The 177,877-nt window shown below is 64.0% G+C and carries 147 protein-coding genes, 4 tRNA genes and 4 pseudogenes; 92 read left to right on the top strand and 63 right to left on the bottom strand.

Going from position 1 to position 177,877, the window contains the following annotated elements:
• The 6 genes from ACYVD0_RS21485 to hppD all read right to left on the bottom strand — a co-directional run.
• On the bottom strand, nt 1–554 hold a 554-nt coding region (locus tag ACYVD0_RS21485; protein WP_460428688.1), incomplete at its 3' end, for a CoA transferase subunit A.
• A 79-nt stretch (nt 555–633) separates the two neighbouring features.
• Nucleotides 634–1,935 (bottom strand): cupin domain-containing protein, encoded by a 1,302-nt coding sequence (gene hmgA, locus ACYVD0_RS21480; RefSeq protein WP_460428687.1) that lies wholly within the window; start codon nt 1,933–1,935, stop codon nt 634–636.
• A 63-nt stretch (nt 1,936–1,998) separates the two neighbouring features.
• Nucleotides 1,999–2,643: a maleylacetoacetate isomerase family protein gene (maiA, locus tag ACYVD0_RS21475; protein WP_460428686.1), complete on the bottom strand. Its 645-nt coding sequence runs from the start codon at nt 2,641–2,643 to the stop codon at nt 1,999–2,001.
• On the bottom strand, nt 2,640–3,974 hold the full coding sequence (gene fahA, locus ACYVD0_RS21470; protein ID WP_460428685.1) for a fumarylacetoacetase: 1,335 nt from the start codon (nt 3,972–3,974) through the stop codon (nt 2,640–2,642). Before fahA ends, maiA begins: the two co-directional genes overlap by 4 nt.
• Nucleotides 3,975–4,242: 268 nt before the next feature.
• Nucleotides 4,243–4,788 carry a VOC family protein gene (locus ACYVD0_RS21465; protein WP_460428684.1) on the bottom strand — a complete coding sequence of 182 codons (546 nt, stop codon included), beginning with the start codon at nt 4,786–4,788 and terminating at the stop codon, nt 4,243–4,245.
• 22 nt (nt 4,789–4,810) lie between these two features.
• Nucleotides 4,811–5,845: a 4-hydroxyphenylpyruvate dioxygenase family protein gene (gene hppD / locus ACYVD0_RS21460; protein ID WP_460428683.1), complete on the bottom strand. Its 1,035-nt coding sequence runs from the start codon at nt 5,843–5,845 to the stop codon at nt 4,811–4,813.
• 150 nt (nt 5,846–5,995) lie between these two features.
• Here hppD and ACYVD0_RS21455 point away from each other — a divergent pair, with 150 nt between their 5' ends.
• The 3 genes from ACYVD0_RS21455 (at nt 5,996) to ACYVD0_RS21445 (ending at nt 9,642) form a co-directional block, all read left to right on the top strand.
• The gene (locus tag ACYVD0_RS21455) at nt 5,996–6,904 is read left to right on the top strand and encodes a LysR family transcriptional regulator (protein ID WP_460428682.1); all 909 of its coding nucleotides are present in this window, start codon (nt 5,996–5,998) and stop codon (nt 6,902–6,904) included.
• Between the two features lie 297 nt (nt 6,905–7,201).
• The gene (locus tag ACYVD0_RS21450; RefSeq protein ID WP_460428681.1) at nt 7,202–8,869 is read left to right on the top strand and encodes a DEAD/DEAH box helicase; all 1,668 of its coding nucleotides are present in this window, start codon (nt 7,202–7,204) and stop codon (nt 8,867–8,869) included.
• Nucleotides 8,870–8,985: 116 nt separating this feature from the next.
• Entirely contained in the window at nt 8,986–9,642 is a 657-nt protein-coding gene (locus tag ACYVD0_RS21445; protein ID WP_460428680.1) for a thiopurine S-methyltransferase, read from the top strand.
• Here the strand turns inward: ACYVD0_RS21445 and ACYVD0_RS21440 are convergent.
• The 4 genes from ACYVD0_RS21440 to ACYVD0_RS21425 form a co-directional block, all read right to left on the bottom strand.
• The gene (locus tag ACYVD0_RS21440) at nt 9,639–10,286 is read right to left on the bottom strand and encodes a DUF2959 domain-containing protein (protein WP_460428679.1); all 648 of its coding nucleotides are present in this window, start codon (nt 10,284–10,286) and stop codon (nt 9,639–9,641) included. The two genes, ACYVD0_RS21445 and ACYVD0_RS21440, sit on opposite strands and share 4 nt — an antisense overlap.
• Nucleotides 10,287–10,391: 105 nt before the next feature.
• Nucleotides 10,392–11,264, bottom strand: coding sequence for a heat shock protein HtpX (gene htpX, locus ACYVD0_RS21435; RefSeq protein ID WP_460428678.1), 873 nt, complete (start codon nt 11,262–11,264; stop codon nt 10,392–10,394).
• Nucleotides 11,265–11,350: 86 nt separating this feature from the next.
• A complete protein-coding gene (locus tag ACYVD0_RS21430; RefSeq protein ID WP_460428677.1) occupies nt 11,351–11,803 on the bottom strand; it encodes a hypothetical protein in 453 nt (150 codons plus the stop codon).
• A gap of 9 nt (nt 11,804–11,812) precedes the next feature.
• Nucleotides 11,813–13,024 carry a pyridoxal phosphate-dependent aminotransferase gene (locus ACYVD0_RS21425; protein ID WP_460428676.1) on the bottom strand — a complete coding sequence of 404 codons (1,212 nt, stop codon included), beginning with the start codon at nt 13,022–13,024 and terminating at the stop codon, nt 11,813–11,815.
• A 246-nt stretch (nt 13,025–13,270) separates the two neighbouring features.
• On the opposite strand from ACYVD0_RS21425, the gene msrB reads away from it, so the two are divergent.
• Together msrB and ACYVD0_RS21415 are read left to right on the top strand one after the other, a co-directional pair.
• On the top strand, nt 13,271–13,672 hold the full coding sequence (gene msrB / locus ACYVD0_RS21420; protein WP_460428675.1) for a peptide-methionine (R)-S-oxide reductase: 402 nt from the start codon (nt 13,271–13,273) through the stop codon (nt 13,670–13,672).
• A gap of 73 nt (nt 13,673–13,745) precedes the next feature.
• Nucleotides 13,746–14,222 carry a glutathione peroxidase gene (locus tag ACYVD0_RS21415; protein ID WP_460428674.1) on the top strand — a complete coding sequence of 159 codons (477 nt, stop codon included), beginning with the start codon at nt 13,746–13,748 and terminating at the stop codon, nt 14,220–14,222.
• 89 nt (nt 14,223–14,311) lie between these two features.
• On the opposite strand, the gene ACYVD0_RS21410 is transcribed toward ACYVD0_RS21415, so the two are convergent.
• Complete coding sequence (locus ACYVD0_RS21410; protein WP_460428673.1) at nt 14,312–16,636, bottom strand: hybrid sensor histidine kinase/response regulator; 2,325 nt, start codon at nt 16,634–16,636, stop codon at nt 14,312–14,314.
• A gap of 110 nt (nt 16,637–16,746) precedes the next feature.
• On the opposite strand from ACYVD0_RS21410, the gene ACYVD0_RS21405 reads away from it, so the two are divergent.
• From ACYVD0_RS21405 to ACYVD0_RS21380, 6 genes are all read left to right on the top strand, one after another.
• Nucleotides 16,747–17,652: an ATP-binding protein gene (locus ACYVD0_RS21405; protein ID WP_460428672.1), complete on the top strand. Its 906-nt coding sequence runs from the start codon at nt 16,747–16,749 to the stop codon at nt 17,650–17,652.
• Nucleotides 17,653–17,782: 130 nt separating this feature from the next.
• Nucleotides 17,783–17,858 (top strand) — tRNA-Glu (locus ACYVD0_RS21400).
• A 2-nt stretch (nt 17,859–17,860) separates the two neighbouring features.
• Nucleotides 17,861–17,936: transfer RNA gene (locus ACYVD0_RS21395), tRNA-Gly, on the top strand.
• A 117-nt stretch (nt 17,937–18,053) separates the two neighbouring features.
• Nucleotides 18,054–18,129, top strand: a tRNA-Gly gene (locus ACYVD0_RS21390).
• Nucleotides 18,130–19,113: 984 nt separating this feature from the next.
• A complete protein-coding gene (locus ACYVD0_RS21385; protein ID WP_460428671.1) occupies nt 19,114–20,919 on the top strand; it encodes a bifunctional diguanylate cyclase/phosphodiesterase in 1,806 nt (601 codons plus the stop codon).
• 24 nt (nt 20,920–20,943) lie between these two features.
• Nucleotides 20,944–22,659 (top strand): methyl-accepting chemotaxis protein, encoded by a 1,716-nt coding sequence (locus tag ACYVD0_RS21380; protein ID WP_460428670.1) that lies wholly within the window; start codon nt 20,944–20,946, stop codon nt 22,657–22,659.
• Between the two features lie 40 nt (nt 22,660–22,699).
• Here the strand turns inward: ACYVD0_RS21380 and ACYVD0_RS21375 are convergent, their stop codons facing one another.
• Both ACYVD0_RS21375 and ACYVD0_RS21370 read right to left on the bottom strand, forming a co-directional pair.
• Entirely contained in the window at nt 22,700–23,107 is a 408-nt protein-coding gene (locus ACYVD0_RS21375) for a PA2817 family protein (RefSeq protein WP_460428669.1), read from the bottom strand.
• 62 nt (nt 23,108–23,169) lie between these two features.
• The gene (locus tag ACYVD0_RS21370; protein ID WP_460428668.1) at nt 23,170–25,617 is read right to left on the bottom strand and encodes an acyl-CoA dehydrogenase; all 2,448 of its coding nucleotides are present in this window, start codon (nt 25,615–25,617) and stop codon (nt 23,170–23,172) included.
• 190 nt (nt 25,618–25,807) lie between these two features.
• Between ACYVD0_RS21370 and ACYVD0_RS21365 the strand changes: the two genes are divergently transcribed.
• Together ACYVD0_RS21365 and ACYVD0_RS21360 are read left to right on the top strand one after the other, a co-directional pair.
• Entirely contained in the window at nt 25,808–26,740 is a 933-nt protein-coding gene (locus ACYVD0_RS21365) for an ABC transporter ATP-binding protein (protein WP_460428667.1), read from the top strand.
• On the top strand, nt 26,737–27,516 hold the full coding sequence (locus ACYVD0_RS21360; protein ID WP_460428666.1) for an ABC transporter permease: 780 nt from the start codon (nt 26,737–26,739) through the stop codon (nt 27,514–27,516). The genes ACYVD0_RS21365 and ACYVD0_RS21360 overlap by 4 nt, the downstream gene beginning before the upstream one ends.
• A gap of 3 nt (nt 27,517–27,519) precedes the next feature.
• Here the strand turns inward: ACYVD0_RS21360 and ACYVD0_RS21355 are convergent, their stop codons facing one another.
• Both ACYVD0_RS21355 and ACYVD0_RS21350 read right to left on the bottom strand, forming a co-directional pair.
• Nucleotides 27,520–28,833, bottom strand: a complete 1,314-nt coding sequence (locus ACYVD0_RS21355; RefSeq protein ID WP_460428665.1) for a sensor histidine kinase — start codon at nt 28,831–28,833, stop codon at nt 27,520–27,522.
• Nucleotides 28,830–29,513 (bottom strand): response regulator transcription factor, encoded by a 684-nt coding sequence (locus ACYVD0_RS21350; protein WP_460428664.1) that lies wholly within the window; start codon nt 29,511–29,513, stop codon nt 28,830–28,832. The genes ACYVD0_RS21355 and ACYVD0_RS21350 overlap by 4 nt, the downstream gene beginning before the upstream one ends.
• Before the next feature lie 122 nt (nt 29,514–29,635).
• On the opposite strand from ACYVD0_RS21350, the gene queF reads away from it, so the two are divergent.
• Entirely contained in the window at nt 29,636–30,469 is an 834-nt protein-coding gene (gene queF / locus ACYVD0_RS21345; protein WP_460428692.1) for an NADPH-dependent 7-cyano-7-deazaguanine reductase QueF, read from the top strand.
• 54 nt (nt 30,470–30,523) lie between these two features.
• Here the strand turns inward: queF and ACYVD0_RS21340 are convergent, their stop codons facing one another.
• Complete coding sequence (locus ACYVD0_RS21340; RefSeq protein WP_460428663.1) at nt 30,524–31,975, bottom strand: TrkH family potassium uptake protein; 1,452 nt, start codon at nt 31,973–31,975, stop codon at nt 30,524–30,526.
• A 225-nt stretch (nt 31,976–32,200) separates the two neighbouring features.
• Between ACYVD0_RS21340 and ACYVD0_RS21335 the strand changes: the two genes are divergently transcribed.
• Nucleotides 32,201–32,572 carry a YkgJ family cysteine cluster protein gene (locus ACYVD0_RS21335; RefSeq protein WP_460428662.1) on the top strand — a complete coding sequence of 124 codons (372 nt, stop codon included), beginning with the start codon at nt 32,201–32,203 and terminating at the stop codon, nt 32,570–32,572.
• A gap of 61 nt (nt 32,573–32,633) precedes the next feature.
• Nucleotides 32,634–33,194: a nitroreductase family protein gene (locus ACYVD0_RS21330; RefSeq protein WP_460428661.1), complete on the top strand. Its 561-nt coding sequence runs from the start codon at nt 32,634–32,636 to the stop codon at nt 33,192–33,194.
• Nucleotides 33,195–33,203: 9 nt separating this feature from the next.
• On the opposite strand, the gene ACYVD0_RS21325 is transcribed toward ACYVD0_RS21330, so the two are convergent.
• The 5 genes from ACYVD0_RS21325 to ACYVD0_RS21305 all read right to left on the bottom strand — a co-directional run bounded on the left by ACYVD0_RS21325 (nt 33,204) and on the right by ACYVD0_RS21305 (nt 36,757).
• Nucleotides 33,204–34,544: a sensor histidine kinase gene (locus ACYVD0_RS21325; protein ID WP_460428660.1), complete on the bottom strand. Its 1,341-nt coding sequence runs from the start codon at nt 34,542–34,544 to the stop codon at nt 33,204–33,206.
• Between the two features lie 64 nt (nt 34,545–34,608).
• Nucleotides 34,609–35,055, bottom strand: coding sequence for a hypothetical protein (locus ACYVD0_RS21320; protein ID WP_460428659.1), 447 nt, complete (start codon nt 35,053–35,055; stop codon nt 34,609–34,611).
• A 106-nt stretch (nt 35,056–35,161) separates the two neighbouring features.
• A complete protein-coding gene (locus tag ACYVD0_RS21315) occupies nt 35,162–35,839 on the bottom strand; it encodes a response regulator transcription factor (RefSeq protein WP_460428658.1) in 678 nt (225 codons plus the stop codon).
• A 14-nt stretch (nt 35,840–35,853) separates the two neighbouring features.
• The gene (locus ACYVD0_RS21310) at nt 35,854–36,153 is read right to left on the bottom strand and encodes a YciI family protein (protein WP_460428657.1); all 300 of its coding nucleotides are present in this window, start codon (nt 36,151–36,153) and stop codon (nt 35,854–35,856) included.
• 1 nt (nt 36,154) lies between these two features.
• Nucleotides 36,155–36,757 (bottom strand): inner membrane-spanning protein YciB, encoded by a 603-nt coding sequence (locus ACYVD0_RS21305; RefSeq protein WP_460428656.1) that lies wholly within the window; start codon nt 36,755–36,757, stop codon nt 36,155–36,157.
• 66 nt (nt 36,758–36,823) lie between these two features.
• On the opposite strand from ACYVD0_RS21305, the gene ACYVD0_RS21300 reads away from it, so the two are divergent.
• From ACYVD0_RS21300 to ACYVD0_RS21275, 6 genes are all read left to right on the top strand, one after another.
• Nucleotides 36,824–37,687 (top strand): PHP domain-containing protein, encoded by an 864-nt coding sequence (locus ACYVD0_RS21300; RefSeq protein ID WP_460428655.1) that lies wholly within the window; start codon nt 36,824–36,826, stop codon nt 37,685–37,687.
• A gap of 13 nt (nt 37,688–37,700) precedes the next feature.
• A complete protein-coding gene (locus ACYVD0_RS21295) occupies nt 37,701–38,330 on the top strand; it encodes an L-threonylcarbamoyladenylate synthase (RefSeq protein ID WP_460428654.1) in 630 nt (209 codons plus the stop codon).
• 48 nt (nt 38,331–38,378) lie between these two features.
• Nucleotides 38,379–39,218, top strand: a complete 840-nt coding sequence (locus ACYVD0_RS21290; RefSeq protein WP_460428691.1) for a segregation and condensation protein A — start codon at nt 38,379–38,381, stop codon at nt 39,216–39,218.
• Nucleotides 39,215–39,964, top strand: coding sequence for an SMC-Scp complex subunit ScpB (gene scpB / locus ACYVD0_RS21285; RefSeq protein ID WP_460428653.1), 750 nt, complete (start codon nt 39,215–39,217; stop codon nt 39,962–39,964). Before ACYVD0_RS21290 ends, scpB begins: the two co-directional genes overlap by 4 nt.
• Nucleotides 39,965–40,051: 87 nt before the next feature.
• Complete coding sequence (edd, locus tag ACYVD0_RS21280) at nt 40,052–41,878, top strand: IlvD/Edd family dehydratase (protein ID WP_460428652.1); 1,827 nt, start codon at nt 40,052–40,054, stop codon at nt 41,876–41,878.
• Nucleotides 41,875–42,843, top strand: coding sequence for a glucokinase (locus tag ACYVD0_RS21275; RefSeq protein WP_460428651.1), 969 nt, complete (start codon nt 41,875–41,877; stop codon nt 42,841–42,843). Before edd ends, ACYVD0_RS21275 begins: the two co-directional genes overlap by 4 nt.
• A 19-nt stretch (nt 42,844–42,862) precedes the next feature.
• Here ACYVD0_RS21275 and ACYVD0_RS21270 read toward each other — a convergent pair whose 3' ends face one another.
• The gene (locus ACYVD0_RS21270) at nt 42,863–43,729 is read right to left on the bottom strand and encodes a MurR/RpiR family transcriptional regulator (RefSeq protein WP_460428650.1); all 867 of its coding nucleotides are present in this window, start codon (nt 43,727–43,729) and stop codon (nt 42,863–42,865) included.
• A gap of 174 nt (nt 43,730–43,903) precedes the next feature.
• On the opposite strand from ACYVD0_RS21270, the gene pgl reads away from it, so the two are divergent.
• From pgl to rluB, 3 genes are all read left to right on the top strand, one after another.
• Nucleotides 43,904–44,620 (top strand): 6-phosphogluconolactonase, encoded by a 717-nt coding sequence (gene pgl / locus ACYVD0_RS21265; RefSeq protein ID WP_460428649.1) that lies wholly within the window; start codon nt 43,904–43,906, stop codon nt 44,618–44,620.
• An 85-nt stretch (nt 44,621–44,705) separates the two neighbouring features.
• The gene (locus tag ACYVD0_RS21260) at nt 44,706–44,987 is read left to right on the top strand and encodes a hypothetical protein (protein ID WP_460428648.1); all 282 of its coding nucleotides are present in this window, start codon (nt 44,706–44,708) and stop codon (nt 44,985–44,987) included.
• 143 nt (nt 44,988–45,130) lie between these two features.
• Nucleotides 45,131–46,279 carry a pseudouridine synthase gene (gene rluB / locus ACYVD0_RS21255; RefSeq protein ID WP_460428647.1) on the top strand — a complete coding sequence of 383 codons (1,149 nt, stop codon included), beginning with the start codon at nt 45,131–45,133 and terminating at the stop codon, nt 46,277–46,279.
• Between the two features lie 51 nt (nt 46,280–46,330).
• Here the strand turns inward: rluB and ACYVD0_RS21250 are convergent, their stop codons facing one another.
• From ACYVD0_RS21250 to ACYVD0_RS21235, 4 genes are all read right to left on the bottom strand, one after another.
• Nucleotides 46,331–47,071, bottom strand: coding sequence for an NAD(P)-dependent oxidoreductase (locus ACYVD0_RS21250; RefSeq protein ID WP_460428646.1), 741 nt, complete (start codon nt 47,069–47,071; stop codon nt 46,331–46,333).
• 130 nt (nt 47,072–47,201) lie between these two features.
• The gene (mupP, locus tag ACYVD0_RS21245; RefSeq protein WP_460428645.1) at nt 47,202–47,873 is read right to left on the bottom strand and encodes an HAD family hydrolase; all 672 of its coding nucleotides are present in this window, start codon (nt 47,871–47,873) and stop codon (nt 47,202–47,204) included.
• Nucleotides 47,874–47,880: 7 nt separating this feature from the next.
• A complete protein-coding gene (gene ubiG / locus ACYVD0_RS21240) occupies nt 47,881–48,579 on the bottom strand; it encodes a bifunctional 2-polyprenyl-6-hydroxyphenol methylase/3-demethylubiquinol 3-O-methyltransferase UbiG (RefSeq protein ID WP_460428644.1) in 699 nt (232 codons plus the stop codon).
• A gap of 102 nt (nt 48,580–48,681) precedes the next feature.
• The gene (locus ACYVD0_RS21235) at nt 48,682–50,019 is read right to left on the bottom strand and encodes a TRZ/ATZ family hydrolase (RefSeq protein ID WP_460428643.1); all 1,338 of its coding nucleotides are present in this window, start codon (nt 50,017–50,019) and stop codon (nt 48,682–48,684) included.
• A gap of 113 nt (nt 50,020–50,132) precedes the next feature.
• On the opposite strand from ACYVD0_RS21235, the gene mtnA reads away from it, so the two are divergent.
• The 25 genes and pseudogenes from mtnA (at nt 50,133) to ACYVD0_RS21110 (ending at nt 81,306) form a co-directional block, all read left to right on the top strand.
• Nucleotides 50,133–51,209: an S-methyl-5-thioribose-1-phosphate isomerase gene (gene mtnA, locus ACYVD0_RS21230; RefSeq protein WP_460428642.1), complete on the top strand. Its 1,077-nt coding sequence runs from the start codon at nt 50,133–50,135 to the stop codon at nt 51,207–51,209.
• A 141-nt stretch (nt 51,210–51,350) separates the two neighbouring features.
• Nucleotides 51,351–54,161, top strand: a complete 2,811-nt coding sequence (gyrA, locus tag ACYVD0_RS21225; RefSeq protein ID WP_460428641.1) for a DNA gyrase subunit A — start codon at nt 51,351–51,353, stop codon at nt 54,159–54,161.
• A gap of 144 nt (nt 54,162–54,305) precedes the next feature.
• Nucleotides 54,306–55,391 carry a 3-phosphoserine/phosphohydroxythreonine transaminase gene (gene serC, locus ACYVD0_RS21220; RefSeq protein WP_460428640.1) on the top strand — a complete coding sequence of 362 codons (1,086 nt, stop codon included), beginning with the start codon at nt 54,306–54,308 and terminating at the stop codon, nt 55,389–55,391.
• Nucleotides 55,391–56,488 (top strand): bifunctional chorismate mutase/prephenate dehydratase, encoded by a 1,098-nt coding sequence (pheA, locus tag ACYVD0_RS21215; protein ID WP_460428639.1) that lies wholly within the window; start codon nt 55,391–55,393, stop codon nt 56,486–56,488. Before serC ends, pheA begins: the two co-directional genes overlap by 1 nt.
• A gap of 92 nt (nt 56,489–56,580) precedes the next feature.
• Nucleotides 56,581–57,693 carry a pyridoxal phosphate-dependent aminotransferase gene (hisC, locus tag ACYVD0_RS21210; RefSeq protein WP_460428638.1) on the top strand — a complete coding sequence of 371 codons (1,113 nt, stop codon included), beginning with the start codon at nt 56,581–56,583 and terminating at the stop codon, nt 57,691–57,693.
• Nucleotides 57,686–59,944, top strand: coding sequence for a bifunctional prephenate dehydrogenase/3-phosphoshikimate 1-carboxyvinyltransferase (locus ACYVD0_RS21205; protein ID WP_460428637.1), 2,259 nt, complete (start codon nt 57,686–57,688; stop codon nt 59,942–59,944). Before hisC ends, ACYVD0_RS21205 begins: the two co-directional genes overlap by 8 nt.
• Complete coding sequence (gene cmk / locus ACYVD0_RS21200) at nt 59,941–60,630, top strand: (d)CMP kinase (RefSeq protein WP_460428636.1); 690 nt, start codon at nt 59,941–59,943, stop codon at nt 60,628–60,630. The genes ACYVD0_RS21205 and cmk overlap by 4 nt, the downstream gene beginning before the upstream one ends.
• 118 nt (nt 60,631–60,748) lie before the next feature.
• Nucleotides 60,749–62,428 (top strand): 30S ribosomal protein S1, encoded by a 1,680-nt coding sequence (gene rpsA, locus ACYVD0_RS21195; protein WP_460428635.1) that lies wholly within the window; start codon nt 60,749–60,751, stop codon nt 62,426–62,428.
• Between the two features lie 188 nt (nt 62,429–62,616).
• A pseudogene (locus ACYVD0_RS21190) lies at nt 62,617–63,072 on the top strand (REP-associated tyrosine transposase).
• 226 nt (nt 63,073–63,298) lie between these two features.
• Nucleotides 63,299–63,577 (top strand): integration host factor subunit beta, encoded by a 279-nt coding sequence (gene ihfB / locus ACYVD0_RS21185; protein ID WP_012700218.1) that lies wholly within the window; start codon nt 63,299–63,301, stop codon nt 63,575–63,577.
• Nucleotides 63,578–63,730: 153 nt separating this feature from the next.
• On the top strand, nt 63,731–64,027 hold the full coding sequence (locus tag ACYVD0_RS21180) for a lipopolysaccharide assembly protein LapA domain-containing protein (protein ID WP_460428634.1): 297 nt from the start codon (nt 63,731–63,733) through the stop codon (nt 64,025–64,027).
• Between the two features lie 398 nt (nt 64,028–64,425).
• Nucleotides 64,426–65,889 carry an MBL fold metallo-hydrolase RNA specificity domain-containing protein gene (locus ACYVD0_RS21175; protein WP_460428633.1) on the top strand — a complete coding sequence of 488 codons (1,464 nt, stop codon included), beginning with the start codon at nt 64,426–64,428 and terminating at the stop codon, nt 65,887–65,889.
• A 186-nt stretch (nt 65,890–66,075) separates the two neighbouring features.
• On the top strand, nt 66,076–66,597 hold the full coding sequence (rfaH, locus tag ACYVD0_RS21170) for a transcription/translation regulatory transformer protein RfaH (RefSeq protein ID WP_460428632.1): 522 nt from the start codon (nt 66,076–66,078) through the stop codon (nt 66,595–66,597).
• 241 nt (nt 66,598–66,838) lie between these two features.
• Nucleotides 66,839–67,894, top strand: a complete 1,056-nt coding sequence (gene rfbB / locus ACYVD0_RS21165) for a dTDP-glucose 4,6-dehydratase (RefSeq protein WP_460428631.1) — start codon at nt 66,839–66,841, stop codon at nt 67,892–67,894.
• Nucleotides 67,891–68,790 (top strand): SDR family oxidoreductase, encoded by a 900-nt coding sequence (gene rfbD / locus ACYVD0_RS21160; protein ID WP_460428630.1) that lies wholly within the window; start codon nt 67,891–67,893, stop codon nt 68,788–68,790. The genes rfbB and rfbD overlap by 4 nt, the downstream gene beginning before the upstream one ends.
• Nucleotides 68,791–68,889: 99 nt before the next feature.
• Nucleotides 68,890–69,771: a glucose-1-phosphate thymidylyltransferase RfbA gene (gene rfbA / locus ACYVD0_RS21155; protein WP_460428629.1), complete on the top strand. Its 882-nt coding sequence runs from the start codon at nt 68,890–68,892 to the stop codon at nt 69,769–69,771.
• On the top strand, nt 69,771–70,319 hold the full coding sequence (gene rfbC, locus ACYVD0_RS21150; protein WP_460428628.1) for a dTDP-4-dehydrorhamnose 3,5-epimerase family protein: 549 nt from the start codon (nt 69,771–69,773) through the stop codon (nt 70,317–70,319). The genes rfbA and rfbC overlap by 1 nt, the downstream gene beginning before the upstream one ends.
• Entirely contained in the window at nt 70,316–71,155 is an 840-nt protein-coding gene (locus ACYVD0_RS21145; RefSeq protein WP_460428627.1) for an ABC transporter permease, read from the top strand. The genes rfbC and ACYVD0_RS21145 overlap by 4 nt, the downstream gene beginning before the upstream one ends.
• Nucleotides 71,145–72,500: an ABC transporter ATP-binding protein gene (locus ACYVD0_RS21140; RefSeq protein ID WP_460428626.1), complete on the top strand. Its 1,356-nt coding sequence runs from the start codon at nt 71,145–71,147 to the stop codon at nt 72,498–72,500. The genes ACYVD0_RS21145 and ACYVD0_RS21140 overlap by 11 nt, the downstream gene beginning before the upstream one ends.
• 12 nt (nt 72,501–72,512) lie before the next feature.
• A complete protein-coding gene (locus ACYVD0_RS21135; RefSeq protein WP_460428625.1) occupies nt 72,513–75,797 on the top strand; it encodes a glycosyltransferase in 3,285 nt (1,094 codons plus the stop codon).
• On the top strand, nt 75,794–77,638 hold the full coding sequence (locus ACYVD0_RS21130; protein ID WP_460428624.1) for an HAD family hydrolase: 1,845 nt from the start codon (nt 75,794–75,796) through the stop codon (nt 77,636–77,638). The genes ACYVD0_RS21135 and ACYVD0_RS21130 overlap by 4 nt, the downstream gene beginning before the upstream one ends.
• Nucleotides 77,639–77,748: 110 nt before the next feature.
• Entirely contained in the window at nt 77,749–79,524 is a 1,776-nt protein-coding gene (locus tag ACYVD0_RS21125) for a DUF7657 domain-containing protein (RefSeq protein ID WP_460428623.1), read from the top strand.
• Complete coding sequence (locus tag ACYVD0_RS21120; RefSeq protein ID WP_460428622.1) at nt 79,502–79,945, top strand: hypothetical protein; 444 nt, start codon at nt 79,502–79,504, stop codon at nt 79,943–79,945. Before ACYVD0_RS21125 ends, ACYVD0_RS21120 begins: the two co-directional genes overlap by 23 nt.
• 10 nt (nt 79,946–79,955) lie before the next feature.
• Entirely contained in the window at nt 79,956–80,924 is a 969-nt protein-coding gene (locus ACYVD0_RS21115; RefSeq protein ID WP_460428621.1) for a glycosyltransferase family 2 protein, read from the top strand.
• On the top strand, nt 80,908–81,306 hold the full coding sequence (locus ACYVD0_RS21110) for a GtrA family protein (protein ID WP_460428620.1): 399 nt from the start codon (nt 80,908–80,910) through the stop codon (nt 81,304–81,306). Before ACYVD0_RS21115 ends, ACYVD0_RS21110 begins: the two co-directional genes overlap by 17 nt.
• Nucleotides 81,307–81,385: 79 nt before the next feature.
• On the opposite strand, the gene ACYVD0_RS21105 is transcribed toward ACYVD0_RS21110, so the two are convergent.
• From ACYVD0_RS21105 to ACYVD0_RS21050, 12 genes are all read right to left on the bottom strand, one after another.
• Nucleotides 81,386–82,114, bottom strand: a complete 729-nt coding sequence (locus ACYVD0_RS21105) for a class I SAM-dependent methyltransferase (protein WP_460428619.1) — start codon at nt 82,112–82,114, stop codon at nt 81,386–81,388.
• A gap of 173 nt (nt 82,115–82,287) precedes the next feature.
• On the bottom strand, nt 82,288–83,646 hold the full coding sequence (locus tag ACYVD0_RS21100) for a hypothetical protein (protein ID WP_460428618.1): 1,359 nt from the start codon (nt 83,644–83,646) through the stop codon (nt 82,288–82,290).
• Between the two features lie 647 nt (nt 83,647–84,293).
• Nucleotides 84,294–86,546: a secretin N-terminal domain-containing protein gene (locus ACYVD0_RS21095; RefSeq protein ID WP_460428617.1), complete on the bottom strand. Its 2,253-nt coding sequence runs from the start codon at nt 86,544–86,546 to the stop codon at nt 84,294–84,296.
• Complete coding sequence (locus tag ACYVD0_RS21090) at nt 86,543–87,064, bottom strand: hypothetical protein (RefSeq protein ID WP_460428616.1); 522 nt, start codon at nt 87,062–87,064, stop codon at nt 86,543–86,545. The genes ACYVD0_RS21095 and ACYVD0_RS21090 overlap by 4 nt, the downstream gene beginning before the upstream one ends.
• Entirely contained in the window at nt 87,061–87,651 is a 591-nt protein-coding gene (locus ACYVD0_RS21085) for a GspMb/PilO family protein (RefSeq protein ID WP_460428615.1), read from the bottom strand. Before ACYVD0_RS21085 ends, ACYVD0_RS21090 begins: the two co-directional genes overlap by 4 nt.
• Nucleotides 87,648–88,670, bottom strand: a complete 1,023-nt coding sequence (locus ACYVD0_RS21080) for a hypothetical protein (protein WP_460428614.1) — start codon at nt 88,668–88,670, stop codon at nt 87,648–87,650. The genes ACYVD0_RS21085 and ACYVD0_RS21080 overlap by 4 nt, the downstream gene beginning before the upstream one ends.
• Nucleotides 88,576–89,682, bottom strand: coding sequence for a type II secretion system minor pseudopilin (locus ACYVD0_RS21075; protein ID WP_460428613.1), 1,107 nt, complete (start codon nt 89,680–89,682; stop codon nt 88,576–88,578). The genes ACYVD0_RS21080 and ACYVD0_RS21075 overlap by 95 nt, the downstream gene beginning before the upstream one ends.
• Entirely contained in the window at nt 89,682–90,320 is a 639-nt protein-coding gene (locus ACYVD0_RS21070; protein ID WP_460428612.1) for a PulJ/GspJ family protein, read from the bottom strand. Before ACYVD0_RS21070 ends, ACYVD0_RS21075 begins: the two co-directional genes overlap by 1 nt.
• 169 nt (nt 90,321–90,489) lie before the next feature.
• Entirely contained in the window at nt 90,490–90,942 is a 453-nt protein-coding gene (locus ACYVD0_RS21065; RefSeq protein WP_460428611.1) for a type IV pilus modification PilV family protein, read from the bottom strand.
• A 1-nt stretch (nt 90,943) separates the two neighbouring features.
• Nucleotides 90,944–91,315: a prepilin-type N-terminal cleavage/methylation domain-containing protein gene (locus tag ACYVD0_RS21060; protein WP_460428610.1), complete on the bottom strand. Its 372-nt coding sequence runs from the start codon at nt 91,313–91,315 to the stop codon at nt 90,944–90,946.
• Nucleotides 91,316–91,753, bottom strand: a complete 438-nt coding sequence (gene gspG, locus ACYVD0_RS21055; protein WP_460428609.1) for a type II secretion system protein GspG — start codon at nt 91,751–91,753, stop codon at nt 91,316–91,318.
• A 23-nt stretch (nt 91,754–91,776) separates the two neighbouring features.
• Nucleotides 91,777–92,976 (bottom strand): type II secretion system F family protein, encoded by a 1,200-nt coding sequence (locus ACYVD0_RS21050; protein ID WP_460428608.1) that lies wholly within the window; start codon nt 92,974–92,976, stop codon nt 91,777–91,779.
• 171 nt (nt 92,977–93,147) lie between these two features.
• Between ACYVD0_RS21050 and ACYVD0_RS21045 the strand changes: the two genes are divergently transcribed.
• From ACYVD0_RS21045 to ACYVD0_RS21025, 5 genes are all read left to right on the top strand, one after another.
• Complete coding sequence (locus ACYVD0_RS21045; RefSeq protein ID WP_460428607.1) at nt 93,148–94,806, top strand: GspE/PulE family protein; 1,659 nt, start codon at nt 93,148–93,150, stop codon at nt 94,804–94,806.
• A gap of 15 nt (nt 94,807–94,821) precedes the next feature.
• The gene (gene cysC / locus ACYVD0_RS21040; RefSeq protein WP_460428606.1) at nt 94,822–95,415 is read left to right on the top strand and encodes an adenylyl-sulfate kinase; all 594 of its coding nucleotides are present in this window, start codon (nt 94,822–94,824) and stop codon (nt 95,413–95,415) included.
• Between the two features lie 170 nt (nt 95,416–95,585).
• Complete coding sequence (locus ACYVD0_RS21035; RefSeq protein ID WP_460428605.1) at nt 95,586–96,845, top strand: glycosyltransferase family protein; 1,260 nt, start codon at nt 95,586–95,588, stop codon at nt 96,843–96,845.
• Entirely contained in the window at nt 96,846–97,955 is a 1,110-nt protein-coding gene (locus tag ACYVD0_RS21030) for a glycosyltransferase family protein (protein ID WP_460428604.1), read from the top strand. It abuts the gene before it with no gap.
• 649 nt (nt 97,956–98,604) lie between these two features.
• Complete coding sequence (locus tag ACYVD0_RS21025; RefSeq protein WP_460428690.1) at nt 98,605–99,930, top strand: undecaprenyl-phosphate glucose phosphotransferase; 1,326 nt, start codon at nt 98,605–98,607, stop codon at nt 99,928–99,930.
• Nucleotides 99,931–100,005: 75 nt separating this feature from the next.
• On the opposite strand, the gene ACYVD0_RS21020 is transcribed toward ACYVD0_RS21025, so the two are convergent.
• Nucleotides 100,006–100,278: a hypothetical protein gene (locus tag ACYVD0_RS21020; RefSeq protein ID WP_460428603.1), complete on the bottom strand. Its 273-nt coding sequence runs from the start codon at nt 100,276–100,278 to the stop codon at nt 100,006–100,008.
• 425 nt (nt 100,279–100,703) lie between these two features.
• Between ACYVD0_RS21020 and ACYVD0_RS21015 the strand changes: the two genes are divergently transcribed.
• From ACYVD0_RS21015 to hrpA, 4 genes are all read left to right on the top strand, one after another.
• Entirely contained in the window at nt 100,704–102,449 is a 1,746-nt protein-coding gene (locus ACYVD0_RS21015; protein ID WP_460428602.1) for a type I secretion system permease/ATPase, read from the top strand.
• A 14-nt stretch (nt 102,450–102,463) separates the two neighbouring features.
• Nucleotides 102,464–103,789, top strand: a complete 1,326-nt coding sequence (locus ACYVD0_RS21010; RefSeq protein WP_460428601.1) for an HlyD family type I secretion periplasmic adaptor subunit — start codon at nt 102,464–102,466, stop codon at nt 103,787–103,789.
• Nucleotides 103,786–105,201 (top strand): TolC family outer membrane protein, encoded by a 1,416-nt coding sequence (locus ACYVD0_RS21005; RefSeq protein ID WP_460428600.1) that lies wholly within the window; start codon nt 103,786–103,788, stop codon nt 105,199–105,201. Before ACYVD0_RS21010 ends, ACYVD0_RS21005 begins: the two co-directional genes overlap by 4 nt.
• A 344-nt stretch (nt 105,202–105,545) precedes the next feature.
• Nucleotides 105,546–109,625: an ATP-dependent RNA helicase HrpA family protein gene (hrpA, locus tag ACYVD0_RS21000; protein ID WP_460428599.1), complete on the top strand. Its 4,080-nt coding sequence runs from the start codon at nt 105,546–105,548 to the stop codon at nt 109,623–109,625.
• A gap of 145 nt (nt 109,626–109,770) precedes the next feature.
• On the opposite strand, the gene ACYVD0_RS20995 is transcribed toward hrpA, so the two are convergent.
• Nucleotides 109,771–110,232: a hypothetical protein gene (locus ACYVD0_RS20995; protein ID WP_460428598.1), complete on the bottom strand. Its 462-nt coding sequence runs from the start codon at nt 110,230–110,232 to the stop codon at nt 109,771–109,773.
• Nucleotides 110,233–110,395: 163 nt separating this feature from the next.
• Here ACYVD0_RS20995 and ACYVD0_RS20990 point away from each other — a divergent pair, with 163 nt between their 5' ends.
• From ACYVD0_RS20990 to ACYVD0_RS20980, 3 genes and pseudogenes are all read left to right on the top strand, one after another.
• Nucleotides 110,396–110,866 carry an RNA-guided endonuclease InsQ/TnpB family protein gene (locus ACYVD0_RS20990; RefSeq protein ID WP_460428597.1) on the top strand — a complete coding sequence of 157 codons (471 nt, stop codon included), beginning with the start codon at nt 110,396–110,398 and terminating at the stop codon, nt 110,864–110,866.
• A 43-nt stretch (nt 110,867–110,909) separates the two neighbouring features.
• A pseudogene (locus tag ACYVD0_RS20985) lies at nt 110,910–110,975 on the top strand (hypothetical protein); the annotation flags it as partial.
• A gap of 52 nt (nt 110,976–111,027) precedes the next feature.
• Nucleotides 111,028–111,294: pseudogene (locus ACYVD0_RS20980) on the top strand (Fic family protein); the annotation flags it as partial.
• Nucleotides 111,295–111,336: 42 nt separating this feature from the next.
• Here the strand turns inward: ACYVD0_RS20980 and ACYVD0_RS20975 are convergent.
• Entirely contained in the window at nt 111,337–111,717 is a 381-nt protein-coding gene (locus tag ACYVD0_RS20975; protein WP_460428596.1) for a hypothetical protein, read from the bottom strand.
• A 151-nt stretch (nt 111,718–111,868) separates the two neighbouring features.
• Between ACYVD0_RS20975 and ACYVD0_RS20970 the strand changes: the two genes are divergently transcribed.
• Nucleotides 111,869–112,597: an SIMPL domain-containing protein gene (locus ACYVD0_RS20970; protein ID WP_460428595.1), complete on the top strand. Its 729-nt coding sequence runs from the start codon at nt 111,869–111,871 to the stop codon at nt 112,595–112,597.
• A gap of 107 nt (nt 112,598–112,704) precedes the next feature.
• Here the strand turns inward: ACYVD0_RS20970 and ACYVD0_RS20965 are convergent, their stop codons facing one another.
• Both ACYVD0_RS20965 and ACYVD0_RS20960 read right to left on the bottom strand, forming a co-directional pair.
• Nucleotides 112,705–113,937, bottom strand: a complete 1,233-nt coding sequence (locus ACYVD0_RS20965) for an MFS transporter (protein ID WP_460428594.1) — start codon at nt 113,935–113,937, stop codon at nt 112,705–112,707.
• A 491-nt stretch (nt 113,938–114,428) separates the two neighbouring features.
• Nucleotides 114,429–115,445: an AraC family transcriptional regulator gene (locus ACYVD0_RS20960; RefSeq protein WP_460428593.1), complete on the bottom strand. Its 1,017-nt coding sequence runs from the start codon at nt 115,443–115,445 to the stop codon at nt 114,429–114,431.
• A gap of 204 nt (nt 115,446–115,649) precedes the next feature.
• On the opposite strand from ACYVD0_RS20960, the gene bktB reads away from it, so the two are divergent.
• The 8 genes from bktB to ACYVD0_RS20920 all read left to right on the top strand — a co-directional run bounded on the left by bktB (nt 115,650) and on the right by ACYVD0_RS20920 (nt 128,103).
• On the top strand, nt 115,650–116,840 hold the full coding sequence (gene bktB, locus ACYVD0_RS20955) for a beta-ketothiolase BktB (protein WP_460428592.1): 1,191 nt from the start codon (nt 115,650–115,652) through the stop codon (nt 116,838–116,840).
• A 210-nt stretch (nt 116,841–117,050) separates the two neighbouring features.
• Nucleotides 117,051–119,192 carry a fatty acid oxidation complex subunit alpha FadB gene (fadB, locus tag ACYVD0_RS20950; RefSeq protein ID WP_460428591.1) on the top strand — a complete coding sequence of 714 codons (2,142 nt, stop codon included), beginning with the start codon at nt 117,051–117,053 and terminating at the stop codon, nt 119,190–119,192.
• Nucleotides 119,193–119,309: 117 nt separating this feature from the next.
• On the top strand, nt 119,310–121,088 hold the full coding sequence (locus tag ACYVD0_RS20945) for an acyl-CoA dehydrogenase (RefSeq protein WP_460428590.1): 1,779 nt from the start codon (nt 119,310–119,312) through the stop codon (nt 121,086–121,088).
• A 101-nt stretch (nt 121,089–121,189) separates the two neighbouring features.
• A complete protein-coding gene (locus ACYVD0_RS20940) occupies nt 121,190–121,939 on the top strand; it encodes an electron transfer flavoprotein subunit beta/FixA family protein (RefSeq protein WP_460428589.1) in 750 nt (249 codons plus the stop codon).
• Nucleotides 121,939–122,868 carry an electron transfer flavoprotein subunit alpha/FixB family protein gene (locus ACYVD0_RS20935; RefSeq protein ID WP_460428588.1) on the top strand — a complete coding sequence of 310 codons (930 nt, stop codon included), beginning with the start codon at nt 121,939–121,941 and terminating at the stop codon, nt 122,866–122,868. The genes ACYVD0_RS20940 and ACYVD0_RS20935 overlap by 1 nt, the downstream gene beginning before the upstream one ends.
• Before the next feature lie 135 nt (nt 122,869–123,003).
• Nucleotides 123,004–124,653 (top strand): electron transfer flavoprotein-ubiquinone oxidoreductase, encoded by a 1,650-nt coding sequence (locus tag ACYVD0_RS20930; RefSeq protein WP_460428587.1) that lies wholly within the window; start codon nt 123,004–123,006, stop codon nt 124,651–124,653.
• Nucleotides 124,654–124,757: 104 nt separating this feature from the next.
• A complete protein-coding gene (locus ACYVD0_RS20925) occupies nt 124,758–126,254 on the top strand; it encodes a succinate CoA transferase (protein ID WP_460428586.1) in 1,497 nt (498 codons plus the stop codon).
• A gap of 352 nt (nt 126,255–126,606) precedes the next feature.
• On the top strand, nt 126,607–128,103 hold the full coding sequence (locus tag ACYVD0_RS20920; protein WP_460428585.1) for an acetyl-CoA hydrolase/transferase family protein: 1,497 nt from the start codon (nt 126,607–126,609) through the stop codon (nt 128,101–128,103).
• 44 nt (nt 128,104–128,147) lie between these two features.
• Here ACYVD0_RS20920 and ACYVD0_RS20915 read toward each other — a convergent pair whose 3' ends face one another.
• Entirely contained in the window at nt 128,148–129,770 is a 1,623-nt protein-coding gene (locus ACYVD0_RS20915; protein ID WP_460428584.1) for a glycoside hydrolase family 32 protein, read from the bottom strand.
• 238 nt (nt 129,771–130,008) lie between these two features.
• Between ACYVD0_RS20915 and ACYVD0_RS20910 the strand changes: the two genes are divergently transcribed.
• Nucleotides 130,009–130,911: a LysR family transcriptional regulator gene (locus ACYVD0_RS20910; protein ID WP_460428583.1), complete on the top strand. Its 903-nt coding sequence runs from the start codon at nt 130,009–130,011 to the stop codon at nt 130,909–130,911.
• A gap of 161 nt (nt 130,912–131,072) precedes the next feature.
• On the opposite strand, the gene ACYVD0_RS20905 is transcribed toward ACYVD0_RS20910, so the two are convergent.
• Nucleotides 131,073–131,489, bottom strand: a complete 417-nt coding sequence (locus ACYVD0_RS20905; RefSeq protein ID WP_460428582.1) for an SRPBCC family protein — start codon at nt 131,487–131,489, stop codon at nt 131,073–131,075.
• 214 nt (nt 131,490–131,703) lie between these two features.
• Between ACYVD0_RS20905 and ACYVD0_RS20900 the strand changes: the two genes are divergently transcribed.
• Nucleotides 131,704–131,868, top strand: coding sequence for a hypothetical protein (locus ACYVD0_RS20900; protein WP_460428581.1), 165 nt, complete (start codon nt 131,704–131,706; stop codon nt 131,866–131,868).
• Nucleotides 131,869–131,887: 19 nt separating this feature from the next.
• Here the strand turns inward: ACYVD0_RS20900 and ACYVD0_RS20895 are convergent, their stop codons facing one another.
• The 6 genes from ACYVD0_RS20895 to ACYVD0_RS20870 form a co-directional block, all read right to left on the bottom strand.
• Nucleotides 131,888–132,073, bottom strand: a complete 186-nt coding sequence (locus tag ACYVD0_RS20895; RefSeq protein ID WP_460428580.1) for a YgdI/YgdR family lipoprotein — start codon at nt 132,071–132,073, stop codon at nt 131,888–131,890.
• A 40-nt stretch (nt 132,074–132,113) separates the two neighbouring features.
• Complete coding sequence (locus ACYVD0_RS20890; protein ID WP_460428579.1) at nt 132,114–133,241, bottom strand: ABC transporter permease; 1,128 nt, start codon at nt 133,239–133,241, stop codon at nt 132,114–132,116.
• A gap of 1 nt (nt 133,242) precedes the next feature.
• The gene (gene rbbA, locus ACYVD0_RS20885; RefSeq protein WP_460428578.1) at nt 133,243–135,960 is read right to left on the bottom strand and encodes an ABC transporter ATP-binding protein/permease; all 2,718 of its coding nucleotides are present in this window, start codon (nt 135,958–135,960) and stop codon (nt 133,243–133,245) included.
• Nucleotides 135,957–137,033, bottom strand: a complete 1,077-nt coding sequence (locus tag ACYVD0_RS20880) for an HlyD family secretion protein (protein WP_460428577.1) — start codon at nt 137,031–137,033, stop codon at nt 135,957–135,959. Before ACYVD0_RS20880 ends, rbbA begins: the two co-directional genes overlap by 4 nt.
• Before the next feature lie 130 nt (nt 137,034–137,163).
• Entirely contained in the window at nt 137,164–138,162 is a 999-nt protein-coding gene (locus tag ACYVD0_RS20875) for a beta/alpha barrel domain-containing protein (protein WP_460428576.1), read from the bottom strand.
• A gap of 41 nt (nt 138,163–138,203) precedes the next feature.
• A complete protein-coding gene (locus tag ACYVD0_RS20870; protein ID WP_460428575.1) occupies nt 138,204–139,214 on the bottom strand; it encodes a zinc-dependent alcohol dehydrogenase family protein in 1,011 nt (336 codons plus the stop codon).
• Nucleotides 139,215–139,516: 302 nt separating this feature from the next.
• Here ACYVD0_RS20870 and ACYVD0_RS20865 point away from each other — a divergent pair, with 302 nt between their 5' ends.
• On the top strand, nt 139,517–139,669 hold the full coding sequence (locus ACYVD0_RS20865; RefSeq protein WP_460428574.1) for a hypothetical protein: 153 nt from the start codon (nt 139,517–139,519) through the stop codon (nt 139,667–139,669).
• An 807-nt stretch (nt 139,670–140,476) separates the two neighbouring features.
• Nucleotides 140,477–141,346 (top strand): substrate-binding periplasmic protein, encoded by an 870-nt coding sequence (locus tag ACYVD0_RS20860; RefSeq protein ID WP_460428573.1) that lies wholly within the window; start codon nt 140,477–140,479, stop codon nt 141,344–141,346.
• Here ACYVD0_RS20860 and ACYVD0_RS20855 read toward each other — a convergent pair.
• Together ACYVD0_RS20855 and ACYVD0_RS20850 are read right to left on the bottom strand one after the other, a co-directional pair.
• Complete coding sequence (locus ACYVD0_RS20855; RefSeq protein WP_460428572.1) at nt 141,343–142,365, bottom strand: patatin-like phospholipase family protein; 1,023 nt, start codon at nt 142,363–142,365, stop codon at nt 141,343–141,345. The genes ACYVD0_RS20860 and ACYVD0_RS20855 overlap by 4 nt on opposite strands.
• Nucleotides 142,366–142,446: 81 nt before the next feature.
• Complete coding sequence (locus ACYVD0_RS20850; protein ID WP_460428689.1) at nt 142,447–143,199, bottom strand: Mut7-C RNAse domain-containing protein; 753 nt, start codon at nt 143,197–143,199, stop codon at nt 142,447–142,449.
• A 176-nt stretch (nt 143,200–143,375) separates the two neighbouring features.
• Here ACYVD0_RS20850 and ACYVD0_RS20845 point away from each other — a divergent pair, with 176 nt between their 5' ends.
• Together ACYVD0_RS20845 and ACYVD0_RS20840 are read left to right on the top strand one after the other, a co-directional pair.
• The gene (locus tag ACYVD0_RS20845) at nt 143,376–144,140 is read left to right on the top strand and encodes a Rossmann-fold NAD(P)-binding domain-containing protein (protein ID WP_460428571.1); all 765 of its coding nucleotides are present in this window, start codon (nt 143,376–143,378) and stop codon (nt 144,138–144,140) included.
• Between the two features lie 84 nt (nt 144,141–144,224).
• Nucleotides 144,225–148,553: a DEAD/DEAH box helicase gene (locus ACYVD0_RS20840; protein ID WP_460428570.1), complete on the top strand. Its 4,329-nt coding sequence runs from the start codon at nt 144,225–144,227 to the stop codon at nt 148,551–148,553.
• Nucleotides 148,554–148,699: 146 nt separating this feature from the next.
• Here ACYVD0_RS20840 and ACYVD0_RS20835 read toward each other — a convergent pair whose 3' ends face one another.
• Nucleotides 148,700–149,410, bottom strand: a complete 711-nt coding sequence (locus ACYVD0_RS20835) for an rRNA pseudouridine synthase (protein ID WP_460428569.1) — start codon at nt 149,408–149,410, stop codon at nt 148,700–148,702.
• Between the two features lie 133 nt (nt 149,411–149,543).
• Between ACYVD0_RS20835 and ACYVD0_RS20830 the strand changes: the two genes are divergently transcribed.
• The 10 genes from ACYVD0_RS20830 to ACYVD0_RS20785 all read left to right on the top strand — a co-directional run bounded on the left by ACYVD0_RS20830 (nt 149,544) and on the right by ACYVD0_RS20785 (nt 164,783).
• Nucleotides 149,544–150,680 (top strand): PQQ-dependent sugar dehydrogenase, encoded by a 1,137-nt coding sequence (locus ACYVD0_RS20830; protein WP_460428568.1) that lies wholly within the window; start codon nt 149,544–149,546, stop codon nt 150,678–150,680.
• Nucleotides 150,681–150,711: 31 nt separating this feature from the next.
• The gene (locus tag ACYVD0_RS20825; protein WP_460428567.1) at nt 150,712–151,548 is read left to right on the top strand and encodes a CvfB family protein; all 837 of its coding nucleotides are present in this window, start codon (nt 150,712–150,714) and stop codon (nt 151,546–151,548) included.
• 191 nt (nt 151,549–151,739) lie between these two features.
• Complete coding sequence (locus ACYVD0_RS20820) at nt 151,740–152,183, top strand: DoxX family protein (protein ID WP_460428566.1); 444 nt, start codon at nt 151,740–151,742, stop codon at nt 152,181–152,183.
• A 217-nt stretch (nt 152,184–152,400) separates the two neighbouring features.
• Nucleotides 152,401–152,476, top strand: a tRNA-Thr gene (locus tag ACYVD0_RS20815).
• Nucleotides 152,477–152,682: 206 nt separating this feature from the next.
• Entirely contained in the window at nt 152,683–156,219 is a 3,537-nt protein-coding gene (locus ACYVD0_RS20810) for a helicase-related protein (RefSeq protein WP_460428565.1), read from the top strand.
• On the top strand, nt 156,216–157,580 hold the full coding sequence (locus ACYVD0_RS20805; protein ID WP_460428564.1) for an AAA family ATPase: 1,365 nt from the start codon (nt 156,216–156,218) through the stop codon (nt 157,578–157,580). Before ACYVD0_RS20810 ends, ACYVD0_RS20805 begins: the two co-directional genes overlap by 4 nt.
• Nucleotides 157,577–158,293: an HNH endonuclease family protein gene (locus ACYVD0_RS20800; protein WP_460428563.1), complete on the top strand. Its 717-nt coding sequence runs from the start codon at nt 157,577–157,579 to the stop codon at nt 158,291–158,293. Before ACYVD0_RS20805 ends, ACYVD0_RS20800 begins: the two co-directional genes overlap by 4 nt.
• Nucleotides 158,290–161,187 (top strand): DUF1156 domain-containing protein, encoded by a 2,898-nt coding sequence (locus ACYVD0_RS20795; protein WP_460428562.1) that lies wholly within the window; start codon nt 158,290–158,292, stop codon nt 161,185–161,187. Before ACYVD0_RS20800 ends, ACYVD0_RS20795 begins: the two co-directional genes overlap by 4 nt.
• Nucleotides 161,188–161,198: 11 nt before the next feature.
• A complete protein-coding gene (locus ACYVD0_RS20790) occupies nt 161,199–161,855 on the top strand; it encodes an AbiU2 domain-containing protein (protein ID WP_460428561.1) in 657 nt (218 codons plus the stop codon).
• Nucleotides 161,856–161,993: 138 nt separating this feature from the next.
• The gene (locus ACYVD0_RS20785) at nt 161,994–164,783 is read left to right on the top strand and encodes an ATP-binding protein (RefSeq protein ID WP_460428560.1); all 2,790 of its coding nucleotides are present in this window, start codon (nt 161,994–161,996) and stop codon (nt 164,781–164,783) included.
• 39 nt (nt 164,784–164,822) lie between these two features.
• Here ACYVD0_RS20785 and ACYVD0_RS20780 read toward each other — a convergent pair whose 3' ends face one another.
• The 9 genes from ACYVD0_RS20780 to ACYVD0_RS20740 all read right to left on the bottom strand — a co-directional run bounded on the left by ACYVD0_RS20780 (nt 164,823) and on the right by ACYVD0_RS20740 (nt 171,008).
• Nucleotides 164,823–165,125 carry a hypothetical protein gene (locus tag ACYVD0_RS20780; protein WP_460428559.1) on the bottom strand — a complete coding sequence of 101 codons (303 nt, stop codon included), beginning with the start codon at nt 165,123–165,125 and terminating at the stop codon, nt 164,823–164,825.
• Between the two features lie 150 nt (nt 165,126–165,275).
• Nucleotides 165,276–165,554, bottom strand: a complete 279-nt coding sequence (locus ACYVD0_RS20775; protein ID WP_376942723.1) for a hypothetical protein — start codon at nt 165,552–165,554, stop codon at nt 165,276–165,278.
• Nucleotides 165,555–165,569: 15 nt separating this feature from the next.
• Nucleotides 165,570–166,253 carry a TubC N-terminal docking domain-related protein gene (locus ACYVD0_RS20770; protein ID WP_460428558.1) on the bottom strand — a complete coding sequence of 228 codons (684 nt, stop codon included), beginning with the start codon at nt 166,251–166,253 and terminating at the stop codon, nt 165,570–165,572.
• A gap of 2 nt (nt 166,254–166,255) precedes the next feature.
• Complete coding sequence (locus ACYVD0_RS20765; protein WP_460428557.1) at nt 166,256–167,920, bottom strand: AAA family ATPase; 1,665 nt, start codon at nt 167,918–167,920, stop codon at nt 166,256–166,258.
• Nucleotides 167,913–168,179 (bottom strand): hypothetical protein, encoded by a 267-nt coding sequence (locus ACYVD0_RS20760; RefSeq protein WP_460428556.1) that lies wholly within the window; start codon nt 168,177–168,179, stop codon nt 167,913–167,915. Before ACYVD0_RS20760 ends, ACYVD0_RS20765 begins: the two co-directional genes overlap by 8 nt.
• Nucleotides 168,172–168,333 carry a hypothetical protein gene (locus tag ACYVD0_RS20755; protein WP_460428555.1) on the bottom strand — a complete coding sequence of 54 codons (162 nt, stop codon included), beginning with the start codon at nt 168,331–168,333 and terminating at the stop codon, nt 168,172–168,174. Before ACYVD0_RS20755 ends, ACYVD0_RS20760 begins: the two co-directional genes overlap by 8 nt.
• On the bottom strand, nt 168,334–168,606 hold the full coding sequence (locus tag ACYVD0_RS20750; protein WP_376942733.1) for a helix-turn-helix domain-containing protein: 273 nt from the start codon (nt 168,604–168,606) through the stop codon (nt 168,334–168,336).
• 90 nt (nt 168,607–168,696) lie between these two features.
• Nucleotides 168,697–169,554: a hypothetical protein gene (locus ACYVD0_RS20745; protein ID WP_460428554.1), complete on the bottom strand. Its 858-nt coding sequence runs from the start codon at nt 169,552–169,554 to the stop codon at nt 168,697–168,699.
• Between the two features lie 95 nt (nt 169,555–169,649).
• On the bottom strand, nt 169,650–171,008 hold the full coding sequence (locus ACYVD0_RS20740; protein ID WP_460428553.1) for a tyrosine-type recombinase/integrase: 1,359 nt from the start codon (nt 171,006–171,008) through the stop codon (nt 169,650–169,652).
• A 331-nt stretch (nt 171,009–171,339) separates the two neighbouring features.
• On the opposite strand from ACYVD0_RS20740, the gene ACYVD0_RS20735 reads away from it, so the two are divergent.
• From ACYVD0_RS20735 to ACYVD0_RS20715, 5 genes and pseudogenes are all read left to right on the top strand, one after another.
• Nucleotides 171,340–172,419, top strand: coding sequence for a site-specific integrase (locus ACYVD0_RS20735; RefSeq protein ID WP_460428552.1), 1,080 nt, complete (start codon nt 171,340–171,342; stop codon nt 172,417–172,419).
• A 144-nt stretch (nt 172,420–172,563) separates the two neighbouring features.
• On the top strand, nt 172,564–174,060 hold the full coding sequence (locus tag ACYVD0_RS20730) for a type I restriction-modification system subunit M (RefSeq protein WP_460428551.1): 1,497 nt from the start codon (nt 172,564–172,566) through the stop codon (nt 174,058–174,060).
• Nucleotides 174,061–174,149: 89 nt separating this feature from the next.
• Nucleotides 174,150–175,682 carry a type I restriction-modification system subunit M gene (locus ACYVD0_RS20725; protein WP_460428550.1) on the top strand — a complete coding sequence of 511 codons (1,533 nt, stop codon included), beginning with the start codon at nt 174,150–174,152 and terminating at the stop codon, nt 175,680–175,682.
• Entirely contained in the window at nt 175,675–177,573 is a 1,899-nt protein-coding gene (locus ACYVD0_RS20720) for an ATP-binding protein (RefSeq protein WP_460428549.1), read from the top strand. The genes ACYVD0_RS20725 and ACYVD0_RS20720 overlap by 8 nt, the downstream gene beginning before the upstream one ends.
• Nucleotides 177,566–177,877, top strand: a pseudogene (locus ACYVD0_RS20715) (hypothetical protein); the annotation flags it as partial. The gene ACYVD0_RS20720 and the pseudogene ACYVD0_RS20715, both read left to right, overlap by 8 nt.

Genomic DNA, 177,877 nt, shown 5'->3' with positions numbered 1-177,877 from the left:
ACCCGCCCGGCCATCGCCGCCAGGGGGTTGAAGTTGCGCGCGGTCTTTCTGAACAGCAGGTTGCCGGCCTGGTCCGCCTTCCAGGCCTTGACCAGCGCCAGGTCGGCGGTCAGAGACTTCTCCATCACGTACCACTCGCCGTCGAACTGGCGGGTTTCCTTGCCTTCGGCGACCAGGGTGCCGTAGCCGGTTTTCGTATAGAACGCCGGAATGCCGGCGCCGCCGGCGTGCAGCTTCTCGGCCAGGGTGCCTTGGGGGGTAAGCTCCGCCTCCAATTCGCCGGCCAGGTACTGACACTCGAATTCCTTGTTTCCTCCGACGTAGGAAACAATCATCTTGCGGATCTGCCGGGTGGCGAGCAGCAGGCCGAGGCCGAAGTCGTCGACGCCGGCAGTATTGCTGATGACTGTGAGGTCCTTCTTGCCGGAGTCGCGCAGGGCAGCGATCAGTGCCTCGGGGATGCCGCACAGGCCGAAGCCGCCGACGGCGAGGGTCATCCCATCCTCCACCAGCGCTTCGAGAGCGGCGTGGGCGCTCGGATATATCTTGTTCATCGTTTCCGTCTCGGGGAGCAATCGTTCGGAAAGGGACAGGCGAGCGTCGTGGCGCTCACTTACTGCCCCCTGTCGGGGGCTATTTCCGCTGTGGATCGAAGGTCCTGGCCAGCCCTGACCAACAGTCATCGTAGTCGGTCTGCCGTTGCGGGCAGTCGAAGGCGAAGCGGCTCGGGCGCAGCACCTGGCCGGTTTCGAACATGAAGGCCATGGTGTTTTCGATCTTCTGGGGTTGCAGTTCAGCGGTGATCGCCTGACGGGTGGTCGCCGCATCGGGACCGTGGGCGCTCATGCGGTTGTGCAGCGAGGCGCCGCCGGGCAGGAAGCCCCCGGCCTTGGCGTCGTAGACGCCCTGGATCAGTCCCATGAACTCGTTCATCAGGTTGCGGTGGAACCACGGCGGGCGGAAGCTGTGTTCGGCCACCATCCAGCGTGGCGGGAAGATCACGAAGTCGACATTGGCCTGGCCGGGCACGCTGCCGGGCGAGGTCAGCACGGTGAAGATCGATGGGTCCGGGTGATCGAAGCTGACCGTGCCGAGGGTGTTGAAGTGGCGGAGGTCGTAGCGGTAGGGCACATGGTTGCCATGCCAGGCGACCACGTCCAGTGGCGAGTGGTCCAGCTCGCAGGCCCACAGCTCGCCAAGGAACTTCTGCACCAGCTGCACCGGCCCGCCGCGATCCTCATAGCAGGCGAGCGGGGCGAGGAAGTCCCGGGGGTTGGCCAGGCCGTTGCTGCCGATCGGCCCCAGTTCGGGAAGGCGCAGTGGGCAGCCGTGGTTCTCGCAGAGGTAGCCGCGCGCGGTGGCGTCCAGCAGCTCGACGCGAAACCTGAGGCCGCGCGGCAGCACCGCGATCTGCAGCGGGCCGATCACCAGCCGACCCAATTCCGTGTCGATGCCCAGGCGCCCGGACTCGGGCACGATCAGCAGTTCTCCGTCACTGTCGAAGAACACCGATTCCATCGAGGCGTTGGCCCGGTAGAGGAAGACGCTCACGCCGCTGGCCTGATCCGCCGGTGCGGTCGCCGCGAGACGGATCAGTCCGTCGAGGAAGTCAGTGTGCTCCGCCGGCACCTCGAAAGGGACCCAGCGCAGTCGGTTGGGGGTGATCGGACCCTCTTCGATGCCGCTGATCTGAGAGTTCAGGCGCTTGAATTCCGGGTGGTTGGCCGAGGGGTGGATGCGGTACAGCCAGGTGCGCCGCGCCTCGCTGCGCGGCACGGTGAAGGCGGTGCCGGAGAGCTGCTCGGCATACAGGCCGTAGGGGAGCCGCTGCGGCGAGTTCTGCCCGACCGGCAGGGCACCCGGCAGGGCCTCGCTGCTGAAGGTGTTGCCGAAACCCGACTGGTAGGTCGGTGTCGAGGGGTCTGGTGTGTGCATGGCGACCTCTTTGTTTTTGTATCGAGCCGCGTTGGTCATGATGGTTCCAGAGCCCTGGGGCTGTCATTGGCCGAAGTCCGGTTGCCGCTCCCACTGGGCATCGGCGAAGGCGGGCAGGGCCATGCATTCGTCGAAGATGCGCATCAGCAGCGGCACACGGTCGAGCCGTGCGTCGAAGCGCCGGGCATTGAAGATCTGCGGTACCAGACAGATGTCGGCCATGCTTGGCTGGTCGCCCTCGATGAAGCGGCCGTGGGCGCCGCCGGCGCGTACCTGGGCTTCGAGCTGGGCCAGTCCGTCCACCACCCAGCGGCGGTACCAGGCGTTGCGGGCGGACTCGTCGGCACCCAGTTCGCGGCCGAGGTAGCCGAGCACGCGCAGATTGTTGAGCGGGTGGATGTCGCAGGCGATGGCCAGGGCGGCAGCCCGCACCCGCGCCCGCGCCGCCGGCTCGCGCGGCAGCAGGGCCGGCTCGGGGCGGGTTTCCTCCAGATACTCGAGGATGGCCAGCGACTGCACGAGGCGCTGCCCGTCGACCTCCAGCACCGGCACCAGGGCGGCCGGGTTGACGGCGTGGAAGGCCTCGCCCAACTGCTCGCCGCCGCGCAGGTCGATCGCCACGTATTGGTATTCCAGCCCCTTGAGGTTGAGCGCGATGCGCACACGGAACGACGCAGAGGAGCGTGCAGCATTGTAGAGGCGGATCATGGGCGCACCTCGCGAGCCGGCAGCACCGTGCCGGCGCAGTCGCCGAAACCGATGCGGCGGGCACCGGCGCGTTCGCAGTGGCCGCGCAGGATCACCGTGTCGCCGTCCGCCAGGAAGGCGCGGGTCTCGCCGTTGGGCAGGGTGATCGGCTGCTTGCCGCCGAGGGTCAGCTCCAGCAGCGAACCGCCCTCGCCGGGCGCCGGGCCCGACTGGGTGCCGCTGCCGAGCAGATCGCCCGGCTGCAGGTTGCAGCCGCCCACGGTGTGGTGGGCGAGTATCTGCGCCATGGTCCAGTAGGCGTCGCGGAAGTTGCTTTCCATGAGCTTGTGCGGCGCCTCGCCGCGCTCGCGCATGGCGGCGGTCTGCAGCAGCACCTCGAAGCGCAGGTCGAGGGCGCCGGAGCCGCGGTTGAAGGTGCTGTCGAGATAGGGCAGCGGCTGCGGATCGCCCGCGGGCCGCACGAAGGGCGCGCGGAAGGGCGCCAGCGCGTCCATGGTCACCACCCAGGGGGAAATGGTGCTGGCGAAGTTCTTGGCGAGGAAGGGCCCGAGCGGCTGGTATTCCCAGGCCTGTATGTCGCGCGCCGACCAGTCGTTGAGCAGCACGGCGCCGAACAGGTGGTCCTCGGCCTCGTCCATCGGCACCGCTTCGCCGAGGGCGTTGGCGCTACCGACCAGCACGCCCAGCTCCAGCTCGTAGTCGAGCCGGCGGCAGGGCACGAACTCGGGCCGTTCGGCATCGGGTGCCTTCACCTGGCCGAGCGGGCGGCGGAAGCTCTGGCCGGATACGCCGATCGACGAGCTGCGGCCATGGTAGCCGATGGGGATCCACTTGTAGTTGGGCAGCAGCGGGTTGTCGGGGCGGAACAGCTTGCCGACCGTGGTCGCATGGTGGATGCCGGTGTAGAAGTCGGTGTAGTCGTTGATGCGGCAGGGCAGGCTGTATTCCGCCGATGCCTGGGGCTGCAGCGCGCGGGCGAGTTCGGCCTGGCGCGGGCTTCCCGCGCTCAGTGCCGCCGACAGCGCGGCGCGCACGTTGCGGCGCACCTCGGGGCCGCGCGCCATGAAGGCATTGAGGTCACCCGCGGCGAGCGGCTCAAGCGCTACCTGCACAGCGCTGCTCCAGCCGCCGGCCGCGGCCGCGCAGGCGAGGTCGAGGATCTGCTCGCCGATGGCCACGCCGATCCGCCAGGGCTCCGCGCTGCCGGCGCGGCGGAAACGGCCGTAGGGCAGATTCTGGATCGGGAAATCGGTCGCGGCGTCATTGGCCGAGGCGACCCAGCTTTGCAGCGTCGGGTCGTGGGTGGCATCGAGCAGCTGAGCGTTGTTCATGTGGTTTTCCTGTTTTTCCTGTGGACCCGACCGGCAAGCGTCGTGTCCAGTGTCGAAGGCGTCGCGCGCCCTCCGGCGGTTTGGCGCGGGCGCCGGCGGGGCTGTCGAAAGGCATGCCGCCGTAGTTGAACCTTAGCGTGGCCGGGAGCCCTGGTCGCGGAATGCTTGCCGCTTGCCCGGGCGAGGGGAGATCGCGCCAGGCACGGGCCGGCGGCTTCTAGTCACCGGCAGGCTGCAGGTCAAGCGGTCGCGGCACGGGCCCAGCCGGTCAGTGGTCGGCGGAGAACTCCTTCTCGTGCAGGAAGGCCGCATGGCGCACGGTGCTGCGGGTGCGGCTCCATTCCTCGACCATCGGGCCGGCCAGCTCATGCAGTTTTTCCAGCACGCCGGGCTCCACGGTGTCGGCCGCCAACTCGATGCGATGGCCGTTCGGGTCGACGAAGTAGATCGACTGGAACATTTCATGGTTGGTCGGCCCTAGCACCTCGATGCCCAGCGACTTCAGGCGCTCCTGGGTCGTCAGCAGGGTGTCCATGTCGGCCACCCGGAAGGCGATGTGCTGGACCCAGGCCGGGGTGTTCTCGTCGCGGCCCATCGGCGGCGAGTTGGGGATCTCGAAGAAGGCCGGCACGTTTCCGGCGCCTGCGTCGAGGAAGATGTGCATGTAGGGATCGGGCTCCTTGGTCGAGGGCACCCGGTCCTCGGAAATTGCCAGCATCAGATCCATGCCGAGTGCTTCACGGTAGAACTCGATGGTCTGCTTTGCGTCGCGGCAGCGATAGGCCGCGTGATGGATACCTTGCAACAGGCTCATGGAATGTCTCCTGGTCAACGGTTCAGATTACGCCGCGGCGTTCCTGATCCTTTTCGATCGAGCGGAACAGGGCGCCGAAGTTGCCTTCGCCGAAGCTCAGGTTGTTCTCGCGCTGGATGATCTCGACGAAGATCGGGCCGATGATGTTCTTGGTGAAGATCTGCAGCAGGTAGCCGTCCTGGTCGCCGTCGACCAGCACCTGGTGGCCGCGGATGCGCGCCTGGTCCTCGCGCACGTTGGGCAGGCGCTGGAACACGTCGTCGTAGTAGTTCGCGTCGATGTCGAGCATCTCGATCGGGCCGCCCTTCATGGCGTCCAGCGAGGCGAGGATGTCGTTGGTGCTGAAGGCCAGGTGCTGCACGCCCGGACCGTTGTACTCGGTCAGGTACTCGGCGATCTGGTCCTTGTCGTCCTTCGGCTGGTTGATCGGGATGCAGAAGCTGCCATCCGGCGAGCGCAGCGCGTAGCTGGTCAGGCCGGTCTTCACGCCCTTGATGTCGAAGTAGCGCACTTCGGTGAAGCCGAAGATTTCCTTGTAGAAGGCGCCCCACTGCCCCATCTGACCTTGCGGCACGTTGTTGGTCAGGTGGTCGATCTCCAGGAGGCCCTTGTCCGGCTGGATCCTGGGCTGCTCGTGCGAAATGAAGTCGGTCTCGTAGATCGAGCCTTTGGCGCCGAAACGCTCGATGAAATAGATCAGGCTGTCGCCGATGCCGTAGATGGCCGGGTAGGGCAGGTCGCAGTCTTTCGGGTCGGCCGCGCGCGCGCCACGGCGAACGGCTTCCTGCTTGGCGGCCTCGGCGTCATCGACGCGCCAGCCCATGGAGCTGATCGACGGACCGTGCGTCTTGGCGAAGCGACCGGAGAAACCGTTGCGCTCGCCGTTCAGCAGGAAGTTGATGCCGTTCTGGTTGTAGACAGTGATGTCCAGCTTGGGATGGCGGTACTTCTTGGAGAAACCGAAGGCCCAGAACAGCTCGTCCAGTTGGGCAAGCGCTTCGCCAGTGAATTCGGTGAACTCGATACCGCGCAGGCCGATGGGATTCTTGTCGTTCATGTCGCATCTCCTTGGATGTGGGGCCACTGCCTGAATGGACTGGGGCAGCGCACGGTTGCGACTTTAGGTATTGATAAGAATCGAAAAAAGCGGAAATATCCGTATATGACCATCTAAAATATAGATGGTGTTGGCTGGGAAAATTGCCCTATGTCCATTGATCTCGAATCCCTGGCTGCACTCGATGCGGTGGTGCGCCACGGCGGTTTCGGCCGCGCCGCGCAGCACCTGCACAAGGTGCAGTCGGCAGTCAGCTACCAGGTGCGCAAGCTGGAGGAGCAGCTCGGCCTGGCCCTGCTCGACCGCGAGGGCTATCGGGTGCGGCTCACCCCAGCCGGCGAGGCGCTGCTGGCCGAGGGCCGCCGCCTGCTCGGGCATGCCGACCGCTTCGAGGCGCTGGCCCGGCAGTTCATCGACGGCTGGGAGCCGCGCCTGTTGCTGGTGGCCGACGGCATCCTGTCGCTCGACGCGGTACTTTCAGCGCTCAAGACCCTGGCCGACGAGCATGTGCCGACCCGCGTGCAGGTGAAGATCGAGTTCATGTTCGGGGTGCAGTACCGCTTCGAGAAGGAGCGGGCCGACCTGATGATCGTCAAGGACTACGAGCCCGACCGCCTGTTGCAGGCCGAGCCGCTGCCGGAGATCGAGTGCGTGCTCTGCACCTCGCCCGAGCACCCGCTGGCCGCAGCCGGCGAAGTGGATCTGGCCATGCTGCAGGAGCATGTGGAGCTCACTGTGCAGGATTCCAGCGACCGCGGCGACGACCGCCACATGTTCGGCGGCGACAGGGTGTACTACCTCTCGGGCTTTTCCGCCAAGCAGCAGGCGCTGCACATGGGACTGGGGTTCGGCTGGATGCCGCTGTACCTGGTGGCCGACGAGCTGGCGCGCGGCGAACTGGTGGAAGTGCACTACCAGGGAGGCTCGCGCTACCGCTTCACGCCGGTGCTGGTGCAGCGGCTGGACAAGCCGCTGGGACGAGCGGGGCAGCGTCTGGCGGAGCTGCTCCGGGCCGGCGCGCGTCAGGAGGGGGAGGCGACGAGCGGAAGGCTTGGCTGAGGCCGCTCCCCCTCCGACCGACGGTACTGTGACCTGTCCTGCAAAGAGCGCACATTGGTCAGGTTTTTCCTGTATAGTAGCCACCGGCCCGAACGGCCGCGTTCAGGTAGCAACTTCCCCGAAGCCCCGCCTTCGGCTGCAGGCTAGCCCTGCGGACTATCCTTGACGATCCATCCCATTCATCACGCGCTCTCGCAAATTCTTGCCGACCGGGCTGCCAGGGTGACCTTCGGGTCTTTGCATGGCATGCGCGCAGCCTTGGGCCTTGGGTTTGCGGATGCACATGAGGCAGATCCCATGACCCAAGAGACCGGCGGCTTTGCCGCACTCGGCATTCATCCCGCTGTACTCGCCGCAATCACCGCAGTAGGCTACGAGGAGCCATCCCCCATCCAGGCCCAGGCGATCCCGGTGATCCTCGCTGGCCACGACATGATCGGCCAGGCTCAGACCGGCACCGGCAAGACCGCGGCCTTCGCCCTGCCGATGCTGTCGCGTATCGACCCGATGCGGCGCGAGCCACAGCTGCTGATCCTGGCGCCGACCCGCGAGCTGGCCCTGCAGGTGGCTACCGCCTTCGAAACCTATGCCAGCCAGTTGCCCGGTGTCGGCGTGGTGGCGGTCTATGGCGGCGCGCCCATGGGCCCGCAGCTGAAGGCGCTGCGCCAGGGCGCGCAGATCGTGGTAGCCACCCCCGGTCGCCTGTGCGACCACCTGCGTCGCGACGAGCAGTTGCTCTCCACCGTGAAGCATCTGGTTCTCGACGAGGCCGACGAGATGCTCAAGCTCGGCTTCATGGACGACCTCGAAGTGATCTTCGCCGCCCTGCCGGAAAGCCGCCAAACGGTGCTGTTCTCTGCAACCCTGCCGCATTCGATCCGCGAGATCGCCGAGAAGCACCTGCACGAGCCGCAGCACGTCAAGATCGCTGCCAAGACCCAGACCGTGGCGCGTATCGACCAGGCCCACCTGATGGTGCATGCCGACCAGAAGACCTCTGCCGTCCTGCGCCTGCTGGAGGTCGAGGAGTTCGATGCGCTGATCGCCTTCGTGCGTACCAAGCAGGCCACCCTGGATCTGGCCAGCGCCCTGGAGGCCAAGGGCTACAAGGCCGCCGCGCTGAACGGCGACATCGCCCAGAACCAGCGCGAACGGGTCATCGAGTCGCTCAAGGATGGGCGCTTGGACATTGTCATCGCCACCGACGTGGCGGCCCGCGGCATCGACGTGCCGCGCATCACCCACGTATTCAACGTCGACATGCCCTACGATCCGGAATCCTACGTGCACCGCATCGGCCGTACCGGCCGTGCCGGTCGCGACGGCCGCGCCCTGCTGCTGGTGACGCCGCGCGAGCGGCGCATGCTGCAGGTGATCGAGCGGGTCACCGGGCAGAAGGTCGCTGAGGTGCACCTGCCCAACGCCCAGCAGGTGCTGGATGCGCGCATCCGCAAGCTGACCGCCAGCTTGCAGCCACTGCTGGCCGAGGCTGAAGCCAGCCACGGCGAGCTGCTCGACCGCCTGACCGTCGATCTCGGCTGCAGCCCGCGTGCCCTGGCCGCGGCCCTGCTGCGCAAGGCCACCAACGGCCAGGCGCTGACCCTGGCCGAGGTCGCGCATGAGCAGCCGCTGGTGCCGGGTGTGGCGGTGCCGCGCGAACGGCGTGAGCGCAGCGAGCGCAGCAGCGTGCATCGCGAGCGGCGTGCGCCGATGCCCCTGCCGGAGGGGCGGGTCCGCTGCCGTGCCGCCCTGGGCGCGCGCGACGGGATCGCCGCGAAGAACCTGCTGGGCGCCATCCTCAACGAGGGCGGCCTGGCCCGCGATGCCATCGGCCGCATCCAGATCCGCGACAGCTTCAGCCTGATCGAGCTGCCGGAAGACGGCCTCGAGCGTCTGCTCGGCAAGCTGCGGGACACCCGCGTCGCCGGCAAGCAGCTGAAGCTGCGCCGCTATCGCGAGGACTGAGCTCCCGGAGAACCGAAAAAGCCCTGCCGACGAGGCGGGGCTTTTTTGTTTCTGCAGCGCGGCCGGGCGTTTCGCGTTTAGAGTCTCTGTACACCATCGACTTGCAGGAGAAGGATGTGCACGAGGATTTCTGGCAGGCGCGCTGGGCGCGCAATGAGATCGGCTTCCACCAGCCGGAGGTCAATCCCTACCTGAGCCGCCACTGGCCCGCGCTGGGGCTGGCGCCGGGGAGCCGGGTGCTGGTGCCGCTGTGCGGCAAGAGCCTTGATCTGGCCTGGCTGGCCGGGCAGGGCTTTTCGGTGCTGGGCGTCGAGCTGGCGGAGCGGGCGGTTCGGGATTTCTTCGACGGGCAGCAACTGGAGCCGCAGAGCAGTCGGCAGGGCCCTTTCACGGTCTACCGGGCCGGCCCCGTGGAAATCCGCTGCGGCGACTTCTTCGCCCTGAGCGCCGCCGATGTCGCCGACTGCCGGGGATTCTACGATCGCGCGGCGCTGATCGCTCTGCCTCCGGAGATGCGCGAGCGCTATGTTGCCCATCTGTCGGCCATCCTGCCGTCCCCCTGCCGGGGCCTGCTGGTTACCCTGGACTACGACCAGGCGCGGATGGCCGGCCCACCCTTCGCCGTTGCCGACCACGAGGTGCAGCGGCTGCTGGCGGCGGACTGGCGGCTGCAGCTGCTGGAAGCGCCCGATGTGCTGAAGGAGAATTGGAAGTTCCTTGAGCGCGGGCTGGAGCGGCTGGAGGAGCGGGTCTACCTTCTGGAGCGTCGTTAGCCGAGCGGTGCCTGCAGGCGGCGCACGAAGCTGTCGGCCTCGTCGATGGAGCGCTGCATGTCGCGCAGCAACTGATCGACGTTGCCCTGCAGGCTGCGGTACTCGCCTTGCAGCGCGCCGATGGCGCGAGCGTTGAGGTTGTGCTTGAGGAACAGCACCTGGTCGCGCAGCACGCTGAGCACCGGCTCGATGCGCTTCTCTGCGGCCTGCATGCGGGTCAGCAGGGTGCGGTACTGCTTGCGGGTGCGCTCCAGCTCCTTGGCGCTGGCCCGGCGCAGGGTGGCGTTGCTGTACTGGTCGAGTTCGCCTTCCCATTCCTCGAACAGCGCCTCGGCCACGTCCTCGACGGCGACGATGCGCTGGCGCACGGTCTTGGCGCTGGCCTCGCTGGCCCGGTATTCGCGATCGAGGGCGCTGTAGCGCGCTTCCAGATCGCCGCCCTGGACCTGCACCACGCTGCGATAGCGTTCGAGGGCGTCCTTGAACTGCTCCTTGGCCTCCTGCTGGCTGTCGCGCGCGGCTTCGACCCGGTCGGCGAGGATGTCGCGCTTGTGGACGCCGGCTTTTTCCATCATGGAGTAGTAGGCGCTCTGGCAGCCGCCGAGGGCGAGCAGGGTGCAGCAGGCGAGAATCAATCGGCGCATGGGGGCTCCTGTTGCCAGCGCGTGGATAAACGAAAGGGGCGACCTGAGGTCGCCCCTTTTCCTGTCGCCATCTTAACAGGTCGCCGTGCCCGGCAGCATGCCGTGTCAGCCGCGCTGGCGCAGTGCCTCGATGCGCTCCTCCAGCGGCGGGTGGCTCATCAGCAGGCCAGCCAGGCCGTGCTTGAGGCCGCCGTTGATGCCAAAAGCGGTCAGGCTGTCCGGCATGTGCACCGGGACGTCCTGCTCGGCCTGCAGGCGCTGCAGGGCGCCGATCATCGCGCGGGGGCCGGCCAACTGGGCGCCGGCCTCGTCGGCGCGGAATTCGCGGCGGCGCGAGAACCACATGACGATGATGCTGGCGAGGATGCCGAGCACCAGTTCGGCGGCGATGGTCGCGATGAAGTAGCCGATGCCCGGGCCTTCCTCGTTCTTCAGCACCACCTTGTCGACGAAGTTGCCGAAGATCCGCGCGAAGAACATCACGAAAGTGTTCACCACGCCCTGGATCAGCGCCAGGGTGACCATGTCGCCGTTGGCCACATGGCCGATCTCGTGGGCCAGCACGGCGCGCACCTCGTCCGGCGAGAAGCGCTCGAGCAGGCCCTGGCTGACCGCTACCAGGGCGTCGTTCTTGTTCCAGCCGGTGGCGAAGGCGTTGGCCTCGTAGGCGGGGAAGATGCCGACTTCGGGCATCTTGATGCCGGCGTCGCGGGACAGTTGTTCGACGGTCTGCAGCAGCCACTGTTCATGGCGGGTGCGCGGCTGGCTGATGATCTCGGTGCCGGTGCCCATTTTCGCCATCCACTTGGATATGAACAGCGACACCAGCGAGCCGGCGAAGCCGAACACGGCGCAGTAGATCAGCAGGTTACCGTAGTTCTGGCCGGTGAAGCGGTCGACCCCGAGTAGTTTCAGGGTGATGCTGGCGATGATCAGCACCGCCAGGTTGGTAGCCAGGAACAGCAGGATGCGCATCATGGAATCAGGTTCTCCTCACAGAGGCAGGGGGTTCATGCCGGGCTATATAAGGTCGCTTCCACAGGCTCTTCAACCGGGCGACTATTTCAAACTGTGTCCCCTGGACGGGCCGGTGACTTGTCGAAGATCAGGCGGCCGAGGCGCACCAGACGTTCGCTGTCGCCCTCCGCCAAGGCCTCGCGCAGCTGCCAGGCCAGGGTGGCCCGGACCCGCCGCGCACCAGCCGGCAGTTCGAGGTCTGCAGGCGACGCGGTGGCGACCGCGCGCGACAAGCGCAGGAAGCCCTTTTCGCTGAGCACGGCCTGGTCCAGAGCCTCGTGGCGAATGGTCGAGTCGAAGCGCAGGTAGCCTTCCTCGGCCAGCCAGAGCAGGGCGCTCAGGCAGCTCTGATGGCGCCTGCTCGGCAGGCCGAACTCGTCCGGCTCCTCGCGGCCGATCAAGTTTTCCACATACAGCGCGATTTTGCGCGGGAAGGCCTGGTGCAGCCGCAGCAGACCTGCTGCGGCATCCTTGTGAAAGTCGTCGATCTGCAGATCCATCACAGCTTCTTATTGGCGGTAGGTCTTGAGGAAGTTGCCGATGCGTCCGATGGCCTGCTCGAGGTCGTCGACCCGCGGCAGGGTGACTACGCGGAAGTGGTCCGGCCACGGCCAGTTGAAGGCGGTGCCCTGGACGATCAGCAGCTTCTCGGAGAGCAGCAGGTCGAGGACGAACTTTTCATCGTTGTGGATCGGGCAGGCCTTGGGATCGATCTTCGGGAAGGCATAGAGCGCGCCCATCGGCTTGACGCAGCTGACCCCGGGGATGTCGTTGAGCAGTTCCCAGGCGCGGTTGCGCTGCTCGAGCAGGCGGCCGCCGGGCAGGACCAGGTCGTTGATGCTCTGGTAGCCGCCGAGGGCAGTCTGGATCACGTGCTGGGCCGGTACGTTGGCGCACAGGCGCATGTTGGCGAGGATATCGAGGCCCTCGATGTAGCTCTGCGCCTTGTGCTTGGGCCCGGAAATGGCCACCCAGCCGGAGCGGAAGCCGGCTACCCGGTAGGACTTGGACAGGCCGTTGAAGGTCAGGCAGAGCACGTCCGGCGCCAGGGAGGCGGTGGAGATATGCTGGGCGTCGTCGTAGAGGATCTTGTCGTAGATCTCGTCGGAGAAGATCACCAGATTGTTCTGTCGGGCAACTTCAACGATCTGTTCGAGCACTTCCTTCGGATAGACCGCGCCGGTGGGATTGTTCGGGTTGATCAGCAGCAGCGCCCTGGTGTTGCGGGTGATCTTGGCTTTGATATCGGCGATGTCAGGGTACCAGTTCGACTGCTCGTCGCACAGGTAGTGCACCGCCTTGCCGCCGGCCAGGCTGGTGGCCGCGGTCCACAGAGGGTAGTCGGGCGCTGGGATGAGCACCTCGTCGCCGTTGTTGAGCAGAGCCTGCAGGACCATGACGATCAGTTCGGAGACGCCGTTGCCGAGGTAGATGTCCTCGATACCGACGCCTTCCACCTTCTTCTGCTGGTAGTACTGCATCACCGCCTTGCGGGCGCTGAACAGTCCCTTGGAGTCGCTGTAGCCCTGGGCGGTGGGCAGGTTGCGGATCACGTCTTGAAGAATTTCCTCGGGGGCCTCGAAACCGAACGGCGCCGGGTTGCCGATGTTCAGCTTGAGGATGCGATGGCCTTCCTCCTCCAGGCGCTTGGCGTGCTTGAGCACCGGCCCGCGAATGTCGTAGCAGACGTTGGCGAGCTTGTTCGATTTACTGACCTGCATGTGTGTGATCCCGAAGAAGAAGCGCGCAGGGGCCGGAGCCAAGTATGGGAGGAGGACAGCAGTGCCGGCCGGGGCCGGACTGCCGGGTCAGCGAACGCAGCCATCTCTTGCCGCCGGACCGATTCGGGCCTAGCGGCCTTGGCTATGGATAACGCGGATGACAAACTGGTGGCGAATCATACGTCGCGGTCCGATTCGGTGGAAAGGTGCCGGTCGGGCTTTTTTCCAGTCGAATGAGGTATACGCATGGACAAGCTCGAAAAATCCCTAGATGCCTGGCGGGAGCTCCTGTCCGAGGAGCGTTTTCGCATCTGCCGCCTGGGTGGCACGGAGCGGGCTTTCAGCGGCGAGTACTATGCCACCAGCGTGCCTGGGGTCTACCACTGCGTCTGCTGCGATGCGCCGTTGTTCGATTCTGCTGCCAAGTACGACGCCGGCTGCGGCTGGCCCAGTTACTTCCAGCCGGTTGCCGCCAGCGCCCTGTCCAGTCGCGACGACTACAGCCATGGCATGCACCGCATCGAGGTGCTCTGCGCCCGCTGCGATGCCCATCTGGGGCATGTGTTTCCCGACGGACCGCCGCCGACCGGGCTGCGCTATTGCATTAATTCCGCCTCGCTGCGTCTGGAACCGTGCAGCGAAACGTGAGCCGGCGGCATCATTCCTGCCGGGTCCGGGCCGGTGCCGGGATCCGGCCCGAACCTTGCGAGAGGACATCGGCATGCGCGACCCCCTGTTCGAGATTCCCCTCGATGGTCAGCCGCGGACGCTGGCCAATTTTCCTGGCCGCGCCTGGCTGGTGGTGAATACTGCCAGCCACTGCCGCTTCACGCCCCAGTACCAGGGTCTGCAGATGCTCTGGCAACGCTATCGGGAACGGGGGCTGGTGGTGCTCGGCTTCCCCTGCAATCAGTTCGGTCAGCAGGAGCCAGGCGATGAATTCGAAATCGCCGAGTTCTGCCAGCTTCACTATGGTGTCGGTTTTCCGCTGTTTCAGAAGGTCGAGGTCAATGGGCCCCAGGCGCACCCCCTGTTCGCGGAGCTGAAGCAGCGCGCGCCAGGCCTGCTGGGCAGCCAGAGCGTGAAGTGGAACTTCACCAAGTTCCTGGTCGGCCGCGAGGGGCGGGTGGTCAGGCGTTTCTCTCCCACGACCGACCCGCGTGAGCTCTGCAGCGAAATCGAAGCCTTGCTTGAATAGGACCTGGCCGACGGCCAGTATCAGGCTGGCCTCGCGCAGTGCGCTCTCCTCATTTGCTGCAGGGTCATCGAGCCTGTCGTCGGCTCCGTTCATGTAGCGTTCGTCTCGCTCGACAACCAAGTGTGCAGCATGTTGGCCAGATCCTCGCGGCGCAGGGGCTTGGCCAGGTAGTCGTTCATGCCGGCGGTGCGGCAGCGCTCGCGCTCCTCCGGTAGAACGTTGGCGGTCAGCGCGATGATAGGCATCTCCGACCAGCGGCCGTCCTGGCGAATCCGCCGGCTGGTCTCGTAGCCGTCCATGACCGGCATGTTGCAGTCCATCAGAATCAGATCCACCGGGCCGTGTTCCAGATAGGACAGCGCCTCCGCGCCATGGGGGGCGATGGCGACCTCGTAGCCTAGCTTGACCAGCATGCCCTTGGCGACCATCTGGTTGACCGGATTGTCCTCGACCAGCAGGACCTGGCGTTGCCGGGATGCTGCTTGCAGGTTCTCTGTGTCGCTGGGCTGGTGGGGCTCTTCGGCGGGCTGGAGGGCACGCGTCAGGGCCAGGTACAGAGACGAGCGGGAGAGCGGCCGGGCCAGTTGCTGGAGGGGTGCCAGAGCGTGAGCCTCCTCCCGTGGCAGGAAGCTGCCGTAGGCGGCCACCACCAGAAATGGCGCGCTGATGGCCGGGCGCATGCCCGGCAGACATTGCGGGCAGTCGGTGATCAGCACGTCTGCCTCGACTCCGGCCAAGCCGCTGTCGATATCCAGCCGTCGATACTCCAGCCCCCAACCCGGCAGATGCATCTCGAGCAGTTCCGCCAGGCCGCTGCTGCTGGGCGTCATGGCGACGACGCGGCCATGCAGCGCGGCGCGGGACACTGCTGGTGTGTGGCAGGGCAGGGGTAGCTTGACGGTGAAGGTGCTGCCCAATCCCTCCTTGGAGGTGAAGGTGAGCCGGCCCTGCATGGCCTCGCAGAGCTTGCGGGTCAGGGCCAGGCCGAGACCGGTTCCGCCGTACTGGCGGGTAATGTCGGCGGTGGCCTGGGCAAAGGGCTGGAAGATGCGCGCCTGGGCTTCCCTGGAGATGCCGATGCCAGTGTCGCGGACGACCAGTTGTATGCCGTCGCCGCGGGCCTGGAGGCGGACGTCGACACGCCCGAAGCGGGTGAACTTGAGCGCGTTGGAAACCAGGTTGCTGGCGACCTGCCTGACCCGCGTCGGGTCGCCGATCACCTGGGCCGGCAGCTCGGGGTCGACCAGGCAGCTCAGTTCGACGCAGGGCGCCGCGCTCTGCGACAGCAGGGCGGCGGCATCCTCGATCAGCGCGCCGATATCGAAGGGGATCTGCTCCAACTCCATCTGGCCGGACTCGAACTTGGACAGGTCGAGCACGTCGTTGAGCAGCCGGACCAGCACCTTGCCCGAGGCGTGGGCGACGGAAAGCTGCTGGCGCTGCTCGCCGCTGAGCGGGCCGTCGAGGGACAGGGACAACATGCCGAGCAGGCCGTTCAGCGGGGTGCGGATTTCATGGCTCATGTTGGCGAGAAAGGCCGAGCGCGCCTGGGCCATCTCCAGGGCGGTGCTCCGCGCTGCCTCCAGGTCGCGGTTGCTCTGCATCAGGCGGGCGTTGGCCGCCTCCAGTTCGGCGGTGCGCGCCGAAACCATGTTCTCCAGTTCGCCGAGATATTCCGTCAGGCGGTTCTCGGCCTCGCGGCGCTGGTCGATCTCCTGGCTGGTCTTGCGCAGCAGCTGGTTGATGGCCTGGACCAGGATGCCAATTTCATCGCTCTCATGGCGCGGCGGGCAGGGCAGCGACCGGTTCTCGTTGGGATTGTGTTCGCTCAACTGATGGATGATGCCGACCAGCGGCCGGGTCAACATCCGGTTGAACACCACCAGCAGGACCAGGGCGAGCAGCAGGCTGCTGGCGAAGCCGGTCAGCAGGGTGAGTCCGGAGCGTTCGAGAAAGGCGCTGCCGAAGGCGTAGGTGTCGATTTCCAGACGCAGGAAGCCGAGGGCTTCGTCGGGGGCATGGGCAATGCTCAGCGAGGCCTCGAAGTGGCGTCGGGGCTTGAACAGCATGTCGCTGAACACCCGGTATTCGCTGTTCATCGGCGGGCGGCTGACCGCGGCCAGGGGGCGCTGGTCGCTGCCGACGATTTCCGCACCGATCACCGCAGGCGAGCGCAGCAGACCGAGAAGTAGCTCCTGGGCCAGCTCGGCATCGATGTTATAGGCGATGCGCGCCGCCGGGTTGAGACTGATTTGCTGCAGGCTGTTGATTTCGCGTTCGATGGACGCGCTTTGACTGGCATAATCCAGGCTGATCTTCGCCAGACTGAGCAGGGTACCGAGCAGGAACGCTGCCAGTACCGCCAGGGAGGCCTGTTTGTAGGAGAGGCGGTTGGTTGGCGCTATGTTGTTCATGCAGTGGCTGGAACCCAAATGCTAGCCGCGTAGGATAACCCAACCATGCTCCGGGCTGGCAGAACCCTTTGCGCATTCTAACCATCGTAATTCGTAATTAAGGAAGGATTGTGAACGCCCGCTTGAGTGAGTTTTTTGACCAGGCGCAGGTCCTGATGCAGCGTCTCGAACCCCTGCTGCCGACGGCTCAGCCCCCACTGGACTGGACCTGCACCCTGGCGGCGCGCTGGCATCGCGAGGGGCGCGGCGGGGCATTGCTGCCGCTGCAGGTGAGCCTGGACATGCATCTGACCGACCTGATCGGCGTGGACAGCCAGCGCGATCAGCTGTCGCGCAATACCCGCCAGTTCGTCGCCGGTCTGCCTGCCAACCACGCCCTGCTGTGGGGCGCCCGCGGTACCGGCAAGTCCTCCCTGGTCCGTGCGCTGCTGGCCGAACATGCCGGGACCGGCCTGCGCCTGATCGAGATCGAGCGCGACCACCTGGCCGACCTGCCACGGGTGGTCGAGCGGCTGGCCGGTCTGCCGCAGCGTTTCGTGCTGTTCTGCGACGATCTGTCCTTCGAAGCCGGCGACGGTGACTATCGGGTGTTGAAGAGCGTGCTGGACGGCTCCCTGGAGCGCGCGCCAGACAACGTGCTGCTCTACGCCACCTCCAATCGCCGCCATCTGATGCCTGAGAAGCAGAGCGACAACGACAACTGGCAACTGGTCGACGGCGAGGTGCATCCGAACGAGGCAGTGGAGGACAAGATCGCCCTGTCCGACCGTTTCGGTCTGTGGCTGTCCTTCTATCCTTTCAACCAGGATCACTATCTGTCCGTGGTGCGTCACTGGATCTCGGTGCTGGCCGGGCAGTGCGAGCTGGCCTGGGACTGGGACGAAACCCTGGAAAAGACGGCGATCCGCTGGGCCCAGGGGCGCGGCAACCGCAATGGCCGCTGCGCCTATCAGTTCGCCCGCAATTGGGTCGGCCTGCAGCTCCTCGGTAGCCGTGCAGTTTCGGGAAGTTATTGATTTAAAAAATCTTTATTCGGGTGTTGACGACTACTAAAAGGCTCCCTAGAATGCGCCCCACTTCCGATGCTGAAGCGAAAGCCGAACATCGGAATCCGGAAGGAAAAAGCTGTTGTAAGTTCCGGGCCGCGTCCCCTTCGTCTAGTGGCCTAGGACACCGCCCTTTCACGGCGGTAACAGGGGTTCGAGTCCCCTAGGGGACGCCAATGCGGGAATAGCTCAGTTGGTAGAGCACGACCTTGCCAAGGTCGGGGTCGCGAGTTCGAGTCTCGTTTCCCGCTCCAATTTCTCGAAGGCGTCGACTCAAGAGTCGTCATCTTCATCGCGTGGCTTCGGATGAAGCCGGCGAGTCGGGACCGCGAAAGCAGCCCGGTCAACAAAAGTCCCACGGGACAGCCAATGCGGGAATAGCTCAGTTGGTAGAGCACGACCTTGCCAAGGTCGGGGTCGCGAGTTCGAGTCTCGTTTCCCGCTCCAGATTTGCGAAAACGCCGCTCATCGAGCGGCGTTTTTGTTTCTGGAATCGGCATGGCACGCGCCTTCCAGTGTGATGACCTCTGCCAGCCCATATTTTGGCGGGAGTCCGAACGCGAAGGGCGCTGGTGATCGGTGTCGCTCCTCCGCCCTCGTAAGGGAGGGATGAGTCATCCCATCCCATCCAGGTGATCGGCCAGTGGCTCTCAGGCCAAACGCCAGAGGTGGCGGTAGGATGGCACTAACAGTTCGAGGCTGTGACCAGGCAGTGACCAATTGCCGGTTGCCCCATCGCTCAGCAGGGGGGCGGCTCGTTCACCGGTCGCCAGGGGGCGGTGATTCTGCCCCCTGAAAGCTCAGAAATACCTTAGGTTCCGTTGGTCAAGCCCAGTGCTAAAACTGAGGCTTTTGCCATGAGCGGCGGAAGTCGTTTGTCTGAGCGATATCGAGTGGGCCCGAGTACAAGGCCTGCTGAGTGCCACAAAGAGCATTCAGTTCACCAGAACCCTCAGTTGTCGCCGGTTCGAAGCGGTGCTCTGGGTGCTTCGTAGCAGTGCTCAATGGCGGATGCTTCCCCAGGCTTCGGCTCATGGACCAGGATGCCGATCTTCAGCATGTCTGTATCGATATTCTACTGCTCGCGCCAATGCCTGTGCGGCCGGAGCGGCCAACAGCTCTGCCGCCCATGAGGCACTGGGGCGTTCGCGGGGTGGCTTCGGCAGCAAGATCCATGTGCTGACGGATGCGCTGGAGTTACCGATTCGCTTCATCCTGATGGAAGGCCAAGCGGCCTGTGGATTGACGGGCCGCCTCGGTCGCTTGACCAGTGTTCGCTCTGCGTCATACCAAAAACAAGCGTGCTGGCGCGGCTGCTTATTCCCCGTTGCCCTCTGCGTTCGAGATGTACGTCATACAACAGTCATAAACATGTCGTGAAATGCTTGGCAGCAGATAATGGCATTTTGCCTTATTCACAGGCAGTCCCGTATGACCGTCACCGAGCAGTTGAGCGCCCTGGATCTGATCCTTGCCCGCGGCACCCTGACCACGCTGTTCCAGCCGATCCTCAGCCTCTCCGAACAGCGCGTCCACGGCTATGAGGCGCTGAGCCGCGGCCCCTCCAACAGCCCCCTGCACGCGCCCATGCCGCTGTTCGGCGCCGCCCGCCATGCCGGCCGGCTCAGCGAGCTGGAGGCCCTGTGCCGGAAGAACGCCTGCCAGCGCTTTCACGAACTCGACCTCGATGGCCGGCTGTTTCTCAACGTCTCGCCGGAGGTCCTCCTCGAACCCGAGCGCCGCACCGGGCACACCCTGCGACTGCTGAGCAAACTGGGCATTCCACCGCAAAAGGTGGTGATCGAGCTGACCGAGCAAACCCCCATCGCGGACTTCGCCCTGCTCGATGCGGCCCTGTGCCACTACCGTGCCATGGGCTTTTCCATCGCCCTCGACGACCTCGGCGCCGGCTACGCCAGCCTGCGCCTGTGGTCCGAACTGCGCCCCGACTACGTGAAGATCGACCGCCACTTCATCGACGGCATCGACCGCGATCCGCTCAAACGCGAATTCGTCGACTCCATTCTGCGCATGGCCAAGGCCTCCAGCGCGCGGATCATCGCCGAGGGCATCGAACGCCCCGAGGAGCTGGCCACCCTCGTCGAGATGGGCGTCGACCTGCTGCAGGGCTACCTGTTCGCGCGGCCTGCGGAGCGCCCGGTCAGTGAGGTCCGCGAATACCTGCCGCAGCCCAGACTGGCCAGCCTGGCCCTCGCCGAGGAGGGTACCGACCTCACCGTGCTGCTCATCGAACAGCCGGGGGTAGCCGACAGCACACCGGTCGCCCAGGTCCTCGAGCTGTTCCGCAGCCAGGCCTCGCTGAACCTCCTGGCGATCCTCGATGCCGAGCAGCGGCCGGTCGGCGTGGTCCACCGCCACGCGCTGTCCGACGCCCTGCTCAAGCCCTTCGGCCCCGAGCTGTTCGCCCGCAAGGCGATCCAGCGGCTGATGAGCGAGGACTTCCTCGCCGTCGACCAGGCGCATTCCCTGCAGCAGATCAGCCGCCTGCTGACCGGCCGCGCCCGCCAGCGCATCGAGGAAGACTTCGTGATCACCCGGGATGGCCGCTACCGGGGCATCGGCCGGGCCATCGACGTGCTCAAGCTGATCACCGAACGGAAGCTCCAGCAGGCCCGCCACGCCAACCCCCTGACCCTGCTGCCGGGCAACGTGCCGATCCAGCAGTGCCTGACCCGCCTGCTGCAGACCCCCTGCGAGGCGCTGGTCTGCTACGTGGATATCGATCACTTCAAGCCGTTCAACGACTGCTATGGCTACGCCAAGGGCGACGAGGTGCTGCTCAGCCTGGCCCACTGCCTGGGCAGCCAGATCGAGCCGCAGTGCGACTTCCTCGGCCACATCGGCGGCGACGACTTCCTGCTGGTGCTGACCTCCCCCGACTGGCGGCAGCGCCTGACCCGCCTGCAGGAAGACTTCCCGGCGCAATGCCGGCGCCACTACCGCAGCGAGCACCTGCAGGCCGGGCACTTCGGCGGCTACGACCGCCAGGGGCGCAAGTGCGAATTCCCGCTGCTCAGCCTGTCGCTGGGCGCCGTCCACCTGTTCCCCGAAGCCTGCGCGCAACTGGACGCCGCGCAGCTCGCCGAACTGGCCTCCCAGGCCAAGCAGCAGGCCAAGGCCTTGCCGGGCAACAGCCTGAACGTGGTCGACACGCGGCAACTGGGGCGGCGGGGGGAAGCGGCCGACCAGGCGCATGTGCTGGAAAGGTTTACCTAGGTGATTAATTTCAAGAGGTTTTTCATGCAGGTTTTCTTACGTAATCTGAGCATCAGGGCAGTCCTAACCACCACCCTTGGCTGTTTCGCGCTGTTGCTGGCCATCGTTGCCGCGCTGGGCTATACCGGTACCGAGGTGGGGAGTCGGACGTTCGCTGAGCATAGCCAGACTGCCGCCAAACTCGGAATGCTGTCCCAGGCGGACAGACTTCGCCTGCGAGCAACCTTGCGCATCAGGGTTTATTACGCCCAAGCCACCGACGGACTGGTCGGCGGTGTAGACAAACAAAACCAACAGGCCGAAGTCACGGCAATGCTCAAGCGGTCCCGCGAGCATCTGGCCACCCTCGAGACCATGCCATCTACCCAGGACGATGAGAGCAAGCTGCAGGCGGCGGCAGTCGTTTTGAGCGCTACCCTGGATGAGCTCGACCGCTATGTCCAAGCCTGGCTGAACCAGGATACCCAGGCATTCGAGCAGCTACAGGAAAAGCTGGAGCGCAAGCATGGCCCACAGATATTCAAGGCGATGGAGGAGGCCGAGGCTTATCTGGCGGCTCTTGGCGAGCAACAGATGGCCGACTATCACAACACCCTGATGCGCTTCGAGATTGTCGGCGGAGTCTCGCTGCTCGTTGCCCTGCTTCTGCTGCTGGGCCTGCGGGCGATGCTGATGGGCTTCGTGGTCAGGCCGGTGGTGGACGCGGCTGGACATGTGCAGCGCCTGGCCCGGGCCGACCTGTCGCAGCCGATCCCGGTGGTTTCGCGCAACGAAATCGGCCAGTTGATGGCGGCCCTGCGCGACATGCAGGAGAGCCTGATCAGGATCGTCGGCAGCGTGCGTGCCGGCAGCGGCTCGATCCTGGTCGGCTCGCAGCAGATCGCCGGCGGCAACGCCGACCTGTCCTCGCGCACCGAGCAGCAGGCGGCGTCGCTGGAGGAGACCGCGGCGAGCATGGAGGAGCTCACCGCGACGGTGAAGCAGAACGCCGACAACGCGCGTCAGGCCAGCGCACTGGCCAACGACGCCTCGAGCACCGCCGGCCAGGGCCGCGAAGTAGTCGGCCAGGTGGTGGAGACGATGCGCGAGATCAGCGACAGCTCGCAGCAGATCGCCCGGATCGTCGGGGTGATCGATTCGATTGCCTTCCAGACCAACATCCTCGCCCTCAACGCCTCGGTGGAGGCCGCCCGCGCGGGCGAGCAGGGGCGCGGCTTCGCGGTGGTGGCGGGGGAGGTGCGCAACCTGGCCGGCCGCTCCGCGGACGCGGCGCGGGAGATCAAGACGCTGATCGAGGCTTCCACCAAGCGGGTCGGCGACGGCTCGCAGCTGGTCGAGCAGGCGGGCAAGACCATGGAGGAGGTGGTCAGGTCGGTGCATCGGGTGACCGACATCGTCGACGAGATTTCCGCGGCCTCGCACGAGCAGAGCGAGGGCATCGCGCAGGTGAACACGGCGATCGCGCAGATGGACGAGGTGACGCAGCAGAACGCGGCGCTGGTGCAGGAGGCGTCGGCGGCGTCGGCGTCGCTGGCGGAGCAGGCGCGGCATCTGGAGGAGGCGGTGGCGGTGTTTCGTCTGAACGCAGAGCAGCAGCGCGCGCCGCAGCGGGAAGCCCGGAGAGAGCCGCGTGCCACGCGGCCGGTAATGCAGGCCCGACCGGTGGCGAAGCCGGTGCCGGAGAAGGAGCATGGCAGAGCGGCCGCGGCCATGGCCGAGGAGCAGTGGGAAGAATTCTGACCAGGCTTCCCCGGCCCGCCATTTGGCGGGCCTTTCGCGTTCAGTGCCTACTGCTGTCTTCCGGCAGGGCGAGCAGCTGCTTCTCCCGGTTCCAGTCGAAGGGCTCGCCGCGGGCTTCAGCTTCGAAGCGGCGCTCGTCGAGCTCCTGATACAGGGCGATTTCCACGTCCGGCATGAAGTGCAGACAGTCTCCGCCGAAGAGCCAGAGCAGGTCGCGCGGCACCAGATGAGCGATCTGCGGATAGCGCTGGAACACCTGGCAGATCAGGTCCTGTCCCAGGTGGCGGTCCTCCGGGCTATTCGCCAGGGTTGCGAGCAGTTCGTCGAAGCGCTCCATGAACAGTGCATGGCTTTCATCGGAGACTTGTTCGGTCTCGCCGAGGGCGACGAGGATGCCGCGCAGGTGGGCGAGCAGGGCGAGATGGTGATTGAGATAGGAAATGGCCATGGGATACCTGTCTTGAAGAGCGCGCGGATTATAGCAAGCCGGCGAAGGAGGCTCTCAGCCCCTCAGCGGACCTGGCCTTCGTGCAGCCGCAGTGCTTCCGGGGCGAAGTCGTCGACGTCGATGACCTGCCGCCGTGCCTCTTCCGCGGCATGCAGGGCGGCGGCCTCGCTGCTGTCCAGCACCCCGGCCGCCAGCGCCGCCTCGATCGGGTCGGCTCCGGGGGCCGGGCGCAGGTGACCTTCCCGGAGCGCCGCGCGCAGTTTCCTGGCACTGGTCTGGTTGGCGGTGAGTCGCTTGAAGGCCTGCTGCAAGGCACCGAGCGGCTGGTCGGGGGATTGTGGGCGATAACACCCCTCGAGCAGCGGCGCCAGGGCCGGGTCGTCCTCGGGACGGCCGAGGATATCGGCGATCTCCGCGTCCAGCCGGTCGGAGGGCCCCCGGTGGCGGCGGCCCAGGGGGAACACCAGGGCGCGCAGCAGCACGCCGAGCGGACGGCTGGGGAAGTTGGCCAGAATGCCGGCCAGAGCCTCCTCGGCCCGGGCCAGGGACTCCTCCATGGCCCAGGCGAGCAGCGCACACTGCTCCCGGGGACGGCCCAGGTCGTGATAGCGCTTGAGTGCGGCCGAGCCGAGATAGAGGTGGCTCAGCACGTCGGCCAGGCGTGCCGAGAGACGCTCGCGGCGCTTCAGGTCGCCGCCGAGCCGCAGCAGGCAGAGGTCGGCGAGCAGAGCAAAGGCGGCCGCCAGGCGGTTGAGGGCGCGGAAATGACGGCGGCTCAGGGCGTCGCCCGGGGCTCTGTCGAGCCAGCCGCCGCCTAGACCGAGCAGCAGGGTACTGCCGGCATTGCCAATGACGTGCCCCAGATGCCCGCGCAGCACGGCATCGAACTCGTCCAGCACCCCGGCCTGGTCCGCACGGCCGGCGAGGGTCATTTCCCGCAGCAGATAGGGATGGCAGCGGACTGCACCCTGGCCGAAGATCATCAGGTTGCGGGTAAGGATGTTGGCGCCTTCCACGGTGATGAAGATTGGCGTGATCTGCCAGAAGCGCGCCAGGTAGTTGTTCGGCCCCATGGCGATGGCCTTGCCGCCGTGGATGTCCATGGCGTGGGAGATGCACTCGCGGGCACGTTCGGTCAACTGGTACTTGAGAATGGCCGAGAGCACCGCGGGCTTCTCGCCAAGATCCACCGCCTGGGCGGTGAGGATGCGGGCGCTATCCATCAGCCAGGCATTGCCGCCGATACGCGCCAGGGCTTCCTGGATGCCCTCGAAGGCGGCCAGCGGCACGCCGAACTGTTCGCGGATTCGCGCATAGCGCCCGCTGACATAGCTGCAGCCCTTGGCCACGCTGGCTCCTACTGCCGGCAGGGAGATCGAGCGGCCCACCGACAGACATTCCATGAGCATCGACCAGCCCTTGCCGATCATTTCCCGGCCACCGATGAGGCAGTCCAGCGGCACGAACACGTCCCGGCCGGCGTTCGGCCCGTTCATGAAGGCGGCGCCAAGCGGCAGGTGGCGGCGGCCGATCTCCACGCCGGGCGTATCGGTGGGGATAAGCGCCAGGCTGATGCCCAGCTCTTCCCGGTCGCCGAGCAGGTGCTCGGGGTCGTAGGTCTTGAACGCCAGGCCGAGCAGGGTCGCCACCGGGCCGAGGGTGATGTAGCGCTTTTCCCAGTTCAGGCGCAGGCCGAGCACTTCCTCGCCCTGCCACTGGCCATGGCAGACGACGCCGCTGTCGGGCATGGCGCCGGCATCGGAGCCGGCATGCGGTCCGGTCAGGGCGAAGCAGGGAATCTCCCTGCCGTCGGCCAGGCGCGGCAGGTAGTGGCTGCGCTGCGCCTCGTTGCCGTAGCGCAGCAGCAGTTCCGCCGGGCCGAGGGAGTTGGGCACCATCACCGTCGAGGCCAGGTCGCCGCTGCGGGTGGCCAGCTTCAGCACGATCTGCGAGTGGGCGTAGGCGGAGAAGCCCTTGCCGCCGTACTCCCGGGGAATGATCAGGGCGAAGAAGCCCTGCGCCTTGATGAACGTCCAGGCCTCGGGCGGCAGGTCGAGGCGCTGGCCGATCTCCCAGTCGCTGACCATGGCACACAGCGCCTCGACGGGGCCTTCGAGAAAGGCCTGCTCTTCCTGCGTGAGGGTGGGTTTCGGGAGGGCCAGCAGCCTGTTCCAGTCCGGCCGGCCGCTGAACAGCTCACCGTCCCACCACACGCTGCCGGCCTCGATGGCTTCGCGTTCGGTGCCGGAGAGCGGCGGCAGGGTCTTGCCCAGCCAGGCCAGCAGCGGGCCGCTGAGGTAGCGTCGGCGCAGGTGCGGCAGGGCCAGCAGCAGGGCGGCCGCCAGCCAGGGTAGCCAGAGCAGCACCAGCAGCCAGCCGGGTGCGTCGCCGGAAAGTCCCATGGCCGTCAGGTACAGGGCGGCCAGTGCCAGGGCGGGCAGGGCCGGCGTGCGCAGATGGGCCAGCACGACCAGGCCGATGGCCAGAAGCAGAAGCCAGACAAGCAGCATTGGTATCCTTCCTGATTGGGGCGCAGGCTGACGCATGGCCTGCCGGAAAGCGCGATCCCCATGAGAATAGCCGAGTGCGGATCAGCGAAATTGTGCCGTGCCGGCCCCGGCCTTGCGGGACGGCGGTTGCAATCGGGGTGCCGTGCCCCCATATGCCGCCTTTCCCGATCCGATCCGGGCGTATATTCCCATGAGTTCTGCTCTGTCCATCCGGCAGCTGACCAAGACCTACGGCAACGGCTTCCAGGCCCTCAGCGGCATCGACCTGGAGGTGGCCGAAGGCGACTTCTTCGCCCTGCTTGGCCCCAATGGGGCCGGCAAGTCCACCACCATTGGCATTCTCTCGACCCTGGTGAACAAGACCAGCGGCAGCGTGCAGGTGTTCGGCCATGACCTCGACCAGGATCCGGCCGGCCTCAAGCGCTGCCTGGGCGTGGTGCCGCAGGAGTTCAACTTCAACCAGTTCGAGAAGACCCTCGATATCGTCGTCACCCAGGCCGGCTACTACGGCATCCCGGCACGCATCGCCAAGGCTCGCGCTGAGCAATACCTGACCCAGCTGGGGCTGTGGGACAAGCGCGACGTGCCCTCGCGGATGCTCTCCGGCGGCATGAAGCGGCGCCTGATGATCGCCCGGGCGCTGGTCCACCAGCCGCGCCTGTTGATCCTCGACGAGCCCACCGCTGGGGTGGACATCGAGCTGCGCCGCTCGATGTGGAGCTTTCTCACCGAACTCAACCGCCAGGGCATCACCATCATTCTGACTACCCACTATCTGGAGGAGGCCGAGCAGCTCTGTCGCCACATCGGCATCATCGACCACGGACGGATCGTCGAGCACACCAGCATGCGCGAGCTGCTGAAGAAGCTGCACGTGGAGACCTTCCTGATCGATCTCAAGGAGCCGCAGCTGGTCGAGCCGTACCTGCCGGGCTATCCGTCGCGGCTGGTGGACGACCATACCCTGGAGGTGCAGGTGGAGAAGAGCCGGGGCATGACCGCACTGTTCTCCCAGTTGGAGCAGCAGGGTGTCGAGGTGCTTAGCCTGCGCAACAAGACCAATCGTCTGGAGGAGCTGTTCGTGTCTCTGGTGGAAAGGAATCTCGACGGGGGGGCGCCATGAGCCTGGAACTGCGCGCCAACCTGGTCGCCCTGCAGACTATCGTCGTCCGCGAGGTGCACCGCTTCCTGCGCATCTGGCCGCAGACCTTATTGCCACCGGCGATCACCATGGTGCTGTACTTCGTGATCTTCGGGAACCTGATCGGTGGGCGCATCGGCGCGATGGGCGGCTTTCCCTACATGGACTACATCGTCCCCGGGCTGATCATGATGGCGGTGATCACCAACTCCTATGGCAACGTGGTGTCGAGCTTCTTCGGCAGCAAGTTCCACCGCTCGGTGGAGGAGCTGATGGTGGCGCCGGTTTCGCCGCACATCATCCTCGTCGGCTATACCTTGGGCGGCGTGCTGCGCGGCTTGGCGGTGGGGCTGATTGTCACCTTGCTGTCGCTGTTCTTCACCAACCTGCAGGTGCACCATCTGGGTCTGATCGTGCTGGTGGTGCTGCTCACCGCGACCATCTTCTCCCTGGGCGGCTTCATCAATGCGGTGTTCGCGCGCAACTTCGACGACATCTCCATCATTCCAACCTTCGTGCTGACGCCCTTGACCTACCTCGGCGGGGTGTTCTACTCGATCGACCTGCTGCCGCCGTTCTGGCAGACGGTGTCGCTGGCCAACCCTATCCTGCACATGGTCAATGCCTTTCGTTATGGCATTCTCGGCGTCTCCGACATCCACATTGGCATCGCCATCGCCTTCATGCTGCTGGCCACCGCGCTGCTATACGTCTACTGCCTGCGTCTGCTGGTGAGCGGGCGCGGCATGCGCCAGTAGGGGCTAGCCGGGAAACTCGAGGATAAAACGCGTCCAGCCCTCGGTCGACTCGCAGCGGATCTCCCCGCCGTGGGCGCGAACGATGGAGCGGGTCAGGGCGAGACCCAGGCCGGCGTGTTCGCTGCTGCCCTCGCGGCGTGCCGGATCGGCCCGGTAGAAGCGGTCGAACAGCCGCGGCAGCTGTCCGGCGGGGATGGCCGGGCCGCTGTTGCCGACTTCGAGGCGCAGGTGGCCCGCAGTGCTCGCCACCTCCAGGCGGATCTCGCCACCGGCCGGGGTGAAGCGCAGGGCGTTGTCCAACAGATTGGACAGCGCTCGCCGCAGCATGCTGCGATCGGCCGCCAGTCGCGCCTCGCCGCGGCGCTCCAGGCGCACCCCGGCGTCCTCGGCGAGCGGCGCGAAGTAGTCGAGCAGGACGTCGATTTCCGCGCCGAGCTCCATGGGCTCGCGGCTCGGCAGCAGCAGACCATGGTCCGCCTTGGCCAGCAACAGCATGTCGGCGACCATCTGCGCCAGCCGCTGCAGCTCCTCCAGGTTCGAGTGCAGGGTTTCGCGGTAGTCCTCCAGGGCGCGCGGCCGGGAGAGGATCACCTGGGTCTGGGTCAGCAGATTGGACAGCGGCGTGCGCAGCTCGTGAGCGATGTCGGCGGAGAAGGCCGAGATGCGCGCGAAGGCATCCTCCAGTCGGGCCAGCATGGCATTGAAGGCCTGGGCCAGCTCGGCCAGTTCGGCGGGCTGGCGATGCTCCTCCAGGCGGGTGGTCAGCGAGCTGGCGGAGATCCCCGCCGCCACCTCGCCCATCCGCCGCAGCGGGCGCAGGTTGCGGCGCACCACCCAGGCACCGAGCAGGGCGGTGGCCAGGGCGGAAAGCCCGACGCCGAGCCAGATCAGCCGCTGCATGCTTTCGAGAAAATGCCGGTGGTGAGCGATGTTCAGGCGCAGGGTCAGCCGCACGCCGTCGGCGCGCCGTGGTTCCAGGGGCGCCTCCAGGCTGCGGTAGGCCTTGGGATCGTGGCGCCTGGGGAGACTGTCGAACCAGCTCCGGCCGTCTCTGCCGGCGATGCGCAGGGCCAGTTCCGGATGCTGGGCCAGCTCTTCCCGCACGGCAGGCAGGCGGCCCGGCAGATCCGCCTCGTCGGTAACGCCGTCGAGCAGGCCGCGCAGCACTGCCAGCTCACCTTCCAGTTGTTGGTGATCGAGCTCGACGAAATGCGCCTCGCTGGCTTGGTTGAAGAAGGCGCCGGCGAGCAGCGAGACGGCCGCGCTGCAGGCGGCGAACAGCAGGCTCAGGCGTGCGCCGAGGGACAGCGGCCTCATGATGCGTCGCGCACCTCGAGGACATAGCCCATGCCGCGCACCGTATGGATCAGCGGCCTGGCGAAGTCGTCGTCGACCTTTGCGCGCAGGCGACGGATGGCCACCTCGACGACGTTGGTCTCGCTGTCGAAGTGCATGCCCCAGACCTCGGCGGCGATCAGCGACTTGGGCAGCACCTCGCCCTGGCGGCGCAGCAGCAGCTCGAGCAGGGCGAATTCCTTGGGTGTCAGCTCGATGCGCCGTTCGCCGCGGCGGACCCGCCGGCGCAACAGGTCGAGCTCCAGGTCGGCGGCCTGCAGGCGGGTCTCCGGCGCCGTGCTCTGGCCACGGCGCAGCAGGGTGCGCACCCGCGCCAGCAGTTCGGCGAAGGCGAAGGGTTTGACCAGATAGTCGTCGGCGCCCAACTCCAGGCCGCGCACCCGATCCGCCACAGCATCGCGGGCAGTGAGAAACAGCACCGGCGTTTCCAGTCCCGTCTGGCGCAGGTCGTGCAGGATCTGCCAGCCGTCGCGGCCGGGCAACATCACGTCGAGGATCAGCAGGTCGTAGTTGCCCTCCAGCGCCAGGCGTTCGCCGCACGTGCCGTCGGCGGCCAGGTCGACGGTGAAGCCGGCCTCGCCGAGGCCCTGCTGCAGGTAGCGGCCGGTCTTGGGTTCGTCTTCGACGATCAGCAGTTTCATCGCTGTGTCCGTAGTAGGAGGGTGCCCTTTATACCGGCTGCGGTCCCACCCGTCCTCCGGCATGAAAGCCGGCCGCGAACCCGATACACTTGCCGCGCTCGTTCACACCATCAGGTTTTTGCATCATGCATCCCGCTGCCGAACACTCTCCGCTGGGCAAGTCCAGCAAATACCTCGACACCTATACGCCATCCCTGCTGTTCCCCATTCCGCGTGCGCCGAAGTGGGCCGAGCTGGGGCTGACGGCAGCGAGCCTGCCGTATCGCGGGGTGGATGTGTGGAACTGCTACGAGCTGTCCTGGCTGCTGCCCTCGGGCAAGCCGGTGGTGGCCATCGGCGAGTTCGTCATTCCCGCCGACTCGCCGAACATCGTCGAGTCGAAGTCCTTCAAGCTCTATCTCAACTCCCTCAACCAGACCGTCTTCGCCGACCACGAGGCGCTGCGCCAGATCCTGGCCGCGGACCTTTCGGCCGCGGCCGGGGCGCCGGTGGCGGTGCGCCTGCGCAGCCTGGCCGAGGTGCAGGAAGAGGGCGTCGCGGCACTCCCCGGGCGGTGCATCGACGCGCTGGATGTGGCCATCGAGCGCTATGGGCAGCCGTCTCCCGAACTGCTGCGTTGCGATCCACCGCACCGAGTGGAGGCCGTGCTACACAGCCATTTGCTCAAGTCCAACTGTCCGGTGACCGGCCAGCCGGACTGGGGCAGTGTGGTGGTGGACTACCGTGGCCCGGCGCTGGACCCCGCCAGCCTGCTGGCCTATCTGGTGAGCTTCCGCCAGCATGCGGATTTCCACGAGCAGTGCGTCGAGCGCATCTTCCTCGACCTTCAACGCCTGCTCGAGCCGGAGCGGCTGACCGTCTACGCACGCTACGTGCGCCGCGGCGGGCTGGACATCAACCCTTACCGTAGCACCGAGTCCATCGTTCCGGATAACCGGCGCCTGGCGCGCCAGTGAAAAGCTCGAAAAAGAGGGCTTGAGGGAGGGGCGATGAGCGGGCGCAATGCCTACTCAATGCTTCCAGAAGCTCGGGGTCAGCAGCAGCAGCACGGTGATGATCTCCAGACGGCCGAGCAGCATGCCGATCGACAGCAGCCACTTGGCGGCGTCCGGCAGGCTGGCGAAGTTACCGGCCGGGCCGATGATCGGGCCGAGGCCGGGGCCGACGTTGCACACTGCGGTGGCGGCGCCGGTCAGGGCGGTGATCAGGTCGAGCCCGATGAAGCTGAGGCCGAGGGCGACCGCGCCGATGGTGACGGTGAAGAAGAACGAGAAGGTGAGGATCGAGCGGACGATCTCCTCGTCCAGGTTGTGGCCGTTGTATTGCTGCTTGAGCACCGCACGGGGGTGGATCAGCTGGCGCATGCTGGCCTTGAGCAGCACGTAGGCGACCTGGAAGCGGAACACTTTGAGTCCGCCGCTGGTCGAGCCCGAGCAGCCGCCGACGAAGGTCAGGTAGAAGAATACCATCACCGCGAAGCCGCCCCACTGGGTGTAGTCGCCGAGGGCGTAGCCGGTGGTGGTGACCACCGACACCACATTCACTGTGACGATGCGCAAGGCGTCCATGAATGCTTGTTCGGAATGCATCCAGAGCCAGAGGCTGAACAGCAGGCAGGTGAGCGTCAGCATCAGCAGGAAGCCGCGTACCTGGTGGTCCCGGAACAGGGCCTGGCTGTTGCCGCGCAGGGTCGAGACGTAGAGGGTGAACGGTAGGGCGCCGAGCAGCATGAGAACGATGGCGACCCAGTGCACGGCCGGGCCGAACTTGCCCAGCGAGGCGTCCGAGGTGGAGTAGCCGCCGGTGGCAATGGAAGTCATCGCGTGGTTGACGGCGTCGAACCAGCCCATCCCGGCCAGGTGGAAGGCCAGGATGCCGAGCAGGGTAAAGCCGACGTAGATGGCGACGATGTATTTGGCCACCATGTGCGAGCGCGGCATCACCTTTTCCGACCAGTCCGAGGATTCTGTCTGGAACAGGCGCATGCCGCCGACGCGCAGCAGCGGCAGGATCGCCACTGCCATGCCGATGAAGCCGATGCCGCCCAGCCACTGCAGCATCGAGCGCCACATCAGCAGGCCCGGCGAGGCGCTGTCCAGCCCGGACAGTACCGTCGAGCCGGTGGTGGTGATGCCGGACATGGTCTCGAAGAAGGCGTCGGTATAGCTGATGTTCTGCAGCAGGTTCAGCGGCAGGGCGGCGAAGACGCAGACCACCAGCCAGCTGGCGGTGGTCAGCAGATACATGTCGCGGGGCCGCAGCTGCACATGCTCCGGACGGCCGGGCAGAATCAGGGCGACGCCGGCGCTGAGGGTGATCATGCTCGCCCAGGTGAAGGATTCGATCTCGTGGGTATGTTCGTAGATCTGCAAGGTCAGCATCGGCAGGATCATGCTGATGGCGAGGGTGATCAGGAAGATGCCGAGAATGAAGCCGATGATGCGCAGAGTCGGCAGAGCCATGGAAAGGTGCCTGGGCTGAGAGTTCAAGGCGGGCCATTCTACCTGCGCCGGTCGCACTGTAAACCGCGGGGGCGCGCCGGGTACTTCACAAGTGCATGGTGGCGAATAGAATAGCGGTGCTTGTCAGGGTCAGGCCGGGCGAAGGGTGTCCATGCGGCTGCTCTCGCCGTTCCCTCGCGCCGCCTGGGCGCCGGCCCGTGCCGGTTTCTCGTTCAGTTCCCAATCATGTCCAATCTGAATCCTTGTTTGACGTGCGGTGCCTGCTGCGCGCATTTTCGTGTGTCCTTCTTCTGGGGCGAGTGCCGCTCCGCCGGCGGGCTCGTCCCGGACGATCTGGTGGTGCCGGTCGGCCCGCATCGGGTGGCGATGTGCGGCACAGAAAGCAGGCCGGTGCGCTGCATCGGCCTGCTCGGCGAAGTCGGCGGTGCGGTGCGCTGTACCCTCTACGAGCAGCGCTCCAGTACCTGCCGGGAGTTCGAGGCTGCCTGGAGCAACGGCCTGGCCAATCCCCACTGCGACACGGCCCGCGCCGCCTATGGCCTGCCGCCGCTGACGCCGCCGCTGCAGCCGGATCTGGCCCCGGAGCGGGTGGCCTGAGCGCGGCGAAGCCTGACGGCTCGGCATAGAATCAGCCCATATCACTGCCAAGGAGGTGCCCATGGAGGCTCTCGATGCCCTGCTCAACCGCGTTTCCGTCGCTCGCCTGCATGACCCGGCGCCGAGCGCCGAGCAGCGGGAGCGCCTGTTCGCCGCCGCCCTGCGCGCGCCGGACCATGCCCAGTTGCGTCCCTGGCGCTTTCTGACCGTGGAGGGCGAGGGCCGGGAGCGCCTCGGCGAGCTGTTCGCCAGCGCCATCGCCACCGGCCAGCCGGAGGCTCGCGAGGAAGTCCTGCAGAAGGCGCGCAGCGCGCCGCTGCGTGCGCCCCTGCTGGTGGTGGTGATCGCCAGCCTGAAGAAGCACCCTCGGGTGCCGGATGTGGAGCAACTGCTCAGTGCCGGCTGTGCCGCCCATGCCCTGTTGCTGGCCGCCCATGCCCAGGGACTCGGGGCGATGTGGCGGACTGGCGATGCGGCCTACGATCCGTTGGTGGCGGCCGGCCTGGGACTGGCCGGCAATGAGCGGATCGTCGGCTTTCTCTACCTGGGGACGCCGGAAGGCGAGTTGCGGGTGCCGCATCGGTTGATGACGGCCAATTTCGTCAGTGCCTGGCCAGCCTGAGCCGGTGGCTCACTGGGGCGCTGCCAACGGCAGGTCGAGGCTGGCAACGAAGCCGCCGTCCGGATGATTGGCGAGGATCAGCCGGCCGTTATGGCATTCCGCGGCGCGTCGGGCGATGGCCAGGCCCAATCCGTGACCGGCCGAGCTCTGTCCGGGAGCGCGGTAGAAGGGCTCGCCCAGGCGGGCCAGATGTTCCTCCGCCACTCCAGGGCCATGATCATGCACGCTGAGCAGCAGGCGTTCGGCGCGGCGTTCGGCGCGGATTTCCACCGGCCGGTCCGCCGGGCTGAAGCGCAGGGCATTGCGCAGCAGGTTGTCCAGCGCCCGTTCGAGCATGTCCGGCCAACCTGAAAGCTCGAGCCCAGGGGGCAGTTCGCTGCGGATTTCCCGATCTGGAGCACTGAGGGCATAGTCGTTGCACAGGCGTGCGACCAGTTCGGCCAGGTCGATCGGGCGGGCTGCACCGGGGTCGGCATCGAGGCGCGCCAGGGTGAGGATCTCGCCGATCAGCGCCTCCAGGCGGTCGCATTCCAGGGTCAGGCGCGGCCACAGGCGAGCGCGCTCTTCCGCTTCGGCGCGTTCGGCCAGGGCCAGGGCGATGCGCAGCCGCGCCAGCGGCGAGCGCAGTTCGTGGGAGACGTCGCGCAGCAGCTGGCGCTGGCTGCCGATCAGGCTCTGCAAGCGCGCGCCCATGCGGTTGAAGTCGCGGGCCAGCACGCCCAGTTCGTCACCCCGGTTGGACAGGCGCGCCAGGCTGTTCTGCTGGTAGCTGGTCTGCCCGAGGTCATGCACGGCACGGCGCAGGCGGTTCAGCGGGCGGGTGATCGAGACGGTCAGCAGCAGGCTGAGCAGGGTCAGCACCACCAGGGCGATGAGCAGGGCGCTGAGTGGCCAGAGCAGACTGTCGTGGCGCCAGGCCTGCAGCTCCTCGTGGGGAATCCGGTAGATGAAGAGGTAGGTCTGCCCGCTCTTCGGACTGGTGTATTCCTGGCTCAGCTGGCGCCAGGGAAAGCGCGGCAGAGGCGGGCGGTTGCCGAGCTCGTGGGGCGGTGGCGGCGGTCGATGACGCCGGGTGAGGTCGCGGCTGGAGAGGTGGCGTCCGGTCTCGTCCAGCACCTGGACGAAGACGCGATACTGGTTGCGGTTCTCGTCCAGCAGGGGCTGTGCGGCCAGCGCCCCCTGTGCCTCGTAGCGTTCCGTCCAGCGGGTGGCGAGGTCCTGCATGCCGGGGTGGCGGGCAATGATCCAGGCATCGTTGTTCAGTGCTCGGCCGAGCAGCAGGGACAGACCGGCGACCAGCACCAGGGCCAGCCAGAATGCCGCGAGGACTCGCCAGAAGAGTGAGCGCATAGGGAACTCGGTGTTGCAGGCAGGAAAACCGAACCGCCCGGTGGGCGGTTCGGCGGGGAAGGGCTCAGTTCTGCTTGCCTTCCTTCTCGGCCTTCCATTTGCGGAATTCTTCCCATTCGGCGCGGCGTTTTTCCTGCTCGGCCTTGCGCTCGTCGAAGGCCTTCAGCTGCTCTGGAGTCAGCTGGGCGCGGAAGGCCTTGTCGGCCTTTTCACGACTGGCCTGCAGCTCTTTCTGCATGGCTTCCTTGTCGGCCTCGGACAGCTTGTCCAGGTAGCGTTGGGTGATCTCGCGCTTCTCCTTGGCGGTTTCCTGATATGCCTTGTGCGCCGCCTTGCGCTGCTCGGCGTTCAGGGTGATCCCGTGCATGGGGCCCATTGTTCCGGGCATGCCGTCCCGTCCCTGATAGTAATAGCCGGGGCCCATGCCGTATCCGGGGTGGCCCGGCTCTGCGGCAATTGCGGCGACGGGCAGGGCGGCGGCGAGCAGCAGTATGGAAAGAGTCTTGCGCATGGTGTGTTTCCTCATTGCGGAATCGGCTGTGTGCCGGGTGAGTTCAGTCTAGGAAATGCACGGTCAGGTGGGGTCAGGCGAGGGTAAAGGCTGGGTAAATATGCCTTCAGGCGCTGTAGTAGTAGCCGCGGCTGCGCAGGGCGACGATGCGTGGACTGCCGTCCGGGTGCGGTCCGAGCTTCTTGCGCAGGTTGCTGACGTGCATGTCCAGACTGCGGTCGTAGAGGGTCAGTTTGCGGCCGAGGGCCAGTTGCGCCAGGGTCTGCTTGTCCACCGGCTCGCCCGGCTGGCGCAGCAGGGCTTCGAGCAGACGGCTCTCGGAGACGGTGAGGGCGATCTCGTGGCTGCCGATGTCGACCACTCCGCGCGCTGTGCTGAAGCACAGGTCGCCCAGCTCCAGCTGGCTGGAGGCCGCCGGCGGCTGGCTGCGGCGCAGCACGGCGCGCAGGCGGGCAGTCAGTTCGCGCGGATCGCAGGGTTTGGCCAGATAGTCGTCGGCGCCGAGTTCCAGGCCGAGGATACGGTCCAGCGGCTCGCCGCGGGCGGAGAGCATCAGCACCGGCAAGCCGGGATAGTCGCCGCGCAGCTGCTTGAGCAGCTCGAGACCGGAGCCGTCGGGCAGCATCACGTCCAGTACCACGACATCCGGGGTCTTTTCGGTGAGGGCGATGCGGGCGCCGTGGCCGTCGTGGCAGGCGCGCACCTGGAAGCCTTCCTGGCTTAGCCAACTGGTGAGCAGCTCGCACAGCTCATGGTCGTCGTCGATCAGCAGCAGTTCGCTCATGGCGGCGCAGAAAGTCAGGGCAGGGCTTTGTTGAAGGGCTTGACCCTGACCTCGGCATACACGCCGGCGGCGCAGTAGGGGTCGGCCTCGGCCCAGCTACGGGCGGCGGCCAGGGATTCGAACTCGGCGACTACCAGGCTGCCGCTGAAGCCGGCCGGGCCGGGGTCAGGGCTGTCCACGGCCGGATGCGGGCCGGCCAGCACCAGGCGGCCTTCCTGCTTCAGCTGCTGCAGGCGGGCGAGGTGGGCAGGGCGGGTGGCCAGGCGCTTGTCCAGGGAGTTTTCCGTGTCGGTGGCGATGATGGCGTAGAGCATGTCAGTCCTTGGGCTTGGCGGAGGAGGGGCCGGTGGCGTGTTCTTGCATGTGGCGGGCGAGGAAGACCCCCTGGCCGACCAGGAACAGGACGGTCATGCCCAGGCTGCCGAACACTTTGAAGTCGACCCAGAATTCGTGGAAGGTGAAGGCGACGAACAGGTTGGCGCAGCCGCTGAACACGAAAAACGCCACCCAGGCGAGGTTCAGGCGCGTCCACAACGGCGCCGGCAGGCTGACCGCGTGACCCATGATGCGCTGGATCAGCGGGCGGTCGCCGATGAAGTGGCTGGCGGCGAAGCCCAGGGCGAACAGCCAGTTGACCACCGGCGCTTTCCACTTGAGGAAGGTCTCGCTGTGGAAGGTCAGGGTCATGCCGCCGAACACCAGGCAGGCGAGCAGGGTGATCCACTGGCCCTTTTCCAGCCGGCGCTGGATCAGGAACAGGACGCCGTAGACCAGCAGCGAGGCGAGGATCAGGACCGCGGTGGCGCTGAAGATGCCGCCGAAAGTGAAACTCTGGCCGGCCAGTTCGACGGCGCGTGGTTCCAGCTTGTAGACGATGAAAAAGAGAATCAGCGGAATGAAATCGATGAATTGTTTCACTGTGGCAGCCAGAAGCGGGATGTGACGGCATAATAACAAACCTCGACAGCCGCGAAAGCCAGCGCCATGAAGGTCGATCTGCACTGCCACAGTACCGCTTCCGACGGTGCGTTGAGCCCCGCCGAGGTGGTTCGCCGCGCCTACGGACGTGGCGTCCAGTTGCTGGCGCTGACCGACCACGACACCCTGGACGGGCTCCCCGAGGCTCAGGCCGCCGCCGCCGGGCTGGACATCGAGCTGATCAACGGCATCGAGCTTTCCGCCCAGTGGGGTGGGGCGACCGTGCATGTGCTCGGCTACGCCTTCGCCAGCGATGCGCCGGCGCTGCGCCAGGCCCTCGCCGGGCTGCACGAGGGGCGCTGGCAGCGGGCCGGGGAGATTGCCCGGCGGCTGGCCATCAAGGGCATGGGCGGTGCCCTGGAGGGCGCCCGGGCGGTGCAGCGCGAACTGGGTGACAGTGGCAACGCGCCGGCGCGCCCGCACTTCGCCGAGTTCCTGGTCCGTGCCGGGCACGCCCGGGACCGTGCGGAAGCCTTCCGCAAGTGGCTGGGGGCGGGCAAGCTGGGCGACGTCAGACAGCATTGGCCGAGCCTCGAGCAGTCGGTCGCCACCCTGCGTGCGGCCGGTGCCTGGATCAGCCTGGCGCATCCCTGGCAATACGACTTCACCCGCAGCAAACGGCGCCGCCTGGTCGGAGATTTCATCCATGCCGGCGGCCATGCGCTGGAGGTCAGCAACGGCCTGCAGCCGGCCGAGCAGGTCGGCGGTCTGGCCATTCTGGTTCGCGAGTTCGGCCTGCTGGCCAGCGCCGGCAGTGATTTCCATGCCCCTGATGCGTGGTCCGAGCTGGGTCTGTACCGCCCGCTGCCGGACGACCTGCCGCCTCTCTGGACGCGTTTCGCCCATGTCCGCCACTGCGCCGTCCTCTGAACAGGGAACTCATGTGAGTCAGTACTTCCAGATCCATCCGGAAAACCCCCAATTGCGCCTGATCCGCCAGGCCGTGGAGATCGTCCGTGGCGGCGGAGTGATCGTCTATCCCACCGACGCCTCCTACGCGCTCGGTTGCCAGCTCGGCAGCAAGGCTGGACTGGAGCGCATCCGCCGCCTGCGCCAGCTGGACGACCGGCACAATTTCACCCTGGTGTGCAGCGACCTCTCCCAACTGAGCCTGTTCGCCCGGGTCGACACCGGAGCCTTCCGCCTGCTCAAGACTTGGACCCCGGGCCCCTACACCTTCATCCTCAACGCCAGCCGCGAGGTGCCACGCATCATGCTGCATCCCAAGCGGCGCACCGTCGGCCTGCGCATCCCGGCCAATCGCATCGCCCAGGCCCTGCTGGCAGAGCTTGGCGAGCCGCTGATGAGCTCCAGCCTGATCCTGCCCGGCGAGACGCTGCCGATGAGCGAGCCCGAGGAGATGCGCCGGGGCCTCGAACACCAGGTCGATCTGGTCATCGACGGCGGTGCCGGCGCCCTGGAGGCCTCCACCGTGGTCAGCCTGCTCGACGGCGAGCCCGAAGTGCTGCGCATCGGCTGCGGCGACCCGGCACCCTTCGCCGGCGAAGCCTGAGTCTTGCGTCGCCCAGTGCAGGCCGGCGCCGCGCCTGCCGACGAGTCCATGCCGGACGAAGGATCCGCCGCCTCCGGAGCCGGCGAGCGCCAGGAGCCATCCTTCGCGCTGGTCTACGGGCAGGCGCTGACCGAGCTGCCGCAGGACCTGTACATCCCGCCGGACGCCCTGGAGGTGTTCCTCGAGGCCTTCGAGGGGCCGCTCGACCTGCTGCTCTACCTGATCCGCCGGCAGAACATCGACATCCTCGACATTCCGGTGGCCGAGATCACCCGCCAGTACATGGGCTACGTCGAGCTGATGAAGGTCGCGCGCCTGGAGCTGGCCGCCGAATACCTGGTGATGGCCGCCATGCTCGCCGAGATCAAGTCGCGCATGCTGCTGCCGCGTTCGGCGGAGGCCGAGGAGGAAGAGGAGGACCCGCGCGCCGAGCTGATCCGCCGCCTGCAGGAATACGAGCGCTACAAGAGCGCTGCCGAGGAACTCGACGGCCTGCCGAGGGTCGGTCGTGAACTGCACCTGGCGCAGCTGGAGGCGCCACAGGCGCGGGTGCGCCGCCTGCTGCCGACGGTCGGCCTGGACGAGCTGCTGCTGGCCATGGCCGAGGTACTGCGCCGCGCCGACCTGTTCGAAAGTCATCAGGTCAGCCGTGAGACGCTGTCCACCCGCGAGCGCATGAGCGAGGTGTTGGAGCGCCTGCGGGACGGTAGCTTCGTGCCCTTCGTGCAGCTGTTCCGGGCCGAGGAGGGGCGCCTGGGGGTGGTGGTGACCTTCATGGCAGTGCTCGAGCTGATCAAGGAGTCTCTGGTCGAGCTGGTGCAGACCGAACCCTTCGCGCCCATCCATGTGCGCATCCGTACGGACGAGCCTTCGGGAGAAATGGGATGAACCTGAACGATCCGGCCGGACTGGCGGTGTTGCTCGAGGCCTATCTGCTCGCCGCCGGCCGGCCGCTGTCGCTGGAGCGCCTCGGCGAGCTGTTCGGGGAGGCCGAGCGGCCTGAGCCGGCCCGCCTGCGCGACGCCCTGGCGATCCTCGCACACTCTTGCCAGGGCCGCGCCTTCGAGCTGAAGGAAGTGGCTTCCGGCTATCGCCTGCAGGTGCGCGAGTGCTTCGCACCCTGGGTCGGGCGTCTCTGGGAGGAGCGCCCGCAGCGCTACTCTCGGGCCCTGCTGGAAACCCTGGCGCTGATCGCCTACCGCCAGCCGATCAGCCGCGGCGAGATCGAGGAGGTGCGCGGCGTGGCGGTGAGCAGCAACATCGTCAAGACCTTGCAGGAGCGCGAGTGGATACGGGTGGTCGGCCATCGCGAGGTACCGGGCCGGCCGGCGCTGTTCGCCACCACCCGCGCCTTTCTCGACCATTTCAACCTGAAGAGCCTCGACGAGCTGCCGCCTTTGGCGGTCCTGCGCAGCCTGGAGCCCGCGTCGGGCACCACGGACGACGGGGAACTGCCGCCGGCCGGCCTGCAGGTGCGCGCCGAACTCGCCGAGCCGGCCGAGCAGACCAGCTTCCGCAGCTTGCTGGCAGAGCTGGACTCCATGGAACAGGGGCTCAAGACCGACTTCGATGATCTGCCGGAGGCGGACGTCCCGGGCGATACCGGCATGGAGCGCACTGCGGACGACTCCTGAGCGGGGCGGCGGCGAAAACCGCCTGCGGCTTGTCCATTTCCCGGCGCTGGGCCTAAATGAATACTGACCAGCCAGTGGGAGTCCGCGATGCATCCCCAAGTTCTCGAAGTTACCCGGCGGCTGACCGAGCGCAGCCGCGCCACCCGCGAGCGCTATCTCGAGCAGATGCGCCGCGCCGCCGCCGAGGGGCCGTCGCGCGCCCGGCTGCCCTGCGCCAACTTCGCCCATGGCGTGGCCGGCTGCGGCGAGGACGACAAGCAGCGCCTGCGCCTGCCCAACCATGTCGACGTAGCCATCGTCTCGGCCTACAACGACATGCTCTCGGCCCATCAGCCCTATCAGCATTTTCCGCCGATCATCAAGTCCGCCCTGCAGGAGATCGGCGCGGTCGGCCAGTTCGCCGGCGGGGTGCCGGCGATGTGCGACGGTGTCACCCAGGGCGAGGCGGGCATGGAGCTGAGCCTGGCCAGCCGCGAGGTGATCGCCATGGCCACCGCGGTGGCGCTGTCCCACAACCTGTTCGACGCGGCGCTGTGCCTGGGGATCTGCGACAAGATCGTCCCTGGCCTTCTGATCGGCGCGCTGCGCTTCGGCCATCTGCCCTTCGTCTTCGTGCCCGGCGGGCCGATGCCCTCGGGCATCTCCAACAAGGAGAAGGCTGAAACCCGCCAGCGCTACGCCGAAGGCAAGGCCAGCCGCGCGGAGCTGCTCGACTCGGAGATGAAGTCCTACCACAGCCCCGGAACCTGCACCTTCTACGGCACCGCCAACACCAACCAGGTGCTGATGGATGTGATCGGCCTGCACCTGCCGGGCGCCGCCTTCGTCAATCCCTACACGCCACTGCGCGACGCGCTGACCCGCGAGGCAGCCCGGCAGGTGACGCGCCTGACCAAACAGGCCGGCGACTACCTGCCGCTCTGCGAGATCTTCGACGAGAAGGCGGTGATCAACGCGGTGGTGGCATTGCTCGCCACCGGTGGCTCGACCAACCACAGCCTGCACCTGCCGGCCATGGCCCAGGCCGCCGGCATCCGCCTGACCTGGCAGGACATGGCCGACCTGTCCGAAGTGGTGCCGCTGATCGCCAAGGTCTATCCCAACGGCCAGGCCGACGTGAACCACTTCCACGCGGCCGGCGGCACGCCCTTCCTGATCCGCGAGCTGCTCGGCGCCGGGCTTCTGCACGAGGACGTCAACACCGTGCTGGGCCGCGGGCTGGGCCGCTACAGCCAGGAGCCGTTTCTCGAGGAGGACCAACTGGTCTGGCGCGAAGGCCCGCGGCAGAGCCTCGACGAAGGAATCCTGCGGCCGGCGGTCCGGCCATTCTCCGCCGAAGGCGGCCTGCGCGTGCTGCAGGGCAACCTCGGCTGCGGGGTGATCAAGGTTTCCGCGGTGGCGCCGGAGCACCGGGTGGTCGAGGCGCCGGCACGGGTCTTCGCCAGCCAGGCCGAGCTGGCCGCGGCCTTCCAGGCCGGCGAGCTGGAGCGCGACCTGGTGGCGGTGGTGCGCTTTCAGGGGCCGAAGGCCAACGGCATGCCCGAATTGCACAAGCTCACTCCCTACCTGGGGCTGCTGCAGGATCGCGGCTACCACGTCGCGCTGGTCACCGACGGGCGCATGTCCGGGGCGTCCGGCAAGATCCCTGCGGCGATTCACGTTTGTCCCGAGGCGCAGGAGGGCGGGCCGCTGGCCCGGCTGCGCGACGGCGATCCGATCCGCGTGGACGGCGAGAGCGGCGAGCTGAACGTGCTGCTGCCGGCGGCGGAGTGGGCGGCGCGGGAGGCGGTCGCGCCGCCGGCCGATGCCGGCGTGGGCTGCGGCCGCGAGCTGTTCGCCTTCATGCGCGCAGCCTTCAGTCCGGCCGAGGAGGGGGCCTGCGTGTTCTCCGAGCATCTCGGGGCACTTAAATGAAACTGGCCCTGATCGGCGACATCGGCGGTACCCAGGTGCGCTTCGCCCTCTGGCGGGATGGCCGGCCGGAAGCGCTGCGGGTGCTGGTCACGGGTGACTATCCTGGTCCGGAGGAGGCGATCCGCGCCTATCTCGCCGAACTGGACCTGCCGCTGGCGGCGCTGGAAGCGGCCTGCCTGGCCTGCGCCGGGCCGGTGCATGGCGATCTTTTCCGTCTCACCAACAACCATTGGCAGTTTGGCCGCCTGGCGCTCACCCATGCGCTGGGCCTGCGCCGGCTGCTGGTGATCAACGATTTCGCCGCCATGGCCCTCGGCATGACCCGCCTGGCCGACCACGAGCGGCTGATCATCCGGCCTGGGCGGGCCGTCTCCGGCAGTCCCCGGCTGGTGCTGGGGCCGGGCACCGGACTCGGCGTCAGCGCCCTGCTGCCGGACGGCGTGGGGAGTTGGCGGATCCTGCCGGGCGAGGGGGGGCATGTCGACCTGCCGCTCGGCAATGCGCGCGAGGTGGCCCTGTGGCAGCTGCTGCAGCGCGAACTCGGCCACGTCTGCGCGGAAAGTGTACTCAGCGGCGGCGGCTTGCTGCGGCTGTACCGCGCGAGCTGCGCCCTCGACGGACAGGCGCCGCAGTTCGCCTCGGCCGCCGCGGTGAGCGCCGCAGCGCTGGTCGGCGATGCCGGCGCGGCGGCGGTGCTGGAGCAGTTCTGCTGCTGGCTGGGGCGGGTCGCCGGCAACCACGTGCTGACCCTGGGTGCGCGCGGCGGGGTCTATCTGGCCGGCGGCATCCTGCCGCATTTCGCCGACTTCCTGCAGAGCAGCGGCTTCGCCCGCTGCTTCGTCGACAAGGGGGTGATGAGCGACTACCTGGAGGACATCCCGGTGTGGCTGGCAACGGCCGAGCAGCCTGGCCTGCTGGGCGCCGGGCTGGCCCTGCAGGCGTGCTCGGAGCGCTCGCCCGAATGAAGCGCCGCGCTTCGGCCGGTCACTCCTCGGTCACTTCGTCGTCGGTCGGATAGCGGGTTTTCGCCAGGCTTTCCTTGATCTTGCGCAGATGCGGCTGGAAGTCCACGCCGCGGCGCAGGGTCACGCCGGCGGCCAGCACGTCGAGCACAGTGAGCTGGATGATCCGCGAGGACATCGGCATGTAGATGTCGGTGTTCTCCTGCAGCGGAATGTCCAGGCTGTGGGTGCAGGCCCTGGCCAGCGGCGAGCCGGCAGCAGTCAGACCGAGCACCGAGGCGCCGTTGCTGCGGGCGATGTGCACCACCTCGACCAGTTCGCGGGTGCGGCCGGTGTAAGAGATGATCACGAACAGTTCGCCGGTGTGCGCCACCGAGGCGAGCATGCGCTGCATCAGCACGTCGCTCTGCGCCGATACGGCGAGGTTGAAGCGGAAGAACTTGTACTGCGCATCCAGGGCCACCGAGGCGGAGGCGCCGAGCCCGAAGAAGTGGATCTGCCGGGCCTGGATCAGCAGGTCGACGGCCCGGTCGACGCTCTGCGGGTCGAGCCCCTGGCAGGTGCTGTCGAGGGCGGCCATGGTGCTGCCGAAGATCTTGCGCATATAGGCGGCGGGGCCGTCGTCCGCCGCCACCGCCTGGCTGACGTAGGCGGCGCCGCTGGCCAGGCTCTGGGCCAGCTGGATCTTCAGGGCCGGATAACCACTGGCCTCGAGGGAGCGGCAGAAGCGGTTGACGGTCGGTTCGCTGACACCGGCCGCCTGGGCCAGGGCGGCGATGCTCAGGCTCATGACCTGTTGCGGATCCTGCAGAATGACCTCGGCGACCTTGCGTTCGGCCTTGTTCAGTTCATCGAGGCGCCCCTGGATCTGTTCGAGGAAATTTCTCATGCCGTTTCCTTGTCCTTGCTTGAGGGCTTTTCTGCGTTTTTACAAGACTCCGTAGTTTTATTACAACACGGCTCGGGAAATTCCTTGGAGAAAACAGGGCGTTCTTTTCTAAACTGGTAAAAAATACATTCAATACACTGAGCGTTACCGAGAAGACCGAAACAGGAACTTGCTATGTCTATCCATACAATTGAATTGCCTCCGGGTGTAGCCACCCATGAATTGGCCAATGCTGAAGAGCTTGCTGCAGCCATGGCGCAGGAGGTGGCAGAGGCCTTGCGGGCGGCCATCGGAACTCGGGGTCGGGCGAGCCTGGTGGTATCCGGCGGACGCAGCCCAGTCGCCTTCTTCGAGCAGTTGGCGGAGCAGGCGCTGGACTGGGAGCAGGTGACGATCAGCCTGGCCGACGAGCGCTGGGTGCCGATCGGCCATTCCGACAGCAATGCCGGCCTGGTGCAGCGCCATCTGCTGCGCGGCCGGGCGGCGCAGGCGCACTTTGTCGGGCTCTACCAGCCGACCGAGTCCCTGGAGGCTGCGGCGCAGCTGGCCGACGCAGCGCTGGCCGGGCTACCCCTGCCAATCGACGTGCTGGTGCTGGGGATGGGCGAGGACGGCCATACCGCCTCGCTATTCCCCGGTAGCCCGAACCTGGCCGCGGCGCTCGATCCCGAATGCCCGCGCCGCTGCCTGCCGATGCTGGCGCCAAGCGTGCCCCACCAGCGCCTGACGCTGACCCTGCCACTGCTGGCCTCGGCGCATCGGACGCTGCTGCAGATCCAGGGCGAGGCCAAGCTGGCCACCCTGCGCGCCGCGCTGGCCGACGAGGATGCCCGGCAGATGCCGATCCGTGCCTTTCTGCATGCCTCTCTCGAGATCTACTGGTGCCCCTGAGGGCCGAGGAGCGTCGCATGCCCATCCCCATCGCCGAGAGGGTCGCCCGCATCGACAGCCTCTGCGGCCAGGCGCGGTACTGACGGTGATCACCGTGCGCCAGGCGGCGCACACCCTGCCGCTGGCCGATGCCCTGGCTGCCGGCGGCCTGCGTACCCTGGAGATCACCCTGCGCTCGGAGCACGGGCTGGCCGCTATCCGCACCCTGCGCCGGGAGCGGCCGCATCTGTGCATCGGCGTTGGCACGGTGCTCGTCCGGCAGGTGCTGGCCGAGGCCGAAGCCGCCGGGGCGCAGTTCGCGGTCACCCCGGCTGCACCGTGGAGATCCTCCAGGCCGCCCCCGCCGGGCTCCAGGGCAGTCGCATGAACAACTTTCTCCCCTCTCCCGTTCATGGGAGAGGCCCCGGGCAAGAACGGCAGCGGGCTTTCCAGCCCGGATGCGCCCCACCGGCGATGCGCGTATGATGCGCGCCCCATTCAAGCGGAACTGACACACCGGGAGGTGCCCAGATGAGCGAACGTAAAGAGAATTCCCTACCTGCCGTCCAGAGCGAGAAGCTGCAGAAGGTGCTGGCGCGCATGGGCCTCGGCTCCCGGCGCGACGTCGAGGCGCGAATCGCAGAGGGGCGGGTGATAGTCAACGGGGTGGTCGCCACGCTCGGCCTGCGCGTCGGCCGCAACGACGCCATCGCCCTCGACGGGCGCCTGCTCAAGCGCGAGGAGGCTGCCGAAGCGGTGCGCCGCGTGCTGATCTACAACAAGCCCGAGGGCGAGATCTGCACCCGCAGCGACCCGGAAGGCCGGCCCACCGTGTTCGACCGCCTGCCGCGCCTGAAGGAAGGCCGCTGGATCAACATCGGGCGGCTCGACATCAATACCACCGGCCTGCTGCTGTTCACCACCGACGGCGAGCTGGCCAACCGGCTGATGCATCCCTCCTATGAAATGGACCGCGAGTACGCGGTGCGCGTGCGCGGCGAGGTCAGTGAGGAGATGCTCGAGAACCTCAAGCGCGGGGTGATGCTGGAAGATGGCCCGGCACGCTTCACCGACATCAAGGAGGCTCCCGGCGGCGAGGGCCTCAACCGCTGGTTCCACTGCGTGGTGATGGAGGGCCGCAACCGCGAGGTGCGCCGCCTGTGGGAGTCCCAGGGCGTGGTAGTGAGCCGGCTGAAGCGGGTGCGTTTCGGCCCGGTGTTCATGACCGCTGACCTGTCCATGGGCCGCTGGCGGGAGATGACCCAGGCGGAGGTGGACGTCCTCGGCCGCGAAGTGGGCCTGGAGCCTGTGGCGCTGCCGGAAGTGAAGCCGAAGTTCCGCGAGAAGATCGAGCGCCTGCAGCGCAAGTCGGCCAAGCCGGCCGGCCACAGCGGATCGCGCGAGCGGGTGCTGCGCCCGGCCCATGAGGGGAGAGTGGCGGAGGAGCGCCGCGCACCGCGCAAGCCGAAGGAGGAGCGCGCTCCGCGCGGCCGCGGCACGCCGGTCGCCGAGCGTCCCACCGAGTCCGCTCACAAGCGCCCAGGCAAGCCGGCGGGGGAGCGTCCGCCCGTCGAGCTGGCCGAGCGGCCGGCCCGCAAGCCCAGGCCGGCACCGGCCAAGCGCCGCAACCCTCCGGCCGCCGAGGGCCAGCGTCCGGGGTTCGGCCGCAAGCGTCCCTGACAGGGCGCCTTCGGCCGTCCATTCCCGGAAGGGTCAGGGCATGTTCGACGCCTACTGGGCGTCGAACGCCTGGCCATTGACGCCCTTGCTGTCCGGGCCCATCAGGTACAGGTAGACCGGCATGATCTCTTCCGGTCCCGGCCGGCTCAGCGGGTTCTCCCCGGGGTAGGCCTGGGCGCGCATGTCGGTGCGCGTGCCGCCGGGGTTGACGCTGTTGGCGCGTACCGCGCAGGTGCCTTCGACCTCATCGGCGAGCACCTGCATCAGGCCCTCGGTGGCGAACTTCGACACCGCATAGGCGCCCCAGTAGGCGCGGCCCTTGCGGCCGACGCTGCTCGAGGTGAACACCACCGAGGCGTCCTCGGAGAGCTTGAGCAGCGGCAGCAGGGTGCTGGTGAGCATGAACATGGCGTTCACGTTGACCTGCATGACGCGCATGAAGTGGTCGCCGGAGAGCTGTTCCAGCGGCGTGCGCGGGCCGAGGATGGAGGCGTTGTGGAGCAGACCGTCAAGGCGGCCGAATTCGCTCTCGATGGTCGCCGCCAACTCGTCGTACTGGTGCGGCAGGGCGGTTTCCAGGTTGAGGGGAATCACCACCGGTTGCGGATGGCCGGCGGCCTCGATCTCGTCATAGACCCGGTTGAGGTGCTCTTCGGTCCTGCCCAGCAGCAGCACGGTGGCGCCGTGAGCGGCAAAGGTCTTGGCGGCGACTGCGCCGATGCCGCGTCCAGCGCCGGTGACCAGGATGATGCGATCCTTCAGCAGGTCTGGACGGGCAGTGTATTGGAACATGGAAATCTCCTATGGAGAGCTGCACGCTTCGTAGGGGGGGCTGGCAGAGCGCAACCCGCCAGACGACCCTTCGCGGTGCCGCCGGCGGATTATCTCGTTGTGCGGCCAGTGCAGTCTGCGAACTGGCGGTTCAGCACGAGCAGAGCGCGCGATCGAGGACCGTGCGCAAGTCAAACGGATGGTCGACCACCACGTCGGCGCCCCAATGGCTGGGGTTGTCGTCCGGATGGATGTAACCGTAGCGCACCGCGGCGGTGCGGGTGCCGGCGGCGCGGCCCGACTCGATGTCGCGCAGGTCGTCGCCGACGAACAGGACGCTGGCCGGCTCCAGGCCGAGCCGGCTGCAGGCGAGGATCATGGGCTCGGGGTCGGGCTTGCTGTTCGTCACGTGGTCCGGGCAGATCAGGATGGCCGAGCGTTCGGCCAGCCCCAGGCGCTGCATGATCGGCTCGGCGAAGCGCAGCGGCTTGTTGGTCACCACGCCCCACAGCAGCCGGGCCCGCTCGATGTCGGCCAGCAGCTCCTCCATGCCCGCGTAGGGGCGGGTGAACACCGCACAGTGCTCCTGGTAGCGCTCGAGGAACTCCAGGCGCAGGGGCTCGAATTCGGCGGCGGACGGCTCCAGGGCGAAGGCGGTCATGACCATCGCCCGGGCGCCACCGGAGACGACGTGGCGGATGGTGCGCTCGTCGGCCGGCGGCAGGCAGCGATCGGCACGCATGGCCTGGATAATGGCGATGAAGTCCGGCGCCGTGTCGAGCAAGGTGCCGTCCATGTCGAAGAGGACCGCTCGTAGAGTCATTAAGGATTCATTCCTCGCGCAGGGTCTGGATCATGTAGTTGACGTCGACGTCCGTGCCCAGCTTGTAATGGCGGGTCAGCGGGTTGTAGGTCAGGCCGACGATGTCCCCGATCGCCAGGCCGCTGGCGCGGCACCAGGCGCCCAGTTCGGAGGGGCGGATGAATTTCCTGAAGTCGTGGGTGCCGCGCGGCAGCAGCTTGAGCAGGTACTCGGCGCCGATGATCGCCAGCAGATAGGCCTTGGGGTTGCGGTTGATGGTGGAGAAGAACACCTGGCCGCCGGGCTTGACCAGGGTATGGCAGGCATGGATCACCGAGGCCGGGTCGGGCACGTGCTCGAGCATCTCCAGGCAGGTGACCACGTCGAACTGGCCGGGCATCTCCGCCGCCAGCGCCTCGACGGTGCTCTGCCGGTAGTCCACCTCGGCGCCGGACTCCAGTTGGTGCAGGCGGGCCACGGCGAGCGGCGCCTCGCCCATGTCGATGGCGGTCACGCTCGCCCCGCGCAGGGCCATGGCCTCGCTGAGGATGCCGCCGCCGCAGCCGACGTCGAGCACCTTCCTGTCGGCCAGCCGGACATGCTCCTCGATCCAGTTGACTCGCAGCGGGTTGATCTCGTGCAGCGGCTTGAACTCGCTTTCGCGATCCCACCAGCGGTGAGCGAGAGCTTCGAATTTGGCGATTTCGGCGGGGTCGACGTTGCTCATCAGTTGTTCCGTGGTTGTCGGGCGGTAACACTGCACGGTCCATGTTGCCAGCTTTGCCGGGTGCATGGGTGCGTGCCCTGTGTCGGTTTGTTGCGGGCGTGGTCAGTGGGCGTTGTCCGCGGCGCCGATGCGCTGGCCCCATTCTCGAGCCTTGTCCTTCAATCGCTCCTCGTCCAGGCGGGTCAGGCGACCATTGTCGAGCAACTGCCGGCCACCGATCCAGAGGTGCCGTACACAATCCCGGCTGCTGGCGTAGATTAGCTGCGAGACCGGATCGTAGATCGGCTGCTGGGCCAGTCCAGAGAGGTCGAAGGCGACCAGGTCGGCGGCCTTGCCAGGCTCCAGGGAGCCGGTTTCGGCCTCCAGGCCGAGAGCACGGGCGCCGTTCAGAGTGGCCATGCGCAGCGCGCGGTGGGCATCCAGGGCGGTGGCCGAGCCGGCGACCGCCTTGGCCAGCAGGGCGGCGGTGCGGGTCTCGCCGAGCAGGTCGAGATCGTTGTTGCTCGCCGCGCCGTCGGTGCCGATGGCCACGTTCACCCCAGCCTGCCAGAGGCGCTCCACCGGGCAGAAGCCACTGGCCAGCTTGAGGTTGGACTCCGGGCAGTGGATCACGCTGCTGTTGCTCTCCACCAGCAGGGCCAGGTCGTCGTCGTCGAGCTGGGTCACATGCACCGCCTGGAAGCGCGGGCCGAGCAGGCCGCGGCGGGCCAGGCGGGCCAGCGGCCGCACGCCGTCGCGCTCGAGGGCCCGGGCGATCTCGTGGGAGGTCTCGTGCACGTGCATCTGGATCGGCGCGTCCAGCTCCTCGGCGAGCACGCGGACGCTCTCCAGTGTCTCGTCGCCCACCGAGTAGGGGGCATGAGGGCCGAAGGCGATGCGGATTCGCGGGTGATGGCGGAGGTCGTCGAACAGCCCGATCCCTTTGCGCAGCGCCTCGCCGGCGTCGCGGGCGCCAGGGGTGGGGAAGTCCAGCACCGGGATGCACAGCTGGGCGCGGATGCCGCTCTGATGGATGGGGTCGCTGGCGATTTCCGGGTGAAAGTACATGTCGGAGAAGCAGCCGATGCCGCCCTTGATCTGTTCGGCGATAGCCAGTTCGGTGCCGTCGCGAACGAAATCCTCGTTCACCCAGCGGGCCTCGGCCGGCCAAATGTGTTTTTCCAGCCAGGTCATCAGCGGCAGGTCGTCGGCCAGGCCGCGGAACAGGGTCATCGCCGCGTGACCGTGGGCGTTCACCAGACTGGGGGCGAGCAGCATGCCGGGCAGTTCGCGGATTTCCTGGGCGGCGTGGCGCAGCGCGGCGTCGCGGGGGGCGAGCAGGGCGATGCACCCATCGCGGATGCCCAGTGCGTGAGCGTGCAACACGACACCGGCGGGCTCGACCGGCACCAGCCAGGTCGGCAGGAGCAGGAGATCGAGCGGAGCGGTGGCGTCAGGCATGGCAGGGTCCTTGTCAGTTGCTACAAAAAAGGCGCAATAGTATAGCCGAGCACAGTTTTTGCCTGCTCGCTATAATCCGCGCCTTTTTCGTTTTCTGGACTGCGAGGTGTCCCATGCGCGAGCGACTGTTGGCTGCGGAGAAAATCAAGGCCATCGAATGGCGGGATGGCACTTTGCATCTGCTCGATCAACGCCTGCTGCCGCTGGAGGAGCGCTGGCGCGCCTACGATTGCGCGGCGGGGGTGGCCGAGGCGATCCGTGACATGGTGGTGCGCGGTGCCCCGGCGATCGGCATCAGCGCTGCCTATGGCGTGGTACTGGGGGCCCGCCAGCGGCTGGCGGCTGGTGGCGACTGGCGCGCGGCATTGGAGGAGGATTTCCGGGCGCTGGCCGAGTCGCGACCCACTGCGGTCAACCTGTTCTGGGCGCTGGATCGCATGCGCGAGCGCCTGGCGCGCCTGAAGGAGGGCGAAGACGCGCTGGCGGCGCTGGAGGCCGAGGCCGTGGGTATCCACGAAAGCGATCGCGAGGCCAACCTGACCATGGCCCAGCTCGGCGTCGAGCTGATTCGCAGGCACAGCGGCAACGCCCAAGCGCTGCTGACCCACTGCAACACCGGCGCGCTGGCCACCGGCGGCTTCGGCACCGCCCTGGGGGTGATCCGCGGCGCCTGCCTCGAGGGGCTGGTCGAGCGGGTCTACGCCGATGAAACCCGTCCCTGGCTGCAGGGCGCACGCCTGACCGCCTGGGAGCTGGCGGCGGAGGGCGTGCCGGTGAGCCTGAACGTGGACGGCGCGGCGGCCCACCTGATGAAGACCCGGGGCATCACCTGGGTGATCGTCGGCGCCGACCGGATCACCGCCGATGGCGATGTGGCCAACAAGATCGGCACCTACCAGTTGGCGGTGGTGGCCATGCACCACGGCGTGCGCTTCATGGTGGTAGCGCCCAGCTCGACCATCGACATGTCGTTGCAGAGCGGCGAGGAAATTCCCATCGAGGAGCGCGACGGGCGCGAGCTGCTGGAGGTCGGCGGCAAGCGTGTGGCGGCCTTGGTGGAGGCAGTCAACCCGGTATTCGACGTCACCCCGGCCGATCTGATCGACGCTATCGTCACCGAGCGGGGCGTGGTCGAGCGGCCGAACGCGGCCAAGATGGCCGAGCTCATGAGTCGCAAGCGCTTGCACTGAGTGCCAGCGGCAAGCGGCAGGCCAGTGTGCTGTCCCTGCTTCCGCTTGCCGCGCATGGCGTGCAGCTTGCAGGGGTTCCCCTGTGTTACCATTCCGCGCTTAAACGCAGGACATTGCTGACGTAAAAGGAACCCGGCTTCCATGGGCGAACTGGCCAAAGAAATCCTCCCGGTCAATATCGAAGACGAGTTGAAGCAGTCGTATCTCGACTACGCGATGAGCGTGATCGTCGGGCGGGCGCTGCCGGATGCGCGCGACGGCCTCAAGCCGGTGCACCGGCGCGTGCTGTTCGCCATGAGCGAGCTGGGCAACGACTGGAACAAGCCATACAAGAAATCCGCTCGCGTGGTCGGTGACGTCATCGGTAAATACCACCCGCACGGCGACACCGCGGTGTACGACACCATCGTGCGCATGGCCCAGCCATTCTCCTTGCGCTACATGCTGGTGGACGGCCAAGGCAACTTCGGTTCGGTGGACGGCGACAACGCCGCGGCCATGCGTTACACCGAAGTGCGCATGGCCAAGCTGGCCCACGAGATCTTGGCCGACCTGGACAAGGAAACCGTCGACTGGGTGCCCAACTACGACGGCACCGAGCAAATCCCGGCGGTCATGCCGACCAAGATTCCCAATCTGCTGGTCAACGGCTCCAGCGGCATCGCCGTGGGCATGGCCACCAACATCCCGCCGCACAACCTCTCCGAGGTGATCGACGGCTGCCTGGCATTGATCGACAATCCGGAGCTAACCGTCGATGAACTGATGCAGTACATCCCGGGTCCGGACTTTCCTACCGCAGGCATCATCAATGGTCGCGCCGGCATCATCGAGGCCTACCGCACCGGTCGTGGCCGCATCTACATGCGCGCCCGCGCCGAGGTCGAGGACATCGACAAGGTCGGCGGCCGCCAGCAGATCGTCATCACCGAACTGCCCTACCAGTTGAACAAGGCACGGCTGATCGAGAGGATCGCCGAGCTGGTCAAGGATAAGAAACTCGAAGGCATCAGCGAACTGCGCGACGAGTCGGACAAGGACGGCATGCGCGTGGTCATTGAGCTGCGCCGCGGCGAGGTACCGGAGGTGATCCTCAATAACCTCTACGCCCAGACCCAGCTGCAGAGTGTGTTTGGCATCAACGTAGTGGCCCTGGTCGACGGTCAGCCGCGCACGATGAGCCTCAAGGACATGCTCGAGGTGTTCGTCCGCCACCGTCGCGAGGTGGTCACCCGGCGGACCGTCTACGAGTTGCGCAAGGCCCGCGAGCGCGGCCACATCCTTGAGGGCCAGGCGGTCGCCCTGTCCAACATCGACCCGGTGATCGAGCTGATCAAGCGCTCGCCGACCCCGGCCGAGGCCAGGGAGCGCCTGGTCGCCACCGCCTGGGAGTCCAGTGCGGTGGAGGCGATGGTCGAGCGCTCCGGCGCCGACGCCTGCCGGCCGGAGGACCTCGATCCGCAGTACGGCCTGCGCGGTGGCAAGTATTACCTGTCGCCGGAGCAGGCCCAGGCGATCCTCGACCTGCGCCTGCATCGTCTGACCGGCCTGGAGCACGAGAAGCTGCTGGCCGAGTACCAGGAGATCCTCACCCAGATCGGCGAACTGATCCGAATTCTGACCAACCCGCAGCGGCTGATGGAGGTCATCCGCGAAGAGTTGGAGAAAGTCAGGACCGAATTCGGCGATGCGCGGCGCACCGAGATCGTCGCCTCCCAGGTCGACCTGACCATCGCCGACCTGATCACCGAGGAAGACCGCGTGGTAACCATCTCCCACGGCGGCTACGCGAAGAGCCAGCCGCTGGCAGCCTACCAGGCGCAGCGCCGCGGTGGTCGGGGCAAGGCGGCCACCGGGGTGAAGGAGGAGGACTACGTCGAACACCTGCTGGTAGCCAACAGCCATACCACCCTGCTGCTGTTCTCCAGCAAGGGCAAGGTCTACTGGCTGAAAACCTACGAGATTCCCGAGGCGTCGCGCACCTCCCGTGGCCGTCCGCTGATCAACCTGCTGCCGCTGGATGAGGGCGAGCGCATCACCGCGATGCTGCCGGTGGATATCGCGGCCTTGATCAGGCAGGCGGAAGAAGAATCCGATGCTGTGGATGAGGCCGATAATGCGCTAGCCGAAGAGTCGGCCGACCTGGAGTCGTCGGAGAATGCCGAGTTGGCAGCCCTGGAGGTCGACAAGACCCGCGGACCGTTCGTGTTCATGGTTACCGCCAAGGGTACGGTCAAGAAAACGCCGCTCAAGGAATTCGCCTTCCAGCTGCAAAAGGGGAAGATCGCCATCCGGCTCGAGGAGGGCGATGAACTGGTCAAGGTCGCGCTGACAGATGGAAGCAGCGACGTGCTGTTGTTCGCCTCCAACGGCAAGGCGGCTCGCTTCGACGAAAACGCGGTGCGCTCGATGGGGCGTAACGCTGCTGGTGTGCGTGGCATCCGCCTGGCGGACGATGCCGAGGTGGTCTCGCTGATCGTCGCCGCGGAAGGCGAGATCCTGCTCGCCACCGAGCGGGGCTACGGCAAGCGCACGGCGCTGGAGGAGTTCACCAAGAAAGGGCGTGCGATTCAGGGCATCATCGCCATCGTGACCAACGAGCGTAACGGCAAGCTCGTGGGTGCCGTGCAGGTACGGGACAACGAGGAAATCATGCTGATCTCCGACCAGGGCACGCTGGTTCGGACACGCGTTTCCGAGGTGGCCTCGCAGGGCCGCAACACCCAGGGCGTCACCCTGATCAAGCTGGCCAAGGACGAGAAACTCGTCGGCCTCGAGCGGGTCCAGGAGCCTTCGGTCGAAGAGGATGCCGAGGCGGTCGGAGAGAGCTTGAGCGAGGAAACCCTCGAGAAGGAGTTACCGGTCATCAGTACCGAACCTGACGAGGATGAGCTGCTCGGCGGCATCGGTGACGTGTCGCCGGACGTGGTGCCTACCGATGACGAGGATTGATCCGGTCTGCCGACTGTCGACGACGGCAGGCCTTGGTGGGAGCGGGCCGGCAAGGGCATTGCGGCCGGCGCCTCCCGCGGGCGTCAAGGCTGCGTTTCCGTGCCGAGCACGGGAATGATCGAAGAACAGAGTGAGAGAAACGACGTGAGCAAACGCGCTTATAACTTCTGCGCCGGCCCGGCCGCGCTTCCCGAAGCTGTCCTGCTCCGCGCCCAGGCGGAATTCCTCGACTGGCACGGCAGGGGCCTGTCGGTGATGGAGATGAGCCATCGCAGCAACGAGTACGTGGCCATCGCCGAGAAGGCCGAGCAGGACCTGCGCGATCTGCTGGCGATTCCCTCGAACTACAAGGTGCTCTTCCTGCAGGGCGGGGCCAGCCAGCAGTTCGCCGAGATTCCGCTGAACCTGCTACCCGAGGGCGGCGTCGCCGACTATGTCGACACCGGCATCTGGTCGCGCAAGGCCATTGAGGAAGCGCGCCGTTTCGGCACCATCAACGTCGCCGCCAGCGCCGAGGCCTACGACTACTTCGCCATCCCCGGGCAGAATGAGTGGCGGTTGTCGAGGAACGCCGCCTACCTGCACTACGCCAACAACGAGACCATCGGCGGTCTGCAGTTCGACTGGGTGCCGGAGCTTGGCGAGGTGCCGCTGGTGGTGGACATGTCCTCGGACCTCCTCTCTCGCCCGATCGACGTGTCGCAGTTCGGCCTGATCTACGCCGGCGCGCAGAAGAACATTGGTCCCAGCGGCCTGGTGGTGGTGATCGTCCGCGAAGACCTGCTCGGTCGCGCCCGCAGCGCCTGCCCGACCATGCTCGACTACAAGGTCGCCGCTGACAACGGCTCCATGTACAACACCCCGGCGACCTTTTCCTGGTACCTGTCCGGCCTGGTCTTCGAGTGGCTGAAGGAGCAGGGCGGCGTCGAGGCCATGGCGCAGCGCAACCGCGCCAAGAAGGATCTGCTCTACGGCTTCATCGACGGCAGCGCGTTCTACTCCAACCCGATCTCCACCAACGCCCGCTCCTGGATGAACGTGCCGTTCCGCCTGGCCGACGAGAAGCTGGACAAGGCTTTTCTCGCCGGCGCCGAGGCGCGCGGCCTGCTCAATCTCAAGGGGCACCGCTCTGTCGGTGGCATGCGCGCCTCGATCTACAACGCGGTTGGCCTGGACGCGGTCGAGGTCCTGGTCGCCTACATGGCCGAATTCGAGAAGGAGCACGGCTGATGAGCGACCAGGATCAGCTCAAGGCCCTGCGCATGCGCATCGACAACCTCGACGAGAAGATCCTCGAGCTGATCAACGAGCGTGCGCGCTGCGCCGAAGATGTGGCGCGGGTGAAGATGGCGGCGCTCGAGCCCGGCGAGACGCCGGTGTTCTACCGGCCCGAGCGCGAGGCTTGGGTGCTCAAGCACATCATGGAGATCAACAAGGGGCCGCTGGGCAACGAGGAAGTCGCCCGGCTGTTCCGCGAGATCATGTCGGCTTGCCTGGCCCTGGAGCATCCGCTCAAGGTTGCCTACCTCGGTCCGGAAGGCACCTTCACCCAGGCCGCCGCGCTCAAGCATTTTGGCCACGCGGTGATCAGCACGCCAATGGCGGCGATCGACGAGATATTCCGCGAAGTAGTCGCCGGGGCGGTCAACTTCGGCGTGGTGCCGGTGGAGAACTCCACCGAGGGTGCGGTCAACCACACCCTGGACAGCTTCCTCGAGCACGACCTGGTGATCTGCGGCGAGGTGGAGCTGCGCATCCACCATCACCTGCTGATCGGCGAGAACACCCGGACCGACGGCATCACCCGCATCTACTCCCACGCCCAGTCCCTGGCCCAGTGCCGCAAGTGGCTGGATGCGCATTACCCGAGTGTCGAGCGCGTGGCGGTCGCCAGCAACGCCGATGCCGCCCGGCGGGTGAAGGGCGAGTGGAACAGCGCGGCCATCGCCGGCGATATGGCGGCCCAGCTGTACGGACTGACCCGGCTCGCCGAGAAGATCGAGGACCGTCCGGACAACTCCACGCGCTTCCTGATCATCGGCAACCAGGAAGTGCCGCCGACCGGCGACGACAAGACCTCGATCATTGTGTCGATGAGCAACAGGCCCGGTGCCCTGCACGAACTCCTGGTGCCTTTCCACGAGAGCGGCATCGACCTGACCCGCATCGAGACCCGTCCGTCGCGCAGCGGCAAGTGGACCTACGTGTTCTTCATCGACTTCATGGGCCACCGCCACGACCCGCTGGTCAAGAGCGTGCTGGAGCGGCTCAGCCAGGAAGCCGTGGCGCTCAAGGTGCTCGGCTCCTATCCCAAGGCAGTACTGTGACTGCTGCAGTTGCAAGCGATCAGTCGCAAGCCGCCAGCGCACCGCTGCCCGGCTTGCCTGGGGCTTGCGGCTTCACGCTTGAGGCTTAATTCATGACCTGTGATTTCCTCGCCCTGGCCGTGCCGGGCGTGCAGAAGCTGTCTCCTTACGTGCCGGGCAAGCCGGTGGACGAGTTGGCGCGCGAGCTGAACCTCGACCCTGCTGCCATCGTCAAGCTGGCCAGCAACGAGAACCCGCTCGGCCCGAGCCCCAGGGTGCTGGAGGCGATCCGCGGCGAGCTGGCGGAGCTGACCCGCTATCCCGACGGCAGCGGCTTCGAGCTCAAGTACAGGCTGGCCGAGCGCTGCGGCGTTGTGCCCGCGCAGATCACCCTGGGCAACGGCTCCAACGACATTCTCGACCTGATCGCCCGTGCCTGGCTGGCGCCGGGGCTCAACGCGGTGTTCAGCGAGCACGCCTTCGCCGTCTACCCGATCTCCACCCAGGCAGCGGGCTCCGAGGGGCGAGTGGTGCCGGCGAAGAACTACGGTCATGACCTGCAGGCAATGCTTGCGGCCATCGACGCTGACACCCGCGTGGTGTTTCTCGCCAACCCAAACAACCCGACCGGTACCTGGTTCGGCCCGGACGCGCTCGAGCGCTTCCTCGCCCGGGTGCCGGAGCGCGTGCTGGTGGTCCTCGACGAGGCCTACATCGAATATGCGTCGGGCGACGAACTGCCCGACGGACTTGAGTATCTGGCCCGCTACCCAAACCTGCTGGTTTCGCGCACCTTCTCCAAGGCCTACGGCCTGGCCGCCCTGCGCGTCGGCTATGCCGTGTCCACGCCGGAGGTGGCTGCTGTGCTGAACCGCGTGCGCCAGCCGTTCAACGTCAACAGCCTGGCCCAGGTGGCCGCCTGCGCCGCGCTGAGGGATGCCGAGTACCTGGCCGAAGGCCGGCGCATCAACGATGCCGGCATGGCCCAGCTGGAAGCGGGGTTGGGCGAGCTGGGCCTGTCGTGGATTCCCAGCAAGGGCAACTTCATCGCCGTCGACTTCGGCCGCGATGCCGCGTCGATCAATGCAGCGCTGCTGTGCGAGGGGGTGATCGTGCGCCCGGTGGCCGGTTACGGCATGCCGACCTTCCTGCGGGTTTCCATCGGCCTGCCGGAAGAGAACGCCCGCTTCCTGGCGGCGCTGAAGAAGGTCCTTGCCAGTGCCTGAGCATACATTCACGCCTGTCACCGCGGTGCAACAGGTCGAACCCAAGATAGGCCGCCTGGTCGTGGTGGGGCTGGGGCTGATCGGCGGCTCCTTCGCCAAGGGGGTGCGCGAGCGCGGCCTGTGCCACGAGGTGATCGGAGTGGACCTGGACCCGCGGACCCGCGAGCAGGCCGTCGAACTGGGAGTTGTCGACCGCTGCGAGGAGGACCTGGCAGCCGCCTGTCGGGGCGCGCAGGTAATCCAGCTGGCCGTACCCATTCTGGCCATGGAGAAGCTGCTCGGCGTGCTCGCCGGGCTCGAGCTGGGCAACGTGATCATCACCGATGTCGGCAGCGCCAAGGGCCATGTGCTGCAGGCAGCGCGGCGGGTCTTCGACGGCCGGCCGCTGTGCTTCGTGCCGGGCCACCCGATCGCCGGCTCCGAGCGCAGCGGCGTGGAGGCGGCCGATGGCGAACTGTTCCGCCACCACAAGGTCATCCTGACACCGGTGCAAGAGAGCAGTCCCGAGGCACTGGCGCTGGTCGACAGAGTGTGGCGGAAACTTGGCGCGGTCGTCGAACACATGACCGTCGAGCGCCATGACCAGGTGCTCGCTGCCACGAGCCATCTGCCGCACCTGCTGGCCTTCGGTCTGGTGGACTCGCTGGCCAAGCGCAGCGAGAACCTGGAAATCTTTCGCTATGCTGCCGGCGGTTTCCGCGATTTCACGCGGATCGCGGGCAGTGATCCGGTGATGTGGCACGACATCTTCCTCGCCAACCGCGAGGCAGTGCTGCGCGCCCTCGATGTCTTTCGCAGCGACCTCGACGCCCTGCGCGCCGCGGTCGATGCAGGGGACGGGCATCAACTGCTGGGCGTGTTCACTCGCGCTCGCGTCGCCCGTGAGCATTTCAGCAAGATACTGGCCCGCCGGGCCTATGTGGATGCCATGCAAGATAACGACTTGATCTATCTGGCCCTGCCGGGCGGTCGTGCCCGCGGACATATCCGTGTTCCCGGCGACAAATCCATTTCCCACCGTTCGATCATGCTCGGCTCGCTGGCCGACGGCACGACAGAGGTGGAGGGTTTTCTCGAAGGCGAGGATGCTCTCGCCACCATCCAGGCGTTCCGCGACATGGGGGTGGTCATCGAAGGCCCACATCATGGCCGGGTGACCATTCATGGCGTGGGCCTGCACGGCCTGCAGGCGCCGCCGGGGCCTCTCTATCTGGGCAACTCGGGCACCTCCATGCGCCTTCTGTCCGGCCTGCTCGCCGCCCAGCCGTTCGACACCGTGCTGACCGGCGACGCCTCGCTTTCCAAGCGGCCGATGAATCGCGTGGCCAAGCCCCTGCGCGAGATGGGCGCGGAGATCGAGACCGGGCCGGAAGGCCGGCCGCCGCTGACCATCAAGGGCGGCCGCAAGCTCACTGGCATGCATTACCAGATGCCCATGGCCAGTGCCCAGGTGAAGTCCTGTCTGCTGCTTGCCGGCCTCTATGCCGGCGGCGAAACCTCGGTCGGCGAGCCGGCACCGACCCGCGACCACACCGAGCGCATGCTGCAGGGCTTCGGTTATCCGGTGAAGGTCGAGGGCAGCAAGGCCACCATCGAGTCCGGCCACAAGCTGACCGCGACCCAGATCGAGGTGCCGGCGGACATCTCCTCGGCGACCTTCTTCCTGGTGGCAGCGAGCATCGCCGAGGACTCCGAGCTGCTGCTCGAGCATGTCGGCATCAATCCAACCCGCACCGGGGCGATCGAGATCCTCAAGCTGATGGGCGCCGACATCAGCCTGGAGAACCCGCGCGAGGTGGGCGGGGAGCCGGTCGCCGACATTCGCGTGCGCTCGGCCCGCCTGAAGGGCATCGAAATTCCCCTGGACTTGGTGCCGCTGGCCATCGACGAGTTCCCCGTGCTGTTCGTCGCCGCGGCCTGTGCCGAGGGTCGCACCGTGCTGCGCGGCGCTGAGGAGCTGCGGGTCAAGGAGTCCGACCGCATCCAGGTGATGGCTGATGGCCTGCGGGCGCTTGGCGTCAAGGCCGAGCCAACTCCAGACGGCATCGCCATCGTGGGCGGCCCGATCGGTGGGGGCGAGGTCTACAGCCACGGCGATCACCGCATCGCCATGTCTTTCAGCATCGCCTCGCTGCGCGCCAGCGCACCGATCCGCATCCACGAGTGCGCCAACGTGGCCACATCCTTCCCCAACTTCGTCGCCCTGGCCAGGCATGTCGGCATTCGGGTGGGCGAGGAGGGCGAGTCATGAATGTCCACCCGGTCGTGATCACCATTGACGGTCCCAGCGGCTCCGGCAAGGGGACTGTGGCTGGCCTGTTGGCCAGGAAGCTCGGCTGGAATCTGCTCGACTCGGGGGCACTCTACCGCCTGCTCGCTTTCGCCGCGCGCAACCATGGCGTTGACCTGACTAACGAGGAGGCGCTCAAGGTGCTGGCCGCCCATCTGGATGTGCAGTTCGTCACCTCCACCGAGCAGCGGCCGCAGCAAATCATCCTCGAGGGCGAGGATGTCACCGACGTCATCCGCAACGAGCAGATCGGCGCCGGGGCCTCCCAGGTCGCCTCGCTGCCGGCCGTACGCGAGGCCCTGCTGCAGCGCCAGCATGCCTTCCTCGAACCGCCGGGCTTGGTGGCCGACGGTCGCGACATGGGCACCGTGGTCTTCCCGGACGCCCCACTGAAGGTCTTCCTCACCGCAAGGCCTGAGGAGCGGGCGCGTCGCCGCTACCAGCAGTTGAAGGAGAGTGGTGTTGATGCTAATCTGTCCAGTCTATTGGGCGAGATCAGCAAGCGCGACGAGCGCGACAGCCTGCGTGCCGTGGCTCCGCTCAAGGCCGCGCCCGACGCGATCCGGCTGGACTCCACGGAGCTTTCGATCGAGCAGGTGGTGGAGCGCATCATGAGCGAAATCGCTGTGCGCGATCTCGCCGGATGACACAGCAGGTCCGCAGGAAACCAGGCCCTGTACTGCGGACCTTCTTTCTAGAGAAACAAACCCACATTGTCTGGAATGTGGAGATGGGCGGTCCCCGCCCCAATCGACAGGAATCAACATGAGCGAAAGCTTTGCAGAACTTTTTGAAGAAAGCCTGAAATCCCTCGATATGCAGCCGGGTGCCATCATTACTGGCATCGTGGTCGACATCGATGGTGACTGGGTCACCGTGCATGCCGGCCTGAAGTCTGAGGGCGTCATCCCGGTCGAGCAGTTCTTCAACGAACAGGGCGAGCTGACCATCAAGGTGGGTGACGAGGTCCACGTAGCGCTGGACGCGGTGGAAGATGGCTTCGGTGAAACCAAGCTGTCTCGCGAAAAAGCCAAGCGTGCCGAGTGCTGGATCGTCCTGGAAGCGGCTTTCGCGGCAGAAGATGTTGTCAAAGGCATCATCAACGGCAAGGTCAAAGGGGGCTTCACTGTCGACATCAACGGCATCCGTGCGTTCCTGCCGGGTTCCCTGGTCGACGTCCGTCCGGTGCGCGACACCACCCACCTGGAAGGCAAAGAACTCGAGTTCAAGGTCATCAAGCTCGACCAGAAGCGCAACAACGTGGTCGTGTCCCGCCGCAGCGTCCTGGAGGCCGAGAACAGCGCCGAGCGCGAAGCCCTGCTGGAGTCCCTGCAGGAAGGCCAGCAGGTCAAGGGTATCGTCAAGAACCTCACCGACTACGGCGCGTTCGTCGACCTGGGCGGCGTGGATGGTCTGCTGCACATCACCGACATGGCCTGGAAGCGCATCAAGCATCCGTCCGAGATCGTCAATGTCGGCGACGAGATCGACGTCAAGGTGCTCAAGTTCGACCGCGAGCGCAACCGCGTCTCCCTGGGTCTGAAGCAACTGGGCGAGGATCCGTGGGTCGCCATCAAGGCCCGCTATCCGGAAAGCACCCGCGTCATGGCCCGTGTCACCAACCTCACCGACTACGGCTGCTTCGCCGAGCTGGAAGAGGGCGTGGAAGGCCTGGTGCACGTCTCCGAAATGGACTGGACCAACAAGAACATCCACCCGTCGAAAGTCGTTCAGGTCGGCGACGAACTGGAGGTCATGGTTCTGGACATCGACGAAGAGCGTCGTCGCATCTCCCTGGGCATCAAGCAGTGCAAGTCCAATCCCTGGGAAGACTTCTCCAGCCACTACAATAAGGGCGACCGTATCTCCGGCACCATCAAGTCGATCACCGATTTCGGGATCTTCATCGGTCTGGAAGGCGGTATCGACGGTCTGGTCCACCTGTCCGACATCTCCTGGAACGAGCAGGGCGAAGAAGCCGTGCGCCGTTTCAAGAAGGGCGACGAGCTGGAAACCGTCATCCTCTCCGTCGATCCGGAGCGCGAGCGCATCTCCCTGGGCATCAAGCAGCTGGCGGACGATCCGTTCTCCAACTACGCCTCCCTCAACGAGAAGGGCAGTATCGTGCGCGGCACTGTGAAGGAAGTCGATGCCAAGGGTGCGATTATCGACCTGGGCAACGACATCGAAGCCGTGCTGAAAGCCTCCGAGGTCAGCCGCGACCGCGTCGAAGATGCCCGCAATGTGCTGAAGGAAGGCGATGAAGTCGAAGCCAAGATCATCAGCATCGACCGCAAGAGCCGCGTCATCAGCCTGTCGATCAAGGCCAAGGACGTGGACGACGAGAAGGACGCCATCAAGGAACTGCGCAAGCAGGAAACCGAGGCGTCTGGTCCGACCACCATCGGCGACCTGATTCGCGCTCAGATGGGCAACCAGGGCTGAGTTCGGCGACTCGTTGAACGAAAAGGGCGACTTCGGTCGCCCTTTTTCGTTATGGGCCGCAGCAGGGGTTGGGGGCGCCCTGAACCTGTAGGAGCGGATTTATCCGCGATTGGCCATTATTCTGTGCATTCCCAGTCGCGAATAAATTCGCTCCTACGGGATCCAGCGATTCCAGACGAGGCAACGGAATGCCAGACACCACCGCCCCTCACGCCGCCAATCTGCGGCGCGGACGCTTTTCCGAGCCCGGGCGCACTATCTGATCACTACCGTCACCCATGAGCGGAGGCCGATCTTCCGTGACTTCAGATCCGGCCGCTTGCTGGTCAACGAAATGCGTCTGAGCGAGCGGGATGATCTGGTCGAGTCTCTTGCCGGGGTGGTCATGCCGGATCATCTGCATTGGCTGCTGGTGCTGCGCGATGGCCAACCTGCTGAGGCGGATCAAGGCATGCAGTACCCAGGCTATCAACCGGGAACTCCACTTGCGTGGCCAGCTCTGGCAGCGTGGCTACCATGATCGTGCCATGCGCAGGGATGACGACTTGCAGGCCAAGGCCCGCTATATCGTCGCCAACCCTCTGCGTGCCGGAATAACCTTGAAGCTGGCGGATTACCCACTATGGGATGCTGTGTGGCTTTGACGCAGCTCCTGTGGGAGCAGATTTATCTGCGACCATCGGCAGCACCAGGAGCATCGCGAATAAATTCGCTCCTACAGGCCAACGGCAGTTGCGCTGCCGCCCAAACTCCTTCCTTTTGCCTGCTCGTCGCCGCTTCGCTGTGTCCCGGGCTGTTCAAACTCTGTTCAGCATGCTAAAACCCAAACAATCAATTTTGATCTAGCCGCTTGAAAACGAAGGGAAAACCATGACCAAGTCGGAGTTGATCGAGCGCATCGTCACCCAGCAGGGCCAGCTTTCCGCAAAGGATGTGGAACTGGCCATCAAGACCATGCTGGAGCAAATGTCGCAGGCTCTGGCCACCGGGGATCGTATCGAAATCCGCGGTTTCGGCAGCTTCTCGCTGCACTACCGGGCGCCACGTGTCGGGCGCAACCCGAAAACCGGGCAAACCGTTCGCCTCGATGGCAAGTTCGTGCCGCACTTCAAGCCCGGCAAGGAGCTGCGCGATCGCGTCAATGAATGAAATGACTATGTCCTGGTCAAACGTCGGGACGGTACACTGGTCGCCCTTGGAGCCGGCTTGTTCGTGCAGCGGACTTTCACGTTGTCCCTCTTTCGCAACAGCCCGCCCGGACATAGCGAATGAAAGTGTAGTTACCACGAGAGAAATTGCTTAATGCGCCACTTCAAACGAATTTTGCTGGGATTGATCCTGCTACTGGTAGCCGCCGCCACGCTGGTGTTCGTACTGGAAAATCGCCAGGTCGCGACGCTGGTGCTCTTCGGCTGGACTACGCCGCAGCTGCCAATGGCCGTCTTCGTTTCCGCCGCCCTGCTGCTGGGCCTGCTGGCATCGCCGTTGCTGGGGATGCTGTTCTATGGCCGTTTGAGGATGCAGCTGGCCTCTCGCCAGCGTCAGCTGGTGGAATGCCAGAAAGAGCTGGCTCGGCTTACGGAGCAGCCGGCGGAATAGCCGAAGCAGCGCTTCGGCCTATCATCCAGATGACAGGGTTGTGACGCTCTTCCGGTATTTGTGCGTTTGGCCTTCCGGCCGATCGAGATCGCACCCTGTCAAGGCTTGTAATTTACCTTTGGCGCGGCACAATTCGCGCCCTCGACTTCATTGTTCTGCACCGCTCCCTGGGTTGTCCGTGCTCTTTTTTCTTCCTGCGATCACCGATGTATCGGCTCGAATGGGATGAGCCTCCGTATGAGGCGCTGTGCAGACTGACCGGGGCGACTTGGCCGAATCTTTTGCCCGGATGAATCTATCGAGCCCAAGAGAGCGCCGATTTCGGTTCCGGGCATGGTGCAGGATGGAATGCCGGGCGTATTCAAGGCGATGGAAATCTTGAGCTGAAGGATCGAGCAATGCCATACCCGGAGATTCTCCACCATGGTGCCACCCTGGGTGTCACCGGATCCTGCCACCAACTGCTGATGGATGCGCAGCACAGCCTGCTGATCGACTGCGGCCTGTTCCAGGGAGCGGAGACGTCCACTGAAGGGCGGGCCGGGGTGGGCAACCTGGCCATCGACTTCGCGCTGGATACCGTCAAGGCGCTGGTGGCGACCCATGTGCACATCGACCATGTCGGACGGATTCCCTATCTGCTGGCGGCCGGCTTCAAGGGGCCGATCCTCTGCAGCGAGCCGTCGGCCAGGCTGTTGCCCATCGTCCTGGAGGATGCCTTCAGGCTGGGAGTGAGTGGCGACCAGCAGCAGGTGGAGCGCTACCTCAAGCTGATCGGGCAGCGACTGATCGCCTTGCCCTACAAGCACTGGTTCACCCTGGCGGATACCCCGGCGCTGCTCTGCCGGATCCGCCTGCAGCGGGCCGGCCACATCCTCGGCTCGGCCTATGTGGAAGTCGATCTGAGCTATAGGTCCAGTGGCCGGAAGCGCCGCATTCTGTTCTCCGGCGATCTGGGGGCTCCCCATGCGCCGCTGCTGCCGGCTCCCCAGCCGCCTTACCGGGCCGATACCGTGGTCATCGAGAGTACCTACGGTGACCGTCTGCACGAGGACCGCCGCACTCGCCGGCAGCGTCTCGAAGCCGTCATCGAACAGGCCCTGGCCGACCAAGGCAGCGTGCTGATTCCGGCCTTCAGCGTCGGTCGCACCCAGGAGCTGCTCTACGAGCTGGAAGACATCATCCATCGCAAGACTCGATTCCGCCCGGCGGGAAACGGCGGGGGAAGCCAACTGCCTGGAAATGCCCCCGGCCAGACCGACTGGCCGCAACTGCCCATCATCCTCGACTCCCCCCTCGCCAGCCGCTTCACCCAGGCCTATCGCGAGTTGCAGCCTTTCTGGGATCTGGAGGCCATCAAGCGGGTAAAATCCGGCCGCCGGCCGCTGGGCTTCGAGCAACTGATCACGGTGGAGGCCCATGCCGATCACCTGCGCATGGTCTCGCACCTGGCGAGCACTGCCCGCCCGGCTATCATCATCGCCGGTAGCGGCATGTGTACCAGCGGACGTATCGTCAACTACCTGAAGGCCATGCTGGAAGATCGTCGACACAATGTGCTCTTCGTCGGCTACCAGGCTATGGGCACGCCCGGGCATGCTATCCAGAAATATGGGCCGCGGGGTGGTTACGTTGACCTGGACGGCGAGCGCTTCGGGATCAGGGCCGGTATTGCTACCTTGGGTGGCTATTCGGCCCATGCCGATCGGCAGGGGCTGGCGAACTTCATCACCCGTATGCGCGAATGGCCGGACGAGATACGCATCGTCCATGGCGAGGCCGAGGCCAAGCGCGGGCTAGACACCGAATTACGGCGGAGGTATGAGCAAAAACAGAAGAGGGTAAGCATCATTACCCCCTGAAAGGTTGTTAAGCAAGAAGCCGGCTGGCTAGGTCGACCAGTGCCAAAGACCTGCCTGGCATGCAGGGTAGGAAGTGTTGCCAGACGTGCGAGCGAAGTCCGTTGGAGCGTACCCTGGGACGTTGGGTGAATCGGAAAAGCTCCCTGCGATGGCCAGGGCCGGATCAGGGGCAAGGTGACACGGAATATGAACAGTCGCACTGTGAATGATGCATGCAGCATACGTGAGGGCAAGGCGTGGTATCTCGTGCAGTGTAAACCTCGCCAAGACGAACGGGCCGAAGAAAATCTGAGGCGCCAAGGGTACGAATACTTTCGTCCGCAGTACCGGCGGGAGCGCCTGGTGCGTGGAGCCCTGCAGATCCAGAGCGAGTCGCTGTTCCCAGGTTATCTGTTCATCCGGTTGGCAGCCGATGCCAACTGGGCGCCGCTGCGCTCGACGCGTGGCGTCAGTCGCCTGGTCGGCTTTGGCGGCATGCCGCTGTCCATTGCCGACGAACTGATCGACGAACTGCAGCGACGTGTCGAGCCGCTACCTGAGCCTGCCCTGAAGCCCGGCGACAGGGTGCGCATCGTCACGGGAGGCTTCGCGGAGTTGGATGCCATCTTCCTGGCGTTGGACGGTGAGGAGCGAGTTACTTTGCTGATGAACCTGCTTCATCGTGAGCATCGATTGAGCCTGCCTTTGGAAAGCATACGCAAATATTGATAACTCTCCGCCCGGAGGCAGCAGGTCTGCACCTGGGCGGCTCTATATATAGATGTACCAGCGTTTTCAGGAAATTGACGGTCAAATCGAAAGGTAGCGTGTCTGAAGGCCATATTCGGTATCAGTAATCCATATGGCTTGCCTCACTTGCTATTTCGATTGAGGAAAGCCGGTGTACCCCGGCAGGCGTTTTGGTGATATCTGCCTCGCAGACCGCGAGTATCAGGAGAGCTTGAAAGACATGACCATTCTGGTAACAGGCAGTGCAGGGTTTATCGGGGCGAATTTTGTCCTTGACTGGCTGCTCCAATATGATGAGGCGGTTGTCAGCCTCGACAAGCTGACCTACGCAGGAAATCTGGCCAATCTGCAAAGCCTGGATGGTGATAGCCGGCACGTCTTCATCAAGGGTGATATAGGTGACTCGAAACTGGTCGCCGAGCTACTGGAAGAATACCGGCCGCGTGCTGTCATCAACTTCGCCGCCGAGTCGCATGTGGATCGTTCGATTCAGGGTCCGGAAGACTTCATTCAGACCAACATCGTGGGGACCTTCCGCCTGCTGGAGACCGTGCGTGCCTACCATGGTCAGCCGCATACCGAGGCTGCTGCTTTCCGTTTCCTGCATGTCTCGACGGATGAGGTATATGGCTCGCTGGAGCCGACCGCTCCGGCTTTTACCGAACTGAATCGCTATGAGCCGAACAGTCCCTATTCAGCCTCCAAGGCTGCTTCGGATCATCTGGTTCGTGCTTACCAGCACACCTACGGGCTGCCGGTGCTGACCACCAACTGCTCGAACAATTACGGGCCGTATCACTTCCCGGAAAAGCTCATCCCCCTGGTCATCCACAATGCCTTGGCAGGAAAACCACTACCTATTTATGGGGATGGCCAGCAAATCCGCGATTGGCTGTATGTGAAAGATCATTGCAGTGCAATCCGTCGGGTACTGGAAGCGGGCAAGCCGGGCGAAACCTACAACGTCGGGGGCTGGAACGAAAAAACCAACCTCGACGTGGTGAACACCCTGTGCGACATCCTTGATCAGGAGCAGCCGCGCAGCGATGGCTCGAGCTACCGCAAGCAAATCGTCTTCGTCAAGGATCGTCCCGGACACGACCGTCGTTATGCCATCGATGCCACCAAGCTAGAGCGCGACCTGGGCTGGAAACCAGCGGAAACCTTTGAAACCGGTATACGCAAAACCGTTCGCTGGTACCTGGATAATCAAGCTTGGGTTGACAATGTCACCAGCGGTGCCTATCGAGATTGGGTGAGCGAACACTATCAATGAAAATTCTGCTATTGGGAGCCAACGGTCAGGTTGGCTGGGAACTACAGCGGGCCCTCGTGCCGTTGGGGCCGCTACATATCTGCGATCGCAACCATGCTGATCTGGATAGACCGGAAAGCCTGACCGCGCTGGTCGAGCAGATACAGCCACAGGTCATCGTCAATGCTGCTGCCTATACCGCTGTGGACAGGGCCGAGTCCGACGAGGCTTGCTCGCGTCGGGTGAATGCCGAGTCGGTGGGGGTGCTGGCGGGTGCTGCGCAAAAATGCGGCGCCTGGCTGGTGCATTACTCGACCGATTACGTGTTCGATGGCAGCAAGGCGATAGCTTACGAAGAGGACGATCCCGTTGCGCCGCTGAGCGTATATGGGCAAACGAAGCTGGAAGGCGAGCAAGCCATTCAGGCTTCAGGCTGCAAACACCTGATCCTGAGAACCAGCTGGGTGTACGCTGCGCGCGGCAGCAACTTCGTCAAGACCATGCTGCGCCTGGCTGCCGAGCGCGAAGAGTTGCGCGTGATCGCCGATCAGATCGGCTCCCCAACTAGCGCCGAGCTGATCGCGGATGTCACTGCCCTCATGCTGCAGCGGTTTGACCATGATCGAGCATTGGCCGAAAAAGCGGCTGGTACCTATCATTTAGTCGCAGCCGGCGAAACCAACTGGCATGGCTACGCACGGTTCGTCATTGCCAGGGCGGCTGCACTGGGCATGCCACTCAAGGCCACCCCTGACGACATCCACGCGATCGGTACCGCTGACTATCCGCTGCCGGCTCGGCGTCCAGCCAACTCCCGGCTCGACACCAGCAAACTCCGGCGCACCTTTGGCTTGCATCTTCCGCAATGGGAATATCACGTCGAACGCATGCTGCAGGAACTCATCATCAAGGCATAGGAGCAGGCTCGCCTGTACCATGCAGATATACCGCAGATGCAGGCGCGTGCTGCAAAAGGGGCATGTGCCTCATATCGCTAATCGAACAGAAAAATGCTCATGAAACGCAAAGGCATCATCCTCGCCGGTGGCTCCGGTACCCGCCTGCATCCAGCTACCCTGGCCATCTCCAAACAACTGCTGCCGGTTTACGACAAGCCGATGATCTACTACCCGCTGAGCACTCTGATGCTGGCCGGTATCCGTGACATCCTGATCATTTCCACCCCGCAGGATACCCCGCGCTTCACGCAACTGCTGGGTGACGGCAGCCAGTGGGGGCTCAATCTCGCCTATGCGGTCCAGCCGTCCCCGGATGGCCTGGCCCAGGCTTTCCTGATCGGCGAAGATTTCCTCGGTAACGACCCGTCGGCACTAGTGCTCGGCGACAACATCTACTACGGCCACGACTTCCAGGATCTCTTGCATAACGCCATGCTCCGCGAGCAGGGTGCCAGCGTATTCGCTTACCACGTGTACGATCCCGAGCGTTACGGTGTAGTGGAATTCGACGCGCAAGGGAAGGCCATCAGCCTGGAAGAAAAGCCGCTGCAGCCCAAGTCCCACTATGCAGTCACCGGTCTGTACTTCTACGACCAGCAAGTGGTCGACATCGCCAAGAGCATCAAGCCCTCGGCCCGTGGCGAGCTGGAAATCACCGACGTCAATCGTACCTATCTGGAGCAGGGCAAGCTCTCGGTGGAAATCATGGGCCGCGGCTACGCCTGGCTGGACACCGGCACCCATGATTCGTTGCTCGATGCCAGCCAGTTCATCGCCACCCTGGAAAGTCGCCAGGGCCTGAAGGTCGCCTGTCCCGAGGAAATCGCCTTCCGTCAGAAATGGATCGATGCCGAACAGTTGGAGAAGCTCGCCGAGCCCCTGTCGAAGAACGGCTATGGCAACTACCTCAAGCGCATCCTGGTGGAGACAGTCTACTAATGAAAGCCACCCCGCTTGATATTGCCGGTCTGATTCTGTTCGAACCCAATGTGTTTGGCGATGATCGCGGCTTCTTTTTTGAAAGCTACAACCAGGGGCATTTTGAGGATGCCGTCGGACGCGCAGTGACTTTTGTCCAGGACAACCACTCCCGCTCTTCGCGGGGGGTGTTGCGAGGGCTTCACTATCAATTGCTGCCGCATGCCCAGGGCAAGCTGGTACGGGTCATCCAGGGCGAGGTGTTCGACGTTGCCGTGGATATCCGCAGGTCGTCGCCTACCTTCGGGCAATGGGCCGGAGTGTTGCTGTCCGCGGAAAACAAGCGCCAGTTCTGGGTTCCGGAAGGCTTTGCCCATGGTTTCGTGACGCTCTCGGAGAGCGCCGAGTTCCTGTACAAGACAACCCGCTATTACGCTCCGCAAAGCGAGCGCAGCATTCTCTGGAATGACCCGGCATTGGCCATCGACTGGCACGGCGTCAACGCTCCATTGCTTTCCGGCAAGGACCAGAAGGCCCCCCTGCTCGTCGATGCCGAGGTGTTTCCATGAATCCACACGCAGCGCAACCAAGCTCATTGCTGGCTTTTGCGCGTAGCTTGTGGAAGCACCGCCAGTTGATCAAGCAAATGATCAGGCGCGAGGTGATCGGTCGCTACCAGGGCTCCTTCCTGGGGCTTGGCTGGTCCTTCCTCAACCCGCTGCTGATGTTGTGCGTCTATACCTTCGTTTTCTCGGTGGTGTTCAAGGCACGCTGGGGGGTGGCTCCGGAAGGGGGAGAGGAAAACAAGTTCATGTTCGCCATCGTGCTCTTCGTCGGCATGATCGTGCATGCGCTGTTCGCGGAAATCCTCAACCGTGCGCCAGGACTGGTCGTCGGCAACGTCAACTATGTCAAGAAGGTCGTCTTTCCCCTGGAGATACTGCCGGTAGTCACGACCGGGGCGGCCCTGTTCCATGCCCTGGTCAGCCTGGCGGTCTGGCTGCTGGTCTACGGTGTGTCCGTCGGCGTGCCGCACTGGCAGGTTCTGCTGCTTCCCATCGTCATGCTGCCATTGCTGGTGCTGGCTCTGGGCCTGGCCTGGTTTCTCGCTTCGCTGGGAGTTTTTCTGCGGGACGTGGGGCAGACGATTGCAATCGTCACCACCATCATGATGTTCCTGGCCCCGGTGTTCTTTCCGGTGGACAGCCTGCCGGAAGAGTTTCAGCCGTTGATCATGGCCAATCCAATTACCTTCATCATCGAGCAGGCGCGTGATGTGCTGATCAAGGGGCAGCTGCCGGATTTTGCCGGGCTGTCCCGTTACTTTGCTGTGGCGTTGGCCGTAATGTGGGCTGGTTTTGCCTGGTTTCAGAAGACCCGCAAAGGATTTTCCGATGTGCTCTGATGTTGCGATCAAAGTAGAAAGCCTGAGTAAATGCTTTCATATCTATGACAAGCCTCGTGATCGCCTGCTGCAAATGCTCAGCGGAGGTAGCCGGAAGTTTTTTCGCGAATTCTGGGCCTTGCGTGACGTATCGTTCAGCATACAGAAAGGCGAAACGGTAGGCATCGTCGGGCGCAACGGCAGCGGCAAGTCCACCTTGCTGCAGATCATCTGCGGCACCTTGACGCCTACCTCAGGCCAGGTGCAGACCCGCGGGCGTATCGCTGCCCTGCTGGAACTGGGCTCGGGCTTCAACCCGGAGTTCAGTGGGCGCGAGAACGTCTACATGAATGCGGCGGTGCTTGGCCTGTCGAAAGAGGAAACCGATGCCCGCTTTGCCGAGATAGAGGCCTTTGCCGAAATCGGCGACTTTATCGACCAGCCGGTCAAGACCTATTCCAGCGGGATGATGGTGCGGCTGGCCTTTGCCGTGGCTATCAATGTCGATCCGCAAATTCTTATCGTGGACGAAGCATTATCGGTGGGCGACGAGCTGTTCCAGCGCAAGTGCTTCGCAAGGATCGAAACGATCAAGGCCAGTGGCGCAACCATCCTCTTCGTATCGCACGCCGGTAGCACCGTCATCGAACTCTGTAACCGCGCCATTCTGATGGATAATGGCGACAAGCTTGCCGAGGGGCTGCCTAAATCGATTATCGGCAAGTACCAGAAGCTCCTCTATGCGCCAGCGGACAAGGTAGAAGCGATTCGCGCTGCAGTCAGTGGAGATAACCACAAGGAATCCCTGTCAGCTGAATCTCCAGCCTCGACACTGGAGACCGTGGCGCAAAAGCAAGTCACGCCTGGGGTGGATGAGTATTTCGATCCGAATCTGCGATCGCAGAGCGTATTGTCCTACGAGTCCCATGGACTGCTCATCAAGGAATCGCAAATCCTCAATCTTGCCGGCGAGCCGGTGAACTGCCTCAAGCGCGGCAAGACTTACCGTTATACCTATCAAGTGAGTTTTTCTGTCGGTGCCACCGGAGTCCGGTTTGGCATGATGATCAAGACCCTGGCTGGGGTAGAACTCGGTGGAGCGGTCAGTGCCGCCAACCTGCAGGATGCCATTCCCCATGTGGAGAAGGGGACAGTCATCCAGGTCGAGTTCACGTTTCAGTGCAACCTCAATCCGGGTACTTACTTTCTGAATGCCGGTGTACTGGGTGCGACAGGAGAAAGCGAAACCTATTTGCATCGTTTGCTGGATGCCTGTCTGTTCCGTGTATTACCTGCGACGGACAAGACAGCTACTGGAGTTGTAGACTTCAAGTGTGTCCCAGACTTCACTATTTCAAACCAATAAAAGTTTAGGTATATGGAGCAGAAACATATAGTTGTTGTGCTGGGCATGCATCGAAGCGGCACTTCTGCAATCACTCGAAGCTTGCAGGTGCTGGGGGTTGAGCTTGGTGATAATTTAATTCCGCCTAATGCTAATGTTAATGCAAAAGGTTTTTGGGAAGATGTGGACGTCAATGCGCTCAACATTGAGTTGCTTGCTGCCCTGGGCCACGACTGGCATACCTTGACGCCCTTATTGCCCGAGCATTTGAACTCTTCGATTCTAGATACCTTCAAATTGCGCGCCGTGCAGCTGTTGCGCGAAAAGTTATCGGCCGTTGACTGTTTTGGCCTGAAGGACCCCCGGATAGCCAGATTGCTCCCCTTCTGGATGAGCGTGTTTGCTCATCTGAATGCTCAGGTCAGCTATGTGATTGCCTGCCGTCACCCCATGAGTGTGGTTCGCTCTCTGGCCAAGCGAGACGGTTTCGCCCTGGAGAAGGCTTACCAGCTATGGTTGGAGCACATGTTGGCAAGCTTGGAAGGGACGCAAAACCATCCCCGAATCGTTGTCGATTATGATCTGCTCATAGAGGAGCCGGCCGCCCAACTGCAGCGAATCGCGGAAACATTGGGATTCGAATTCGACGCGAGCAGCCAAGGTTTTGCCGAGTACAAGGAGGAGTTTCTGGAGGAAGGCCTTCGGCATAGCCGTTTTGCAGCAGCCGATCTGCGCCTGGACAAAGCAGCTCCTCCGCAGGTGGAGGAGTTGTACGGTGCTCTGTTGCAGATGGCCAGTGACCAGATGGGCCCTGATGCGCAAGAAGCAGAGAGGCTTCTTGCAAAGTTGTCCGAGGGACTGCAGCGGAACTACTCGCTACTGCATTACACTGATCAATGTGAGAAGCAGATCAACGAGTTCGCCAGCCAGGTTGCAGTTCAGGAAAGGCAAATCGCTGACTGCAACTCACAGATCCATGGCCTGAATCAGGCTATTGCCGAGCGTGAAGGCCAGATTGGCTGCCTGAGAGATGTTATCGCCGAGTACGATGGTCAGATCCGCATGCTCAACCAGACGGTTGACGATCAGGAAGGGCGGATAGATAGGCTGAACAATGTTATAGCCGAGCGCGATGGTCAGATTCACGAGCTGAATCAGGTAATCGCGGACAGAGAAGTATACATCGACAGCCTGAAGGGTGCTGTCGCCGAGAGTGACAAGCAGATTCACAGCTTGAATCAAATAATCGCGGAAAGAGAAGGACAGATTGGCGGCCTGAATGGGGTTGTGGGTGAGCGAGACATTCAGATTGCCTCCATGCAGGTAACGCTGGATGCCCTGCACAATTCCAAAAGTTGGCGTGTCACTGCTCCTTTGCGGCGCATCGGCCTTCTAAGACGCAAGGCTAAAGATGTGAAGGGTATTGCTTGCCGCCAGCTACAGAGTGAGTCTCTGTCGGTTCTTCTGAAAAAGATTGTGAGGATCTTGCGCCAGGAAGGCCTGAGCGGGCTAAGGGCGAGGGTTCGTCAGCAGCATTTCCTATCGACACTATCCCCTGCACCGCAATTTGTCCAATCCCCCGCTGGTACAAGTACGGCTCTCATGCGTGCGGCCATTGTTCGTCATTCCGAGGGACGCTACGAATTGGCTGCTGCACCTAAAGGCTATACCTATATCGAGCCGCAACGACCTGCTGACCTGGAAGCCCAACTCGCAGCCCTCGACTCTGCGCCTTTGTTCTCGATCGTGGTGCCGGTTTACAACACGCCTCCCGAACTGCTGGATGCCATGCTCTCATCCGTGCAAGCGCAGTGGTATCCGCACTGGGAGCTGATATTGGCCGATGATGCCAGCCCGTCCGAAGTGACCCGACAAGTATTGGCTCGGATCGACAATCCGAAAATCAAGATACTGCACCTGGAAAGCAACAAGGGCATTTCAGGTGCCACAAATGTGGGCCTGGAGGCTGCGCAAGGTGAGTTCATCGTGTTCATGGATCATGATGATGAGCTGACCGTGGACTGTTTGTATGAATTGGCGTTATGTATCAACCGCGATCAGCCGGATTTCATCTATAGCGATGAGGACAAGCTTACTGAAGAAGGGGAATATACCCAGCCGCATTTCAAGCCGGACTGGTCTCCCGATACCATTATGAGCACCATGTTCACCTGCCACGTATCTTGTGTGCGTCGCAGTCTGTTGAGCAAGGTGGGGGAGCTGCGTTCGGAGTTCGACGGTTGTCAGGACTGGGATTTTGTCCTGCGTGTCGTCGAGCACACCAACCGTATCAGTCACATCGCCAAAGTGTTATATCACTGGCGTATCATTCCCACTTCCGTTGCGTCGGATATCGCTGCCAAGCCTTATGTACTTGAAGCATCCCGTCGCGTTCGAATAGATGCTTTGGAGCGCCGTGGCTTCAAAGGCAGCGTGGAGCCGGTTACCCAAGTTCCAGGATATTTCCGCGTTAACTATCACCTGCAAGACTCGCCGCTAATCTCGATCATCATCCCAAGTCGGGACAATGGCGCGGTTCTTCGCCGTTGCATCGACTCCATTCAGGAAAAGAGCCGTTATCGGAGCTTCGAAATCATCATTCTCGATAATGGTTCTGTTGAAGCCTCCACTGTCGCCTACCTTCAGGAGGTGCAAGATCAGGGGCTGGCCAAGGTCATTCGTCATGATGCGCCGTTCAATTTCTCTGAGCTGAACAATATTGGTGTGAAGAATGCCAAAGGCGAATTGTTGTTGTTTCTCAACGACGACACTGAAGTGCTCTGCTGTGACTGGCTGGAGCGCATGGGAGGATATGCGCAGCTGCCGCATATTGGAGCAGTAGGGGCAAAACTGCTCTACCCTGGTGGTAATGAAATTCAGCATGCGGGGGTTGTTAACTTGCATCATGGTCCCGGACACGCCTTCCTGCGCCAGGATAGTGACCGTCCGAGCTATTTTATGCGCAACTTGCTGGAATACAACTGGCTAGCAGTCACAGGCGCCTGCTTGATGATGGAGGCCCGCAAGTTCGATGCGTTGGGCGGTTTCGATGAAGCCCTACCGATCGCCTATAACGATATCGAGCTATGCATGCGAGGTGTCGAAAAGGGATACTACAATGTCGTGTGCCAAGCGGTGACGCTGACTCACTATGAATCGGTCAGCCGAGGCCTTGACCACATTGATCCTATCAAAATGGCGCGCCTGCAGTGCGAACTTCGGCGTCTTTACGAGATCCATCCATTCTTTTTCCAATACGATCCCTTTCATAATCCGAATCTGCACCCCAACGGAATCAACTTCGAGGTGCCTGCATGATGAAGGGCATGACTAGGAATGACTGTGAAGTGCTTGACGTAACTGCTGTAAGTACTCAATTCGCTGATAGCGATGACCTTCAGTACCTAATTGAAAGAGCCGCAGCGATTTCCTTCGATTTTTTCGATACGCTTTTCGTCCGTCCTCTTGCCTACCCCGAGGATGCTTTCGATATCCTTGGCTGTCAATTCGATATCCCCGATTTCCGCGCTATGCGGCGTGCAGCGCAGGCTGAGGCCTTCCGCCAGATGTTGGCCTCAGGGCGCAAGGAAATCACGTTGGAGAATATCTACGCCTGTCTCGTAGAAACAGGCACTCCCGTCGATGTGTTGATGCGCGCTGAATATGAACTGGAACAGGCGCTGATAGAGCCAAACCCGGAATTATTCCCTCTGTTTCGTACGCTGCTCGACAGTGGCAAGCCCGTAGTCATCACCTCGGATATGTATCTGTCTTCCAGCTTCTTCCGTGAGGCGTTTCGACCACATGGGCTGGACCATGTGCCTCTGTTCATTTCCGCGGATTGCAATGCCACCAAGCGCGATACCGGCGAGCTCTTCGATATTCTGGCAAGCAGATTGGGAGTGCAAGCGAGGGAAATCCTGCATATTGGAGATAACGAACTGGCCGATGTGAAACGGCCTCGCGAGAAAGGGCTGATGACCTTCCATTATCGGCCCAGCCATTTACGCAGCGTCAAGAAAGACATTTCACTTGCAACCTCCATTGGGCATGGCCTACTGCATACGAGTGCCCGTGATATCGAGCCGAACTCCTATGCTGAACTCGGCTTCCTTTATGGTGGAGCCGCAAATCTTGGGTTCCTTGAGTGGATAAAGGAACGCGCCCGTCAGGATGGCATTGATCACGTACTTTTCTTGTCTCGCGATGGTTATGCGCTTGAACGCATAGCCCGAGCTCAGGGAGGTTGCGGGTTGCCTGATTTCTGTTATTTCTTGGGTTCACGCACGGCTTATACGTTGGCTTCCATCACAGCCGATAACTTCAGCCAGTTTTTCCCATTCCTGCTCTCGGGAGGAGATGGTCTCGCGCCATATGAGCTTCTGGAGCGCATTGGCGTGCAGCCGCCATCACCGCAGATCATGGCGCATCTGGGATTGGGGGCTGATGTGCGTGTTTGTCCAGCATTGCATGGAAAAATAGCCAGTTTCCTGTATGCCTATCGCTGGGAAATTTTGAAAGTGTGCCAGCGCAACCGCCGTGCGTTGTATCAATATCTCAAACAACTGGGAATTCACACGGGAAGCCGGGTGGCTCTGGTCGATGTGGGCTGGAGCGGCACTACCCAGGAAGCCTTCGAGATAGCCATAAAGCCCCTGATGCACCTTGAGGTGTTCGGCTATTATTTTTGTCTGGCCGATACGCCCGAGCGCTTGCGGCGTACGCAGACCCAACGGATGTCAGCTATGGTGACTGCGGCCAATACATCTACAGCAACCATTGCTGAGATTTACGCCAGCCGGGTGGCGGTGGAGTTGTTTTTCACTGCGCCACATCATTCTGTTATCGGTTTACGGGTGGGTCCAAAAGGCATAGAGCCTGTACTGGATGCCGGGCGTGGTAATGTCGAGAGTCTGCATGTAATAGCTGAAGCCCTGAATCAGGGGGGCGAAGATTTTGTTAAGAGTTACGGTAAGTTACAGCAGCGGCTAGATATACAGATGTCTCCCTTGCAACTTGCCTGGCCGCTGATTGAGTTGATCACCGAAGCTTCGGGGGATGCGCATGAATTGCTAAGGCAGGTCAAGAATTTCGATGCTTGGGGAAGCTCGCGTAATCACGAGCTGAAGTTGTCTGGCTATACATTCAAAAAAATATAACAAAAAAATGTGGAAAGGCCTGTGGAGATGGTTTTTTTGTGCTTGCACAAATTTGTGAGAAAATTTGTTGTATGCATGCTTCTCTGCGCGCTAGCTTAAGGTATGAATACATGAAAAGAAAATATTATTTATATTTGCTGGCGACTCTGTGCTGTGGGCTGATTTATGTCTCGCAGTGTTGGTCGCCTTCTTCGTATGGGTTGGTGCTGCGCCAAATCGGTGTCGACGATGATGGTATTGTTTTTGGCGAACCGCGGCCCATCCGCTCCGATGAGTGGGGCGTGGTAACGCCTCTCACTCAGGCGACCGTCAATAATGATTTCGAACGCTACAATAAGACCTCTTTCTATGGCGAGGACTTGAGAATAAATTATGGGCTACCAATCTTTGATTGGGGCATGTTATTCAAGCCAAGCATGTGGGGGTATTTGATTTTTGGTCCTGAATATGCCTATTCATTGCACTGGTTTGCAATGCTGGCTGCCTTTGTTGTTGGTTATGCATTGTTGTTCGAAAAAATAGGGCTTGGACGCGGGCAGGCATTGTTCCTTTCGGTCAGTCTCTATTTTACCGGATTTACTCAGTTCTGGTGGAATGAGAAGGGGCCAATCTTTTCTATATTCCCCTGGGTGGTTTTGGTTCTGCTGTCCCGCTTTTCTATTGTCGCTCGGCTTGGACTTTTTTATTGGCTTGGGACAACGTGGCTACTAACCAATTTTTATCCGCCCATTATCATATCCTTGGCTTTTGTTGGTGTGCTCCTTGTGCTGGCTCTTGGCCGCGACTGGTTAGCCCTCCGAAGGTTTTTGCCGCTGGTAATCACCTCTGCTGCTGCTTCAATAACAGCGGTAATGTATTTGAAGGACTATTTGCTCAAGTCAGCCTCAACACTTTATCCAGGCATGCGGAGTTTTGGGGGGGGGACAGTACCTTGGCAGGAGTGGTGGGCGCAGTTTTTTCCTTTCGCAACGTTCGATTGGCATTATGAAAGTGTAATTGGTCAGAATACTTCTGAAGTGGGTGTGGTCGGTTCGGCCATTGTGCTCATGGTGGTTTGTTTTTTGAATTACCAAAAAATTTACAGTGTGATTTTCGAGAAAGGAGAGAGTCGTTTTCACCTCATTGTTCTTGGAGTGGGCTACCTTCTGATGACGGCTTGGATGCTGCTACCAGTGCCCGCCTGGTTGGGACGATTGCTGTTTTGGAACAATGTTCAGCCAGAGCGCATGGAGTATGCGGCAGGTGTTGTTCTGCTGATGTTTACGGCTATCTTGGGCAGGGAAGCCGGAGTGCGGATAACTGGCAAGCGATTTGCTGCTTATCTGGTGCTAGTCGTTTCAGGTTGGGTGCTAATCAAGGGCGACTCCTTCAGGCTCGACCTAGATACTATGTTGTATCTCAGCAACGATCTGGTAGTCATACCTGTACTTGCAGTGGTCTTATTTTTCAATCGCTGGCTGCGAGTTAACCAGTACACGGCCTTGACTGCTGCTGCAGCGATTAGCGGCGCTGTGGTGCTTTTCGGTTTCAATCCGATCCAGTCGTCGAAGAATCTCTTTGTGCGGCACGATACGGATTTTATCAAGGGGCTTAATTCGGAGGTCCAGGGGGCGCCAGGTTTTCTGGCGTTCAGTGGCATGTTTGGGGCTACGCTGAATGGCTTGGGCTATGCTTCCGTATCGCACGTTACTCCAGTGCCTGCACTGGAATTCTGGCGTAAAAAATATCCGGATATGAAAGAGGAGGATTTTTTATCCATTTTCAACCGATATTCCCATATCCAGTTGACCTCAGAAGGAACGCCAAGGCTACTTCAGGCTGACGTTGTTGGTGTTCCGTTGGCGGATTTCTGGGAGAACCGGGTTGAAATACCTGTTTTCCGCTAATGGAAATGCGGCCCCCTTATGGCTTCAGCAGGGCGAGAGGGTATCGGGCGAAATTATTTCGAAGCGCTCTGGAGTCGTTCAGGCGTTTGATGTTTTTATTGGCAATGGGCATAACAGCTCGGATGGACTATTGAGTCTGAAGCTATGTGGAGTGACGGGATGTGTCGATTCCTCCAGGAGGCTTGTCGAGTCATTCGATAATGCTTTCCTGCGTTTCGATCTTGCCACTCCGATCACCGTGGGAAAAGAGTTTCCGGTTCGTTATGAGTTCCGCTGGGAGCGAGGAAAGACCCCGGTAGCCTTTTGGACCTACCCCAAAATATCTGAGCTGGTTACTATCTACGTAAACGGTGTGCCAGGTTCTTTGGTGCCGCGATTCAGGCTCAGATATACTTCTGACAAGAGTTTTTCCGTCAAATGAGAGGGTTGGAATGCTGTATCGCGGTCAACGGATTGCTTTGATAGTTCCTTGCTACAATGAGGAGGTGGCGGTAGGTACCGTCATTAGAGATTTTCGTGCCGCCATGCCGGAAATCGAAGTCTATATATTTGATAATAATTCCTCGGATAAAACTGCAGAAGTGGCAAGGGCAGAGGGAGCAAGAGTCATCTCCGTGCCCTTGAAAGGCAAGGGCAATGTGGTGCGGCGTATGTTTGCCGATGTCGAGGCGGATGTATACGTGATGGTGGACGGCGATGCTACCTATGACGCCAATTCAGTAGCCAAACTGGTCGATAAATTGCTGGATGAACAATTGGATATGGTGGTCGGCTGTAGAAAAGTCGATATGGCTATTGCCGGACATGCTTATCGAAATGGTCATCAATGGGGAAACCGCATGCTGACGCAGAGTGTCGCACGCACCTTTGGCGGGTCTTTTACAGACATGCTGACGGGATATCGGGCTTTCTCGCGCCGCTACGCCAAATCCTTTCCAGCACTCTCCCAGGGTTTCGAGACGGAAACGGAATTAACCGTGCACGCCCTAGAGTTACGGATGCCTTATGGCGAGATCATGACGCCTTATGGTGCGCGACCGGCAGGTTCGGTTAGCAAGTTGTCTACCTATCGGGATGGATGGCGAATTCTAAAGACCATCGGTCGGCTTTATGTCAGTGAGCGTCCGTTGGCTTTCTTTGGCATTTGTGCGGCTATCCTGGCGGCGACTTCGGTATTGCTTTCAATCCCTTTGTTGGAGGAATATTTGAGGTCGGGAGTCGTACCTCGACTACCGACTGCTGTATTGTCGGCTTCCATGATGGTGTCTGCATTGCTGGCGTTTTCATGCGGTCTGATTCTGGATAATGTAACCCGCGGTCGACATGAAATGAAGCGCCTGTCCTATCTCGCAATACCGGCGCCTAGTATTCAGAATGTGGCACATGAAAATCCTTCGTGAAATCGTATTGTTCGGTGTGAGCGGCGCTTTCGGCTTCGTTGTCGACGCAACGGTTTTATATATGCTCAAAGGCCCGATCGGGCCTTTTTATGGACGGATTTTCTCGTTCCTGGCCGCAGTATTCACCACTTGGCTGTTAAATCGATACTTCACGTTTCGCGAGCGGAAATCTGGCTTGTCGACCAGGCGGGAGTTCGTGGCCTACCTGCTGCTGATGCTCATCGGCGGAGGGGTCAACTATGGGGTCTACGCGTGGTTGATCGTTTCCAGTCAGTTTGCAAGTCAGTATCCGGTCGTGGGGGTGGCTGCAGGCAGTTTGGTTGGAATGTTCGTGAATCTGATCAATTCGCGTTATTTGCTCTATCGGTTCTATCAGCTGTAATTCTTCTACAGGTTCGATTCGGGGCTTGTCTCGATGAGCGCAATCGGGGCAAGCCTCCGCAATCTCCGCTTCATTCCATCTAGCGTTGCAATTCCCTGTGTATGAAGCGGTTCCAGGAAATGGGGTCGTCGGCGAGCAGGGACTTGTCATGGCCTTTTTTCGAGAGGACCGCCCAGCTCTGGCGCGGATGCGCCCAGTCGATGACTTCGAAGTCGAGGCCGCAGCGGGCGGCGAGGGTGGCCAGGGTTTGCGGCCGATAGTTCACGCAGCCGGGATAGATCCAACCGTTGCCGGGGTAGTCCTCGTCGGCCGGCAGGAAGGTGGCGAGGAGGGCGCCATCGTCTTTCAGGTGGAGGGCCACTTGCGACAGCCAGTGTTCGATCAGATCGAGACCGCAGTGGCTGAAGATCGACTGGGCGACGGCAAAGTCCAGTTCCAGAGACTTTTCGAATTCCTCCAGCGAAGTGCGGAAGGAAAAAACCGGCTGCTTGATGCGCACGAGATCCTGACCAATCTCGTTGGCGATGCCATCCTCCACCAGCCAGCGGTTGGGCTCCACGCCGATGTAGTGGCCGGGGTTGAGGTAGGGAATGAACAGCCGGCCGAGGCGCAGGGAGCCACAGCCAATGTCGAGCAGGCGGTGGTGCTGGCGCAGGCCGAGGCAGGTGAGCAGGTTGAAGACCATGGCGGCAATCAGGTCGTAATCCTGCGGTGGGCCGACATAGGCCCGGTAGTGTTCGTCTCCAGGGTTCAGGCCTAAACCTAGTCCGGCAGTTCCGGCTCGAATTCCCAATGGCTGTTGCGGCACGGTGACTCTCCTGAAGTGTATTTTCAATAGGCGGAAAAGTATAAGGGCATAGGGCATCGGCAAAAAAGCAAGGACATGGCTGCGATGAATACAGGTATTGGTAGCGACCGAGTAAAGGAAAAGGGCAGCCCGAGGGCTGCCCTTTTTTCAGCTTAACCGCTTCCGAACCGGAGTTAGAAAGTGTTGAAGCTGTTGCCGTCCTTGGAGGTGGTGTAGGACTGAACGTCCAGGCTCGGCACTTCGCCTTCGACCAGCAGGCGGATCTTGCCCTGGCCGGCCAGGGCGAAGCCCTTGGCGACGGCAGCGGCATAGATGTCGTCGATGCGAAGCTGGGTGGTGGAGGCACGCGCGTCCAGGGTGGCCGGCTGGCCTTCCACGTCGCTCAGGGCCAGGGAAACATTGCTACCGTCGTCGGCGATCACGGTGATATAGAACTTGCCGGCAAGGTTGGAAGTATTGCTGATACGCAAGTAGTTATCGTAGGCACCGCCCTCGCTCTTCGGCTTCAGGTTGAAGTTGACTAGCTCAGAAGCGCCGTTCTTCTCCAGCGAATCCAGATCGCCGGAAAGATCTGCTGCGGTGGAGTTGGTGGCGGCAGTCAGGTCCAGAGTTGCAGTGAAGTCGCTCTGGGCGATCGTGTCAGTGCCATTGGTGACGTAAACGACCTTGCCGAGATCATCTATGACATCGCCAACTGCTTCGACCGCGGCAGCGCTAGCCAGGGGGAAGGTGGCAGTGGTTGCGGTGAGGTCGGCCGGATCGATGGGTACCCCGCCCAGCGTGACATCCGCTGCCGAAGAGAAATCGCCGGTGATGACAATGGCGTTTTCGCTGGCAGTATCGGAAACCAGGTCCGCAATTGTGGTAGCCACACCACCCGTCCACAGTACGGTGTCGTCGACTTGAACGTCCACGTTGCCGAGAGTGGTTTCGGTATCGCCAGTGGCGCCGTCGAAGAACTTGGACTCTTGAGCGACATCGATCTTGTCAAGCTCCTCGTTCACCGAGGTCACTGCCAGGCTCAGTGCCTTGGCATAGCTGATCACAGAACCGCTCTTGCTGGCGAGAACCGCATCGCTGCCTGCCAGGGCGGCTACGCCGGTTTCGTACAGGCGATACTGGAGGCTGACGTTGCTGGCGGATTTGGCCAGGATACTCGGAGTGAATTCGAGCACTGCGTCAATGTCCAGAGCGGCACCTGCAGTGATTTCAAAAATTACATATTTCTTGTCTTCGGTGTCCACTGCGGATACGGCAGTAGTGACGTTCGCATTATCCAGGTCACCGGCTGCTACGTTGTCAACGTCGAATTCCGCACCGGTGATGTCGAAGCGAACGTAACGGACGTTGCCGATGCCAATGGAGAACCCGGTTTCCACATCAACGGTTTCCGGCAGAGTCAATGCGGTGCCGTCGGTGGCGAATTTGATTTCAGAGGCGTACTTGAGCGCTGCGTCGCTACCCAAGTCCAGAGCGAAAGCATTGGCGCTCAGAGCGGCAACAGCCAGAGCGAGCAGGGATTTCTTCATCATTGCGGAGTAACTCCAAGTCTCGATATATGACCCGTATACGGGTCGGTCCTTTACACCTGGAGGCCGACTTCTTGCCCGCCCTTTCCGGATGGGCGAGCGGGTGGCCTGCCAGGCGGGTCTCTGTACAGAGTTGGCCGAAGTGGATGGTAGCGAATGGATATCAAAGCGCAACCCTTGTGCCATCATTTTGTTGATGGAGGCGGCAAAAAATTGCCGCAAGTCAAGAAGGGCAATCCGATAGGCCGGCCAGAGCGGGACGCAGGGAGCGATGCTCATGGGCGGGGCAATTCATGCCGGACGGGCTGGAGCGCCCGCTCTAGAGCGCCAGCTCAAGGAGCCAGGGCGGCTGTCCATGGCGAACGGCCCGCCGTGCCTTGCGCCGGACCTGCAAAGCGGGGGCTGTCCTGCAGAACAAGGCGCCGGTTGATGGATGGCATTATGTAATCAAAGTGCCATATTTCCAAGGGTTATAAGAATACCGTCGAGTCCGCTACGAAGATCAAGGCATAGGCGCCCGGCCGGTTGGGGAGGGGCAGGCTGAAGGCCGGCGAGGACGACGCACGCCCGGCAGGTGCCGGGCGGGGAGCCGGATCAAGCGGGGGGCAGGCCATGGCGGGGCGCAGTGCCCCGCTGCCGGCAGGCGGGAGTCAGGGCTGGGCGGGCGCTATGGCGCCGTCCTCGTCATGGGCGGTGTAGGCCGGCGGCAGGCGGTGGCCGCCGCGGCGCTCCAAGGTTTCGCTGCTGTTCAGCGGCAACTGGTTGCGGTAGGTCCGGCTGAGGTCCTGGGCTTCGTCGAAGTCGCGGATGACGTAGGGGATGATCATCACGATCAGCTCGGTGCGGGTCTCGCTGTTGCTCTGCGACTTGAACAGGTTGCCGAGCCAGGGGATGTCGCCGAGCAGCGGCACGCCGGTGTCGCCCTTGCCCTTGTTGCTGGAAATCAGCCCGGCGAGCATCACCGAGCCGCCGTCGCGCAGGGTGAGGGCGGTTTCCACGCGGCGGTTGTTGATGATGGGAGTGAGGTTCTGCCCGGTGGAGGTGTCGGTGCTTTCGGAGAGCTCCTGGCTGATCTGCAGGTCGACCACGCCGCTGGCCTGCACGGTGGGCTTGATGCTGAGCAGCACGCCGGTCTTGCGGTACTGCACGGTCTGGGTGACGGGCGCGTTGGCGGTGTCGGTGGACTGGGTGGTGCCGGTGACCACGGGAATCTCGTTGCCCACCTCGATGAGCGCCTGCTCGCCGCTGCGCACCAGCAGCTTGGGGCTGGAGCGGATCACCGCCTGCTTGTTGTCGTAGAAGGCGTTGAGGGTCGCCTTGGTCTGCCCGGCGCTGTTCAGGGCGCTGATGTTCAGGCCGCTGGAGCCGATGCCGTTGGCGGTGCCGAACACCAGCGTCTTGCTGCCGAGGCTGCCGGTGATGTTCTGCCAGTCGATGCCGAGGCCTTCCTTGTCGTTGAGGTTCACCTCGGCGAGCAGCACGTCGATCATCACCGAGGGCACCGGGCGGTCCAGTTCTTCCAGGAGCGGGCGCAGCTTCAGCCATTCCTGGCCGCTGCCCTTGTAGATGATGGCGTTGCGGTTGGCATCGACCACCACGCTGCCCTGTTCCGGATTGCCGGTGACGGTGGTCGGGGCGTCGCTGCGGGCGCCCGCACCGGTGCCGGTGACGCTGCGGATCGGCCCGCGGGTGGCCAGGCTGTCGCCGGTGGCACTGCCGGTGGGTGTGACCGTGTTGCTGGTGTTCAGGCCGGTGTTCGGGATGGTCGCGCTGTAGCCGAGGGCACCGAGCATGCTGGCGATGCCGGCGGCCTGGGTGTTGCGCACCTGGTAGAGGAACAGGCCGCTCTCTACCTGTTCCTGGCTCTGGCGGTCGAGCAGGTCGACCCACTGGCGGGCGGTGGCGAGGATCGCCGGATCGGCGGCGAAGACGATCAGGCGCTGCAGCTCCTTGAGCTTGAGCACGATGACGCCGCCCAGCGGCGGGTTTTCCGAGACGTCGTAGCCTTCCGCCTGGAGCACCTTGACCAGTGCCGTGCCGAGCTCGTCGGCCGAGGAGTAGATCGGGCTGATGGCCAGGCTGTGGCTGCCCTTGAGGGCCGGCTGGTCGAACAGCTCGATGGCCTGGCTGGCCTGGCGGATCAGGTCGATGGGGCCGCGCAGCATCACCGCATTGGTCAGCGGGTCGCTGCTGATCTTCAGGCTGCTGCCGGCGAACATGTCCTTGAGCCAGTTGACCATGGAATCGCTGCGCACCACGCGCATGGGGATCTGCTGGAACACCGGGCGGTGCGACATGGGCACGTCGGGCAGGGCGCTGCCGCTGACCAGCAGGGGCAGGCTGTCGTTGGGGGTGTTGTCGGCGGGCTGGAAGAACAGCACGCTGTCCCGTTCGCTGACGGCGATGCCGTAGTTGGAGAGCACGAAGCGGGCGGTGGCGAACAGGTCGGCCGGCGGCTGCGGTTCGCTCAGGCGCAGGGAGACCAGGTCGGTCTTGCCCTGCAGTTCCGGGCTGATGTTGAAGGACAGGCCGAGGCGGTTGCCGAACACCTCGTTGATGAAGGCCGGCAGCGGGAAGTTGTTCAGGTTGAGGGCGATCGGCTCGCCGCTGAGGTCCTGCCCCAGGCTGTCGGCGCTGGCGGCGACGTAGCTGGGGCCCGAGCGGCGCTGGCCGGGCGTCATCTGGAAGCGCTGGGCCTTGCGCGTCTGTTCATCGCGGACCGTTTCGGCCTGCAGGTTGCTTTGGTATTTTTCCTGTTGCTGCGGCGGGCGCAGCGGCCCGGGCAGGGGCTCCGGGTTGGGGTCGATGGCGCAGCCCGCCAGCAGCAGGCTCAGGACAAGCAGGCTGAGGGGCTGGCGCGGGAGGCGCCGGGCAGGGGGTGCGGAGCGTGTGCGGCGGGTCATTCGCGGGTCTCGGTCATTGCGGCAGCCCGCGGGATGTCGACCGGGGCGGTTGTGTCGTCGAGGGGGTCGGGGTAAAGCGACAGCGCGCCCGTCTGCCCGTCGGCATCCTGCCAATGCAGCCGGGTTGGCTCGATGCGCTCGACCCGGCGCTGTCCGTCGAGGGCGTCGCCGGGGGCGAGGCTCAGGATGTTGCGCTGCGGGTCCTGGACCAGGGCGCTGTAGCGCCGGCCCTGGCGGATCACGCCGATCAGGGTCCAGGCCTGACGCTTGTCCTTGCCGGCCGCGGCCGCGGCCTCGGCGTCTGCGGTGGCTTTTTCCGGATCGGCCGGGGCCTTGCCGGGCCAGAAGGTGGCCAGCTCGCCGGGGAGGGCCGGTTGCCGGCGTTCGGCAGGTTCGGGCCAGTTCCAGGTATCGTCGCCAGCCGGCGCCGCCAGTGGGTCGGGCAGCGGCCACAGGTAGCCGAGCAGCGACAGGCCGGGCAGCAGGACGAGGGCGGGAAGGAGCGGGCGGAGCTTCACGGCGCGCTCCAGGGGCTGTACCAGACGCTGGCGATCAGCGAGAAGACCAGGTGCTTGCCCTGCTGCGCCTGCACGTTGAGGCTGTCGATGCGATAGCCAGGACTGCCGGCTTCCATGGCGGCGATCAGGTTGTAGAGCTGCTCGCCCTGGGCGTTGCCGGCCAGGCGTACCTGCAGGGGAATCAGGCGGGTGTCCGGGTCGGCCTTGCCGGCGGTGGACACCTCGATGCGGATCTGCTCCAGGCGCTGCCGCTCGAGCAAGGCCTTGGCGTTCGCCTGGATGTCGGCGCGGGCGAAGGCTTCGCTGTCGGCGCTGCCGAACAGGCCTTTGCGCTGGGTTTCGAGCTGGGCGCGGGCCTGTTCCAGGCGTTCGACCCAGGCGTCCTGGCTGGCCAGTTGGCGGGCATCGAGCAGTTCTTCGTGGAGGTCGGCAATGGTGGCATGCAGCTCGCGACGGCTGTCGCCGAGCAGCAGGTTGAGATAGAGCAGGGCGATCAGCGGAATGGCCATCAACCCGAGGCGCAGGCGCGGGTTGGCAGCCAGTTGCGTGCGGGTTTTCGCCCACTCCTGTTGCCACCAGTCCTTCATCGGGCGGACCTGTCCGGCAGAGGCGTGGCCTGGAGGGTGACCATGTCGTTGCGGGCTTCGGGCTGCACTTGCACGCCGCCGAGCAGGCCGGTGGCGTCCAGGCGCCTGACGTAGTCGCGCGGGTCGGGGCTGGGGTCGTGCAGGAAGATCTGCAGTCGGCCGGGCTGGTAGTCGTAGCGTTGCCAGAGACCGGCCGAGGGCGGCAGGGCCTGGCCGAGCCGGGCGATCAGTTCGCTCTGGCTGGCGCGCAGCAGGTCCTGGCGGAGTTGCCAGAGCTGGCGGTCCTGGAGGGCGCGGCGGCGCGCCTGGGCCTGCAGCTGGTTGCCCTCTTCGAGGCCGGCGAGCTGTTCTTGCAGGCTGTGCCGTTGCCGATTCAGGTCCAGCCAGGCGCCGGTCTGCAGCAGCAGGCCGGCGAGCAGCAGCGCGGCGCCGGCGCCAGCGCCGAGTTGCTGGAGCAACTGGCGATCGGCGCTCTGCAGCGGGCTGCGCTGGGTCAGGTCGAGCTGCAGCTGGCTGTCGGCGGTCACGGGCGTGACGTGCCAGCGGCTGTCGAGCAGTTGCTGGCTCTGCCAGCGTTGCCATTCCCGGCCGTGCAGACCGGCGACCAGGCGTTCGCCCGTGTGCAGCGGGAACGCCAGGCTGAGTGCGGAGTCGGGCAGGGTGCTGTAGCGGTCGCTGGCCGGCAGGCGTTCGCGCAGGGCCGCCTGGTCCCAGATCCACAGCTGGGCGCGGCTGCCTTGCCAGCAGGCGTAGTGGCCCGGTTCGGCGAAGGGGGAAAGCAGCAGTAATTGCTGCTGCAGTGCCTGGTTGCGCTTGCCGGCGGGGATCTTGTCGAAACTCAGGCTGAAGTGCAGGCACAGATCCCGCGACAGCAGGACGCGCGGGCGCAGGCCCGGATAGGCCTGCTGCCGGATGCTGGCGCGGTCAATCGTCCATTGCTGGCTCGAACAGCGGCGGGAAAGCCAGTGGTAGAGGCGTTGTGGAAGGCTGCCGCAGGTTGAAAGTAAAGAGGTAGTCAATTTCCCACGGGGCGAGTCTGGAGGCGGGCGTGGATGATAGCCCAAGCCATAATGGCTGTCTGCCTTCATTGGACCAGACCTGGATACGCAGGAAGGACGAGGCCTGACTGGGTGTTGCCAGCGGATCGAGCGGGATGATGCGGCCGAGGCGCTGGTTGGCCTCGGCAAGGCCGAGGAAGGGGCGGTTGCGTCGCTCGTCGGCAAGCGCCTGGGCGAGCGGCGCGTCGATGCCGGGGATGGTCTGCAGGACTTCCCGGGGCGCGGTATTGATGTTGTGCAACTGGCCGCTGCGGGCGGTGATCAGCGGCAGCAGGCGCTGGAGGTCGGTCTGCAGGGCAGCGCCGTCGAGCAGGTTGAAGACCTGTCCGGGGCTGATCATCAGGCGCTGCGGCGGGAGGGCGAGGCCCTGGCTGGCATAGTCGCTGGAGACGGCGCCGTTGAGGCGGCGCAGATCGTCCTGGTCGGTGTAGTCCTGCAACTGGTCGAGGAAGCGTTCGGCCTGCTGCACGGTCAGGCCGTGCTGCTGGAAGAGCGCGGTCCAGCGCTCGCGGTCGGGATCGAGCAGGCTGAGCAGCGAGCCCTCGTCCTGCAGGGCGAAGCGGCTGTCGCCGAGGCCAAGGTAGATCTGGCCGTCGACCTTCAGATGCGGCAGGGCGTTGACGTCGAGAGTGTGCCAGTTGCGGGAGAAGGGGTCGAACTCGTTGTCCGCCTGTGCGGCGGGAGCCTGCAGCAGATAGGCGTTCTGCACCAGCGGACGGGTTGCGACGATATGCAGCAGGGTGGCCAGGGTGGCCTCGCTGTCGAGCTGGCTCTGCAGGCGCTCGCGCAGCTGGTAGGTCTGCTCCAGGCGCTGTTCGGCGTAGTCGGCGATGAAGGCGGCGACCAGGGAGAGCACGGTCAGCAGGCCGAGTACGGCGATGAGGGCGAAACCGCGCTGGATGCCGGGATGGTGGAGCGCAGGCGGCGGGGAGCGGCGAGTTCCTGGCCGCGGGGTGCGCTGCAGGCCTCTCATCACATATCTCGATAGTCGGGGCGCGGAAAGGTGCGCCCGGACATGTTGACGTACCAGCGCAGCGGCGGCTCGCCGGGCGGGGTGACCTGCAGGAGGATGGCGCTGGGTATGCGCCCATCCGGGCGGGTGGACGGCTGTTCGGGGGCATCCGGCCAGCGCTCGATGGGGGCGCCCTGCAGCGAGCGGTAGACGAACTGCCCCTGGCTGCCGGCTGGCCAGGTGGCGATGAGCCATTGCGCCTGGCCGGGCTGGCTGTAGGTGAGTTGCAGTCGGCCGTTGGCGTCTTCGCTCAGTTGCCAGGCGAAGAAGCTGACCTGCCCGGGGAGGCCGAGCAGGGGGCGGTGGGTGACGCCGCCCAGGCTCCGGCTGTCGCCTCTGAACTGGCGCGGCGGGTCGAGTTCGGCCTGGGTGCCGGCGAGGGTCTCGGCGAACCAGCCGTAGCCGAGTTCGAGGGGGATGCTTTCGAGCTGCCGACGCTGGACCCGTTCGTAGAGGCTCAGGGCATTGCCGAAGCCTTGCATGAGGAGGCTGCCGATCAGGGCGAGCAGGGTCATGACGACCAGCAGTTCGAGCAGGGTCATGCCGCGTTGGCGGGCCGGGAGGCGGGTTTCAAAGGCACCCCTTTCAAGGTCTTGCACTTTCCCATGGGGGGAGAGCCGGGGGAGTGCGGTTGATACCGTTTCGGTAGGAGCGAATTTATTCGCGATGCCTCTGCTCTTGCCGCCAATCGCAGATAAATCTGCTCCTGCAGCCTTGCCGGCAAGCAGCCGATCGGCGTTCGGCTGAAGACCTTGAAAGGGCTGGGTTTCAGAGGCCATCGGCAGGATCGGGCAGGCCGGGTTTCAGCCGGTAGTTGACGATGCGGGTATGCAGGGCCGGCAGGCTGCGTGTCGCCGAGCGGGCCGTCAGGCTGACGGCATAGAGCGAGAGCAGGAAGTTGCTGCCGCCATATTCGGCGCTGCGGGTGCTGTCCGTTTCGAGGGCGCTGGCCTGCCAGTCGACGCTGATGGCGCCCGAGCCGAAGGTGCCGGTGGGGCGCTGGGCCAGATCGACGGTTTTCAGGTACTGCATGGCGCTTTTCAGCGCGGGGCTGGCATCCACGTAGAGTTCTGCGCGTTGCAGTTGCAGCAGGCTGGTATTGATCCAGGCGAACAGCGCCATGCAGGCGCCGGCGAGGATGACCAGGGCGACGATGGCTTCGAGCAGGGAAAATCCCCGTTGTCGTTTCGGTACTGGACGGCCAGCGCGGCAGGCGGGCATTTCAGGAGGACCACTGACAGAATGGCGGCAGCAGGTGGACGCTGTGACGGTGGATTTCACCCTGCCAGATTTCGATCTGGCCGCCGAGGCAGCTGCCGTTGCTCTGGTAGATGATCGGCGGGTTGGCAGTCGCGCGCCAGGCGTCGGGCAGCTCGACAGGGGCGCCCCGCTCGTCGATGCGCAGCAGGCTGCCGCTACGCAGGGCGAGCAAGGGGATGCCGTTGACTTTCTGGCGCACTTCGAGCAGTTGGTTCTTGAGAGTCAGCTTGTCGCCCATGTCGATGAAGCGGGGGGCGACGACACCGGCTATCAGGCCGATGAGGCTGAGCACGACCAGCAGTTCGAGCAGGGTGAAGGCGCGCTGCTGCCGCATTTATTTTTCCAGGATGCCTATGTCGCTATCCTGGCCTTCGCCGCCGGGCTTGCCGTCGGCGCCGAAGGAGTAGAGGGCAAAGCCCTGCAGGTTGTCGACCGGAGCCTTGTACTCGTAGGGATTGCTCCAGGGGTCTTTCGGCAGTTCGTCTTCCAGATAGGGGCCTTGCCAGTTCCGGGTGTCGCCGGGGGCTTTCATGAGGGCGGCGAGACCTTGCGCGGTGGTGGGATAGGAGCCCACGTCGAGCCGGTAGGTTTGCAGCGAGCCGCGCAGCATCTTGACCTGGGTTTCCGCCGTCTTGATCTTGGACTTGTCCACGTTGGAGAACAGACGTGGGCCGACCAGGCCGGCCAGCATGCCGAGGATCACCAGGACGACGAGCAGTTCGATGAGGGTGAAGCCCCGTTGCCGGGTGCGATGGCGAATAAGCGGTTTCATGGGAGTGGTGGTTTCCGGTGGGTTTAGATGGCCAGGTCGTTGACGCTGGTGATGGCCAGGATGATGCCAAGGATGATAACGCCGATGACCGAGCCGATCAGCAGGATGGCGGCCGGTTCGATCAGGGCCAGCAGTTTCTTCATGCGGTTCTTGCTGTTGTCTTCGTACAGGCTGGCCAGGGAGGACAACATTTCTGCCGCGCGGCCGGTACGTTCGCCGACCTTTACCAGGTTGATGCCGGTGCGGTTCAGCGTATGGGTTTCGGCCAGGGCGCTGGAGACGCTTTTGCCCGAGCGCACCAGACGAATGACTTCCTGCATGGCGGCGCGCCGGCGGGGGATGCGCATGGCGTGGGTCGAAAGCTCGAGGGCTGCGAGCAGGTCGACCTTGCAGCCCAGCATGGCGGACAGGGTATAGGACCAACTGGCCATGTCGGTTTCGTTGAGCCAGCGGCCGATGACTGGCAGGCGCGACAGCCAGTTGGTCAGGCCGGCGCGAAGGCGGGGCTGGCGCAGGGCGCCGATGGCGCCGGCGAGCGCGGTCGCGAGTCCGGCCAGCAGCAGATCCCAGTGGGCATTGAACCAGGTGCCGGTGGTCAGGACGAAGGTGGCCAGCCAGGGCAGATCGGTTGCGTTCTTGGCGAGCATGCCGCTGAACTTGGGGACGACAACGATGAACATGAGCAGAACGGCGGCAACGCCGGAGACCACCAGAATGGCCGGGTAGGTCAGGGCGTTGCGCAGTTCGTTGGCGGTGCGCTCGTCATATTCCATTTTTTCCTGGGCGCGCTTGAGTGCGCCAGCCAGGTCGCCGGTGAGTTCGCCGGCCTTGACCAGGTGCAGCAGGTAGCCGGGGAGCGGCAGGCCGCAGTTGGCCAGCGCCTCCGAGAAGGATTCGCCGTGCTGCAGGGCACGGGCGATACCGGCAAAGGCATGATCGATCTTTTCGTGGTGGCCGGCATCGACCATGGCTTCGATGGATTCGGCGATGGAAACTTCGGATTCGATCAGCCGGGTGAGCTCATGCAGCGCCTGGGTGATGTGCTGCCGGGTCAGGCGGGGCGTAAAAATGCCGGGCTTGCGCTTGTCTTCCAGGGGGTTGAGTTCGACCGGGGTGATGTTCTTGGCCTGCAGCTGGCGCAAGGCTTCGAGCTTGCCATTGGCTTCCAGCAGGCCGGTCTGCCGCTCTCCCTGGGCATCGAAGCCTTCGTAGGCGAATTTCATGGTGCGAACCTGATTTGGGACGTCTGCGCCTGTTAGGGGGCGGCATTGTAGAGGATTGGCGTTTTTTTGGGGAAAGCCCTGCGCCTGAAAGAAAGATAGAATGCCCGGCTATGTGCATGAGTACCCCGTGGGTTTGGGGGTGCTTTCCCGCTGGTATTCCGAGGGTTGGCGATGAGGTTGGGTGAGCGGCTGGTCCGGGCCGGGCTGGTCAGTGAGGATGATGTGCAGCGTGCCTTGGGCCTGCAGCGGCATGCGGGAGGCCGGCTCGGTTCCATTTTCATTCGCATGGGGGCGCTTTCCGAGGATGCCCTGCTGGGCGTGCTGCATGAGCAGCTGGGCCTGCCCGTCATGGAGGGCGCCGATATGCCGGCCCCGGCTACTGTCTATGCTTGCATGTCCGGCCTTTCGCTGCGGCTCGACTGGCTGCTCGACAACAATGTTCTGTTGTGGGAGGAGGTCGACAGGCTGCATGTACTGGCCAAGGATCCGAACGATTCGCGGGTCGTGGATCTGCTGAGTTATTCCTTCGGTGACCGGGAGCTGGTGCGCTATCTGGCTCGCGCCCAGGATGTGGACAATCTCGTCGACCAGGTACGCAAGGAGAGCGCCGTATCGAATTTGTTCCGTGACGACAGCCAGACTCTCAAGAGCCTGATCGAGGAGGCTCCGGTCGTCGAGCTGGTGAACAACCTGCTGGCGCAGGCGGTCGATTCGGGAGCCTCGGATATTCATGTCGAGCCGGAGGAAACCCGCTTTACGGTGAGGATGCGGGTCGATGGCGTCCTGCACACGCGGATGGTGCAGCCCTATGAGCGCTACCCCGCGATCGGTTCGCGCATCAAGTTGATTGCCGGGCTGGATATCGCCGAGAAACGCTTGCCGCAGGATGGCCGCATTACTTTGCGCCTGAGTGGCAAGGATATGGATATCCGGGTTTCTACGGCGCCGGGGGTCTTTGGCGAATCGATTGTGATGCGCCTGTTGCCGAAGAACCGCGGAGCCTTGTCGTTGGGCGGTCTGGGCTTCGAGTCCGATCATATCGAGCTGCTCAGGCAGTGGCTGGCATTCCCCAACGGCATCGTGCTGGTAACCGGGCCCACCGGCTCCGGCAAGTCCACGACCCTATACTCGGCGCTCGAGGAGATGCGCGATGGCAGCAACAAGATCATCACGGTGGAGGACCCGGTGGAGTATCAGGTGCCGGGCGTGACGCAGATTCAGGCGCATGCGGAAATCGGCTACACCTTCGCCCGCGCGCTGCGGGCCATCCTGCGCCAGGACCCGGATACCATCATGATCGGTGAAATTCGCGATCTGGATACCGCGCAGATCGCTATCCAGTCTGCCCTGACCGGGCATCTGGTGCTGTCGACCCTGCATACCAATGATGCGGCTTCGGCTTTTACCCGGCTGGTGGACATGGGGCTGGAGCCTTTTCTGGTAGCCGCTTCGGTGCGTGGCGTGCAGGCGCAGCGCCTGGTGCGCAAGCTCTGCGAGCATTGTGCGGTGAGCGACGAGGCGCCGGCCCTGCCGGCTGCCTGGCAGGCCATGGGACGCAGTGCCGCGGAGGGCAGCTGGAAGCGGGCGTGCGGGTGTGCGCATTGCCACCAGACCGGCTATCGCGGCCGGATGGGCATATACGAACTGGTCCCCCTGACCGGTCCCCTGCAGCAGCTGGTCAATCGCCAGGCGCCCTTGCAGGAGATGAAGGCGCTGATCAAGAGCCAGGGGCATCGGGGGTTGCTGGAGGATGGGCTGATCAAGGCCAGCAAGGGCTTGACCAGCATCGAGGAGGTTATGCGTGTTGCTTATGTCGAACAGGAATTCTGACGAGGTATCAGGAGCATGAGTACGAACCTTATGTCCCAGGCGCTGGCCGTGGATGCCTCGCTGAGAGCGCAGGCGAAGGGGCAGAAGCCGGTCACCCTGTGGCTGACCGGCTTGAGCGGGGCTGGCAAGTCGACCATTGCCAATGCGCTCGAGCTGGCGCTGGTCGAGCGGGACCGGCATACCTATCTGCTGGACGGTGACAATGTGCGCATGGGGCTGTGCCGCGATCTTGGTTTCAGCGACGCCGACCGGGAGGAGAACATACGCCGTATCGCCGAGGTGGCCCGGTTATTTGTGGATGCCGGTCTGATCGTGATCACCGCGTTCATCTCCCCGTTCCAGCGGGATCGGGCCATGGCACGGGAGGTCATTGGCAATGAAGCCTTCATCGAAATCTTCATCGATACGCCGCTGACCGAGTGCGAGCGTCGGGACCCCAAGGGGTTGTATGGCAAGGCGCGTTCGGGACTGATCAAGAACTTCACGGGTATCGATTCCGCTTACGAGCCTCCGGTCGATCCGCATATTCGTATCAATACCCTCGAAGAAGACTTGCCGGCGGCAGTAGGGCGGATACTGGCCTATCTGGATAAGTGGGAAAAGGCATGACGCACAGGGGAGGGTGTTGCCCTGGCTGAGTTATATAGGGGCAATGCTCAAAGCCCATTTCTGGGAAGCAACTGCTGTTCCGGAGTTGCGGCAGCATGCCAGGTCCTTGGCCGTCAGGCTGGCGGAAGATTTGCAACTTATTGCCTGAAACTCGAGTGGCTGGGAGTGGTATGAAGTTTTTGCTTTTGTATAAGGGAAATTATCTCTCCAATTTGCGTGGCCCCGAGATTCGTTATTTGTCTTTGGCGCGCGAGCTGGTTTGTCAGGGACATGAGGTTGTTCTAGGTGGGCGATCGGCTGATAGCAGCAGACTGCCACCCAAGGTCCGATTTGTTGCTGTCTCCGATATTTTCAGACTAATCGGCTCGTTCGCCTTTGCAGATGTGATTGTTTTGCACGGGGGCGGTCCCGTGATCCTGTTGCTGGCCCTTGTCGCGGGGTTTTGGGGGAAGAAAATCATTCTGGACGGTTATGCTCCACAGTGGATCGAGCTGGATGTTCTCATGGCTCGCAACAAGCGTTCCGTTCAGGTGAGAAGACTAGCGAAGAGTTATTTCAATATTGCGCGCAACCTTCTGGGGGCACTGGCCTTCGACAGTGTGGTTGTGGCAAACAAGCGGCAACTGGATCTGTTCAGGGGATTGTTGGCGCCTTTTTTGTTGACCCATGACTTCCAGCGCATTTCCATAATACCTTTCGGTTGCGATGCATATCAGGCTTTCGACAAGGAGCGGGGGAGAGCACTGCTGGGGCAATTGGCCGACCAGAAATTCCAGGAAAAGGATTTCCTGGTGGGGTGGCTGGGTGGGGCTTATGAGTGGTTCGATCTCGATTCGGTGATGCGTGAGATTTCGAAGTCAATCGCCGGGAACGAGAATATAAAAATAATTTTTTTCGGTGTCGATGAACTTCGCCAGGCCGAATTGTTGCGTTTCGCCGATGCCGCGGCCAGGACGAATGTGGTTTTTCTGCCCTGGATTGAGCCTTCCAGGCGCTTCGAGCACTGGTCGGGGCTCGATGTCTCTTTGGTGTGGGGCGCTGAGGGTTATGAGAACGACTATGCGTCGAGAACACGGAACTTTGATTGCCTGACTTTGGGCTTGCCAATCGTGCAAAACATGGACGACGAATGGGGGGCAAGACTGGAGCACAGGGGCGGCGGTCTGGTGGTGGATGAGGCCACGTTGTCCGAGGCGCTTTTGACGCTCAGCCATTCTCCCGAGCGGCTTTCTGAAATGCATCGGTCGCTGCTGGATCTGGCTCCGTTCTTTTCCTGGGTGCGCTTTGCCGAGCGTCTGAGTACGGTGGTGTCGAAATCTGGCATGGCTTCGGCAAGAAGGGCTTCAGGCCTGATCGGCTTTTTGCTTGTGCTGCCTGCTCTCCTGTTTTTCTTTATATGCGCCCTGTTCAAAACAGTTTCGAGAGCCTGAATGAGCTACAAACTGAATATTTTAGGCACTCGGGGAGTGCCTGCCTGCCATGGCGGGTTCGAATCCTTTGCAGAAAAGTTGTCGCTGTTTCTCGTCGGCAAGGGCTGGCAGGTCACCGTTTATTGCCAGGGGAGCGGTCGGGGAGGCTGCTCGGAAAGTCTCTGGAATGGCATTCGCCGTATCGAGATTCCAGTACCGCGAGATAACGAACTGGGTTCTGTGGTGTTTGACTGGAAGGCTACCTGCCATGCGTTATCTCAAGAAGGTCTTTTTCTGACGCTGGGATATAACACGGCGATTTTCAATCTGCTGCAGCGGGTCAAGGGGCAAACCAATATCATAAATATGGATGGCATCGAATGGCGTCGTGCTAAATGGGGAAGGTTTGCCAAGGCTTGGTTCTGGTTGAATGAGCGTGCCGCATGCCGAATCGGCAATCATCTGGTGGCGGATCATCCCGAGATCAAGGAACATCTGGTTACACGCACGAAACCTGAGAGGATTACCATGATTCCCTATGGTGCCGACGAAATCCTCAGTGCCGATCCGCTTCAGCTTGTTCCCTATGGTGTTGAGCCGGGAAAATTTTCTGTCGTCATCGCGCGCCCGGAGCCAGAAAATTCCTTGCTGGAAATCGTTCGCGCCTTCAGTCGGACCATTCGCAATCATAAGCTGCTTGTACTGGGCAATTTAAACCCGGACTGTAATCCTTTTCATCGGGCGGTCATGAATGCTGCAAGTGATGAGGTTGTCTTTCCGGGGGCAATATATGAGCCTGCAGTAGTTCAGGCATTGCGTTTTTTTAGCCGCTTTTATCTACATGGCCATCGTGTTGGAGGTACCAACCCTTCCCTGGTCGATGCCTTGGGAGCGGGTTGTGCGATTATTGCTCATGACAATCAATTCAATCGGTGGGTGGCTGGACCTGAGGCGGTCTACTTCAAGGATGAGGTGGCTTGCGCCAGGTTGCTCGATGAGCTACTGGCGGATGAAGCGTCTATCATGAGTATGAAGGCAGCGAGCCATGAGCGTTTTCAGGCAGACTATTCGTGGAGCAAGGTGCTGGGTGAGTATGAGAAGCTTTTGATTCGCTGGTATCCCCTTAATTGAGTGGTGAGCAAGCTTCGAATAAGCTCGTTCTATAGTAAGAGGATTTGATGAGTTTTAGGCGCAGCGATAATTGATTTGTTCGTTCATGGGGGGCGGGATGTCGTCACTTCCATCCCTCATCGGTCTACATGTTTTCTACAATTACAGTTCAGGTTTTTGCGTGGCCATGATGGGCCAGCACGGCCTGATTGTTACTATTGGCAGCCCTTGTCTGTGTGATTGGCAAGCCCGGCCATGGCTGGTATTGGTCTATCGCTGTCTACTGGTCAAGCACACTGGCTCAGTCGGTTGCGGGGTGTGCCATGACCCCAGCCTGCGCCTTGGTCTGAATTAAAGACTCAACACGACGGCCATCCGGTACGAACTGGCGACCAGCACATGGGACAATCGGCTGATGATGTCTATGGTCGGTTGTCGATCATGCAAATGCCCAAGGCAAGCACAGGCGTTATGATATCCAGATTTTGCTCATGCTGTGACTATTGTGAGTAACGGCTGCTGTAAGCCGCTGTAAACAGACGTGACCGGCAAGGTCGAAGCTTTTTATTTTTGATTTTGCGCGACCGCGTACTCTTGGACTCTAAAAGGACACGCCTTGATTCCCCGTTTTCAACCCACTTTCGCTGAGCGCTATCCTGTTCCTTTGTTTGTGGCGCTGCTGGATCTATTATTCGTCGTCGTTGCGGGTTTCATGGCCTACTTCTTCCGTTTCGACGATTTTGACATGCCGGGGCGTTATAATACGGCGACATTGTTAGGTGCTATCACTGTCGTTTTCTGCCTGGCGCTGGGTGGCGTCTACGGCTCGCAGCGTGGCCAACCCTTCTTGCGTCAGTTCAGTGTGCTGTCCTTCGCCTGGCTCGCCGCAGCAGGCATCCTGCTTTCGCTGTCCTTCCTGCTCAAGGTATCGGAAAGCTATTCGCGATTCTGGTTTGTCGGCATGCTGCTACTCGGCTGGTCCATGAGCTTGCTGTTGCGCCTTTCAGCCTTTTTGCTGCTACGCCGTCTGCGTGCTTCGGGCAATAACCTGAAGACGGTGCTTTTAGTGGATTCGGGTGGCAATTCCGCCAGTCAGTTGAGGGACGGGCGCGCCCTTGGCGAGCATGGTTTCAAGGTGGTTCACAGTCTGCCGTTCAGCCACGCCTCGAACTGGCTGGACACCTTGGTCGCCGAGGTCAGGCAGCATGGCGCGCACGAGGTGTGGCTCTGTCTGCCGTTGAGTGAGGGGGGGGCCATTCGCTCGATCCTCTACGCGCTGCGCCACCATACGGTGGAGATACGCTTCATTCCCGACTGGGGGGACATCCGCCTGCTCAACCACAGGATCAGCCATATCGCCGGCCTGTATACCCTCGATCTGAGCTGCAGCCCCATGGATGGGCCGGCCCGACTTATCAAGCGCTTGGAGGACCTGCTGGTCGGTATCCCGATTACCCTGCTGATCCTGCCTGCCTGTGTCCTGATCGGCCTGGCCGTCAAGCTCACCTCGCGGGGGCCGATGCTGTTCAAGCAGTACCGCACCGGCATCAGCGGCAAGCGCTTCAAGGTCTACAAGTTCCGTTCGATGGTGGTTCACCAAGAGTCGAACGGCGAGGTGCCCCAGGCCTGTCGCAACGATGCGCGAGTCACCCCCCTGGGCGCTTTCCTGCGGCGCACCAGCCTCGACGAACTTCCCCAGTTCTTCAACGTGCTGCAGGGGCGCATGTCCATCGTCGGCCCGCGGCCCCATGCGTTGGTGCACAACGAGTACTACAAGGACCTGGTCGAGTCCTACATGCAGCGCCACAAGGTCAAGCCGGGCATTACCGGCTGGGCGCAGGTCAGCGGCTACCGCGGCGAGACGGACAGCCTGGAGAAGATGCGGAGGCGGGTGGAGTTCGACCTCTGGTACATCGACAATTGGTCGCTGTGGCTGGACCTGAAAATCATCTTCCTGACGGTGTTCAAGGGGTTCGTCAACAAGAACGCCTATTGATTATTGGAGCGTTATGCAGATTGGCGTTATTGGATGGGCCAGTCTGTGCGATGGCCACCTCCTCGGCTTGCTCGGTCAGCCGTAAAGCTGGGCGGGATGCAGGCCAGGCTGTTCGGCGGCCTGGCTGATGCCACTCCGCTCAGCCAGTGCCAGTCGACGCTCCATAGAGATACGCTGCAGCAAGGTGAACCATGGCAGGGCAAGCAAACCCGTACCCGCCACTCCCAAGCTTGCAAGGATGAGGCGCTGGCACTGGGCAAGATCAAGGCGGGACAATCGCATAGAAGGGGGCAGGTGCAGCCGTTCACTCCCTCTCCCATGAATGGGGGAAGGGAGAAGATCGTTCATGCGATTGTCCTGAAGATCAAGCCGCCACGAAGATTTATTCCTGGTCACTGAAATTAATTCGACAAGAGTTTTGATTTGTCTTCTATAAGAAAAGGAGGAAAAATAATTAAATCAGTAAGTAATGATAGGCTCTGGAACAATCATATGAATTATTTTATTCTCTTGACTTTGGTTCATTGCCTTGCTTTATCTTTATATACTTGCAATTGTTTTTCACGCTACCCCGATTTTTTGCCATTATTCTAATGGCATTTTTATGGCTAAGTGCTTTCATTAATTAGATCGGCGCTGAGTGTAGTCAGGCGGGACATGGTTGTCCAGGCGCCAAAGGGACATTGGTCGGAACGGAGGCATTCGGTCTTTGGAGTCCGGATCGTGTGTGATAACGTCCCGCCTTTCTTTTCACTCCACCCGAGCGACCCAGTATGCGTAATGTACGTGAGAACAGCCTGCAGGCTGCCCTCAAAATCTGCAGGAGCAGTTTCATTTCGGTTGGCTTCTTCAGTTTTTTCGTCAATGCGCTGATGCTGGTCCCTTCCTTTTATATGCTCCAAGTGTATGGCCGGGTCTTGACCAGCGGGAGTACGACCACGCTTGCGATGCTCACCCTGATCATGACCGCTCTCATGCTGACCATGGGGTCCTTGGAGTGGACACGTTCGCGCATCATGGTCCGTATCAGCAGCAGGCTCGACGCACTGCTGGGGCGCGATGTCTATCGGGCGAGCTTCAAACGGGCGCTGGACAGTGGCGGAATGGATGCCTCGGCACAGCCACTCAACGATCTTACCGGCCTGCGGCAATTCCTCACGGGGAGTGGCCTCTTCGCATTTTTCGATGCCCCTTGGTTACCGGTGTATATCGGGGTCATGTTCTTTTTTCATCCTTGGTATGGCTGGATTGCCATTGCCAGTGCGATCGTGCTGCTTTGCCTGGCAGTGTTGAATGAAAGGCTCACCGGCAAAACCTTGGCAGAAGCCAACAAGCAAAACATCGCAGCCAATCTCCATACCACCAAGAATCTGCGCAATGCCGAGGTGATCCAGTCCATGGGGATGCTCCATAGCCTCATGGCTCGCTGGGATGTGTGTCAGAAAAAAGTTCTTCAGTTACAGTCAGTTGCCAGCGACAAGAGCGGTCTCGTCACCTCCCTTTCGAAGACTTTCCGAATGCTTGTTCAGTCGCTGATTCTTGGAGTGGGGGCCTATCTCGCCATCCATCAGGAAATCACTCCGGGAGCGATGATTGCCGGCTCTCTTCTGTTGGGGCGGGCTCTGGCGCCGATCGATCTGATGATCGGCAGCTGGAAAGGCTTCATTACCGCTCGCTCACAGTATGCCCGCCTCAACGAGATTCTCGATCAGCAGAAGTCCGACCAGGAGCGTATGTCGCTACCGGCGCCCGAGGGGCATGTCCTCGTGGAAAACCTGATCGTCAGTGCGCCCGGTTCGAAGACGCCGATTCTCAAGAACATCGGATTTGCCGTGCCGGCCGGCTCGGTCGTCGGCATCATCGGCCCCAGTGCCTCGGGCAAGTCCACCCTTGCCAGGGCACTTCTCGGCGTATGGGCTCCACAGCACGGCGTGGTGCGCCTGGACGGGGCCGACATCAATAACTGGGACAAGCGGGAGCTCGGACCGCATATTGGCTATCTGCCCCAGGACATCGAGCTTTTCGAAGGCAGTATCAGCGAAAACATTGCTCGCTTCGGTGAGGTCGATCCGGACAAGGTGATCCAGGCTGCCAAAATGGCTGGCGTGCACGAGATGATCCTGCAACTGCCGGAAGGTTACGACACCGTGATTGGCAGCGGGGGCGTCAGCCTCTCCGGTGGTCAGCGTCAGCGCATCGGGCTGGCTCGTGCCGTCTATGGCAATCCACGCCTGGTTGTCCTCGACGAGCCGAACTCCAATCTGGACGATGTGGGCGAGCGTGCCTTGGCCAATGCCATCCGGCAAATCAGGGCAACCCGCGCCACCATCTTCATCATTACTCACCGAACCAGCATTCTGGCCCAGTTGGACTCTCTGCTGGTGATGCATAACGGTGCAATTGCGCTTTACGGTCCGCGCGACAAGGTGCTGGCCGAGCTCGCATCCCAGCAGCAGGCAGAACCGACAAGGCAGCCAACCAAAGCCACGCCTGATGCCGCCCGGGCCGGCCAGGCTTGAACAGGGAGACGCAAATGACCGATGCGAGTACCAGCCGCGAGACTCCCATGCTTTCCGATCCGCCAACGTCCGACCATGCTGTGCGTCGCATAGGCTTTCTGATAGTTTTCGTCACCTTTGGCATCTTCGGCACCTGGGCGGCCTTTGCCCCTCTGGACAGTGCGGCCTTGGCTCCAGGCGTCGTGACCGTGCAGACTTACCGCAAGACTGTGCAGCATCTCGAAGGTGGTATCGTCAAGGAGCTGCTCGCACGGGATGGCGATATGGTCAAGGCCGGCGATCCGCTGATCATTCTCGACGAAACCCAGATTCGTGCCGAAAGCGAAGTAACCCGCAGCCAGCTGATCGCGGCGCAGGCGATGGAAGCCCGACTGCGTGCTGAACGTGATGATCTGGAGGCTATTAACTTCTCCTCCATGATCGAACTGAACAGTCCGCGCGCCCGCGAGGCCCGCGATGGTGAAACCCAGGTATTCACGGCCCGCCGCAACTCCCGTCTGGGGGAGGTCGCCGTGCTGGAAAAACGCATCGGCCAGTTGCACGAGCAGATCAATGGCCTGAAAGGAATGATCCATACCAAAAGCAGGCTGGAAAATTCTTTCGCAAAGGAAATCGGCGAACTGAGAGAGTTGCTCTCCGAAGGCTTCGTCGATAAGCAGCGTCTGTTAGAGCAGGAGCGAAATCTGGACAAGATGCGCGCTGAAATGGCCGATCACCGTTCGGAAATCACCAAGATCCGCTTGCAGATCAATGAAACCGAGTTGCAGATCCTCCAGCTCAACAAGGAGTTCAATGCCGAGGTCGTCAGCCAGTTGGCCGAGGTGCAGACCAAGGTCTTCGACTTGCAGGAAAAGAAATCCGCCCTGGAGGATCGCTTGGGACGTGTCGTGATCCGCTCCCCCGAGGACGGCATGATCTTGGGTATGACAGTGCATACCATTGGCGGCGTGATCAGCCCGGGAACGTCCTTGCTGGATATCGTGCCGTCCATTTCCGATCTGGTCATCGAGGCCCAGGTTTCGCCTATCGATATCGATCGAGTCGAGGCTGGCAAGCTCGCTGATGTTCGCTTCAGCGGTTTTAACAGCAGTACGACTCCAGTCGTCGAAGGTAAGGTTATCCATGTCTCCGCCGACCGTTTCGTAGACGAAAAGAATGGTATGCCCTACTACCTGACCCGCATCGGCCTGACTGAAGAGGGTTCCCGGCGCCTGGGAGGCCTCAAGCTGCAGCCGGGCATGCCGGCCGAGGTCTACATCAACACTGGCAAGCGCACCATGCTGCAATACCTGATACAGCCGGCCACCGATGCTCTCGCCAGATCGCTGATCGAGGAGTGACCGTGCGCCGCACGACCTATATGTTGTTGGCTCTGCTGAGCGTTTCGGTACAGGCCGAAACCCTGCGGAGCGATTCGGCACCGTCCTTGCCGCCTGCGGCACAAAAGCAGGGAGTCCGAGCATCGGAATATGCCGCCGATCTGATGCAGTTGTACCGAGAGTCGCGCCTGGAGGATCCGCGGGTCCTGGCCGCTTATGCACGTGCTCAGTCCGGTAAGGAGCGACAGCGCGAGGCGCTGGGCGAATTGCTGCCGCAAGTCTCGGCAAGCACCGTATTCAGCCGCAACACGCGTGACGATGATGCCGCTCGCACCTCCTACGATACGGAGCGTTATTCCCTTACTTTATCTCAGCACCTCTACAACAAGGCTGCCTGGGAGAATTATCAGAAATTCAAGAGCCTTGCCCGACAAGGCAACTCCGAAGCCGAGGAGGCCCAGGCGGAGGCGGCCATAGATCTTGCGCAGCGCTATTTCGTCGCCCTGGCCTCGGATGACGAGCTCGAACTGGTCTTGGCCGAGCGCCGCGCTACCCAGAAGAATCTGGACCGTGTCAATGCACTGTATGAAAAGCAGATGGCAATGATCACCGATGTCCTTGACCTTAAGGCGCGTGTCGACTCACTGGCTGCCGATGAGGTCGAGGCGCGCAACCAGGTACGCCTCAGCCGCGAGGAGCTTGCCGAAGTCATCGGGCGTCCTGTACAGGAAAGGCTCAGTCGCATCCGGGAAGACATCGAGCTCCAGGCGCCTCAGGAAACCCTGGAAGTCTGGATCGAGCGTGCCATCGCAGCCAACCCGGGGCTCAAGGCAAAGGAGGACGCTCTGGCGGCGGCCGATGCAGCTATCCGGGAAGGCAAGGGCGGGCATTACCCCTCCCTCAGCCTCAACCTGTCGGCGCTGCGCAGTGATGCCGGCTTCGACAACAATCCGGCAGCGCGCTATGACAACTACTCGGCCGGCATTGCCGTGCAGGTACCCATCTATAGCGGCGGCTCCACCTCTGCCCGGGTCAGGGCATTGCACAGCGATCGGACCTCGGCCGAGCAGGAGCTCGAAGCGATGCGGCGCCAGCTGTTCAAGGAAACCACCAGCGCCTACCTGACGGCCCAATCCAGCGTGGAAAGGATACGTGCCTCGCGCAATGCGCTTGACTCGGCAAAGAAGTCCACGGACGCCGCCGAGAAAGGTTTTCAGTTCGGCGTCGTGAATGCAGCCGACGTATTGACCAATGTGCAGAACGAGTACAAGGCACAGCGTGACCTGTTGAAGGCCCAGTACGACTTCATCACCAATCTTCTGATTCTGAATCGCTGGGCCGGCAAGCTGTCCGAGCAAACCATCGAGAGCGTCAACGTGTGGCTGGCCCAGAGCGGCGATTCAAACTTCTCCAGGCAGCGCGCCGCGAAATGAACATGGGCAGGCAGGCGGCGATCATCACTGGGGCCTGGGCCAAGTGTCCTGCTCGCTGTCCCAGGGGATCGAGCGCGCGCTGAGTACTTGCTGGGCATTGGCCTTTCTGCGGCCAGTATCGAAGTTCAAGGCAGGGGATGAGTGTGCTCGGGCACTTGGCTTTTCGCTCCCCTGCCGTTGCCCAGGCGGCGACTGCAGATGTGCAGAAGGTAGGGCAACGCGGGGGGTCAAAACCGAGGGAAAAGCCCATTCGGCGCTTGTCCCGCGAAAACCTCATACGCCTACGGCCCACCAGCGAAATCTGCGACAATCGCGGCTTTTCAGCGAATCGCCAATGGCTGTCCATGACCGATGCAACGCCCGCCCTCGACTCTCTCTCGAACAACCTCGACCACGCTCTGATCGGCGACCGCCACCGCCTGCGCCGCCAGCTCCATGAGCTGCGCAAGAAACCAGATGAGGCAAAGCTGGCGCAGTGGCTGGAGCGCTTCCAGGCCTCCTGCGCCAAGGTCGAGGCACGCCGGACCAGCGTGCCGGCGATGCGCTACGACGATCAGCTGCCCATCGCCGCCAAGCGCGACGAGATCAAGGCGGCGCTGGAAAAGCACCAGGTGCTGGTGATCGCCGGCGAGACCGGCTCGGGGAAGACCACCCAGCTGCCGAAGATCTGCCTGGAGATCGGCCGCGGTGTGCACGGGCTGATCGGTCACACCCAGCCCCGTCGCCTCGCGGCCCGCAGCGTGGCCACCCGGGTGGCGGAGGAGGTCGGTTCGCCCTTGGGCGAGTTGGTCGGCTACCAGGTGCGCTTCGAGGACCAGTCCAACGAGCGCAGCCTGATCAAGCTGATGACCGACGGCATCCTCCTCGCCGAAACCCAGCACGACCGCTACCTCGAACGCTACGACACGATCATCGTCGACGAGGCCCATGAGCGCAGCCTGAACATCGACTTCCTGCTCGGTTACCTCAAGACCCTGTTGCCGCGCCGGCCCGACCTGAAGGTCATCATCACCTCGGCGACCATCGACCTGGAGCGCTTCTCCAGGCACTTCAACGACGCGCCCATCGTCGAGGTCTCGGGGCGCACTTACCCGGTGGACACCTGGTACCGCCCGCTGGCCGCGGAAACCGACGAGGAGGGCAACCGGGTCGAGGAGGATCTGTCCGTCGACCAGGGCATCCTCGTTGCCCTCGACGAGATCGCCGCCCATGAGCGCTCGATCGGCAAGCGTCCCGGCGACGTGCTGGTATTCCTTCCTGGCGAGCGGGAGATCCGTGACTGCGCCGAGGTGCTGCGCAAGGCCAACCTGAAGCATACTGAAGTCCTGCCGCTCTACGCGCGCCTGACCCCGGCCGAGCAGCAGAAGATCTTCCGCCCCGCGGCCGGCCGCAAGATCGTGCTGGCGACCAACGTCGCGGAAACCTCGCTCACTGTGCCGGGTATCCGCTACGTAATCGACAGCGGTACCGCGCGGATCAGCCGCTACAGCTACCGCGCGAAGGTCCAGCGCCTGCCGATCGAGGCCGTCTCCCAGGCCAGCGCCAACCAGCGCAAGGGTCGTTGCGGGCGGGTCGAGCCGGGCATCTGCGTGCGCCTCTACAGCGAGGAGGATTTCCTCGCCCGCCCGGAATTCACCGACCCCGAGATCCTGCGCACCAACCTCGCCGCAGTGATCCTGCAGATGCTCCACCTGCACCTGGGCAGCATCGAGGATTTCCCCTTCATCGAGCCGCCGGACGGCAAGGCGATCAGCGACGGCTTCAACCTGCTGCAGGAGCTCTCGGCGGTCAGCCGCGAGGGGCAGCTCACTCCGCTCGGTCGTCAACTGGCCCGCCTGCCGGTGGACCCGCGTCTCGGCCGCATGCTGCTGGAGGCCGCCCAGCAGGGCAGCCTGGAGGAGGTGCTCATCGTCGCCAGCGCGCTCTCGGTACAGGACGTGCGCGAACGCCCGGTGGAACGCCAGCAGGCCGCCGACCAGGCCCACGCCCAGTGGAAGGACCCGGATTCCGACTTCGCCGCGTTGATCAACCTCTGGCGCGGCTTCGAGGGACAGCGCCAGGCGCTGGGCTCCAACGCCCTGCGCAGTTGGTGCCGGAAGAACTTCCTCAACTATCTCCGGCTGCGCGAATGGCGCGATGCCCACCGCCAGCTCACCTTGATCTGCCGCGAACTCAAGCTCGGCACCGGAAAGTCGGTGGATGGCTTTGGCCATCCACCCTACGCCGGCCGCAATGCCCGTAGGGTGGAAAACGGCGCAGCCTTTTCCACCACCGGCCAGGCCCCCGGAGCGGAAGTTTCACGCGGTGCTCTTCCGCCAGGCCAAGCGCAGAAGCCCGCCGAAGCCAGCGAAGCCGCCCAACGGGCCCGCGACTACGCCGCTGTGCACAAGGCGATCCTCTCCGGCCTGCTCAGCCAGATCGGCCAGAAGACCGAGGAGGGCGACTACCTCGGTGCCCGCCAGCGGCGTTTCTGGATCCATCCCTCCAGCGTCATCGGCCGCAAGAAACCGGTCTGGGTGATGGCCGCCGAGCTGGTCGAGACCACCAAGCTGTTCGCCCGCATGGTGGCGAAGATCGAGCCGGAGTGGATCGAGCCGCTGGCCGGCCATCTGGTCAAGAAGAACCATCTGGAGCCGCACTGGGAGAAGAAGCGCGGCCAGGTCGTCGCCTACGAGCAGGTCACCCTTTACGGGCTGATCGTGGTTGGCCGCCGCCCGGTGCACTACGGCCCCGTCGACCCGCTGGTTTCTCGCGAGCTGTTCATCCGCGAGGGGCTGGTGCGTGGCGAGATCGCCAGCCGCGCCAAATGCCTGACCGCCAACCGCGAGCTGCTGGAGCTGCTCGACGAGCTGGAGGCCAAGGCACGCCGGCGCGACATCCTCGCCGACGAGGAAACCCTGTTCGCCTACTACGAGGCGCGCCTGCCGGCGGACATCTACCAGACCGCCAGCTTCGACAGCTGGTACAAGCGCGAGAGCGCCAGGGAGCCGCAGCTGCTGATCATGCGCGAGGAGGACGTGCTGGCCCGCGAGGCCAGCGAAGTCACCGCCGCGCAATACCCGGACAGCCTGCGCCTGGGCGAGCTGCAACTGCCGTTGACCTACCACTTCGAGCCCGGCCACCCGCGCGACGGTGTGACTATCCGCGTGCCGGCGCCGCTGTTGCCGCAACTGCCCGCCGAACGCCTCGACTGGCTGGTGCCGGGCTTGCTGGAAGCCAAGTGTGTGGCCCTGGTGCGTAACCTGCCCAAGGCGATCCGCAAGAACTTCGTGCCGGTGCCGGACTTCGTCAGGGCGGCGCTGGCCAAGCTCGTCTTCGCCGAAGGCGCGCTGCCCGAGGCGCTGGGCCGCGAGCTGCTGCGCATGACCGGCGCCCGCGTGCCCGAGGAGGCCTGGGAGGAAGCCGCCGCTCAGCTCGAAAGCCACCTGAAGATGAACCTCGAGGTGGTCGATGCCCGCGGCAAGTTTCTCGGCGAGGGCCGCGATCTGGCCGAGCTGACCGCCCGCTTCGCCGAAGCCAGCCAGGCCGCCCTGGCCATCCCGCAGCAGGCCCGGGAGCAGCAGCCGCTGGAGGCCAGGGCCTTCGCCCCGGTGGCGGAAAAGACCCAGCAGAAGATCGCCGGCCTCTCCATGACCGTGTTCCCGGCGCTGGTGGAAGAGGGCTGCACGGTGAAGGAAAACCGCTTCTCCACCCAGGCCGAGGCCGACTTCCAGCACCGCCGCGCCCTGCAGCGCCTGCTCCTGCAGCAGCTCGCCGAGCCGGCCAGGCAGCTGCGCGGCAAGCTGCCCGGCTTCACCGAGCTCAGCCTGCTCTACCGCGACATGGGCAAACCGGACGCCCTGGTCGAGGAGGTCCTGCTGGCCAGCCTCGACGCCTGTGTCCTCGACGGAGAGCCCCAACTGCCCCGCGACGGTGCCGCGCTGGCCACGCTAGCCGAGCGCAAGCGCGGCGCCTGGGCCGAGCATGCCGGCCGCCTGGCGAAACTGGTGCTGGAAATCCTCAAGCTCCGCCACGACCTGCAGAAACGCTTCAAGGGCCGCATCGACCTGGCCCAGGCCGTCGCCCTCAACGACATCAAGGCCCAGCTCGCCCGGCTGATCCAGCCCGGTTTCGTCCGCGACACCCCGGCCGAATGGCTGCGCGAATACCCCCGCTACCTCAAGGCCATCGAGCAGCGCCTCGACAAGGTCGGCAGCCAGCTCCAGCGCGACCGCGTCTGGACCGGCGAACTGGCCGGCTACTGGGAGCAGTACCGGGCCCGCGCCGCCAAGCACGCCCAGGAGGGCAAGCGCGACCCCAACCTGACCCTGTACCGCTGGATGCTGGAGGAGTATCGGGTGTCGCTGTTCGCGCAGCAGTTGGGGACGAAGATGGCGGTGTCGGACAAGCGGCTATCCAAGCAGTGGAGTCTGGTGGAGGCCTGAGACTGGCTGTGGTGGGCAAGCGAAGCGTTGCCCACCCTACGGGGCCTGCTGGCTTGGGTAGGGTGGAAAACCCGCGAAGCGGTTTTCCACCGGGGGCCTCGGGCTGCTTGCTACTGCGGCGCAGGGCAGCTATGAGCCGCCTGCTTCAGGGCTCTGGCATGATCCACATGTTTCCCTCGTCAAAAGGCTCGATATAGACGGAAAACTCGCTGTCGCCATAGCCGACCCAATGCCAAACATCGACTTCCCATGTATGCCCCTTGTGCTTGGCTAGCAGTTTGAAGGTATGGGACTTGAGCTTGCTGGTTTCACCTAGCAGTGACTCATCAAGAGCGGAATAGGTGTACCGCAACTCGCGATGCCAGTCTTTCTGGCTGGTAATGGCCTTCAGGGCTTCCCTGGCCGGCGCCTTGTCTTCCTCCTTCAGATAGGATTGCCCGATGTCGAGTTTCCCCACTCTTTCCAGTTCCGCAATGGGCATTGGTAGCGGTTGGCGGCTGACCAGCCGGCCATACTCGCAGTCGAAAACCCAGTCGCCCGATTTCACATACTCGTCGGCACGGATCACGACGCCATTGCCCCACTCCTGCTTGTACACGCTCGTCATCACTCTGTATCCGAAGTAGCCCGCACAGCCAGCAGCAGCGGAATGAAAATGACGGACAGGACGCCCCAGACGCCTGAAAACTCAAAGAAACCTCCTGGTACTCCAACCGGGGTATTGCCTGATATGACTGGGTTGGCCGCACCAGTTCAACAAGGCGCTGGCGTTGCAGCAGGTCAACCGCGAGGCGGGCGGGAAGTTCAGCGGTTATGTGGCCATGGCCAGGCAGCTCACCGCCTGGCGCAACGGTGAAGAAACGCCGTGGTTGAAAGAGGCTCCGGTTCATCCATTGCAGCACGCCCTCAAAGATCTCGACCGGGCCTACCAGAACTTCTTTGCCCAGCGGGCGGATTTCCCACGCTTCAAGAAGCGAGGCCGGGGCGACAGCTTCCGCTACCCCGATCCCCAGCAGATCAAACTCGACCAGGGCAATTCGCGCATCTTCCTGCCCAAGCTCGGCTGGCTGCGCTATCGCCACAGCCGCGAGGTGCTGGGGGTGGTGAAGAGCGTCACGGTGAGCCTGAGCGCCGGCCACTGGTACGTCTCGATCCAGACCGAGGGCGAAGTGGCGGTTCCGCTGCACGCTTCGCCACCCTTTGGGATGGCCAGCGGGAACCGTGCTGGAGCCGCTCAATAGCTTCGCCCGGCACCAGCACCGATTGGCCAGGGCCCAGCGCCAGATGGCTCGCAAGACCAGGTTCGGCCGCAACTGGCACAAAGCCAAGGCTCGAGTTCAGCGCATTCAGCGCCGGATTGCCAATGTCCGTGCCGACTACCTGCACAAAGCCTCTCACCGGCTGGCTGGAGCCTCTGCATCGCGCTTCGCGGGTCGTCGCCGCCGGGTTCTTTGGCGATCTCAATGTCATCCACCCGTTCCGGGAAGGCAATGGCCGCGCCCAGCGCATTCTGTTCGAACACATCATCGTGAATGCCGGCCATGAGATCGATTGGTGGCCTGTCGATGAAGAGGAATGGATTCGAGCCAACGTCGATGCCGTCGTTTGCGACTACGGGGCGCTGGTCGCTCTGTTCGACAAATGCATTGGGGGCCGGATCGTGCCATGAGCGCGGCGGATTTCTCCGTTCCGTCTGCGCGCTTCCCAAACCTCAGCCCGTTCTCCCGAACCAGCGCCGCCCCAGCGCCACCCAGGCCAGCGCGGGATAGCAGGCGTAGTGCAGGCCGAACAGCATCAGTCCGACCGGACCATGGGCGTACTGCTCTTCCATCATGCCCAGCAGCCCGAGGTAGAGCACGCCGAGGCCCAGGCCATAGCGCAGGACGATGCCCTTGCGCTCTTCGGGCCAGGGCGCACGACGGGTTCGCCAGGCGAAGACCAGGGCTATGCCGGCGGCGATCAGGCCAGCGATCAGCAGGGTGGCGAACAGGCCGCCGACCTTGACGAAGGCGCGCAGCAGCAGGTTGAGCAGGATGCTCGCCAGGATGCCGCCGAGGGCGTAGTGGCCGAGCCGGGGAGAGGGGGTGGACATGCGGGGGGAGGCTGCCTGCAGAGGAACGGGGTGGCTGCACCATAATCCAGCCGCAAGACTGGCGACAAGCGCCCGCGCTGGTCGTCAGCCGGCCCGACGACCGTTGTGGCGTGGGCTAGCCTGTTGGGGAGTTCCTGGGAGGATGGCTGCTATGGATAGCACGATACGTATTGGATGGATTCCCGCCCTGATCATCGGCGCGGCCCTGGCCTTTGCCGGCTGGGCGGTGGGGCGGGGGGTGGAGCACTTTCGCATGGGGGACCGTGCGGTGACAGTGAAGGGACTGGCCGAACTGGATGTGAAGAGCGATTTTGCGATCTGGACGCTGGCCTTTCGGCGCGGTGGCGACAAGTTCAGCGAGGTACAGCGGGACCTGCATATGGATCGTGACCGGATCGTGCTTTTCCTCCGCAATCAGGGTTTCGAGGCCGGGGAAATCGAAGTCCATCCGCTGCAGGTCCAGGATCTGCTGACCCGGGAATGGGCCTCACGGGATGTGGGGCTGCGCTTCAACGGCCAGGGGAGGGTGCTGGTGAAGACGCCGCGGGTCGATGTGGTGGCGCAGGTGGTCAACCGGGTCGATCCCCTGATCCAGGCGGGCATTCAGCTCGAGTCCGAGCAGCAGGGCCAGCCCGGCCTGCGCTATCAGTTGCGCGGCTTCAACGACGTGAAGCCGAAGCTGCTGGAGGAGGCCACCCGCAATGCCCGGACGCAGGCGGCGAAGTTCGCCGAGGATGCCGGGGCGACCCTCGGCCGGCTGAAAAACGCCAACCAGGGGGTGATCCGCGTGCTCGACAGCGACGGCGGCGAGGAGGACAGCGGCCGCACCATCGACAAGCGCCTGCGGGTGGTCAGCACCTTCCAGTATGCGCTGGACTGAAAGGTTGCAGGCGCTGGCTTGCCCGCAAGGCGCCTGGCCGTTCCCGAGAGCAGCCGGGAGCATCGCCGGCAGGCCGGCGCCTGCTGCTCTCGCAGGGGCAGGGTGGCTCAATGCTCCGCCACGGCCTGCCCGGCCGGCGCTGCCCCTTTCTCAGGGCCGGTCTGCAGTTTCCAGGCCTGGAAGAAGATCAGCAGGCCGCAGATGGCCGTGGCCGCGCCGACGTAGCCGGTGACGGTCCAGCCCAAGCCGGCGCTGATGGCCAGACCGCCGAGCCACGGGCCGAGGGCATTGGCGATGTTGAAGGCGGCATGGTTGGAGGCGGCGGCCAGGGTCTGCGCCTCGGCGGCCACGTCCATCAGGTGCGTCTGCAACGGCGGCGACAGCGCGACCATGGTGCCCACCGCGAAGGCCGCCGGCAGGATCGTCCAGATCGACTGGGCGGACATCGGGAAAAGCAGCAGCACCGCGGTGCTCCACAGCAGCACCCAGGCGACGGACTTGAACTGCAGCCGGTCGAACAGCCAGCCGCCGGCGATGTTGCCGATGATGGAGCCTAGGCCGAAGGCCGCCAGGCCGAGCGGAATCCAGCCCTCGTGCACCCGGGTCACCTCCAGCAGGGTCGGCGCCAGGTAGCTGAACACGCAGAACATGCCGGCGAAACCGATCGAGCTGATGGCCAGCGCCAGCCACACCTGGGGTTGGTTGAAGGCGCGGATCTCGCGCAGGGGGTTGCTGGGTTCCTCCTGGCGGTTCGCTGGCAGGTAAAGGAACACCAGCGCTACGGTCAGCAGGGCGATGGCGCCGACCAGGGCGAAGGCGGTGCGCCAGCTCAGCCACTGCCCGAGCCAGGTGGCGAGGGGGTTGCCGACCAGGATGGCGATGGTCAGGCCCAGCATCACGCGACTGACCGCGTTGGCGCGTTTGTCCGGCGCCACCATGGAGGCGGCCACCAGCGAGGCGACGCCGAAGTAGGCGCCGTGGGGCAGACCGGCAATGAAACGATTCAGCATCAGGGTGTGATAATCCGGCGCCAGCGCGCTGGCGAAGTTGCCGGCGGCGAAGAAGAGCATCAGCAGCATCAGCAGGGTGCGGCGCGGCAGGCGGGCGCCGAGGATCGCCAGCAGCGGCGCGCCGACCACCACGCCCAGAGCGTAGGCGCTGATCACATGCCCCACCTGGGGCTCGCTGACATTCAGGTCCTGGGCCACGTTCGGCATCAGGCCCATGATGGCGAATTCGCCGGTGCCGATGCCGAAACCGCCCATCGCCAAAGCCAGTTCGATCAATAAAACAGCGCGAGCGGAAAGCTGCGGCGCGCCCACTGGAGCGTGCTCCGTCATGGTGAACCTCGAGTCGATAAATAGGTTGGATTGCAAGCAAGGGAGGGGGAGAAGCGTCTTCATTATTCTCCCATCGGGGGTCCGAGAAAACTGATGTAGTCGCTCAAAAACGTGGTTTCAGGGATATGGCCGGTTTGTAGCGGAGCATGCGCGTCCCGTTCTGCGGCAACGTGCCGTCGCCCGGCGCAGGAGAGGCTCCGGTGGCCGCTCTGGCCGGGCCGCCGGGCGGTGCCGGAAGCGGCAGCTGCCGTGCCCTTGACGAATTTCGGCCGACGCGGCGGAGGGCTCTCGAGCGCAGGCTGTGCAAGCGGCCGATCGGCCCTTTGGAACCCTGGATCAGGTAGTCTCCTCCATCGGGCACTCCATGACACTGAATCGAATGAGCCAGTTCATTTTTTTTAAAATCAATTGGTTGTAGCGATCTTCACAGGCGGTTTCGCTGCCCTGGCCGGGAGAGGCAGCGGCCACGGGGGCTTATTTGTAATAAAAAGTTACATTTTGCGTGCCGCATCCCGATAGGTCTTCGGCAGCTCGCCGGTCCACTGCTTGAACGCCCGGGTGAACGCGGACGGCTCGGAAAAGCCGAGCTGCCGGGCGATCTGGCTGATCGGCATGGAGGGCTGGGTCAAGTAGTGGATCGCCATGTCGCGACGCACGCCGTCTTTGAGGCCCTGGAAGCTGGTGCTCTCGGCGCAGAGCCGGCGGCGCAGGGTGCGCTCGCTCAGGTGCAGGGCGGCGGCGGTGCTCTGGATGGTGGCACCGGCGAGATCGCCGGATCTTTCCAGGTGGTCCAGCACCCGCCGGGTATACACGGGGTAGTAGGCCGGGCGGGTGAACCAGTCGATCGGCGCCCGCCGCAGATGGCTGGCGAGGGCCTCGGGGGTCTGCACCAGCGGCGCGTCGAGCATCCGCGCATCGAACACCAGGCAGTTGGTCGGCTGCTCGAACTTCGCCGGGCAGGGAAACATCAGCCGGTATTCGGCCAGATGCTCGGGCGCCGCATGGTCGAAGGCGACGTACTTCAGGGGAATCCGCTGGCCGATCAGCCAGCTGGGAAAGCGGTGCCAGAGCAGCAGCAGAAACTCCCGCAGCAGGTAGTCCGGGTCCTGGGCGGGATCGCTCAGCGCCATCGAGAAGGACGCCTCCTCGCCCTCGACCTTCAGCTCCAGACGCAGCGAGTCGTTCACCAGGTTGTAGAAGTGGCCGAGTTTGTAATAGACCGAGCGCAGGTTGCGCGAGTGGACCACCTGCTTGGCCATCAGCGCGAAGATGCCCTGCCGGCAGCGCTGCGAGCCCATGCCGAGGAACTCGTCGTTGCCCAGGCGCCAGACCCCGCGCATCAGCCGGCTGAACTGGTCGGGGGTGATGCGCAGGTGGGGGTTGTCGAGCAGCCGGCGGCTGATGCCCGCCTCGCCGAGCAGCACCTCCTCGTCGAGTCCGCGACGGCGGGCGGCATTCATCAGCACCCGGGCGAAATGCATGGAGATGGAATAGCGCTCGATGCTCATTGGCCTGTCCTGGAGGTGCCTACATCTGGGGAAGGAGTCTATGGGAACGGCCAGAATGGTGCTGTCCGTTAATGTCTATTTTTAGGCTGAATTCGTTATTGCCGACTCCCCACTCTCGGATGGAAGCTAGTGGCCATTCGAAGACCTACGTCAGATCCGCTCGGAAGGGCGTCTGTTCTTGGCAATCTCCAAGGAAACCCATCCATGCGTGTACAAGTACAAGAAGTGGTCATCGTGAGCGGGGTACGTACGGCCATCGGTGATTACGGTGGCAGCCTGAAGAGCCACCGGCCCGGCGAACTGGCCGGCCTGATGGTCGCCGAGGCGGTACGGCGTGCGGGGATCGAGGCGGCCAGCGTCGGTCATTGCGTGTTCGGCAACGTCATCCACAGCGAATCGGCCGACATGTACATCAGCCGGGTGGCGGCGTTGCGCGGCGGCCTGTCCGAGCGGACCCCGGCACTGACCGTCAACCGCCTGTGCGGCAGCGGCCTGCAGGCGGTGATCAGTGCGGCCCAGCAGATCCAGCTCGGCCTGTGCGACACGGCGGTGGCCGGCGGCGCCGAGTCGATGAGTCTCGCCCCCTATCACCTGCCCACGGCGCGCTTCGGCCAGCGGATGGGCGACGGCGTGACCGTCGATCCCATGGTCGGCGCGTTGCAATGCCCGATCAACCACTACCACATGGGCGTGACCGCGGAGAACGTCGCCGAGAAGTACGGGATCACCCGTGCGCAGCAGGATGCGCTGGCCGTCGAGAGCCACAACCGCGCCCAGCGGGCCGTCGAGCGGGGCCATTTCAAGGGGCAGATCCTGCCGATCGAGCTGAAGAGCCGCAAGGGCACGACCCTGTTCGACACCGACGAGCACATTCGCCACGACTGCACCCTCGACGACCTCAAGTCGCTGCGCCCGGTGTTCAAGCAGGACGGCACGGTCACCGCCGGCAACGCCTCCGGGCTCAACGACGGCGCCGCCGCTCTGGTGCTGATGGCGCGCGCCAAGGCCGAAGCCGAAGGCCGGCCGGTCATGGCCAGATTGGTCGATTATGCGGTGGTCGGCGTCGATCCCAGCATCATGGGCATCGGGCCGGTACCGGCCATTCGCGAGCTGCTCGAACGCAACGGCCTGGGCGTCGGCGACATCGACGTCTACGAGGTCAACGAGGCCTTCGCCGCCCAGGCACTGGCTGTCGCCCAGCAGCTGGAGTTGCCGGGCGAGCGCCTCAACCCCAACGGCAGTGGCATCTCCCTGGGCCATCCGATCGGCGCCACCGGGGCCATCGTGGCAGTGAAGGCGATCCACGAGCTGGCCCGCATCCAGGGCCGCTACGCCATCGTCAGCCTGTGCATTGGCGGCGGCCAGGGTATCGCGGTGCTGTTGCAGCGCCCCTGACACGGCGGTTGGCGCCAGCCCCAATGGGCGCGGTTTTGACCGCGACTCCGCTGAAAGCGGCAACTGTGCTGCCTGGGGTGGAAAACGCTGCGCGGTTTTCCACCCTACGAGAAAGCCCCTTCTTCCGACCCGGCTGTTGCCCGTGCGGCGACGGTCTGGACGCGTGCGGCCTGCGCGGCCCGAACCACAAACAATAAGGAGTACCACGGCATGTACAACGGCAAGGCGATGAGCCTGCGGGCACTGGAGGCGGGACTGGTCGAGCTGACCCTCGATCTGCAGGGCTCCTCCGTCAACAAGCTGGACAGGCTGACCCTGAACGAACTGGCCGAGGTCGTCCAGCTGCTCGCCACCCATGGCCACCAGATCGAGGGCCTGCTGATCTCCAGCGCCAAGCCCGCGTTCGTCGTCGGCGCCGACATCACCGAATTCACCGCGGCCTTCGCCCGCAGCGAAGGCGAGCTGGTGGAGTGGATTCGCCAGGGGCAGCTGCTGTTCGGCGCCCTGGAGGCCCTGCCGTTCCCGACCGTGGCCGCGGTGAACGGCCTGGCCCTGGGCGGCGGCTTCGAGCTGGCGCTGGCCGCCGATTTCCGGGTCCTGGCGGCGGACGCCCGGGTCGGCCTGCCGGAAGTGGCCCTGGGCCTCTGCCCGGGCTGGGGCGGCACCGTGCGCCTGAGCCGGCTGATCGGCGCCGAGGCGGCGCTCGACTGGATGCTCGCCGGCAAGCCCCAGGCCGCGGCCAGGGCGCTGGAGCTGGGCGCCGTCGACCGGGTGGTCGCCGCCGGGGAGCTGCGTGATTCCGCGCTGAACCTGCTGCGCCTGGCGGTGAGCGGCGAGCTGTCGGTTACCGGCAACCGCATCCGCAAGCAGCAGCCCCTCGGCGACACCCCACAGGCGCGAGGGCGGCTGGCCGGCCTGCAGCGGCACTACGGCAGCAAGCTCGACCCCCATTATCCGGCGCCGGCGGCGATCCTCGACGCCGTCGTCCGGCACGCCATGCTGCCGCTGGACGAGGCGCTGGAGATCGAGGCGCGCACCTTCGCGGCCCTGGCGAAGTCGGATGTCGCCCGCGCCCTGGTCGGGCTGTTCCTCGGCGAGCAACTGGTCAGGAAGAAGGCCCGGGCCTGGAGCGGCAAGGCCGAGCCGGTCCGCCGCAGCGCCGTGCTCGGTGCCGGCATCATGGGGGGCGGCGTGGCCTTCCAGTCGGCCTCAATGGGCACTCCCATCATCATGAAGGACATTCGCGGCGAGGCCCTCGAGCTGGGCCTCACGACCGCCGGACAGCTGCTGGACCGGCAGATCGACAAGGGCCGGCTGGACGCGGCCGGCAAGCAGCGGGTGCTGGAGAACATCCTGCCGGCGCTGGACTACCAGGATTTCGCCGGGGTCGATCTGGTGGTCGAGGCCGTGGTGGAAAACCCCAAGGTCAAGGCCGCGGTGCTGGCCGAGGTGGAAGACCAAGTGCCCGCCACCACGGTACTGACCTCCAACACCTCGACCATCTCCATCGATCTGCTGGCGCAGGGCCTCAAGCGTCCGGAGTCCTTCTGCGGCATGCACTTCTTCAACCCGGTGCACCTGATGCCGCTGGTGGAGGTGATCCGCGGCAGCCGCACCAGCGAGGCGGCCATCGCCCGCACCGTCGCCTACGCCAGCGCCATGGGCAAGACCTCCATCGTGGTCGGCGACTGCCCGGGCTTTCTGGTCAACCGCGTGCTCTTTCCCTACTTCAACGGCTTCAACCGTCTGCTCAAGGACGGCGTCGACTTCGAGCGGATCGACCGGGTCATGGAGGACTTCGGCTGGCCGATGGGGCCGGCCTACCTGGCCGACGTGATCGGCATCGACACCATGGTCCACGCCGACCATGTGCTGCAGGAGGGTTTCCCCGAGCGCATGGGTCACGACGGCGAGCCGATCATGGATGCGCTGCTGGCCAGCGGCGCGCTCGGCCAGAAGAACGGCAAGGGCTTCTACGAGTACACCAAGGACTCTTCCGGCCGGCGCAGCCGGCAGCCGGCGGCGGCCGCCCGCGCGCTGATCGCCGAGCGGGTGCCGGAGCGGGTCGAGGTCTCCGACGAGGAGATCGTCGACCGGCTGATGATCCCGCTGTGCCTGGAGGCGGTGCGCTGCCTGGAGGACGGCATCGTCGAGACGGCCGAGGAGATCGACATGGGGCTGCTGCTCGGGATCGGCTTCCCGCGCTTTCGCGGCGGCGCCCTGCGCTACCTCGACACCCAGGGCCTGGAGGTCTTCGCCCGCAAGGCCGAGGCCCATGCCCGGCATGGCGGGCTCTATCAATTGACGGACGATTTCCGCGCCCGCCTGGCCGCAGGCCGGGGCTACTTCTGAGACTTTGCGTCGATGGCGGCAGCTGCGCTGCCGTTGGTGGGTTACGGCCTGTGGCCTGACCCACCCTACGAAAGTGCCGGGCGCCGGCTCACCGAACAATAAAAGAGGAAAGAATCAATGAGTGACTATGTCCATCCCTACCGCGACACGGAATTCGTGCTGGGCGAGCTGGTCGAGCTGGAGCGCTTCTGCGCCGTGGCCAACCTGAACGACGTCAATGGCGAGCTGGTTTCCGCCATCCTGGCCGAGGCCGGCCGGCTCGGCTCCGAGGTGCTGGCGCCGCTGAATGCCGTCGGCGACACCCAGGGCGCGCGGCTGGGCGAGCGGGGCGTCGAGGAGACCCCCGGCTTCGCCGGCGCCTACGGCCAGTTCGTGGAGAGCGGCTGGCCGTCGCTGACCGCCGCCGAGGCCTGGGGCGGGCAGAACCTGCCGAACGTGGTGGGCACCGCCGTCAACGAGATCTGGCACTCGGCGAACATGGCCTTCGCCCTCTGCCCGATGCTCACCCAGGGGGCCATCGAGGCCCTCGCCCACCACGGCTCGGCCGAGCTGCAGGCCGCCTACCTGCCCAAGCTGGTCAGCGGCGAGTGGACCGGCACCATGAACCTCACCGAGCCGGACGCCGGCTCGGACCTGGCGGCGATCAAGGCCAGGGCCGTGCCCAACGGCGACCACTACCTGATCAGCGGGCAGAAGATCTTCATCACCTGGGGCGACCACCAGATGACCGACAACGTCGTCCATCTGGTGCTGGCGCGGCTGCCGGACGCCCCCGCCGGGGTCAAGGGCATCTCGCTGTTCATCGTGCCCAAGTTCCTGCTCGACGCCCAGGGCAGGCCGGGCGCGCGCAACGACGCCCAGTGCGTCGCCCTGGAGCACAAGCTGGGCATCCACGGCAGCCCGACCTGCGTGATGAGCTTCGGCGACACCGAAGGCGCGGTCGGCTACCTGGTCGGCGAGCCGCACAAGGGCCTGGCCTGCATGTTCACCATGATGAACCACGCCCGCCAGAGCGTCGGCCTGCAGGGCCTGTCGATTTCCGAGCGCGCCTACCAGCAGGCCCGCCAGTACGCCAGGGAGCGCCTGCAGGGTACCCGCAAGGACGGCAGCCGCTTCCCGATCATCGAGTTCCCCGACGTGCGCCGCATGCTGCTGCAGATGAAGGCCTCCATCGAGGCGATGCGCGCTCTGGCGCTGGTCACCGCCGCCGAGGTCGACCGCGCCGCCCATGCGCCCGATGCGGACGCCGCGGCGCGCCACCAGGGGCGCGTGGACCTGCTGACGCCGATCGTCAAGGGCTGGCTGACCGAACTGGCCCAGGAGGTCACCTCCCTAGGCGTGCAGATCCACGGCGGCATGGGCTTCATCGAGGAGACCGGCGCCGCCCGTCACTACCGCGATGCGCGCATCCTGACCATCTACGAGGGCACCACCGGCATCCAGGCGCTCGACCTGGTGGGGCGCAAGACCCTCTTGAACAAGGGCGAGCTGCTCGGCGGCCTGCTCGACGAGATCGGCGAAACCGTCGCTCGGCTGGAGTGCACCGGTCCCTTCGCCGCCCAGGCCCGGGCGCTCGGCGAGGCCCTGGCCGCCGGCCGCGAGGCGCGCCGCCTGCTGCTGGAAGGCGCCGAGGCCGATGCGGCGCTGGCCGGCAGCGTCAGCGTGAACTTCCTGATGCTGTCCGGCTACCTGTGCGGCGGCTGGCTGATGGCCCGTTCGGCGCTGCGCGCCCAGGCGCTGCTGGAGGCCGGTGACGGCGACCGCGCGTTCCTCGAGAGCAAGCTGGTCACCGCGCGCTTCTATTGCGAGCAACTGCTGCCGCGCACCCAGGCCCTGCTGGCGGCGATCAGGGCCGGCAGCGGCAGCATCATGGCGCTGGCCGACGAGCAGTTCTGATTCCGCGTTTCTGCAATGGCACCCCGCCGGGGTGCCGGTAAAAACCAACAACAAGAGCGGGCGGCCCTCCGGGATGCTGCCCCCAGCCTGGGACTTGCGTAATGAAAATACTGGTAACCGTCAAACGGGTGATCGACTACAACGTCAAGGTGCGCGTGAAGCCCGACCACAGCGACGTCGATCTGGCCAACGTCAAGATGGCCATGAACCCCTTCTGCGAGATCGCCGTGGAGGCGGCCGTGCGCCTCAAGGAAGCCGGCATCGCGACGGAGATCGTCGCCGTCTCGGTCGGCCCGGCGGCCTGCCAGGAGCAGATCCGCACCGCCCTGGCCCTGGGCGCCGACCGTGGCATCCAGATCGACACCGCCGAGCCGCCCGAATCCCTGGTGGTGGCCAAGCTGCTCACCGCCGTGGTCGCGGCGGAGAAGCCCGACCTGGTCATTCTCGGCAAGCAGTCCATCGACGGTGACAACAACCAGACCGGGCAGATGCTCGCCGCCCTGCTGGACTGGCCGCAGGCCACCTTCGCCTCGGCACTCGCCCTGGAGGAGGGCCGCCTCAGGGTCACCCGCGAGATCGACGGCGGCCTGCAGACGCTGTCCCTCGCCCTGCCGGCCATTGTCACCACTGACTTGCGCCTGAACGAGCCGCGCTACGCCTCGCTGCCCAACATCATGAAGGCGAAGAAGAAGCCGCTGGAAGTGAAGACGCCCGCCGAACTCGGCGTGGCGCCGAAGGCCCATACCCGCCTGCTCAAGGTCGAGGCGCCCGCCGAGCGCCAGGGCGGGACCAAGGTCGGCAGCGTGGGCGAGCTGGTGGAAAAACTGAAGAACGAAGCGAAGGTGATCTGATGGCCATTCTTGTCATTGCCGAACACGACAACCGCACCCTCAAGGGCGCCACCCTGAACACCTTGGGCGCCGCGGCGCAGCTGGGCGATGAAGTGCATCTGCTGGTGGCCGGCCTGGCCTGCGGGACCGTCGCCGCCCAGGCCGCTGCAGTGCCCGGCGTGAGCCGGGTGCTGGTGGCAGATGCCGCCGCCTACGAGCACCAGCTGGCGGAAAACCTCTCCCGGCTGGTCGCCGGGCTGGGGAAAAACTATTCGCACCTCCTCGCGCCCGCCGGCTCGGCGGGCAAGAACCTGATGCCGCGGGTCGCCGCGTTGCTCGACGTGGCCCAGCTCTCCGACATCGTCGGCGTCGTCTCGCCGAACACCTTCCGCCGGCCGATCTATGCCGGCAATGCCATCGCCACCGTGCAGTCGCTGGACCCGGTGGTCGTCGCCACGGTGCGCGCCAGCGCCTTCGACCCCGTGCCGGCCGAGGGCGGCAGCGCCGCTACCGAGAGCCTCGACGCCGCGCACGACGCCGGCACCGCGCGCTTTATCGGCGAGGAACTGGCGATTTCCGACCGCCCGGACCTGGGCAGCGCGCGCATTGTGGTGTCGGGTGGCCGAGGGCTGGGCAGCGGCGAGAACTTCGCCCTGCTGGAGAAGCTGGCCGACAAGCTGGGGGCCGCGGTCGGCGCCTCGCGGGCGGCGGTGGACGCCGGCTTCGTCGCCAACGACCGGCAGGTCGGGCAGACCGGCAAGATCGTCGCACCTGAGCTGTACATCGCCGTGGGCATCTCCGGGGCCATCCAGCATCTGGCCGGGATGAAGGACTCCAAGGTGATCGTGGCGATCAACAAGGATGCCGAGGCGCCGATCTTCCAGGTCGCCGACTACGGGCTGGTGGCGGATCTGTTCGAGGCGGTGCCCGAGCTGGAAAAGGCCCTCTGAATCCGCTCGGGGTGGAAGTGTAGGGCGGGTGCAACCCGCCGACTCCGGTGCGACTCCGCGCCATGTCCGGCGGGTTTCACCCGCCCTACCACGACAACAACAAGCCTTTTGGCCTTTGATGTGGAGGAACGTGCCATGCGCGAATCCATGGAATTCGATGTGCTCATCGTCGGCGCCGGTCCGGCGGGACTGTCCGCCGCCTGCCGGTTGATGCAGCTGGCAGCCGAGCAGAGCCGGCCGCTGGAGGTCTGCGTGGTGGAGAAGGGCTCCGAGGTGGGGGCGCACATCCTCTCCGGCGCGGTGTTCGAGTCCCGCGCCCTCGACGAGCTGTTTCCCGACTGGAAGGCACTTGGCGCCCCGCTGCACACGCCGGTCAGCGCGGATGAAGTCTACCTGCTGAAGAACGCCGAGCAGGCCGTGAAGCTGCCCGACGCGCTGCTGCCGAAAAGCCTGCACAACGCCGGCAACCACATCGTCAGCCTCGGCAACCTGGTGCGCTGGCTGGGCGAGCAGGCCGAGGCGCTGGGCGTGCAGGTCTTCCCGGGCTTCGCCGCCGCGGAAGTGCTCTACGACGAGAACGGCCGGGTCAAGGGCGTGGCCACCGGCGACATGGGCGTGGCCGCCGACGGCTCGGCCAAGGACGGCTTCATGCCGGGCATGGAACTGCACGCCCGCTACACCCTGTTCGCCGAGGGCTGCCGGGGCCATCTGGGCAAGCAGTTCGCCGAGCGCTTCGACCTGGCCCGTAACGCCGACCCGCAGCACTACGGCCTCGGCATCAAGGAGCTGTGGGACATCGACCCGGCCCGCCACCGGCCCGGGCTGGTGATCCACGGCGCCGGCTGGCCGCTGGAGCGCGACACCGGCGGCGGCTTCTTCCTCTACCACGCGGAGAACCACCAGGTCGTGGTCGGCCTGATCGTCGACCTGAACTACGCCAACCCCTGGCTCAGCCCCTTCGACGAGTTCCAGCGGCTCAAGCACCACCCGGTGCTGAAGCAGTACCTGGACGGCGGCAAGCGGGTGTCCTACGGCGCGCGGGCCATCGCCAAGGGCGGCTTCAATGCCCTGCCGGAGATGGCCTTCCCCGGCGGCCTGTTGCTCGGCTGCGACGCCGGCACCCTGAACGTGGCCAAGATCAAGGGCAGCCACACGGCGATGAAGTCGGGGCTGCTGGCGGCAGAGACGGTATTCGCCGCACTGACCGAGGAACTGGCGGACAGCGCCTGGGCACCGCGCTGGAAGGCCGCCTTCGAGGCTTCCTGGCTGCACGAGGAGCTGTACCGCTCGCGCAACTTCGGCCCGGCGCTGCACCGGCTCGGGCCGCTGGCCGGCGGCGCCTTCAACTTCGTCGAGCAGAACCTCCTCGGCGGGCGGCTGCCGATCACCCTGCACGACCGCGAGGCCGACCATGCCCGGCTGCGCCCCGCGGCGGACTGCTCGCCCATCGTCTATCCGAAGCCGGACGGTGTGCTGAGCTTCGACAAGCCCGCTTCGGTGTTCCTCTCCAACACCAATCACGAAGAGAACCAGCCCTGCCATCTGGTTCTCAAGGACGGCGCGCTGCCGCTGCGCGAGAACCTGCCGCGCTACGCCGAGCCGGCGCAGCGCTACTGCCCGGCCGGGGTGTACGAGGTGCTGGGGGCGGAGCAGGGCGAGCCGCGTCTGCAGATCAATGCGCAGAACTGCCTGCACTGCAAGACCTGCGACATCAAGGACCCGTCGCAGAACATCGTCTGGGTGGCGCCCGAGGGAGGCGGCGGACCCAATTACCCGAACATGTAGGGCGCCTCGCCGGCGTGCATGATCGTTTCCACAAGGCCGTCCGGGGTGCACCCGGTACGGCCAAGGCCCTCCCTTCGAATAATTACAATCCTTCGAGGTTTCCCATGTATTCCGAGCGTATTCGCCTGGCTTCCCTGCATGACCGGATCGTCGATGCCGCCGCGGCGGTAGCCCTGATCGAGGACGGCATGACCGTCGGCATCAGCGGCTTCGGCTGCGCCGGCGACGCCAAGGCCGTGCCTTTCGCCCTGGCCGAGCGCGCCAGCCGCGAACCCGTGCGCATCAGCCTGGTCACCGGCGCCAGCATCGGCAATGGCCTCGACCGGCTCTTGGCCGAGTCCGGCGCGCTGGCCCGGCGCATGCCGTTCCAGGCCGACGCGACCCTGCGCAAGGCGATCAACGCCGGCCAGGTCATGTTCGTCGACCAGCACCTCTCCGAGACCGTCGAGCAGATGCGCAGCCACCAGCTCAAGCGGCCGGACGTGGCGGTGATCGAGGCGGTGGCGATCACCGAGGAAGGCCATATCGTGCCGACCGCCTCGGTGGGCAACTCGGCCAGCCTGGCGCTGTTCGCCGAGCGGGTGATCGTCGAGATCAGCCTGCGCTACGGCGCCAACCTGGAAGGCCTGCACGACATCTACATCCCCGCCGACCGCCCGGGGCGCCTGCCGATTCCGCTGGTGCGGCCGGACCAGCGCATCGGCGCCACGGCGATCCCGATCGACCCGGCGCGGATCGCCGCCATCGTCATCAGCGACTACAGCGACTCGCCGTCCACGGTGCAGCCGGCGGACGCGGAGACCCAGGCGATCGCCGACCACCTGATCGGCTTCTTCGCCAGCGAGGTGGAAGCCGGGCGCCTGCCGCGCAACCTGGGGCCGCTGCAGGTCGGCGTCGGCTCCATCGCCAATGCGGTGATGGCCGGCCTGATCGATGCGCCCTTCGAGAACCTCTGCATGTACTCCGAAGTGCTCCAGGACTCCACCTTCGAGCTGTTCGACGCCGGCAAGCTGGACTTCGCCTCAGGCAGCGCCATCGTGTTGTCGGCGGCCCGCGGCGCCCAGGTGTTCGGCGACTTCGAGCGCTACAAGGAGCGTCTGGTGCTGCGTCCGCAGGAAATCTCCAACCATCCGGAAGTGTCGCGCCGGCTCGGCATCATCGGCATCAACACCGCCCTGGAGTTCGACATCTACGGCAACGTCAACTCCACCCACGTCGGCGGCACGCGGATGATGAACGGCATCGGCGGCTCCGGCGACTTCGCCCGCAGCGCGCACACCTCGATCTTCGTCACCAAGTCGATCGCCAAGGATGGCGCCATTTCCAGCGTGGTGCCGATGGTCGGCCACGTCGACCACACCGAGCACGACGTCGACATCCTGGTCACCGAGCAGGGCCTGGCCGACCTGCGCGGCCTGGCGCCGCGCGAGCGGGCCCGGGCGATCATCGACAACTGCGTGCACCCGGACTACCGCGCGGCGCTGAACGACTACTTCGCGCGCGCCTGCGCCCGCGGCGGGCAGACCCCGCACCTGTTGGGCGAGGCGCTGTCCTGGCACCTCAACCTGGAGGAGCGCGGCCACATGCTGAAGGCCGGCTGAGCCGGGCAAGACTTTCCTCGCAATACCGACCCGGCCGCAGCCCGTGGATCCCTCCAGGCTGCGCTCGACGTCGGTGCCTTGGCCGGATCGGGAGCCTTCCCGGTCCGGCTTTTTTTTGTCGCCGCGGCCCGTGGCGCCGATCTGCCGTGCAAGAGGCATGACAGTGCCGGCGTCTTTCGCGGCATGGCGGCGGTCGAGAAGGCGGGCAGGCCCGTTCCTGACTGGCCGGTGGCCCCTTCATGCTTTGGTCTAGTGGGGAGGGGGGGCGAAACTTTGTATAAGCCCCAGCGACGGTAAGTAGTTCACCCGCATTCCTCTCTACTAATAACTACAATGTTCGAGGTTTCCCCGCATGTACTCCGAGCGTATCCGCTTGGCTTCCCTGCATGACAAGGTCATGAGCGCAGCCGAAGCCGCTTCCCTGATCAAGGATGGCATGACTGTCGGCATGAGCGGTTTCGCCTGCGCCGGCGACGCCAAGGCCGTGCCCTTCGCCCTGGTCGAGCGCACCAGCCACGAGCCCCTGAGCATCAGCCTGATCACCGGCGCCAGCATCGGCAACGGCCTCGACAAGCTGATGGCCGAGGCCGGCCTGCTGGCCCGGCGCATGCCGTTCCAGGCCGACCCGGCCCTGCGCAAGGCGATCAACGAGGGCAAGGTCATGTTCATCGACCAGCACCTCTCCGAAACCGTCGAGCAGATGCGCAGCAATCAGCTCAAGCGGCCGGACGTCACCGTGGTCGAGGCGGTGGCGATCACCGAGGACGGCCATATCGTGCCGACCGCCTCGGTGGGCAACTCGGCCAACCTGGCGCTGTTCGCCGACCAGGTGATCGTCGAGATCAGCCTGCGCTACGGCACCAACCTGGAAGGGCTGCACGACATCTACATCCCGCCGGAGCGTCCGGAGCGCTCGCCGATTCCGCTGGTGCGCCCGGACCAGCGCATCGGTGCCACGGCGATCCCGATCGATCCGGCGCGGATCGCCGCCATCGTCATCAGCGAGTACAGCGACTCGCCGTCCAACGTGCTGCCGGCGGACGGGGAGACCCAGGCGATCGCCGACCACCTGATCGGCTTCTTCGCCAACGAGGTGGAAGCGGGACGCCTGCCGCGCAACCTGGGGCCGCTGCAGGTCGGCGTCGGCTCCATCGCCAACGCGGTGATGGCCGGCCTGGTCGATGCGCCCTTCGAGAACCTCAGCATGTACTCGGAGGTGCTGCAGGACTCCACCTTCGAGTTGTTCGACGCCGGCAAGCTGGACTTCGCCTCGGGCAGCTCGATCGTTCTCTCCGCGGCCCGCGGCGCCCAGGTGTTCGGCGACTTCGAGCGCTACAAGGCACGCCTGGTGCTGCGCCCGCAGGAAATCTCCAACCACCCGGAAGTGGCCCGCCGCCTCGGCATCATCGGCATCAACACCGCCCTGGAGTTCGACATCTACGGCAACGTCAACTCCACCCACGTCGGCGGCACGCGGATGATGAACGGCATCGGCGGCTCCGGCGACTTCGCCCGCAACGCCCAGTTGGCGATCTTCGTCACCAAGTCGATCGCCAAGGACGGGGCCATCTCCAGCGTGGTGCCGATGGTCAGCCACGTCGACCACACCGAGCATGACGTCGACATCCTGGTCACCGAGCAGGGCCTGGCCGACTTGCGCGGCCTGGCACCGCGCGAGCGGGCGCGGGCGATCATCGACAACTGCGTGCACCCGGACTACCGCGCGGCGCTGGAGGACTACTTCGCACGCGCCTGCGCCCGCGGCGGCCAGACCCCGCACGTGCTGGAGGAAGCCCTGTCCTGGCACATCAACCAGGAGCGACGCGGCCACATGCTGACGACCGCTTGAAGATGCAGGTCCGCCGGAACTGAGCGGGCCGGCTGCCGGCCCGCTCAGTTCCGGCGCACCGGCGAGGCGGGCGCGAGCGGGGCGACGCTCATCGAGCGGATGACGGCGAGCCCGTCGAACGCCTCGGCGGTGATGCCGTTCGCATCGTTCGCGCCGTACACGACCGCGCTCAGCGCGTGCTCGTCGCCGTTCACGAACATTTCGACCGAAGTGCGGTCGACGATGTCGTCGAGATCGACGGCGCCATCCCGTGGCCGGACGCGAATCGTGCGCCCGTGCTGGTACACCTCGGTCAGTTGGTCGGCGATCGCATCGTGGTCGCGGACGATGAATGCCGTTTCAGTGGTGAAGTCGTAGCCAATGGTCGTGAAGTGCGTGCCGTCGGTCTTGAGCTTCAATCGCACCTCCCGGGCCGGCTGGAGCGGATCCTGAGCAATCGAGGCGCGCAACCGGTACGCGGCACTCGTTGGCTGCGGCACCTCCCAGGTCTCGCCATGGCCGATCTGCAACTGCTCGATGCGGGCCTGTTCGCCCTCGAGCGTGCCGATCGTGTCGATCGGGCGCGAGCTGAGCGTGAGCCGGCCGTCGATGTTCTTCAGGTGCAGCTCGCGCACGAGCGAAAGGTGGCTGCCGCCCCATTCGCCGGCGGGAAGCCGGCGGGCATAGTCCCAGTTGTTCGCCCAGCCGACGGCGTACCGGGTACGCAGTTGCTCTTCGGCGGTCTGCCGTGGATCGGTCCAGGTGACGGCGGCGTAGAAGTCCGACCCGTTGTCGAGCCACTGGGGTTCGGCCTGATCGGGGTGGAAATTCGTTCCGTCCCACTCTCCGGTCCAGTAGGCATACCCGGAATTCATGCCGTAGTTGAAGCCGTTCGCGCCGGTCGCCAGCACCCAGGTCGTGCGCGACGGGTCGCCCTCGATCGACATGCGAAACAGCTCCGGGCACTCCATGATGCCCAGGTCGTCGCGCTCGAACCCCGACAGGTAGGTCCATTCCTTCAGGTTCGCGGAGGTGTAGAAACCGATCTTGTGCGGCTCGGAGATGAGCATCAGCCAGCGCGAATGCTCCGCGTCCCAGGTGATTTTCGGGTCGCGAAAGTCCCCGCCGCCCGCCGGATTGCGCATGATGGGGTTGCCTTCATACTGCTCGAAGGTGTAGCCGCCGTCGGTGGAGTAGAACAGCGACTGAGTCTGCACGGCATCCAGTTGCTGTGTCGCGACGACAACGATCGCGCCGGCACCGAACCCGGCCGTGTCGTTCACGTCGATGACAGCACTGCCGGACTGGATGTCGCCATCGCCGCGCGTGTACTTGTGGATCGCCACACTCTCATCGAACCAGTGCACCAGGTCGGTCGAGGTGACATGGTACCACTCGGTACCGTTCCCGTTCGGGTAATCCTCATTGTAGAGGTAGTACAGGTGCCAGCGACCATCGAGGAAAAATGGCCGCTGCGGATCGTTCATCCAGCCGCTCGCTGGCGTCAGATGCACCTCGGGGCGCAGTTCGCCGAGCCCCTCGGCGCTCACCTGTGAGGCGACGACGGAGTCGCTCTCTTCAGCGGCAACGAGTGGGGCGATGCCGGCGGTGAGCATGGTTGCGACGGCTGCCACGACGATGCGCAGCCATCCTCGGGGCACGGTGGGTCGGAATCGCTTGAAGATCATGGGGAATGCTCCTTTCGCTCCATCGACTGGGCTTCATGCATTGAGGTCATGCATAACTGATTGATTTACAAGGATACTTTTGTACCCCATGAGCGGGGTGGCATCAAGCGATCATTGCGGCGTGGCTACCCTTCCTATTCCAGGCTCAATCCAGGCCGCCGCCTTCGCAGCCGGGACCTTTGGCCGATTTGTGATACCGTTTCGCAGCCCGTCAAGCGGTCGAGCGAGAGAGGAAGCCATGGACAACCGGGCCGGCGAGATGCAGATATTCGTCCGGGTAGTGGATACCGGCAGCTTTTCCGAGGCCGCGCGCCAGTTGCTGGCCAGCCCGTCGACCATCAGCAAGCTTGTCCTGCGCATCGAGCAGCGGCTCGGGGTGCGTCTGCTCGAGCGCTCCACCCGCCGGCTGGCGCTGACCGACGAGGGCCGCCTCTACTACGAGCGTAGCCAGGCACTCCTCACCGAGCTCGACGACATCGAGCAGGCGCTCGCCAAGGGCGCGCGCCACGCCCGCGGTACCGTGCGGGTGAATGCCTCGGTGGGCTTCGGCATCTGGGGAATCGAGCCGCTGCTGCCGGCCTTCTGGGAGGCCCATCCGGACATCCTGGTGGACCTGTCGCTGTCCGACGACCTCGTCGATCTCTATCTGGAACGCACCGACATCGCCTTCCGCATCGGTGCGCTGAGCGACTCGACACTGCGCGCGCGGAGGATCGGCGTTGCCCGGCGGCGGATGGTCGCCGCCCCGGCCTATCTGGAAAGGCACGGCGTGCCGGCCGGCATCGAGGACCTCGACCGGCACAACTGCCTGGGTTTCAATTTCCGCCGCGTCAGCCCGGTCTGGCCGCTGCGCCAGGGCGGGCGCATCGTCGACCGCATGGTGCGCGGCAACCTGCTGGCCAACAATGGTGAAACGGTTCGCCGCCTGGCCATCGCCGGGGCCGGCATCGCCCGGCTGGCCGACTTCCACATCGACCGCGACATCGCCGCCGGGCGGCTGGTGGAGGTGCTCGCCGAGAGCGGCCATGACTGCGAGGAGGTCCATGCGCTCTACCCGGGCGGGCGGCACGTGCCCCAGCGGGTGCAGGTGTTCCTCGACTTCATGGTCCCGCGCCTGCAGGCGTTCATGAAGCGCCCGTGACCGGCTAGTGGCCTGTGCGGTTGGTTAACTCGAGTTCGGATGACCGGAGCTCCGAGACAAGGCGGCGCGACGAGTCGCAGCAAGGCTATGGCAAGGAGCGGCAACTCGGTATCGGGGCCTCGGGCGCCGAAATTGACTGATCGAACTGACCAAACAGGCCACTAACGCCCCTCGACCAGCGCCTTCAGCCGTTCCAGCCCGGCGCGATAGAAGTTCTCGAAGTTTGCGGCGATCTCGGCCTCGTCGACGCCTTCGCTGCGAAAGCGGCTGGACCAGGTCGCCTGCGCGCCAGCGGCACCATTGTCCCGGACCGCCATCTGCCCGACATACTCGGACACCGGGAAGGGACTCTCGAGCAGCGCATAGCTGTACTGCAACTCGCTGTCGCTGAATTCCAGCAGGCGTTCGACGATGATCTCGCCGTCGACCGTCTCCAGGCGGCGCAGGCGACCGCCGTCGTCGAGCCGGCTGCTGGCGATCGACTCGACCCAGCATGGCAGGAGATCGAACCCGCCGAGGATCGACCAGATCTGTTCGGCCGGACGGGCAATGCTTACGGAAACGCTTACTTCGATCATTTTTTCGGTTCCTTGGTGATTCGCTGGAGGTTTTCCTGCGCCGGCAGTATCGCCGCGACGAGCCGGCGAGGAAACCGGGCCGCAGCGGAGGGCCGCCTTCAGACCCTGGGCCGTGGCGGGAATTTCCTTGGGTTTTGCCGGGCGCTGGAATTAGTCTGCGGCCATCCGGCGGGCCCTGCCGCCGGAGTGTCCACTACCGGAACAGGATGATCCGATGACTTCACTCGAAATCATGTTGCTCGTGATCGCAGGAGGTTTCCTGCTGCTCGGAGTCGGCTTCGCCAATCGCGCGCAGGGCTGGGGCGTCGCGCTGATCGCCTTCGGCTGGCTGTGCATGCTGTCGACCGTGGCCTACAAGATGTACCTCACCTTCGGCTGAGAGCCGAAGGTGAGCGGATTCACTTCATGTCGCGGATGGTCAGGACGTCGTCCTTGTTGACCCGCACTCGGCTGCCGTCGAAGCGCTCGAGCTCGTAGAAGCCGGTTTCCGCATCGTACTCCGGGCTATCCACGGCTTGGAGTTCGCGGCTGTCCTTGAGGGTGCCGGAGCCCCCGGTGGAGTTGCTGTCCTGGTTCCAGTCCACTCATGAATGCCGTCCGAAGCCGTGGGCGGACTGTTGTCCGCTACTGCAGCGACTTGCGCAGGCGAGCCAGGGCGCCGACGAAGAACAGGCCGCCGATCAGCGCGATCGCCAGCAGCGACGGCCAGACGATGGCCAACTCCGCGCCACGGAAAAGTATGGCCTGGGCCAGCTTGATGAAGTGGGTGGTGGGGGCGACCAGCATGATGTCCTGCACCGTCTCGGGCATGCTCTCCCGCGGGGTTCTGCCGCCGGAGAGGATCTGCAGCGGCATCAGCGTGAGGATGATCAGCAGACCCAGCTGCGGCATGGAGCGGGCCACGGTGCCGAAGAAGATGCCCATCGAGGTGACGGCGAACAGGTGCAGCACGGTGCCGGCGAGAAACAGCGTCATCGAGCCCTGCAGCGGAACCTCCAACCACTCCTCGACGATCAGGCGCAGGGATAGGATCGCGGCGGCCAGCACCACCACGCCCATGGACCAGACTTTGGCCAGCATGATCTCCAGCGGGGTGACCGGCATCGCCAGCAGGTGCTCGATGGTACCGTGCTCGCGCTCGCGAATCAGCGCCGCGCCGGTGAGGATGATCGCCAGCATGGTGATCTGGTTGGCCACCTCGTTCAGCGCGCCGAACCAGGCGCTCACCAGGTTGGGGTTGTATTCCATGCGCACCACCGCCTCCACCGCCGGGATCTCCACGCTGCGGTAGCGCCGGACGAACTCGGCGACCTCCTCGGTGATGATTCGCTGGATGTGCCCGGCGCCGGTGAAGGCCTGGCTGACCTGGGTGGCATCGACGTTGAGCTGGATGGTCGGGGTGCGTCCGGCCAGCAGGTCCTGCTGGAATTTCGGCGGGATGTTCAGGGTGAAGGTGTAGAGCCCGGCGTCCATGCCGCTGTCCATCGCGGCAGTGTCGATGTACTGCGGCGGCAGGAAGTAGGGTGCCTGGAAAGCGTCGACGATGCGGTGGGAGGCCTGCGAGCGATCCTCGTCGACCACCGCCAGGGTGGCGCGGTAGGGGGTTTCCGGCAGGCTGGTGGCGCTGGAATACACGCCCATGGTGAAGGAGTAGAGGATCAGCAGCAGCAGCGCCGGGTCGCGGTACAGGCTGCGCAATTCCTTGAGGCCGAGCTGCAGGATGTTGGAGAGTTTGCGGGCGAGCCTGCGCATGTCAGCGCTCCTGTTGGCGCAGTCCCGCGACGCTGATCAGAGTCAGCACCGGAACGGTCAGCAGCAGGGGAACGAAGTAGGGCCAGAGTTCCGCCAGGCCCAGGGCCTTGTTGAACACGCCGCGGCTGATGGTGAGGAAATGGGTGGTCGGGTAGAGCTGGCCGATCAGCGCGCCCGGCCCCTCCATGGCCGACACCGGCTGGAACAGCCCGGAGAACTGGATGGCCGGCAGCAGGGTGGCGATGGCGGTGCCGAAGATGGCGGCGATCTGGCTCTTCAGTACCGAGGACATCAGCAGGCCCAGGCCGGTCGAGCAGGTCACGTAGAGCAGCGCGCCGATGCTCAGGGCCGGCAGGCTGCCTTTGAGCGGCACGCCGAAGAAGAGGGTGGCGAGCGCCACCAGCATGGCGAAGTTGACCATGCCCAGGCCGATGTAGGGCAACTGCTTGCCGATCAGGAACTCCAGGCGGGTCACCGGGGTGACGTAGAAGTTGACGATCGAGCCCAGCTCTTTCTCGCGCACCACGCCGAGGGCGGTGAGCATCGCCGGGATCATCATCAGCAGGATCGGGATCATTGCCGGCACCATGGCCGGCAGGCTCTGCACGTCGGGGTTGTAGCGGTAGCGCACGGCGACCTCCGCCTGGGCGCCGACGGCGGGCTGGGGCGACTCCCGGGCGAGGCGCTGCAGGAAATTCGCATGGATGCCTTGCACATAGCCCTGGATGGTGTCGGCGCGGGTCGGCATCGCGCCGTCGATCCAGAAGGCCACCTGCGGCCGGGCGCCGCGCTTGAGGTCGCGGGCGAAGTTCGGCGGGATCTCGATCGCCAGGCCGATCTCGCCGCTGCGCATGCGCGTCTCGAGATCCTCGTAGCCGGTCAGTGGCGCCTTCTCGATGAAGTAGCGCGAGCCGGACACGTCCAGGCTGTAGCTCTGGCTGGTGGTGGTCTGGTCGTGGTCGAGTACGGCGAAGGTCAGGCGCTCCACGTCCATGTTGATCCCGTAGCCCATGATGAACATCAGCATCGCCGTGCCGAGCAGGGCGAGAGTGGCGCGGAGCGGGTCGCGGCGCAGCTCCATGGCCTCGCGGCGGCTGTAGCTGAGCAGGCGGTGCAGGCTGAAGCGGGCGTTGCCGATATTGCCGGCGCTTTCCACCGGCGTCGTCGCGGGGGCCGGCGTCGCGACAGGCGTGATCTGATCGGCGGCGTCCTCGAGGTAGGCGATGAAGGTTTCCTCCAGCGTCGGCAGGCCGCGCTTGTCCATCAGCGCCTGCGGGGTGTCGCTGTCCAGTACCTTGCCGGCGTGCATCAACGAGATGCGGTCGCAGCGCAGCGCCTCGTTCATGAAGTGGGTGGAGATGAAGATGGTCACCCCTTCCTCGCGGGACAGTTGGATCAAGAGCTCCCAGATGCCGTCACGGGCGATGGGGTCGACCCCCGAGGTGGGTTCGTCGAGGATCAGCAGTTCGGGCCGGTGGATCACCGCCACGGCCAGCGACAGGCGCTGGCGGATGCCCATCGGCAGATCGCCCGGCAGGTTGTCGAGTTCCCCGCCGAGGCCGAAGCGCTCGACCATCGCGGCGATGCGTGCTTCCCGCTCGGCGGCCGGGACGTGGAACAGCCGGGCGTGCAGGTCGAGGTTCTGTCGCACGGTCAGCTCGCCGTAGAGGGAGAAGGCCTGGGACATGTAGCCGACCCGCTGGCGCACCCGCAGGTCGCCCGCATCCACCGGTTGGCCGAACAGCAGCGCCTGGCCCTCGCTGGCCGGCAAGAGGCCGGTGAGCATCTTCATGGTGGTGGTCTTGCCGCAGCCGTTGGAGCCGAGAAAACCGAAGATCTCTCCGCGCCCGATGCGGAAGTTCACGTGATCGACCGCGACGAAGTCGCCGAAGCGCATGGTCAGGCCGTGGGCTTCGATGGCAACGCCATCGCTGCGCGTGCGCGGCGGAATGACCAGCGCACGGTGGCCGCGGCGCCGCTCTTCCGGCAGCAGGGCGATGAAGGCTTCTTCCAGGCTGGTGCCGGTGGTGCGTGCGAGCAGTTCGGCCGGCGAACCGCTGGCCAGCACCCGTCCGCCGTCCATCGCCGCCAGCCAGTCGAAGCGCTGCGCCTCGTCCATGTAGGCGGTGGCGACCAGCACGCTCATCCCCGGGCGGTGCTGGCGGATACGCTCGATCAGCTCCCAGAACTGGGTGCGCGACAGCGGATCGACGCCGGTGGTCGGCTCGTCGAGGATCAAGAGGTCGGGGTCGTGGAGCAGCGCGCAGCACAGCCCGAGCTTCTGCTTCATACCGCCGGAGAGCTTGCCCGCCGGACGTTCGGCGAAGGGGGCCAGGCCGGTGCTGGCTAGCAGATCGGCGATGCGCCGGCGGCGCTCTGCGGCAGCCTGGCCGAACAGGCGGCCGAAGAATTCGAGGTTTTCGAAGACGGTCAGGGTGGGGTAGAGGTTCTTGCCCAGGCCCTGGGGCATGTAGGCGATGCGCGGGCAGACCGCGCGGCGGTGGACGGGGTCGGCCATGTCGCCGCCCAGCACCTGCACGCTGCCTTCCTGGATCTGCCGGGCGCCGGCGACCAGCGCCAGCAGGCTGGACTTGCCGACCCCGTCCGGGCCGATCAGTCCGGCCATGCAGCCGGCCGGGAGCGTCAGGTCGAGCTCGTCCAGCGCGCGGGTCTGGCCATAGCGCAGGCCGACCTTCGCTAGCCGTGCGACGCTGTTCATGGGCTCACGTTGACCTGCAGGTGGGTGGGCCATTCGGCCGCTGAGTCGAGCTTCACGTAGGCCCGGCCGGGCAGGCCGGTCTTGACCTGCTCCAGGTGTTTTTCCAAAAGCTGCGGGTCGATCCGCGCCTTGATGCGGAACATCAGCTTCTCCCGCTCGCTCTCGGTCTCCACGGTCTTCGGGGTGAACTGGGCGACGCTGGCGACGTAGCTGATCCGGGCCGGGATCACGTAGCCCGGCGCAGCGTCCACCACCAGGTGGGCATCGCTGCCCAGGGCTACCCGGCCGGCATCGCGGGTGGGCAGGAAGAAGGTCATGTAGACGTCGGTCAGATCGACCAGGTTGAGCACCTTGCCGCCGGCGGCGAGCACCTCGCCCGGTTCGGCCACCCGATATTGCACCCGCGCCAGGCGGTCGGTCTTCAACTGGCTGTCGTCGATATCCGCCTGCAGGCTGGCCACGCTGGCCCGGGCGGCCTCCAGGGCGGATTCTGCCTCGACCACCTCGGAGCGGGCCGCGGCGATCGCCGCCTGCGCCGAATGCACTTGTGCGCGCGCCGCGGTCAGCGCGGCGCGGGCGCTCTGCATGTTGGCCCAGTCGTCGTCGAGTTGCTGGCGGGCCACCGCGTTGCGCCTGACCAGCGCGTCGGTGCGGGCGAAGCGCTTCTCGGCGGCGCTCAGCTCAGCCTGGCGCTGCTGGACCACCGCCTCGGCGGTGGCCTCTTCGCTCTCGCGCTGGTTGACCCGGGCGCGGGCGGTGAGGATGGCGCTCTCGGCCTGGCGCACCTGCGCCCGGGCCTGGTTCAGCTGGGCTTCGAGCACTTGGGTGTCCATGCGCGCGAGGATCTGCCCGGGCTGGACGAAATCGCCCTCGTCCACGGCGATTTCCGCGACGCGCCCGGCCAGCTTGGTGGCCACGTCGATTTCGGTGGCCTCGATGCGTCCGTTGCCGCTGGCGAAACCCTCGCCGAGGCCGTCCGGGCGCAGTTCGGTCCAGGCCAGGAGAGCCAGGCCCGCCAGAACCACGAAGGCCATCAGGCCCCTGACCAGCAATTTCCTTCGCTCCTGCTTCATCCTCGCTTCCTTGGCGGCGCACCGGGGCGGCGGCGTGCCTGCTCTCCCTGCGCGCCAGTATATCGGCAGCCGGCGGCCTCCGATTGACCGGAGTGCCGCACGGGGGGCGATGCGCGGAGTCTGCGGCCGCTCAGTTGCGGCTGGAGGCGCTGAAATTTTCGATCAGTTGCAGATAGTTGGCCCGCACGTAGTTGTCGCGCTTTTTCAGGCGCAGCCAGCTCATGCTGCCGCGGACCTGTTCCAGCGACTCGAGCTGCCTCCTGCCCAGCCAGGCCTCGAGTTCCGCGAGCAGGGTGCGCACGTAATCGGGGCCGTGACGCAGGATGGCGGCGGTGGTCATCACAGTGTCGGCGCCGGCCAGCAGGTACTTCACCACCTGCTCGACGTTCTCCACGCCGCCGGAGGCGGCCAGCGAGCCCTTGATCCGTCCGGCCAGCAGGGCGATCCACTGCAGCGGCAGACGGATTTCCCGAGCACTGCTCAGCTCCAGTTCGCTGGACAGCTCCATGCGCTGCAGGTCGATGTCCGGCTGCAGGTAGCGGTTGAAGATCACCAGGCCGTCGGCGCTGGCCTCCGTCAGGCGGCTGGCCATGTTGCCGATGGAGCTGAAGTAGGGCGGCATCTTCACCGCTATCGGAATCTTCACCGTCTGGCGCACGTTGCTCAGCACGTCGAGGTAGCGCTGCTCGACCGCCGCGCCGGACTCCAGCGGATCGACCGGCACGAAATACAGGTTGAGCTCCAGAGCGTCGGCGCCGGCTTCCTCCAGCAGGGCGGCGTAGCGGGTCCAGTTAGTGGCCGAGGCGCCGTTGAGGCTGGCGATGATCGGCACCGACAGCTCGGCCTTGGCGCGCATGATCAGCGCCAGATGGCACTCCGGGATCAGCCCGTAGGGGCCGCCGTCGACCGGCGCGAGGAACTCCGGCCCGTCGGCGCAGGCGGCGCTGATGCTGTCGTAGTCGCTGGCGCCGGCCTCCAGCTGTTCCTGGAACACCGAGGGCAGCACGACCGCGCCGATCCCGGCGTCGTCCAGCCGGCGCAAGTGATCGAGTTCGGCGTTTTGCGGCGAGGCCGAGGCAATCAGCGGATTGCGTAGGGACAGGCCCAGATAGGTGGTGGTCAGGTTCAAGGCTCGACTCCCGGGTTCAACATGGCAACCTGTTCAGGCCCTCAGATATCCAGGCAGATCTTCCCGAAATGCCGCCCGCTTTCCTCGTGCCGGAAGGCGTCGACCATTTCCGACAGGGGAAAGTGGCGATCGATGACCGGCCGCATGCCCGTCGCTTCGATGGCCCGGACCATGTCCTTCTGCTGACGGCGGCTGCCGACGATCAGCCCCTGCAGGCGCAGTTGCCGGGTCAGCGCCATGGCCAGCGGCAGGTGGGCCGATAGCCCGGAAAGGATGCCGATCACCGCGATGTGCCCACCGATGCGCGCGGCCGTCATCGATTGTTCCAGCGTAGCCGGTCCGCCCACCTCGATGACGTGGTCGACGCCACGTCCGTCGGTCAGGCGGCGCACCGTCTCTCCCCAGTGTTGATCCTTGCGGTAGTTGATCAGATGGTCCGCGCCCAGGGCTTCCAGGCGGGCGAGCTTGTCGTCGCTGGAGGAGGTGGCGATGACCGTCGCCCCGGCCAGCTTGGCGAACTGCAGGGCGAACACCGAAACCCCGCCGCTGCCCTGCACCAGCACGGTTTCGCCAGGCTTCAGGGCGCCGTCGGCCATCAGGGCGCGCCAGGCGGTCAGGCCGGCGGTGGTCAGGGTCGCCGCCTCGGCGTGGCTCCAGCCCCGCGGCGCATGGGTGAAGGCGCTCGCCGGCATGGTCACCTGCTCGCGGGCGAAGCCGTCGATGCCGTCGCCCGGCACCGTGGCAAAGCCCTCGACCTCGGGTTCGCCGTCCAGCCAGGAGGGGAAGAAGGTACTGACCACCCGATCGCCAAGCTTGAATTCGCTGACGCCGCTGCCCACTGCAAGGACTTCGCCCGCGCCATCCGACAGGGGAATGCGCGGCTCGCTCGGGCCCCAGGCGCCGCTGACCACCAGGTAGTCGTGGTAGTTGAGCGAGCTGGCACGGATGCGCACGACGATCTCGCCGGTCTTCGGCTCGACCGGTGCGCAGCTTTCCAGGACGACATGCTCGAAGCCGCCGCCGGGCTGTACACGGATGGTCTCGATGCTCATGTCTTTCCTCGCTGGCTGAATGTGGGATGGTGCACCCTTCTCCACGGGTCAGTATTGCCGCCGAGCAGTGTGAATGCTGGAGGGTAGCCCAGGCCTCAGAGGTTCGGTAGGCAAGTGTGGAGCCTGGGCGGTGGACTGTTTTTGCGTGCGGACCTTGACCGTTGCGCAATGCCTCACCTTACTTATTTGGGGTAGGGCAGGCCGATGGTCGTTCCTCTTTTGTCCAGCACTTCGCAAGAGGGGCTGGAGAGGCCTTTGCAGCTCGGCAGGCCTCTGGCTGGAAGCAAAAGAGGACCTTGGGCATGGAGCCAATAAACGAGCGCGATTCTTGTTTTGAAGAAAAGCGAAAGGAGGAAGCGGGTGAGCGCAGCCGTTGCGATGTCATTTTCACTCGCTGTCTCGAAGTGGGGATGATCCTGGTGTACGGCACCGCTTTTCTGGGATTGCTCTTCTGATGTCCCGCTTCGGCCACGCGTTCTTCGACCATGGACGAATGGCTTGAGTTCGTTGCGGGACGCTATATATACGCTCGGCTCCGGCCGGCTGGCCCGCAGCCTCCGGCTGCTCGCCAGACCCGGTCGGTAGAGCCGCTCCATCAGGCCGCCACGGAGGGCGTCATATGTCAGTCAACAGCGTGTTTCTTCTAGTGCTTGCAGGCTGTGTCCTGTTCGCGCTCGGTCTCTATGTGGAGCGGCTGACGCGACCGCATGCAGCCGAGGCGGAGGTAAAGCCCGAGCTTCGCCGAATAGCGGGCTGAAAGCGATCCCATCCATCCGCTGGCGCCTCTGCGTTTTCTACTACCGGTCGGGGCGTTCGTTCGTGTGTGGGACTGCTCCATCGCTCGCCTTCCCCCGGTCACTCACGGGCGGAAATTGCTTCGATTGCGCCGCAGCGTATAAGCCATTGCCTACAAGGCTTGTAGGTCAGGCGCCCGCTGGAGTGGCAGCCAGACTGCCGCTTCTTATACAATCCATTGAAAATTTAGTGGTTTTCATGTTTTCCCTGGCGCAGCCATGACGCAAAGGCGGAACCTCGCCGTCTTGTCCGATTCGGACTGTGCGCTAATATCTTCCTCAGTGTCGACGGAGTGATACAGGCCGGAAAGGATGACGGCCAGCGACTTCGCTGGATGACGAATCATCAGGACGATGAATCAGGAAAAAAGGAAAAAGGAAAAAGAGTAGGCGAGGTTATCCTCGCCTCTTTTTTTGCATGCAAAAAGTGGACACGCTGCCAGCGGCGGATAGTTGGACAGTCAGTCGATGTCGATACGTGTATTCCTGATGATCTGGACGCTATGGCTATCCGGGCCGGCCAAAGCTATAGAACTGCGCTTCGTCACCGGTGAGTTCCTGTCTTTCGACTTTTCTGCCAAGGAATCTTCCGGTAGGGCGAAAGCTCCAGTTCCCCGCGGCCCCTTCGTTGAGACGGTGCAGGCGGTCTGTGCCCATATCCACTTCGACTGTCCGATCGACCTGGTGCCCTGGCGCCGCTCCCAGGCGATGCTCGAGCAGGGGCTGACCGATGCCGTCTTCGCCGTCATTCCCACCCATGAAAGGGCGGTGGATTTCCTCTTCACTCCGGTGCTGATCGACTCCAGCCTCGATCTGTACGCCCATCGCTCCAATCCCGCGAAGGGCTGGCAGTCTGAGGGCGGCGGCCGTAGCGACTTTCACACGCTGGGTCCTTCTAACACGTCTAATTTGGTAAGCCAGCACCTGCAGGGCGTCGCCTCAGCGCATGTTCATCTGGAAGCCGACAACCTGCGCCTGATGCGCAAGCTCGATGCAGGGCGTTTCGGCGATGGCATGGTGGTCATGAACCCCAACATCGCCCGACGCTTGATCGAGCAGCACAAGCTGCACAACGTCCGCGAGGTCGGCCTGTTCAAGGAGGTAGGCTACGCCATCGCCTTCTCCCGCGAGCGGGTTTCGTCCGAAAAACTCCGGGCCTTCGAGCAGGGCCTCGACGAGTTGATCGCCGAGGGTACGATCGCCGCCATTTTCCAGCGCTACCAGTTGGAGCTGGCCCCCTCCCTTCGGGAACGGGCTGCCCGAAAGGCGGGCGCCGCCGCGCCCGCCGCGCCCGCTGCGCCGGAGGAGCCGTGCGAGTGCCTCCTCCACGACGGCTAGAGGAACACGGTAGCGACGTCCACCGAGGAATGCCGACCTACTGCCCGGTAGTGGCTCGCCAGCCACGCTATGGTCTGTGATCGGCCCTGGTCGCGGAGCATTTCCAGAAAGGGCTGGCTGGTGGTCATTTTCGATTCCGCGGCAAGCCGGCCCATCAGCGCATCGTCGGCGATCATGTGCAGGTGGGTCTGCTTCAGTCGTCGCTCCAGCCGGCCCAGGGGCAGCAGCGTGCGGGTGGCATGTTCGTGGGCGTGGGCGAAGCTGTGCATCTCGCGCAGGAAGGTGGATTTGAACGCCAGCTCCTGCGAGCGGCGGCGGATCTCTTCGACGCTGTGCGGTGTCTTGCTGTGGGCCATGGGGCTGAGCAGGACGAGCAGGATGTCGCTCGCATCGCATTCGTAGACCAACGGAAACACCGCCGGATTAGCTGAGAAGGCGCCGTCCCAGTACGGTTCGCCGTCGATCTCCACGGTATGGTGGAAGGCCGGCAGGCAGGCCGAGGCCAGCACGCAGGCCGCGCTCAGTTCATGGCTGCGGAACAGTCGCAGGCGGCCGGTGTTGGCATTGGTCGCGGCGATGAACAGCTCGAGCGGGCTTTCCGCGCGCAGGTGCTCGAAATCGACCAGCGAGACGAGGATGTCCCGCAACGGATTGACGTTCAGCGGATTGAGCTGGTGCGGTGAGAGTAGTTGGGTCCAATAGAGCATCATCCTGAGGCTGGTCGTCGGATGGCCGCTGCGGATGTTGGCGCCGGCGTTGAGCATGGGCGCGCTGCTGGCCACCGCCTGCCAGAAGTTGGCCAGCGCCTCCCGCGCGCCGTCGCGTCCGCCCTGCAGCAGGCCGTGGGCCAGCACGGTCGCGTTCATCGCCCCGGCGCTGGTGCCGCTGACGCCCGCGAAGTCGAGCCGGCCGTCCTCCAGCAGCGCGTCCAGGACGCCCCAGGTGAAGGCGCCGTGAGCACCGCCGCCCTGAAGGGCAAGGCTCACGGCAGAGCGCTTGTTGTGCGAACGAAAGAACATGGGCAGCTCCCTGCACTTGGAAAATGTCCGATTCAGACATGCAAAATCCGTTTCTTTCACCCGGCGACAAACTAGCACACTTCACTCCGGTGGCGGGGTGTCCAGCAGTGGTGCCAGCAGCGCGCGCATGCTGCGCCAATGGGAGCCTTCCCAATACAGCCGCTGACAGGCGTCGCAGCCGAGAAAGCGCGAATAGAGGGCTGCAAGCCGCGGCGGCAGGCGCGGCCTGGCCTGTTCGGGGGCGATCTCGTGCAGCGGCAGGTTGCAGTGGATGCACAGGCTGAACGGCCGGGCGCTGCGTGCCAGGTCAAGGCGCTCGAACAGCTCGCGCAGCTGCAGCACTGGCTTCAGGGCATGCAGATAGCAGCCGCGGTCGACGATGCGCCGCTTGAGCAGCTCGCGGTCGCGGGTCAGTACGATGCGCTCCTGCTCTGCGGCGATGGCGGCGATCTGGCTGTCCTCGTAATGGTTGTCGTAGAGGGTGTCGAAGCCGCACATGCGCAGCAGGCGGGCCAGCCCACCGAGGTGGGCGTCGGCGATGAAGCGCAGCGTCCGCAGGGGATGGGCGTGTACCCGGAGCAGCGGGGTGATGTCCAGCGTCTCGAAGCGGGGGTAGATCGCCACCCGGTCGCCGTCGCGCAGCGGCCGTGTGAGGTCCGCCGATTCGCCGTTGACCAGCACCAGCTCCACCTCGGTGTGCGGCACGCCGAGCGCTTCGATCATATGCTTGACCGTTGCCGCCCGCGCGCAGGCACAGGTGAACGCCTGCCGCCGTCGCTCGAGCGGGAGGAAGTCGTTGAGCTCCTCGTAGAAGCGGAAAGTGGCGCTGACCATGCTGGACAGTATGGCAGCCGGGCCTGCGCCGGGCGCATGTTGCACGCCGCAGATCCGCCGGCAAGCAGGTAAGATCGCGGGGCGAGCGGCTCCGCCCAAGGGCCTTGCCGATACCGGAAGATCCAGTCCGCAGGGGAGACGAGCCGGTTTTTTCACGAGAACGAAGAGGTTCAGGAATGAGCGATATTGTCTTCATCACAGGGGCGACCTCCGGCTTCGGCCGCGCCGCCGCCCGCCGTTTAGCCCAGGCCGGCTGGTCGCTGGTGCTGACGGGCCGGCGCCTCGAGCGCCTGCAGGCTCTGCAGGAGGAGCTGAAGGACAGGGTTCCCGTGCACATTGCCGCCCTCGACGTGCGCGACGCCCAGGCCGTCCGGCAGGCGGTCGCGGCGCTGCCCGAGGGCTTCCGCCAGGTCAAGGTGCTGCTCAACAACGCCGGCCTCGCCCTGGCGCCGGAGGCGGCGCAGAAGGTGGCGCTGGAGGATTGGCACACCATGATCGACACCAACATCACTGGCCTGGTGAACATCACTCATGCGCTGCTGCCGACCCTGATCGCCACCGGCAAGGGCGCCAGCATCATCAACATCGGCTCGGTCGCCGGCCACTGGCCCTATCCGGGCGGTCACGTCTACGGCGCGACCAAGGCTTTCGTTCAGCAGTTCTCCTACAACCTGCGCTGCGACCTGCTCGGCACCGGTGTGCGGGTCACCGACATAGCCCCGGGGCTGGCGGAAACCGAGTTCACCCTGGTGCGCACCAAGGGCGATCAGGCGGCCTCCGACCGGCTCTATCGCGGCACTACGCCGCTGAGCGCCGAGGACATCGCCGAGCAGATCTTCTATGTCGCCAGCCTGCCGGCGCACGTCAACATCAACCGCCTGGAAATCATGCCGGTGCGCCAGGCCTGGTCGCCCTTCGCCATCGACCGCGACCCGGAGTGAGGAACCACGCCGCACGGCCCTGGCCACGGCGCGTTCCCGGCGGTTGTCCTTGAGTGGGAGCGGTCGGGCTCCCATAGTGAAGGTATGACGATCCCTCTCCAGCCGGACAGCCGCGGCGCGGTGCTGGCCGGTTTCCATCCGGCGCTGGCCGGCTGGTTCCTGCGCCAGTTTCCCGCGCCGACCCCGGCCCAGGCCGCGGCCTGGCCGTCGATTCGCGCCGGTCGCTCGACCCTGGTGGCCGCGCCCACCGGTTCGGGCAAGACCCTGACCGCCTTCCTCGCCGCCCTCGACGAACTGGTCCGCGAGGGCCTGGCCGCCGGCGGCAGCCTGCCGGACGAGACGCGGGTGGTCTACGTCTCGCCGCTCAAGGCGCTGTCCAACGACATCCGCCTCAACCTGGAAATCCCTTTGGCCGGCATCGCCGCGGAACTGGCGCGCCTCGGTCATCCGAAACTGGAAATCCGCAGCGCGGTGCGCACCGGCGACACCCAGCAGCGCGAGCGCCAGGCCATGCGCAAGCGCGCGCCGCACATTCTGGTGACCACCCCGGAATCCCTCTACGTGCTGCTCGGCTCCGCCTCCGGGCGGGCGATGCTGGCCAGCACCCGCAGCCTGATCGTCGACGAAATCCACGCGGTCGCCGACAGCAAGCGCGGCAGCCATCTGGCGCTGTCCATCGAACGCCTGCAGGCACTGTGCGAACGGCCGCTGCTGCGCGTCGGGCTGTCGGCGACGCAGCAGCCGATCGAGGCGGTGGCGCGCTTTCTGGTGGGCATTGATTCCCCCTGCACCATCGTTGACATCGGCCACCAGCGTCCCCGCGATCTGGCTCTGGAGGTGCCGCCGGTGCCGCTTGGCGCGGTGATGGCCAATGAGGTCTGGCAATCGGTCTACGACCGCCTCGCCGAGCTGGTCGAAGGCCATCGCACCACCCTGGTCTTCGTCAATACACGGCGTATGGTTGAGCGCGTCGCCCGGCACCTCTCCGAGCGCCTCGGCAATGCGGCGGTGGCCGCCCACCACGGCAGCCTGGCCCGGGAGCAACGCCTGGACGCCGAGCAGCACCTCAGGCGCGGCGAGTTGCGGGTGCTGGTCGCCACCGCCTCGCTGGAGCTGGGCATCGACATCGGCGAGGTGGAGCTGGTTTGCCAGATCGCCTCGCCGCGCTCCATCGCCGCCTTCCTGCAGCGGGTCGGCCGCGCCGGGCACCAGGTCGGCGGCGTTTCGAAGGGCCGTCTGTTCTCCACATCCCGCGACGATCTCATCGAGTGCGCGGCGCTGCTCGACTGCGTGCGCCGTGGCGAGCTGGACACGCTGCTCATCCCGCAGGCGCCGCTGGACGTGCTGGCCCAGCAGATCGTCGCCGAGGTGGCCTGCCGCGAGTGGTCCGAGGACGCGCTGTTCGCCCTGGTGCGCCGCGCCATGCCCTATGCCGGGCTGAGCCGCGAGCGCTTCGACGCCGTGCTGGGCATGCTCGCCGAGGGCTTCACCAGCCGCCACGGCGCCCGCGCCGCCTATATCCACCGCGACGCGGTGAGCCGCAGCCTGCGCGGCCGGCGCAACGCCGGGCTGACCGCGCTGACCTCGGGCGGCACCATCCCGGAGAGCGCCGACTACGCCGTGCTGCTGGAGCCCCAAGGGCTCGCCATTGGCACGGTCAACGAAGACTTCGCGGTGGAAAGCCTGGCTGGTGACGTGTTCCAGCTGGGCAACGCCGCCTACCGCATCCTGCGCATCGAGCCGGGCCGCGTGCGGGTGGAGGACGCCCGCGGCCAGCCGCCGAACATCCCCTTCTGGCTCGGCGAGGCACCGGGGCGCAGCGATGCGCTGTCGGCCGGCGTGGCGCGTCTGCTCGGGGAGGTGGAGCAGCGCCTGACGGAGGCGCTGGTCGACGGCTCGCCCCTTGCCCCGGCCATCGCCTGGCTAACCGGCACGCTCGGCCTCGACGAGCCCGCCGCCCGGCAGATCGTCGAATACCTGGCCACCGCCCGCGCCGCCCTGGGTGTGCTGCCGACCCGGAACTGCCTGGCGATGGAGCGCTTCTTCGACGAATCCGGCGGCGCCCAGCTGGTCATCCATTCACCGTTCGGCAGCCGCCTCAACCGCGCCTGGGGCCTGGCCCTGCGCAAGCGCTTCTGCCGCAGCTTCAACTTCGAGCTGCAGGCTGCCGCCGGCGAGGACGCCATCGTCCTCTCGCTGTCCACCAGCCACAGCTTCCCGCTGGCCGACGTCTGGCGCTTCCTGCACTCGAACTCCGCTGAGCGGGTGCTGATCCAGGCGCTGCTCGATGCGCCGCTGTTCGGCGTGCGCTGGCGCTGGGTCGCCAGTACCGCGCTGGCCCTGCCGCGCATGAGCGGCGGGCGCAAGGTGGCGCCGCAGCTGCAGCGGATGAGGAGCGAGGATCTGCTGGCCAGGGTGTTTCCCGATCAGCTGGCCTGCCTGGAAAACATCGTCGGCGAACGGGAGATTCCCGATCACCCGCTGGTGGTGCAGACCCTTGACGACTGCCTGCACGAGGCGATGGATGCCGAGGGCTGGCTGGCCCTGCTGCGGCGCATGGAGCGCGGCGAGGTGCGCTTGGTCGAGCGCGACCTGCCGGCGCCCTCGGCCCTGGCGGCGGAGATCCTCAACGCGCAGCCCTATACTTTTCTCGACGACGCCCCGCTGGAGGAGCGGCGCACCCAGGCGGTGCTCGCCCGGCGCTGGAGTGACCCGGAATCCGCCGCCGACCTCGGCGCGCTGGACTCGACGGCCATCGCCGCGGTCGGCGAGGAGGCTTGGCCGCAGCCGCGCGATGCCGACGAGATGCACGAGGCGCTGATGAGCCTGGCCGGTGTCAGCGAGCGTGAGGCGCGGCACAACGAGGGCTGGTCGGCCTGGCTGGCGGCGCTGGCCGGGGGCGGACGGGCCACGCGCCTGCAGGTGGCGCCGGAGGAAGCATTGTGGGTGCCGGTGGAGCGCCTGCCGTGCTGGCGGGCGATCTTCCCGGACGCGGCCATCGAGCCGCGCTTGAGCGTTCCGGCCGGTTTCGAGCGGCTGTGGCGCGAGGACGAGGCGCTGGTCGAGGTGGTTCGCGCCCGGCTCGGCGGCTGCGGCCCCCAGTCGCTGGAGCTGATCGCCGGTGTCCTGAGCCTGCCGGCCTCCGCCGTAGCGTCGGCGCTGGTCCGCCTGGAAGCTGAGGGCAGCGTGCTGCGCGGGCGCTTCACCCCGGGCGCGCCGGAGGAGGAGTGGTGCGAGCGGCACCTCTTGGCGCGCATCCACCGCTACACGCTCGGCCGCCTGCGTCGGGAGATCGAGCCGGTGCTGCGCGCCGACTTCCTGCGCTTTCTGTTCGACTGGCAGCGCGTGGCGGCGGATGCCCGCGGTCGCGGCCCCGAGGCGCTGGCGCGGACGCTCGAGCAGCTGGAGGGTTTCCAGGCCGCCGCCGGCGCCTGGGAAAGCGAGATCCTCACCCTGCGCAGCTTCGACTACAGCCCGGCCTGGCTGGACGAGCTGTGCCGCTCCGGGCGTGTGGTGTGGACGCGCCTGGCGGCCCGCCAGCGTTCGGCCGGCGGTCCGCTGCGCAGCACGCCCCTCGTGCTGCTGCCGCGCCGGGCATTGGCGACTTGGAGCGCGCTGGCCAGCGAGGTGCGGGAGCCCGAGCTGTCCCCGCGCGCGCAGCGGGTGCGCGAGGTGCTGGCCGGGCAGGGTGCGCTGTTCTTCGACGAGCTGATGCAGGAGGCGCACCTGCTGCGCAGCGAGCTGGAAAACGCCTTGGGCGAGCTGGTCGCTGTCGGTCTGGTGAACGCCGACAGCTTCGCCGGCCTGCGCGCCCTGCTGGCTCCGGCCGGCCGGCAGCGCGGGCGCGGCGGTCACCGTCTGCGTGGCGGCGCGCCGGTCGGCGGCATGTCGGAGGCTGGGCGCTGGGCCCTGCTGCGCCGCCTGCCGGCAGAGGAGGGGAACAGCCGCCTTGCGCCCGAGGCGCTGGAGCACCTCGCCCGGGTGCTGCTGCGTCGCTACGGCGTGGTGTTCTGGCGTCTGCTCGAGCGCGAGGCTGCCTGGCTGCCGCCCTGGCGCGATCTCTTGCGTATCTACCACCGCTTGGAGGCGCGCGGCGAGATCCGCGGCGGGCGCTTCGTCAGTGGCCTGGCCGGCGAACAGTTCGCCCTGCCCGAAGCGGTCGCCCTGCTGCGCGAGGTGCGAAGGCGCCCGGCGGACGGCAACCTGGTCTGCGTTTCGGCGGTCGATCCACTCAACCTCGCCGGCACCTTGCTGCCGGGGGACAAGGTGCCGGCGTTGGCCGGCAACCGCCTGCTCTACCGCGACGGCGTACCGGTCGCCGCGCTGATTGCCGGCCAGCCGGTGTATTGGCAGGAGTTAGAGGGGAAAGACGCGATTCTGGCGCGGGACAAACTGGTGCAGCGGCTGGCGTAGGATGCACAACAGGTTGTTTTGATAGGGTGGGATACGATTGCAGGCCTTTCTCACCAGTGGCGCGGTGGCCTGGTGGAAAATCGCTGCGCGAGTTTTCCGTCTTGCAACAGGATATGGGCGGGCCACGGAGGCCGCGGTGCGATAACTCAGAAGCGTTCGCGCCCACCCAGGTAGCGCCAGTGCCCCACCGGCAGCCTGGCCATGGCGAGGCGGCCGATGCGGATGCGCTTGAGGCCCAGCAGCTCGAGCCCGACGCTCCGGCACATGTGCTCGATCTGTCCGTCCTGCGGTGCCTTGAGGGCAAAGCGCAAATGCCTTTCGCTCTGCCAACTGACCTTGCACGGCGGCAGCGGCCGGCCATGGTAATCGAAATCATGGTTAAGCCTGGCCAGACCGCCGGCGATCAGCTTGCCGGCGACTTCGACGATGAACTCCTGCTCCAGCGTGCCGGCCTCTTCGCTCAGCTTGCGCAGCACGCCGCGCTGCTGGCTGAACACCTGCAGGCCGCTGGCGGCGGGCTCCAGCGGCAGCAGAGCGGTGATCCGCCTGAAGTGACGGAGGAGCGGGCGCTGCGGGCTGTGGTCGCTCTCCGCCCGGGTCGTCGGGCCAAGCCGCTGCAGCGCCTGCTCAAGGCTCTCGCCGGCCGGCTTGTGCAGCAGCAGGGTCACCGGTTCGACCGGCGCGGCCACGGCCTCCGGATGCAGGACGATCTCCTCGCTGCCGACCTTGAACTGCGGCTCCTCGACGATCTTACCGTCGACGCTGACCCAGCCGCCCTCGATATACAGCTCGGCTTCCCGGCGCGAACAATGGATCAACTCGACCAGGCGTTTGGACAGGCGGATGGAATCGGTCATGATTGGAGCACTCGGAGTCGGGCGGTCATTGTACTCGCTTGCGTGGCCGCAGAAGCTGCCCAGCCTGTGCCGGGCGTCCATCGCGAAAGGCCGCCGTAGCGCCAGCAACCCTCTTTCATGAAAGAATCCGTTCATGCGCCATCTCTGCCTGCTCGTCCTGTTCTGCGGCACCCTGCTGACCTCGGTCATCCAGGCGGCACAATACCCCAGCGAAAAGGGTCAGCTGCAGGTCGACCAACTGGTCGCCGGCCTGAAGTACCCCTGGGCTGTGGCCTTTCTGCCGGGCGGCCAGGGACTGCTGATCACCGAACAGCCAGGCCACCTGCGGCTGTTCGCCGACAGTCGGCTGTCCGAGCCGCTGGGCGGGGTGCCGAAGGTCTACGCCAAGGGGCAGGGCGGGCTGCTCGACGTGGTGCTGTCGCCGCATTTCGCCGAGGACCGGCTGGTCTACCTCTCCTATGCCGAGGTGGGGGACGACGGCAAGGCCGGAACCGCTGTAGGCCGTGGCCGGCTGTCCGAGGACCGGCGGCGGCTCGAGGATTTCCGGGTGATCTTCCGCCAGCAGCCGAAGCTCTCCACTGGCCAGCACTTCGGCTCGCGGCTGGTGTTCGACCGCGACGGCCACCTGTTCATCACCCTCGGCGAGAACAACCGGCGCTCCACCGCCCAGGATCTCGACAAGCTGCAGGGCAAGCTGGTGCGCCTGTATCCGGACGGCCGCGTGCCTGAGGACAACCCCTTCGTCGGCCGCCCCGGCGTGCGGCCGGAGATCTGGTCCTACGGTCACCGCAACCAGCAGGGCGCCGCGCTGAATCCCTGGAGCGGCCGGCTCTGGACCCATGAGCATGGCCCGCGCGGTGGCGATGAGATCAACCTCCCCGAGCCCGGCAAGAACTACGGCTGGCCACTGGCCACTCATGGCGTCAACTATTCCTTCCTGCCGATCCCCGAGGCCCGCGGCAAAATCGTCGAGGGCACCGAGCCGCCTCACTACGTCTGGGAAAAGTCGCCGGCGATCACTGGCATGGCCTTCTACGATGCCGAACGCTTCCCCGCCTGGCAGCACAGCCTGTTCATCGGCGCCCTGGCCGACCGCTGCGTGATCCGCCTGGAGCTGGACGGCGACCGCATCGTCCACGAGGAACGCCTGCTGGAGGACCTGGGCAGCCGCATCCGCGAGGTTCGCCTGGGGCCGGACGGCTACCTCTATGTGCTGACCGACGAGACAAACGGCAAGTTGTTGCGCCTCGGGCTGGCGCCCCGGGAGTAGAATGCCGCCCCCGGCAAGCAAGGTATTCAAGATGGCACTCATTGGGCGGTTCAATTCCCTGCAGGTGGTCAAGCACACCGACTTCGGCCTATATCTCGACGGCGGTGCGGACGACGAGATCCTCCTGCCCAGACGCTACGTGCCCAAGGACCAGCCAAGTGAGGTCGGCGACTGGCTGAACGTCTTCGTCTACTTGGACAGCGACGACCGGCTCATCGCCACTACCCTCAGGCCCAGGGTTCAGGTCGGCGGCTTCGCCAGCCTCAAGGTGGTGCAGATCAACCGCGTCGGCCTGTTCCTCGACTGGGGCCTGCCCAAGGATCTGCTGCTGCCCCACTCGGAAGAGAAGCGCCCGCTGCAGGTCGGCGACTACTGCGTGGTCCACGCCTATCTCGACCCGCGCACCCGGCGCATCGTCGCCACCGCGCGGCTCGACCGCTACCTGGACCAGGCCCCGCCCCTCTATCAGCCCGGCCAGGCGGTGGACCTGCTGGTGGTCGAGCCCACCCCGCTGGGCTTCAAAGCGATCATCGACGGCCAGCACTGGGGGCTGATCCACAAGAACGAGGTATTCAAGTTCCTCCGTAGCGGCATGCGCGAGCAGGGCTACATCAAGGAAGTGCGTGACGACGGCAAGATCAGCCTGACCTTGCAACCCATCGGCCAGGCCGCCCGCGACGAGCTGGCCGAGCGCATCCTCGCGCGGCTAGACGAGGAGGGCGGCGTGCTGCCGCTCGGCGACAAGAGCCCGCCGGAACTGATCGCCCGGCTGTTCGGCGTCAGCAAGGGCAGCTTCAAGAAGGCCATCGGCGGCCTCTACAAGCAGGGCCTGATCGCCATCCACGACGAGCGCATCGAGCGGCGCTGAAGGCAGGGGCGGGCTGCGCTTGCCCGCAGCCATCCGCTGGGCTGGATCTGCCGGTGCATTTCCAGCCACCTGTCTATATTCATTATTCATTCTTTGGATATGAAGCAAGCGCGTCATTCCACCAACTCATGACTTGCCTGAGCGGCCACCAATCGCTATTGGCGGTTGAATCCATTTCCATAGGAGGGAACATGGCGATGCTACTGGACGATCTGATCGAACGCAGGAAAGACGCGCTGATCTTGCTGGCCCGCATACTGCTGATGGGGCTGTTCCTGCTATCCGGATGGGGCAAGCTCACCAATTTTTCCGGAACGGTCGCCTATATGGCGTCGCTAGGGGCGCCGCTACCCTGGCTGGCGGCCCTGATTGCGGTCGTCATGGAAGTCTTCGTCGCGCTCGCCTTGGTCGTCGGATTCCTTGCGCGTCCCCTGGCGCTGCTCTTTGCCCTGTTCGTATTGGGTACAGCGCTCCTCGGCCACCGTTACTGGACGCTCGAGGGTGCGGACCGCGCCATGAACATGGTCCAGTTCTACAAGAATCTCTGCATTATCGGCGGCTTGCTGCTTCTCGCCGTCACCGGACCCGGCAAGTACGCGGTTGCATACAAGGGCCGGCGTGAGTCCGCCCGGTGAGCGATGTCGGCGCTCCCCGCCCCGCAGGCATACCCCGCCTTGGAACTCCAGCGCACAGGGTTGCCGACCTCGAACTTCTCCGGCACGGCGTACCTCCGGGGTTGCCGGACAACGGTTCCCGTAGCCCTGGACCGCTCCAGACGGGAAAAGTTGTCGGTTTCTCGGCTCAGGGGCTTGAGCTGGAGCGGCCGAATTTGAATAATGTGCGCCGTCTTACGCCGGTGTAGCTCAGTCGGTAGAGCGGCTCATTCGTAATGAGAAGGTCGAGGGTTCGATTCCTTTCACCGGCACCAGAAAAATCAAGGCCTGCAGCGATGCGGGCCTTTTTCATTTTTGGGGCGGGCTATCACCGGGCTAGCGTCAGAACAGAAAGCAGCTACTCCTCGCTCTCCCTGCCAGCTTCTGCAATCGTCCAGGGGTTGTACAAAAAGTAAACAGCGCAGTCCGGTGCCTGAAAGTAAACTACTGGCCCCTGTCATAGCACTGTCCAGGAAGCGCCATGGTCAAGCTGGAAGACATCAAGAAAGACGCCCAGATTCGCGGCCTGCATGGCAACGAAGTAGTGAAGATCGTCAGCGTCGACAAGGTTGGTGACTCGGTGGTCAGCGTCGTCTACCAGAAGAGCGCAGGTGGCTACGGCGACCAGATGCTGTTCCGCTCCGACGAGGCGCGTCTGGAACTGGCGCAGGCCGGCAAACCCTGGGCGTTTGATGCACCGGGTGCCGACTTCAAGCTGGGCTTGGAGGCCTATCGCATCAACCTGGCCCACCTGTTCGACCCGATGATGGCGGTGCATACCTCCAACGTGGATCCCTTGCCGCATCAAATTTCCGCCGTCTACGAATTCATGTTGCCGCGTCAGCCGCTGCGCTTCGTGCTCGCCGATGATCCAGGTGCCGGCAAGACCATCATGGCTGGCCTGCTGATCCGCGAGCTGCTGATGCGTGCCGATGCCCGGCGCATTTTGGTGGTATCGCCCGGCTCGCTGACCGAACAGTGGCAGGACGAGCTGCTGGAGAAGTTCGGCGTCAGATTCGATGTATTCAGCCGCGAGAAGCAGGAGCAATGCGCCTCCGGCAACTACTTCGAGGAAGCCAATCTGCTGATTGCCCGCCTCGACCAGCTGTCGCGCAGCGAGGACTACCAGCAGAAGCTGAAGAACACCGAGTGGGATCTGATCATCGTCGACGAAGCCCACAAGCTCTCGGCCAACTACTTCGGCAGCAAGGTCAACAAGACTAGGCGTTTCGAGCTGGGCGAGCTGCTTGGCTCGATCACCCGCCACTTCCTGCTAATGACCGCCACCCCGCACAACGGCAAGGAAGAAGACTTCCAGATCTGGCTGTCGCTGCTGGACGGTGATCGCTTCTACGGCAAGTTCCGCGAGGGCGCACACAAGGTCGATGTCTCCGACATGATGCGTCGCATGGTCAAGGAGGAGCTGCTCAAGTTCGACGGCACGCCGCTGTTCCCCGAACGCCGTGCCTACACCGCCAACTACGAGCTGTCCGACCTCGAAGCCGCGCTCTACCACGATGTCACCGAGTACGTGCGCAACGAGATGAATCGTGCCGACAACCTGGATGGCAAGCGCAAGGGCACGGTCGGCTTCGCCCTGACCCAGCTGCAACGGCGCCTGGCCTCCAGCCCCGAGGCGATCTACCAGTCGCTCCAGCGGCGGCGCAAGCGCATGGAAAATCGCCTGGAGGAGACCAAGCTGCTGGCGCGTGGGCAAAGCATTGCCTCGACCCTCGGCGAATACCATGTGAAGAAGCAAATCGAGCTGCCCGACAACATCGACGATCTGGACGATGAACTCAGCGCCGACGAGTACGAGCTGTATGCCGAGCAGGTAGTCGATCAGGCCACCGCAGCCGAAACCATTCCAGAGCTGGAAGCGGAAATCTGGTCGCTCAAGGCGCTGGAGAGCCAGGCGCGGGCCGTGGTGCAGTCCGGCAAGGACAAGAAGTGGGAAGAGCTGTCCTGCCTGTTGCAGGACACTCCCGAGATGTTCACCAGCAGCGGTAGCCGCCGCAAGCTGATCATCTTCACCGAGCACCGCGACACCCTGAACTACCTGGTTGCCCGCATCAGCAACATGCTCGGCAATCCGGAGGCAGTGGTGACCATCCACGGCGGCACCAACCGCGATGAGCGGCGCAAGACCCAGGAAGAGTTCCGCAACAACCCCGCCGTACTGGTGCTGGTCGCCACCGATGCCGCCGGTGAAGGCGTGAACTTGCAAAACGCCAACCTGATGGTCAACTACGACCTGCCCTGGAACCCCAACCGCCTGGAGCAGCGTTTTGGCCGTATCCACCGGATCGGCCAGACCGAGGTCTGCCACCTGTGGAACATCGTCGCCAAGGAAACCCGCGAAGGCGCGGTGTTCCAGAAGCTGTTCGAAAAGCTGGAGATCGAAAAGCAGGCGCTCGGCGGCAAGGTCTTCGATGTGCTCGGCGAGGCCTTCGACAACATCTCCCTCAAGGATCTGCTGATCGAAGCGATCCGCTACGGCGATGCGCCGGAAACCCGTGCCAAGCTGACTCAGGTGATCGACGGCGCGCTGGATACCGAGCACCTGCGCGAAATCCTCCGCCGCAATGCCCTGGTCGAGCAGCACATGAGCCTGGCCGACCTCTATGCGGTCAAGGAGGAGATGGAGAAGGCCGAGGCCCGCAAGCTCCAGCCCTACTTCATCCGCGCCTTCTTCACTGAGGCCTTCACTACTCTCGGTGGTGAGATGCGCCCCCGCGAAACCGGGCGCTACGAGATCCGCCATGTGCCAGCCGCTCTGCGCGAACGTGACCGGGTCATTGGCGAAACCCGCACGCCGGTACTCAAGCAGTACGAACGCATCTGCTTCGAGAAGCAGCATGTGCGCCTGCACGGCAAGCCGATGGCCGATCTGATCCACCCCGGCCACCCGTTGATGATGGCCACTACCGACCTGATCCTCTCGGCCCATCGCAGCAAGCTCAAGCAGGGCGCGGTACTGGTCGACCCCAACGACGACAGCACCGCGCCGAAAGTGCTGTTCATGATCGACCACAGCGTGCGCGAGAACCCCACCCAGGGCAGTGCGGAGGCCAAGGTGGTTTCACGTCGCCTGCAATTCGTCGAGATCGATCAGCACGGCAAGACCCTGCACGCCGGCTGGGCGCCGCACCTGGATCTGCAACCCATCGACGAGGGCGACCTCAAGCTGGTCGGCGATGTGCTCAATGCGCCCTGGATCACCCAGAACCTCGAAGCCCTGGCCTTGCAGCATGCCTCCGCACAGTTGGTGCCGCAGCACTACCAGGAAGTGAAAGTCCGCCTGGAGCGCCAGGCCGACAAGATCCTCTCCGCCGTCAACGAGCGGTTGGTCAAGGAGATCAACTACTGGTCGGATCGCTTCATCAAGCTCAGCGACGATGTCAGCGCCGGCAAGCAGCCGCGCATGCAGCCGGAAAACGCTCGTCGCCGGGTCGATGAACTCACCGCCCGCCTCTGCCAGCGCAAGCAGGAACTGGAAGCAATGAAGAATGTGGTCTCCAGCACGCCCGTGGTGCTCGGCGGTGCGTTGGTGATTCCGGCTGGAATGCTGGCGCAGCGCAAGGGTGACAGCAGCTTCTGTGCCGATGCCGAGGCGCGTTCACGCATCGAGTGGGCCGCCATGCAGGCGGTGATGCAGGCTGAGCAGGCGTTGGGTCACCAGGTATTCGATGTCTCCGCAGAGAAGTGCGGCTGGGACATCACCGCCCGTCCCTCGCTTGGCCCGAACAACGCCATCCGCGATGATCGCCACATCGAGGTGAAGGGCCGCGCCAAGGGTGCTACCACAGTCACCGTGACCAAGAACGAGATCTTCTCCAGCTTTAACCAGGGCGAGAAATTCATCCTCGCCATCGTGCTGGTGGATGGCGATCAGGTGGATGGCCCGCACTACATCAAGCACCCATTCAAGAGCGAGCCCGAGTTCGGCGTGGCCAGCGTCAACTACGACTTGGGCGAACTGCTGTCGCGCTCGGTGGCACCGGGAGAGACCCTATGAAGCTGGAACGATTGCACCTGATAAATTTTCGGTGCTTTGAAAACTTGATTATGGATTTTGGCAAGCGCCTTACGGTCATCATTGCTGAGAACGGAGCCGGTAAAACAGCCCTTCTGGACGCCATTGCCATTGGCTTTGGCCGCTACCTTACCAAAATTCCTGGAATTTCTGGCCGAACCATCAAGAACACCGACCTGCGCATCTCTACTGGGGAGCGCCCTGCACCGTTTGCGATGCTGGCTTGGGAAGCACGTACCTACGACGACCAGTACATTACTTGGGGGGCTGGGCGCAGACGCGATAGTACTGTCACGGGGGGCACCATTAGGCAGCAGCTTTCCGCGTCCCAGCAGACCTTGCTTTCCAAAGGCGTGAAAGAAATCGACGACTTCACGTTGGGTCTTGTTCACGCCGAGGCAGAGCAACAAGCGTATTTCCTCCCTGTCATCGCTTACTACGGCACAAACCGAACCATCAGAGAAGAGGTGCAGCGGCGGCGCGGTTTCAAGAAAAAATTCACGCGCTTTGATGCCCTCGATGAGGCGCTGGAGCCTGATGCCCGGTTTCGCTCAGCCTTTGAATGGTTCAACGCGATGGAAGATGTTGAGCGCCGTGAACGCGAGGCGCGGCGAGACTTTGATTATCGGCACCCGGATTTGCAGATAGTCCGGGAAGCCATCGAGCGCTTGCTGCACGGTTACAAGAATCCTCGTACAGAAATTCGCCCCTTACGCTTTGTTATCGATCACATCTCACCCGATGGCCAGGTGCGCACCCTGCGTATCAGCCAGCTCAGCGACGGCTATCGTGTTGTGCTGGGCGTGGTTATGGATCTGGCGCGGCGCATGACGGAAGCCAACAGCCATGCAGTGCCAGCGAGCATGCAGGGGATGAACCCACTGGACATGCCAGCCATCGCACTCATCGACGAGCTGGATCTGCATCTGCACCCGCGCTGGCAGCAGCGCATCGTGACCGACCTGATGCAAACCTTCACCAATACGCAATTCATCGTCACCACGCACAGCCCGCAGGTGCTGAGCACAGTCAGACGCGAAAATGTACGTGTCATCGGCACGGATTCGGCTGGCCGTGTTGTTGCCGGTCAACCACTGGCGGCTACCTATGGCGAGCCTAGTGGTGACGTGCTGCATAGCGTCATGCTGGTAGACCCTCAGCCGCCCGTTGTTGAGAAGCCGGATCTAGAACGTTTGACTGAGATTGTCGATCAAGGGGGCTATGACAGCGCACCAGATGCGTCGGCCTTGATGCAGAAACTTATTGATGCCCTCGGCGAGCAGCATCCGCAATTACAGCGTCTGCAACGCAGTATTCAGCGGCAGAGGGCGCTTAAAGGATGAGGCATATCCGCAAGCTGGGGAGTGGTGGATACCATTTGAACCAGTCACACGCCAGCCCTCCGCAGACCGATCAAGCCGCTACCAGTCGCTGGAGCAGTTTTGGCTACAAGCAGGAAGTACTCGGCTATCTGCTGACCGAACAGTACCAGCTGTGCTGCTACAGCGAGTTACGTGCCGATCAGCAGGGGTTGGGCTACCACATCGAGCATGTGGAGAACAAAAGCCAGCACCCGCAGCGCACCTTCGACTACACCAATCTGGCGGCTAGTGCCTTGCGCAGCGCCGACCTTGGCCTTGTTCAACCACAAGCCGTATTTGGTGGCCATGCAGCCGGCAAGCAGCAGGCGGTCGACATGCGGCGCTTCGTTTCGCCGCATCAGGCCGATTGCGCGCGCTTCTTCGCTTATCTGTCGGACGGCCGCATCGTTCCGGCTGACGGCCTGGACAACACGGATGCAGATTGCGCTCAGTACACCATTGATCTGCTCAACCTCAACAGCCCCTACCTGCTGACGCAACGGCGCAATTGGTGGGATGAGCTGGACAGGCTCTTTACCGAACACCTTGCCGATGACATGGATCTGCGCTGTCTGGCAGGTGTCGACCTGCTGCCGCGCCACCAGTCGCTCAGCCCCTTTTTTACCCTGACCCGCCAGTTCTTCGGCTCCATTGCCGAAGAGGTGCTGCATCAGGATGCACCGGAACTGCTATGACCTATCCCATCAAAACCCCAAAAAAACTCATCGAAGTCGCCCTACCGCTGGACGCGATCAACGCCGCCGCGGCGCGTGAGAAGTCGATCCGCCACGGCCACCCCAGCACCCTACACCTGTGGTGGGCGCGGCGGCCGTTGGCGGCGGCGCGGGCGGTGATCTTTGCGCAGATGGTCAACGACCCCGGTTACGAGCGCCATCTGGGCCGTGGGGTGAACAAGGAGAAGGCCGCAGCCGAGCGCGAGCGGCTGTTCAAGATCATTGAGGATCTGGTGCAGTGGGAGAACACCAACAACGAGGAAGTGCTGGAGCGGGCGCGGGCGGAGATCTGGAAGAGCTGGCGCGAAACCTGCGAGCTGAACCGCAACCACCCGCAGGCGGCCGAGCTGTTCAACCCGGAGAAGCTGCCGGGTTTCCATGACCCCTTCGCTGGCGGCGGCGCGCTACCGCTGGAGGCGCAGCGTCTCGGGCTGGAGAGCTACGCCTCCGACCTCAACCCGGTGGCGGTGACCATCAATAAGGCAATGATCGAGCTTCCGCCCAAGTTCGCCGGCCGTGCGCCGGTTGGCCCGGAAATCGCCGCCGACAAGAGCAGCAGGAAGCAGGCGACCCGCGATGCCTTCGAAGACTGGTCGGGTGCCAAGGGGCTGGCCGAGGATGTGCGCCGCTACGGGGCCTGGATGCGTGAGGAAGCACAGAAGCGCATCGGCCATCTGTACCCGCAGATTGAAGTGACCGCCGAGATAGTCGCCGAGCGTCCGGATCTGGCGCCCTATTTGGGCGAACAACTGACGGTGATCGCCTGGCTGTGGGCGCGCACAGTGAAAAGTCCCAACCCGGCGTTCAGCCATGCCGAGGTGCCGCTGGCTTCGACCTTTATCTTGTCCAGCAAGACGGGCAAGGAGGCGTATGTCGAGCCGGTGGTGGAGGGTAACAGCTATCGCTTTACCGTCAAGGTGGGGACTCCGCCAGCATCGGCGAAGAGCGGCACCAAGCTGTCACGTGGGGCGAACTTTCAGTGCCTGCTGTCCGAGACACCGATTGAGCCGAAGTACATTAAAAATGAGGGCGCGCAGGGACGGCTGGGTCAGCGCTTAATTGCAATTGTTGCAGAGGGTAGGCGGGAAAGAGTCTATCTCGCCCCTTGTCACTCGCACGAGAAGGCTGCCTTTTATGCTGTTCCAGATTGGGCTCCAGAGCTTGAGATTAGTGGGTCATCTCAGTATCTCGGAGTTGCTCCGTATGGGATAAGAAAGTTTCATCAGTTGTTTACGGGGAGGCAACTAGTTGTTCTCAATGAATTATTTTCGCTTGTACATGAGGCAATAGAAAAAGTAAGGCGAGCCGCAATCTCCATTGGCATGGATGATGGTGACTCACTGTCAGATGGTGGTTCTGGAGCTAAGGCATATGCTGAGGTAGTTGGTCTATATCTGGCTTTGGCTGCAGATAAGGTCAGTGATAGGAACTCCACCCTTTGCGCATGGGCAAGCTTGAGAGAGCATGCTAGAAATACATTCGGCAGGCAGGCTTTGCAGATGACTTGGGACTTTGCAGAGAGCAACCCGCTATCTGACTCAAGTGGGAATTTTGAGGGCGGCGTTAAATCGATATCAGATGGTTTGCTCTCTATATATACGGGGGTCAAAGGGTTCGTTGCTCAAGCTGATGCTCAGACTCAGAGTATTTCGTGCAATAAGGTTATATCCTCCGATCCGCCGTACTACGACAATATTCCATATGCGGATCTCTCGGACTTTTTTTATGTTTGGTTGAGAAAGGCTCTGCGGCCAATTTTTCCAGTGCTCTACTCGACCTTGGCAGTTCCCAAGGCAGAAGAGCTGGTTGCGGCACAACATAGACAGGGAAGCAAGAAAAAAGCAGAGGAGTTTTTCTTGGATGGTATGACTTCCGCCATGAGAAATCTGGCGGAACTGGGAAATCCATGTTTCCCGGTAACAATTTATTATGCTTTTAAACAGGCTGAAACTCATGCAGAAGCTGGAACCCACAGTACCGGCTGGGAAACTTTTTTGGAGGCTGTGATTCGTGCCGGATTTTCACTTAGTGGAACTTGGCCTATGAGGACAGAACTCGCTAGGCGACTTCGCGGTAGTGAAAGCAATGCTCTTGCATCGAGCATTGTCCTTGTTTGCCGTCAGCGTGCCGCCGATGTGCCGAGCATCTCGCGCCGCGAATTCATCCGTGAACTCAACGCCACCTTGCCTGATGCACTGGCCGAGATGACCCGTGGCGGCATCAACTCGCCGGTGGCCCCGGTGGATCTGTCCCAGGCAATCATCGGCCCCGGCATGGAGGTGTTCAGCAAGTACAGTGCCGTGCTGGAAGCTGACGGCTCACCAATGAGCGTGCGCAGCGCCCTGCAACTGATCAACCGCTTTATCGGCGAAGACGACTTCGATCATGACACCCAGTTCTGCCTCGCCTGGTTCGAGCAGCACGGCTGGGCCGAAGGCAAGTATGGCGATGCCGATGTACTGGCCCGCGCCAAGGGTACCAGCGTCGGCGGTCTGGTGGATGCGGGCGTAGTGGAAAGTGGCGGCGGTGATCTGCGCCTGCTCAAGTGGGCGGAAATGTCCCGCGACTGGTCGCCGGAAAGCGACAGCCGCGTACCGATCTGGGAAGCCCTGCACCAGCTGGTCCGCGCCCTCAACCAGGACGGCGAAACCGCCGCCGGTAGTCTGTTGGCCCGCATGCCCGACAAGACCGCTGGCATCACCGCGCTGACCTACCGCCTCTACACCCTCTGCGAACGCCAGGGCTGGGCCGAAGAGGCCCGCGCCTACAATGAACTGCAAGGCGCCTGGCTCGGTATCGAACAAGCCAGCCAGGAAGCCGGGCATATCGGCAGCCAGGGCGCGCTGGATATTTGAAGAGGCTGGATATGACTGCTGCACATGAGGTGACAGTCGATGAGTTCTGGAGCCTCATCAAGAAGGAAATCACCGGTATTCAGCTGGTATGGGAGGTCGCCAACAGCCTTTATTTCCAGCCACGAAGTGAGGGTTGGAGCAGGCTAGGCCAGGACGCCCCATTACTGTTTGGTTTGACGCAGACGGTTTATGTCGAGTCGCTGCTGATACGAGTAGCCCGCTTGATGGATCCGGCATCGAGCGGGAAAGGCGGTCATCAGCAGAATCTGAGCTTGTTGCGTTTGTCGACGTTGAAGCCGAGCTTGGGCGCTGATGAAGCGGTTGTTCGCGGAATCTGGGATGGCTCTGGACTCAAGCGGGTTCGCGATAAGTACCTGAGCCATAACGACCTGGAGCGGCAGCTTGCGGTGGAGCACTCGGTGAACATTCCACTGACGGCGGAAGACATCAGGGGGCTCAGGCAACTGGTCGATGGGCTGCTGGAGTTTCAACAGGCGGTAAATCTGAAGCTTCGAGGCGCAAGTCTCCTGCACGAAGGCTTGTGCGTGAGAGTTCAGGCCGAAGTCAACGTGCTGAGTAATACGCTCTTGGGTGGCGAGCAATTTTTCGAGCTGCTGCCTGAGCATGAATGTTTGCAGCAGGCGTGGGGGAAAGTGAAGCATGGTTAAGCTCCCCTTCGGACGGTCTGCTCAACGAGCGACGCGATATGTGCAGGGAAATCAATTTCACCGCGCCCTTGAGCGCGTCTGCGAGCATGTGCACAGCGGGCTGTTGCCACATGCTTCTGCTGTAGAGGAAGAGAAGGAATGACTCTGAAACCCTGGCGTGAGATCGCCGAACCTCACGAAGACGTGCGTCGTGGCACCTTCGTTCAGGCCGAGTTCGCCGCCGACATCACCCGCGTGCACACTGGCACGGCGACCGCTGAGTACCAGAACCCGACGCTGTTCTTCGAACGCACCTTCATCACCGAGGGCATGCGGCTGCTACTGGATTCTGTCGTGAAGCGTCTGGCTGGCAAGGGCGGCGATCCGGTCATCCAGCTGCAAACCGCCTTCGGTGGCGGCAAGACCCACACCATGCTGGCGGTCTATCACCTGGCCAGCGGCAAGGTGCCGGCCAGCGAGATGCCGGGTATCCCGAACATCATCGACAAGGCCGGGGTGAGCGAGCTGCCGCGTGCGCGGATTGCCGTGCTGGATGGCATCAAGGCGTCACCCAACCAGCCGGTGCAGCATGGCGCCATCCAGGTGCATACCCTGTGGGGCGATCTGGCCTGGCAACTGGGCGGCGAGGAAGGTTATGCGCTGGTGGCCGAGGCCGACCTGTCCGGCACTTCGCCGGGCAAGAGCGTGCTGGAAACCCTGCTCGGCCGCTATGCGCCCTGCGTGATCCTGATCGACGAGCTGGTGGCCTACATTCGCCAGTTCGAGGAAGGCAAGGTCCTCAGCGGCGGCAGCTTCGACTCCAACCTGACCTTCATCCAAGGTCTGACCGAGGCGCTCAAGGCCGTGCCCACGGCGGTGATGCTGGCCTCGTTGCCGGAGTCGGATAAGGAAGCCGGCAGCCAGCGCGGCGTGCGGGCGCTGGAGTCGCTGTCCCACTACTTCGGGCGAGTGCAGGCGCTGTGGAAGCCGGTCGGCACAGAAGAGGCTTTCGAGATCGTGCGGCGCCGGCTGTTCAGCAATATCACCGACCGCCTGGCGGCCGAGAAGGTCTGCCGGGCCTTTGCCGACTACTACATCGCCCATAGTGGCGACTTCCCCGCCGAGACCCAGGAAAGCCGCTACTACGAGCGACTGCTGCAGGCTTACCCGATCCATCCGGAGGTATTCGACCGCCTGTACGAGGACTGGTCGACGCTGGACAACTTCCAGCGCACCCGTGGCGTGCTGAAGATGATGGCGAAGATGATCTTCAGCCTATGGAAGGACGGCAACAACGATCCGCTGATCATGCCGGGCAGCCTGCCGCTGGCCGATCCGGACTCGCGCAACGAGGTCACCTACTACCTGCCGGCCGGCTGGGATCCGGTGATGGAGCGCGACATCGATGGGCCGCGTGCGGAAACCGTGGCTATCGAGAACCACAATGCCCGCTTGGGTAGTGTGCAGGCGTGTCGCCGTACCGCACGCACTATCTTCCTCGGCAGTGCGCCGACCACCTCCAGCCAGATGGTGCGCGGTATCGAGCTGGAACGGATCCTGCTCGGCACCGTGCAGCCGGGCCAGCAGATCGGCCTGTTCAAGGATGCGCTGCGCAGCCTGGCTGACAAGCTGCATTACCTGAACAGCACAAACAACCACTTCTGGTTCGACACGCGCCCTAACCTGCGCCGCGAAATGGAGGAGCGCAAGAAGCGCTTCAAGGACAAGGAAGACATCTTCCCGGCCATCCGCAAGCGCGTGCAGGAGAGCTTCGCCAGCGGCGTATTCGGCGGTATCCATGTGTTCACCGACAGCGTGGACGTGCCGGATGACTGGCAGTTGCGCCTTGTGGTGCTGGCGCCCGACGCGGGCTACAGCAAGAGCGGCCCGAGCCAGGCTATCGCCAGGGCCGCGGAGATTCTCAAGAGTCGTGGCGAGCAGCCGAGGCAGAAGCAGAATCGCCTGATCTACCTCGCGGCCGATCAGGACAACATCAGCCGCCTGAAAGATCAGGTGCGCACCCTGTTGGCCTGGGAGTCCATCGTCAACGACTACAAGGACAACCGCATCACCCTCGACAACCTGATGGGCAAGAACGCCTCGGCCAGTTTCGAGCAGGCGCGGGAAACCCTGAAGCGGATGATCCGCGAGACCTACAAGTGGCTGCTGGCGCCGGTACAGACCGCTGTGCCAGGCCGTGGCCTCTCGGACATCCAGTGGGAGCATTTTCCGGTCAATGCTGGCGCGACCAATCTGGCTCAGGAAATCGAGCGGGTACTCAAGGAAAACGAGCTGCTGATCACCGAGTGGGCACCCTACCACCTGGCCAACATGCTGAAGAGCTGGTTCTGGAAGGACGACGTCAAGGAAGTCGGCGCCCTGGAGGTCTGGCAGAAGAGCTGCTGCTACCTGTACCTGCCGCGTCTGCGCGACAGCGAGATATTCGTGCGGACGCTGAACCAGGGCGTGCAGAGCCGGGACTTCTTCGCCATTGCTCAGGGCAAGGAGGGCGAGCGTTATCCTGGCTTTGTGTTCGACAAGGCAACCTCGGTGATTCTGGACGGCTCCTGCCTGTTGATCGAGCCAGGTGCTGCCACGGCCTACGAGGCGAGTCTTGTCAAACCTGATCCAGGCCCTGGGCCAGAGCCGGAGCCTGAACCGGGGCCCGGTCCTGGCCCAAGCCCAGATCCCACTCCAGAACCTGAGATAGTGCGTCGTTTGCCCACCCAGTTCTATGCCAGTGCAGAGTTGGATCCCGTCAAGGCCAAGATGCAGTTCGCCACTCTGGTCGATGAGGTGATCCAACAATTCACGGCCAAGCACGGCGTCAACGTGACAATCTCTATCGACATCCAAGCCAATAGTGGGAGCGGTTTCGACGATTCGCTGCAGCGCTCGGTTAAGGAAAACTGCAATGTGCTGAAGGTGAATACCTACGAGTTCGAGTAGGTATTTGCGCTGCGGGTGTCGAAGCTGGCGCCCGCTTTTCTACAGCCAGTGCCCCGGCATTTCGATCCCGTAGTTCTTCGCCACGGTCTTCAGCGTGGCGATGATCTCGGCATGCCGAGCCTGGTCAGCAGGCTGCCAGGTAGCGCGGCGATCCAGCAGGAGCTTCAGCTCGCCCAGGTTGTACATGCCCAGACGATGGAAGTTGCCCCAGCTGGGGATGCCGAACAGGTTGTAGATGACCACGGTGGCGTCGCGCTCGCTGGCAAGCCGCTTGTCGCCGGCCAGCTTCTCGGCGGCCTCTTTGGCTTCGTCATGGTCATCGTAGGTATTGAGAAGTTTCATGGGTGTTTTCGATAGGGGAGCAGAGAGGGAGCCACGCGAATAACAGCCCACCAGACTTTGGTTGCCGGCCTGGCGGGCAATGGCATAAGCAGGTTGAGCATTAGTTGCAGCGAGCGGAATGTTAGCTTCGCCGTCTCGCGTGCGTGGAGGTTATTCATCGACCTCGGATGCGGGTTTTAGAGTCTTGCCCGATATCTGCATCATCAAGGTCGTGAGCGGGTTTTCCGGTTGTCCTCCGTGATTGATATCTTGCGGCAATAGCTTGACCCAAAGTTTATAGAACTCGCCCGGATTTTCCTTTCCCCAACTGGCAAGCGCCCCCGATCCACCCATGTCCTCGAAAGCCTGCTGCAAGGCCTCTTTGACAGCGGTGGTGTTCTTGTTTGGCGTGCCTTTCGCTCGGCCGCCGGTTTTTCTCCCAATAGCCATCTATTTCCCTCTACTTTAGATAGCGCCGAACAGGGCTGCGGATGAGTTTACATGCTGCGCATACTGGCGCTGTAGGGGCCGGGGTGATGATAGGTCCGCCATTGAGCTGCTCGATGCGACGGCTTGCCGTTCTAGTCGATTGATCCATGCAGGGCTGTTTCGAATCGTCTCCGCTACTTGATGAGGATTTGCGCCGGCCAGTTCGCTGAGGTCGTGTTGCTCCAGGTGCCCGTTGTCCAGTAGCACAGCAGGCTGCACTCCGAGCAGACGGGCAACTTGGAAAAGCCAGCTGAGTGACGGCGGAGGTAACGGAGCCGTCACTCCAAGGGTGCCGGCCAGGCCCTTGATGATCTCCTCATCGAGCAGAGGGTGCTTAAAGCCCGGCACGGGCACAACAGCCAGCACTGCATCGTCATATCGCAGCTGAACCGTCTGTTTAACGCTGGAGGTGCCGGCCTCGCTGCAATGCTGGATCACGTTTCCATCGTTGAAGACCAGGAGATGAAGCCAGCAACAGGGGGCGGACTGGACCCGTTGCGAGTCGTCAGCGGACTTCAACTCCGCTAACAACTCGGAGCGGCGGTCGCGCAGATATTGGCGAAGCTCCTCCGTAATGCGATCTGCAGGCGTGACGCGCAGGCGATCACCATCTAGCTCGACGGTCAGACCGGCCTGGTGTAGGTAGTCCAGGGCGGCCATGGTTAGAAGTACTCCGCGTTGTCGTTGATAGTGGTGAGCGAATTGCCGAGGGGTGTTTCATCTTGAAGACCATCAGTGATGGTGCTGGCGGTCTTCGAAAACTTTTGGTTGTCTGCGGCATCCTCCATTCGTGCCTCGTTTTTCCATTCGTGCCCTTTTTCTTCATTCGTGCCCACGCTTGAGGATGGGCATGAATGGAGTTTCGAGGGCATGAATGAGGTAAGCGACCAATAAGACTTGATGTTCTTACCAAAGCCTTCCCGGTCGATCGTGACTGACAGCTTTTCGCGGGCGGTTCTGATCTGCTTTTGCGTATACCCGTTCTCGACCATCAGACGCTTGGCTTCCTTCCCGGTGAGCGGTCCTTCGCTCAGGATGCGCCGCAACGCTTCGGCGGGATCGTCGTCTTCCGGCTCGTCATCAATCTGGCGCTCGACATCGGCCAGGATCTCCTTGGCACTGCCATCGATGAAGTCTCCCCACCGTACGCGGGTGGTTTCGATGCCGTCGTCGACCGTGCATTCCTCGATGCTGTAGGAGCACCCGCCGTTGTCGTTGGAAATATTCGACTTGGCGCGGGCGAGGACGCGAACTTCCGAGTCTTCCTGCTTGGCGGCCACCAGCACGGTTCTGGCCAGCGCGCCAAAAGCCTGGCTGCCGATCACGCGATCCGCCGGAGAGGAGCCACCGCTTCCCTTGGAGAAGTGGCTGATGCCCAAGACGGCGCAATCGTGCTCCTCGGCGAAGTCCACTACCACTTGGAGCGAGCGGCGGACATCGTTCGCCTTGTGCATGTCGCCTTTAACCAGGTTGACCACAGGATCAAGGATCAGCAGCGACGCTCCGCCAAGGGCCTCCACGGCTTTGCGCAGTAAATTGAAGTCGGTTGCCGGGTCGAAGGGCTCATGCTCGCCTTTATGGTTTATCCGGCCATTGATGATGTGAACACGAGAAAGGTCTGCTCCCGCAGCCATCAAGCGCGGCACCAGCGTATCAGCAGGATCGTCTTCGCTGGTCCAGATAAGTACGTTGCCGCGCTCGGTGCAGAGGCTTCCATCAGGGTAGTGGCCACCGCTGGTAAGGATTGCTGCAAGCCCGATGGCCAGGGTGGTCTTTCCGGCGCCTCCCGCGCCGGCCAACACAGTGAGTTTTCCCTTGGCGATCCAGGCCGGCCACAGCCAGCGGATACCCCTTGGCTTGATGGCCGAGGCCTGCGTCAGCACAGCGCGGCACTTCGACTTTTCCGGCTTATCCAGGGCGGCGAGCTGCTGGTCGAGCTGCTCTATTCGCTCCTGCGCCAGCGCCATCCGGGCGATATCGTCGTCGGACAGCTCTTGGCCGTTGCCTACCGCGCCGTTCCCGGACTCGATCACCAAGCGCTCGAAGTAGCGCTCCTTCTCTAGCTTCTCGCGCAGATACTGCTGGCGCTGCTCTTGGCTCAAACCGCTGGGGAAAAGGTCTTTCAGCTCCAGACCGACCGCCGCCAGCACGTTGCGGGGTTCGCAGCCGGCATAGCAATGGACCAGGACGCGGCCATCATTGCCGCGTACCAAGCTCAGGGAGGGCGACTTGTCATCATGGGTCGGGCAGCAGGCCATATAGCGCTCGCCATGCTTCTTTACGCCTTCCAGACGCGGTAGCAGCAGATGTTCGAGTAGATCACTCATCAGTGTGTGCCTCCTCAAGCAGTTCTGCCTCTTGCTGATCGACAGGGCTGCTATGCCACACATTGCCGACTTTCAAAGATCCAAAGCAGCCTGAGGCGGAGCTGCCGTCCAAGCGCAAGATGTACCAGCCTTTCAGGGTGCCGGGCTCGTCGCCGTAGGCGTGGAAGTGGTGAGGCTGGCCATCCGGCACAGGCATGGGAAGCTGTTGGCCGAAAGCGTCTTGCAGAACCTTGTGGAACTGGATTGCATGATTAGCCATGACATACCTCCAGCATCAGCCAGTACATGGCGATCTGAGCCAGCGTAATCAGCAGGTTGAAGGCAGAGTCATGGGAGAACAGAAGGCCGATCAGGCTGGTAAATTGGCTGCGGGAGCGGCTGCTCTGTTGGTATTGGGGGCGGGTGCTTTTCATTTAGGCGATCTCCCCGGTATGACCAACAGTGCGGCGGGCCATGAACTCGGCAAGATCGCTCACGCGGTAGCGCACCATGCGACCGACCTTGACGAAGGGCAGGCGGTAGCGGCCGGTCGAGCGCCAGACTGCGAGGGTGTTCTGCTTCACGCCCAGGACTTTGGCAGCTTGCTTGTCCTCTACCAAGGCAGGAAGGTTGTCGAGGGCATAGCTTAATTGCTTAGCAATCTCCTCCTTGATGCGTTCGATAGTTTCTTTAGGTGGAGTGTGCATGATAAATCCTCACTATCATCGTCAATAAATGATGATGAGGATGCAGGAATCTACCGGGCCAGAATCTACTAGACCAAGTAGGCCAAATTTTTAGGTCTGGTTCTTTTTGATGTGTTTTAAGAACTCGCTCCAAGCATTTACAAAGCTTTTCGTCTTTAGGCTGCCAGCCTGTAATGCTCCGCTGAAGATATAGCTAGGTCGGGTCAATCCTTTTGCTTCGAGCCATAGCCAGCAGGTGTCACGCGCCCCAGAATTTCCGGTTTGATTAGCGCGCAGATTTGTTGCTGTAAATTCGCTTTGTTCCTCAAACCACTGATAAATATGTTCGATACGTTGGTCGAGTGCGGATTTCTTTTTGGGTTCCGCTGGCCTTTGGGTGATGCTCTCTTGTTGAGTTGGCTCAAAGACTTGAGCTCCTGCGGTCTCTTGGGGAGCGCATTTCTGCAGAGGTTGCTCTACGGCTTGAGCCTCTTTCGGCATGGAGTCAGCGTTATCAGGGTTGATTTCTCTGGCTTTCGGAGTGGCTTGTTCCTGCTGGCGCAGCACAGAGGCTTGAGTGCTTTTTCGCTTCAGGCTCTTGAGAGCAATGATTTCCTCAAATTTTTTGCAGTTAAGTGGAACATCTCGTCCTTCTTCATTTGCAAAATCGAGAAATCTTTCTAGCTGAGCAATTGAAAAAGGAAATGGTAGGGCCGGCTCATCAAGCTTTCCGGTTGGGTGAGAACAAAGAGTCGCTGCTTCCTCTGGCGTGAGGTCAACTTCATCCTCGTGATCAATATTGACGTAAAGCCCGTCGCTTCCGATCCGAAGCCAGCAGCCGAAGTTCTTCATATCGATGCTGCCGCTATCAGTTGGCAGCGCCATTCTTATAAATTCATCTCGACGTAGCATAATGCTCTTGTCGACACCTTCAAAGTTGAGGGTTGTTTCTTCATCAATATTTTTCATGGAGCCCTCGCAGGCTACCTACAGAAGAAGGCGACCAGCCAGACGGGTAGGTAGTCCGCTTTTCGCCCCGTAGGGCTAGGCTGGCAGTAACTCGGTTATCTGCTGCGGCGGTTCGGCAACTCGACCACAGATGCTGCTTCCTTGATGCCGGCGGCTTCGAGCATGGCCTTCGTCGCGGTCTCGACGGATTGGCGCACCGGATCGAGGTCAAGGCGGGCATAGATCGCCGTAGCTTGATGAGTCTTGTGGTTGAGGCTCTTGCCGATGATTGCCAGCGAGGCGCCGGTCTTGGCCTGCCAACTGCCCAGGGTGCGGCGCAGGTCGTGAATGCGCAGGTCGGTCATGTCGTAGTCGGCAGGATCGATCTCCAGCGCATCGGCGACGGCGCGGTAGCGCTTCTCCGCAGTGGCGGGCGCCTCGATCAGCAGCCGGTCGGCGCGCTGGCGTTCGTCGTCGGTCAGCTTGCCGGCAGTTTGCAGCAGGTCGAGAAGGCGACGGACACTGGCGCGGCGCAGGATGGTCGCCCATGCCTTCTTCGGCTCAACCAGATGGCCGGTCACGCCCGTGCCGGGGAACACAAAGGGGGAAGCGCCAGCGGCCCGTTTGCGTGCCCGCAGCGTAGCGACGGCTTCGGGCGGCAAGGGGACGTTCTGCGGGGTGCCGTTCTTCGTCATACCGATGCGCCAGATACCGGCATCAAGATCGATATCGCGCCAGGCCATTGCCTGTACGTTCGAGCGGCGGGCGCCGCTCAGCAGCGACAGCAGGAAGTAGTCGCACAGGGAGGACTCCGCAATGGCGGGCAGTAGGTGCGGCAGCTCACTGGCCTGTGCGAAGCGGTCGCGTGACGGTGCGGGGTTCTTCTGAATGCGGCTAGCCGGATTGGTGCCGTCGAAGTGCTCATGGTCGGCGGCGAAGGTGAACACAGCAGAGATGATGGCGACAGCCTTGTCGGCTTGGGCTGCGCTTTTCTTTGTTGCTTTGGCGTGGATCGCCTTCACGTCAGAGCGGGTGATGTGCGACAGCTTCTTCGCCTTGATCGACTCCAGATACAGGCGCAGCGAGTCTTGGTAATCCCTCTTCGTCTTTTCGCTCAGCGGCGAGCCGTCGCGCTTCTTCTTGCTGACCAGGAACATCTCGAACAGCTCGGCAAAGGTCGGTTCTTCGCGGATCGCTCGGCGAGCGGCAGCAGGGTTTGCCCCAGTAGCGAACTCGCCGAGGATTTTCTGCGCCTCGCCGCGCGCCTGTTCAACCGTCATGCCGGGGAATGTGCCCAGCTTCACCCATGTCATGGATGCGCCAACACGCTTGACCACATAGAAGGTTCGGGCGCCGGCAGCGGTGATCCGCATCGCCAGCTTGGGCACTTCAGTGTCATAGACGGTCAGCCGCTTGCCGGCCTCGGGAGGGGCTACCGCCAGTAGGGCGGTTTTCGTGAATTTCAGCTTTGCCATGTCTTCACCTTGCCTGTTTCGGGCTAGCTTTGGGCTAGCACCGGGCTAGCGCAGGCTATCAAATTTGGTCAATTTTCGTGATAGCCCAGCAAGGTTAAGATACGCTGTAAGCCGCATTCTGTATAGCTTGATAAAGGTTCGTAAATGAGTGGGTATTTATATACCCTCTGATTCGTAATGAGAAGGTCGAGGGTTCGATTCCTTTCACCGGCACCAGTAAAATCAAGGGCTTGCAGTGATGTAGGCCCTTTTTTTCTGCCTTACGCCGATTTATTGTCCAAATTCTGTCCAATTGGCCTTTGCTTGGCCAACTGACCAAGAGAGGCAATGAATGGCATCCTTCCGCAAGCGTGGCGAGCTCCAGTGGCAAGCCCGTATCAGCCGCAAAGGCTTTCCAGACCAGGTAAAAACTTTCAGCACGCGCACTGAGGCCGAGATGTGGGCGCGCCAGGTCGAGTCGGAAATGGATCGCGGCATTTTTGTGAGTCGCACCGAAGCCGAGGCGACCTCGTTGCAGGAAGCACTGGAGCGTTACAAGCGCGAGATTACCCCGCTCAAGAAAAGCGCGACCAAGGAGCGTTCGGCTGTGGCCGTATGGCTGGCAACGGAGCTGGCGAAGCGCCCCATGGCAGCAGTGCGCAGCTCGGATGTGGCCAGGCTGCGGGACGAGTGGCTGAAGACGCTCCAGCCTGCATCAGTGCTGCGCCGCCTCGCACTGCTTTCTCACCTCTTCACCATCGCCCGCAAGGAGTGGGGGATGGAAAGCCTGATCAATCCCGTGGAGCTCATCCGCAAGCCCCAGGTCAACAATGCCAGGACGCGGCGCGTCACCGCTCTGCAGGGGGCGGGGGCAGAGGCTGGCAGTGCAGAGCGCCTGCAGGGCGACGAGCTGGAGCGCGTCATTGCGGCAAGTGGGTCCGATGTCCTGCCGGCAATCATCCGCTTGGCTGTCGAGACGGCGATGCGTCGTGGCGAGCTTGTCTCGCTGCAGTGGGAGAACATCGACTTGCAGCGCAGGGTGGCCCACCTGCCCAGCACCAAGAATGGCGAGTCGAGGGACGTGCCGCTGTCCTCCCGAGCGGTGGCCGTGTTGCAGCAGCTTCGGGGTGACGGCGCAGTGTCAGGTAGGGTTTTTCAGGTTCGTGAGGATGCAGTGACGCGGGCTTTTGACCGTGCGCTCAAGCGTGCCCGGAACAGCTACCTGCAGGAGTGTCAGAAGGCGAAGAGGGAGCCCGACACGAGATATCTGTTGGACCTACGCTTCCACGACCTCCGCCATGAGGCTACGTCGAGGCTGGCCGAAATTTTCCCGCTCCACGAGCTGACTAAGATCACCGGCCACAAGGATACGCGCATGCTGATGCGCTACTACCACCCGAAGGCCGAGGATCTGGCCAAGAAGCTGATGTGAGCACGTCCACTGCGTCTGCCAGGCCTGGTGGGGATTCGGTATCCTTGCCGGCTTTGGTCACAGAAGACGGCGTGGCATGGTGCGATCCGCCAAGGGCATGACCTTGGGCGCAAAGCGTGCTTGTCGGCAAAAAGGACACCGATTTTGAGCGATTCAAGCATTACCCTCAGTCAGCTGGAGAGCCATCTCTGGGAGTCCGCCAACATCCTGCGTGGCCCGGTGGACGCGGCTGATTTCAAGACCTACATCTTCCCGCTGCTCTTCTTCAAACGCATCTGCGATGTCTGGGATGAGGAGTACGCCGAGATCGTCGAGGAGAGCGGCGACGCTGAACTGGCGCTATTTCCCGAGTCGCATCGCTTCCAGATACCCGAGTTCTGCCACTGGGAGGACGTTCGGGAAAAGTCGATCAACGTCGGCTCGGCCTTGCAGTTGGCCATGCGCTCCATCGAGCGGGCCAACCCCGATACCCTTTATGGTGTCTTCGGTGACGCCCAGTGGACCAACAAGGAGCGCCTCTCCGATGCGCTGCTGAAAGACCTGATCGAGCACTTCTCGCGCCTGCCCCTGGGCAACCGCAACGTGGCATCCGACGTGTTGGGGGATGCCTACGAGTACCTGATCAAGAAATTCGCCGACGCTACCAACAAGAAGGCTGGCGAGTTCTATACCCCGCGCAGCGTGGTGCGCCTGATGATCGAGATGCTCGATCCGAAAGAGGGCGAAACCATCTACGACCCTGCGTGCGGTACGGGGGGCATGCTGCTGGCCGCTGTCCAGCATGTGAAGGAGCAGCACGGCGATGTCAAACGCTTGTGGGGCAAGCTCTACGGCCAGGAGAAGAACCTGACCACTTCCGCTATCGCCCGGATGAACCTATTCCTGCATGGCATCGAAGACTTCCAGATCGTTCGCGGCGACACCCTGCGCAACCCGGCATTCTACGATGTCGACCGTCTGGCCACCTTCGACTGCGTGATTGCCAACCCGCCGTTCTCGCTGGAGAAGTGGGGGGAAGAGCTGTGGCTGAACGATCCCTTCGGACGCAACTTCGCAGGGGTTCCGCCGTCCGGTTCCGGCGACTTCGCCTGGGTCCAGCACATGGTCAAATCCATGGCCAAGGGCACCGGTCGCATGGCTGTAGTACTGCCGCAGGGGGCTCTGTTCCGCAAGGGGGTAGAAGGAGCCATCCGCCAGAAGTTGCTGGAAATGGATCTGATCGAAGGCGTCATCGGCCTGGCACCGAACCTCTTCTACGGCACCGGCCTGGCCGCCTGCATCCTGTTGCTGCGCCTGCGCAAGCCCGAGGCCAGGAAGCGCAAGGTGATGATTGCCGATGCTGCGCGCCTGTTCCGCCGTGGCCGGGCGCAAAACTTCCTGGAGCTCGAACACGCCAGGCAGATCCAGGGCTGGTACGAGCAGTTCGTCGATGTGCCGGACGCCGTGCGGATCGTCGACCTTGACGAGATCAAGGCCGAAGACTGGACGCTGAATATCTCGCGCTATGTGCTGCCGCCACTGCAGGAGGATATCCCGCCGCTGCCGGAAGCGATTGCCGCGTTCAAGGAGGCGCTCAACCGTTGCCGCGAGGCGGAAGAGCGGCTCGCGCAGGTCATGACTGAAGGAGGATGGTTGCAATGAATTCAGACCGCCCCTTCAAAGACAACAAGATCTTCACTGAAGAAATGGCGAACGCTGCACGTATGCGACTGAAGGAAAAGTTTGCCCAAATGGAACAAGAGAAGCCAGGCAGCCCTAAGCGCATCACCCAACAGGAACTGGAAAGCTACCTCTGGGGTGCCGCAGTCCTGCTGCGCGGCCTCATCGATGCCGGCGACTACAAGCAGTTCATCTTCCCGCTGCTGTTCTTCAAGCGCGTCTCTGACGTATGGGACGAGGAGTATCAGGCTGCCCTGCAGGAGTCGGAGGGCGATCTGTCCTACGCCGAGTTCGCCGAGAACCATCGCTTCCAGATCCCGGCCGGCGCGCACTGGCGCGATGTCCGCCAGGTGCCGATGAATGTCGGCATGGCCATCCAGAAAGCCATGCGCGACATCGAGGCAGCCAACCCGGAGCTGCTCGACGGCATCTTCGGCGATGCGGCCTGGACGAACCGCGAGCGCCTGCCTGACGAGACCCTCAAGGACCTGATCGAGCACTTCTCGACCCAGACGCTCTCGGTGGCCAACGTGCCCGAGGACGAGCTGGGCAACGCCTATGAGTACCTGATCAAGAAGTTCGCCGACGACTCCGGCCACACCGCCGCCGAGTTCTACACCAATCGCACCGTCGTGCATCTGATGACCCAGTTGCTCAAGCCCCAGGCCGGCGAGTCGATCTACGACCCTACCTGTGGCACTGGCGGCATGCTGATCTCCGCGCTCGACGAGGTGAAGCGCTCCGGGGGCGAATACCGCACCCTCAAGCTCTACGGTCAGGAGCGCAACCTGATCACCTCGTCCATCGCCCGGATGAACCTGTTCCTGCACGGTGTCGAAGACTTCCAGATCATCCGAGGCGACACCCTCGCCGAGCCCAAGCACATTGCCGGCGACCGCCTGCGCAAGTTCGACGTGATCCTGGCCAACCCGCCGTACTCGATCAAGCAATGGAACCGCACGGTCTGGGAGCAGGACGCCTGGGGACGCAACTTTCTCGGCACGCCGCCGCAGGGGCGGGCGGACTACGCCTTCCAGCAGCACATTCTCGCCAGCCTCAGCGACAAGGGCCGCAGTGCGGCGCTGTGGCCGCATGGCGTGCTGTTCCGCAACGAGGAGCAGTCGATGCGCGCCAAGATGGTCGAGCAGGACTGGGTCGAAGGCGTCATCGGCCTTGGGCCGAACCTGTTCTACAACTCGCCGATGGAGTCCTGCATCCTGATCTGCAACCGGCACAAGCCTGCCGAGCGCAAGGGCAAGGTGCTGTTCATCGATGCGGTCAACGAGGTGACCCGTGAGCGGGCGCAGAGCTTCCTCAAGCCCGAGCACCAGAAGCGCATCCTTGATGCCTGGCAGGCGTTTGCCGACGAGCCGGGTTTTGCCCGCGTGGCCACTCTGGACGACCTCGCCGGCAACGGCTGCAACTTGTCCATCCCGCTCTACGTGAAGCGCCAGAGCGGCAGCGCCTCGGCAGGCCAGCAGGCGCAAAGCCTGCAGGAAGCCTGGGCAAGCTGGCAGGACAGCGGCCGGGCGTTCTGGCAGCAGATGGACGAGCTGGTGGAAACGCTGGACGGGCTGATCGCGCAGGAGGGAGCCGATGCGTAGCGCCGTCGAACTGCTGGACGAGCTCAATGCGGTGGACGAGTCCGCTCGCATCGAAGCCAAGCGTGCCAGTGACATCGGCAAGTCCGTCATGGAGACCGTGATTGCCTTCGCCAATGAACCCGGCCTGGACGGTGGCTACTTGCTGCTGGGGGTGGACTGGGCGGTCAACGACAAGGGCGATACCGTTTACCGGCCTGTGGGCTTCCCCGATCCGGACAAGGTTCAGCGTGATCTCGCCAGCCAGTGTGCCAGCATGCTCAACGTCACCCTGCGCCCCGAAATGCAGCTGGAGCAGGTGGAAGGCAAGACGCTGCTGGTGGTGTATGTGCCCGAGGCCGATGTCACCCACAAACCCATCTACAAGAAAGCCACGGGCTTGCCAACAGGCGCCTACCGCCGTATCGGCTCCAGTGACCAGCGCTGCGTGGATGAAGACCTGTGGGTGTTGCGTGGAGAAAGCCAGCCCCTGCACGGCCCCGATTCCAGCGTTCTGTCCGATGCCCGGCTGGACGATTTCGACCCAGCCGCCATTGCCGCCTACCGGCGTGACCGCGCCCGCATCAACCCCCAGGCCGAAGAACTGGCCTATGGCGACGAAGACATGCTCGAAGCCTTGGGTGCTGTGCGGCGTGTGGAGGGCGCGCTGCAACCGACGCTGGCCGGCATCGTGCTGTTCGGCAAGCCGCTCGCCTTGCGCCGGTTGCTGCCCATGGTGCGCATTGACTACATCCGCGTGCCTGGCACCGAATGGGTGGAAGACCCGGAAAACCGCTTCCAATCCATCGATATTCGCAAGCCCTTGCTGCTGGCGTTGCCACAGGCCGAAGCCAGCATCATCGATGAGTTGCCCAAGGGCTTTCGCCTGCCGGAGGGCCAGTTGCAGAGCGTGCAAGAGCCCATTCTGCCGCGTAAGGTGATCCGCGAGGCGCTGGCCAATGCGGCCATGCACCGCAACTACACCCTGCACAGCCCGACGCAGATCATCCGCTACAGCAATCGCATCGAGGTCCGCAACGTCGGCTACTCCCTCAAGGAGCCGGCGCAGCTGGGCTTGCCCGGTTCACGCCTGCGCAATCCGGCCATCGCGGCGGTGCTGCATGATCTGCACCTGGCCGAGGCCAAGGGCACCGGCATTCGCGCCATGCGCCGGCTGGCGGCCGATGCCGGCTTGCCACCGCCAGAGTTTCACTCGGACCGGCAGGCCAATGAGTTCAAGCTTACCTTGTTCCTGCACAACCTGCTGACGGAAGAAGACCACACCTGGCTGCGTAACTATGCCGGCAGCAATCTGGATTCCAATGAGGCCAAGGTGCTGATCTATGTGAGGGCAACCGGGGCGGTGGACAACACCGCCTGCAGAGATTTTTGCGGCTCGGATACGCTCACCGCCAGCCAGGTGCTGCGCCGGCTGCGGGACCGTGGCCTGCTGCTCAAGCAGGGCGCGGGTAGCCGTACCTACTACGTGCTGAACTCGGCGGAGCACGCACCACGGCCTGAAACCGTACAGGCTGAGCTGCCCCTGGGAATCCCCACAAGTCCGGAGGAGGATGTGGGGATTTCTGCAAATCCCCACAAGTCCGACCCGCAATCCCCACAAGTCCTTGTGGGGATTCCAGCGGAGCTGCTGCAACGTATCCAGGCTGCGGGCCAGAAACCGCGCCAGGCCACGGTGCGTGAACTGTTGCGCGAGCTGTGTGCGCTGCGCCCCCATACCGCGCAGGAGCTGTCGCAGATCCTGGGGCGCAAGGACTCCCGCGAACTCACCCGCACGCACCTCAAGCCCATGCGCGAGGCCGGAATACTGACGCTGCTCTATCCGGAAAGCGAAAAACACCCCCACCAAGCTTACCGGACAGTGAGAGAAGACAAGGAGCAGGATGCCAATGCCTGAACAGAACAAGACCTTGAAGCCCGGCTGGCGTCGGGTGAAGTTTGGCGATGTGGTGCGTCAAGTCAAAGACAAGGTCGATCCGGAAACCTCCGGCCTGGAGCGTTATGTGGCTGGTGAGCATATGGATACCGACGACCTGCGCATTAGGCGCTGGGGTGTGATTGGGTCAGGCTATTTGGGGCCAGCCTTTCATATGCGCTTTACTAATCTTTTAAAAAGTAATGTCATGCTGCTGTATATCGGCAGTCCGGGTGGCGGAAAAACGATCTCACCAGCTCCGGCAACTTCTGGATTCTGCGCAGCG

Source organism: Azotobacter armeniacus, from assembly GCF_054779355.1.
This window is presented reverse-complemented; position numbering and strand designations above follow the sequence as displayed.

Bases quoted from the DNA above. Each gene is read 5' to 3' on its own strand.
- ACYVD0_RS20820 (WP_460428566.1), top strand. From the start codon at position 151,740: ATGGCGATGCTACTGGACGATCTGATCGAACGCAGGAAAGACGCGCTG.
- ACYVD0_RS21370 (WP_460428668.1), bottom strand. From the start codon at position 25,617: ATGCTGCTTGTCTGGCTTCTGCTTCTGGCCATCGGCCTGGTCGTGCTG.
- rbbA (WP_460428578.1), bottom strand. From the start codon at position 135,960: ATGAACAGCGTCGCACGGCTAGCGAAGGTCGGCCTGCGCTATGGCCAG.
- ACYVD0_RS21330 (WP_460428661.1), top strand. From the start codon at position 32,634: ATGGAGGCTCTCGATGCCCTGCTCAACCGCGTTTCCGTCGCTCGCCTG.
- ACYVD0_RS21135 (WP_460428625.1), top strand. From the start codon at position 72,513: ATGGAGCAGAAACATATAGTTGTTGTGCTGGGCATGCATCGAAGCGGC.
- mtnA (WP_460428642.1), top strand. From the start codon at position 50,133: ATGCGCGAGCGACTGTTGGCTGCGGAGAAAATCAAGGCCATCGAATGG.
- ACYVD0_RS21065 (WP_460428611.1), bottom strand. From the start codon at position 90,942: ATGCCCGCCTGCCGCGCTGGCCGTCCAGTACCGAAACGACAACGGGGA.
- ACYVD0_RS21110 (WP_460428620.1), top strand. From the start codon at position 80,908: ATGAAAATCCTTCGTGAAATCGTATTGTTCGGTGTGAGCGGCGCTTTC.
- rpsA (WP_460428635.1), top strand. From the start codon at position 60,749: ATGAGCGAAAGCTTTGCAGAACTTTTTGAAGAAAGCCTGAAATCCCTC.
- ACYVD0_RS20965 (WP_460428594.1), bottom strand. From the start codon at position 113,937: ATGACGGAGCACGCTCCAGTGGGCGCGCCGCAGCTTTCCGCTCGCGCT.
- ACYVD0_RS21365 (WP_460428667.1), top strand. From the start codon at position 25,808: ATGAGTTCTGCTCTGTCCATCCGGCAGCTGACCAAGACCTACGGCAAC.
- ACYVD0_RS20825 (WP_460428567.1), top strand. From the start codon at position 150,712: ATGGCACTCATTGGGCGGTTCAATTCCCTGCAGGTGGTCAAGCACACC.
- ACYVD0_RS21270 (WP_460428650.1), bottom strand. From the start codon at position 43,729: ATGAGAAATTTCCTCGAACAGATCCAGGGGCGCCTCGATGAACTGAAC.
- ACYVD0_RS20785 (WP_460428560.1), top strand. From the start codon at position 161,994: ATGACTCTGAAACCCTGGCGTGAGATCGCCGAACCTCACGAAGACGTG.
- ACYVD0_RS21315 (WP_460428658.1), bottom strand. From the start codon at position 35,839: ATGAGCGAACTGCTGCTGATCGACGACGACCATGAGCTGTGCGAGCTG.
- hisC (WP_460428638.1), top strand. From the start codon at position 56,581: ATGACCTGTGATTTCCTCGCCCTGGCCGTGCCGGGCGTGCAGAAGCTG.
- ACYVD0_RS21335 (WP_460428662.1), top strand. From the start codon at position 32,201: ATGTCCAATCTGAATCCTTGTTTGACGTGCGGTGCCTGCTGCGCGCAT.
- ACYVD0_RS20800 (WP_460428563.1), top strand. From the start codon at position 157,577: ATGAGGCATATCCGCAAGCTGGGGAGTGGTGGATACCATTTGAACCAG.
- ACYVD0_RS20870 (WP_460428575.1), bottom strand. From the start codon at position 139,214: ATGAGCATCGAGACCATCCGTGTACAGCCCGGCGGCGGCTTCGAGCAT.
- ACYVD0_RS21340 (WP_460428663.1), bottom strand. From the start codon at position 31,975: ATGGCTCTGCCGACTCTGCGCATCATCGGCTTCATTCTCGGCATCTTC.
- mupP (WP_460428645.1), bottom strand. From the start codon at position 47,873: ATGACTCTACGAGCGGTCCTCTTCGACATGGACGGCACCTTGCTCGAC.
- ACYVD0_RS20720 (WP_460428549.1), top strand. From the start codon at position 175,675: ATGCGTAGCGCCGTCGAACTGCTGGACGAGCTCAATGCGGTGGACGAG.
- rfbD (WP_460428630.1), top strand. From the start codon at position 67,891: ATGAAAATTCTGCTATTGGGAGCCAACGGTCAGGTTGGCTGGGAACTA.
- ubiG (WP_460428644.1), bottom strand. From the start codon at position 48,579: ATGAGCAACGTCGACCCCGCCGAAATCGCCAAATTCGAAGCTCTCGCT.
- pgl (WP_460428649.1), top strand. From the start codon at position 43,904: ATGTCTATCCATACAATTGAATTGCCTCCGGGTGTAGCCACCCATGAA.
- ACYVD0_RS20960 (WP_460428593.1), bottom strand. From the start codon at position 115,445: ATGAGCATCGAGCGCTATTCCATCTCCATGCATTTCGCCCGGGTGCTG.
- ACYVD0_RS21100 (WP_460428618.1), bottom strand. From the start codon at position 83,646: ATGATGAAGAAATCCCTGCTCGCTCTGGCTGTTGCCGCTCTGAGCGCC.
- ACYVD0_RS21355 (WP_460428665.1), bottom strand. From the start codon at position 28,833: ATGAGGCCGCTGTCCCTCGGCGCACGCCTGAGCCTGCTGTTCGCCGCC.
- ACYVD0_RS21235 (WP_460428643.1), bottom strand. From the start codon at position 50,019: ATGCCTGACGCCACCGCTCCGCTCGATCTCCTGCTCCTGCCGACCTGG.
- rfaH (WP_460428632.1), top strand. From the start codon at position 66,076: ATGAACAGTCGCACTGTGAATGATGCATGCAGCATACGTGAGGGCAAG.
- scpB (WP_460428653.1), top strand. From the start codon at position 39,215: ATGAACCTGAACGATCCGGCCGGACTGGCGGTGTTGCTCGAGGCCTAT.
- ACYVD0_RS21415 (WP_460428674.1), top strand. From the start codon at position 13,746: ATGCGCGACCCCCTGTTCGAGATTCCCCTCGATGGTCAGCCGCGGACG.
- ACYVD0_RS20725 (WP_460428550.1), top strand. From the start codon at position 174,150: ATGGAACAAGAGAAGCCAGGCAGCCCTAAGCGCATCACCCAACAGGAA.
- ACYVD0_RS20775 (WP_376942723.1), bottom strand. From the start codon at position 165,554: ATGGCTATTGGGAGAAAAACCGGCGGCCGAGCGAAAGGCACGCCAAAC.
- ACYVD0_RS21360 (WP_460428666.1), top strand. From the start codon at position 26,737: ATGAGCCTGGAACTGCGCGCCAACCTGGTCGCCCTGCAGACTATCGTC.
- ACYVD0_RS20790 (WP_460428561.1), top strand. From the start codon at position 161,199: ATGACTGCTGCACATGAGGTGACAGTCGATGAGTTCTGGAGCCTCATC.
- hppD (WP_460428683.1), bottom strand. From the start codon at position 5,845: ATGAACGACAAGAATCCCATCGGCCTGCGCGGTATCGAGTTCACCGAA.
- pheA (WP_460428639.1), top strand. From the start codon at position 55,391: ATGAGCGACCAGGATCAGCTCAAGGCCCTGCGCATGCGCATCGACAAC.
- ACYVD0_RS20755 (WP_460428555.1), bottom strand. From the start codon at position 168,333: ATGAAAAGCACCCGCCCCCAATACCAACAGAGCAGCCGCTCCCGCAGC.
- ACYVD0_RS21015 (WP_460428602.1), top strand. From the start codon at position 100,704: ATGCGTAATGTACGTGAGAACAGCCTGCAGGCTGCCCTCAAAATCTGC.
- ACYVD0_RS20940 (WP_460428589.1), top strand. From the start codon at position 121,190: ATGAAAATACTGGTAACCGTCAAACGGGTGATCGACTACAACGTCAAG.
- ACYVD0_RS21050 (WP_460428608.1), bottom strand. From the start codon at position 92,976: ATGAAATTCGCCTACGAAGGCTTCGATGCCCAGGGAGAGCGGCAGACC.
- ACYVD0_RS21385 (WP_460428671.1), top strand. From the start codon at position 19,114: ATGACCGTCACCGAGCAGTTGAGCGCCCTGGATCTGATCCTTGCCCGC.
- rfbA (WP_460428629.1), top strand. From the start codon at position 68,890: ATGAAACGCAAAGGCATCATCCTCGCCGGTGGCTCCGGTACCCGCCTG.
- ACYVD0_RS20795 (WP_460428562.1), top strand. From the start codon at position 158,290: ATGACCTATCCCATCAAAACCCCAAAAAAACTCATCGAAGTCGCCCTA.
- ACYVD0_RS21045 (WP_460428607.1), top strand. From the start codon at position 93,148: ATGAGGTTGGGTGAGCGGCTGGTCCGGGCCGGGCTGGTCAGTGAGGAT.
- ACYVD0_RS21145 (WP_460428627.1), top strand. From the start codon at position 70,316: ATGAATCCACACGCAGCGCAACCAAGCTCATTGCTGGCTTTTGCGCGT.
- gspG (WP_460428609.1), bottom strand. From the start codon at position 91,753: ATGAAACCGCTTATTCGCCATCGCACCCGGCAACGGGGCTTCACCCTC.
- ACYVD0_RS21375 (WP_460428669.1), bottom strand. From the start codon at position 23,107: ATGGCCATTTCCTATCTCAATCACCATCTCGCCCTGCTCGCCCACCTG.
- ACYVD0_RS21030 (WP_460428604.1), top strand. From the start codon at position 96,846: ATGAGCTACAAACTGAATATTTTAGGCACTCGGGGAGTGCCTGCCTGC.
- ACYVD0_RS21350 (WP_460428664.1), bottom strand. From the start codon at position 29,513: ATGAAACTGCTGATCGTCGAAGACGAACCCAAGACCGGCCGCTACCTG.
- ACYVD0_RS21115 (WP_460428621.1), top strand. From the start codon at position 79,956: ATGCTGTATCGCGGTCAACGGATTGCTTTGATAGTTCCTTGCTACAAT.
- maiA (WP_460428686.1), bottom strand. From the start codon at position 2,643: ATGATCCGCCTCTACAATGCTGCACGCTCCTCTGCGTCGTTCCGTGTG.
- htpX (WP_460428678.1), bottom strand. From the start codon at position 11,264: ATGATGCGCATCCTGCTGTTCCTGGCTACCAACCTGGCGGTGCTGATC.
- ACYVD0_RS21310 (WP_460428657.1), bottom strand. From the start codon at position 36,153: ATGCTCTACGCCATCATCGCCACCGACACGGAAAACTCCCTGGACAAG.
- ACYVD0_RS20930 (WP_460428587.1), top strand. From the start codon at position 123,004: ATGCGCGAATCCATGGAATTCGATGTGCTCATCGTCGGCGCCGGTCCG.
- ACYVD0_RS20805 (WP_460428564.1), top strand. From the start codon at position 156,216: ATGAAGCTGGAACGATTGCACCTGATAAATTTTCGGTGCTTTGAAAAC.
- ACYVD0_RS21320 (WP_460428659.1), bottom strand. From the start codon at position 35,055: ATGCGCAAGACTCTTTCCATACTGCTGCTCGCCGCCGCCCTGCCCGTC.
- ACYVD0_RS20860 (WP_460428573.1), top strand. From the start codon at position 140,477: ATGTCGATACGTGTATTCCTGATGATCTGGACGCTATGGCTATCCGGG.
- ACYVD0_RS20760 (WP_460428556.1), bottom strand. From the start codon at position 168,179: ATGGCTAATCATGCAATCCAGTTCCACAAGGTTCTGCAAGACGCTTTC.
- ACYVD0_RS21380 (WP_460428670.1), top strand. From the start codon at position 20,944: ATGCAGGTTTTCTTACGTAATCTGAGCATCAGGGCAGTCCTAACCACC.
- ACYVD0_RS21180 (WP_460428634.1), top strand. From the start codon at position 63,731: ATGCGCCACTTCAAACGAATTTTGCTGGGATTGATCCTGCTACTGGTA.
- ACYVD0_RS20910 (WP_460428583.1), top strand. From the start codon at position 130,009: ATGGACAACCGGGCCGGCGAGATGCAGATATTCGTCCGGGTAGTGGAT.
- gyrA (WP_460428641.1), top strand. From the start codon at position 51,351: ATGGGCGAACTGGCCAAAGAAATCCTCCCGGTCAATATCGAAGACGAG.
- ACYVD0_RS21010 (WP_460428601.1), top strand. From the start codon at position 102,464: ATGACCGATGCGAGTACCAGCCGCGAGACTCCCATGCTTTCCGATCCG.
- ACYVD0_RS21175 (WP_460428633.1), top strand. From the start codon at position 64,426: ATGCCATACCCGGAGATTCTCCACCATGGTGCCACCCTGGGTGTCACC.
- ACYVD0_RS20745 (WP_460428554.1), bottom strand. From the start codon at position 169,554: ATGAAAAATATTGATGAAGAAACAACCCTCAACTTTGAAGGTGTCGAC.
- ACYVD0_RS20900 (WP_460428581.1), top strand. From the start codon at position 131,704: ATGACTTCACTCGAAATCATGTTGCTCGTGATCGCAGGAGGTTTCCTG.
- msrB (WP_460428675.1), top strand. From the start codon at position 13,271: ATGGACAAGCTCGAAAAATCCCTAGATGCCTGGCGGGAGCTCCTGTCC.
- ACYVD0_RS20975 (WP_460428596.1), bottom strand. From the start codon at position 111,717: ATGTCCACCCCCTCTCCCCGGCTCGGCCACTACGCCCTCGGCGGCATC.
- ACYVD0_RS20735 (WP_460428552.1), top strand. From the start codon at position 171,340: ATGGCATCCTTCCGCAAGCGTGGCGAGCTCCAGTGGCAAGCCCGTATC.
- cmk (WP_460428636.1), top strand. From the start codon at position 59,941: ATGAATGTCCACCCGGTCGTGATCACCATTGACGGTCCCAGCGGCTCC.
- ACYVD0_RS21425 (WP_460428676.1), bottom strand. From the start codon at position 13,024: ATGCAGGTCAGTAAATCGAACAAGCTCGCCAACGTCTGCTACGACATT.
- ACYVD0_RS21440 (WP_460428679.1), bottom strand. From the start codon at position 10,286: ATGCGCCGATTGATTCTCGCCTGCTGCACCCTGCTCGCCCTCGGCGGC.
- ACYVD0_RS21060 (WP_460428610.1), bottom strand. From the start codon at position 91,315: ATGCGGCAGCAGCGCGCCTTCACCCTGCTCGAACTGCTGGTCGTGCTC.
- ACYVD0_RS20945 (WP_460428590.1), top strand. From the start codon at position 119,310: ATGAGTGACTATGTCCATCCCTACCGCGACACGGAATTCGTGCTGGGC.
- ACYVD0_RS21130 (WP_460428624.1), top strand. From the start codon at position 75,794: ATGATGAAGGGCATGACTAGGAATGACTGTGAAGTGCTTGACGTAACT.
- ACYVD0_RS21275 (WP_460428651.1), top strand. From the start codon at position 41,875: ATGAAACTGGCCCTGATCGGCGACATCGGCGGTACCCAGGTGCGCTTC.
- ACYVD0_RS21125 (WP_460428623.1), top strand. From the start codon at position 77,749: ATGAAAAGAAAATATTATTTATATTTGCTGGCGACTCTGTGCTGTGGG.
- ACYVD0_RS21075 (WP_460428613.1), bottom strand. From the start codon at position 89,682: ATGAGAGGCCTGCAGCGCACCCCGCGGCCAGGAACTCGCCGCTCCCCG.
- ACYVD0_RS20780 (WP_460428559.1), bottom strand. From the start codon at position 165,125: ATGAAACTTCTCAATACCTACGATGACCATGACGAAGCCAAAGAGGCC.
- rfbC (WP_460428628.1), top strand. From the start codon at position 69,771: ATGAAAGCCACCCCGCTTGATATTGCCGGTCTGATTCTGTTCGAACCC.
- ACYVD0_RS20810 (WP_460428565.1), top strand. From the start codon at position 152,683: ATGGTCAAGCTGGAAGACATCAAGAAAGACGCCCAGATTCGCGGCCTG.
- ihfB (WP_012700218.1), top strand. From the start codon at position 63,299: ATGACCAAGTCGGAGTTGATCGAGCGCATCGTCACCCAGCAGGGCCAG.
- ACYVD0_RS20890 (WP_460428579.1), bottom strand. From the start codon at position 133,241: ATGCGCAGGCTCGCCCGCAAACTCTCCAACATCCTGCAGCTCGGCCTC.
- hmgA (WP_460428687.1), bottom strand. From the start codon at position 1,935: ATGCACACACCAGACCCCTCGACACCGACCTACCAGTCGGGTTTCGGC.
- edd (WP_460428652.1), top strand. From the start codon at position 40,052: ATGCATCCCCAAGTTCTCGAAGTTACCCGGCGGCTGACCGAGCGCAGC.
- ACYVD0_RS20850 (WP_460428689.1), bottom strand. From the start codon at position 143,199: ATGGTCAGCGCCACTTTCCGCTTCTACGAGGAGCTCAACGACTTCCTC.
- ACYVD0_RS21410 (WP_460428673.1), bottom strand. From the start codon at position 16,636: ATGAACAACATAGCGCCAACCAACCGCCTCTCCTACAAACAGGCCTCC.
- ACYVD0_RS20905 (WP_460428582.1), bottom strand. From the start codon at position 131,489: ATGATCGAAGTAAGCGTTTCCGTAAGCATTGCCCGTCCGGCCGAACAG.
- ACYVD0_RS20970 (WP_460428595.1), top strand. From the start codon at position 111,869: ATGGATAGCACGATACGTATTGGATGGATTCCCGCCCTGATCATCGGC.
- ACYVD0_RS20935 (WP_460428588.1), top strand. From the start codon at position 121,939: ATGGCCATTCTTGTCATTGCCGAACACGACAACCGCACCCTCAAGGGC.
- ACYVD0_RS20855 (WP_460428572.1), bottom strand. From the start codon at position 142,365: ATGTTCTTTCGTTCGCACAACAAGCGCTCTGCCGTGAGCCTTGCCCTT.
- bktB (WP_460428592.1), top strand. From the start codon at position 115,650: ATGCGTGTACAAGTACAAGAAGTGGTCATCGTGAGCGGGGTACGTACG.
- ACYVD0_RS20840 (WP_460428570.1), top strand. From the start codon at position 144,225: ATGACGATCCCTCTCCAGCCGGACAGCCGCGGCGCGGTGCTGGCCGGT.
- ACYVD0_RS21465 (WP_460428684.1), bottom strand. From the start codon at position 4,788: ATGAGCCTGTTGCAAGGTATCCATCACGCGGCCTATCGCTGCCGCGAC.
- cysC (WP_460428606.1), top strand. From the start codon at position 94,822: ATGAGTACGAACCTTATGTCCCAGGCGCTGGCCGTGGATGCCTCGCTG.
- ACYVD0_RS21140 (WP_460428626.1), top strand. From the start codon at position 71,145: ATGTGCTCTGATGTTGCGATCAAAGTAGAAAGCCTGAGTAAATGCTTT.
- ACYVD0_RS21250 (WP_460428646.1), bottom strand. From the start codon at position 47,071: ATGTTCCAATACACTGCCCGTCCAGACCTGCTGAAGGATCGCATCATC.
- rfbB (WP_460428631.1), top strand. From the start codon at position 66,839: ATGACCATTCTGGTAACAGGCAGTGCAGGGTTTATCGGGGCGAATTTT.
- ACYVD0_RS21085 (WP_460428615.1), bottom strand. From the start codon at position 87,651: ATGAAGGACTGGTGGCAACAGGAGTGGGCGAAAACCCGCACGCAACTG.
- rluB (WP_460428647.1), top strand. From the start codon at position 45,131: ATGAGCGAACGTAAAGAGAATTCCCTACCTGCCGTCCAGAGCGAGAAG.
- ACYVD0_RS20750 (WP_376942733.1), bottom strand. From the start codon at position 168,606: ATGCACACTCCACCTAAAGAAACTATCGAACGCATCAAGGAGGAGATT.
- ACYVD0_RS20880 (WP_460428577.1), bottom strand. From the start codon at position 137,033: ATGAAGCAGGAGCGAAGGAAATTGCTGGTCAGGGGCCTGATGGCCTTC.
- ACYVD0_RS21035 (WP_460428605.1), top strand. From the start codon at position 95,586: ATGAAGTTTTTGCTTTTGTATAAGGGAAATTATCTCTCCAATTTGCGT.
- ACYVD0_RS20740 (WP_460428553.1), bottom strand. From the start codon at position 171,008: ATGGCAAAGCTGAAATTCACGAAAACCGCCCTACTGGCGGTAGCCCCT.
- ACYVD0_RS21455 (WP_460428682.1), top strand. From the start codon at position 5,996: ATGTCCATTGATCTCGAATCCCTGGCTGCACTCGATGCGGTGGTGCGC.
- ACYVD0_RS20925 (WP_460428586.1), top strand. From the start codon at position 124,758: ATGTATTCCGAGCGTATTCGCCTGGCTTCCCTGCATGACCGGATCGTC.
- ACYVD0_RS20830 (WP_460428568.1), top strand. From the start codon at position 149,544: ATGCGCCATCTCTGCCTGCTCGTCCTGTTCTGCGGCACCCTGCTGACC.
- ACYVD0_RS21300 (WP_460428655.1), top strand. From the start codon at position 36,824: ATGAAGGTCGATCTGCACTGCCACAGTACCGCTTCCGACGGTGCGTTG.
- ACYVD0_RS21430 (WP_460428677.1), bottom strand. From the start codon at position 11,803: ATGGATCTGCAGATCGACGACTTTCACAAGGATGCCGCAGCAGGTCTG.
- hrpA (WP_460428599.1), top strand. From the start codon at position 105,546: ATGACCGATGCAACGCCCGCCCTCGACTCTCTCTCGAACAACCTCGAC.
- ACYVD0_RS21020 (WP_460428603.1), bottom strand. From the start codon at position 100,278: ATGAACGATCTTCTCCCTTCCCCCATTCATGGGAGAGGGAGTGAACGG.
- ACYVD0_RS21325 (WP_460428660.1), bottom strand. From the start codon at position 34,544: ATGCGCTCACTCTTCTGGCGAGTCCTCGCGGCATTCTGGCTGGCCCTG.
- ACYVD0_RS21290 (WP_460428691.1), top strand. From the start codon at position 38,379: ATGCCGGACGAAGGATCCGCCGCCTCCGGAGCCGGCGAGCGCCAGGAG.
- ACYVD0_RS20920 (WP_460428585.1), top strand. From the start codon at position 126,607: ATGTACTCCGAGCGTATCCGCTTGGCTTCCCTGCATGACAAGGTCATG.
- ACYVD0_RS20845 (WP_460428571.1), top strand. From the start codon at position 143,376: ATGAGCGATATTGTCTTCATCACAGGGGCGACCTCCGGCTTCGGCCGC.
- ACYVD0_RS20770 (WP_460428558.1), bottom strand. From the start codon at position 166,253: ATGGCCGCCCTGGACTACCTACACCAGGCCGGTCTGACCGTCGAGCTA.
- ACYVD0_RS20765 (WP_460428557.1), bottom strand. From the start codon at position 167,920: ATGAGTGATCTACTCGAACATCTGCTGCTACCGCGTCTGGAAGGCGTA.
- fahA (WP_460428685.1), bottom strand. From the start codon at position 3,974: ATGAACAACGCTCAGCTGCTCGATGCCACCCACGACCCGACGCTGCAA.
- ACYVD0_RS20865 (WP_460428574.1), top strand. From the start codon at position 139,517: ATGGAGCCAATAAACGAGCGCGATTCTTGTTTTGAAGAAAAGCGAAAG.
- ACYVD0_RS20835 (WP_460428569.1), bottom strand. From the start codon at position 149,410: ATGACCGATTCCATCCGCCTGTCCAAACGCCTGGTCGAGTTGATCCAT.
- ACYVD0_RS21095 (WP_460428617.1), bottom strand. From the start codon at position 86,546: ATGACCCGCCGCACACGCTCCGCACCCCCTGCCCGGCGCCTCCCGCGC.
- ACYVD0_RS20995 (WP_460428598.1), bottom strand. From the start codon at position 110,232: ATGACGAGCGTGTACAAGCAGGAGTGGGGCAATGGCGTCGTGATCCGT.
- ACYVD0_RS20915 (WP_460428584.1), bottom strand. From the start codon at position 129,770: ATGATCTTCAAGCGATTCCGACCCACCGTGCCCCGAGGATGGCTGCGC.
- fadB (WP_460428591.1), top strand. From the start codon at position 117,051: ATGTACAACGGCAAGGCGATGAGCCTGCGGGCACTGGAGGCGGGACTG.
- ACYVD0_RS21450 (WP_460428681.1), top strand. From the start codon at position 7,202: ATGACCCAAGAGACCGGCGGCTTTGCCGCACTCGGCATTCATCCCGCT.